The sequence below is a fragment of the Brevibacterium sp. BDJS002 genome (genome assembly GCF_028201555.1).
In the GTDB taxonomy this organism is placed as follows: Bacteria; Actinomycetota; Actinomycetes; order Actinomycetales; family Brevibacteriaceae; genus Brevibacterium; species Brevibacterium aurantiacum.
Window position 1 is genome coordinate 3,849,269 of the sequence record NZ_CP116392.1, and the last position, 230,686, is coordinate 4,079,954.

Here is a 230,686-nt window from a genome sequence, read left to right on the forward strand (position 1 = left end):
CGGGGACTCCGGCCAGCGGACTGTTCGGAGACAGTGCACCTGTCGAGACCGCAAATTTCAGCCTTTTGCCTGCCATGCGCCGCAGCATGTGGCCGAGAATGACCTGTGAGGAATGATCCATATCATCGGCCCCCGGCACTATGACCAGAGCGCCCTGTTCCGGTTCCAGGCCGCTGATCAGTCGAGTGACTTCGTCTGCGATGGCCGGAGCCGAATCCGGGTTAACCGAGTTCTCTGCTCGCAGTCGGCGCTCGAGCTCTGTGGAGTCGAAGCCTCGCAGCCTGAGGGTGCGCAGGGAGGCCAGTACGATCTCCAGGCCTGCATAGGCCCGGACGAACTCGGTCTGGCCGTTGGGAACCCGGATGGCGGGGACAGTCGACTCGGCTTCCAGCGCTGTGAGCATCTCATCACCGCCCAGTCCCGGCGGGCTGATGACGGCTGCTGCGCTGTGACGATCGAGGAGGTTGCGCAGCTGATCGAGCTCGGCGCGGCGAATCAGCGCGTGCATCGCGTATCCCGGGCAGTAGCAGAAGCTTCGTCAATTCTCGGCGGCTTTCGCCACGACCTGTTGTTGTCCATGCCCTCATGATTCCGCCGCCGAGGACGCCCAGACAGGGGGTCATGCCCGGACATGTTCCGGTCAGTACTCAGTCATGTCAGAGACAGCACTGGTTCCTCTACTCAGTCGTTTTCACCAGCCGTTGTCGAGTGTGCGAGGGCCGCCCTTGAGTCGCGGCCGCTGCTGAGGACTAGGCAGGTGGAGCGTCGGCTGACGGCGGCTGACCAGCCGCCCACATATTGCCGTTGAGGTAGTCCTCGACTCCCCCAGGACGTCGCACCATCGTCAGCGAATTCTCGTCAAGGACATAGACCGCCGGCTGAAACTCGATGAACGAAGAACCGTAGGTCATGGTGTATGCACCGACTCGCCGAAAGACGATTCTGTCTCCCTCAAGGAGTTTCGGAGAGTCCTTCAACACCATCAGCCTGTCGTCTTCCATACATGTGAAGCCGGCGAGCACCTGTTCAGGATGGCTTGTACCCTGAGCGGCTTCGGTGGCGATGTCGTACGAGGCCTGCTTGCGAAAGAGCGGATCGATATCGGTCCTGCTCGTATCCGTGATGACGAACCGCTGCGGCCCGATGTCCTTGGTGTCGAGCACCTGCGCGTGCAGCTCCACCGGAGTGGCGATCACGGAACCCCCTGGTTCGATGACCAGCCGAGTCCGGCGGGGATCAACGACGGGCTCGAGCTCTGCGCGGATGCAGGAGATGTAGTCAGCGAACATTGTGGTGTCGTCGAGACTCCCGAAGAAGCCCCCGCCGATATCAATCCAGTCCAAATGAAGGTCAAGCGTCGAGATGATCTCGGCCGCGACTCCGGCAGCAGCCTGATAGACCTGCAGACTTTTGGTTCGAGAGTTCCGGTGCATGTGGAGACCGACGACACTTGCGCCGGCATCGGATAGCCGTGAGATCACCGCCTCGAGGTCGCCGTTGGTGTAGTCGAAACCGAACCGGCTCCTCTCACCGACCACAGTGCTCTCCCCCGGGCACAGTGCGTCGAGGTCCCAATTGACTCTGAGACCGACTCGCACATCCAGGCTCGGGTCCTCGGCAGCCAGCTCGGCCGCCCACCTGACTTCCCTGTTCGAGTCCAAGTTCGTGAGCGACCCGTTGCGCAATGCCGCACGGAGGACTCTCCTGCTCTTGATGGGACCGTTGTACACGATCTGGTTCGGTTCGTAGCCGATTGCGCAGGCCAGCCTGTATTCGGAGTCCGAGACGACTTCTGCCCAGATACCCTGCTGTTTCATATAGGTCAGAAGCCACGGCAGAGAGTTCGTCTTCACGGAATACGACATGACGGAATTCGGCCAATGCTGTGCCAACGCATCCTGAAAGCGATTGACCAGAATGTCGAGCGCAGATTTGTCGATGACAAAGGCCGGTGTCGGCGGACCTGTGATCCGTGGATGTTCTGTGGAGTTCATGGCTGCCTTCCTCATTGAGTCTGGATGTCGTCGCCGCTGTCGCAGCATCGAGTGCGCCGTCTAGGTGTGTTCCATCACGGCGGAGAAGTCGGTATCCGCCCTCGAACCGCGTGAGGTCACACGGGTTTCCTGATACTTGGCGGAGACGACGCCCGCCTCGTACTGATTCCATCCCTCGCCGATGGGGATCCCGAAGACCTGGCCCGTGTAGTAGAGCGGCACGTCTGCACCCGCCAGGTGCACGAAAGGATAGCCGCCCCCGAAACGAGGATTGATATCGATGACGGACACCTGTCCCGCGTCGTCGAGGAACATGTCGACATCGATCAGCCCAGCCAGCCCTGCAGCTCGAGCGATCTTGCCCGAGGCGTCCCGAAACGGCTCGGGGTCAACGGTGACGGCCTTGTCGGTCTCGCCGGCGCGCATCCGCAGCTTGCGGCGGGCAAACACTCCGGAGAGCGAACCCTCTTCCACCAGGCTGGAGACGATGTCGACACCGTATTCACTGCCGGGCGCTTTGGGTTGCACGATGACATCATCCCTGGGATCTGCCCTGCCGATGCGAGGCGGAACGCTCTTGGCCGAATTGGCAACAGCCTCGCTGATCCCGACGGCAGATGCCACTGCCAGGCCGGAGGAACGACTGCCGAATCGGTGTTTGACGACGAATTCGTCGCTCCTCGCCGCGGTCGTGAGGAGCTCGTCCAGATCACTGCCCCTCACCGTCCTCGGGGTGGGGACGTCAACGTCTGCAAGCATCTGCGCCATTCGAAGTTTGTCTGCGCAGCCGATCTGCCACGCGGCAGAGACGCCGGGGACGAAGACACCACGCTCGCGCAGAGAGTCCGCGATCCCCGTGTTCACATGCAGCTGCATCAGCTCGTAATCGTTTGCTGAGAGGAAGAGCCTTGGCTTGACCTCATCGGCCAACCGCAGAATCTCAGCGCCGTAGTCGGGATCGGTGTATCTGGGCAGCAGCCGAGTCTCGTCCCCATAGGAGGCAGCGGCGCTCGACGGATCGTTCTCGGCGACGATGATCCTCCCCTTCAGGCCGAGCGTGGAGAACGCATCACGAAACCAATCAATGAGATAGAGGCGTCGGCCTGCAGAGCCGATCACAATAGTCGCAGTTTCATCTGTCAATTCGCCCTCCTGAAATCGTCGTCCCGCGCAAAGGGGATTACTGGGAATTCATTTCGCGCCGAATTGATTTGCTGTCAAAAAGCCACAGAAATTCGCCCGAAATTATTCACCCTGGTGCCAACTCACATTAGCGTCACTACATTCATCGGCAGCGTGAATTTCGATATCTTTGCGGTTTCCCGAAGGAGCTTTGCGAGCCGTCTCGCCCGCTCGCGATTCGACCACACCGAGATGGCCTCCTGCACGGTGCGACACTATGAGCGGTCGGTCTCCTGCTTCGCCGTTCCCAACGCCTCGATATTCAACCTCGCCACGGCCTCTGCCACCTGATGACGGCGTGTGACTCCGAGCTTTCGGTAGAGGCGATAGGCGTGGCCCTCGACCGTCCTCACTGCTGCTCCGAGCAGAACCGCTATTTCAGCGTTCGACTTGCCCTTGACCAGGAAACCGCAGATCTCCCGTTCCCGCTCTGTCAGTTCGACGGACAGGTCATAGGAACCGCGTGAGAGAGGTGCGCTGCCTCGATGGTTGAGACGCTCCCTTGCCAGCTGCACGCATCGGGCGGCGATGTCCGGTGCAGACGCCCGCTGCGTCTCGGCGAACCTCAGCAGCGCCGCAGCATCCTTCGACCACAGCGCCTCTCCCACTGTCCCGAGGAGCTGGAATGCGCGCCCTTCACCCAGTGTGGAGAGACGACGCATCTCTGCGACATCGACCTCTCCAAGGTGGCGAAACAGCAGTGAGCGGATCTGTGCCGAGAGCCCGAATTCCTGCTCCCTGTCTGCATCTTCGAGCAGGTGCCGCAGCTGCTTCTCGGATTCCGGATCGGAGGTGCGCAGCCACCGAGAGATGAGAGTGAACACCAGCGCCCGCCTGGACTCAACATGCAGTCCGGAGGATTCCAATTGAGCGAATTCGGCGTCGAAGTCCTCTGCAATATCCGACTCTCCGCTGAGCGTCGCGATGTACTGCGCCACCCCCAGTGCTGGGACGAGCAGAGAAGACTGATTCCAATGGCTCAATGCTTCGACACCAGCACGCGCCAAACGCAGCGAGTGGTCCAAGTCGCCCTCGAGCAGTGAAACCTCCGCCGCCATGATGTCGCTGGTTCCACTGTGTGCCGCGATATGAGCGATATCGCTCGTCTGCGGCAGCTGCAGAGAACGACGAGCTGCGTCCAGGTCGCCCAGTTCCATCAGCACTCGCGCCTCGAGCACTCTCAGGACCATGGAGCCCATTCCCACGGCGGGAAGCTCACGTTTCACCAGCGCTAGGACTTCGTGGGCCTTCCTGGCTCGCCCCTGCTCCAGGTCACGGGATGCACAGATGAGCGCCGCTCCCATGCGATACACGTGGGGCAGGGAAGTATCGAATGCGTGGGAGCGCAGCAGATCTGCATCCGGAGGTTTGTCACTGCTCGCAGCGGACCAGATAGTCTGCAGCACCGTCCTCGCCGTCGCATCATCGAGGCCTTCCGCGGAGAAGCGTCTCGTCGTCTCCTGGTCGCGGTTCGTCTCGTTCTGGTGGCACGACTCGTCGTCGCTGCAGTCGATCTCGCCCGCGGCAATCCTGTCGAGCGCCGCGGTGAAGTCGGCAACCTCGAGCGCCACTGACCGGTGGGTGACCTGGCGGTTGGCCCACAGAACGGCAGCGGTGACGACGAGCCCCGGGCAGCACGCTTTGTGCAGACTATGGGCAAGGAGATCGAGGCCCAAGGCGACCTGCCCAACGTTGCAGTAGAGACACGCCAGCTCGTAGAGATCCGGGGCAGCCAGACGAGCGATCGGAACATCCGCCATGATTCGCAGAGCCCGATGCCACTCGCCTGTCTCGATCGCTGTCATCGCGGCATCGACGACCTGCTGCTCGTCCACGGCAGCGCCACACCCCAGCGCCCATTCCGTTCTGAGCATCCGAGAGCGTCTGCTGGGATTGTCCGGATAGTCGCGGACCATGCCGTACCATCTCCGGCTGCGGCCGATCGGCGCACTGTAGCGAATCGTCTCCGAAGCGTGATGCTCTCGTGCAATGTAGACGCGAGAAGTGCCTCCGACGATGCGCAGCTCATCGACATCAACGAGACGGTCCGCTGCCGAGCCGAGTCCGGCGGTGAGCATGAGGTCGATGTCGATCTCGCCTGCCATGACGACCAGTTCGAGGGCTTCCTTCTCCTCTGTCGAATACTGATCGAGGTCGATGCGAGCGAAATCGCGCGCTCGGACATCGAAGTCGATGTCGAGACCGTCGAGGACGAGAACCCCCTTTCGCATCAGCAGGCGGTTCTGCCTCCGGCAGTATTCGAGGAGTTCCAGCAGCTTTCCGGGGTTGCGCCTCGAGTGGAAGTCGACGATGTCGAGGACCCCCTGAGCGGCGATCCCGCCGAAGCTGTATTCGACTGCGGCGCGCATGTCGTTCGTTGTCAACGGCCCCAGCACCATCTGCGCAAGCATCTGCTCGTCGACCAGGTCGGCGAAGGGCCAGAACTCACCCACCGCCGAATGTCTGGTCATCGCCACAAGCTTGATCGTGCCGTCGGCCGCGAGCTGCGACAGCATACGAACGCTGTGTTCGTCGAGATAGTGGGCGTCGTCGACGAACACGGCGGGAATCTGCGCACCCCCGGTGACCGCCGCGATCACACGACCGATCAGACCACCCGGCGCGTCGAGATCAACGATCATCCCGAAGACCCCGAAGGGGGTCTCACTGAGCACCCGGTCAGCGTGCAGCCAGGACTCCTTCCCACCTCGGCGACGGTGGACCTCTCTTCCCAGGCGCGTCTTTCCCATGCCCACATCGCCTTCGATGAGGATGCCGACTCCGGAGGAATCGGTCAGCGATTCCTCAATGGCTCGAAGCTCGTCTTCGCGGCCGAAGATGGGTGGGCTCCGATACAGCTGCCGCTGAGTCATGCCAGACTCCGCGCGATCCCCTTGAGTTCCTGCCGGTCTCTGACGTGCAGGCGCCGATAGAGACGACCGAGGTGCCACTCCACCGTTCGCACCGAAAGATGCAGCCGGTCGCCGAGCTCCAAATTGCTCGCGCCCTCGGCCACGCCGTTGATCAGCTGCTTCTCCATCGTGGTGAGTATCGCCGACATGTCGGCGCCCCCGGCGTCGAAGGTGATGGTGCGCAGGCTCGAATCCAGCAGCATCCGAGCTTGCTTGATCGCAGCCTGGTTGCCGTTCTGCACGGCTCTGTCGCGAGCAGAGCGTGCCAGATCGGCGCACATCACAATGGCCCCGAACTTCAGCGCCTCGTCCGCGGCGGCAATGACCGATTCACCATCGTCACCTGAGCGAGTCTTCGCCACTGCCGATGCCAGGCGCCCCAAGTTTCCGTCCACGCTCTCTGCCGATCCGGGCAGATTCAGCTGCGCTGTTGTGCTGCCGTGCCGACTCGCCTCCATCCAGGCATAGACGGCAAGTGCGTGGGCACCGCGCTCTGCGGCTTCTGCGCCGAGGCGGCACAGATCGTCCGCGTGCTTCGCCGGGTTCGTCAGCGCATGGGACTGGAGTTCGAGCAGGTCGGCAAGATAGTCCTGGCACCAGTCATAGTCGGCGTCGGGCAGACCCTGCGGCTGCGACGTGGCACCTGCGACGGAATTGCCGTTGCCTCGTTCATGTCGTCGGAAGCGGGCAATGCGATCGTCGACCGAGGCTGACGATGCGCGCCTGTTCGACGTCTCGCGCATCTGCAGCAGCCCCTCGGCCAGGTGCAGAGCAGATTGCATGATTTCGCGCCCGTCTCCACGCTGGGAGTCTTTGGCCACAACCCGGCTGAGAGTCTGCCGAGCCCGCGTGAAGTGGCCGGTCCACAAGTCGACGAGAGCCGCGACAGGAACCGAGCCTGGCTGCACTGCACCTATCCGCTTCGCGGTCGAACGTGCGCGTTCCCATTCTCCTGCCAGATAGAATCCGATGAAGATTTGCGGCACCGAGTCTTCGACTTCGAAGCTCGTCGTATCCGGCAGGGCGAACATCATCTCAGCCTGGGTCAGATACTCAAGACCGCGTTCGATTCGGCCGCACATGATCTCCACCTGGCCGAGCAGAGAGCAGGCGCGCTGCCGATGTCGAGGCAGGCAGCTGCGATTGCGGAAGACTCTCTCTGCCAGTCTCCGCCCCTCGTCCAATCGTCCTCCGCGGACTTCGAAGTGGGCACGAGTGACGTCCAATCGACCGGTGTCGACAGGACTTCGCAGTCGTTCTCGAATCCACTCGGTACGCAGGGTGCGAGACTCACGCGGGTCGGTCAGCCTCAGCTCGAGGCACGCCAGTCGTGAGAGATACCTGTCGGAACCCTCGCCTACCTGCGGAGAGGAGATCAGACGGTCAACGATGTGCTCCGCCTCAACGGCATCTCCTCGGCCCCGCTCGGCGCGCGCCAGCTCCAAGTAGATCTCCGGATCCTCAGAATTGGAGTCGCGCAGCAGTTCGATCGCGGCGGTGTAGTCACCTCGCTCATTCGCCCACATGGCAGCCCCGAGGACCTTGACCTCATCCACTGGGACTCCCCAGTTCTGCGTCCATCTCACCTGACCGAACAGCGCGGCCCCGACCAGTGGCGTCGTCTCCAGAACCGGGGTGATGTCCCTGAGCAGCTGCAGGCTGTGCGACGGTTGGACACCGTCGCGCAGGCTCTGAGCGACCGCAGGTTCGACCACCACCACCTCGGCGTGCCTGCCTCTGGTGATGCTGATGATGCCGCGCTCGGCAAGATTGTCGAGGAGCTCAGGCTCGCACAGGTTCCGCAGCGCCTCATACGGCAGCGCCCCGGCCATCGCGATCATTTCGAGAATTCGCTTCTGCTCCGGCAGCACATTCCACAGTGCCCGATGATCGGCGCCGCGACGAGAAGAGGCGCTCGAAGCAGCACCGACGATGAGCTTTCTCAGCATGCGTGGGTTTCCCTGCGACTTCCGGCGGTAGTCTGCAATCGTCCTGTCATCGAGCTCGCCTCCCGTTTCGCGAGCGATGGCGGCGATCGCCGTCTCGTCCAGGCCTTCCAGATCCGTGCGGACCATCTTGCCCGCAGTCCACAGCGCTGCCAGCAGATCGACCGGAGGCCTGATCGTTTCGGCGGCCGCGACCAGTCTGATCCGACCGGCCGCGGCCAGTTGGGCGATGATCGAGAGCGAATGCTCATCGACCCGATCTGCATTGTCGATGAGCACGACAGGTGAGTGCTCCCGCTCGAAGATCCGACTCATGATCGACAGTGCGGCACCCGATGCGATCTCATCGGCCTGTTCGCCCTCGCACGAGAGCAGAACTTCGAAGATGCCCAGTTTCCTTGTGGCGATCAGGTTCGAGCCGCGGAATCGGAAGACCGGCACATCCGGGTCCAGGTTCGCTGCTACGCCGTTGATGATCGTGGTCTTGCCCATTCCGGAGGCGCCGATGACCAGCACTCCGCAGATATGAGGATCCGCCAGGAACCCGGTGATCTCCGCGATCTCTGCGCGGCTGCCTCTGGCAGCGGCGCGTGCTGAACGCACCGGTGCAGCATCTGATTTCACAGCGCCACGCTCACCTGTCCGGCACCCATGCCCGCACCAGGTGCATGTACCGATACGCGGGCGCTGCGTTCTACGCGCGCAGAGGGCAATGACGTGGGCGCAGCAAGACTTCGGAGGCCGTTCGGAACCCGTGCAGTCAGTTCACCACAGAGTATTCGTCGACGGAGTCCGAGGAAGGTCTCACGCGATTCTCCATTGAATGCGCGATCGTTCTGGGACACGATATTCATCCCGTTCACTTCTCTCACAGAGGGCATATTGGGCGGGTATAGGAGGAGAGCCACTCGATTATGCGAAAAACAGTTTATTTCTTTCAGCCCAAATTCTTCGGCTGAAGGGGAGTGTCCTTCCGATACTAGAACCGCTTCATTACTGGTCCTAGATCCAGCACGTTACTGTTAAGAAAACGTAACATTCGCAGTGACCGAATATCACGAAATGGTAATACTTCAGACATATTGCGCCTTAACAGTGCAGATACCAGGCAAAACGCACCACCGGGAGGGCCTTTGTCAGGCTGCCGAGCGCCTTCTGGTCAGCATCGCGGCATCGCAGGCTCCGATTCCGCAGATCCTCGGCGACTGCAGCCTTCACCCACTTGTGAGCCTGAACACCGAAACGTACTATTGGGATTAAGTTACCGAACGATCAATCAGGAGTTTTCATGGACACCTTGCTGAATGCAGAGGAGCGCGAGTTCGCGCAGAAGATGCGTCAGTTCTATCGCACGGAGATCCCCGAGGAACTGCGCTTCAAGGTCGCCACCGGCCAGGAGCTGACCAAAGAGGACATGGTCACTTCGCAGCGCATCCTCAATCAGCACGGATACGCCGTGCCGAACTGGCCCGTCGAATGGGGTGGCCAGGACTGGACTCCTGTCCAGCGCCACATCTGGCTCGAAGAGATGCAGCTCGCCTGCGTCCCGCAGCCGCTGCCCTTCAACGTCTCCATGGTCGGCCCTGTCATCGCGACCTTCGGCAGCCAGGAGATCAAGGAGCGCTTCCTTCCCGCCACCGCCAACATCGACATCTGGTGGTCGCAGGGCTTCTCCGAACCCGATGCCGGCTCTGACCTCGCTTCGCTGAAGACCACAGCAGTCCGTGACGGAGACAAGTACATCGTCAACGGTCAGAAGACCTGGACAACCCTGGGTCAGTACGGCGACTGGATGTTCAACCTGGTGCGCACCGACCCGAACGTGAAGAAGCAGGCAGGTATCTCATTCCTGCTCATCGACATGAAGACCCCCGGTGTCACCGTCCGCCCGATTCAGCTCATCGACGGCGGCCATGAGGTCAACGAAGTCTTCTTCGACAATGTCGAGGTGCCCGTCGAGAACCTCGTCGGCGAAGAGAACAAGGGCTGGACCTACGCGAAGTTCCTGCTCGGCAACGAGCGCACCGGCATTGCCCGCATCGGCGGTTCCAAGGTCAACCTGGCCCGGGCCAAGGCCTACGCCGCGGTGACGAAGACGGCACGCGGAACCCTGCTGGATGACCCGCTGTTCTCAGCCCGTCTGACTCGGATCGAAGCCGAACTCACCGCACTCGAGATGACCCAGCTGCGCATCCTCTCGACTCAGGCAGCGGGATCGGACAAGCCGGACCCACGCTCCTCCGTGCTCAAGCTCAAGGGCTCGCAGCTGCAGGAGGACATCAGCGAACTCCTCGTCGACGTCCTCGGCCCACAGGGACTCGACTTCGTCGCCGACCGTGCCCAGGGCGAAGGCTTCTCAGACCTTCCGCTGGGTGCCGTCGATGCCCTGCCCGCGTACTTCAACACCCGCAAGGTCACCATCTACGGCGGCTCGTCCGAGGTGCAGCGCGGAATCATCTCGAAAGCACTGCTTGGTCTCTGAGGTTCCCAGGACCCCAGGACATTTAAGAAGAGGACAATCATGGATCTTGAACTCAATGACATTCAGCAAGAACTCGCCAGCACTTTGAACAAGTACCTGCGCAGCGAGTACGACACTCAGGCCCGCGAAGCCATCCTGGCCAGCGAAGAGGGCATCTCCCGCGAGACGTGGGAGAAGTTCGCAGAGATGGGCCTTCTCGGCCTGGCAATCCCGGAGAACTACGGTGGCGCCGAGATGACCTTCGCCGAGGTGGCGGTGGTCCTCGAAGCATTCGGTCGTTCGCTCGTGCTCGAGCCGTTCCTGGCCACCGCAGTGCTGGGTGCCAACGCCATCGTCGCAGCCGGCACCGAAGAACAGAAGCAGGAGATCCTGCCCTCCGTATGCGAAGGCCAGACCTTCCTCGCCTTCGCCGCTCTCGAGCCGGGCCTGCGCTACGCGGTCGACACACCCTCCACCACCGCCTCGGCGGGTGCAGATGGTGCCTACACGATCAGTGGTGAGAAGACCGGCGTACTCGGCGGCGACGTCGCCGACCACTTCATCGTCACGGCCGCAGAGAACGGCGACCTGGGACTGTACCTCGTCGCTGCGTCGGCCTCGGGAGTCAACCGCGTCGCTCACCGTCAGGCCGATGGGCAGGGCAGCGCCAGCGTGAAGTTCGACAACGCTCCGGCCCAGCGCCTGGGCGCCGCCGACGCGCACGCCGTCGTCGCCGAACTCATCGACACTGCGAATGCCGCGATCATGGCCGAAGCAGTCGGCGTCATGGAAACCTCTCTGACGATGACGGCCGAGTACCTCAAGACTCGCGAGCAGTTCGGTGCCCCGATCGGTGCCAACCAGGCACTCCAGCACCGTGCGGCCGACCTCTACGCAGACCTCGAATACGCCCGCAGCATGGCGCTCTATTCGCGTCTTGCGGTCACCAACGAGGAGACGGGCTCCGAGAAGGACCGTCACCGCGATGTCATCGCGGCCAAGATCATCATCGATCAGTCGGCTCGCACCATCAGCCAGGAGTCGATTCAGATGCACGGCGGCATCGGCATGACGATGGAATACCCCATCGGTCACTACGCCAAGCGACTGACGGTCATCTCACGCACCTTCGACGATGCCGATTCGCTGACTGCCGAGCTGGCCGAGATCGGTGGGCTCATCGAGCCGCACGCAGCCGACCTCAACTGAGGTCAGGCAGCTGACGCTCTTCCGCTTCACGCACTCAGCCTGAAGCGGAAGAGCACCAACAGCGATCAGCTAGAGAAAACAGTGGACGTTTTGTGCTGATTCCATCCCTGGAATCAGCACAAAACGTCCACTGTTTTCGTTCCCCGCCGGTACGCCGGTCCGCCGTCGCGCGGGCCGGAGGCAGTCAGTCCGGAGGCCCGCAGCCCTTCAGTTCACCGGCTGGTCGTAGACGTGACGGCGGATCCAGGAGTGCATGGTGATCGCTGCCGCGGCCGCGGCGTTCATGGACCTCGTTGAACCGTACTGGGCGATTGACAGCACCGCAGTGCTCGCCTGATGTGCTTCCTCGCTCAGCCCGGGACCTTCCTGGCCGAACAGCAGGAGGCTGCGGCGTGGGAGGTCGTAGGTCTCCAGCGGCACGGAATCCGGGAAATTGTCGATCCCGATCAGCGGTACGTCATTGTCGATGCACCACTGCAGAAGATCGTCGATGCTCGGGTGATGGATGATGTGCTGGTACCGGTCGGTGACCATCGCTCCACGCCGATTCCAGCGCCGTCTGCCCACGATGTGCACTGCGGCTGCGTTGAAGGCATTGGCCGTCCGGACGACCGAACCGATGTTGAGGTCGTGCTGCCAGTTCTCAACACCGACGTGGAATTCGTGCCGCGTGGCGTCGAGATCGGCCACGATCGCCTCAAGTTTCCAGTAGCGATACTTGTCGACGACATTGCGCCGATCGCCCTCAGCCAGAAGCTCGGGATCGAAGTGCTCAGACACAGGCCAGGGGCCGGTCCACGGACCGACCCCCACCTGTGGCGCGTTCAACTCCGACGCGCTGTCCTCAGTCACTTCTTGTCATCGGTTTCATCCGCCGAGGTGTCAGCCTTCGACTTGCCCGCCGAGGTGTCGGCGGAGTCCGAATCGACCACGTCGTCCGAGTCCGAATCCTTGGCAGCATCCTTCGAATCGGTCTCCTTCTTACCGGCTGCGCCGACGGAGACCTTCTGTGCACGCTTGCTCATCTTCACGGTCTTGCCGCCGCGTCCGCCGCCGGTGAGCACCGCGCGAACGTAGGCACTGCTGGCCAGGGAGTGGACGATGAGCGCCACCACTGCTGCGATGGCCGCAGCAACCAGGCCCTCCCACCATTCAGGTGGGCTTGCGAAGAAGCGTCCGGCGATTCCCAACGGCGAGGTGAACGGAGTCCACGACAGCACCTTGGCGACCATTCCGGAGGCTCCCATGATGACGGGAGCGATGAAGCCGGCCACGGTGATGACGCCGATGATCGAGACGAAGATCTTGCGTGCCGTGCTGCCAGCCACAGTCGATGCCCACAGGAGGAGCGCGTAGATGGTCCAGGCAGTGAACAGCAGGGTCAGTGCGAACCAGCCCAGCCCGGGCAGCATGGCGAATGCCAAGGAGGTCTTCCCCGTGATGGAGAGCCCGAGCTCTGCCACAACGATCGCGATCACCAGGTGCACAGCCGTCAGGGACAGCATGCCCGTGATCCGACCCGAGGCCGAGGCGCGAGGAGGGATCGTCGCCGCGATGATCTCGGTGATCCGGTTGCGCTTCTCCAGACGCAGGTTCTGATAGAGCGCGGTGCCGAGGGTGGCCACCACGAGAAGCGCGAACACTGCCATGCCCCACAGCAGCGGAGTTGCGATCTCTGCTCCGACTGCCGGCGCGTTCAGCAGTGTCGCTTCAGTCTTCGGCGCCAGCTTCTCCAGCAGTGCCTCGGGCTGTTCGTCCAAGGCGATGATCGTCGGCTGTGCCTGTCCGCTGGGGTCCTGGATGAAGGCCGCGTCGACCTTGCCCTCCTTGACCAGCTTCTCTGCAGCCTGAGCGTCCTTGGCGTCGGTGATCTTCACGCCCAGCTGCTGCTCGTACATGGCAGCCTGTTCGCCTACTCCGACCATGGCCATGGTCGGAGTACCCGACTTCGCGTCGGATCCGGCGACGACGCCGGAGATGATCGCAGCGAGGATACCTAGCACGATGACCGCGCCGGTGACCAGGAAGAACGGACTGCGCAGTGCGGTCGTGCTCTCTCGGTTCGACACCAGCCACGCGGCTTGGCGCTTGTTCACGTCGACGAACTCGGAGACCAATCCGGTCTCGGGGAGCTCGTCGGCGGAGGGCTTGTCCTCGGCAAGTTCGAACGGAACCTCGTCGAGACCGTCGTCGGCCGCCACTGCGTCAGCGTCGCTGGCATCAGCCGCATCGGTTGCGTCGGCAGCATCATCATCGGCAGTCGCAGCTGGCTTTGCGCCCTTGGCGTTCTTCGTCGACTTGCCGTTCCGAGCCGCTGAGGCCTTCTTGGCCGACTTCGCACCGGTGCCGGTGCTCTGTGTTGTGTCGCCATCGTTGTCGGTCACCGTGACGTCGTCGCCGACCGGAGTGCCCAGGTCATCGATGTTCTCGCCCGCAGTGCCCTTCGACACCTGTGGCTCTGGGGAGTCCCCGTCTTGGCCTTCGTCCTTGCCTGCCATCACAAAGCCTCCTTGTACTGCTCGGCCAATGTCGGGCGAACACTCTCGAAACTCTTCACACCATTCAGTGCTGCCACGGTCTGTGCGGCCGCACCTGCATCGGCGGCCCGGAAGCTGATGACGTTGTCGGCGGAATCGAGGATCGCAACGTCGCTGATGTCCGCGCGCTTCTCCAATGTCTTAGCAGCCGCCTCGGCGTCGGAGAGCTCCACCCGGTACTTCACATCCGAACGCAGCTCTGCCACGCTGCCGGACACGCTGGCCCGTCCCTGGCTGAGGACGATGACGTCGTCGGCATGGGCCTGCGCGGCCTCCCAATTGTCGGTAGCCAGGATGACCGGCACGCCTGAGGCTGCGTGGGCACGCAGCAGGGACATCACAAGTTCGGTTGACTCCGAGTCGAGTCCGGAGAAGGCGTCGTCGATGATGACGACATCGGGATCGGCGGCCAGGGTCGCTGCGATGTCGACGCGGGCGATCTCGGTGCCGCTGAGGTTCTTCAGCGGGGCATAGCCGCGATCGGCGAGCTCGAGACGCGAGAGCAGCGTCAGCGCATTGCGCTCCGCTGCTCCGAGCGTGATGCCGTGCAGACGCGCCAGGTAGACGATCTGATCGATCACGCGCATGTTCGGGTAGCCGCCGCGCTCGGCGGGCAGATATCCGAAGTTCTGACGATCGCCGAAGTCGAGCTCGAAGTCCTCGAGCTTGACCGTGCCCTCATCGGGCGAGATCAGCCCCATGATGACGCGAACCAGCTCGGTCCGACCGGCTGAACGGGATCCGACGATTGCGGTGATCCGGCCTGCCTGCGCGGTGAAACTCACCTCGTCGAGATAAGTTCGCTTTCCCTTGCGCAGGGAAACCTCTTTCAGTGTGAGCACGCGTCATCCTTACTTTTCCTGAAGCAGTACTGTGGGAGTGTCTCATCTATCGTGTTGAATGGACCACGATGTTTCAAACCAGGACCCCGATTTCGACAGAATTGCCAGTCGAGTCCCAGCTGGTGATCGACGGGTGAGACGGCGCCCGCGGAGTCCGAGGAAACGTCTCAGTCCAGACCAAGATCGCTTGTCGTCAACGCCGTGAGATACGGAATTCCCGTCGCCTCGACCCGCTCCTTGGCTCCCGTGTCACGGTCCATGACCACGGCCACGGCCACCACCTCGGCGCCGGCCTCCTTGAGAGCCTCGACGGCGGTGAGCACCGAACCACCCGTGGTGGAGGTGTCCTCGACCGCAACGACCCGTTTGCCGGCGACATCGGGGCCCTCGACGCGACGAGACATCCCGTGCTTCTTCGCCTCCTTGCGGACGACGAAGGAATCCACCGGAGTGCCGCGAACGACGGAGCGGTGCATGACTGCGGTGCCGACCGGGTCGGCTCCCATCGTCAGACCGCCCACGGCATCGACCTGCTCCAGCAGGCCTTCGGCAGCCAGGAGGTCGAGCACCACATCGCCGATCAGAGGTGCGGAGCGATGATCGAGAGTGACCCGGCGCAGATCCAGGTAATAGTCAGCTTCCCTGCCTGATGAGAGGGTCACCTTGCCACGAACCACGGCGAGTTCGTCGATGAGGTCGAGCAACTGTCGGCGGGTGTCTGCGCTATCGGTCATGCCCACAAGTCTAAACGGCCAGTGCCATTGCGCGGACCAGGGCCGTCACACACACCCAGCGCCCCCGTCGCCGAGGTGGTCGTGAGCCCCAGCCGCCCTCGCCGAGGTGGTGATGGGGATCACAGCATACGAACAGAATTCGTCCGTGAGGTTTCCACCGAGCGAACGTCTGTACCAATGTCATAAAGAATCGGGCGAAGCGGTACGTTCCGCGAGAATCGGATCTACCATTGGAGACAGATTCACTCAGCAAGCCCGATCATCAGCCACTTCTGAAGGGATGTGAACCTCATGGGTTTCATCGCATACTTGATTCTCGGACTCATTGCCGGTGCCATTGCCAAGGCCATTCTGCCGGGCAAGCAGGGCGGCGGACTCATCGCCACACTCATCATCGGCGTCATCGGAGCCATGATCGGCGGCTGGCTCGGCGGCGCGATCTTCGGCGTCCAGATGGATGCCTTCTTCTCAATCTCGTCCTGGCTGTGCGCGATCGGCGGCTCGCTGATCGTCCTTCTCATCTGGGGCTTCATCACCAGCAAGATGGGCAAGAAGGACAAGGCCGCCTGATCACGGTCTGATCCTGGCGAGGGCCGGAATCCATCACTGGATTCCGGCCCTCGCCATATTCACCTGCAGTCCTGGCGGCTGCCCTTCAGTCGAGGGTAGCTGCCCATTCAGTCCTGGCAGCTACCCTCGGCTGACGACGCGCAGATCGATGTCGAGCCGTCCGCTGGCCTCCACTGCCCCGCGAGCGATATCGGCCTCGACGACGGAGAAGATCTCATCGACAACCTCGGCGACCGAACGGGTGCGGTCAAGATGGGCATCGATCCTCACCTTCACACCGTCGTTTCCGCGAGCCACGTCGACACCGACAGGCTCACCACCGACTCGCCGCAGCACTCTGGCTGTGGCTGTGGCGACCAGATCGCGCAGTCCCGGCGCCAGGCTTCTGACACCGGGAACCGAGGTCACCGACGTCGCCAGACGCTCCGACTCCGCGACCTCGCTGCGGACGCCTGAGCCGCTGCCGATACCAGAGCCATTGCCGCTGTTCACGAGGTTGAGGTCCTTCGCTTCGCCACGATCAGTCAACGTACACATCCTCAGCATTGATATCGATCCTGACAGCTGGAATCCCGAGTTCGGACAGAACCGCGGCGGACACGGCCCCGCGGATCGCCTCGGCGGTGGGGGCGAAGGAGATGCCGGCGCGCATAGCCAGTGTCAATGACACCGTCGCCGCGCTGCCTTCGGGTTCACCGGCGGGTTCGACGTCGACGCTGCGGGCACGGATACCGTCCACCGAGTCGACGGCTCTGCGCACAATTGAGCGCACCGCGGCAGTGGAGATCGAAAACGGGTGACCATGTTCGGTCTGCAGACGTGTCGAGGGCCCACGGTACAGATCGTCTCGGACCAGCTGGAGGATGCGCTCGCGCACCCCGGCAGTGTCCTCAGGGTCAGGTTCGAACGTGGCCATGTATTCGTCGATGACACCGCGAAGCTGAGCGTCTGATTCCCGCTGGAGATCATCGTTCGTCTGGTCAGGTTCAGCGCCGGAGCCGACATGTTCGTTCATGTCCATCCTTCCATCCCCTCCATGATGGCAGTTCGGGCCCGGTGGATGCGGCCTCGCACGCTGCCTTCGCTGATGCCCAGAGTCGCGGCCACCTCGGCGTAGCTGAGACCCTCCATCTGGTGGAGCACCCAGGTTACCCGCTGTTCTGACGAGAGCGTCTGGAGAACGCTTGAGAAATGCTGAAGAGCGGTGCGTGCCTCAACGGACTTCTCAACCGATGCACGCCCGTCTGGGTGGATGCTCATATCGTCGGGGTCCTGTGCATCCGAGGGCCTGGCCATCCGCCGCCGCAGCATGTCGGTGCACTTGTTCGATGCCAATCGGTAGATCCAGGTACCGAAGGCGGCGGGCTCACTCAGGGCGTTCAACGACTTCCACGCCTGCACCAGCGTGTCCTGCACGACGTCCTCGGCATCCTGCCGATCACCGAGAGTGCGCAGGCAGAATCGCAGCAGCTTCGTCTCATCCCGGTCGACCAACGACTCGAAGGCATCGATATCACCTTCCCTCGCGCGCACGACCAGGGTGACGAGATCGAACCGATCATCGTGCCTTGTCATATCCACATCGTATGCGACCGTCGGCGCTATGAGCGCACATTCCGTGCCGGGGGAATGTCGAGTGCGAACTCGCTTGAGAACTTTTTCAGCACAGGTGCGTGAGGTTCTCTGACCTGCCGCGTCTGTACCAATGTCAGCGCAATCGAAACGTTAAGGAATCAGAAATGCCTGAAGTCAAGCAGTCCACCGTTTCCCAGCAGTCCACAACCGACGATTCGGTGCGCAGCCCCCTCGTCACCGACATGGGCAACACCACGATCGCCGAGAACGTCGTCGCCAAGCTCTCCGGCATCGCTGCACGTGAGGTCCCCGGCGTCTACAGCATGGGCACCGCCGCACGCCGCGCCTTCGACACCCTCACCGACCGCATCCCCGGCTCGCAGACCAACGTCTCCGGCGGAGTCTCCGTCGAGAAGGGTGAGAAGCAGACCGCGATCGACCTCACCATCGTCGTCGAGTACGGAACGTCGATCGTCGACGTCGCCGAGGCGATCCGCCGCAACGTCATCCGTGCCGTCGAACAGGGCACCGGACTCCAGGTCGTCGAGGTCAACATCGAGGTCACCGACGTCCACCTCCCCGGTGATGAGGACGATCAGCAGAGCTCCAACGACACCGTCGAACTCAACTGATCTGCCCCCTACACACCAGTTTGCATACTCAACACACGAACGCAGCCTTTCCCGCGGCCGATCTCAGGCCCGGGAACGACTCGCCGCCTCGGCGGAAGGAATGACATGTCGAAAACACTCATCGGACTGCTCGTCGGATTGACGCTGGGCATCGTCGCGTACTTCGGAGGATTCCTGGCATTCCTCATCGTCGCCATCTGCGGCGGGCTCGGCCTCGTCGTCGGCCTGGTCCTCGACGGACGACTCGACCTCAGCGCACTGAGTTCACGTTCAACAACGCGGAGGTGACAGCGTGGCTTCATCACGTGGCGACCTCACGATCGCGGACCGGGTCATCGAGAAGACAGCCTCCCAGATCCTCAAAGGTCTGCCCGGAATCGGCGGGACGAAATCGGGTCTGTTCGGACTCGGTTCGAGCGCCGATCTCGATTCCCGGCCCAGTGTTGACGTGACCCTCTCGGGTCGAAGCTGCACCCTCGAAGTCGAACTCGGACTGCAGTACCCATCCCCCATCACCGAGGCGACCGAATCGGTCCGTCGTCGCCTCAGCACCGATGTCGAAGCCCTCACCGGAGTCACCGTCCATCAGGTCGACATCTCCGTGAAATGGCTCAAGCCCAATGCATCAGGATCCGGAAAGACAGTGAGGAATCTGCAATGAGCGCACGACTGTTTCGGGCACGCCCGGCACGCGTGGTGCCCGCCGTCATCCTCGCCATCCTGATCCTGGTCATCGCCGTGGCCCTCGGCTGGGCGGCCATTGCCGCCATCGCCTCTGCAGGTTCCGGAAGCTCCGCGCTCTCGGACGGAGTCCCAGGACTGTCGAGCCTCGGCGAGATGACCTGGGGATCCGCGGCCATCATCGCCGCCTGTGTCGTCATTGCGCTGCTGGGCCTGATCTTCCTCATCATCGGAATCTCGCCCGGAGCCAAGCGCGTCATCGGCTACCGCACGCAGACCCCGGAGCACATCGAGCGCTTCGAAGTGGTGCTGCCGACCTCGGCGCTGTCCGGCCTGGCGGCCGCGGCAGCGGACTCCGTCGACGGAGTCTCGAGCGTGCGCGCCGCATCCAATGCCTCGTCGACGAACGTCACCTTCTCCACCCCCGTGCGTGACAACGACGAGATCCGCCGCGATGTCGATGCCGCAGTCACCCAGCGCTTCGACTCGATCGCCTTCGACCGCACACCCACCGTCAAGGTCCGAGCACACAGGAGGCAGGCATGAGACGTATGGCAGCAGGTGCCAACCGCACCGGACTCATCATCGTCGGACTGTTCCTCCTGGTGGCCGGACTCGCTGTGCTTGCGATCAGCTTCGGCCTGGCAGCAGCCGTGGCCCCCGGCTTGACGCCGGACGCAGCACTGCAGCCTGTCGCCGCCGTATTCGCATTGCCGTTCTCCGCGGTCATTGCACTGGTTGTCGCCCTCATTCTGGCGATCATCGGCATCCGTTGGCTCGCTGCGCAGGTCCCGCGGAAGGATTCCGCCAAGCCTCTGCGCATGCAGGAAGATGCTCGCAGCGGTGTGACCACAGTGACGGCGAACGTCGTGGCCGCCGCCGTGGAAGATGACCTCGAAGCCACCCCCGAGGTCGTGGACGCACAGGCCATCCTGCGCGGAACTGCGCGACGCCCTGAGCTCGTCCTCCACCTCGATGTCGACGAACGCGCCGACATCGATTCAGTCGTCGCCGACGTCGCAGATCGCGTGACCCGCAACGCCAGTCAGGCACTCGGCGTCCCGCTGTCCGCAGTCGGCGTCGAGGTCGCCATCGCCAGGTCACGGCAGAGGAAGCAGCGCAGTGTTCAGCTGTGAATGACAAAGACCCCGGGGCGCGTAATCGCGACATCCCGGGGCCCTCGCAGCACTCCCCTCGAGTACCCGGACGCATCCCCATACGTCCGTTGTGTCCACCCGATCCCCACCGGGCGAACACCATTATTGGATCACACATCGATCCTACTTGTAAAGATTGTTCCGCCCTGCCTAAGCCGCAAGGGCGCCTTTCGGCGACCCTGAACACCTGATAGAACCCCAGGTCACAGGCCTCGCCGAAAATAATTCAAGACTCAACTTCATTCGGCGGGTCGCAACTGTCACTGCCGCGAACTCAGTGATCGTCTCGTCTGCTGAGAGAGAATCCCGTCGACCCCCAGCGCACCAGGGAACGCGGAACGAAGCGGGCGATTCGAGCCGCCAGCGCGTAGCTCACCCCGGGGACCGAGACCACCTTGCCGCGCCTGGCATCGCGCAGGGACGCGGTGACGACCTGCTGCACACTCAGCCAGATCCAACCCGCCCGGGCCGGTCGACGCCGAGTCGTTCATGGAATCTGGTCCGAATGAATCCAGGCAGGACGACGGTGACCGTCACCGGGGTACCTCGCAGTTCGCCGGCGAGTGCTTCAGTGAAGACCAGAGTCGACATCTTCGATGCCGCATACTGCCCCATGGTCGTCAGTGCCGCCATGGACGAGACGTTGATCAGACCGCCGCGACCACGTTCGCGCATCTGCTTGACCGCGGCCAGCGAAAGCTCGCGCACGGCGCCGGTGAGCACCATGTCCTGGTCCTCAAGCTCGGCCGCATCCGAGTCGAGCAGACCCTGCTTGAGTCCGTATCCGGCGTTGTTGATGAGCAGATCGATCCGTGAGGTCTCAACCACAGTCCGGACCATGTCGATGCCGGATCGGGTGGACAGATCGGCCACGACAACCTCGGCGTGGGTGCCGTGTTCGGTTTCGATGCTCGTCGCCAGCTCCCGCAGGCGCGTCTCATCGCGGGCCACGAGCACGAGGTCATAGTGATCGGCGGCGAGGCTGAGGGCGTAACCACGCCCCAGCCCTGAGCTGGCGCCGGTGACGAGAGCGCGCGGCCTCGTCACTTCGCGCCCTGGCCCACCCGCACTGTCAGCGACTGTGCCGCGGTGCCGATCGGCCCCTTGACATCGCTGAGGACGCTCGTGGTCTCGCCGATCCCGGTGGGGCCGAACGCCACCTTCGTCTCGAAGCCGACCCAGCCTGGTTCGGGGACTCGGGTGAGGTGGATGGTGAGGTCGACATTGGGGAAGAACGTCGTCTTCGGATCTTCTCTCACGGCAAGCCCGTTGGCTGTATCGACGAGCTTCACGAAGGCCGCGGTCGCGGGGTCGTCCTCACCGTCGACGAGGGGAAAGGGGGACCGAATCCAGGAACGAGCGAATCCGGGGCGGACGTCGGCGAACTGGCCACCGTCCAACGAGGCGATGAAGCCTCCGCCCCAGCGGCCGGTGAACGGTATGGCAGGAGCTTCTTCGGGCTCTGGCAGAGCCTGCCATTCGTCGCCGACGACGCTGGTGGTGTCGCTGGGCAGCAGGCGCCAGACTCTGGCGTGGACGCTCGTGCGCTCACCATGGCGCATGCTCGCCTCGATGAGTTCGATGGTCCGACCGGGCCTGATGACGTTGACGTCGATTGTGAATTCGCCGGAATGGATGACGCCGAGGATGTCGAAATTGATCCGAGAGACCAACTTGTCCGAGGGCAGTCGGCGTTCGATCTCTGCCAGCACCAGTCCTGCGGCTGGGGCCAGATGCTGTTCGCCCGGCTGCCAGGCGCCCTGACTGTGCAGCGTCGAGATGAAGGTCTCCGGCCCCGTGCGCACATAGTAGGAGTCGGGGCAGGCGGCACCATCGTGGCCGAGGTGTTCGTTGAGTGCTTCAGGCATGACCCCAGATTATCGGTAGCCAACCGGCGCCGAGGTGATGGGGCCACGGGGTGCGCCTGCTGACTCCTCCTGGTGACCGGCTTCCTTCTGCCTGTTGAGCTTGGGCCTGCGGTCGGGACCGCCTATGGTGGGAGAGTGAGAATCGCGAGCTGGAATGTGAACTCGATCCGCGCCCGACATGACAGAATCGGCGCCTGGCTGGATCGCTCCGACGTCGACGTCCTGGCCATCCAGGAACTCAAGTGCAAGGACGAACAGTTCCCGGAGGACCTGTTCACCTCCCGTGGCTATGAAGTGAGCTTCCACGGCCTCAATCAGTGGAATGGTGTGGCCATCGCCTCCCGAGTCGGACTCGAGGACCCCGAGATCGGATTCACCGACATTCCCTCATTCGGCGAAGAGCCCGTGGTCGAGGCCCGTGCACTCTCAGCCACCTGCGGCGGAGTCAGAGTGTATTCGCTCTACGTTCCCAATGGTCGTGAACTCGACCACCCGCACTACACCTATAAGCTCGAATGGTATCGGGCCCTGACTGCCGATATCTCTGCACAGTTGAGTGAAACACCTGATAAGAAGCTCGTCCTCTGTGGCGACTTCAATGTCGCACCCCTGGATGAGGACGTCTGGGACATGGCGGAGTTCGACGGACTCACCCATGTGTCCGAGCCCGAGCGCGATGCCTTCAACTCCCTCCTCGGCGCCGGGCTCACCGAGGTCACCAGGCAGTTCACACCAGGCCCAGGCGTCTACACCTTCTGGGACTACCAGAGGCTGGCATTCCCGAAGAAGAAGGGCATGCGCATCGACTTCGAGCTCGCCTCACCGTCCTTGGCTGAGAAGGCCACCGGTGCCGAGATCGACCGCGAGGAGCGCAAGGGCAAGGGCGCGTCGGATCACGCTCCTGTCATCGTCGACTACGAGGTGTGAGCAGTACCCGACGAAAACCTCACGTCTTGAGCCTGCTTCGGCACTCCCCCACGCCGCTACAGATCAATATTGACGAAACACCACTTCACAAGTGATCCTAAGAACAACGTGCCGCTGCTCACTCCCCGATAATGCGCAACGGCATCGTTGAACACAGATTGAGTGAAGTTGAACGCAGACAAACGCAGACTTAGTGAAAATCACATAGCTGCCACATTGTGTAACCGGATTTCTCTCAAAGAGATCAGATAGATTACTTAATGGTAGTCAATCCCCAAATCCCCATATCCCCACTGCCAGAGGTCCCCACCCATGCATGATTCCGCTGACCAGGGCGCTCCCGTTCCCCCGACGGACCGCTCAGCCGGTGCAGGCGTCTTTCCCGGCGAGCGCTCGACGACAGCTCACGCATTCGCGACTCGCCTCGCCGATTTCGCGCCCGAGCTGCCCGAACCAGTGTGGAAGAGTCTGTTTTTGCAGACATCTGGCCATATCTTGGCAGGCCAAGCCGTTCTGCAGGGCGCCGACTCGATGGGCCATGACCTCTCGACAGTCGATGCCGACCACTACTCGGATCTGCCATCCGCCGAGGTTCTGACTCAGATCAGAAGCCAGGCCCCGGACAGTCCCGAGCTGAGGTTTGCTCATCTGCTCTCATTCGTACGCGACATCAACGCCGACACTCTGGCCATCGCCGCCGGAGCAATGCGCTACTTGGGGTCGTTTGCCGTCCCCATCGACCCAGAAGGCGGCGACACCTTCGACATCGCTGACCTGAGCGCACATCTGCTCGAGGACGGATTGCTGTTCCCATCGCTGGAAGACACCGGTCAATACACGATTCCGCCGGTCATGAGAGCGATCCTGAGGCGGCTCTACGACGGCCGGGATCGGCACAGCGAATCGCGGTCGCGACGCGCACTTGGTGGCAGCGCCGCGGAATGGCTGAAGGCCCCAGCCTCCTATCATTCGGAGGGCTTCGATGAGGCACTCCTGCAGGTCGCGGAGGCCGGAGAGTGGAGCGCACTGACAGATCTCTGGGCGAACCGCGGCCATGCACTCATGGTCGATCATTTCGACGCGACTCTCGAGGCCTTCTCGAAGGTCCCCGAGGCGCAGACTCAGAACTCGGCGGTATTGGCCGAGGCGAAGGGCGACTGCCTGCAAGCAGGTGAGGCCAGACGGCGCCTTCGCGTCAGCGACGCCCTCACCGTTCTCGGCCAGGTCGACTTCGAGCACTCGGCGGTCCCGACGCTCGACTCGCAGCTGGAACGGATCAAGGACGGTGACTTCACCGTCGATGACATCCTGATCATGGCCATCGCATCGATGCGGCGCCAGAAGGTGCTCGGCCAGTCGGACCAGGGTCTGCAAGTGGCCCGGACGGCCCAGGAGCTCATCAACGACAGCCGACACTTCCAGTCAGCATCGAGCCGACTCTGCGAAGCACGATTCCACCTCGAATATGGGATCACCACCATGTTCGTCGGCGATCTCACGGGCAGTGTCCAACTGCTGCGCCGGTCGATCATCATCACAGAGCTCGCCTCTGCGTCCTCTCCTTATCTCCTGCTCCCCGCACATGCCTACAGTGCCCTGGCGTACGCGATGCTCGGAAACGGGCCATCGAGTGACGCGCACCTGCGTCACTTCGACGAGCTCAGGGAGCAAACTCGCTTCAACAACCCCCACACGCTCACCGCCTATTCCTTGGCTCGCATGATTCGCGCCATGGACGGCCTGGACCTCGACGCAGCAAGCCGGTACTCGGCGCGCCTGACTGACCCCTCACTAGGTCATCACTCGTGGCTCGGAGTCGTTCAGTACAGATCGCTATTAGGCATTCTGCGCAGCGATGTCGGGATCGAGGGCAAGCGCCTGGAGCAGATCATCGACACCAACCGATCGTCCCTGCCGGCCGACGGACTCCTGCTCCACTCACTCCAGCTCATGCTGGTCTCCCTCCACCTGGCTCAGGGCCAGACCCATCTCGCCCAGAATGTCCTGCTCGACGCCGAGACCGAATCGCCGTACATCATCCTGGCCAGAGCTCAACTCCATCTGACCATCGGTGAACACGGGACCGCGGCGCACCTGGCGAACAGAGTGCTGTCTCAGAAGTCACTCGACCTGCACGCCAGGGCCTCGGCACGTGCGATTCAGGCTGCCAGCTTGTTGGGCAAAGGAGAACTGGCAGAGTCAGACTCCGCGTTCGTCGACGCACTCGAGTACTGCAGGATCGCAGCCAGCCTCATTCCCGTGGCGCTGGTTCCCAAGTCTCTGCGCGATCAGTTGATCGCGCGCAGCTCCAGCGCTGCCGAGTGGGACCTGATCGCTCCGGTCTTCGCGAGCGAATCCAACGCCACCGACGGCGCCATCGGCGGACCGGGCGATCGCGGTGCCGGGGAACGGCTCCGGCAGCGGCTGCTGGATCTTGGGGAGACACTTCGCATCCGCGCCGGTCACACACTGCTCAGCCCCTCGCAGAGACAGCTCCTGGCGCTGCTGGACACCCAGTCCTCGGTGTCCGCAATCGCCGCTGAGCTCAGCCTCGTCGAAGGAACTGTGAAGAACAAGCTGTCGAATCTCTACGCGCGCCTCGGCGTCCGCAATCGCAGAGATGCGCTGGCCCGCGGCTACGAATACGGGTACCTTCCCACCGAGCGCTGAGTCTGCGGCGCGCATCGCAGGACCCCTGAACAGTCCCCGGAGGCTCCCGTGATGACCTCCCGGAGGAAAGCTCGTCTCATTCGCGCGTAAAGCATGGACATCCACCCCGTCTTCTGGTGAAGTTGAATCAGGAGCTAGGAAGGTGACGAGGATGTCAGCAACAGTCCGCGAACTGGTCGACGAAGCCTACGACAGGCGCGAGTCGACATGGAGGGCCGCCCTGGAGACGGTCAACGATTGGGTCGAGGCCGCATGCTCGGGGTCCGCGCTGCTGTCAGGCGATCGAGTCACCGTCGGCCGCGGACGGATCAAGGACCGACTCCGAGCCGGGGAGAAGCTGCGCCGCAAACTCGCCGACGCCAATGACGAGATCCATGAGGCCGTCGAGGTTGAGAACCAGGTCATCGATGTTGTCGGTGCCCGGGCGGTGTGCCGCACCGAGCGGGAACAGACCGCGCTGTGGGATCTGCTCACCGACAGCAATGACAGTTCGAACCTCTCCATCGCCGAGGTGCGGGACTATTCCGCCCAGCCCAAGCCCTCCGGTTATCGCGGACGCCATCTCATCATCGAAGTTCCCTTCGACGCCGAACCCTCAGTGCTCGTCGAGCTCCAGCTGCGCACGATCATGCAGGATGCGTGGTGTGTGCTCGCCGAGGAGCATCTGTTCAAACCCGGTCAGGCACTGAAATCAGATGCCCAGCAGGAGCGGCTCTCCGTCGTCCTCTCCGGGCTCCTGGCTCAGGCCGATGTGGTTGCCGCCTATATCGCCGATGATGTCAGTGCCTACCTGGGAATGGGCAACGCCTCACCGCCTCGGACGGTGACGAATGTCGATGCTGCAGCGGAGGTCCCCTCGATCGAGGTCACCATCCGCGAGCTCAATCATTCCTATGTCCTCGCCGCCGACGAGGTCGGTCGGCACGGGATCATCCGCCTGGAGAACCTGGGACTGACGCCGGAGAATCCCGAACACTCGGCGTTCCCGAACCCGGGTGACAAACTGCAGGTGACGATGGACGAGTCGAACACCACGCGCTACTTCATCCCGGTCGCCGGGCAGCACTGAATCGCCCCGGCGAACGGGATGCATTCCGATTCGCCAGACCGTCTAGACTTGTCTTCCATGGGTAAGAAGTCGAAGCGTTCCAAAGAAGATGTCATTGCCAAGCGTCTGGCACGTGCAGAGGCCACGGCCTTCGTTGCACGTCCGTTCGAGGGGCTGCCGTTCGAGGCGGACCTCATCTGCCTGCGTGAGCTGGTGCCGGCGGCGACCGCCTCGGCGAAGCTGAAAGCGGAGTTCGGTGGTCAGGAGATCACCATCACCTCCCTGCTGCCCGCAGCATGGCAGGCCTGGCACCGTGAAGACGGTGAAATCTTGGCCGGCATGCAGGTGCCTGTGTCCTCGACCGATGCTTCTCGCGATGTCGCCCACGGCATCCTGGCCGCAGTCGATGCGGAGCCGGGTACCACCGTCGAGGCGACCACCGAGCCAGGTCAGGGTCCACGTCTGCAGGACATCCTCGACACCGACCACCCGTTCGACATCCGCGTCCTCGAGACTTTCGAGTACTGGAAGCTGCCCGAGGCCGAGACGGACTCCGATGTTGCTGCGGCGCTCGAACAGGCCAACGACTCCATCTCCCCCACGGAGAAGCTCGCCTCGGTGAAGTCCGCCTACTGGACCGAGATGTCGGGCCGCACCTACGTCCGTTGGGCACGCCCCGAGGGTGAGGACGCGATCGTCGACGCTCTCGCGAGCCTGCAGGTCGAAGGGCTCAACGACCTGGGCGGTCCGGGAACCTTCCTGGGGTATTTCCGTGCCCATGGAATCATCGTGCCCGTCTGGGAACTCGAATTCGGCACACAGGTCGACGACATCGAGGAGCCCATCGCGGAGTTCGGCAAGCGCCTCGATACGACCATGAACTCGGGCGAGTCTCTGTCTACCGAGGCACGCCGTGCACGTTCAGGCATCGTCGCTCGTCAGCTGACCATCCACTGAGTTCCGTCGCCACGACCACCGGCGAGCGTCGACGCGCACTCGCCGGTGCGTGAGGCGGACAGGAGAAGAGTTTCCATGTCCGAACAGTCGAACACCCCAGTTCCGTCTTCGGAGACGGCACCCCGCGCGATCGCCGCCGTCATCCCCGCGATGGACGAAGCCGACCGGATCGCAGCGACCGTGAGAAGCGCCAAGCAGATCCCCGGAGTCGACATCATCATGGTCGTCGATGACGGTTCGAGTGATGACACCGGCGTCCGCGCCCGCAGGGCCGGCGCCGAGGTGGTCACCCACAGGAAGAACAAGGGCAAGGCTGCGGCCATGATGACCGGCGCGTTTGCGATCAGGAATCGTGAGATCTCCGACTCGGATCCCAACCAGCGCCCGAATCACCGCGCCCTCCTCTTCATCGACGGCGACTTGGAAGATTCAGCCCTCAACACGGCCCCGCTCGCCGCACCTGTCCTCGCTGGTGAGGCCGATATGACGATCGCGATCCTGCCCGCACAGAAACGCAAGGGCGGTGGGTTCGGCTTCGTCGTCGGTCTCGCGAAGAAGGGCATCGCCGAACTCAGCGGATTCGACGCGACCCAGCCCCTGTCGGGAATGCGCTGCCTGAGCCGCGAGGCCTTCGACACGGCACTGCCCTTCGCCGCCGGCTGGGGCGTCGAAACGGCCATGACCATCGATGTCGTCAATGCCGGCCTGCGCGTCGAAGAGGTCGAATGCGACCTCCACCACCGGGTCACGGGCAAGGACCTCAATGCACAGCTGCACCGTGCCGCCCAATACCGCGACGTCGCCCGAGCGATCCTCGTGCGCAGACTCCGGGCCAAGAAGCAGAACGGCACCTCGCCGAGTACCGAGAAGGAGACTACGCAGTGAGCGCAGAGCGCTACGCCTACCTGGGCCCCGAAGCCACATTCACCGAGGCCGCACTGCTGCAGTACCTCGACTCCCACGGCCTGCGCTCGAACGCATCGACCCAGCCCATGCGCAACGGGGCCGCGGCTCTCGAGGCCGTCCTCGACGGTGACTGCCTGGCTGCGGTCGTGCCGATCGAGAACTCCATCGAAGGCGGCGTGCCGGCCACGATCGATGCCCTGACCGATCATGGTCAGCTGCAGATCATCGCCGAGGTGGTCGTGCCCGTGCGCTTCGTCCTGGCGGTGAAGCCGGGGACCGATCCCAGCACGCTGACTTCGTTCGGGTCCCATCCGCACGGTGAGGCACAGGTACGCACGTTCATGTCCGCGAACTTCCCCGATGCCGTCTACCTGCCGACCTCGTCGACGGCCGCGGCCGCACGAGATCTGGCTAACGATGCCGCCGACCATGTGGCGGCCGTGTGTCCGGCCTTGGCGGCTGAACGCTACGGGCTTGAGGTTCTGGCCAATGACATCGGAGAACGTCAGGATGCCGAGACCCGGTTCGTCGTCGTCACTCGCCCCGGTGCTATTCCCGCACCGACTGGATCCGACAAGACCACCATCGTGGCCTCGCTGCGCTCCGATCGTGCGGGTGCGCTGTTGGAGATGCTCGAGCAGTTCTCCAGCCGCGGGGTGAACATGTCACGCATCGAATCCCGACCCACCGGTGACGGACTCGGGCTCTACCAGTTCTCGATCGACCTGCTGGGACACGTGCACGAGGCCCGGATGGCCGATGCGCTGCAGGGAGTCCACCGTGTGACCAGGAGTCTGAGGTTCCTCGGCAGCTACCCCAGTGCGGTGGAGACCGGTGTGCCACTCGACCCGACAACCACGGACGATTCGTTCTCCGCCGCCGCTGCTTGGCTCGATTCGACGCTGGGCCGCTGAGACACGACTGCAAGCCCTGCGAACAGTAGGCAGACACCGCGGACAGTAGACAGACTCTGCGGCCAGTAGTCTGAGTATGCACGGGTCGCCAGACCCACATTTCGACGAAGGAGTCGCCCATGGGAAACACCTCTCCGACCGCCGCCCCTCACCCGAATGAGGCTTATGACGCCATCGTCGTCGGGGCAGGCCTCGCGGGACTCGTCGCCGCCCATGAACTCAGCCTCGCCGGGAAGCGAGTGCTCATCCTCGACCAGGAGAACCGGGCCAACCTCGGCGGTCAGGCCTTCTGGTCCCTCGGTGGACTCTTCCTCGTCGACTCCCCTGAGCAGCGCCGACTCGGCGTCCACGACTCCCTCGACCTGGCGCGCCAGGATTGGGCCACCTCGGCGGGCTTCGACCGGGAAGACGATCATTGGCCACGGCAGTGGGCCGAGGCGTATCTCGAGTTCGCCGCCGGAGACAAACGTCGCTACCTCCATGACCTGGGGCTGCGCCTGACACCGATCGTCGGCTGGGCAGAGCGAGGCGGGTCGGGTGCCTCCGAGCACGGCAACTCCGTGCCGAGGTTCCACCTCACCTGGGGCACCGGCCCCGAGGTGGTCCGGGTCTTCCGCGAGCCCGTGGAGCGGGCAGAAACGGCAGGCCTCGTGACCATGGGGTTTCGGCATCGTGTCGATGAGCTCATCGTCGACAATGGCGGCAGCGGCAGCGGCAGCGGCAGCGGGGATGGTGCCTCGGTCGTCGGGGTTCGCGGGCGGAGACTGGCCCCCAGCCACACCGGCCGCGGGGTCGAGTCGAATCGCGAGGAGCTCGATGGTTTCGAGCTGCGTGCCCCTGCGGTCATCGTCACCAGCGGCGGCATCGGTCACAACTTCGAACTCATGCGCAAGTTCTGGCCGGCCGAACGCCTCGGCGAGTTCCCGCAGACGATGCTGGCCGGAGTCCCTGCCCATGTTGACGGGCGCATGCTGGCCATCGCCGAGGAGGCGGGTGCGAGCCTGATCAATCGGGATCGGATCTGGGCCTATACCGAGGGCATCGAAAACTGGAACCCCGTGTGGCCGAACCACGGGATCCGCATCATTCCAGGACCCTCGTCACTGTGGTTCGACGCCGAAGGCAACCGGTTCCCAGCACCGAACTACCCCGGGTTCGACACCAACCGGACCATGAAGACCATTCTCTCGACCGGTCACGACTACTCGTGGTTCGTGCTCAATGAGTCGATCATCCGCAAGGAGTTCGCGCTCTCGGGTTCGGAGCAGAATCCCGACATCACGAAGAAGGACTGGCGCCTGACCTTGGATCGCGCCCGGTCCTCCGATGCTCCCGGCCCGGTCGAAGCCTTCAAAAAGTTCGGTTCCGACTTCGTCGTCGCCGACACCACCGAGGAGCTGGTCGCCGGGATGAACGAGCGCTCCCGCGGTCCCGTCATCGATCATGACCACCTCGTCGACCAGATCATCGAACGTGACCGGCAGATGGACCATTCGTTCTCGAAGGACGCGCAGGTCCAAGCCATCCACAATGCCAGGAACTACCTCGGCGACAAGATCGTGCGGGTCCAGAAACCGCACAAGATCCTCGACCCGGCCCACGGTCCGCTCATCGCTGTGCGGCTGAGTCTGCTCTCCCGCAAGACCCTGGGTGGGCTGGAGACGAACCTCGACGCCCAGGTCATCGGAGCAGACGGCACACCGATTACCGGACTCTATGCGGCCGGCGAGGTCACGGGATTCGGCGGCGGAGGGATGCACGGCTACAACGCACTTGAGGGAACCTTCCTGGGCGGGTGCATCTTCTCCGGGATGCGTGCCGGACGTGCCGTGGCGGGAACTGCCGGGGCTGTTGCCGGTGGGGCCGGCGCTGAGTCCGGGGTATCCGACGTCGATCAAGTGGGGCAGTGATCAGCATGAACTCGGAACTCACGGTGTTAGTCACCGGTGGCACTTCCGGCATCGGTGCCGCGCTGGTGAGGAAGTTGGCAGACCGTGGCTGCACGGTGCTGACCACGAGTCGGGACCCCGAGCGGATTCCGCAGTCCGAGCGGATCCCCGGGGTGCGCTATCTTCAATTGGACCTCGCCGATCTCGACAGCGTCGAGTCACTGGGCGCCGAGCTTGGCACCGTCGACGTCCTCGTCAACAATGCCGGCGAGAGCCAGTCGGGTCCCTTCGAGGAGCTGCCCTCCGATGCCATCGACCGCCTGTTTCACACCAATGTCTTCGGGCCGGTGCGTCTGAGTCAGCTCGTCCTGCCCGGTATGCGCGAGCGTGGTCGCGGCCGGATCATCATGGTCGGGTCCATGCTCGCCAGCTTCCCCCTGGCCCACCGCAGCTCCTATGTCGCCTCCAAGGCAGCCCTGCGCGGATTCACCACGGCCGCACGTCAGGAGCTCTCGCCATTCGGAGTCTGGCTCAGTGTCGTCGAACCCGGGTCTATCGCCACCGGGATCGGCAACCGGCGGACGAAGTACCTCTCTCCCGGTTCTGTCTACACCGAGGATGTGAGAACGATGCTTGAGCACCTCGATGACAATGAACGAGGCGGGATCTCGGCCGAGACCGTGGCCACGACCATCGTCACGGCCATCGAGGCGGCCAGGCCTCGCGAATTTTATGCCGTAGGGAGCAGGGCACCGCTGCCGTTCCTGCTCAAACGGGTGCTCCCGCGCGCGGTGATGTCACGGATCGTCACGGCTCAGCACGGGCTCAAACGATGAGTTCCGCGATCTTGCGCCGCTGAGTGGCTGACTGCCTGAACGGCTACTGGAACCGTGAGGGCAGAAGGAACTGCGTGGTGGAGATTCCGAGCACTCGCTGCTGACGAGTCAGGTTGTACGTGCGATCGTGCTGAAGGTACTCGACGAGGAACAGCTCCGCCCGGTTGCCCCGCTTGAAGAACGTCTTGATCTTCAGGCCCAGTTTCGCGGCGAAGAGCGCCTTGTCCTTCGCGATCGCATCGATGACGACAGGCTCATACTCCATGCGCGCGAAGTGGGTGGAGACGGCGTCTTTGAGCTTGTACGGAGTCGGATCGCCGATGTTGAACGGGCCCGAAGCCGAGGGCACGTCGACGCAGGCGATGGCCGCTCGCACCAGGTTGTCGATGTGGGTCAGGGTTATCTTCTGCCGACCGCCGCCGGGAAGTCGCAGGACTCCCTTCTTCGCCACTTGGCTGAGATAGGGCATGAGCATCGTCTCGCCGGGTCCGTAGACCGCGGCGGGCCGGAGGATGGCCGCATCGGGACGGATCCGCATCACCAGCTGCTCGGCCAGAGCATGCGTCCTCGAGTAGGCGTCGTGGAAGTCGTTGGGATCTTTGGGTCCGGCCTCTTCCCACAGGTCCGCATGAGGTGCGTTCGTGGAATAGACGGTGGTGGAGGAGATGTGCACGATTCGCGCCTTCGCGAATGCGTCGAGCACGTTCCTCGTCCCCGTGACCTTGACGTTGTAGAGCTCATCGTCATCAGCATTGACGGCCGCGATTCCGGCGCAGTGGAAGACCGCCGTGGCCTTCGACGCCAGGGACTTCACCGCTTCCGAAGCAGGTTCGGTGAGGTCCCACGCCTGAAAGTTCACACCTGGAATCTCGGGATCGCGTCGCCCCAGGGCATAGACCGTCTCATCCCTGTTCGCCAGGGCACGGGCGATGGCGCCACCGATGAAGCCGCTGGCTCCGGTCACGATTACCGCCACGTCTGATCCTCCATCATCATCTGAAGCATCTCATCCGGTCCATCCGAATGAGCACACTGTCATAGGAAATCACACTGTCAGTCCCGATGCTGCCACCGAGGCTCTCTTCTGGTGAGAAAAGCGTCGATCCCCTCCTGCGCATCGGCTGCGACGGCGTTGTGCGCCATCACCTCCGACATGTGCTCATAGGCCTCTGCCAGAGGCAGATCGCGCTGTTCGTAGAACGCTGCTTTGCCTATTGCCACTGTAGCTGACGAGGCTGACGCGACCTTCCGCGCCAATTCCAGGGTCGAGGCCTCCAGCTCGTCATCGGCGACGACATCGGAGACCAGACCGAACGACAGTGCGTCATCTGCGCTGAGGAAGTCCCCGGTCAGCAGCATCCGCATCGCCGTCTTCGCCGGCACCGCCCGGGTCAGGGCCACCATCGGTGTGGAGCAGAACAGGCCGATCTTCACCCCTGGGGTGGCGAACCGAGCCGACGCTGCTGCGACCGCCAGGTCGCAGCTGGCGACGAGCTGGCACCCGGCGGCGGTCGCCACGCCCTGGACCTGTGCGATGACCGGCTGCGGGATCGATTGGATCAGCTGCATGAGTTCGGAGCAGAGTGCGAAGGTCTCCTGCTGCGATTCCAGCTTCGCCCCGCTGATCTCCTTGAGATCATGCCCGGAGCTGAAGACGTGACCTGCGGTGGACAGGATCACGGCACGGACATCGGTGCGCTGACCCACCTCGGCGAGGGTGTCGATGAGACCCTTCATCACCGAGCGCGACAGCGCGTTCCGAGTCTGAGGCTCGTTGATCGAAATCGTCGCGACTGCGTCCTTTTCCAGGGAGAATACAATTGAGTCAGACATAAGGGTATTCTGCCAAAATATCGTTGGTCCGGCGCGGAAACCTGATGTGGATCTCTTTCCGAATCCTTACCAGGCGCCCCCTCATGGAGACGATGTTTCCTGACATCGATGCCGTTGTACCGGTGTGCATTCATGCCACCCATATCGAGGAGACGAGCATGACGACTCTGCTGATGATCATCGGATTCGGTGCCGCAACCAGCGTGGTCGTGGGCCTGGGCCAGAAGCTGCGCCTCCCCTGGCCGGCTCTCATGGTCATCATCGGCATCGCCGGCGCGTTCATTCCCACGTTCGCCGAGATCACCATCGAACCCGATCTCATTCTGCCTCTGTTCCTGCCTCCGCTCCTGTTTGCCGCCGCGCAGAAGACCTCGTGGGCGCTCTTCGCCATCCGCTGGCGCACGATCCTGGGCATGGCGGTCGCTCTCGTCGGGGTGACGGTGGCGGCAGTGGCCGGAACTGCGGTCCTCCTCATCCCCGGGATCACGATCGCGGCGGCGGTGGCCCTCGGCGCCATGCTCGCCCCGCCTGACCCCGTCGCCGTCGATGCGGTCGCGGGAACTGTCTCGATACCTCGGCGGATCATGTCGACCCTGCAGAGTGAAGGGCTGTTCAACGATGCCGCCTCCCTCGTCATCTTCCAGACGGCGATGGCGGCAGCCATGTCCGGCACCGAGGTGGACTTCGGTCAGCTGGCCCTGTCCTTCCTCATCTCCGCGGTCATCGCCATCACCGTCGGCCTCGTCGTCGTGTTCATCGTGTGGTGGGTGATGGAGAAGATCGACCATACGATCGCCCGCTCCTCGCTCATGCTCATGCTGCCCTTCGGCGTCTACCTCATCGCCGAACATTTCCATGCCAGCGGAGTCATCGCCGTCGTCGTGGCCGCGCTCGAGGTGCGCAGGCGCGACGTCGAAGGCAACTCGGCGGAACGTGTCACCCAGGCCTCGACGTGGCAGGTCCTGGAAATGCTCATCACCGGAATCGCCTTCGGCCTCATCGGCCTCGATCTGCGCATGGTCGTCGAGTCCGAGCACGCCGACCTGGGAAAGGCCGTCCTCGTGGGGTTGGGCATCGCGCTCATCGTCATCGCCGTGCGGTTCGGCTGGCTGCTCATCGGAACCGTGCTGGAGAACAAGCGCAGGGAGGAGGACCCGGATGCCGCACCGCTGAACATCAGGGATGCCACGCTCATGACCTGGGGCGGCATGCGCGGTTTGGCCACGATCGCACTGGCCCTGTCGATTCCGGCGACCACAGACACCGGCGAACCCTTCCCCGGCCGTTCCTACATCCTCGTCGCAGCCGCGGTGATCCTGCTCGTGACGCTGGTGCTCGCCGGCCTCACCTTCCCCACCATCGTCAACGTCCTAGGCATCGACGACGAGGCGGAGAAGGAACGCCAGGCGACGAAGGAGATCGCGGCCCGGGCCTACAAAGCCGCCCTCCACCAGATCAAGAACGACCCGGCTCTGCCCGACGAGGTGGCCGACCCTCTGCGCGCCCGCTTCAAGGGCCTCTATGCGCAGCTGCTGGGAACCACTGACGACCAGGCCAGCTCTGAACAGGCGACGACGCTGAAGGAGAACCGCGAGGTCATGGCCAAGGTGCAGACCCGGGCGCTGCAGTCGGCCCGCACGGAAGTGCTCAAGGCCCGGCGCGAACGCGGCACCGATCCGGAGGTCGCCGACAGGGTGCTGCGCCGATTCGACCTCCAATCCGTGCTTCTGAGGTGAGCTGCTGCGTCGAGTCACTCCCCGCGGTGCGCCTGCGTGACATGCTCCCCGCGAGGAGGCGGATTCTCGGGTTTTTCTAAAGTTGAGTGGAATAGACTCAACTTTGTTGGTGTTGAACTCTTCGAGAGCAATTACTGTTCACGGAACACTTGTGAAGGAGATGCGCATGGACGCACAGATGACAACCAAATCACGCGAGACGCTGCAGTCCGCGATCAATGACGTCGTGGCCAGGAGGAACAACCAGGTCGAGCCCGCCCACGTGGTCGCGGCGCTGCTTGATCAGCCCGACTCACTGGCCTCGAACCTGGTGACCAAGGTCGCGCCGACCCCGGACCGTGCTCGCCGCTGTCCGTTCGACCATCGACGGCTTCCCCACCGTCAGCGGGCAGACCGTCGCCCAGCCGGGACTCTCGCGCTCCGGACTCGAGATGATGAATCTCGCGCAGGAGGAGATGACGAGCCTCGGCGATCAGTTCGTGTCGACCGAGCACCTGCTGCTCGCGGCAGCCGCAGGCAAGGACGGGGCAGGCGAAGCCCTTCGAGCCAACGGCGCCGGACGCGATGCGCTGCTGGCTGCCCTGCCCGAGCTGCGCGGAGGCAAGAAGGTCACCTCGGAAAATCCCGAGGACACGATGCAGTCGCTGGAGAAATACGGCGTCGACCTCACCGCCACCGCACGTGAGGCCAAACTCGACCCGGTCATCGGCCGCGACAAGGAGATCCGACGGGTCATCCAGGTCCTCTCCCGGAGGACGAAGAACAACCCGGTCCTCATCGGCGAACCAGGCGTCGGCAAAACCGCCGTCGTCGAGGGACTGGCTCAGCGGATCGTGGCCGGAGACGTGCCCGAATCCCTGCGCAACAAGACCCTGATCAGTCTGGACCTATCCGCAATGGTCGCCGGAGCGAAGTACCGCGGTGAATTCGAGGAGCGGTTCAAGGCCGTTCTCGAAGAGATCAAGAACGCCGATGGTCAGATCATCACGTTCATCGATGAGCTCCACACCGTCGTCGGAGCCGGAGCCACCGGTGACTCGGCGATGGATGCCGGCAACATGCTCAAACCGATGCTCGCCCGCGGTGAACTGCGCCTCGTCGGCGCAACCACCCTCGACGAGTACCGGGAGAACATCGAGAAGGACCCTGCCCTGGAACGCAGGTTCCAGCAGGTCTACGTCGGTGAGCCCAGCGTCGAGGACACGGTCGCGATTCTGCGTGGCCTCAAGGAACGCTACGAGGCCCACCACAAGGTCTCGATCAACGACGGCGCCCTGATCGCCGCGGCCACCATGTCCAATCGCTACATCACCGGGCGTCAGCTGCCGGATAAGGCCATCGACCTCGTCGACGAGGCCGCGTCCCGACTGCGCATGGAGATCGACTCGGCTCCGGTCGAGATCGATGAGCTCCGCCGCGCGGTGGACCGACTGAAGATGGAGGACATGGCCCTGTCCAAGGAAACGGACACGGCTTCGATCGAACGCCTCGGCGCCCTGCGTGCCGACCTTGCCGATCGGGAAGAGGAGCTGCACGGCCTCGAGGCCACCTGGGAATCCCAGCGTGCCGGCCTCAACCGTGTCGGCGATCTGAAGACGAAGCTCGACGATCTGCGTTCCCAGGCGGACAAGGCCCAGCGCGACACGGACCTGGAGACCGCCTCACGTCTGCTCTACGGGGAGATCCCCGCCGTGCAGAAGGAGATCGACATCGCCGAGGCAGAGGAGGCCAACGCTGAGACCGAGACCGATCCGATGGTCAGCGATCGGGTCTCGAGCAATGACATCGCCGAGGTGGTCTCCGCGTGGACCGGCATCCCCGCGGGCCGCCTGCTCCAGGGGGAGATCGAGAAGCTGCTGGGCGCCGAGGATGTGCTGGGCAAGCGTCTCATCGGCCAGAAGAATGCTGTCACCGCGGTCTCGGATGCGATCCGACGCTCACGTGCCGGCATCGCCGACCCGGACCGTCCGACGGGCTCATTCCTGTTCCTCGGACCCACGGGTGTGGGCAAGACGGAGCTGGCGAAATCCCTCGCCGACTTCCTCTTCGACGATGAGAAGGCCCTGATCCGCATCGATATGAGCGAGTACGGGGAGAAGCACACCGTGTCCCGTCTCGTCGGTGCCCCTCCGGGCTACGTGGGCTATGACGAGGGCGGCCAGCTCACCGAAGCTGTGCGCCGTCGCCCCTACTCCGTCGTCCTCCTCGACGAGGTGGAGAAGGCTCACCCGAGCGTCTTCGACATCCTGCTGCAGGTCCTCGACGACGGTCGCCTCACCGACGGTCAGGGCCACACGGTCGACTTCCGGAACACGATCCTCATCCTGACGTCGAACCTCGGTTCGCAGTTCCTCGTCGACAGGTCGCTGAGCGCGCAGGAGCAGAAGGATGCGGTGCTCGGCGTCGTGCATTCGACGTTCAAGCCCGAGTTCCTCAACCGCCTCGACGACATCGTCCTCTTCGATGCTCTGAGCACCGAAGAGCTGTCCTCTATCGTCGACCTGCAGATCCAGCGTCTGGCGTCTCGACTGACCGAACGGCGGATCACGCTTGAGGTCACGGATGCCGCCGAGGACTGGCTCGCGCTAGAGGGCTATGATCCTGCGTTCGGTGCCCGGCCTCTGCGCAGGCTGGTCCAACGCGAGATCGGTGACAAGCTGGCCCGCGCGCTGCTGGCCGGCGATGTGGCCGACGGAGACGACATCGTCATCGGCCTGCCCGAGGATCCGGAGACCACCGGCCTGGAGCTCCGCCCCAAGCGGTGACGCGCCGCGTAGTCGGTGATGCGCCGCGTAGGTGAGCAGTGAGGGCCCATCGAAGTTTCAGAGCTCTGCTTCAAAGTCGAGCTCTCAAACTTCGATGGGGCCCTTCCGCTGTGTCCGCGAAGCGACGCTTAAGAGGTCAGCGCGAGGACTTCGCTTTCGCCCGTTCCATGCCGTCGCTCGTCGACTTCCACCAGCGACTCACCAGCTTGTGGAGCTTTTCGAAGCTGCGGTCGCGGATGAAGATGGCGTCGACGGCGATCATCGTCAGCGAGAACCAGGGCAGTCCCATCAGCAGGGCGATGCCCAAGTGGAAGGACAGAATGCCCAGGAGGCCGATGATTCGCGTGTACCTGTTGAAGAGCATGAACGGGAACGCGCACTGGAACAGCACCGAACCCCAGGAGATGGCCACGACCATCGGCCCCCAGGCGGTGAGCAGGTCAGAGAGCACCGGCCAGGTACCGAACTGCTGAGTCTGCAGCGGGTTGTACACCGCAAATCCGTGCTGCCAGGCGGCACCGCCTGCCTTGTAGAGACCACCCGACATGTAGATCGCACAGACCTGGAAGGCCAGCACGACGATCGCCAAGTTGTTGGCCATGATGAGGACCCAGCGATAACTGCCGCCATCGGTGTCGGGGAACTCCGGGTTCTGCTTTCTCTTGCGTTTGGCGTCCAATGACCATCGGCGAGTGGTGTCGGCGAAGAGCATCGCGATCATGAACATGCGATACGCGTTGTCACCCTGATCCCCGGCACCGTCGTTGAGCTCGATGAAGCTGACCCACAGGACGAGGTAGAAGGGCAGGACGATGCGTGTCCGCCATCCCAGGACGATGACGACGGCGAGGATCGCCAGACCGATCATCATGATGGTGAACAAGGCAGGGTTGGTCACTGCGCGGTGGAAGAGGGAGAACAGCCAGATGTTGGGGAAGTCGCTCTTGGGTTCGGCGATCTCACCGTTCCAGGCGCTGCCCACGCCGAAGGTGTAGTGCCGGGCGTTGAAGTTCGTCAGCAGAATGCCGAGCCCGGTCAGGCCGATGAGGATACGGGTCACCGCGAGACCATAAGTGGCGTGGTAACGCCCGGTGAGCATTTCCTCCAGCCAGTTCCACCCGCGTGAAATGCTGCCTAGGACGCGTGAGGCGAGCGGAATGTTCTCATTCGAATCCGCCTGCGTCTGCGCTTGTGAGTCCACTTCGGGTTCGTCACCCTTGACCTTGGTGTTCCTGTCACTGCTCATCTGCACACCTCACTTCATCGGAGGCACAGAAGTACTTCGCGAACTCCTCATCAGACTGGTGTGGTTCGCTCACCAGTGCTCGCCACCCGACCGGAACCGGCTGGATGTTCGGTCGTTCGGCATCATCGTCATTGCGCTGCGCGAACGGGACGACGTTCTGCCGAGCCGCCTGGTACTGGACGCGCTGGACGTCCTCGCCCCAGATCGCCTTGGCCACCTGTGTCGCATACGCCGTGGCCAGGTGCTCGCTCTCGAGATATCCGCCCACAGCACCATCGGGGTCCTCGTACTCCTTCAACTTCGTCGTCAGTCGGTCGACCGAGTCATCACCCTTGAAGTAGTCGAGCTTGACGATTGCCTTCTGATCATTGGGCAGGTCCTCCCACGATCCCTTGATATCGGAGGCTACTCCGATGCCCAGGCCGGCCGAGCGCGGCGGGAAGGGCCTGTAGGTCGAATGGTCGAGTTCGACATCGGTGGCTCGCACCCAGTCGGTGACCTCTTCGCCGCCGCCGTCGGTCTTGACGACCGCGCGGACGTCGAAGTAGTAGTCGCCGTTGATCGGCTCAGGAGCGAATACGCTCCATGACTGACCCCACAGGGGAATCATGTACTCCGAGAGCAGGTTCCCGGGGATCACCTGTCGCGCCGTCGACGACGGGGCGATCCAGAGGAAGCTTGCGAGCAGGTGGAACGCGGTCAGCAGCATGGCCACAACCATCAGTACGCGTTTGACGACCGGCCTCCCGGCGGCCTTCGTCTCAGTCTTGTCTGTGTCCATCTCAGTCCTGGATTATGGGCGCCACTTCGCGAAATCCGCCTTGACCAGAAGTGGACTGCTCAGGATCTCCCCAGTGACTAGGGTGCTTTCATACAGACTCTAGGGTACGTCAGTGAATCCGGAAGTTCAGCCCGAACAACCCAGGTGTTTTACGAACCCACCCTGTTCCCACGCCTGCCGCAGCCAGAGTTCATGCGCCCAGGGTCATGACTGGTGCCATGACGTCGACCATGACTCTGGTCGTGACGGTGAAGTGACTGCCCTCATCGTTGACCGCGCAGCCATTCCTTGACCGCGTCGGTGCTCTCCCCCAAGGTCGGCGGCGCAAGATCGTAGCTGGCCGGAGTCTCTGACAGACGGATCGGATTGGCCACCGTCGGGATCACGCGATCCCCGGCCCCCGCCTCGGCGACGGGCTCAAGTCCCAGCGACGATGCCAGCTCAACACCCTGGGCGATCGTGTTGATCGGGGCGCACGGCAGACCTGCCGCGGAGAGGATGTCGAACCATTCCTGGTTCGTCTTCTCACTCAGTGCGGCGATGAGCTCGGGTTCGAGTTCTCCACGATTCTCGTTGCGGTCGGAGAAGTTCGCGAAGCGTTCATCCTCGGCCCACTCGGGGTGGCCGAGCACGGAGGCCAATGATCTGAACTGGTTGTCATTGCCTACGGCGATGATGATCTGCCCTTCGGCAGTGGGCATCGGCTGGTAGGGGTAGAGGCTCGGGTGGGCGTTGCCCATGGCCTGCGGAACGACGCCACCGGCAACGTACGCCGAGGTCTGGTTCGCCAGTCCCGACAGCGCCGAGGACAGCAGGTTCGTCTCAACCAGCTGCCCCTGACCGGTGTCCTTGCGGTGGGCCAATGCGGCCAGGATCCCGACCGTGGTGTGCAGACCGGTGAACACGTCGACGACGGCGACACCGGCCTTGACCGGGCCCGACTCCTGGGATCCGGTCACGCTCATGAAACCCGACAGCCCCTGGATGAGCAGATCGTAGCCGGGCTGCGGGTTGTCGCGCCCGAACCCGGTCACCGAAGCGTAGATGATGCCTGGATTCTCGGCCTTGACGGTCTCGTAGTCGAGCCCGTACTTGGCCAGACCACCGGCCTTGAAATTCTCCACCAGAATATCCGCCCGCCGGGCCAGTTCCTGTGCCAGCCCCAGGTCGTCTTCGTCCTTGAAGTCGAGGACCACGGAATGCTTGTTCCGGTTCGCCGTGAGGAAGTACGTCGCATCGTCCCCGCGCCGAGGTGGCGCCCAGTGCCGAGTGTCATCACCGGTCCTGCCCTCGACCTTGATGACCGTGGCCCCGAGGTCCGCGAGCATCATCGTCGCGTAGGGCCCCGCGAGCACTCGTGAGAAGTCAGCGACGACCACGCCCGACAACGGGCCCGTGCCCGAGCGAGAGAAGAGTTCCTGCAGATCCTGCTGTTCCACGTACTGCCTCCCATGGCGAGTTCGAACCCTGTCATCCAGGAATCCTGTCATTCACGTCAGACTATACGGACCCGCCCCTCACCGCCCGAGGTGGTGCCTACATCGCCCAGAGTGGTGCGAAATCCGTTGACCCCCAGGAGCCGAATCTCGCTACACTCGGGACAAGCCACGCTTCCTCAGACTCGAAGGGATGAACGATGACGTTTCACATGCCCGCGGAAACAGCCGCCCATGACCGCATCTGGATGGCATTCCCATCCTCTGGATACGCCTTGGGCGATACCGAAGATGAGGCAGAGGCCGCCCGCCGCACCTGGGCCGCCGTGGCCCGTGCCACCAGCGAGTTCACGCCGGTGACTGTGGTGGTGTCAACGTCGCAGACAGACCATGCCCACCGCCACCTCGGCGAGGGGATCAGCCATCCGATCACCGTCGTCAACGCAGAACTCGATGATGCGTGGATGCGTGACATCGGTCCCAGCTTCGTCGTCGACGACAACGGTAAGCTGCACGCCGTGGACTGGGTCTTCAACGGCTGGGGCGCTCAGGAATGGGCGACATGGGATCACGATCAGCACATCGGCCGCTTCGTTGCGAACCAGGCCGGCGTCCCGATCCTGGACTCCCAGCTGCGCAATGAGGGCGGTGGCTTCCACGTCGACGGGCAGGGCACGGTGCTGGCCACGCGCAGCGTGCAGCTGGATCCGGGCCGCAACCCCGACCTGACCGAGGCCGATGTGGAGGCCGAATTCGCCCGCACCATCGGGGCGAAGAAGGTCATGTGGCTCGACCACGGTCTCTACCGCGACAATCAGACCTTCGGCACGCGCGGCCACGTCGACATCGTCGCGGCCATGCCCAGCCCTGGTGTCGTCCTCATCCACGATCAGCGCAATCCCGAACACCCGGACTTCGAGTTCTCTCAGTCGCTCAAGACCCAGTTCAGGGCCGAGACCACAGCGGAGGGCCAGCCCTTCGAGGTCGTAGCGATCCCGGCGCCCGAGGTGCTGCGCGATGACGAGGGGTGGGTCGACTACTCCTACGTCAACCATCTCGTCACCAATGACGGGGTCATCGCCTGCACCTTCGACGATCCGATGGACGCCGAGGCGGTGTCCGTGCTTGAGCAGGTGTACCCGGGCCGCAAGGTCGTCGGCGTCGACGCTCGCGAACTCTATGCTCGCGGCGGAGGAATCCACTGCATCACCCAGCAGCAGCCCACGGTGGACTGAACGCCGAAGAACTGTATCTTCTCCACAAATCTGGGACGATATTCTTTCACGAGGGAACCATCTGCAGTATAAGGTGGTGAACCAGGACACAGTGCCGATGCGCACGACCGCCGTTCACCGTCGGTCCGAGCACTCACACGTGTTGCATGCAGTCACGGCAAGCTGAGAAGGAGAGCAGGAAAATGAAGAAGCGATTGATTCTCCTGGCTGGTCTGGGAGTCGGTTACGTACTCGGATCACGCACCGGACGTCAGAGCTACGAGAAGCTCAAGGCCCAGGCACAGGATCTCTGGACCGACCCGCGAGTGCAGGACACCGTTGAGAAGGCGAACCAGTCGATCCGCGAGAAGTCACCGGCTGTCGCCGATGCTGTCCAGACTGCAGCCGACAAGGTCAACTCCGCTGCCGGAGCCGGCCCAACGAGCACCGGCGCCGCAGGAGCAGGAGCCGCTGGGGCGGGCGCTTCAGGCGCCAAGTCTGCCGGTGCCACCGGCGGCCAGTCCACCGGTACGCCGGAGGTCGAGGACGATGTCATCGCTGATCCCATGCGCGACATCGATGACGAAGGCCCTGCCGGACTCTCCGAAGACACCTGAGTCTCGCGCACCTGAGACTCTCACACTGAATGCTCCCGCACACCGATCGGTGTGCGGGAGCATTGTCATATCCGGCGAGGTTCAGCGCGGTGCAGCGCGGCCCGTCGCCGTTGAGCCCGGTTCAGAGCAGCGAGCTCGTGAGCCGGGCGACGTTCTCCACATACTTATGCAGCAGGGGCCTGTCGTTCCACCTCTCGGCATCGAGCTCAACGGAGTTCGGAGCGTATCTCTGCGCCTCGAGGTCATACATCCGCTGCGTGAATTCCTTATCGACGATGAACATCGTGACCTCCATGTTCATGGCAAACGAACGCTCATCCATGTTCGAGGACCCGATGATCGAGACCTCGTCGTCGATGAGGAGGAACTTCGAATGCAGAACCGTCGGTGCGTGATAGAGGAAGATCCGGACACCGGCTCGCACCAGGTCGGCGTAATAGGACTGCTGCGCCCGCTGCGTGACCCAATGATCGCTCGTCTCCCCCACGTACAGGCGCACGTCGACGCCGGACCGGGCCTCGGTGGTGAGCGCGTGCATGAGCGATTCGTCGGGCACGAAGTACGGTGAGCAGACGACGACGCTGCGGTTCGCGTTGTAGATGAGGTGGTTGAACAGACGCAGGTTGTTCTCATCTTCGAACCCTGGCCCCGAGGGGACTACCTGCGCCTGGATGCCACCGTTCTGAGGGGCCTGGGGTTCTCCTTGGGACGAATCGTCGAAGAGCTCTCCGGTCTCCGAATACCAGTCCGTGACGAAGACAGCATCGAGTTCATCGACGACGGGGCCGGTGCACTTCAGCGACAGATCCATCCACTGGAAGCCCTTCCGCAGGTTGCGCCGCTTGTTATAGGACCGGTCGATGATGTTCTGTGAACCGGTGAAGGCGACGGTTCCGTCGACGACGAGGATCTTCCGGTGGTTGCGCAGGTCGGGTCGCTGGTACTCGCCCCTCCAGGGGCGGATCGGCAGGGATCGGCGCCATTGCACCCCGGAGGAGTTGAGCCTCTTCACCAGCTCCGAGTAGCCCGGGTAGCCAAGGGAGCCCAGATGGTCGATGAGGATTCTCACCTCCACCCCACGCTCATGCGCGGCCAGCAGCGATTCGAAGAGCCGCCTCGTCGTGTCATCGATGGCCACGATGTAGAACTCGAAGTGGACGAATGTCGTGGCCGCATCGATCTCGTCGGCCATCGCCTCCATGCAGGCGTGGTTGTCGGTCTGGAGGTCGAAGGAGTTGCCGTGCGTCATCGGCAGCGCGCCCAGATCGAAGTTCAGCTGCGCTGCCGTGCTCAGCGGTTCGGGCATGTGGGCGAAGTCGCCGATGATCGCCCGATCATCGGTCTGGTCACGGAAGATGTCGTTGACGAGCAGCTGCTTGTCCCGCCGCCGCTTCGGCAGCTTGGCCGAGCCGAGCAGCAGGAAAGCAAGGATTCCGACGTAGGGGATGAGGAAGATCGCGAGCAGCCAGCCGAGCGCGACCGAGGGTCTGCGGTTGTGCGGAATCCAGCCCAGCGCGACGATGCGGATGACCATGTCGATGCCCAAGAGGGTGAAGATCAGCCAGTTGGGCCACGCCTGATCGATCCTGAAGAAAGGATAGATCTCCAATCCGGTCATGTCCGCACTCTTCCGGTCTGCGGGCTGTCAACGCCCGGTGTCGCGCTTCGACTCTCAAGCACCAGCCCTCAAGCTGCCTTGAGAAATTCGTCATCGTTCTCAACTGGTCTCCATCGTATCGTGCCGCATGTTCCCTGCGACGTTCGCCCCGACTCCGGCCGACCCCACCTCGGGCCTACTCGTTAGTGAGAGTCATAATGGGAGATAACGACCAGACACAGAAGCGAAGGTGCTGACAGTGATTCGAGATATCTCCCCCGAGGGTCGACCGTTCGGACCTCGCCGATTCCTCCAGCCGCGGACCCGATGTGCCCGACCCGCACGCCGTGCCGATCAAACCCGCCGTCAGCGTGCTCATGATCCGCGACGGCGCCACCGGACTCGAGGTCTTCGTCCAGCACCGGGTGTCGACCATGGACTTCGCCGCCGGCGTCGTCGTCTTCCCCGGCGGTCGCGTCGACCCCATCGATGAGCAGACCGCGGCGGCCATCGAGATCCCCGATCTGCAGAGTCATCAGGCAGCGTGGAAAGACTCCACCATCGCCGAGGTGGCCGACGGTTGGCGCATCCTGCTCGCCACCGCTGTGCGTGAGGTCGAGGAGGAGACTGGCGCCGTGCTCGATCCTGCCGGCTTGAAGCCATGGGCGAACTGGGTCACCCCGGCCGGACGGCCTAAACGCTTCGACACCTATTTCTATGCCCTCTCGGCCGGTGACCTCGAGTCAGCCCACCATCAGACCACCGAAGCCCATTCGAGCGAATGGATGCCGGTGGCCGAGATCCTGACCGCCGAAGCCGAGGAACGCCTCAAGCTCATGCGCCCGACACTCGTGCTGCTGCGTGAGCTCGACACGTTCGACACCGTCGCCGAGGTGGTCGGATCCGAACGGAGCATCGACCCGGTCCGTCCGGAGTTCCCCGGAAAACACGGCTGAGTTGTCACACACCGCGAAGGGGTGGCTGGACCTCGGCCCTTCGATTTCTTGGCCTTCAGCCCTTCGATTTCTTGGCCATGGCGGCCAGCCGATCTGTGACGACTTTGCGCTGCTCGTCGGTGCCGATGAGGGAGGCCAAGGCCTCCTGCTCGGCATCGAGGCCAGTGGCCAGGTCGGCCTCAAAGGAGAGATCGACGAGCTTCTTCGCCCAGACCAGCGCCGAGCGTGATTTTCCGGCGATGTCGGCGGCGAGCGCAAGGGCTCGCTCGACCGGGTCCTCGGCGACTTCTTCGACGAGACCGATCCGCAGGGCTTCCTCGGCTCCGATGGCCTCACCTGTGGCGATGAGCTTCTTCGCTATTCCGGGTCCGACCAGGCGCGGCAGGAGCTGAGTCCCGCACATGTCCGGGATGATCCCCCACTTGATCTCCATCAGCGACAGCTGAACGTCCTTGCCAGCGATGCGGATGTCGGCACCCAGCGCGATCTGCATCCCACCGCCGAGCGCGGGGCCCCTGATCCCCGCGATGACGGGCACCTCGATGAGCGACCACACATGCACGGCCTTCTGCGCCAGCGCCCGAGCCGATCCGAGACGCTCACCGACGTCGACGGCACCGCCGGTCGCTGCTGCAGACCCAGCCCCAGCCTCGGCGGCCGACGTGGTTGCAGTGCCGTCCTGCGCGAGCCTGGACATCTCGGTGAAGTCCAGGCCAGCACTGAACGCCCGCCCGCGGCCGGAGAGCACGACGGCCCTGACCTCAGTCGATTCCCTGAGCGCGAGGCCGACCTCGACGAGGTCTTCGAACACCTCTCTGGTCAGTGAGTTGAGCTTCTCGGCGCGGTCGATCTCCACATGGGCGACGCCCCGGTCGATCGTATAGGTGACGTTCGAATGTGCTGCGTGGGGCATGAAGTCCTCCGGTTCTTAAGCTGAACGAATGATCAGCTGCGTTTCTTGAACCCTATCGAAGCCCCGGTCAACGTCAAGATGAGAACGGCGAACAACGAGGTCATGCACATGACGACCACGCCCGGCCACGCGAAATCGGTGAACAGAACCGCCGACAGCCAGGCGCCCAGGCTGGTGCCCAGATAGTAGACGGTGAGGTAGATGGCCGCCGATCGGGTGGAGTCGACACCGGGCCGTGAGGCGCTGGCTGACGCGGATGCGCCCGTGTGGCCGAGGAAGAAGCCGCCGGTGAGCAGGGACATGCCGATGATGATCACCGGCAGATCATCGACGAGAGTGAGTCCGGCACCGGCGAGCGCCGTGATCATGCCGATCAGCGTCAGCGAGGTGCGCGAGAGCTTCGTGGCCAGGCGCCCGTAATACGTGGTCACGACGGTGCCGACGAGGTAGATGAGGAAGAACAGGGCGACAGCACCCTCGCTCAGGTACCAAGGGTCCTGCTGCAGCCGGGTGCCGAGCATCGTGAAGGACCCGCCGAAGACGATCATGCAGAGGAAGCCCGTGAGGTAGATCCGCCACAGCCCCGATCTCAGCGGAATGATCGCTCGCCGAGGTGGCCGCCCCGCATCCGTGACATCCGCGGTGTCCGGCTCGGTCGTTGAAGTACCCGACTCGGTCGTCGATGGGTTCGCGTCCGGTTCGGTGGCTTCTCGTGCGGCGACTGCTCGCGCCGTGGTGAACAGATCGTGGCGCAGCAGCCAGACGACGATGAGCCCGAAGACCAGTGAGATGACCGCGGTGAACGCCAAGCCGCCATGCCAGCCGAGGACTTCCGCAGCGAGTCCCGTGAGCAGTCGGGAAGAGAGACCTCCGATGGTATTGCCGGCGATGTAGACGCCGATCGCCCCGGGCAGCGCCTGAGCCGGCAGCCGCAGCGAAAGATAGGCCATTGCGGTGGCAGGCACCGAGGCGATCGCCACGCCTTGGAGGAAGCGGACCGCGATGAGCAGTTCGGGGCTCGGCATGAACGGCAGGATGAGCGCGAGGAGCGCGGCCAGGACCACGCCGCCGGCGATCTGCCTGGCATGCCCGATGCGCGGGGCGAGCACGGAGAACGGGATGAGGAAGACGGCCATGGCAACGTTGGTGGCGGAGACCGTCAGGCTCGCTGTGGGAGCGTCGATGTCGTAGGCGCCGCGGATGGCGGGGAGCAGTCCCTGCGTCTCATAGAGCACGAGGAAGACCGAGACTCCGGCCAAGAACACCGCCACGATGGTTCGCCGAGTACTCGTCGCGCTCGGCTCACCAGTACTCATAGATCCAACGCTATGCCGATACTGGGGAAAACCCCAATGCGCGAACACTCACGTGCTTCCTAGGCTGTACTCAGATCCCCCACCTGACGCCCATCCCCGGTTCTCCGCGGCACGTCGATCACATCACGTCGATCGCTCCCCGGAGAGCGGCGACGCAAGAGAAGGAGAACACCGTGTCCGTGTCGTCTCTGGTCCCCGAACTGCCCTCCATCGACCCCTTCGATTCCCTCAATTCCCTTGACTCCCTTGAACGTCCGGGTTCCGTGAAACGACCGAACTCCGACAATGAGGCCGAGCACAACCATCCCAACCGCTCCTTCTTCGTCACCTGGCTCCTATCGCTCCTGCTGGGCTTCCTCGGTGCCGACCGCCTCTACACGGGACGCTTCCTCACCGGCGGGCTCAAGCTGGTCAGCCTCGGCGGACTGGGCCTGTGGTGGGTCATCGACCTCGTCATCGTCATGGCCGGCGGACTTCGCTACGACCACCGTCCCCTCAGCGGTTACGACTCCTGGAAGGAAGTCGCGTGGATCGCCACGGGGTTCCTCCTCATCATCGGCTACTCCCTCCAGCTCGACGAACTGGTCCAGGCGCTGCTCATACGAGTGTTCTGAGCCAGACGGGCGGAAATTTAGCCCACCCTTTCCTGAAATCCCCGTGTTCTCGGTTTAGGCTCGCATCAAGCACAGACCGAAGAAGTTCAAGGAAAGGTCGGTACCCCATGGTCAGCCAGCTCGGAGGAGACTCAACAGGAAAGCGCGTGGCTCAGGCCGCTGCCGCCGTCTCAGCGCTCGGCCTCGGCGCCCTCGCCGCCTGGGATGTGACCCAGAAGAAGCATTCGATCCTGCGCAACTATCCGGTCGCCGGTCACGCACGGTATCTGCTCGAGTCGATTCGCCCAGAGATCCAGCAGTACTTCATCGAGCGGAACTGGGATGGCCGTCCGTACAATCGCAACACTCGCGCAATAATCTACGAACGCGCCAAAGGCAAGCACTCCGAAAGCGCCTTCGGGACTGAACGCGATGTCAATCGCACGGGCTACGAGGCCCTCATGCACTCCACGGTTCCGATCACGAGCTCCCCCACTCCCCCGCGGATCCGTGTCGGCGGTGCGGAATGCACACAGCCCTATGACATCTCGCTCCTCAACGTCTCGGCCATGAGCTTCGGATCGCTGAGTGACAATGCGGTGCGCTCGCTCAACAAAGGCGCCGCCCTGGGTGGGTTCGCCCAGGACACCGGCGAAGGCTCGATCACGCCCTACCACCAGGAGTTCGGCGGCGACCTGATCTGGGAGATCGGCACCGGCTACTTCGGCTGCCGAACCTCCGAGGGCGAATTCGATCCGGATGTCTTCGCGCAGAAGGCACAGGACCCACAGGTCAAGATGGTCTCGCTCAAACTGTCCCAGGGTGCCAAACCCGGCCTCGGCGGCGTCCTGCCCGGCCCGAAGGTCACCGAGGAGATCTCAGAGATCCGTGGCATTCCCGTCGGCAAAACCTGTGTCAGCCCACCGAACCACACTGTATTCTCGACACCGATCGAACTCCTGCAGTTCGTCGAACAGATGCGCAAGCTCTCCGGCGGCAAGCCTGCCGGTTTCAAGCTCTGTGTGGGCTCGCGCACCGAATTCCTCGGCATCTGCAAGGCCATGGTCGAGACCGGCATCACTCCCGACTTCATCATCGTCGACGGCTCAGAAGGCGGCACGGGAGCTGCGCCGCTCGAATTCGAAAACCACGTCGGCCTGCCTCTGACCCAGGGCCTGATGATCGTGCACAACGCGCTCAAGGGTGCGGGGCTGCGTGATCGCATCAAGATCGGTGCGGCAGGGAAGATCGCGGCCGGCTCCGACATCGTCAAGCGACTCATCCAGGGTGCCGACTTCACAATGGCGGCTCGCGCCATGATGATGGCCGTCGGCTGCATTCAGGCTCAGGTCTGCCACACCGGCAAATGCCCCGTCGGCGTGGCCACGCAGGATCCTCGCCGTGCACGCGCCATCGATGTTCCCGACAAGTCGACTCGCGTGAAGAACTACCACGACGGCACCGTCGCCGAGGCCGTGCGCCTGATGGCGTCGATGGGCGTGGCCCATCCGGATGAGCTGGAACCGACGATGCTGCGCCGCAATGTCTCGGAGTCTGAGTCGTGGTCCTATGCCCGGCTCTACGACTGGCTCGAATCCGGCGAACTGCTCAACGGTGCTCCCGCTGACTGGGCCGCCGACTGGGAGACGGCCCGAGCAGACTCCTTCGCCATCCCACACGGCCACAGCCGCTGAGTCGATCATCGAGACAGCCCGCAAAATCGTCCGCGAGTTAGGAGACCGACATGGCGACCATCGTCCTGTTCCATTCCGCGCTGGGCAAGACCCCCGGCATCGAAGCGATCGCAGATCGCTACAGAGGCGCCGGGCACATCGTGCTCGCCCCCGATGTCTACGAGGGCAGCACATTCACCACCGCCGAGGCGGGGGTCGGCCACTCGCAGGAAGTCGGGTTCTCGCAGCTCGTCGACCGGGCGGCCTCGGCCTGTGCTGATCTGACCGGCGAGGTCGTCTTCGCCGGGCTCTCGCTCGGGGCCGGCATTGCCCAGCAGATGGGCAAAAACGATGCACGGGCCCGCGGCGCTCTCCTCTTCCACGGCGGCGGCTTCCCCAAGCCGACGCGGTGGCAGGAGAATGTGCCCGTCCAGATCCACTTCTCCGTCGACGACACCTGGCGCGACGCCGCCGCTCAGCAGACTCTGATGGAGTCCGCCGCTCGAGCAGGGGCGCAGGCGGAGTGCTTCCTCTACCCGGGCGACAGCCATCTGTTCAGCGACCCGCTGGTCTCCGACTACCGCGAGGACAATGCGCGGCTGCTCCTTGAACGCAGCCTGTCGTTCCTCGACAAGGTCTGAGGCCCTCGGCTCGCTCCCACCCAACAAACGTCGAGAGCCGTCCGATCAATCGTCGAGAGCCGACCGCACCGGCCAAAGCCGACTCCCTGAAGTCGCCCGCCGCCGCTACGGTCGGCCTTCGGCGAATTCGCATTCTCCGGACTAGCAGAATCTGCGATTGCATCCGCTTCAATACTTAGCATTTCATTGCGTTTAGTATCGTTTGATGCCATTATCGTTAGATGGTTCAGGTTTACATGAAACAGGACCTTCTCAGATTCGGCTTGACCGATGATGACGTCCGCCGAGCGCAGCAGTGTTGCCTGCAAAAGATTCGGCGTGGGCACTATGCTGTGGTCCGCCCTTGCAGTTCACCGCATCATGCCGTTCTGCACTCGCCTGGCGCTGCCGAGCCGATCTCTTATCCCCAGACTTTCGGCGATATCCGAGACCAGAGCGAGAACCTCAAACCCTTGATTCGTTCGCGACTGCACGAGCTCCGCTCCGGAGACGTTTTCTCTCACATCTCGGCTGCTCTGATTCACGGCATTCGCCCGCCGTTCCCTGCAACCGACAGGGCCGAGATCATCCGTACCGGTTATCACGAGAACTTCCCAACATTGCGCATCTATAACCGCATCGTTCCACCGGCAGACCAGACCACCATCGGCGATTTTGCGGTCACAGATCTCTCGCGCACGCTCTCCGACATCGCTCATGACTACCCATTGGAGATATCCGTACCGATGATCTCCGAGGCTCTTCGAGCCGGCAACATCAGCAAGTCCGACCTTTTCGAGCAGATGAAGATTCGTCGAAGAGGGTGCAGAGTTGCGAAGCAAGGCATCGAGCTGTCCGACCCGCTGCATGAGTCTCAGGGCGAGTCACTCTGTGCGGTGAAATTCCACAGATTCTCCATCGGAGAGATGATTCCGCAGGTGACAGTGCACGATCGCGCTGGGAAGTTTCTCGGCAGATGCGACTTCAAGCACGCAAGACTTCCGTTGATCGTGGAGTTCCATGGTCTGGGCAAGTACTACCTCAATGAGTCCGGACCAGATCGAGCCAGCAAGGACAACCATGCTCGGCACATGCGGCTCGCCAATGCCGGGTTCACAGTCTTCAATTTGGTCTGGGCCGATCTCTTTCGCAGCGAAATGTTCACTGCCATCAAGAAGCACATCGCCGAGAGCCGACCGCACCAGCCAAAGCCGACTCCCTGAAGTCGCCCGCCGCCGCTACGGTCGGCTCTCGACGAAAGTTCACGAAAGTTCACGAAAGTTCGCGAAGGTTCACGAGCCGGTGCGGAGTCGCTCCTGACTTCGGCTGCCGGCGGGTCAGCCCATCACCAGGCCGTTGTCGACGACGAGGTTCTGGCCCGTCACCGCGCGTGAGGCCGGCGATGCGAAGAACACCACCGCCGAGGCGAATTCCTCCGGAGTCGTCACGTGACCCAGCGGAGTCTGTGCCGCGATCTGGTCGAAGACCTCCTCCGGCGTTGCCGAGGAGGCGTCGGTGGTGCGCAGCAGACCACCGGAGACCATGTTCACTCTGACTCCTGAGGGGCCGAGATCTTTTGCAAAGGTCCTGGTCAGGGACAGTAGAGCCGCTTTGGCCGCCGTGTAGTCGTGGTACGGCACGACCGGGTTCTGGACGAGGTTGGATCCGATATTGATGACCCGTCCCGATCCGATCTCACGGAATCCGCTCATCGCGGCCTGGACGGTGTTGAGCGCGGCACCGACGGCGCCGCGGAACTGGTCGGTGAAATCGGAGAAGTCGATCTCGTCTGCCGGCTGTCGTTCCTCCCCGTTGAAGGAGAAGTCGACGAGGGCGTTGTTGACCACCGTCGACACGGGCGCGCCGAACTCCGCATGTGCGGCGGCGAACATGGCGTCCACGGCACGTGAGTCGGTGACATCGGCCTCGATCGCCACCGCACGTCCGCCGCGGGCCCGGACCGCCTCGGCGAGTTCCTCCGCTGCTTCGGCCGAATAGCGGTAGTTGATGACGAGCGCGGCCTCCTCGTGCGCGAAGGCCTTCGCGATGGACGAACCCACACCGCGACCGGCTCCCGTCACGAGGACGATCTGCTGGTCAAGCGGCATGGCCGATGTTGTAAATGCCTGGGCGTTGCTCATCGCGATTCTCCTTCGAATGCCGGGCGGTCCTCACTGCTCGGAAGGCCGTTGCAGGTCGTGATCTCACCCTACATTCGCGGTGCGTCCCGTGGGCGAACGTGATTACCGCCCCGATCCTCCTTAGACTGAGTACTCGACCATCGTTGTCCATCCCCAGGAAGTCCTTCATGAGCGAGCTCGGCGCCAGCATCTCAATCGGAGTCCTCGCAGCACTCGTCGTCCTCATCATCTACATCATCGCGGCTCGGATCGGGCGATGGCAGCCGGCTCCGCAGCGTGGGCCCCAAGGCGGGCAGACGCAGCCAGGCTACGGTCCCGGCGGCACCGGTCAGCCGGGCCACGCACCGGGTTCACGGCCACGGGGCGGCTCATACGATCAGTCGACCCGAGCCTATGACCAGCCGACTCGTGCCTATGATCAGTCGACTCGGGCCTATAACCAGCAGCCCGAGCGCGTCTACGGAATGACCGAGGACGAGACCCGCGTCATGCCCGCGGCCGGCACCGATTCCGACGAGCGCGCCACGAAGGCGCAGCTGCGGGACAACATCGGCCAGTCGGGGCAGATGGTCGAGACGAACCGTCGTGCGGCCACGTCGTCCAACGGTGACACGCTGGCGGTGTTCACATATATCTTCGGCGCCGCTCTCATCGCCGTCATCGCGTTCGTGTTCTTCAACAACCTGCTCCTGCCCGCGACCGTCGGTGCCCTGGCCGGAGCGATCATCTGCGTGGCTCTGGCCTCGACCTACACGCTGAAGTCCCTGGCCTTCTGGCCGGACAATTCGACGATCACCATCATCAACCTCCTCGTCGCCTTGGCCGCCGCCGTCGCCATGTTCATCGGCGCGGAGCAGACCGAACGCGACGGGTTCACCCTGGGCCGGATCACCGATTCCTTTGACGCGCTGCCCTTCAGCGAGGGATTCACCGGTTTCGCCACCGCCATCGCCGACCGTGTCGTCGAGTTCTTCCGCGAGTTCGGCTTCATGGGCTTCATCTTCGCGCTGCTCATGGGCGTGGGCTGCATCATCGTCTTCACCCTCGCAGCGAAGTCGCTCATCGATGTCATGGATTGGCGCATCTTCGCGCAGTTCGGACGCTTCGTCACCGACCGTCCCATGTCCCATTCGCGTGCCGTTCGGTTCCAGTCCTCGAAGGTCTCGCACACGGTGACGTCGATCGTTTTGGCCGGAATCGCGGTCCTCTGTGCGACGGGAATGGCCTATGACGGATTCACCTGGTTCACTCGCTGAGAAACAATTCAGCCTGAGGGATATAAGATAGTCTCCGGACTTCCCCCGTCGTGGCGCGCTTCATAGGGTGCGTCGCATCGGCCCAGCAGACTACGACGAACGACCCGCAAAGGGATGAGAACCTCAATTGGCGAACGGCAACGCAACATTCCGGCACTCGAACGTGGCGCTTCTCGGCCTGACCGAGATCCTCGCCCCGAACGAAGTGACCTCTCAAGAATTCGACGAGCGCCTCGCCGATACCCTGTCCACCCTCAATCTGCCCACGGGCCTTCTGCAGCGCGTCGCCGGTGTCGACGCACGCCGCAACTGGGACGTGCCGAGCCAGTTCGCCGATGGAGCGATCGCGGCCGGTAAGAAGGCTCTCGCCGAGTCGGGGGTCTCTCCCGAGTCGATAGGACTGATGGTCAACACCTCAGCACGCGTGAGCACCTCGAACCCTCTGTGGCCGTCGGCGTCCACGCGGGCATCGGTCTGGGCTCGCAGGCGATGAATTTCGACATCGCCAACGCCTGCCTGGGCTTCGTCAACGGCATGACCCTGGCTGCGAACATGATCGACGCCGGACAGATCGAGTACGCGCTCGTCGTCGCCGGTGAGGATGCCTCCCGCGTCCAGGAGGCCACACTGCGCCGACTGGCCCGCCCAGACATCAGCCGTGAGGAGTACCTCAACGAGTTCGCCTCTCTGACACTGGGCTCCGGAGCCTCCGCCGCCGTCCTCGGACCGGCAGACAAGCACCCGGAAGGCCACCGCATCCTCGGCGGCATCACCCGTGCCGCGACCCAGCACCACGAGCTGTGCGTAGGCGATCACAACGGAATGTTCACCGACACCAAGGGCCTGCTGGCCGGCGGTATGGAACTCGTCGTCGCCGCGTGGGAGGAAGCCCACGAGGACGGTTGGGACTGGCGCGAGATGGATCGCTACGTCATGCACCAGGTCTCCGACGTGCACGTGAACTCAATCACGAAGGCCGCGAATCTCGATCCCGACCGGATTCCGGTCACCTATCCCGAACTGGGCAATGTGGGACCGGCATCCCTGCCGATCACGCTCAGCCGCGAGGCCTCGAGCCTCAAGCCCGGCGACCGCATCCTGTGCATGGGAGTCGGGTCGGGACTCAACACCGCAATGACCGAAATCGAGTGGTAGAGGTTCAATGAGATTTCCTGCACGGCCGGCTCAGACTCCCCCGAAGCTGCCCGAGTGGGACCCTGCCTGGTCCCGAATCGTCGAGGCCAGGACTCCCGACGGGCCGCATTCCTTCCACGTCCTCGACACCCTTGACGTGCTGCGCGGCGAAGGGCTGGAACCAAGCGGCACGATCCTTGCCCTGCACGGCAATCCGACCTGGTCATACCTGTGGCGACACCTCGCGCAGGCGACGGTGGACATCGCCCGGTCCGGTGGTCGCGTGTGGCGTCTCATCGCCCCCGACCAGCTCGATATGGGGTTCTCAGAGCGGCTGAGCCATGAGTCGCTGCCGACTCCCCACGGTGCCGAGGTCCGTCGCATGTCCCAGCGCATCACCGATTTCGATGCCGTCGTCACACCCCTCCTCGCCGAGGTTGCCGGCAGTGCCGCACCCAACGCCGGGACTGCACCCAACGACGGAGCTACGTCCGTCGATCATCCGATCGTGACGATCGGTCACGACTGGGGTGGCGTCCTGTCCCTGGGCTGGGCCTCACGCAACACCGATCTCGTCTCCGCCTCCATCAGCCTGAACACGGCCGTCCACCAGCCCGAGGACGCCCCCATACCGGCACCCCTGCGGGCCACACTGGCCGGGCCCATGCTCCCGACTGCCACCGTGGTCACCGACGGATTCCTGCGGGTGACGATGAGCCTCGGCGATCTCGATCCAGAGATCAAGGACGCCTTCCGCTCCCCCTATGACAACGCCTCTCTGCGTCACGGGATCGGTGGCTTCGTCGCCGACATCCCCGTCGATGAGAACCACCCGTCCTATTCCGAGCTCCAGCGCGTGGGTGCCGACATCGCCGCCAACGAGCACCCTGCGCTCCTCGTGTGGGGACCGAAGGACCCGGTGTTCCTCGAACGCTACCTGCGTGATCTGCGTCAGCGCCTGCCCCAGGCCGATGTGCACCGCTTCGAACTGGGCTCGCACCTGGTCAGCGAGGACTACGATGTCGCCGGAGTCGTCACCGACTGGCTCGAGACGCAGTTCCCTGCCTCGACGGACACGAACGCCGACAACGTGCAGTCACCGGACGCAGAACCCCCGGCACGCGGGGTCACCGCGATCCTCGACGCACGCCACGATGACGAGTCCATCGCCTCGGTGGACTTCGCCCAGAACCCTGCGCAGCAGATCTCCTGGCGCCATCTCTGGCACGTGACGACGAGCATCGCGGGCGGTCTGCTCGAACTCGGTGTGCGCCCCGGTGATCGGGTCTCCATGCTCGTGCCACCCGGCAACAACCTCACCGCGGCCCTCTACGCCTGCCTGAAGATCGGTGCGGTCGCCGTCGTCGCCGACGCCGGGCTCGGACCGAAGGGCATGACCCGGGCAACCACCTCGGCGGATCCGCAGTGGATCATCGGGGAACTGCCGGGACTGGGCCTCGCCCGCGCCTTCAACTGGCCCGGACGCCGCATCTCCGTATCCCCGCTGGGAGCGGTGCAGGCCAAACTCCTCAAGGTCGAAACCAGCCTGACTGCGCTTTCGCGCACCACACACCACGCACAGCTGCCAACCCCGGCAGCCACCGACGATGCGGCGATCCTCTTCACCTCCGGATCGACGGGACCGGCCAAGGGCGTGCGCTACACCCACGGCGACATCTCAGCCCTGGCAGCAGTGCTGACCCGCGTCTTCGATGTCCGCGAAGGCACCGGCCTGGTCGCCGGCTTCCCACCCTTCGCGCTGTTGGGACCGGCCATCGGGGCCACCTCGGTGACTCCGGACATGTCCGTGACCAAGCCGAAGACTCTGACGGCCAGCGCCATCTCCGATGCGATCATCGCCGGTCATTCCACGATGGTCTTCGCCTCCCCTGCCGCGTACAAGAACGTCGCAGCCACCGCCTCTGACCTCGATGAGGAGCAGAAGGCCGCCTGCGCGCGGGTCGAACTCGTGCTCTCGGCAGGTGCCCCCGTGCCGCTGGAGCTGATGGATTCCATCGCCGAGGTGTTCCCGAACGCGAGCATCCACTCGCCGTATGGGATGACCGAGGGTCTCCTGCTGACCGACATCGACCGTGCCGGTGTGGCCGCCGCGGACGCCACGGCCAACCTCGGCGTGTGCGTGGGCCGCCCCATCGACGGCGTCGAACTGGCCCTGGCTCCGATCGACGACTCAGGTGCATCCGCGGATGTGCTGGAACAAGGCGTTGACGCACAGGGACACCTGGGCGAATTCGTCGTCAGCGCCGCTCACATCAAATCCGGCTACGACAACCTCTGGGCCACCACCGCGGCCTCGGCACGCGATGACCTCGACGGTCGGACCTGGCATCGGACGAACGACATCGGCCACATCGACGCCGAGGGACGCGTCTGGCTCGAAGGTCGCCTGCAGCATGTGGTCACCACACCGCGAGGACCTGTCGGTCCCGGTGGCCTCGAGGCACTCATCGATTCCGATGAGCAGGTCAGCCGCTCCTCGATCGTGGGCATCGGCCCGGCTGGAACGCAGTCGCTGGTGGCCGTCCTCGATGCTGAAGGGACCGAGCTGTCTCCCGGTCTGGCACCGCTGGACCTGACCGCGCGCCTGCGGGAACTCGTTGCCGACACTGTCGGACACGACCTCACAGCGGTCCTCATCGCTCCCACATTCCCGACCGATATCCGCCACAATTCGAAGATCGATCGATCTCGTTTGGCGACCTGGGCCGACCACGTCTTATCCGGCGGTTCGGTGCGCACCAAGGTCTGAATTCCGTCCGTTTCCCGTCCGTCTGAGGAGTCTTCATGAAGATCACCGTCACCGGCGCCTCCGGGCTCCTGGGGTCATCCGTCGCTCGTGCGCTGGTGGCAGACGGCCACGAGGTCACCACCTTGCAGCGTCGCCCCTCCTCGGTGGCCGGTGCCCGCGATGTCATCGGCTCGGTCACTGATCCGAGCCGCACTGCCGAAGCCCTCACCGGCGCCGAGGCGGTCGTGCACCTGGCAGCGAAGGTATCCATGATGGGCGACCCCAGCGAGTTCGAGGCCGTGAACATCGGCGGCACGCGGACCCTCGTCGATGCTGCTCAGGCAGCTGGTGTGAAGCGGTTGGTCCACATCTCCTCACCGTCGGTGGCCCATACCGGTGATTCGATCATCGGCGCAGGAGCAGGTCCGGCCTCCCCCGAGCTGGCACGCGGCGAGTACGCGCGAACGAAGGCCGCTGGGGAGCTCATTGCACTGGATGCCGATTCGCAGGACTTCAAGGTCCTCGTCCTCCGCCCCCACCTCATGTGGGGTCCTGGCGACACACAGTTGACGGAACGCGTCATCGACCGTGCACGGGCGGGCCGGATGCCGATTCTCGGATCGGGTGCCCCGCTAGTCGACGCCCTGTTCGTCGACAACGCAGTCGAGGCGATCGTTGCCGCCGTAGACGCTGTGGCGGCCACGCACGGCGAATCGTTGGTCGTGACGAACGGTCAGCCGCGTCCCATCGGTGAACTCATGTCGCGGATCGCGATCGCCGGCGGCGCCGAGGTGCCGAAGCTGCGCATTCCCGTGGGGCCCGCGTTGGCCGCCGGCTCGGTCGTGGAGAAGGCCTGGGAACTGGGAGAACACGACGATGAGCCTCCGCTGACGAGGTTCTTGGCCGAGCAGCTCTCCACCGCGCACTGGTTCGACCAGCGCCGCACCCAGAAGGTTCTCGGGTGGACGCCGCGCGTCAGCATCGAAGAGGGTCTGAGGATCCTCGCCGCACACTACTCGGGGGCAGCCTCAGACACGGAGTGATGCCGGGGCGAGGCCTGTTCCTCAGTCAGCGCCTTCGGCAGTCAGCTGCCGTGATCAGCCTTTAGGTGTTGGTCCGCCGGGAATCGTCTCTTCTCCGGCCCCGTCGTCATCCGAGGACTCCTCGGCGTCTGCCGATTCGTCGTCACCGGATACTCCGTCTGCCTCGGCGGTCTCGGATTCAGCGGCTTCCAGCGAGTCCACGGAGACTCCGGGTTCTCCGGTCGGAGGGCTTTCCAGGGACGATCCCATCGCCTCTTCGTTGAATTCGTCCGGTGACAAGGTCTCCGGTTCTTCGTAGTTCCGCTCGGCATCGGTGCCTGGGGCCACGCCCGGTTCCGCCTCAATCGAGGATTCGTCGGCTTCCGGTGACGTGTCGTCCTCTGCCGCCGATCGCATCGGCGGGGCCGTCTCAGGCACAGAGTCTTCAGTGGTCTTCGATTCCGGCACAGCGGTCGCCCCGGGCACAGCGGTCTTTCCGGGCGAAGTGGTCTTCGACTCAGTCGCGGTGGTCTTCTCCGGCGCAGGTTCGGCTTCGGAAGGCTTCGCTTCGGAGGTCTTCGCTTCACTCTGCGACTCGGGCTCGCCGTTGTCATCAAGACTCACCCCCGCCTCGGCGGCCAAACGGGCGCGACGTTCCGCACGCGCATTCGCGCGCTCTTCCTCGCTCATCGCCGGTTTCGCGGGGGCGGCGTCCTTATTGCTGGGTTTGACGACTTCCCAGATCAGGAGAACGACGACCATCGTGATTCCGACGGTCGCACCCATCAGCAGCGAACCCCATGGGCGTGGCATCGAGAAGAGGTCGGCGAAGGCGTTGATGCCGAACAGGGCGCCGATGCCGATGATCAGAGCAACAAGATATCTCATGTCCCCATTGTGCCTTGTCTGCGATGACAATCAGGAGTTCTCGGCACAATACCTGTTGTGAAACAGCTGAGTTCATGCACGCTCTGCGCAGGCTGGGCCGACGTACGGCCTGCCCGAACAGCTGCTGGCCGGTGGCCACCGGTCGCGCGCCGAGCGCCGACGCGCGACCGGGAAGCTCAGGCTTGGTCGCGCGGCATGATGTGGATGTGGTCGATGTTGACGTGGCTCGGCAGAGAAGCGGCCCAGCGGATCGACTCTGCGACATCGTCGGCGGACAGGTTGAGCTTGCCGGCGTACACCTTGGCGGCCTTGTCCGCGTCACCGTCGAAGCGGTTGAGGGAGAAGTCGGTCTCCACCCGTCCCGGATCGATCTGGGTCACTCGGATGGGGTCGCCGACGTGCTCGAGTCGCAGTACCCGGGTCAGTGCGCCCTCGCCGAACTTCGCGACGTTGTAGCCTGCACCACCGGCGTAGGGGGTGAAGGCGGCCATGGAGACGGTGTTGATGATGTGGCCCTCCGAGGCGATGAGCTTGTCGAGCAGAGCCTTGGTGACTCGGACGGTGCCGAGGACGTTGACGTCGAACATCCACTGCCAGTCTTCGAGGTCGGCCTCTGCCACAGGGTCCAGTCCGCGGGCACCGCCAGCATTGTTGACCAGAAGATCGACCCGATCGACCTGGGCTGCGAGATTGGCGACGGATTCGTCCGAGCTGACATCAAGCTCGACGGCGGTGCCGCCGATGTCAGCAGCGACCTTCTCGATCTTGTCTTTGCGGCGGGCGGCGACGATGACCTGCCAACCGTCCTGTGCGAGTGCGGCTGCTGTGGCCGCGCCGATTCCCGAAGAGGCTCCGGTGACGATTGCTACCTTCTGCGTGCTGTCCTGTGTTTGAGTCATGGCGTCAGTGTGGCACAGGGAACATTTGCAACAAGACCGTCTCACCATGTGCTCTCAAGTGGCACTCTCGCAGTCAGAGAACTCCGTCGCTCTAGCGTCGAAACGGCTCGCGCGCAACCATCACAGACCCAAAAATCGACGCAATCTGCCGGTACGGGCCGCTGTGCCATGGGTCACAATGGAATCATGAACACGATCGCACAGGACCAATCCCCCAGCTACGACGATGTCATCGCCCGCATCGATGCCGATCCTGAAGAGTTCTGGCTCGACCAGGCCAAGACGCACATCGACTGGATCACCGAGCCGACTCGCGCCGTCGATGACGCCAACGCCCCCATCTACCGTTGGTTCCCCGACGGTGAGCTCAACGTGTGCTTCAACGCCGTCGACCGCCATGTGGCGGCCGGACGCGGAGATCAGGCGGCAATCATCTATGACTCACCTGTCACCGACACGATTCGCACGATCACCTACTCGGACCTTCTCGACGAGGTTTCCCGCTTCGCCAGGGCCCTGTCCGATAAGGGTGTGGTCAAGGGCGATCGGGTCATCATCTATATGCCGATGGTTCCCGAGGCTGCGATCGCCATGCTCGCCTGTGCCCGCCTCGGCGCGATCCACTCGGTGGTCTTCGGCGGGTTCGCCCCCAACGAGTTGGCTGTTCGCATCGATGACACCTCTCCGAAGGCCGTCATCTCCACCTCGTGCGGGGTCGAGAAGAGCCGCATCCTCGAGTACAAGCCGATGGTCGACGAGGCGATCGACATCGCCGAGAACAAACCTGAGTTCACCGTCATCGTCCAACGCGACGAGCATCGCTGCGAGATGAGCGAGAATGATCTCGACTACGCCGAGCTGCTCGAGAACACCCCCGAGGGCATTGATCCTGTCCCCGTCAAGGCCACCGATGAGCTCTACGTTCTCTACACCTCCGGCACGACGGGAAAGCCGAAGGGCATCGTGCGCGATTCCGGCGGTTACGCGGTGGCTTCGGCATTCTCGATGCCCAACATCTTCGGCCTCAATCCCGGTGACACGATGTTCACAGCCTCCGACGTCGGCTGGGTCGTCGGGCACACCTATATCGTCTACGCGCCGCTGTTGGCCGGAGTCACTTCGGTCTTGTTCGAGGGCAAACCGATCGGCACCCCCGATGCGGGCACCTTCTTCCGCATCATCGAAGACCACAAGGTCAACGTTCACTTCACGGCACCGACGGCCATGCGTGTGGTCCGCAAAGAAGATCCGAACGGCGAACTCATCAAGAAGTACGATCTCTCCAGCCTGCGGGCATCGTTCCTCGCCGGTGAGCGTCTTGATCCCGACACCTATGAGTGGACGACGAACATCCTCGCCGAGGCGACCGGTCGGGACATTCCCGTCGTCGACAACTGGTGGCAGACAGAGACCGGGTGGCCGATCGCAGCCAATCCACTCGGCCTCACGCAGTTCCCCCTCAAAGCCGGGTCCCCGACCAAGCCGGTGCCGGGCTTCCAGGTCGGCGTCCTCGATCCAGCCGGCAAGCCCATGCCGGCAGGCGAGGAGGGTCTCATCGTCATGAAGCTGCCCCTGCCGCCGGGAACGATGGCCACCGTCTGGGGCGATGACTCCAGGTTCGTGTCCTCATATCTCTCGGCCTTCGACGGCTATTACCTCACCGGCGACTCGGGATACCTTGACGAAGACGGATATGTCTTCGTCATGGGTCGCACCGACGATGTCATCAACGTCGCCGGTCACCGCCTGTCCACGGGTGTCATCGAAGCCGTCATCGCCTCCCACCCCGCAGTCGCAGAGACCGCAGTGATCGGTGTTCACGATGACACGAAGGGGCAGAGTCCGCGTGCGCTGGTCGTTCTCAGTGATTCCGCCGAGGCGACCGATCCTAAGGCGGTCATCGCCGAGCTCGTGGCACTGGTGCGCAAGGAGATCGGCCCCGTCGCCGCATTCAAGCAGGTCGATATCGTCACTGCACTGCCGAAGACCCGGTCGGGGAAGATTCTGCGCAAGACGATGCGCGAGATCGCTGACGGAGTCGACTCCCCGGCCGTGCCCTCGACGATCGAGGATCGGACAGTGCTCGATGACCTGGAGCTTGTGCTTCAACGCGGCTGAGCCGTGGCCTCGCCGAGGTGCTGCTGGCTTGCGTCTCAGCCTTCGGCGAGCGCCTTGAGTCCTTCAAGTGAGGCCAGCAGGTTCTGCGAGGTCGTCGACTGTGCCCGGGGCAGTCGCCGAGGGTCTCTCAACTCGGTCCAGTCATATGTCTGGCGAACCAGGCTTGAGCGTTCTCCTGTCGCTTCGATCTCCCACGTCCACTTCTGCCCGAAGGGCTCCCCGCCGACTTCGGAGGGCTTCCAGGCGATGAGCCTGCCCTCTTCGAACTCGACGATGTGGTTCTCACGGTCCACGCCCTTGGTCAGGGTGGTGATGAAGGAACCTCCGACGCTGGTCGGCCTCTGCCCTGAAGCGGCTGTGCCCAGGTTGTCGTTGCCATCCCACTCGGGTTGGCGGACAGGGTCCGCGATGAGCTCGAAGATCTCAGCAGCCGGGGCGGCGATCTCCACTTCGACGCTGACCACTTTGAGGCCCGGATCGATCGTGTCGAAGACAGAGGCGTCAGAAGCCTCAGCCCCGTCGGAGGGAGCAGATGAGCGGGATGTCGATTCGGTCATGGGATTGCGCCTCTTCGCTTGGATCCGGTTCCGGTGGCAGGTACGCAGCCTCGGAATGCAGTCGCAATCAGGATACACAGGGCAGGGAGTCCACGACTCCTCTGTGCGCAGACACTCAGCAAGTGCGCGCGCACTCAGTCCTCGAGTGCCCGATCCTGGCGTTCGGCACGAAGTGCTGCGGTGCTGAAACGGGTGAACAACCGCGACGAGTCACTCGACAAGGACAACAGCACAGCGACCTGCATGGCGATCGTCGTCAACGCGTACATGTTGGTCGCGAGGTCGCGATCTCCGGTGAAGTAGTTCGTCATCGACACGATCACCGACACTGTGGACAGAGTCAGAATCCACAGCCTCGCCCGGTTGCTGCCCCGGAACACGGAGATGCTCGCGATCACCTGCAGGCATCCGATGAGGAGGCTGAGTCCGATGAGAACGCCCGCCACGATCCGTGTCGCCACCTCGTTTCCGAGGGTTTCGATGTCCTTGCTGTAGTCGACGACTTCAGTGCGCAGTCCGTTCCAGTCCAGCACGGTGCCCAGGACGTCCCATGCTTGGAAGAGGAGCAGAATCAGAACGAGTGCGGCACCGACGACAGTCTGCAGCGGCCGCCTGTGCCACAGAGTCCTGGTGACCTCCCTGACTGATTTGGCATCGGCGTAGATCGAGGTCGCATCGAGGGCGAGGTCGAGACGATCCGGGGAGTCGGATTCGTCAGCGGTGACCTCGGTGACCTCGATGATCGGCAGGTCTCCGTCGGTGATGATCGCGTCTCCGCCGCCGTTGCGCGAGTGGTAGCCGGTCGAGAAGTCCTCGATGTGCTGAACGACGATCGCCTCATCGGCCGAAGACACCGTGTCGACGATGTAGTCACGTTCGACATCGGTGTTCTCTTCGATCTTGTGGGTGAACTGCAATGTGAAGAGCGAGATTCCGACGCTCTTGTCGTATGTGCCCGCCGCCAACCAGTCCGCCTGGTGCCCACCGGGCAGCATCCAGCCGGTGGGGCATTTCCAGAATCGGACGTGATGTCGCTGCCCGGGATCGCCGTCGACCTCCTGCTGATAAGCGAAGTCCTGCCGTCTGCCGAACAGCAGCAGAGGCGATACGGGCGCCTTGGGATAGCTTCGCCTCGTCAGCGTGGATGTGATGATCTCCCAGGTCGAGGCCGGGGTGATGCTGTCGGCAAGGATCCACCCGGCGGCCTTCATCGCGTGGTGGATCTGTGCCTCATCGCCGCGCCATGCGAGGTTGACCGGGTCGCCGAGCAGTCCGTCCGACGTCCGGGCTCGACCGATGAAGTAGTTGGGGACGTAGATCTGGGACAGGATGCGGTGCAGCCGTGGCAGTGCCAGGTAAGACACCACCACCCAGAACACGAGCAGAGTCAGCACCTGCCACCAGCCCAGTGAGAATCCCTTGAACAGGATCAGCACCGCCAACCAGGTCGACGAGGCTCCGGCGAAGAGGAAGAAGAGGTAGTCAAGCACCCCGGTGACCGTGAAATGGTGACGCCGGAACGCGAACGGCTGCCGTTGCCGTCTCTTCGGGGAGGCGGCCGATCGGTCTGGCCCAGGATCGGGCGTCGTTGTTCCGGAGGTCATGGGACAAGTTTAATGATCGCGGCGTCGGTTCAGGGCTGCGGTTGCCGTGGCTGCGACTTCGAAGCTCTCGTCGGTGCGCAGCTCTGCAATGAAGTCATCGGCCTCGGCACCGGTAGTTTCGATGAGGACCTGCAGCACTCGAAAACGCACCGTCGCCTCAGGTGACTTGGCATGGCGACGCAGGTCCGCCATGATCCGGGACGCGACCTCTGCCCGTGCCCCTTCCTCCGGGGCCTCATTGACGAATGCGGCGAGAGCTTCGGCGGCTTCGATGTCCTTGGGCCCATCCATCGCGATCTCGAGCAGATCTGAGACTGCAACGGGATCCCCCATCTGACCGAGAATGAGCGCCGCACTGCTGCGCACCTGAAGATCTGGGTCGCCGAGGCCGGAGTGCAGGGACGCGGTGATCATCTTCTCAGCGACGGGCCCGAGCTCGTCTCTCGCTGTATTGCGACGGATCTCGTCGAGGGCCTGCAGCGCATTGCGTCGGACGTCGACGGACAGGTCGTCCATGCCCTTCGCCAAATAGCGGACCGCTTCGGATCCCGACTGTGCCAAGGCCCAGCGCATGGCCCCGGCGGCGTTGAGCACGGGTTCATTGAGTACGGCTGTCGACAGGGATTCGACGGGCACCGTTCCGTCGACGCCGCTGCCCAAAGCCGCCTTGTGCCGTTGGATGACGTCACCAGATTCCAGGGAGCGCATGAGATCGATGGTCAGCAGCAGCGCCTCACCATCGGCATGGTGGAGGCGGTCGATGCGTTCGAGGTGGGAGAGCAGCTCCTGTTCGGCTGCGATGCGCTGCTTGGTCGTCTCGACCAGCTCGTGAAGCAGCCGGCTGGGATCGAACGCCGGATCGCTGAGCAGGGTTCCGATCTCTGACAGCGACATTCCGAGTTTGCGCAGCCCCTCAATATGGAAGATGCGACCGATATCGGCCGCGGAGTACTCCCGGTACCCGCTCGAGGTGCGCTCGCTGGGATCGATGAGGCCCAAGGATTCATAGTGTCGCAGCATCCGAGCGCTCACACCGGAGCGTCTGGCAACTTCGCCGATCCGCATTGGCACCCCTCTCCCGTCTCCACTATAGACAGGTCACACTGCTGCAGCTCGGCCGACAGAGCACTGAGCTTCGGAGGAAGGAGTCCGAGGTGTCGCACGCAGCGCCGCGCGAGCTTGCCCCGCTCGGCAACGCTGCCTCGGTCGACCCTTCCCAAAATCGACCTATGCTGACGCCTCGGACCCCAGTGCGACCACGCGCTTGGCTTCACTCAAGGCGTGAGCAAAACCGGCATCCGGATCGGTGAACATGTCCCGGGTAGCCATGGCGTGTGTCCGCACTGTTTCTTCCTCTGCCTGCAGTCTTCCATCGAGCACTGACACGAGATCCTCTCCGAGGGAGACGATGGCTCGACTGAGGCTCTTCTGCGTCTCCACATCACCTCGCCCAAGCTGCGTGACCAGGGACGATGCCAATTTCTCCCGCTCATCACCGGGGACGAGTGCCACTGCGGCCCTCCACGCACTGCGGGCCACCTCGGTGTCGGCATGGGCGATCAGGCCGTCTCCGATGGTTCCCGGATCTATGGCCTCCCAGCCGCGGGGATCACCGATCTTCGACAGCGTGTGAAGGGCCTGGCTCTGGGCCTGCGGCACCTCGGAGCTCAGCTCGGCGATGAGCAGCGGGACGGTCGCCTCGGCGGGCATCCGTGTGATCGCCCAGGTGAGCATGTCACGGACGAAGAAGTCCGGTTCGGTTCTGCACCGCTGGATGAGGGCGCCGAGGTGGCGGTCCTCGGCCGTGGTTCCGACTGACAGTGCTGCCTGCAGCCGCTGCTGTGGGTTCGGCGACGACAGTGCCGCGATGACGGGCTCCTGATCCGAACGGCTCTGCGTGATGCTGTGTGGATTGGTCATTGGTTCCACCTCCTTGAGACCAGTGAAGACCTTGACACCGTGTCAAGGTCAAGGTCGGGACCAAGAGACACCCCATTGAGCATCAGGCTCGCCTCGTAGAATCGGACAATCACTTCTGCCGGATCGGAATGCGCCTTGAACAAGATCGATTTCAAGAAGACGCTGCGCGGCTATCGCGCCAAGCACGGCGTCTTCGACACCCTTACCATGCCACCACTGCAGTACCTCATGGTCGACGGGCACGGCGATCCGAATTCGTCACCCGATTTCACCTCGGCCATTGAGACGCTCTATCCGCTGGCCTACGCCCTGAAGTTCTTCAGCAAGAACGAGCTGGGTCGTGACTACGTCGTCCCGCCGTTCGAGGGGTTGTGGTGGGCAGAGGACATGTCCACGTTCACGAGCGCCCGCGATAAGTCTCAGTGGGACTTCACGCTCATGCTGCTCGTGCCTGACTGGCTGGACCAGTCCCATCTCGACCACGCTTCCACACTGTCTGCACAACGCAAGACCCTCCCCCGCCTCGGCGACCTCCGCATGACGACGCTGCACGAGGGGACAAGCATTCAGACCCTGCACATCGGGCCATTCGACACCGAAGGACCCGTACTCGAGCTCATGCACACAGACGTCATCCCGGCCGCGGGGTTCGAGATGACCGGCAGACACCACGAGATCTACCTCAGCGACCTGCGAAGAACGGCTCCGGAAAAGTTGCGGACGGTTCTGCGTCAGCCTGTGCAGACAACAGCCGCCGGCAGAAGCACCGCGAACTGAGTCATCTCAGTCGCTCAACCGCCGTTCAGCCGCCGCTCGACCACTGCCCGGGGGAAGCTGGGGCACTGCTCGATGCACCATTCCCGCTCGAGCCACTGCCCGAGTCCTCAATCGAATTGTCGATGTCAGCGCTCATAAGGACCACTGCGGCGACGACTGCGATGACCACGACCCCCATGACGAACAGCGCGATCACACCCACCAGGCACCCGAAGAGTGGAGGTCTCGGGTTGCGTCGTCTCACGAAGATCATGCTTTGATCCTAGACGGCGGGCCAGTCGATTCGTCCTGAGGAGATGACGCAGACTTGGAACATGACGCGTCACCACCGACGCACACAAAAAATTCACTTCCGTGACCGTTCTGTGACAAAAGGCACGGCGTGGACACATGCACCCCTCAGTTTGTTGCATTATCGTTATATTCATGGCTGGAACGACTCGACACCGCAAGGGCTCTCGGTCCGTACTTCGTGGTGCCCTGATCGGTTTCGGGGCAGCGGTGATGGCCTTGGTCCTCGCCGCCGTCATCATCGTCAATTCGCCTATCTCCTTCGGTTCGACGACGATCAGGCAGATGCAGATGGCTTCAGTGAATCAACTGTCCGAGCAGCAGATCGACAATGCCCGACTGATCATCGGCATCGGTCGCGGCGGCGACTTCGATGACCGCGCGATCAGAATCGCTCTCATGACCGCGCTCCAGGAATCCTCGCTGCGGAACCTCGACTCGGGTGACCGCGATTCGGTCGGCCTGTTCCAGCAGCGCCCCTCGCAGGGGTGGGGTGAACCCGAGCGCCTCAACGACCCCATCTATGCCACGAAGTCCTTCTACGGAATCAACCCGGACGTCCAGAATCCGGGACTCGTGCAGATCGAGAATTGGCACACGATGGCCCCCACCGAGGCGGCACAGGCCGTCCAACGATCTGCCTTGCCCGACGCCTATGAGCAGTGGGAGTCACTGGCCGACGACCTCATCGGCACCCAGGACAACGTCGAAGCCCTCAGCTGAACAGTGAGATCACCGCAGAATTTCCGGTAATCTCTATCCATGGCTTCCACTTCAGATTCCACCCCGGTCAATGCCGCAGTCAATCAGCTCCTGCGCGACCCCGAGGGCAATCTCGAAGCCATCTCTGAGACCGCCGACCTGTTCAAGGCACTGGCCACGCCGTCGAGGCTGAAGATGCTGCTGGTCCTCGCTCACGGCGAGGCGACCGTGACGCATATCGTCGAGTCCACCGAGCTTTCGCAGCCACTGGTCTCCCAACATCTGAAATTCCTGCGTGGCCTCCACCTCGTCGGGGTCAACCGAATCGGCCGCGAAGCCTATTACTCACTCAAGGACGACCACGTCGCTCACATCATCCTCGACGCTCTGGCCCACACCGTCGAAGGTCACGAGCACTGAGCGCATAAGTCGCCAGGACCCGACCAGCATCAGCGTCGTCTGCACCAGGGTCAACCTCGTCTGCGCCAACGTCAGCGTCGTCTGCGCAGCGCCTCCGGGCCGCCACCGACAATCCAGACGATGATGACGACCAGCACCGCGCCGATCCACTGCGCCGGCTGCAGCCGCTCTCCGGCGATGACTGAGCCCAGAACCACGGCCGACAGCGGTTGGAGCAGCATCAGGGCTGCGGTCCGCGACACCGACACCAACGGGCTGGAGATGCTCAGCAGCACCCATGACAGAGCCTGGCCGAAGACCGCCAGCGCCACCATCCACGCCCAACCGTCCCAACCCAGGTCGAAGTCGAGCCCGCCGAGTAAGAGACCGGCGATCGCCGTCATGACTCCTGCAGCGATCGTGCCCACTGCCACCGGCGCGACCACGAAGTTCGGTGCTGCCTTGCGACAGTGGTGGATGCCGAAGATGTAGACGCCGTAGAGAATTCCAGACAGCACTCCGAAGATCGCGCCGCGCTCTGGGTTCGCTGCTCCCTCATCGGCGCCGAAGACGCCTCCGGTGAGCAGCATGCCGATGATCATGAGGGGAATGCACGTGATGAACAGCCACCCGGGCCGCGTTCCTCCGAAAACCCAGACCAGGGCCGGGAACACGATGACCTGGACGCTGATGAGGACTGTGGAGACACCGACCCCCGCATCGAGGACGCTCTGGGCCCACAGCACATAGTCAATGCCCAGTGCCGCACCTGAAACAGCACCGACCACAAGCGCCCTCGACGGCAGGAGTCCATGGCGTCGGAGCTCGAGGACGGCCAGCGGCGCCAAGACGATGACAGCGATCCAACAGCGCAGGAATGCCGCGGTCGGAGCACTCGCCTCGGCGAGGATGACGAACAGACCGGCCGACCCCAAGAGCAGTGCGGACACGATGATGCCCAGCGTCGGCAGACCGGAGGACGGCGGGACCGAACCGGCGGATGAACCCGACACGGGTGGCTTCGCGGGCGGTCCCTCGCCGTGGGCTGCGGCCGAATTCGGAGTCATCTCATGAAGTCGAGGATCCGGTCGAGCGCCTCGGCGGTCTTGTCCGCACCGACAGCCAGCGACAGCCGCACCGAACGAGGCCCGTTGAGGGAGTCGAAGTCATCACCCGGCGCCAAGGCAACTCCGGTGGTCTCAAGCAGAGACTGACACCAATCGGTCGCGGTGTCGATGCCAGCGTCCGACCGCTGCAGGATCTCATCGATGCGGGCATACATGTAGAACGCCCCATCAGGCGGGGCCATATCGGAGAACCCCAGGTCAGCGGTGGCGTCGAGAACGTGCTTGCGAGCTCGGGCGAAGGATTCGACCGCGGTCTCGCATTCGGCATAGGACTCCTCGGTGAACGCCGCCACGGCCGCATACTGAGCCGGAACCGGGGCACACAGCGAGAGGTTCCCGGTCACGTTCTGTGCCGCCGACGCCAATGACTCGGGCAGGATCGCCCAGCCGAGCCGCCATCCGGTCATCGCCCAGTACTTCGAGAACGAGGAGATGACGATGGCATTGTCATCATGGGCCAACGCGGTCTCACCACGCGTGCCGATGTAGCTGATGCCGTGGTAGATCTCGTCGGAGATCACCTGCACACCGTGTTCGGCGCACCAGGAGATGAGTTCGCCGAGGTGCTCGCCTGAGATCATCGTCCCCGTCGGATTCGCCGGCGATGCGAGCATGAGTCCCTTGAGCGGGGCCTTCGCATGTGCCTGCTCGAGGAGTTCGACAGTCGGTTGGAAGCCATGGTCTCCACCGCAGTCGAGTTCGACGATCTCGCAGTTCAATGCGGCGAGGATGTTCTTATATGCGCCGTAACCCGGGCGGGCGAGTGCGACGCGGTCACCTGCGTCGAAGCAGGTCAGGAAGGCGGTCTGGAAGGCACCGGAGGAACCCGTGGTGATGGCGATGCGTTCCGTGGGCACCTCAACGCCGTACCAGTCGCGGTAATGCCCGGCGATGGCTGTTCGCAGTTCGGGGATGCCGAAGATCGGGGAGTAGCCGAGGTTCGTGCCGTCGGTGACCACCTCGGCGGCTCTCCTGCGCACCGGCCCGGGTGCACCCTGGGTCGGTTCGCCCAGGCACATGGCGATGGTGTCCTGGCCCTGGCGCGACATCTCCTGGACCTTGGCCACGATATTCATGGCGGCGAAAGGCCGGACGAGTCCGGCCCGGTCAGAGACGCGGGGTGCGCTCGTCTGAGTGCTCGTGGTCATTGGTCACTTCCTCTCACGTGGACGCGTCCCATGAGGTAGAACTCGGGGTTGGGCATCATTCCGCCCACGTGTGCCATGCGGTTGGACAGGCCGAAGAAGCCGGTGATGGCGCCGATGTCCCAGGCGTCCTCGTCGTCGAATCCGTGTTCGGCCAGGGCTGCGAAGTCAGCGTCGGACAGCGCCCAGGGCTCCGTGCAGACTGTCATCGCGAAATCGAGCATCGTCTTCTGTCGGTCGGTGATGTCGGCCTGGCGGTAGTTGACGGCCACCTGGTCGGCGACCAGGGGCTTCTTCTCCATGATCCGCAGCACGGCTCCGTGGGCGACGACGCAGTAGAGGCAGTTGTTGACCGCCGAGGTGGCCGTGACGATCATCTCCCGGTCTCCTTTGGTCAGGTTCCCGGTCTCCTTCTCCATGAGAGCGTCGTAGTAGGCGAAGAAAGCGCGGAACTCCGCGGGGCGGCGGGCCAGGGACAGGAAGACGTTGGGCACGAAGCCCGACTTCTCTGACACGGTCAAAATGGTTTCGCGGATATCGTCTTCGACATCGTCGATGTCAGCGTAGGGGTATCGCATACTGCTCATGCTAACCGCCGAGGAGGTTCCTGTGTGCCGCGGGTCACGTGCAGGGCTGGGATGCTGTTGCGCTGAAGGCTAGGGTGAGGAGCAGACCAGCAGTGACGATCAGAAGGAGTGTCAATCATGAGCGATGAGAACACCGGTTCGACAGGTGAGATCCAGCTCGACAACGGAGTCTTCCGCGTGACCAGGTGGACGATCCAACCCAATGGGGTCATCCCCATGCACAAGCACGAATACGAGTACGTCGTCATTCCGATGGTCACAGATGCGATGCACGTGCGGAACTCGGATGGGACCTCGATCGTCGCAGACCTCGAAGCAGGAGTCAGCTACACACGCGCGGCAGGGTCCGAACATGAGGTCTCGAATCCCAATGGGACCGACGACATCGTCTTCGTCGAGGTCGAACGCCTCTGACTCAGCAAGGTCAAACGCCTCTGACTCCAGGCAGAGCCATGGCTCCTCAGACGGGCACGTCCCAGGTATGGACGGGGTCGCCTGAGGCCTGGTTCGCCACGTAGGCGTCCATCATCTGCTTAAGTCCTTCGCGGCGCTCAGGTGAGTCCGGCGCACTGTTCGGGGCCAAGCGGTCAAGCATCTTCAGCTGCCAGGTCGCACCGTTGGTCCGCTTCTCGGCCCGGCCTTCGATGATCGACATGTACTCTTCGATGACGTCCTTGTCGATGCCCAATCGGCTCAGTCCCCTGCGCGCCTGCGGAATGAGAACATCGAGCACGAGGTCCGCGACATCGATGTGGCCGATCTTCGGCCAGGTCACGCGCGCATGGATGCCGTCCTTGGCACAGGCGAAGAAGTTCTCCTCCGCCTCGCTGAAGGACATCCGCGACCACACGGGGCGGTTCTCTCCGACGAGGAATTCGGCCAGACCGTAATAGAAGGCGGCATCGGCGACCATGTCGACGGGCGTCGGGCCGGCTGGGAGCAGTCGGTTCTCCACGCGGATGTGAGCTCCGGAGTCCGAAGAGTCGTAGATGGGTCGGTTCCAGCGCCACACGGTGCCGTTGTGCAGGTTGAGTTCGTAGAGCTTCGGAGCATCGGCCGAACTGAACTCGACGAAGTCCTTGATCTCGGGCAGCAGCGGTGGGAAGTAGCGGACGTTCTCTTCGAAGAGGTCGAAGACGCTCGTGATCCAGCGCTCCCCGAACCAGACTCGGGGCCGAACTCCCTGATTCACGAGCTCCGGGGTGCGCGTATCGATGGACTGGGTGAACACCGGGATCCGGGATTCGTGCCAGAGTTTGCGACCGACGAACAGTGGGGAGTTCGCACTCATCGCGACCTGGGCTGCCGCGATCGCCTGGGAGGCGTTCCACGCCTCGGCGAACTTGTTGGGTGCGACCTGCAGGTGCAGCTGCATCGAGGTGCAGGATGCTTCCGGGGCGATATCGGAGAATTCATGCTTGTACTTCTCCTCGCCGTCGAGTTCGATGCGGACGTACTCACCCCGAGCGTCGACGATCGAGTTGCTCAGCGCCTCGTAGCGATTCTCTTCGGTGATCCATGTCTCTTCGGTGAGGAACTGGGTGCTTAGGGTCGGCAGAGTCCCGATCGATGCGACCTTCAGCCCTTCCGCCTCGGCGGCCTTCTGGGCCTTGCCCAACCGGTGCGCCACGCCCGCTTCCAGAGTCTTCAGCCCGCGCCCGGCCACTTGCAGCACCGGGTGGTTGAGTTCGAGGTTGAACCCGCCGATCTCCGACTGGTACTCATCGTCGAGGCGCTCGAGGACCTTCGTGTTGTTCAGGCTCGGCTGATTGTCGGAGTCGATGAGGTTGAGTTCGAGCTCCAGACCGATCGTGCCCGCGGACTTGAACTCCGCATGGCGCAGATACGTGTCGAAGAGCTCGAGGTTCTCCGCGAGCTTCTCCCGATACAGCGTGCGTTCTTCCGGCGTGTACCGCTTGGAATTGACTGCCTCACCCATGGGTCAAGCAAACCACAAACCGCAGTGTTTGTGACCTGGTGAGGCCGGACATTTCACATCCCGGGCCTGCCCTGTCACGTCGCATGATGCGGACGCCGCAACCGCCCTTGCAGGCCACATCGTAGAATCGGCGCATGACCACCTCACTGTCCTCAGATCTCCAGTCCGCTGACCTCGTCTCGAAGGCCACCGACCGCCTCCCCCTCATCCTCGATGACATCAGACGCGTCATCACGAAGGAGACGCCGTCGCACGACAAGGCAGCCGTGGCCGCGGGTGCCCAGGACTTCGTCGAACTGCTGCGCGAACGACTCGGGGCCACCGCTGAGGTCATCGCCGTCGATGACACCGCCCATGTGCGCCTGCGGTTCGGTTCGTGCCCGGCCCGCGTCGTCCTTCTCAACCATCAGGACACGGTGTGGCCGCACGGGACCTTGGACCGCAAGCCCTTCTCCACCGACGAGGGGATCCTGCGCGGACCGGGCAGCTTCGACATGCTCACCGGGGCGATCATGAGCATCCACGCGAGCGCGATTCTGCGCGAGCACCTCGGCGAGGGCGCCCTTGAGGGGCTGTCGATTCTGGTCACCGGTGATGAGGAGATCGGGTCGATCTCCTCATCCGATCTCATTCGCGCCGAGGCGGCCGAGGCGAAGGCCGTGTATGTGATGGAGGCGAGCGCCGGCGGTGCGCTCAAGCTCGAGCGCAAGGGCACGAGCAACTACACACTCGTGTTCACGGGCAAGGCCTCTCACGCCGGGCTCGAACCGGAGAAGGGGATCAACGCGGGCATGGCGCTGGCCCTGCACCTGCCCCTTGTCGCAGATCTTGCCGATGCTTCAGCGGGCACCTCTGTGGTCCCGACCGTGATCAGTGCGGGCACCACCTCGAACACGGTTCCCGCCGAGGCGCGCGTTGATGTGGATGTGCGTGCACGCACCGCTGCCGAACTCGATCGAGTCGATGCAGCCATGCGTGAACTCGCCACCCGCCCGCAGCTGGAAGGCTCGTCGATCGAGGTCATCGGCGGAATCAACCGTCCGCCGTTCGAACGTGAGCAGTCGGCTGAACTCTTCGATCGTGCCACTGCCCTGGCTGCTGAACTCGGCCTGCCCGCTCCAGAGGGCGTGTCCGTGGGCGGCGCTTCGGACGGCAACTTCACCGCCGGTGACGGCATTGCGACTCTTGACGGCCTGGGTGCCGTGGGCGATGGTGCGCATGCTGAGCATGAGCACGCGGTCATCGCTGAGATCGCCCCACGCACAGCCCTGCTCGCGGCCCTCATCGCCGATCAGCTCCAATGCTGAATCCACTGGTCAGCTCCAGGGTTGAGGCGAGCCTTCGGCAGCAGGGCTGAAGCGAGGCTCAGCGCGCTGTGCTGACTCGGTCTGTCACCTGACCGGGTAGCCCGCGACCCGCATGTCCTCCGGGTTCTTCGTGGTGAAGAGCCAGTCGCGAAAATGCGGGTCGGGGACGATCTCGTCATGAGCGCTGAGGTGATCGTCGCCGACGAGGTAGTAGTGGTAGTCGAAGCGGTCGAGGATACGCATCAGCTGCTCGGGCTGTGCCCGGTCGTCGAGGACCTCGCACAGGATGTCCGGCTGCAGCGTGCCCAACATTTCCCGACCGTTGTCTAAGATGTCGTTCTCCGCCCCTTCCACATCGATCTTCACGGTCACCTGCGGACGGCCGGGCGGCAGATCCGGGAGGATCTCGTCGAGCGAGGTGAAGCGCACCTGCGCACCGGAGTCGAAGTCCATGCCAGTCCCATAGAACGACGGCAATGCCGATCCCCCGTCGCCGGTGGGCACCTGCATCGTGGTGCCGGGCTTGCCGACGCCCGTCGGATGAACAGTCACCCGATCGCCGAGGTGGTTGCGCGCTACGTTCTTCTCCAACCCGGTGACGACGGCGGGGATGATCTCGAACGAGTGGGCGACCGCGGTCGGATTCGCGGCCAGCACCGCCATCGTAAACACCCCGGTGTAGGCGCCGATGTCGAGGAACACGTCCGCGTCGCGGGACAGTTCGACCATGAGGTCGAGTGCGAAGGCGTCCTCTGCCTCCGCACGGCGACCCTTGCCCCAGTAGAATTCCTTGGCGATCTCGCAGCGGAACGGATCGACGAGGTAGAAGCCGGCGCCTCCGGCACGCCCGCGGACCTCGGTGAGTCCGATCGGTGCTGGCAGTCTGCCGACCTTGATGCCGTTGATGTGGGGCGCCACCGTCCTCAGCATCGGGTGGAGATACGGCTGCGCAAGTGCAGCTTTGACTGGCAGTTTGAGTCCGAACCACTTCTGCTTCCGACCTTTGAGCGACCGCAGGTAGTCGTTCACGTAGCTCTCCCTTAAGTTGAGCGAGATCTTTGACTCACAGTACCAAGGTCGGGCGCACGCGCTCCAGCGGCAGACCGGCGCGTGAGACGGGTTGTGCGAGCCGCAGGTGGACACAAGGAATCCTGTCGGAGTATTCCGAGGGAGACTCATGTCGATCTCGCGCTCAGCTTGTCCACCGAAATCGGCGGGTTCCGCGCTTCGGATGTCCACCTGTGTCCCATACTCCAATGCCCGCCGAGATGGTCCCGCGAGTGGTTATAGGCTGGGTCAGTAGGATCATCAGCCCCGAACACAAAGAAGGTGCATGGCGCATGAAACTCAAGTCGATCACTCTCCACCAGGTGTCCATTCCCCTCGTCACCCCCTTCGAGACCTCGTTCATGCGGGAGACGGAGAAGGACTGCTACCTCGTCGAGGCCACCTTCGACACCCCGAAGGGTGAGATCACGGGCTGGGGTGAGTCGGTGGCGATGATCTCCCCGCTCTACTCTTCTGAGTACGTGGCTTCGGGCATCGATGTGACGAACCGGTGGCTGGCTCCGATCCTCTTCGACGTCGACGAACTGACTGCGGAGACCGTGTCCTGGCATCTGCGTCACGTGATCGGTCACCCGATGGCGAAGTCGGCGCTGGAGATGGCCGTCATCGAGGCCCAGCTCAAGCTCAATGACCAGTCCTTTAAGACCTACCTGGGCGGCGTCGTCGACTCCGTCCCCTCCGGAGTCTCCGTGGGCATCCAGGATTCTGTCGAAGAGACGGTCAGAGTCATCGGCGGGTATCTGGACGAGGGGTATGCCCGCATCAAACTCAAGATCAAGCCGGGTAAGGATATTGCCCCGATCGCCGCGGTGCGCAAGGCCTTCGGCGATGACTTCGGCTTCCAGGTCGATGCCAACGCCGCCTATACCCTCGTCGATGCCTCCCACCTGCGCAGGCTCGACGAGTACGGCCTCCTCCTCATTGAGCAGCCCTTGGGAGAGGCCGACATCCGCCAGCACGGCGAGCTCGCGAAGCTGATGGAGACTCCGATGTGTCTGGACGAGTCGATCGACTCCGCTGAAGCCGCCGCCGATGCGATCTCCATGGGTGCGGCAGCCGTCATCAACATCAAGCCCGGACGAGTGGGCGGCTTCATCGAGGCGAAGAAGATCCATGATCTCTGCGCCGCACATGGTGTAGCAGTCTGGCACGGCGGAATGGTCGAGACCGGTTTGGGCCGTGCCGCCAATGCCGCCCTGGCATCTCTGCCCGGTTTCACGCTGCCCGGAGACATCTCCGGATCGAATCGCTTCTTCCACGAGGACATCACCGAAGAGATCGTCATGTACGACGGCAAGGTCGACGTGCCCACAGGCGTCGGCTTCGGCGTTTCGATCGACCCCGCGAGGCTCGAGAAGTTCCGCACCGACTCGCTGCAGATCCTGCCGCAGAGCTGAGCCGCCGAATCGCCAAGCAACCACCGCCCCATCGCCGAACTGGCCCTTCGCCGAATAGGCAAACGGTTGGTAACTCCCGGTCGACGAGAGCGAGATTTTCGACTGGGACTTACCAACTGTCGTGCGTCCACTGCGAAGTGAACCCTGCAGGCACAGTCACAGAACGAGCTGAGCCGCCGCCCGCCGCCCGCCGAACGCCGCCTGCCGCCCAAGCCTCAGGTGTGGGTGTGCGTCTCCTGGGCCGCGTCCTTCGCCCTGTCGAACTGGAACGTCGAGTGTTCGATCGCGACCTTGAAGTGCTCAGCCAGGCACTCCTGGAGCGCCGTGAGTATTCGCGGGGCATGACCGTCGTAGAAGCATTCGTCGGCGAGGACCACGTGGGCGGTGAGCACGGGGAGGTTCGAATCGATGCGCGTCACGTGAAGGTCGTGGACCTCTTGGACGTGCTCGACTCCTTCAATGTGCATCTTGACCTTGTCGAGGTCGAGTTCCCTGGGGGCGACTTCAAGCAGGATCGATCCGGTCTCCTTCAAGATGGAGAAGGCTCTGGGGACGATCAGCGCGGCGATGAACAGAGCTGCCACGGCATCGGCGCGGGTCCAGTCGAAGAGCCAGATGGAGACGGCGGCGAGGATGACGGCGACGGATCCCAACGCATCGGCGATGACCTCGAGGAATGCGGCCTTGAGGTTGAGCGACTGCCCTTTGGAGGAACTGAGGATGATGATCGACACTATATTGCCGAGAAGTCCGACGGCACCGAAGAGCATCAGCTCCGGGCCCGGTACCTCCGGAGGACGAAGAAGCGACGAATGCCCTCTATGAGGCTGTAGACGCCGAGTCCCAGCAGCAGAGTCGCCTGCGCTCCGGCGGCAAGCACCTCGGCCCGGCGAAACCCCCAGGTCTTCTGACCCTTCGGCGGCTTGCGGACCAGGGTGGCGGCGAAGAGTGCGATCCCGATGCCGATGAGGTCGACAGAATTATGTCCGGTGTCAATCAGCAGCGCCAGACTGCCCGTCGTGATCGAGCCGATCACCTGGAAGACGAAGATCACCAGGACGATGCCGAAGACGATCGCCAAGCGTCGACGCGATCCTGAATCGTGCGAGTGGTCATGTGCCATGTGAACCTCCTATGCAATCACATTAACATATGCGCATGTCTTTATGCATGAATTCATAGTCACACGATCTCACCCCACTCCGAATGCTGCTGCGCACCAGCTCCCGGCCCCACCATGCGCCGACCCCGTCAGTCACCGCCGAGGCGGGCCCGGGCAGCACACCCGAACGCAGAATGCGTACGTGCCCGGCAGCAACTGCCGAGCACGTACGCATCAATTCTGCACTGAGCCCGAGATCAACCCCGGGCAGTGGGAGTGCCGATCACAGCACAGGCTACTTCTTGGCGGGACCGCCTGAGCCGTCCGAGTCGCCGTCACGCCCGTCACGTCGGCGCAGTGCCTCGGCGATGTAGGACTGCACGTCGATTCCGGTGGCCTTCTTCACGTCATCGCCGATATGGGTGAGGTCAAGTTCACCGTTCTCGTCGAGGTAGTCCTTCGGATCGAAGTTCCCACCCGACCATGCGCTGGGATCTCCCAGACCGGAGGGCTTCGCCCCTCCGCGACCCGAGCGACCTCCGCGACCTGACTGACTGCCGTGTCCCTCGGAGATCTCACCTTCGACGACCTGATCGTTGTCGTCGGCTCCACCGCCTGCAGAACCCGACCCGGAGAAGTCCCCCGCGTCGTCGAATGTGGTCGAGCCATCGCGGCCCCCACCGGTCGTGGGGGCCGTTCCGCCCTGGTTCTGCGCCTTGCTGACCAGATCGCTGAGGTCGATGCCGGTGGTGCCGCGCACGACCTCGAGAACCTGCGCGAGGTTGTTCGACACCGAGTTCGCGAGCTTGGACTCACCATCGGTAGACACGATCGAGAGGTCCTTGATGTTCGCGTATGGTGCGACAAGCTCTCCGGCGATGGTCGGCAGGACCTCGAGGACCTTCGACAGCACGGCCGCATCGTTGAACTTCTTGTAGGCCTCGGCCTGAGCCTGGAGAGCTCCAGCCTCCGCCTCACCACGAGCCTTGATCGCGTCGGCCTGGGCCTCGCCCTCGAGCCGAATGGCTTCAGCGTCCTTGGACCGGCGATGCAGCTCGGCGGCTGCCTCGGCTCGGCCCTGGGCTTCGACATCGTAGGCTCGCGCGTCGGCCTCCGCCTGTTGGCGGTATCGTTCCGCGTCGGCAGGACGCCTGACCTCGGCATCTAGCTGTTCGGCGCGAAGTTCTGCGGCTTCCTTCGCGACAACCCGGTCACGTTCGAGCAGTTTCTGCTTCTCTGCCGCAGCGGAGAGCGGTCCGGCGTTGTCGGCCGCAGCCTGACGCTGATCGGCTTCTTCCTTCAGTGCTGCTCGCCGCAGTGCGAGCTGCTGCTGCTGTTCGGCGATGGCCTGATCGGTCAGGGCCTGCTGCTTCTGGGTCGACTCGTTCTGCAGCGCTTCCTCGACAGAGGAGGCGCGACTGGCGTTCGCCTCGGCGATGGCGGCATTCTTCGCGACCTCGGCTGCCTGTGGGCGACCCCAGTCCTTCAGGTAGCTGCCCTCGTCCTCGACCGCAGAGATCTGGAATGTGTCGATGACCAAACCCTGGTTGTTCATCGAGTGCGCGGATTCCTCCTGCACCTGCGAGGCGAAGGAAGCGCGATCCTGAATGATCTGCTCAACGGTCAGCGTACCGACGACGGCACGCAGCGTACCGGAGAGGATCTCTGTGCTGTAGGGCTCGATCTGATCCTGCTGATCGAGGAAGCGCTGTGCTGCTTTGCGCACGTCTTCCTCTGTGCCGCCCACCTTGACCTGCGCAACTCCGTGCAGGCGCAATGCGATGCCGTTCATCGAGATGCCGTCGATCGCGACGGCGATCTGACGTGAGGACAGCGACAGGATGAATGCCTTCTGCACGATCGGATAGACGACTGAGCGTCCACCGATGATGATGCGACCGGTGCCACCCGAACTGCTGGCATTGCGGCCGGTGATGATGAGGGCCTCAGACGGGGAGGCGATCTTGATCGAGCGCATGATCACGAAGAACGCGATCAGGGCGATGATGACTATGGCACCGATGACTACGGCGCCCAGGATGAAATCCACTTGAGCCTTTCCGAGATTCTGGATTGGAAGGGACCAGGCGCAGTGGGACCACAGCGCCCGTTGTGTTCATCCTATGCGAGTCTGCATGTCCTGGACAGGCCCGCCGAGGCTGTGCGAGGTTCACTTGCCCCATTCGCCGGGAGGGCCGAGGAACAGCAGTCCGCTGAAGATGATGATGACGAAGATGATTCCCGCACCGATGGCCAGGAATGGTGAGCGGATCGCCCAGGAGGTGAGCTTCTCGAACCAGTTCCGCGGGGTACGACCGTTCGCGCCCAGTCCCCAGCCACCCTGCAGCGCTCCGGTCTTTTCCACGGATCTTTCGAAGGGAATCGTGGCGTAGGGAATGATGGCCGAGGCCAGGCCAGTGGCGATGCGCTTCTTGCTCCACATCTGCGAGGTGCCGACGCCGATGACGGCGATGACGAAGCAGATGAAGACGAACCCGTGGATGCCGCCGCCGATGCGCACCCCGATCTCGGTGATGTGGGTGTACTTGAGGATCATGCCGATGATGAGCAGAGTCCAGGTGATGGTCTCTGCAATGGCAAAGGTCTTGAAGAAGAGTTTGGGAGTCACGAAACAATTCTGCCTGACCAAGATGAGCGGGTGCTGAAGGCTGTGAATGGGCACGCGGGCCGGTGAACTTTTTCAGTCACCGGCCCGCGTGGCATTCGGGGGACACTCAGGCCTTGCGGCGGCGAGCTCCCATTGTCATGATCACACCGAGCACCATAAGTGCGCCGGCCGAGATCACCAGAGGCAGTGCCTCATTGCCTGTGCGCGGCAGGTCTCCGCCGCCATCACCTGCACCCGGGCCGTCGCCGTCCTCGGCCAGGACCTCGAAGGAACCGGACAGCGGGTCACCGCCGTCGCAGTCGACCGTGACGTCGTACTTGCCGACGTAGGTTGCGGCCTTGGACTCGTCGAGACCGCGTACGCCGAACTTGGCCACGGACTCGGCATCTGCCGTCGCGGTCTGCTCGAATGTCTCGATCTCGCCGTTCTGCGGCTCCACGGTCATCGTGGCGGTGGTGTCTGGGGTACAGCCGGCGGCTGCCACCTGCACGCCCTTCTCACCGACGAAGTCAGCCTGGTCGATCGTCTTCGGATCGATGCTCAGACTCCGCTCGCCCGGGGCTTCCGTCGGATCATCGGTCGGCGTCTCGGTAGGAGTCCCTGTCGGAGGATCCGTGGGTGGGGTGGTCGGCGGATCGGTCGGGTCCGGCGCATCGCTGAGATCGTATGCGAGCGTGTGCACCGAATAGCCGATGGCCGGCGCGAAGATGTCGAGAGACTCTTGGCTCACGTTCTCGATCGTGTCCGTGGGCTGATGGTAGTTGGTGTCGTGGTTGTCACCAACGGTTCCGCCGAACCATTCGGCTTCCTGCTCTGTCTTCGTTCCATCCGCACCGGAGAACAGTCCGCTGGCTGGAATGCCGTTGTCGATGAATGCCTGGTAGTCCGAACGGCCTGAGAAGTCGGTTCCGACGTTGGGCTGATCGTTGTCGGCGAAGTAGTCGGTGAAGATCTGCTCGAGTTCCGCCGATCCTTCGGGCACGTTGACGCCGTCCGGGATCGGCACATCGGAGCCGTCCGAATCCAGGGTGCCGACGATGTAGTTGTCGGAGCCGATCATGTCGAAGTTCATGTACGACTTGACCTTAGAAAGCTCGGCGTCGCCGAGGCTCTCCACGTAGTTGGTCGAACCGACGAGTCCGACCTCTTCCGCGGCCCACCAGCCGAAGCGGATGGCGTTGTCGGCCTCGCTCGGCTGCTCGGCCAGAGCCTCGGCACTGGCCAGCAGTGCAGCTGAGCCGGACCCGTTGTCGTTGGCTCCCGGACCTTCGCGGACACCGTCGAGGTGGGCGCCGAACATCTGGACGTTGTCGTGGTCGCCGGCCTTTGTCTCGGCGATCACGTTCCAGGTCGTCGAGGTGGTGTATTCGGTTTCGAGGGTGAAGTCCGCCAGCAGCGGCTCTTCCTCGGAGGCACCTTCGATCTTGGTCAACAGATCGTTGCCGACGTTGTAGCTGACGCCGACTGTGGGCGCTCCGTTCTCGACACGTTCGCCGAGGGTGGCGTTGAGTGCCTCATCGGGGGCAGAGGTGTCGTTGTTGTAGAGGATGACCGCTGCGGCTCCGGCATCCGTGGCCGCCTGGGTCTTCTCTCCGAAGGAGCAGGTGCCGCGGGCAACGAGGACGAGTGCGCCCTTCGCGCTGTCATCGAAGTCGCTGGCCTCGCAGCCCAGCTGTCCGCCGTCCAGGTCGCTGTAGTCATCGTCGACCGGCAGCGCCACCGACAGATCGGTCAGCGGTTCTTCGGTGCCCTCGGTGTAGCTGGCCGGGGTGACCTCGACCTCCTCGCCGTCGACACTGACAGCGACCTCGCCGAAGGTCTGATCGTCGACCTCGAAGGCCTGTCGTTCGACGTCGAAGGCACCAGTTGCCTCAAGTGTCTGTTCGACGTACTCAACCGACTCCTCATAACCGGGAGTCCCCAACGCGCGGAATCCGTCATCGGCGCGGGAGGTCGAGATATCGGAGATCTTCTGCAGATGATCCATCACGGCGTCACCGGTGACGCCCATATCGGTGTGCTCGGTTGGCCCCGCGTTCCCAGCCGCCAGTGCCGGACTGAATCCGCCGAGAGCCAGACCAGTGGCGGCGGTGACCGCCAACCATGTTTTGGTACGCAACTTCATGGAGTTCCTTTCGCTCCTCAAGTGCCAGACGAACCATGGTTGCTTTTCGCACACACTCGCGAGCGGGCATCTCTGACCGCGCCCGGTCATCGACCGAACGTCACCCACGGGGTAATCGCAGCACACGAATAGCTGAGCGCTGACCGGTTGCCACCGCTGCTGTCAGAAGTTCGCAACAACAGCGGTGGCAACCGGTCGAGCTCAAGGGGAAGCTTGATTCTCACGTTTCGCAATGTCTTCGCCATTGGTAACGAAATACATACATCTATAACGAAACGGTGACACAACTCACATTGAGCTTTAATCTAGTCCATTCCTCGGATCTTTGAGGTAACGAATTAATAACAACCAATACTTCGTCGATTGCGCAAGTGTTGAATTCAAATGCCTACTCCAAGTAGAATCTGACCAGTGATGAACAACGAATCGACCACCCCCGACGCTGCCCATGAGCCCGATCACCGGACGATCAGACGCTGGCAGCGGTATCTTGCGAACGAGCGGCTCGAGGAGCGCGTCTACCGCAATCTGGCAGAGCGTCGCACCGGCGAAGATCGGGAAATCCTCCTCGCTCTGGCCACCGCCGAATCCCGGCATCAGGAACATTGGATCGACCTCCTCGGCGAGCATGCGCAGAAGAAGCGGGCCCCCGATCTGGTCACCCTGAGCCTCGCGTTCCTGGGTCGAATGTTCGGGTCAGTCTTCGTTCTCGCTCTGGCGCAGCAGTCGGAGACGAGTTCACCCTATGACGACGACGAGGCGGCATCGGCAGAGATGGCCGCCGACGAGCGGATCCACGCCGAGGTTGTGCGCGCTCTCGCCGCCCGCTCCCGGGCCCGCCTGTCGGGCAATTTCCGGGCCGCAGTCTTCGGCGCCAATGACGGTCTCGTGTCCAACCTCGCCCTCGTCCTCGGCGTCGGCGCCGCCGGGGTGGGCAACCACGTCATTCTGCTCACCGGCGTCTCCGGCCTGCTCGCCGGGGCCCTGTCCATGGCGGCCGGGGAGTACATTTCCGTGCGGTCCCAGCGCGAGCTGCTCGATGCGTCGACGCCGGATCCTGAATCGCGCCACGCACTGGCCGATCTCAACATCGACGCCAATGAGCTCGCTCTCGTCTTCCGCGCCAGGGGCATGGACTCCCCCGAAGCCGATGCTCGAGCACATCGGACGATCGCCGCAGCCAAGACCAAGAACGCGGCCCCTCAGCTGCCCAGCCTCGACTCCGGAGTCAACCGCGACGAACTGGGCACCGGTCTGGGGGCATCGCTGTCGAGCTTCGCCTTCTTCTCCTCGGGCGCCCTCATCCCGATCCTGCCCTACATCTTCGGCATGTCCGGCCTGCCCGCCGTGTTCCTCTCCGCCGGCCTCGTCGGCATCGCACTCCTCTTCACCGGCGGCACCGTCGGCCTGCTCTCCGGAACCGCTCCGGGACCACGCGCCCTGCGACAGCTTGCGGTGGGATTCGGCGCAGCAGCCGTGACATACGCTCTCGGCCTCCTGTTCGGCGTCAGCGCAGGCTGACCACGGCTTCTGCTCAACTCAGGCTGAGCGCAGCAGCCTCTCGGCGCAGGTTTTCTGAGAACCTAGACTGTCTGTATGACCGATGCTCTTGTCCTCATCGACCCTGCCGCGTCCACCGTCGAGGTGGCCGATTTCGGTGCCCCGCAGCTCCCCGTCACGGACCTGTCTGCCCATCGTGGCGACGGCATCTTCGAGACCGTTCTCGTGCGCATCGGCGACGGGGTGACCGTGGTGTCTCGTGATCGCCATTTCACACGATTCTGCGCATCCGCCTCGGCGCTGGGCCTGCCCGATCCGGAACCTGAGCTGTGGGACCGAGGGCTCGACACCGTGATCGCCGAGGTGCGCGCGGCCGATCCGTCGCTCGCCGAGTTCGGGGTCCGCTACGCGCTTTCACGCGGAACCCAGAACCCCGATGGAAGCCAGAGTCCACGAGGGTGGGCCTTCAACGTCCCCGTCGACGAGAAGATCACGCGAGCGCGGGCACACGGCATCTCCGCCGTCAGCCTCGATCGCGGTTACGATGCCTACCTGGGAAGCAAGGCACCTTGGCTGCTCATCGGGGCCAAGACCTTGTCCTATGCGGTCAACCAGGCCGCCGGAAGATACGCGGCGGAGCAGGGCGCAGACGAGGCCCTGCTCGTCTCCCACGATGGAGTCGTCCTCGAGGGTCCGACGTCCAGCCTCATCATTCGCCGAGGCGACCGTCTTCTCACGCCGAATCCGGAAGCAGGTCTGCTCTCCGGCACGACCCAGCGCCTGATCTTCGACCATGCGGGAGAGCTCGGGCTCAGTGCCGAATATGCGGACTTCGGCCTGAGCGAGGTGGTCGGGGCCGATGGCGCCTGGTATGTGTCCTCGATGCGCACGGCCGTGTCACTCAATCAGCTGGACGGGAACCCGATCCCGCGAGACGCGGAGCTGACGGCGGAGCTTCAGAGACTGATCATGGCTGGCTGACACCGTCGGCCGAATCCGCTGCCGACCGCCTCGGTGCGTGCCGGTTCACTGCGAAACGGCCCGCTTCCAGTCGGCTCGTGTCCAGACGGCCTGTCTCGGAACGATTCGATGCGGAACGAGGAGACGGCACGATTACCGTCAGGACCAGCGCGAGGATGCATGCCCCGCAGCCGGCGAACCACAAAATCCAGAAGATGTCGGCGAGCAGCGGGAAGAGCCCCAGAACGAAACCCAGCGCGCCGAAGGCGAACAGCCCGGTGATGACCGCGACTTTCCATCTGCTGAGCATTGCAGCTCCTCTCGTGCGCTGAAGCTTCAATCTATCGCTCGCATGCGCACGCCACATCCCTCGAAAGTATGAAGTTCTGCCTCATGCGTATGAATGGGTCTCCTGCGCTAGTGTGGTCACGTACGGATTCGCACCCCAGCGACATCTGCGCGGCGCATCATCGCCGCAGGCACAACGTCTAACGAAAGGACACGAGCATGGGAAAGCTCGCATGGCAGGTCATCGGCGTCGGAGCGCCCATCGTGGCAGCATTCGCGGCTCGAAAGGCGTTGACCTTCACTTGGGAGAAGGCGACCAAACGACCAGCACCGAATAACCCCGTCGATGACGAGATCTCGATGTCAGAGGCTCTGGCCTGGACCATCGTCTCCGGTGTCGGCGTCGCAGTGGCACAGCTCGTCGTGCAGCGCATCGCCGCCAGCACCGTGCGCAACAGTTTCGGCGACGACGCTCTGCCCAAGAAGTTCCGCAAGCAGATCGAAGAAGACGTCGACTGACCAGTCGGCTCCATTGAATAGTCAGCACCGCTGACTATTCGCGCTGTTGATAGGGCTGACTATTCGCCCTGTTGACAGGTCGGATTCGCTGGCCTTTCAGCCGTAGAGCCGGTCGATGATCCCGGCCAGATCCGCAACGGCGATCTGGCCGGGTGCCGACGCCTGACCCAGCTGCGCGAACGTTGCGCAGCTTCCGAAATCCGCGCCCATGACCCGACTGGTTCTGCCCAGCTGACCCATCGCGATTCCGAGCACGGGAATCTCAAGAGTCTCCTCGGCGAGCGCAGTGGCCCGCAAGAGTTCCGCAACATCCGCACGGGTCACCGGCATCATCGCTATCTTCGCCACATCTGCCCCGGCCGCAGCCATCCGGGTGAATGTGGTTGCCAATGCCTCTGGAGAGTCCGTTTGGGCGAAGTTGTGGTGGGAGGCCACCACCGACAGGCCCTGGTCATGCGCCAGGTCGATGAGCTCTGCCGCACCTCGGCGATCGATTTCGACATCGAGTGCCCACGTGACACCCGCAGCCCCACCCGGCGCCTCGGAGATCCCGGACTTCTCAGGCAGTCCGGTGATGACAGCTCTGAGGATCTCTGTGTAGATGTCTTCGCTGACGTCGGCGCTGCCACCCTCGAACCCCGTCCGCAGCGTGATGAGAACCGGCAGCCCAGCCGTGCTCACATGTACCGCCAAGCCCAGGACCGCCTCGGCGAGCTTCTGGGGATCAATCGCGACGGCCCCCTGGCTGCTCCCATCCGCGACACAGTCGATCACGGAGTCTCTGCCGATCAGTGGGTCTATGCGCCATTCGATGACGTCGACGACTCCTATATCGGCGATGGCGCTGCACTGTCGTGCGATGTCCTCGGCCGAGGCTGCCTGGACGGGAACGATGATGGCCGGACGCTGCGGATCTGCGGCATCATTGAGGAACGGCAATTGCTTCATGGCCCAAGCCTAGGTGCTTCGGCCGGCGCACCAGTGAAGAGGAACACCACGTGGAGACCAGAGACCAGCTCACCATCACCGCTCGAGACGGATTTCCGCTCGCGATCCAGGTCAGCGGCCCACCCGAGGCACCTGCCCTGCTCCTCCTCCAGGGGCAGTCGAACTCTCACGAGTGGTGGGACGAACTGCGCTCGGACTTCGAACCTCAGTTTCGCACCGTCACCTTCGACTACCGCGGCACCGGCGGCAGCCGCGGTGAACTGAGTGAAATCTCAACTGCAAGCTTCGCCGCCGACGCCGCCGAGGTTCTCGACCATGTGGGCATCACCCGCGCCGCCGTCTACGGGACGTCGATGGGTGGGCGAGTTGCTCAGATGCTGGCTGTGGACTTCCCTGAACGTGTCGGTGCGCTGGTTCTGGGGTGCACAACACCCGGAGGGCCGAATTCCGTGAGGCGGCCCCGGGAGGTGGGCCAGAATCTGGCGCGACTGCGCGGTCGTGAACATACGCAGTACCTGTTCTCACTGTTCTACACCCCGAACTGGACCGTGGCCCCGAGTTACAGCAAACTCCTCGGCGATGACACGATGACTGCCCAGGAGTCCGCGGCACATCTGCGCATCAGTGCCCGTCACAACGGGTGGGAGCGCCTGCCGGAGATCACTGCACCGACGCTCATCGTCCACGGCGACGACGACCTCATGAACCCCGTCGCCAACGCCCACCTGCTGCATGAGCGCATACCGAACTCTCGAATCCGCATCTGCCCTGGTGGTCGACACGGTTTCTTCGAAGAGTTCGCCGAGGTGGTCAACCCTGAGATCCTCGGATTCCTGAGCGCTGGCTCTTGAGCAACTCTTCCTGAAAATTCCCTGACTCTTGGCCGCATCTCCCGGAGAGCTGACAACCTCGTTCACCATCAAAAATCCGCATTATGTAACAAATTGGATAAGGCCATACCTATATGCCTCAAGAGCGGTTTGTAACAATCAAGTAACGCATACTTTCACATCGCCCCTGGTCAGAGCGGTCGTCAAGTCCGCCACACCGCGTTCTATCGACAAAGCCTGTACCGAAAACCCTGAACAAAACTACAATAGGAAGCGAGATATCCGTGTGCGGTGAGTCGAGTGAGCGATCGACCCAGTTCGGATCGACCACCACCGCATCAAAAAACGGGGGTGAAGCCTCTCGTTCTTGCGGAAGTTCAAGAATGTAAGGAGGAATCACGTGAGCGTAGTCAAAGCGTCAAACGTGTACAAAGTCTTCGGCAAACGCCAGAAGGAAGTCGTCAAGCGTCTCGAAGAAGGTGCAGATCGCGACGAACTCACAAAGCTCGGCACAGCAGCGGTCATCGATGCCAGCTTTGAGGTCGAAGCGGGTGAGATCTTCGTCGTCATGGGACTCTCCGGTTCCGGAAAGTCCACTCTGATTCGTACACTCAACGGGCTGTGGGCTCCGACCACGGGGTCGGTCGAAGTCCTGGGCACAGACATCGCCAAGATCGATGCGGCAGCTTTGCGCAAGGTACGCAGCGAACACATCTCAATGGTCTTCCAACACTTTGCACTGCTCCCGCACCGGACGGTTCGCGACAACGCCTCCTACGCACTTGAAATTCGGGGGACGGAGAAGGCCAAGCGCGACGAAGTCGCGGACCGCTGGCTGAAAGCCGTCGGCCTCGATGGCTGGGGAGACAAGTATCCCGAGCAGCTCTCCGGCGGCATGCAGCAGCGTGTGGGTCTGGCACGAGCGCTCGCTGCCGAAACCGACATCCTGCTCATGGACGAGGCATTTTCGGCACTGGATCCGCTCATCCGACGCGAGATGCAGGAGCAGCTCGTGGAGCTGCAGGGCGAGCTCAAGAAGACCATCATCTTCATCACCCACGATCTCAACGAGGCAATGTTCCTCGGTGATCGGATCGCAGTCATGCGCAACGGGCGCATCGTCCAAGTCGGCACACCAGAAGAGATCCTCACCGATCCCGCCAATGACTACGTCGCACAGTTCGTCCACGACGTCGATCGTGCCCGTGTCCTGACAGCGAGCAACGTGATGGAAAAGGCACGACAGGTCGTGACCAACCAGAACGGGCCTCGTGTCGCTCTGCGCAACATGCGTGAGAGCAATGCTTCGGCGATCTACGTCACCGACCGCCACCGAAAATTCCTCGGTGTCGTCAGCGATCGCGCCTGCATCGACCATCTCCGCAATGGCGGGAACACTCTGGACGAGATCATCCAACCAATGACGACATCAGCATCACCCGAGGATCTGCTCATCGAGCTGTTCCTACCGTCCTCGGAGACTCCTCTTCCTGTGCCAGTGACGAATGACGAAGGGCATCTCGTCGGGGTCGTCCCTCGAGCGACCCTGCTCGCCGCCTTGGGCAACCAGAACGGAGACGGAGAGCAGACCCACGATGACGCCAACTTGGAGTGGACTGCACCAGTGGACACCGGACTCATCGACCAGATCCTCGCCGAGACAGCTGATGCCTCAGAAACCGGAGCGGCAAGTGGGAGGGGCGATCTCTAATGGAGAACATCAGAATCCCGGTGGGAGCGTGGGTTGATACCCTCTTTGATTGGCTCAAAGAGAACGTCTCGTGGTTCTTCGACTTCGTCACCTTCCTCTTCAACTTCCTCATCGACACGCTGACAAATGTGCTTGTCGACCTCCATCCGTTCGTCATCATCGTCCTGCTTGCGCTGATCGGCTGGCTCCTGCGGTCCTGGCAGATGGCGATCGGCACACTGATCACACTGTTCTTCATCATGACGATGGACCAATGGGTGCCGGCGATGCAGACCTTGGCACTGGTCATCATCGCGGCAGTCATTGCGATCGTCATCGCGGTTCCGGTCGGCATCCTGGCCGCCAGGAACGACAGGGCATCCTCCATCATCCGGCCCGTGCTCGACTTCATGCAGACAATGCCTTCATTCGTCTACCTCATCCCGGCTGTGACCTTCTTCGGGATCGGCGTGGTGCCCGGACTCGTGTCAACGGTCATCTTTGCCCTGCCTCCCGGTGTGAGATTCACCGAACTTGGAATCCGCGGAGTCGACTCGGAGACGGTTGAAGCCGGTCAGTCCTTCGGAGCCACACCGGGTCAGATTCTCCGAGGCGTCCAACTGCCTCTCGCCACACCGACGATCATGGCCGGCATCAACCAGGTCATCATGCTCGCCCTGGCCATGGCCGTCATCGCCGGGTTCGTCGGTGCCGACGGTTTGGGAAAGAACGTCGTCGAGGCCGTCGCCACCCAGAACCTGCCCCTCGGCGTCGAGGCCGGACTCGGTGTCGTCATCATCGCGGTCTACCTCGATCGAGTGACCGCGGCTTTGGGCACTGCGAAGGACTTTCCGACTTCGCTTGTCGCCATGATTCGCAAGCGCAAGGTGAAGACCAAGGCCGTCGCTGCGCAAGCCTGAACGACCCAAGCCATCACAGACAGAAGATGTCGAATACAAGAGAATAGGAACACGAAATGAAAAATAGATTCCTCACCACATTCGTCGCCGGAGTGGCAGCTCTCGGCCTGGCCCTGACCGGTTGTTCGCAGGAAGCTGCGAAGGACGAAGGAGGCGGCGGAGACAAGGGCGATATCAAGCTCGGCTACGTCACCGGCTGGACCGATGGCCAGAGCGTCTCGCTGCTGCTGGAGAACCAGCTCAGCAAGCTCGGCTACAACGTCGAGACCGAAACCTTCAGTGACGCTGCTGTCCTCTATGCCGGAGTCGCCAACGGCGATGTCGACATGTACCCCTCGTCGTGGCCTGAGGTCACGCACAAGCAGTACATGGACGAGTACGGCGACAAGCTCGAAGACGTCGGCGCGTACTACGACAACGCCGTGCTCACCATTGCGGTGCCGAAGTACATGAAGGACATCAACTCGATCGAAGACCTCAAGGGCAAGGGCAAAGACTTCGACGGGAAGATCATCGGCATCGAGCCCGGCGCCGGTCTGACCAAGGCGACGAAGGGGATGATCCCCAAGTACGGCTTGGACAAGGAGTACGAACTCGTCACCTCCTCGACTGCGGCCATGCTCACCGAACTCGGCAACGCCACCGACGACAAGGAAGACATCGTCGTCACCCTGTGGCGTCCGTTCTGGGCGAACAATGCCTACCCGGTCAAGGACCTCAAGGACCCCAAGGGTGCCATGGGTGATGCTGAGAAGCTTCACTTCACAGCCACCAAGGGCTTCAGCGACGAGTTCTCCGAGGCTGCTGACTACATCAGCAAGATCAAGCTCGATGATGCTCAGTACGGTGACCTCGAAGACATGGTCGTCAACAAATACAAGGACGAGGGCGATAAGGCCATTACCGAGTGGCTGAAGGCGAACCCAGACGCCTATGAAGGTGAGATCGCCGACGAAGAGAAGTGATCCAACCCATGCGAAAGACCCTTCGGCTCATTCACAAGAGCCGGAGGGTCTTTTGCAGAATGTTGAACGAACTCAGCGCCGTGACCCTCAACAGCACCCTATGGCCCGGCCGTAATAATACGCTAGGTTTGCACTGACAGGGAGGAGATGCATGACGATGAGTTCGTACGAGTTCCATGCCGAGGATGATTCTTCTCAAGCGACGACGGGCACTCCCGTCGGCCCCATCACCGTCACCAGCAACGGGAGGTCCATCACCCGAGTCACTTGGCGAGAGACGGACACAGAATTCGGCCAACTCGACGACACCGGTCTGGGCGCTGCTGGCCCCGACGCTGACCACACCGACCCTCTCCTCGTCGAAGCACTGCGACAGCTTCGCGCCTACTTCGACGGGACCATGACCACCTTCGATCTGCCCCTGGACCTGGGGCAGATCTCGGCGACCGCGCGGACGGTGCTCACCACTCTCGACGAGACGGTTGAGCCCGGCACCACCGTCACCTACGGCGAGCTTGCCCGCCGCAGCGGAAGGGGAATCCCCGCACGGGCAATCGGCAGCATCATGGGCCTGAATCCGCTCCCGCTGGTCATCGCCTGCCATCGAGTCGTGGCCAGCGATGGGCTGGGCGGCTACTCCGGCGGTCGTCGCGGCGAGGAGTTGGCCACCAAGCGCTGGCTGCTCGAATTCGAAGATGCACTCCCCCGCCCGTTGTTCTGAACCAAATCAACTCTCGAAGAGGCTCTGCCCGATGTACTCCCCCTCCTTGATGCCCGGCGGAATCGCCCACACCGTCGACCCGATCGGCGTGGTCCACTCATTGAGCAGATCCACCTCGGCGAGGCGGCGTTGGATCGGCAGGTACTGCCGGTCGATGTCGGCCTGGAACGATGCGAACAGCAGTCCGGCCCCTTCCCCCGCGCCCGTCTCGTAGTTGAACGTTCGCCGGTGGATCTGAGTCTCCGGGCCCAGCCCATCGCGAGCCCTGGCCACATGCGAAGCCGCCGAGATCTTCGTCAGTCCGCGCTTGTCGACCGCGGTGAAGTCGGGAGCATCGAACTCGTCAGTTCCTGACACCGGTGCTCCCTGATCGAGGGTCCGTCCCGTCGCGAACTCGCGTGCCGGCCGATCAGCCCTATCCCAGGTGTCCAAGTTCATCGCGATATCGCGCAGCACCAGGGTCGTCCCCCCGCGCATCCACTCAGGCAGATGCGCGCCGAGGTTGTCCGGCGGTTCCCCGCGCGCGGAGTACACCGCATCTTCCCGGCCGGTGCCCTGCCCCCAGATGATGCGCGCGAAGTCTTCGGATCCGGATCCGGGGCTGGCTGTCCCATCCAACTGTCCGAAGAGGTTCCGCTGGGTCTTCCCCTCTGCTTTGCTGCCGTAAGAACGGCGGAACCCATCCCTCTGCCAGGCCACCTCGGCGAAGGTCCGGGAATCCTTCCACAGCATCCTTCGGGCATGTGCCAAGGTCAGCGGATCGTCACCGCAGATCTGCAGGAGCAGATCTCCGGTGCACCGGTCCGGATCGAGATCATCGATCGGAAACTTCTCCAGCGGACCCAACCAGCTCGGCACGGATTTCTGCCCCGCCAGCTTCACGAGGCCTCGGCCGAATCCGAATGTGACCGTCAGGCGCGCCGGATCGGCGGCGAGTTCGGGTTCGGAGTCGGCCAGTGGGCCGCTGCCCTGCGTCAGGGCGGCGGCATCTGCGGTGAGCAGTCGCAGCCAGCGGACCACCTCGGCGGCGTTGATTCCGGGTTTCAGAGTCAATGCGAGGAAGTGCGCATGAGCCTGCGGAGGAGTCTCCACCCCGGACTGGTGTGGGGCGTAGAACGGTTCGGTGATCGGGCCGTTGGCTCCGCTGAGATCCCGGGACGGCGTGGCCTCGGCACGGCTGCCAGCACCGGAGCGTCCCACACCGAAACCTGCGACGGCACCGACCACTCCCGTGCCTCCGGCCGCGGCCGCCGATGCGATGAGGCGTCGGCGGCTGAAGCCGTGAGAGTCAGAAGAGGCATCTCTGGACTCGGGCTCAGTCGTCACCGCTGTCCCCGCGGTCCGTCTCGTCATGGTCCATGTCCTTATGGTCGGCGCCGTCACCTTCGCCATCGGCCTCGCCAGGGGCGTAGTCCTCCTGCGCACCCGAATAGTCCTTGGCGATGGCGGTCACCGGGAAGCTCTGCTGATCGGCGGTGACGAGCTCCAACGAGATCTCCTCGCCCGGCTTGATCGGCTTCGCCAGCCCCATCACCATGATGTGATCGCCCCCGGGCTTGAGGCTCAGGGACGTATCCGCAGGGATCGTGAAGCCGCCCTTCTTCTCCTGCATCGACATTCCTCCCGAGTTGTCTTCGAGCGTCTCGTGGAGTCGGACCTGGTCGGCGTCATCGTATTTCGCGGCGACTAAATTGATGTCCTTGTCGCTGTTGTTCTTGAGTTCTCCGAATACAGCGGTCATGCCGTCGTCTGCGGCCTTGACCCAGGCGTTGTCGAGACTCAGGGATTCGACGCTGACCTGGGAGCTGCTCGTCTCTTCGGGCTCGCTCGCCTGGCTCTGGTTGCAAGCGCTGAGGCCGATCATGAAGGCAACTGACATGGTGGCCATCAGGGTGGTGTTCTTTCGCATTTCGTCTGCACTTTCAACTTGTCGGTGCAGCCGGGCACAGGTCGCGACCAGCGTCGACGCGGACGCGATCGGACGCCGATTCGATCGGGCGCGATCAGTCGCATGGACGCGATCGGGCACACGGTACGTCTCGTCTGCGACGGTGCATGGCTGTCACCAATGATGTGTGAGTCGGCGGAGTATCCGCCGATGGTGAGATTCTGAGTTCAGACGAGAGCGGGCGGTCCGCGTCGGTAGTTCGGGCCGACAACGGCAGAGGTGATGGCCTGTGGCAGATGGAACTCGCCCTGGACGAGTCGGGTCGGGAATTCGGCCAGTACGCCGACCGCCTCGGCGAGTGACCGGAGTGCGGTGGCGACCGGCCCCACCGCCAGCTGCAGGATGGTGAGGATGATGTCTTCGCCGCGTTTGAGTGCCACTGCGGTGACGATGACCGCGGCGATGTGAGCGAGCACCATGGCCAGGCTCGCACTCGAGCCGTCACCGGCCATGTGCGACATCGGATGGGACATCGACCCAGCCTGGCCCAAGTCGAGGGCACCGGTCCCATGGTTCATATGCTGGTGGCCCATGGCCGTTCCGGTCGTCGTTGCACCGGTGGAGGCGGGTGCGGCGGTGAACCAGCCCATCGACAGGTGCATGAGGATCTGGCCCAAGCCGAGCAGTGACCCCAATGCCAGATACCCGAGCCGACGACCAGCAAGGATCATTGCTGCCCATAGGGCGAAGACGAAGACGATCACGATGCCGACGAACGAGGTCGTGCCACCGGCGCCGACGTGCATGAGCACGGCCAGCAGAGTCGTCATGAGCGCGGCGAAGAGAGCACGAACCGACTTGTTCGACCCGGTCATGCCTCTCCTCTCCTTGGGATGCTCGCGCAGATGACCTCATAGCTGAGCCTCAGGAGACTCAAATCTTCTACACAGTGTAGAACCAATAAGGTCTATGGCGCCAGAGCGACCCCGTCACCACCCAAGAAGAATGGGTCTTGAGCTGAGCTGCGTTGCTCGGTGCCCTCGGAAATTACATCCTCAGCCAGGTGTCAGCGGTCTTCTTGATCATGGCTCCAGCCTCTTCGGCCGAGTCCAGCCAGGTCACGGGTTGGCCTTCGGGATCGATCACCGCATCGGAGAGCACGATGACGTCGAAGTTGCAGACGAGAGCGGCCATCGCGGAGGCACGAACCGATCCCGGCAGATCGCCGGAGCTGGTGTCGTCGGAAGCGTCTGCGTCATCCGCATCATCCGTGCTGCCTACGCCGTCCGGAGCATCCGCGCCGTCCGGCGCACCTGCGTCGACCGGCGCATCTGCATCCTCGGAATTCGCGATAGTGGTCACATCACCACCGGCGATGACGATGCGGTCAACGCCCATGTCGTGGAGGCCGGGAGCCAGGTCTCGGATGCCGTCGAAGACGTCAGGCTTCTCCGAACGCAGCACGAGGTCTTCTTCGTCGGGCACGAAGATGGACAGTTCCTCATCGTCGACGTCGACGAGTTCGTCCTTCGTCGAGGCGAAGATGAGGACACCGCCGACGGTGCGAGTACGGCCGACGATGTCGACTAAGATCTCGGCGTTGTCGTCGGAGATGTAACTGGCGTCGTCGGTGTCGATGAGGAGCAGGGCATCCATGTCTCCTATCGTGCCATGTTCTCTGTTCGGATGCTCATGTCCGCGTTCAGCAGCAGGTGCTCGGAGGGCATTCCCACGCGCAGTAGACTGAGCTCGTCTTCGGCGATGACTCCCAGTGCCCGCAGCGGCACCAGGCTTGCGGCCCGGATCGCCTCAAGCGGGGTCATGCCCACCTCGGTGACTGCTCTCATCACCGCATCTTCCATGGTCAGGGTGGAGCCGGCAATGGACCCGGTCGAACCGTCCTCGCCCAGCAGCCGTGCCACGGAATCCTCCACCTGCACCGGCAGAGATCCGAGCATGTACCGACCGTCGGCCATCCCTGTCGCGGCCATGGCATCGGTGATGAGCGCGATCCTGCCGGGCACCAGGCTCGTCAGCATCCTTGCAGGAGCGGCCGCCACGTGCACTCCGTCGTTGATGAGCTCGAGCGTGACGTGACCTGCCTCGATCGCGGCGAGGATCGGGCCGGGCGCCCGGTGGTGGATGCCGGGCATCGCGTTGAACGTGTGGGTGAGGATGCTCGCGCCCGCGTCGAAGGCTCGGGCCGCTTCCTCGTAGTCGGCCGCGGTGTGCCCGATGGCCACGCTCACCCCCGCCGAGGTGAACCGTGAGATCGCGTCGAGCGCACCGGGCAGTTCGGGGGCGATCGTGATCTGGGCCAACGTTCCGTCAGCAGCCCTCAGGATCGATTCGACCGCCTCGGTGGTGGGGCGCGTGAGAACTTCGGGCGCGTGGGCGCCCTTGAAGTCCGGGGACAGGAACGGACCTTCGGCATGCAGCCCGAGCACGCCAGGCTTCTCCCTCACCAGCCTGACTCCGGTCGTCAGGGAGTCACAGAGGCCCTCGATCGTGTCCGAGACGAAGGAGAGGGCGAGCGCCCGGGTTCCGTGCCGGCGGTGGACGGCGAGCACCTCATCGAGTCCGTCATCCCCGTCCTCGGCGCTTGAACCGCCGGCCCCATGGCAGTGGATGTCGACATAACCGGGGGCCAGGTAGGCGCCTTCTGCATCGATGGTCCTCACTCTCGCCGAGGTGCTCAGGTCCTGCCAGCCCGAACCGCGGCCGCGTGCGATGACGACTCCCCCTGCTTCGGCAAGCCAGTCATCGGCCGTGTCCACGGTGAAGCCAGCCGGATCGCCGTCGAGGATGATTGAGTTGTGGATGATCGTGTCCGCGGGCGCGTCTGCAGTCTGCCTGCTCATCGGCCCTCCTGTTGCATCGGTGCGAGCTCCACGTCGTACCCAGCTTGGATCAACTCAGTGGCGGCGACCGCCTCGAGCTGGGAGTCGGTGATGATCGTCTGGAAGACTTCGGTGCCGCCGACCGAAGCGAAGGATCGTCTGCCGTACTTCGATGAGTCGGCGACGACGACAGCCTGCTCCGCGCGTTCGGCCATGAGTCGGTTGACATAGGCCTCGTCTTCGTTGGCTGTCATGCCCCCAGAAGAGGCGGAGATCGCGTGGACACCGACGAACGCGAGGTCGAGCCAGATGCTGCGCAGCACGGAGTCAACGAAGGATCCGACGAGTTCGAAGCTCGATGTGTTGATGACTCCCCCGCACACGATGACCTTGATGCCCGGGTGGATGGCGAGTCTGTTGGCGATGTCGACGGCATTGGTGACGATGGTGAGGTCGTGGAGGAGATCGTCGCGTCGGCTCAGGGCGTCGGCGACCATGAATGTGGTCGTGCCACCGGAGAGCCCGATGACGGAGCCGGGGGTGATCCGGTCGACCGCCGCTCGTGCGATCGCCGCCTTCGCCTCTGCAGAGGCTGCCTCCTTGTAGCGCAGCGACAGGTCGTAGTCGACGGCACGCCTGGTGGCTCCGCCGTGGGTGCGTTCGACGAGCCTGCGCTGTTCGAGCAGGTCGAGGTCGCGACGGATCGTGGCCAGGGAGACATTCAGCTCCTGACTGAGTGCCTCCACGCCGACGGATGTCTCCCGATCGAGTTTCGACAGGATGGAGTCAAGGCGGTCCTCACGCGTACTCATAGAGTCAGTCTCTGTCCTGGCCGAGGGGATTGCAAAGGAGGCCGATCAGGCGGGCCGCTTCGGCTGCGAAGACCTCACGCGCAGGTCCGAAGTATTTCCGTGAGTCGACCATGTCCGGGTGGGCCTCCAGGGTCGCACGCACGGAGTCTGAGAAGAGCTTATTGAGGTGGGTGGAGATGTTGATCTTGGCCATGCCCGCGGCCACCGCTCTGCGGATCTCATCATCGGCGACGCCCGAGGAGCCGTGCAGGACCAGGGGAACCGGCAGCCTGGCGGCCAGCTCGGCGATGAGTTCGAGATCGAGGCGGCTGGTCCGCTCGACCATCGCGTGCGAGGTGCCGATGGCCACGGCCAGTGCGTCGACTCCAGTCTCCGTCACGAACTCGGCTGCCGCGCTCGGGTCAGTGCGCACACCGGGTGCGTGTGCACCGTCCTTTCCGCCGATCTCTCCCAGTTCTGCCTCGACGCCGATTCCGCGTCCGTGGGCACGACGGACCACTTCGGCGGTGATCGCGCAGTTCTTCGCGAAGCTCAGGTGCGCTCCGTCGTACATCACGGAGTCGAAGTCGAGTTCCAGAGCTTCGGTCACAAGGTCGACGTCGGTCGCGTGATCGAGGTGGACGGCGATGGGGACCCGCGCGGATTCTGCAATGGCCATCGCGGCGCGGGCGATCGGAGCCAGGCTGCCGTGGTATTTCACGCAGTTCTCGGAGATCTGCATGATGACGGGCGCCTCTGCCTGTTCAGCACCGGCCGCGATCGCCTCGGCGGATTCCAGGTGGATGACGTTGAATGCGCAGATAGCGGCGTCCGTCCCGGTCAGCAGATCGGTCGTAGCGGCCCTGGTCATGTCTGCTCCCTCGTGATGACGACGTCGTGTCTCAGTTTCTGCCAATCGGGGTGGATCTGCCCCGCTTGGGGCATGAGCACCGCAGAGGCGGAGAGTGCGACCGCCTCCGTGAGGATCGCGCGAACGTCTTCGTCAGGCAGCCGAGCCGCCTCATCACCCTGCGACTTCGCGGCCAGGCACCGGGCCAGGGCCGCCACACAAGCGTCGCCGGCTCCCGTGGGATTGCCCTGCAGTACTCTGTCCAGACGCGCGATGCCGCGCTGCCCGGTCCGGTCGACGAGGACCATCCCATCCTCCCCACGGGAGACAAGGACATTGCGGGCTCCGGCACTGACCAGTTCCCCCGCCGAGGCGATCAGGTCCTTGTGTTCGAACAGTTCGTTCAGTTCCTCCGCATTCGGCTTCACCCAGTCGGCACCGGCCCGAGCCGCCCGGAGCAGTCCGGGCCCTGAGGTGTCGACGATGACGCTGACTCCGGCCGCATGCGCTGCTCTCACCAGCTTGGTGTGAAAGTCTTCGGGACAGTCTGCCGGGGTGGAGCCGGAGAGAACGAGCACGGTCACTGCCGGCTCGGACAGCCGTCGACTGATGGACTCCGACAGTGCATCCCACACCTCGGGCGGGTGCTTCGCGGCTGTCTCGTTGAGCACGGTGGCACGTCCGGACCCTTCGACGACGGCATAGCTGCGTCGAAGCCTGCTCGGAGTCGGAGTGAGGTCCCAGACCGGGCCGAGGGCAGCCGAGGCTTCGACGCCTGCTGAGCTGTCGGCCTCGGGCCTGTACTCGCCTGCAGCAGGGCCCTGCACATACGCTCCGATCCCGGTGTCGGCCAGGACCCGGGCCACGTTGATCCCCTTGCCGCCGAGCCTGCCGACTGCGGGATCGATTCGGTGCGAACGTCCCAGGTCCAGATGCGAAACGGTGATGGTGATGTCCCAGGCGGGGCTGAGCGTCACGGTGATCACGCGCGGCTCATCCGCGGGCTGCACCTCCATGGCTTGCCCCTCCGCCGCCTGCACCTCCACGGCCCGCACCTCTGCGCGCCCGATGCTCATGCCGGATCCCTCGTCAGCAGGCCAGCACCGATGAGCCCGGCGACAGGGCCCAAGCCAGCCCGGCGGATACTCGGCATCCGGTGGAAGTCCAGCCGGGACTGCAGCGCCGCCTCCACTCCGTCGAGGAGCTCATCGGCCCCACTCAAGCCGCCTCCCAGGATGATCGTCTCCGGTGCGACGACCGCCGCGATCTGTGCACACACAGCACCGAGCCCGTCGACCGCCTCGGCGAACACCTGTCGTGCAATCGGATCACCGGCATGCACGGCGTCGAGCACGTCCAAGGACCCTGCGACCGTAGTCCCGCTGCGCTGCGAATACCGCTTCGCGATCGACGACGCCGAGGCGATGTGCTCGATCGGCCCGCGGAACAGCCCTTCGGCGGTGTCGACGCTGACCTCGGTGAATCCCACCTCACCCGCATAGCCGCCCGCGGAGATGAGCCGACCGCCGACTCGGATCGCCGCGGCGATGCCCGTGCCGATGGTGATCATCACGGCGTCATCGGGAGTGTCCTCGATCAGCTCGAATTCGGCCCGTCCGGCTGATCGCACATCATGGGAGAGCCTGACCTCCAGATTCAGGCTCTCGCTCAGCAACGATCGGAACGGCACATTGCGCCACCCGAGATTTGCGGAATGGATTCCGGTCCCACTGGCCTCGTCGACGATTCCGGGGATGACCACGGCCGCCTCGGCGATGGGATGTCCCTTGTGGTCCGCGCCGAAGGTCGAACGGAAGTCCGCGATGACGTCCATGACCTCCGACGCCGCACTCTGCGTACATTCCGGGGTGGGGGCGGTCAGCGCGTCGACGAGCCGGCCGGCGGAGTCGAACAGCGCAGCCTTGATCCCGGTACCTCCGACATCGACGGCCAGCGCCACTGGACCGGCACCCAGGCTCAGCCCTTCGGCAACGCGGAGGATCTCTGCGCGCGCCGTCATCCGCCCAGGACCACCGACCGTGTCAGTGAGCGCGGATTGTCGGGGTCGACGCCGAGGCGGCGGGCCCTGATGAGTGCGAGTGCGTGCAGGCGCACGAGCTCGGCCAACGGATCGCGGTCGGATTCGACAAATCTGGCCCCCGTGGCCTCGACCTGCTCGCGCAGCCCTGCCGGAGCATCACCGAGCTGCCAGGTCACGCGCCCCTTCGCGGCGATGGCGATGGGCCCGTGGCGGTACTCCATCGACGAGTACGATTCGGTCCAGGTCTGCGCGGACTCACGCAGCTTCAGCGCGGCCTCGTTGGCCAGACCCCACGTCCACCCCAGACCCAGGAAGCTGAACTGCTCGGCGTCGATGAGTTCATCATCAAGGAGGCTGTCATCGAATTCGGAGAAGTCGGGCGAGATTCCCGCAAGGACGGCCTTCGCGTCCCGTATCGCGGTCTCCAGCTGGCTTCCCTGATCCAGCCAGGAGCGCATGGCTGCGATGGCTGAGGTGCCGAACCTCGTCTGCACGACGGATCGCTCATCGGCGAAATCAAGGGCGATGACGTCCGTGGCGCGCTGAGCGATCGGCGATCCGTCGCTGCCGACGATGGCGGTGACCGGTGCGCGATCGCCGAGATGCTCGAGGGCGTCGACGAGCTCGGTGGTGGTGCCGGATCGAGAGATCGCGATGATGCGGTCGTAGCTCCGATGCGTGGGGTACTCGCTGGCGGTGAAGGCATCGGTCTCGCCCTTGCCCAGCGTCTCCCGCAGGGAGGCGAACACCTGCCCGCCGAACCACGAGGACCCGCAGCCGATGACCGCGATCCGCTCCCCGTCCTGCGGCAGTGCAGAGCTCGGAGCCTCGAGGTTCAGAACCCGCTCCCAAGTCTCTGGTTGGCTTCGCAGTTCCTGTGCCATGAACTCGCCGCGACCCGACATCGATCATCCTCCTGATTGTATTGACGTTTAAACAATCATAATCATGGCATATTTATCGCTTGACAGATAGTATTCAAGTGCGCTTGTGTGTAACGTGCACCACAATCACACACCGCACTCCGGCGCGGCATATTCTCAAGCCAGTCTGACGAAGGAGCAGCAACATGGCTTTTCTCACCGACCTCAAACGAGCACCCCGACTCGTCATCATCGTCGCGTTCGCCGCGATCGCACTCGGCATCACCTACGGCTACGACATCTCCAACATCGCCGGTGCACTGCTCTTCCTCGAGACCGACCTCGGCCTGAACAACGCTGAACTGGGCGGACTCGCCACTGCCGTAGTCATCGGCCAGATCGTCGGGGCCCTCTTCGGTGGCTCCCTGTCGAACTCGATCGGGCGGAAGAAGACGATGTTCGTCATCGCCGGCGGCTACATCCTCTTCTCCGTGATCTCCGGTCTTGCCCCCGGCTACCTGACTCTGCTGCTGGCGCGCCTGCTCCTCGGCGTCTCGATCGGCGTCGCCCTGGCCGTCGTGCCTGTCTTCATCGCCGAGTCGTCACCGACCAATGTTCGCGGCGGACTGCTCGTGGCCTACCAGGTCACCACGGTCATCGGCATCGTCGCCGGCTACCTCGTGTGTTGGGGCCTTGCCCTCATCGAATCCTGGAGACTGATGCTCGGGTTGGCGGCGCTGCCTGCGATCATCGTCCTGATTCTGCTGCTGCGAACTCGAGAGACTCCACATTGGCTCATGCTCAAAGGGCGGGAGGACGAGGCCGCGACCGCACTGCGCGCACTCGAACCCGACCGCGACATCGACCACGAGATCGCTCTGATCCGCGGCGAGCTCACCCAGGACAGCGGCCGGCTGGTCGACATGTTCCGCGGGCACCTGCTCAAGGCCACGATGTTCGTCATCGGCCTGGGCTTCTTCATCCAGATCACCGGCATCAACGCCACCATCTACTACGCCCCTTCGATCTTCGAGTCGATGGGGTTCGAAGGTTACGGGTCGTTGTTGGGCCTGCCCGCCGTCGTCCAGACCTTCGCACTCGTGGCGGTCATCGTGTCGATGTTCATCGTCGACCGCCTCGGCCGCCGCCCGGTGCTATTGACGGGTATCGGCATCATGATCGTGTCGACACTGGTACTGGTGCTCGTCTTCAGCCTCGGCGGAGAGGCAGGAAGCACCCACTGGGGAACCGTCCTCGGCGTCATCGGCATCATCGCCTTCACCATGGGCTACACCTTCGGCTTCGGCTCCCTCGTGTGGGTCTACGCGGGTGAGACCTTCCCCTCGAAGTACCGGGCCTTGGGTGCTTCGCTGATGCTGACTTCCGACCTCGTCGCCAACGCGATCGTGGCGCAGTTCTTCCCGGACCTGCTCGACCTCATCGGCGGTGCCGGCGTCTTCCTCGTCTTCGGTGTGCTGGCCGCGCTGGCGTTCCTCTTCGTCTTCCGCTTCGCCCCGGAGACCAAGGGCCGCGACCTGACCGAGATCTCAGCGTATTGGGCCAATGGAGCAAAGTGGCCGACCGGTCTCAAACAGGTGTGACCGGCCCGCGCTGGTGCGACGTCTGCGCACGGGCTGTGTCTCACCCCAGAGTGCGGGCGCGTTGGGCGTCGATGTCGAGGACGTGCCTGTCGAGGAACGCCAGGACCGTGCGGTACCAGACCTCGGCATTGCCGCGACCGGCCACCCAGTGTCCTTCGTCGGGGAAGTACAGAAAGCGATGCTGAGTGTGCCCCTCCGCGTCCAGCGGTGTCTTCGACCGGGACAGCAGGTCGTACCAGAGTTCCTGCCCCTGCCCGATGGGCACCCGGTAGTCCTTGTCACCGTGGATGACGAGCATCGGCACCTCGATCCGGTCGGCGAACAGGTGCGGCGAGTACGTCCCCGACTGCTTCCGCATGGCCACGTCCCAGGAGGCGTTGTCCGTGGTCCGTCCCATCGACGTCGTGTTCCACAGGGAGGCGTGCGTGATGATGCATCTGAACCGTTCGCTGGTGTGCCCGGCCACCCAGTTCGCCATGTACCCGCCGTAGGATCCGCCGGCCAGAGCGGTGCGATCGGCATCGATGTCGGGGCGTTCGATGGCCGCATCCGTGAGTGCGAGGATGTCCGTGAAGGGTGCCCCGCCCAGTTCCTGCTGACCGCGGTCGATCATCGACTGGCCGTAGCCGGTGGAGATCGCCGGATCCGGCAGCAGCACCGCATATCCGGCGGCCGCGAACGGTCCCGGGTTCCACCGATAAGTCCAGGCGTTCCAGGACCCCCAGGGCCCGCCGTGGGCGAATACGACGAGTGGGAACGGCCCTTCCTCGTCGGGCAGAGCCAACCAGGCTCGCACCTCGGTGCCGTCGTCACCAACGGCGGCCACCTCGGTGAGGGTGCCTGCCCCGTCGATGACGTTCGCCGGGTTGGCGAGCTCGCTGATCTGGCCCGAGATCAGGTCGATGGCGATGGGCAGCGGTGCGACATCGATCGCCGAGGCGGTTGCCACGACCGTGACTCCCTGCACCTGCAGTCCTGCAAAGGCATATTTCTGCCCCGGACCGCCCACTAGCCGCCGAGGCTGTTCGTCGTTGACATCACCGATGAAGACACTGCCGCGTCCGTGGTCGTCAGCGGTTGCCACGATCGTCGAATCGTCGGCCCAGACGGGGTCGAACCAGTGATCGGCTTCGGGCCAGACTGTCTCCAATGACCCTGTGTCGAGGTTGAGGAGCATGAGCGTCGCGGACAGGTTCGTCTTCGACGTCCAGAACTGCTCGCGGGTGACCAGGGCATGGGTTCCGTCGGGGCTGATCGCGTCGACGCCGAAACCGTGGTCGGCGGCAGCCTCGACCAGCAGGCGGGGTGCACTGTGTCTGTGCAGGTCGATCTGCCAGATCTCGCTGGCCTCGAGCTGACCCGGGATCGGCTTCTCGACCTGGACGAGAACGAACTGTGCTTCCTCGTCAACGGCCCAGTCGACGAGCCGTCCCGGCGGCAGCGGCAGGTAGCGAAAAGTGAGTCCGGTGGAAGCGGCTGTGGTCGAATCTTCGCTGCAGCTGGTGGCCCCGGCGGTCGGGGTTGTGGACGTGGCGCCGTCGGACGTGGTCGTCTCGGATTCAGCAGCGCCCCGTGTGGCGTCGGGGGTGAGGTCATCGTCGAATTCGTCGGCGATCTCGCTCAGGTCTGCGACCGCGAGGGTCTCCTGTCCCGGGCCCAGGTCGTGATCCCAGCGGCGGATGGGGAAACCCGTGTGGAGGATTCCGCTGACCTTCGATTTTCTGCGTTCCTGACTGTATTCCTGATGTTCGTCCTCGTTCGCGGCCCAGGTGTGGACGGGGAACTGCACGATCATGGAGTGGCCTTTGACCTCGATTCGGGAGAATCCGCCGTCGTGATCGGCGAGCTTGCGTGCTTCCCCGGTCTCCGGCAGGGCCCAGAGGCTGGGGCTTTCGACATCCTTGCCGTCTTCGCCGGTGCGCTTGGCCGCGAAGTAGACGGTGCCCGAGTCACTGATGGCGGCCGGGCCGATGGACTGATCGCCGCGGGTGATTCGGCGCGGTCGTTCACCGCTGATATCTGCCAGGTGGGAGAGGTAGCTGCTGCCCTCGGCGTTGAGGAGGGAATACTGGGCGATGACACGGCCGGTCTGGTTCGTCAGGAGGCCTTGCAGTCGGCGGGCATCGAGGAGAGCAGTCACAGCGTCGTTGATCGTCATAGAACCATCCTAGGATCATCGCCGATGTTCGGGCCTGCAGACTTCTATTTGAATCTCGGGGCGGGAACCTTCTCGCCGTCGATGGTGACCGTAGGCAGCATCTGCTTGAACTCCTCTGCCGCGTCCGCGTCCGTTTCGAGAGCGCGCATCTCGACGCCGATGTCGACGAGGCGCCCATTTGTCTGATATCCGATCCGGGTCCCGTACATGACCGTCGGCTCCTGGTTGATCGCGAAGATCTCCGTCGGGCCGAGCACACCCTGGTAAGACCAGTAGGATCCGGCCGCGAGGCTGCCCGTGCGCTGAGAGAGCACCGAGGAGTCCGGCTCCGCGAACGTGTATTTCTTCTTCGCATCGACGATTGACTGTGGAGACTCGTCGTAGCCTTTGCTGCAGGTGATGAGGATCGCGTCGGCGTCGGTGACGGAGGTGCCGCGGGAGAAGGAGTGGAAATCGTCGTTGGCCGATCCCTGGGTCCAGTCATCTGTCATCGCAAGGCTGACGTCGACGGGGCATTCGGCGCCGAGGTTGACCGAGACTTCCTTCATCCCTTCGGGGATCCCGTCGTCAGCGGGTGCCGTGGTGGGGTTCTCGCCGCCCTTCTTCTGCACTGCCACACGGACGGGACCGGAATCCCGTTCTGCGGTGCGGATCTGCAGAGCCGAGCAGCCGCTGAGGGCAAGGCTGATCAGTGCCGCTCCTGCCACGACTGTTCGCACCTTCGCAGCGTGTGTCATCACCGTTCTTCCCTCGAACGCAGCTCACGGCGGCTGCGTGGCTGCTGTCCCGAATCAGGCTGCTGTGTCTGAGGCGGCTGCGCCGGAGGCTGCTGAGGCTGCGGCGGTTGCTGCTGCCAGGCCTGCTGCGGTCCTGGCTGACTTCCGTAGGCCTGCTGCGGTCCCGGCTGACTCCCATAGGCCCGCTGCGGTCCCGGCTGACTCCCATAGGCCTGCTGCGGTCCCGACTGCGGACTGCCGGCACCCTGCACCGGCCCCGACTGGGGTCCAGGTTGGGGCCCTGACTGCGGCGCTGCCTGTGGGTTCCCGGGTGAGCGGCCCACGCCTGGGCCGGGCTTGAACTGGGAGTGCTGACCAGAGTCCGGTGGGAAACCGCCGCTCAGGGATTCTCCGGTCGACCGGTGCACGAGGTTGCCGTCGACTCGCTCGAGGCGTCGCTTCGAGGTTCGTCGCGGTGTGCCCAGGATCCGTCCCTGAAGCTCCGCCTCATTGGGCTGCCGGGGAGGCAGGAAGCCGGGAGTCTGCCCCGAGTCGGGAAGCTGCACTGGCTGGACCGGATGAGATCCGGCCGCGGCATGCCCGACCTGATCGGCCATCGGCGGCACCGTCACCTGCGCGGCGTCGCCGAGGACCGGCAGCACCATACGCACCGAGGTGCCCACACCTTCTTGGCTGAACAGCTGCACCGAACCGCCGTGACGGGTCACAATCGCCCGCACCAGTGACAGTCCCATGCCGGAACCGGCCACTGCACGAACGCGCGAGCCGCGTGAGAGTTCGTCCCACACCTGCTCCTGCTCGGTCAGCGGAATGCCGCTGCCGGTGTCGGCCACCTCGACGACGACCCAGCGGTGGCTGTCGATGATCTGCTCGTTGGCACGCAGTTCGACGACTTCGGCCTGAGAGGAGTATTTGAGCGCATTGCCCAGCAGGTTGAGGATCGCTGTGAGCAGCAGATCTTCCTCACCGGCGACGTCGGGCAGACGCCAGGGGGCACGGGCGACCGTGGCCACGATCATGCGATCTTCGGCGCCGGGTGCCGTCGATGCATCCTCGACGGCCTGGTGGATGAGCCGATCGAGATCGACTCGGGAGTATTCGATGATGCGGGTCTCGACATCGGCGAGTTTGCGCAGGTCGGCCAGGAGGCGCGCGACCCGGCGCGAGGAGATGTCTACCTGTTTGGCTGAGGATTCGACTTCGGTGATCGAGCCGCCCTCACGGACGACGTCGCGGATGCTCGCGGCCGAGGTGCGCAGAGCGGTCAGCGGATTCTTCAGCTCGTGGTCCAGCCGGATGAGCATCCGATTGCGTTTGGCCAGGGAGTCCTCACTCGCCGCTGTCTCGATCGACTCCTTCAGTGCGGCCTCACGTCTGCGCAGATACCTCCAGGCGAAGAAAGCGCCGACGGCCAAGCCTGCCAGCACGAGGAACAGCAGGAGCAGCAACAGCCAGATCTGGATCTCGAAGACCAGAAAGTTCGTCATGGTGACCTCTGACCATCTTCGCCTCGGACCTCACCGACGAATCTGTAGCCCCGACCCTGCACGGTGGCGATCCACCGAGGTTCGGCGGCGTCCTCCCCGAGGACTCGGCGCAGTTCGGCCACACGGGAATCCACCGCACGAGTGCCCACGGCCTCTTCGAAGCCCCACAGGATCTCAAGCAGACGAGACCGTTCGATGAGTTCGTCCTTGTGGACCATGAGGTATTCCAGCAGGGTGAAGCCCTTGGGGGTGATGACAAGTTCGCGATTGCCCATCCATGCGCGCCTGCCCACACGATCGACGCGCAAGCCGAAGCTCGAAGCCAGCACCGGAGCCGTGGCCAGGGGCGGTCCATCTGTTCGGGTCCGACGCAGCACAGCGCGGATGCGCGCCACGAGCTCATGTGGGTCGAAGGGCTTGTTGAGATAGTCGTCGGCGCCCTCTTCGAGCGCCATCGCCCGCTCGACGGCCTCTCCGACTTGGGTCAGCAGCAGAACCGGGACCCAGTTCTCCTCCTGGCGCAGTCGCCGCAGAACCTGTCTGCCATCGGCACCGGGCATGAGCACGTCGAGGACGCAGACATCGGGATTGTGCCGGTGGATCTCATCGAGGGCCAACAGACCATCACTGGCGGCGAGCACCCGAAAACCGGAGCGTTCGAGGAAGGGGACAACGGCGCCGAGGACATCGGGTTCGTCGTCGGCGACCAGCACCAAGGGCTGGGGTCCGTGCTGAGTGTCAACCGTCATTGTGGTCCGTTCCGCTTCCTCTTCTGCGTTCCCACGCGGCTTCCCTGGCTTCTGCCCGATCGACCGCCTCGGCGAGCTCATCTCGGTACAGCATAGAACGACGCAGGTGCTTGGTGCGATAACCGGCGCGTCCGACCATGTGCGTGGCCACGGGAATCGTGACGAGCTGGAACGAGATGATGATCGCCAACGTCGTCACCGTCGACCATGCCGGGTACTGGATCGCAATCGCGACAGCCACCATCAGCAGCCCCAGGATCTGGGGCTTTGCACTCGCGTGCATGCGTGAGAGGAGATCGCCGAAGCGCAGCAGACCCAGCGCGGCAGCCAGCGACAGCACCCCGCCGAGGAGGATGAGCACCGCAGAGATGATGTCGAGGATCATCGGCGTCCCCCTTCCTCTTCATCCGGTTCAGGTCCGGTGCGCTCACCGTCGTCGGAGTCTTCGGGTCCCGAGTCGGGCCCCGTGCCCATCCCCTCGCCCTCAGCATCCGGGTCGGCATCGGGATCGACGCTGGGTTCGGCGCTGGGTTCGGCGCTGGGGTCAGCGCCGGGATCGACGCTGGGTTCGCCGCCGGGGTCGGCAACGGCACCGGGGTCGGTCCCCTGGTCGAGTCCCACGGTCACCGGCCCTTCGTCTTCCTGCACGGTGATCGCATCGGGTCCGTCGGCGACATCGGAGATTCCGCGGGCCACGTCATCGGACCACTCCTCACCGACCGGGGATGGTGTCTGCTGGAGGGTCTCGGTGTCACTGTGCCCCTCGGCGTCATCGGCTGATTCCTTGGGCATGTGCCAGTCCGAGCTGGAGAAGTCACTGAGTGAGCCCACCTCGGCGCCGGGAGTCATGGAATCGGACTTGGACACGTACCGGGAGACGCTGACGGAGCCCACGAATCCGAGCATCGCCAGCACGATGAGCACGGGCAGGAGATCCGTGCGACCGGACAAGGCCATGAACCCACCCAAACCGCACATGATGGAGGCCAGCACAACGTCGGTGGCGATCATGCGATCGAGGATCGAGGGCCCGCGGACGATGCGGTAGAGGGCGATGATCGCCGATGTGGCCAGCAGCACCGAGGCGGCGACGATGAGTGTGTCGAGGACGATCTGGCTCATCGGTCACCTCCGCGTTCATCGGCCATCGGATCGGGGTTGACCTTCAGTGCGGCGAGGTCACGGTGGGAGCCGAGGGCTTTGATGAGCAGCTCTTCGATATGGTAGACCAGCTCTTTGGCAGCGAGGACCTTCTCCTCGGAATCGCAGTCGAGGACGTGCAGATAGAGGACGCCCAGCGCCCGGTCGCTGTCGACGATGATCGATCCGGGGATGAGGCTGGCAGTGTCAGCTACGAGTGTCATCAGAAGGTCCGAACTCGTGCGCAGATCGCAGGCGATGACCGATCCGGCGCCCACCGCGCGGGGCCGGAATGCGTACCAAGCCACCTCGACAGAGGCGATGATGAGCGAATAGAGGAACCACAGTCCGTAGCTGAGGGCGTGGATGATGTTGAACCTGCCGGAGAGCACCACCGGCGGCAGGTAGAAGACTCGGGTCACGACGAAGGCGAGGATGATGCCCGTGATGATGTGCATGAGCGACACCGCATCCCAGAGCATCACCCACAACAGGACGAGGAAGAACACCAGAACGAGCTGTTGGACGAAGCTTCTGCGTTTCGTCATCCGAGGCCGGTTGGGACTCACGAGCCATCACCCCCGAGCACATCGCTCACGTAGCCGACCGGCGTCTGCAGGTTCTCCGCAGCACGGTTCGCCATGCCCCACAGCGGGGCCGCGAAGACAGTGAGGACGATGGAGGCTATGACAACCACTGTGGTGGCGGCGAACATCGATCCCGGAACGCCGATCTGTGATTTCCAGGGCTTGCCCGCGAGCTTGGCCTTCTTGCGTTCGGCGAATTCTGCGACCAGCTCTTCGTTCGGCTCCTCCGCATCCGCGGGGTCGCGCCAGAAGGCCAGGTTGAAGGTACGTCCGATGACGTAGAGGGTGAGCAGGCTGGTCACGGTGCCGGCGACGATGAGCGCAATGGCCAACCAGTCGTGATCGGAGAAGCCGGCGGCGAAGAGGGCGACCTTGCCGATGAACCCGGAGAACGGCGGGATGCCGGAGAGGTTGAGGGCAGGGATAAAGAAGACGATCGACAGCGCCGGTGAGAGCACCATGAGCCCACCCAAGGACCTGGTCGAGGTCGACCCACCTCGCATTTCCACCATTCCTATGGCCAGGAACAGTGCGGTCTGGACGATGATGTGGTGAACCGTGTAGTAGATGGCGGCAGAGAGTCCGACAGTGGTCCCCAGCGCCACACCGAAGAGCATGTAGCCGATGTGGGAGACGAGGGTGAAGGACACGATCCTCTTGATCTCCGACTGTGCGATCGCGCCTAAGATTCCGACCACCATCGTCAATGCTGCCGCTATCAGGAGAGGCACTCGCAGAGAGGATTCGGCGAACAGCAGCGTCTCGGTGCGGATGATCGCATAGATGCCGACCTTCGTCAGCAGCCCCGCGAACACAGCCGTGACCGGGGCTGGAGCGGTCGGATAGGAGTCGGGCAGCCAGAAGGACAGCGGGAAGATCGCGGCCTTGATGCCGAAGCCGATGAGCAGGAGGACATGCAGGATCATCTGCACATCCGGCGGCAGCTCGCTCAGCCGCTCGGACAGCTGGGCCATGTTCACTGTTCCGGTCGCCGAGTAGATGACGCCGATCGCTGCCAGGAAGATGATCGAGGACACGAGCGAGACGACGACGTAGGTCACGCCCGCCCGGATCCGCTCGGCCGTGGCACCCAGTGTCAGCAGCACATAGGAGGCGACGAGGAACATCTCGAAGCCGACGTAGAGGTTGAAGAGGTCACCGGCGAGGAAGGCGTTGGCGACACCCGCGCACAGCACCAGATAGCTGGGGTTGAACACGGAGATCGGGGTCTCGTTCGAATCGTCGTTGGCGTCCTGGCTGAGCGCGTAGACGAGCACGCACAAGATGACCAGTGAGGATACGACGAGCATGAGCGAGGAAAGCCTGTCGGCGACGAGCACGATCCCTGCGGGCGGCTCCCACCCGCCGATCGCCACGACCTGCGGGCCGTGGGCGTCGACGCCGAAGAGCATGATGAGGGAGATGATCATGACCGCGCTGAGGATCAGAATCGACACGATGTTCTGTGCCCGCGAGTGCTTCGACAGCACCAGCGCCAAGCCTGCACCGAGGAGGGGCAGGAGGACGGGCAGCGGCACAAGCACGGGAAGGAGATCAATCATTTCCTCTCCTCCGTCTCGGTCCCGTCGGAACCTCTGCCGTCCTTGTTCGCCGAGGTGGCCCCGGCCCTGCCCTTGCCCGAGCTGTTCTCGGCCCTGTCCGTGCTGACCTTGCCGTCTTCACGTTCGTGGGGCTTGCCGTCGTCGTCGAGGTCGATGGCGCCGGTGATCGGGCTTTCGGCCTCATCACCGAACTCGGTGTCGTCGTAGTCCGTGCTCGCTTCCGCCTCGGAGTCGATCATCTTCGTGATCGCCACCTGCAGGTCGGCGGTGTCGTCCTGCAGCGAATCGGCGCGAACCAATCGCCAGGATCGGTAGATCATGGCCAGCAGGAACGCTGTGACCGCGAACGTGATGACGATGGCCGTGAGGATGAGCGCCTGTGGCAACGGATCCGACATGCCCTCCGTGGACAGGTTCTTCCCGTCAGTCAGCGGCGGGGTTCCCCTGCCTGCGGTGAGGATGATGAGGAGGTTGACTCCGTTGCCCAGGAGGATGAAGCCCAGCAGCACACGGGTCAGGGAGCGTTCGAGCATGAGGTAGATGCCACAGGCGAAGAGGAATCCCATCGCCAGCACCATGATGAAGGGCACAGTCATAGCCGTCCCCCTTCCGCGCCGTTGTCCACGTCGAGGTGGTTGACACGGTCGAGGATCGAGGAGACCGCATCGTGCTCGGCCTCGGCGCTGAAGTTCTCCGAAAGGTTGTACGACTGGTTGAGTCGGTTGGTCAGCACCATCTCATCGCGCTCCTGGTGCAGGTCCACCTCGGCGCCCAATGATCTGAGGATGTCGAGCATGAGGCCGACGACGATGAGGTAGACGCCGATGTCGAAGAACGTCGAGGTTCCAAACGACAGGTGCCCGAGCACCGGAATGTCGCCCTCGAGATAGACGGATTTGAACACGGTGTCGCCCCAGATCCACCCGCCGACGCCGGTGAGCACGGCCATGATCATTCCGGTCCCCAACATGCCCGAGGGGGTGAATGGGGCCGCCTCGGCGAGTTCGAATTTACCGCCGGCGAGGTAGCGCACGACCAGTGCCAGACCGGCCACGAGGCCACCGGCGAAGCCGCCGCCGGGTTCGTTGTGGCCGGCGAAGAGGAGGTAGAGGGAGAAGATGAGGACAGCGTGGAAGACGAGGCGGGCGGTGACTTCGAGGATGATGGATCGGTTGCGTGGGGCCAGTGTGCGTCCGGCGATGAGCCAGGAGACTCGCCGCTGTGTCACGTCCTCGCGCTGAGAGGCGTGGAAGTTCCCGATCTCCTCGGCGACGGGCTGGAAGCGCACCCGCCCCTGCTGCTCGGTGCCGTCACGGCGGGACACGAAGCGGTGGAGGTGTCCTTCACGGCCGCGGACGAAGATCAGTCCGGCGATGCCGGTGCCGGCAGCGACGAGGACCGAGATCTCACCGAGGGTGTCCCAGACGCGGATGTCGACGAGAGTCACGTTGACGATGTTCTTGCCGTGGCCGAGTTCGTAGGCGAGCTGACCGAAGTCCACGGAGACTGGGTCGCTGATGCGCACACCGGCGGCGATGAGCACGACCACCATCATGGTCACGCCGACTGCGGCGCCGATGATGGCGCGCCAGGCCGGGGTGAAGCGTCCGGTGCTCTGACCGATCCGAGCCGGGAGTCGGCGCAGGACGAGGACGAAGACGACGATGGTGATGGTCTCGACGAGGACCTGGGTCAGGGCCAGGTCCGGAGCCCCGACGAAGGCGAAGTAGGCGACCATCGCATAGCCCGAGATTCCGGTGACGACCACGGCGGTGAAACGCTTCTTTGCGCGGGTGGCTGCGACCGCGACGATGATGAGGACCGCTGCGATGATGAAGTCGAGCGGGGTGTCGAAGAGTTTGAAATCGATGTTCCAGGTGTCGTTCGAGATCACGGCCAGACCGATGCCTGCCACGAGGACGAGGTAGATCACGCTCTGGTAGAACGGCAGCGAACCGCGCTGGGTGCGGGAGGTGACCCACAGGGCCAACCTCTCCATCCAGCTGATCAGCTTGCTGTAGAGGTCGTGGAAGTCCAAGCCCGAAGGCAGCGTCGACTGGACCTTGGCAAACGAGTCGCGGAGGACGAAGAGGCCCAGGCCGACGGCGATCGTAATCGCGGACAGGGCAAGTGCAGGTTCGAGCCCGTGCCACAGGGCCAGGTGGTAGTCACCGTCGCCGGGGTCGATGACCGGCAGTGTCGAGGTCCAGGCTCCGAAGTAGCCGTCGGTGAGCCCGGCGGCCGGTCCCAACGCCACGGTGAGCACGGTGAGCATGACCGGGGAGATGATGAGCGTGATCTTCTCATCGCGGCGGGCGATGTCGTCGACGCCTGCTTTGCTCGAGAACGCACCCCAGACGAAGCGGGCCGAATAAGCCACGGTGAGCATCGAACCGATCATGACGCCGATCAGCGCAATGATCGATGCCTTGTCCCCAGAGGCCAGCAGGGTCGAATAGACCGCTTCCTTGGCCACGAAGCCCAGCAGCGGCGGCAGGCCGGACATCGAAGCTGCGGCAATCGTGGCGCAGACGGCCACGACGGGGAAGGCCTTCCAACCTCCGGAGAGCTTCGTCAGGTCACGCGTGCCGGCACGATGGTCGATGATGCCCACGCACAGGAACAGACAGGCCTTGAACAGGGCATGCGCGATGAGCATCGCCAGCGCGGCCTTGGTGATGTCGGGTGTGCCGAAGGAGGCCATCGTCGTGAGGAACCCGAGCTGGGAGACCGTGCCGAAGGCGAGCAGAAGTTTGAGGTCGGTCTGCTTCAGAGCCTGCCAGCCGCCGATGAACATCGTGAGCAGACCCAGCGTGAGCAGGGTCTCCGACCACCCGGGCAGCGCGTGGTAACCCGGTGCCAGACGCAGGATGAGGTAGATTCCGGCCTTGACCATCGCCGCTGCGTGCAGGTAGGCGCTGACCGGGGTCGGTGCTGCCATGGCGCCGGGGAGCCAGAAGTGGAAGGGAAGCAGCGCGGACTTCGAGACCGCACCGACGAGGATGAGAATCACGGCCGTGACGATGACGGGCCCGGTGTCCAGACCGAGACTGGCGCGTTCCATGAGCGTGGAAATCTGGCCTGTTCCGGTCGCAGCCATCAGCAGGATCATGCCCACGAGCATGGCCAGCCCGCCGGCCGTGGTGACGATGAGGGCCTGCAGTGCGGCCTGGCGCGAGCGACGGCGGGATTGGCTATGGCCGATGAGGAGGTAGGAGAAGACCGTAGTGCCTTCCCAGAACAGGTAGAGCATGAGGAGCTCATCGGCGACGACGAGTCCGTACATCATTCCGGCGAAGGCCATGAAGACTGCGGCGAACCGGGCCAGGCCGGGCTCATCAGGCGGGAAGTACCGGGCACAGTAGACGAAGACGAGGGCACCGACGCCTGTGACCAGAAGACTCATGATCCAGGAGAGCTCGTCGAGGCGGAAGATCCCCTCGAGACCGAGCGCCGGCAGCCAGTTCATGCTCTCGACCAAGGGCGAACCTGCGGACCCGAAGATATCGGGGACCTTGGCCAGGCTGAAGATCAGCGCGGCGAACGGCACCAGCGCAAGGAAGAAGAACCCGTTGCGACCGAGGCGCCTGACCAGTGGGTACGCAATGACAGCAGCCCCGAAAAAGGCTCCTGTCATGACTATCACCGGCGGACACCTCCGTCATTTATAAGATTTGCCAGAATGTAGTGCTCAACAGTATTTTCTCACGACACCCCGCGTATCTCCCAATCAATGGGGCCGTTCGCAGCAGTCATTATGAACACATTCTGTTCAGATTCCACGCCCATTCCAAGCCCATTTGTCACAGGTTCTGCGCGAATTCTGCGCGATTCAGAACGTTCACTGCCGGCGAAGTCGACTTGGCTGCGGGCGGCGAGCTGGGGGCGGCGAGCCGGAACCTGCGTCAGCTGCGGAGCTGGCTGCTCGTGACGAGGAAGCCCATCTCATCCAAGCCGGTGCCGTCACAGCCGATGAGCAGTTCTGCTCCGATGCTGTCGACGAGGCCGGCCACCTTGTTGCGCATTCGCCGGAAACGACGGGTCTGGACCGGTTGGTAGCGCTTCGACTCGGTATCCATCCAGTGCACGTGGTACTCGATCAGCGGCATCTGAAGATGCTTGCCGATGATCGGCGGCACCCAGTCAGCCTCCGATACGCGAATCTCAATCATGCCTGCCTTCTCGCTGATCTCCCCGAGAGGGACGAGGAGCGAATAGCCGTCGAGGATGACCGGTGCCGAGGGATCGAAGAGGGGATCGTCGATCGTGGCCTGAGCCAGGACTGCCTCGTCGGGTGTCGGCAGCGCCTGCTGGAAGGCGTGCGGAGCGTGCTTGCGGACGAGCGACAGCGCCACGTCGGGCTCGAGCCAATAGGACGAGTAGAGATAGAGGTCGATCTTCGCCTCCGGGTCGGGCACGATGACCCGAGTCGGCAGGCCCGCTTCATCCGCGAGGCGGACACCGGTGTGCAGGCGTGATGCGACGCCCAGGATGAGGCTGAGCATCCGCTCCTCTTCCCGGTCGGGCAGCCCTGCCGGGAACGCCTCATGGAGTCCGTCTGCGTCGCTGAACCAGTCCGGCGGCGGGACCGGTTCGCGGTCTCGAGGGCAGTCGATGACTACTGCGTGATGAGCCCAGTCGGGAACCTCGAGCGCGGCGATCGCGACAGCATCGAGGTCGACTCCCTCACTCAGACGCGAGTGTCGACTCAGCTTCAGCTGGCCTCTTTCATCCAGGCGGGGCGCGAGGTCGGGAAGCCTGTTGTGCACGAGCGCGAGCACATCGGAGACCTCGACCCCTTCGTCGAGGAGAAGCAGATGAAAGCCGCGCAGGTCCGCCGAGACATCCGTGTCGCTGACACGCTCGGCGGCTTCCCGCTGCATCCGCAGCTCTCGGCGTGTGGTCACATGTCCCTCCGGTAGAAGTTGAGGTGCGAACGGGAAGCCGTTGGACCCTGCTGTCCCTGATAGCGGTTGCCGGTGGACTTCGAGCCGTAGGGATTGAGCGCCGCCGAGCTGAGGCGGAAGAAGCAGAGCTGACCGATCTTCATTCCCGGCCACAGCGTGATTGGCAGGGTGGCGACGTTCGAGAGCTCAAGAGTCACGTGACCAGTGAACCCAGGGTCGATGAAGCCGGCCGTGGAGTGGGTCAGCAGCCCGAGGCGGCCCAGCGATGACTTGCCCTCCAGGCGAGCGGCCACATCATCGGGCAGGGTGACGAGTTCGTGGGTGGAGGCCAGCACGAATTCCCCGGGGTGCAGCACGAACGGCTCCCCCGGTGCCGCCTCGACGAAGCGGGTGAGTTCGGGCTGGTCGAGGCTCGGATCGATCACCGGGTACTTGTGATTGTCGAACAGACGGAAATAGCGGTCCAGGCACACATCGACGCTGGCGGGCTGGATCAGAGACGGGTCATAGGGGTCGAGGGCGATGCGTCCGGAGTCGAGCTCGGCGCGGATGTCGCGATCGGAAAGGAGAGTCACGTATCAATGGTAGTCGCCCTGGGCTCTGGAGTGCAGTGAGCTGGGCTTCCGAGGGGGCGAAAAATGTCACAGACGCCCCGACACGCCGTACTTAGGTAACGACTTGATAACGATAACTGCAGTTTTTGCTGGTTTTCTCCCGTGTGTCTCCCCATAGCCGTTGGTGAATGCTTTAGAGTTAGGAGCTGTACGAACCCGCGCACGATGGTGCCTTCCTCTTCTTAAGCCAAGGAATGCCGGGAGTCCATCGTCTTTCGTGGGTTGACAACAAACGAAAGGCATTACTGTGAAGACCTCGCGTCTTGTGCTTGCCCCCGCAGTAGCCGTTGCATTGACAGGTCTTGCTGGCGCTCCCGCGTTCGCAGCGACAGAGTCCGCTCCGGTGCCGGCAGGCCCGCTCTGTGCGTATGATGACGCACAGCAGTCAACTGACCCCGATTCCAAGGTTCCCGACAGCTCGGACCCGCAGGCGACACTGTCCGCCGCACAGGTGACCCGAGCCGATATTGCTGACCGCAAGAAGGGCATCGGATTCTCCGGTACGGGATTCACCCCCGACAACAAGGCGACCGTCACGGTCGTCGGCACCGATGGGTCCAAGTACTCACCAGAGACCAAGCTGACCGTCGACGAGAAGGGGAAGGTGTCCGGCACCTACTTCTTCTCGGTCACGGACAACGCCAAGGTTCCGTCGGGCAACTACTCGCTCTACCTCACAGACGAGAAGACCGAGAAGGACTCCTCGAAAGTCTCCTTCGAGGTCGTGGCCTCTGCCAAGGATCTCGACGAGGATGCCCAGGCACCCGATTGCACCCCTGCAACCGGCCCGGCCTCGGATCCGTCCGAGACCGACGAGCCCAGCGAATCCGCTGCGCCGACTCCGTCTGAGACGAAGACTGAGGAGCCGAGCAAGACTGCCGAGCCGACTCCGACCGAGACGAAGTCGGAAGAGCCCACCGAGACCGCGAAGCCGACTCCTTCTGAAACGAAGTCGGAAGCGCCGAAATCGCAAGTGCCGAGCGAGGAGCCGACTGAGACCAAGGAGGCTCGGAAGCCCGCTGCTCCCAAGCCCACCGAGACGGAGTCGAAGTCTCCTGAGCCGACCGAGACGGAGTCCCAGACACCCGAACCGACAGAGTCCGATGCTGCGGAGCCCAAGGCCCCCGCAACCGATGATGCCGACGATGAGTCCGAGGCTCCGGAAGCAGGACCGTCGGAGACCACAGCTCCGGCCAGCCCCGGCACCGATGACGGTGAGAAGAAGGCCGACGACGGTGAGAAGAAGGGCGCAGCCACCGCGACCCAGGCACTCATCATCGATCCGACCGAGATCAGCTCCGAGGACTTCCTCAACGAGGGCATCAAGCTCGGCATCACCGGCGCACAGCCGGGCGAGAAGATCACGATCACGGTCGAACACGCTCAGGGCAAGGTCGATCGCTACACCATGACGAAGGAAGCCGACTCCGAGGGCAAGGCGACCTTCGGCGTGCAGGCGAAGGTCAAGGCAGTGCTGGGCACGTACAACGTCACAGCTCAGGCTGACAGCTTCGACAAGCCACAGGGCGGCAGCTTCACCGTCGTCACTAACGGCACCTCCGTCGACGAAGGCGGAGAGAACAGCAGCGACAACGGCAGCGATCTGCCTCGCACAGGTGCAGAGATGACCGGGCTCGCGCTCGGCGTCGGCCTCCTCGTTGTAGGTGCCGCAGCCGTCGTCATCACCCGTCGGCGGATGACCGCCTCCGACGATCCTGCGGAGTTCTAAGATCCGTTGAACGATGAATTGTCCCTAGCGGGGCTGCACCTCGGCGGACACCAGATCGATCTCGGTCGTCTCCGAGCAGGGACAATACTCGGTCTCATGGGCAGCACGGACAGCACCACTGAGGTGGTGCTGTCCGTTGCTGCGCGCTCCGACGTCGCACCTCCACCGCAGTTCCCGACCGGAATCCGGTCGGGTCTCATGCGTGTGCGCAGGTGGGTCAAGTCATATCTTCGCGAAGCCAATGCCGGATCTGGGGAGGCGGCATTGGCACAAGCGTGTACGGAATTCGGGCTTCGACCCGATGTGCTGGCACGTCGGTTCGGCGAACTCGATGCCAACGAACAGGCAAAACTCCGCCTGGCGGCGGCGTGGTCGACCGGAGCGACGTGGTTGACCTTCATCGACCCCTTCGCATCCGTGCCGGGCCATGTGCGTGCAGGTCTGCGCGGTCGCCTGGCCGATCTGGCCGCCGCGCACGGCCGCGGGATCGTCTTCACCTCGAATACGCTGACCGACTTCACCGTCGCCGAGGCGGGTGTGGCCGATATCGAAAAAGGCGAGCTCGTCGCGTTCGGCACTTTGGAACAGGTCGTCACGGAGCCCAGGGGCTCCCTGCCCGCCGAGCTCAGCGGAGTCAACGTCTATTCCGGGCTGGCGCGCAAAGGGTGGCTGTCGATCGGCCACTCTGCAGTGAAGGCTCGGACCGAACTCGACGGGAAGGTCTTCGTCACCCTCGGGTGGCGCAGTGCCCTCCTGTCACTGGACGAGCACGACCCGGCGTTCACCTCGGCGACGGTGTTCGAGGCCATCGTCATCGGACTGCGCGATCGCGGATCCTGCCTGCAGGCGAAGCTGTCGCCGGTGGACACGGAGATGGGCCTCGCACTCGACGTGGACCTGGCCGACCTGGCCGGGGTTCGCCGCGCCGGAACCGCCGGCGCTGACACCGATGGCGATCAATCCGGAACGGTGGGCGGGTTCGGAGTGCTTCACCCCAGCCTCGGTTCGTCGATCGCAGAGCTGCGTGCCAACGTCAAGGTCGGCACCCATGTCTTCGTCGAGGTCGACACCTCGGCGCTGCACGCCTACTCAGTGGAATGATGCCCGGCGGCGTACGTCTGGTCACTGCGACCCGCGTGTCCTCGCCGGTGATGGGGCTTCGCTGCGGCCGATTGGCATTAAACTGAAATTCCCTCATCCCCCACCGATTCAGGAGAGCAATGCGAACTTCGCGCAAGCTTCTGATTTCGGCGCTCCTGATCATCGTCCTCACCGTGGCCGCAGTTCCGCTCCTCAACCTCACCGTCTACACTCCTGCCCGAGCTGCAGAGGCCTATATTTCGGCGATCGAGGACGCCAATGCCGAGCAGGCGTTCTCCTACCTCTCCTCCCCCACTCCGTCCTCGACTCTGGCACTCAACCATGATGTGCTCTCAGCCGCACCCGACCTGCCGCGTGATCCCGAGGCGACGACGGTGTCGATGGACGGCGATCATGCGAAGGTCTCGCTGAGCTATGTCCTGTCCTCGCAGACACAGACCGTGGATCTGTCCATGGTCAAGCTTCCGGCGAGGGCCGGACTGTTCGATCGCTGGGCGATCGAGCAGAAGGAGTGGCCCACGCTCGACCTGCAGGTCGAAGGTTCGTCAACGGCCACGGTCAACGGCTATGGAGTCTCCGCGGGAACTGTTCCCGTGCTGTTCCCGGCCACCTACCTCGTCGGCTTCGATGCGACCTACCTGAAGTCGAAGCCCGAACGCGCCGAGGTGATCGCTCCGACCGACACCGCCGAGATCGCGATGTCGCCCGAGCCCACTGCGAAGTTGGAGCAGGCTGTCGACGAGCAGATCACCGAGCATCTGCAGAAGTGTGTGAAGTCGAAGACCCTCTACCCTTCCGGATGCGTGTTCGGCTACGACACGGACAATGAGATCCTCGGCGACGTGAAATGGTCGCTGGCACGCGACCCCGAGGTCAGCCTGACCGCCTCGGGCAACGACCTCGAACTCACCCCGTCCACGGTCGAGGTGCGCATCCAGGGCCGCTACCGCGATATCGTCACGGCCGCCGAACACGACTTCGACGAGACGCTCTCCTTCGTCATGGGAGGATCCGTGGTCGTCAAGTCCTCAAAGGTCAGCTTCGATCCGCGCCGCCTCGGAGACATCTCCGTGAAGTAACGGCTTTGGGCGCGCCTGAGCGAGTCTTCAGGCGTGCTTGGCTGAGCCTTTGAGCGTGCTCGTTTGAGTCTTCAGGCGCCGCGGAGGTCGAGGGTGAGCTCGGCCGGGGCCGTGTCGACAAGGTCGACTGGGATGCCCCAGTCCTGCTGGTAGAGGTGGCACGCAGCGTGCAGCGGGATCTCCCCGCCGGGCTCTCCATCGCAGGCGGCCGCTCGCGCGGTCACGTGCAGGACCCCCGACTCGAGTTCGGGGTTGATGACGATGTCGCGCTTCAGCCCCTCTGCTCCCCCGCCGCCGGAGACGATGAGTTCCGGAGGCGTGGATGAGACCTGCAGGTATGTGGGGTCGCCCCACCGGTCGTCAAGCTTCTGACCTGCGGGGACCGTGAAGCTCACACTCACGCCCACGGGTCCCGAGGCAATCTCCGTCGACGGCCGCTTGCTGGTCAGCGCACCCTCGTCGACACGCTGGGCGTCCTTGGGCAGCTTCACTCTCGTCAGGGCGTGCGAGGCGGACTCGACGATGAGGAGTTCGGCATCGGCTGCCTCCGTGGCGGCGTCAGCGCTTCCGGCTGCTTCAAGGACGAAGATATCGGAGGGTTCGCGCAGCCCGCGAGCCAGCGTCGAGACCTCGTTCGTGGTGAAGTCATAGCGACGGATTGCGCCGTTGTAGGTGTCGGCGATTGCGATCGACCCATCGGGCAGGCTCCGCACGCCAAGGGGGTGCTGCAGCCTGGCCTCGGCGGCAGGTCCGTCACGGAAGCCGAAGTCGAAGAGCCCCTCGCCGATGAGCGTGGAGACTGCTCCGGTGCTCGGGTCGAGGCGACGGATCGCTGAAGTCTCCGAATCGGCGATGAACACATCGCCATCAGAGCTGAGATCGAGACCCGAAGTCTGTGCGAACCATGCGGCCTCGGCCTCACCGTCGGCCAGTCCTTCATTCATGGTGCCCGAGAGCAGGCGGATCGAGCCGGTTTCCGGGTCGAACGACCAGATGGTGTGGTTGCCTGCCATCGCCACAACCACCTCGGCGGTGGCGGGGATGTAGAGGACATCCCACGGTGAGGACAGCTTCACGTCGAGGGCGGGACCGTCGTAGCGGCCGAGCTCTCCGTGAGTCCCGACCACATTGTCGATCGCGCCGACCATGTGCTGTGATCCGGTGCCGGCGACCGTCGTCACGGTTTCGGTGTCGAGGTTGATGCCCCGCAGAGTGTGGCTGACGGTGTCGGCGACGACGAGGTGGTAGCCGGCCTTCGCGGCCACGTCATCGGGCAGGACGGTGATGCCGCCGGGTTCGCTGAAGCTCGCCGAGGTGAAGTCCCCGTCGTTCGCTCCGCGCTCTCCGGTGCCGATTCGTCGGATGATGTTCTGACCGGAAGCGTCGTATTCGACGAGGCTGTGGTGTCCTGAATCGGCGACGAGGAGGTTGCCCGAAGGCAGTTCGGTGACCTTGCCGGGGTAGAAGAGTTCGGTCTCCGGTGCTGGTGGCGGCACGTAGGGGCCGTCTCCGGAGTGCAGCGTCCCCTTGGCTGAGTGCTCGTCGATGAGGCCTTCGATGATTTCGCCGAGGCCTGCTCCGTGGCCTTCGCCTGAGAGGGTGGCGACCAGGTAGCCCTCGGGGTCGATGACGGCCAGTGTGGGCCAGGCTCGGGCGGTGTATGCCTGCCAGGTGACGAGGTCTGGGTCGTCGAGGACGAGGTGCTCGACCTGGTAGCGTTCGACGGCCTGATCGACGGCCTCCACGGTGCGTTCGAACTCGAACTTCGGCGAGTGGACGCCGATGATGACGAGCTCCTTGTTGTACTTCTCCTCGAGCGGTCGCAGCTCATCGAGTACATGGAGGCAGTTGATGCAGCAGAAGGTCCAGAAGTCGAGCAGGATGACCTTGCCGCGCAGGTCGGCCAGGCTCAGGTCCTTGCCGCCGGAATTCATCCACCGGCGGCCGATGAGTTCAGGTGCACGCACCTTGACCTGGTGGGCGGATGCTGGGGATTCCTGCGGACTGGAGTTCATAGCTCCATCTTCACAGATTCACCGCCGCGACGGGAGACCCGGTGTCATCATGTGACCAACGTCCCAGCCCTCATCGTGCGGGCTGGCCCCGCGCCACGACTCCGGCGCAGTGCGGTGGGCGGTGGGAGGTTGGGCGGCGGCTCAGGAGTAGTCGCGAGCGCCGAATACGCTGGAGCCGACGCGGACCATGGTTGCGCCCTCGGCGATTGCGAGCTCGAAGTCGTTGCTCATCCCCATGGACAGCTCCGTGGCCTCCGCGGGCATGACACCGGATGCGATGAGCTTCTCCCTCAGTTCCCGCAGGTCGGAATAGCTGGGACGGATCTCTTCGGGTGTGCGTCCTGGCAGGCCGATCGTCATCAGCCCGCGCAGCTTCATGCGTGAGAGTCCGCGGAGCTCGGTGATGAGACCTTCGGCCTCTTCAGGGGCGATGCCGGACTTCGAATCCTCGCGTGAGGTGTTGACCTGCACGAAGATGTCCACCGTCGAATCGAGCACCTCGAGGCGGTTGTTGATCTTCGTTACCAGTTCGAGGTTGTCGACGGACTGGATGCAGTGCGCGTGGCGCAGAGTGTGGTTGACCTTGTTCTTCTGCAGCGGGCCGATGAGATGAGCCTCGTGATCGAGATCGGCCAGCTCCTCGGCCTTGCCGACCAGCTCCTGGACCTTGTTCTCGCCGATAAGTGTGAACCCGTGCTCGAGTGCGACGCGGATCTTGTCGGCCGGCTGGGTTTTGGTCGCGAGCAGCACCTGTACGTCGGTGCTCGTCCGACCGCTGGCCTCGGCGGCGGCCGCTGCACGAGCAGCCACCTCGTCGAGGTTGTCCCTGATGGAGGCGATGGCCTCCGGGGACAGCGAATCGGGTGCGTTCTGTGGTTCGGGAGTGTCTGGGGAACTCATGCTTCCAGTCTTACACGTACCCGCTGAAGTTGCAGGTCGAGGGCACAGCGGCATGGGGCCCGGTTCTCTGCAAACGGTTGGTAAGTTCTCCTCGAAGCCCGTTCGGGGATCGAGGAGAACTTACCAACCGTTGGTGTTCGTCCTGCGGAACACAGACTGTCAGCGGCCGCATGCTTGGCGGCGGCGTTCGTCCCAGCCACTCGCCGTAACGGCGCTGCCCCTTGATCGGGCAGGCCCGCGCCTACTCGGGCAGCCCAGCCGCTATTCGGGCAGGCCCTTGGCCTTTGCATCGATGTTCTTGATCAGCGCCGAGGTGTCGAGGCCTTCGAGTCCGGCGTCGACGAGCTTCTGCAGCTGAGCGTGGACGAGCTGAGCCGCCGGCAGGTCGAGGCCCTGTGTCTCGGCGCCGGCGAGAGCCAGACCGACGTCCTTGTGCATGAGGGCTGTTGCGAACCCGGGCTTGAACGAGTTGTTCGACGCAGCTGTCTCTGTCACGCCGGGCACGGGGTACCAGGTGCGCAGCGGCCAGGAGTCTCCGGAGGAGACGGCGGCAATGTCGTAGAAGACCTTCGGGTCGAGTCCGAAGCGATCGGCGAGCACTGCACCTTCGACGACGCCTTGCAGGCTGATCGAGAGCATCATGTTGTTGACGATCTTGGCGGCCTGGCCAGCGGCCTCGCCACCGGCGTGGAACATGTTGCCGGCCATCGGTTCGATGAAGGTCTTCGCCTCGGCCACGTCCTCATCGCTGCCGCCGAGCATGAAGGTCAGCGTGCCTGCCTCGGCACCTGTGACGCCGCCGGAAACCGGTCCGTCGACGAAACGGAACCCAGCCTTGACCGCTTCGGAGTGGAGGGCGCGAGCCGAATCGAAGTCGATGGTCGAAGAGTCGACGAGCAGGGTCTTGGTGTCCGCATGAGCCAGGACGCCGTCGGCTTCGAGATAGACCGCTCGGGCGTGCTCACCCTTGGGCAGCATCGTGAAGACGATGTCGGCTCCGGCGACCGCCTCGGCGATGGACTTCACGGGGTTCACCCCGTGCTTGGCTGCCTCTTCGACGGCGATCTCCATGAGATCGAAGCCATTGACGGTGTGACCGGCTTTCACCAGGTTTGCAGTCATCGGACGACCCATGTTCCCCAGGCCGATCCATCCAATCGTCGACATAAAATGCCTCCTCGCATCATGTTCTTCTGCTGACTCAGTGTTGCCCCTCACATTACGCCAGTCGCTGCGGCAACACAGGTCGAGGAGAATCACATATTCCGCACCGGATATGTGCGCACACGCAGATAGGATGGGATGACTATGGCTTCATATGCACCTGGCGGTTCCGGTTCGCAGATCTCACCCGAAGATCTGCTGACGCTGCTTGCCGTGGCTCGGCTGGGCAAGTTCACGGCCGCCGCCCACAGCCTGGGGCTCAACCACACAACCGTGTCCCGACGCATCGCCGCCCTGGAGAAGGGATACGGCGAGCGGCTGCTCGTGGCCTCACCCGACGGGTGGGAGCTCAGTGCCGCCGGCCGTCATCTGCTGCCGGTGGCCGAGGACATCGAGGCCGCACTGGGACGCATCGACGCACACGCAAACTCGGCCCTGTCCGGCACGATTCGCCTGGCCTGCCCTCAGGCCTTCGCCCTCGAGTTCGCGGTACCGGCCCTGACCCGACTGCAGCACAGCCATCCCGGCCTGCAGTTCGAACTCATCGCGGCGACTCAACGGGCCCGACAGTACCGTTCGGGCGTGGACATCGAAGTTGTCGTCGGTCGACCGAACGCGCCGCGCAGCATCGCGCAGCACATTCGCGACTACCGGCTCCAGCTCTATGCCTCGCACGAATACCTGCGCAGCCACAGCACACCGACGACGATCGACGACCTCGCCGAGCATCGGCTCATCTACTACATTGAGAACTCGCTTCAGGTCGACGACCTCGACGAGGCCGGCAGCGCTCTTCCGCGAAGCAAGGGATTCTTCCGCTCCACCTCGGTGCATGCTCACGTGCTCGCGACCTCGAATGGGGTCGGCATCGGGATCCTGCCCGACTTCCTCGCCGCGAACAACAGCCGCCTGGTGCAGGTGCTGCCTGATGAGTTCTCGAAACCGGTCTCCTATTGGGCCTCGGTCCGCCACGAATCCCTGCGCAATGCAGGGGTCCGCAGCGTCCTCGAGGTCCTCTGAGCCGAGCTCACCCCGAGCAGGCAACACTCAGGCCGCGGACCAGCCGCCGTCGACGCTGTGTGCGCTGCCGTTGATGACCGCAGCCGCATCGCTGGCCAGGAACAGCGCGAGCGCAGCGATGTCACCGGGATCGGCCAGCTTCGGCACCGCCGAGTGGCCGAGGAATACCTGTTCGAGGACCTCGTCCTCGGTGATGCCGTTCGTCTTCGCCTGATCGGCGATCTGTCCCTTGACCATCGGTGTCATCACATAGCCGGGATTGATCGCATTGCAGGTCACACCCTGTGGTCCCGCCTCGAGCGCGGTCGTCTTCGTCAGTCCCATGAGCCCGTGCTTGGCCGCCACATACGCTGATTTGTTCGCCGAGGCGCGCAGCCCGTGGATCGAGGACAGGTTGATGACCCTGCCCCACCCCTTTTCATACATCCTCGGCAGCGCCGCCTTCGTGAGCACGAACGGTGCCTCGAGCATGAGCGTGTTGATCAACCGCCACTCGTCGAGGGGGAATTCGGTGATCGGATGGATCCTCTGGATGCCCGCGTTGTTGACGAGGATGTCAACGTCGAGATCGACTCCATCCAGCGCCGAGGTGTCCGCGAGGTTGACCGTCCACGCCTCTCCCGCGATGTCGCCGGCCACGGCTTCCGCCGATTCCGCATTGACGTCGGCGACGATGACGTGAGCTCCCGCTGCGGCGAAGGCTTCGCTCATTGCCTTGCCGAGGCCGGAGGCTCCTCCTGTGACGAGGGCGCGTTTGCTGCTGAGATCGACCATTGCTGTCCCTTCGACCGTTGTTCATTCTTCAGCTGTGATGTTCACAGCCTGGTGCGATGCCGGCAGTCTTCGATGTGCACAGGGCTTCGTGTCCACCGTCGTACAATCGGGCGGTGCCGACGTTCGACAACACCGCCCGAATCTGCGTGTTGCTCAACTGATCAGAGTGTTGCCTAACTGATCAGCGTTTCGCGGCGTCGCGACGATCCTTGTCGACCTGGTCGAGTGAACGCAGGTCGATGCCCTTGGTCTCCTTGGTGAAGACGAGCGCGACCATCGAAATCGCAGCTGCAATGAGGAGGTAGAACGCGATCGGCACCGAGGAATCGAAGCGCTGCAGCAACGCTGTGGCGATGATCGGCGCGAACGATCCGGCGACGATCGCCGTGACCTGGTAGCCGGTCGAAACACCCGAGTTGCGCATGCGGGTCGGGAACATCTCCGACATGATCGCCGGCTGGCCGGCGTACATGAGTGCGTGGAAGATGAGGCCGATGAGCAGCGCGAGGAAGATGACGAAGGCATTGCCGGTGTCATACATCGGGAACGCGAAGAAGCCCCAGCTTGCGGTGAGTGCGATGCCGATGCCGTAAGGAAGCTTACGACCGACTCTGTCCGTCGCCGCTCCGACCATCGGCACGATGACCGCGTGGATGGCGTGCGCGGCGAGCAGTGCTCCAAGGATTTCGGCCTGTTCGACGCCGACGGCAATCGCGAGATAGGTGATCGAGAAGGTCACCACGAGGTAGTAGTGGATGTTCTCCACGAACCTCAGCCCCATTGCGGCGAAGACCTCACGCGGGTAGCGCTTGAAGACGGCCTTGATGCCGTAGTCCACGCCCTCCTCGATCTCCTCGGACTGGACCTCGTCGAAGATCGGAGCATCGGAGACCCTGGTGCGGATGTAGTAGCCGATGAGCACGATGATGGCCGAGAGCCAGAAGGCCACACGCCATCCCCATGTGATGAAGTGCTCGTCGGTCAATGTTGCAGTGAGGACGAGGAGCACGCCGGTGGCCAGCAGATTGCCCAGCGGCACACCCGACTGTGGGAAGGACGCCCAGAAGCCGCGCTCCTTGTTCGGTGCATGTTCGGCCACGAGGAGGACTGCTCCACCCCACTCGCCACCGACGGCGAAGCCCTGGACCAGGCGCAGCAGCACGAGCAGGACTGGCGCGAGATACCCGATCTGGTCGAAGGTCGGCAGACACCCCATGAGGAATGTGGCCGCGCCGACGAGGACGATGGACAGCTGCAGCAGCTTCTTGCGCCCGTACTTGTCCCCGAAGTGGCCGAAGATGATGCCGCCGAAGGGGCGCGCGATGAACCCGACCGCATAGGTCGCGAAACCTGCCAGGATCGCGTTCAGGGGGTCGTCTGTCGGCGGGAACAGAATGTGAAAGACCAGCGTGGCCGCAGTTCCGTAGAGGAAGAACTCGTACCATTCGACAATTGTTCCTGCCATCGAAGCGGCGACGACCTTGCGCAGCTGAGCGCGGATCGTCTTCCTCTCGGCATTGTTCGAAGAACTCATGACTCTCCTTGATTTCCACGATCCGCATCACCGTTGAATGCGCGGATCGACTCGCTGTGGCGTCTCGGCCCGTACGGAGGTGAGCCTGCAAGCCCCTGCAATGCGGCTTCAGGTCCACGCCATCAGCGCGGGTTGTGTGACGCTGTGGATAAATATGATCCATGCAACAGTCTGCGCCATCCGGCAGGCGATTGGGTGCAGAAAGGGCTCGAATCCGGGAATTATCTGTTCACATTCCCGCACACGAGGTGTGCAGTCATCTGCTTCTCTGACCACTGTTCGCGTCGCGCTGGGCCATATTGGCGAGCATGTCGTTGTAGGCGCGAAGTTCCGCGTCATCGGTGCGCGCTTCGCTGCGGTCGATGCGCTTAGCCTCTCGATCCGAGGACTTCGACCATTGGAAGGCCACCATGATTGCAATGAACAGGGTGGGGATTTCGCCGATGCCCCAGGCGATTCCTCCGCCCGTCTGTTGGTCTTCGATCGCCGAATAGCCCCAGTCGGCGCCGATATTGCCGAACCAGTCGGCCTCAATGAGGACTTCGGAGCTCATGATCGAGATCCCGAAGAACGCGTGGAAGGCCATCGTGATCAACAGCATGAGCAGGCGCAGCGGATATCCCGGGCGCTCCACACCGGGATCGATGCCGATGAGGGCCTGCGCGAAGAGATATCCCGCTCCGAGGAAGTGAATGATCATCAGCTCGTGGCCGAGGTGCCATTCGAGCGCGTACTTCATCACGCCCGAGTAGTAGAAGATGACGAGGGAACCGGCGAAATTCACGCTGGCGAAGATCGGGTTCGCGAAGAAGCGCATATACGGGGTGTGGACGAGCCAGAGCACCCACTCGCGGATCCCACGCGAACCGTCCGTGCGAGCTTTCGTTCCACGCATTAGCATCGTGATGGGTGCGCCGAGAACCATCGGCAGGGGCACCACCATGATCAGGAGCATGTGCTGGATCATGTGTCCGGAGAACTGGATCTCACCGTAGACCCTGGCGCCGCCGGAGGTGACGTAGACGAGGAAGATCATGCCGAGCAGCCAGCAGATCAGGCGATGGACCGGCCAGGAATCACCTCGGCGCCGGAGATTGACGAAGCCGACGATGTAGGCCGTGGCCAGACCGACGGCCACGACGACCCACAGCGGGTCCACGGACCATTCGGTGAAGTATCGGGCAAAGCTCGGCGGCGGAGGAAGCGGCTCGCCGGTGAGGATCTCAGCCGGGGACGGGTCACCCACCGGCTCCTGTGAGACCGGTGGCTGGGACCGCGACAGAGCGACCGCGAGACCCATCGTGGCGCCGAAGATGACGAACTCGACGATGATGAGCCGCCAGAATTCCCTGGTCGCCGAGGCTGCGGTGCCCAGACGGCGGATGACGAACTGACGGTGCCAGAACCCGATGAGACCGAGCAGAATCGTCGCGAAGGCCTTCGCCACAATCACCTGTCCGTAGGGAGTCATGAGGTCAGCGAGGCTTTGAACGCGCAACAGCGAGTTCACCACACCGGAGTAGGCAACGAGGGCGAAGGCGATGAGTGCGAACGAGGAATAGCGTTCGATCGTGCTGCGCAACTGGTTGGAGCGGGCAAGGTCCGAGCCCAGGAGGGCGATGACGAAGAGGCCGCCCAGCCAGATCGTGACGCCCAGCAGGTGCAGACCGATACTGTTGACGGCTTGGGTATGTCCGGAGGCTTCAGCGGAGTGTCCCATCAGTGCCAGCGGAATCATCACGCCGACGCCGAGCACGCCTGCCACCGCGATGCCGAGGTAGCTGCGTGTGCCGAAGCACAGGGTCGAGGTGACGGCGATGAGGACGACGATGAGTGTCCAGAGCTGGCCGAAGGCGATCTGGGTCAGGAACACGCCGAGCTGATTGGAGAAGTCCAGATAGGCCTGTGCGCCGACGGTGTCGGCGAAGGTGAGGACAAGGACGGCCACTGCAGAAATCGTCCAGACCACCGATGCCACCTCGGCGATCTTCAGGGCCTTCTCCCAGAGCGCATTGAACGGGAGCTCATCGGTGGTGCCCGACTTCGCGGCTGCGGGACTCGTCTTCCTGTTCCGGCTGCGCCCCTGGGTGCGGGGCAGGATGAGGAGGGCGAACATCAGTGCACCCAGAGTCAGTGCCATCGCAATGTTGAAGACGAATTTCGCTGCCGGCAGACCGAATCGCACGTAGGGGCCGGGGTCGTTGAGGAGTGTTGCCTCCGCCGCTCCGGTGAAGAGCATCGCGGCCAAACCCACACCGAGTCCGCCGATGACGACGAGGGGAACGGCCGCGCGAGACGTGAATCGGGTGACCGAGTCGAAGACTTGAGTGCTCACTGGTGGCAGACCGCCGCTTCATTCATGGTTCAAGGATATCGCCGGAGTCTGAGGCCGAGCCAACTGCGAGGCCCGGACGTGGTCGAGATCTCGGCGAGGAGACAAGAAATGACCCGGACCAACAGGTCCGGGTCATTCCACGCTGATGCGCGAGGCTCAGTTAGGGCTGCCAGCGGCAGCTTTCAGCTTCGAACCAGCGGACAGCTTCACGGAGTAGCCGGCCTTGATCTGGATCTCTTCACCGGTCTGCGGGTTGCGTCCCTTGCGAGCGGCACGTTCGGTGCGCTCGACAGACAGCCATCCGGGGATGGTGAGCTTTTCGCCCTTGCCGACGACGTCTGAGAAGACATCGAAGACACCGTCAAGAACGTCCGAGACCTGCTTCTGGGTCAGTCCGGAATTCTCTGCAACTTCTGCTACGAGCTCACTGCGGTTCTTAGCCATAAAAGTGTCCTCCTTAGGACAAGTCGGTCGGTTACCGGTCCGTTTTTCCGATAACGAACTTCCTCGAGATTACCAGCTTGACTTCGTGATGCCGGGCAACTCGCCGTTATGTGCCATTTCGCGGAAGCGAACACGGGAGAGACCGAACTTGCGGAGGTAGCCGCGTGGACGACCATCCACCTGGTCGCGGTTGCGCACACGCACTGGTGAGGCATCGCGAGGAAGCTTCTGCAGTCCGAGGCGTGCTTCTTCACGCTGCTCGTCGGTGCTGTCTGGGTGTGTCAGCTGGCGCTTGAGCGTCGCACGACGCTCCGCGTAGCGCTCAACAATGACGCGACGCTGCTTGTCGCGTGCGATCTTTGACTTCTTAGCCATATGCGCTCAGCGCTCCTCTCGGAAATCGACGTGCTTGCGAACAATTGGATCGTACTTCTTGAGCACCATGCGATCCGGGTTGTTGCGGCGGTTCTTGCGGGTCACATAGGTGAACCCGGAGCCAGCGGTCGACTTGAGCTTGATGATGGGACGAATGTCCTGTGCTTTAGCCATCAGAGCTTCACTCCCTTGGCAATGAGTTCGCCGACGACGGCGTCAATTCCGCGCACGTCGATAACCTTGATGCCCTTGGCGGACAGGTTAAGCGTGACGCTGCGACGCAGAGACGGAACGAAGTAGCGCTTTTTCTGAATATTCGGGTTGAAACGACGCTTGGTGCGTCGGTTCGAGTGGGACACATTGTGTCCGAAACCAGGGACGGCCCCGGTTACTTGGCAGTTTGCTGCCATGACTCTCCTCCAGTTCACAAGTTACCGACTCTCGAAACAAGCAGGTCTGCGTGGGATCCACGCTCGCTTGCGCCGATGTCGGAAGACATCAACAAATTTTCACGAATGCTGCTCGGCCAGACTGGTGTCCGACCGCTGACCAGGCTGCTGCCCGGCATGAGGCGTTCGCAATGAAAATTGTGTACGCCAAAACAGGTTTGCCCGTTCGGGCGAGATGTCTCACCAGCGCTGAAGCCGTAGCCTGTGAGAGATTGGCCGAAGCTGGAGTGCAGCGGTGGGTGAGCACCATGTCGGCCTTAGCAGATCAATCGGTGATCGAACTGCTACGACACAACAGATAACAATCTTAGAGAGAAACAGGCCTTCAGAGCAAATTCACTGAAACAGTGTCGCAGAACCTCGCTGGACGTGCTGCCGCTGAGGGCCTCAGAACGCACTGCGCCCGGATTCGCGGGCCCAACACCGCTTCCCACCTGACACTCATCCCGCACGCATGTTCGCGCGCACCATCCAGCAGACAACGCATCCTGCTCTGGCTCGTGTTGAACACGTGCCGATGACGTGCCAAGGTAAGAAGATGATTGCCACCACATCTGGCACTCAGGAGGACCGATGAGCGACGTTCCACCGAGGCCGCGAATCCGTCCAGCGACCAGTGATGACTGGCAGAAGGACCAACAGGATCGCGCCAGTCCGACCCCGTCGCCGGGCCACGAGTCCACCCAGAGTGCTGCCGACTTCGATAACTCGACCTATTACGAATACCTCGAGAAGCACACTGGCGACGTACCCGTATCCAAAAGTCGCACGCGCAATGTCTTCGCCCCCGCAGGCGCTTCCCCATTCGAGGAACAACCTCAGAATTCCCCCGGAGCATCACCGACTGGACAACGGGTTAAAACCGCTACGCGCGGGCAGACAGAGGGCCCCGGCCACAAGGGCGACCAGCCCGCACATTCGGGATACGCCGAACACGGCTCTGATGGCCCTGCATCCGGACAGATCCCACTCCAGCCCGCTCCCGCCCCGAAGAAGGGCAACGGGGCCAAGATCACCGTCGTCATCATTGCCATCGTCATGGTTCTCGCGCTGTTGGCATTCTTCGGTATCCGCTGGTTGGCCCCGTCGACGGGAACCGTGCCTGTCGACTTCGGCGCAGACGAGTCCGCATCGCCCTCCCCCTCACCGTCCGAGTCCAAGGTGGAGTCGACACCGAGCCCCCAGGAGGCCCTGTCGACCTACACGAAGGAAGGCACCGCAAAGGCGAATGACCTCGAAGGGCAGTGGGTGACTCAGGTGAGCGCGAAGGACATCGGCCTGGAAGCCGACGGCAAGACATGGTCGGCACAGGACATCGTCAACGAGTTCGAGACCAACCGCGTCAAATACCCTGGCGCAATCCTCATCCACAGCGGTGACTGGGATTCCTATAAGGATGACAACTACTGGGTCACCGTCATCGACACTCCCTACAGCGATCCCGAGCCTGCACTCGATCAGTGCCGCTCCTGGGGGCTGGACCGCGACCACTGCCTGGCGAAGCGTCTGGTCAAGGACGGAAGCCCCACCGACAACAGCGCCTACCTCGACAAGTAGGGCTGCACCCCCTCGATCGCTTCCTGTGACAAGGGCCCGGCACTTGGTGTGCGACAGATACGCCGGCACTGCGCCGAAACATCTATGAAGCGCCTATACAGCCATGAGCATCAAACAGCGGTGGAGCGCCGAAGCACCTGTGTGTACACAGGCGTTTCGACGCTCCACCGCTGTATGGAGGATTGACCCGCTCCACCGGGCAGTAACGCTCAGAACTGCTACTGCTGCTTCAGGCTCTCAGGCCAGCAGCAATGTCGGGTCCTCGAGTCCACGACCGACATCGGCGAGGAACTTCGAGATGATCTCACCGTCGACGACGCGGTGGTCAGCACTCACCGACAGTGTGGTGATGTCACGCGGGACGATCTCATCTCCCACGACCCACGGCTTCTTCCGGATCTGTCCGAAGGCCAGGATCGCGGCTTCCCCTGGGTTGATGATCGGGGTGCCCGCGTCGACGCCGAAGACGCCGACGTTGGTGATCGTGATGGTGCCGCCGGACTGATCGGCCGGAGGCGTCTTGCCCGAACGCGCCAGTGCAGTCAGATCCTGAATGCCCTGTGCCAAGTCGGTCAGGCCCATTGCGTGTGCGCCCTTGATGTTCGGAACGATCAGACCACGCGGCGTGGCTGCAGCGATGCCGAGGTTGACGTACTTCTTGACGGCGATCTCATCGCCTTCGAGGCACGAGTTGATCCGCGGGTTGCGGGCGACGGCCCAGGCCACGGCCTTGGCAACGAGCAGCAGGGGTGAGACCTTGATGTCCTCGCCCAGGAACTTCGTGGACTTCAGCCTGCGCACGAAGGCCATCGTCTCGGTGACATCGACATCGAGGAACTCGGTGACGTGAGGCATCGTGAACGCGGATTCGACCATGGCCTTGGCCATCATCTTCGCCACGCCCTTGAACGGGATCCGTTCTTCGAGTTCGCCGGAGGAACCGGCCCCCGCCGAGGCGGCTGCTGATCCGGCACTCGGGACTGCGGCTGCGGTGGCTGCCGCTCCGGTGCCGCTGGCTGCGGCCTTGACGTCGTCGCGGGTGACCTCGCCACGCGAACCGGTCGGCGCGATGGCCGCCAGGTCGAGGCCGAGGTCCTTCGCGAGCTTGCGCACGGGAGGCTTGGCCAGAGGCTTGCCCGCCGAGGCTGTCGCTGGTGCCGTAGCTTCAGCCGGTGCCGCTGCAGCAGCGGCAGGGGCCGCGGCTGGTGCCGGAGCTTCCTGTGCGGCCGGAGCCTGGCTTGGGTTCGCCGGCGCCGCAACGCCTGCACCCTTGCGAGGTCGACGTTTCGACGGGGCGGCCTTGGCACCGTAGCCGACCAGGGTGGCACCGCCCTCGGCGTCGCCACCACCTTCGGTCGCGGCCTGGGTTTCCCCGACTGCCGGTGCCGAGGCTCCAGCGTTGTCGGTGCCGCCATCTGAGCCGCCGAAGCGGATGATCGGGGTCCCGACCTCGATGGTCTGGCCCTCCTCGACGAGCAGGGCGCCGACCTCACCAGCCTGAGGACTGGGGAGTTCGACCAATGACTTGGCCGTTTCGATCTCGACGAGGATCTGGTTGACGGTGACGGTGTCACCGACGGCGACCTTCCATGACACGATGTCGGCCTCGGTCAGGCCCTCACCGACGTCAGGAAGAGGAAATTCAAAAGACATGTCAGCTCTCCTTGAGTCAGTAGGCCAGTGCCCGGTCGACACCGTCGAAGATGCGATCCAGGTCGGGCAGGTAGTGCTCTTCCATCCGCGAACCGGGGTACGGCGTGTGATAGCCGCCGACCCGGATGACCGGGGCTTCGAGGTTGAAGAAGCAGCGTTCTGACATTCGTGCCGCGATCTCGGAGCCGAGGCCCAGGAACGTCGGCGCCTCGTGGGCGACGACGAGACGACCGGTCTTCTTCACCGATTTCTCGATCGTCGCGAAGTCGATCGGGCTGAGGCTGCGCAGGTCGATGAGTTCGACGCTCTTGCCTTCATCAGCAGCAGCTGCGACAACGTCCTTGGCCGTCGGCACCAGTGGGCCATAGGCCACCAGGGTGACGTCGGTGCCTTCGGAGACGACGCTGGCGTCGTGCATTCCCAGCTCGCCGCGGTTCGCGGTGTCGACGTCGCCGCGCAGCCAGTAGCGGCGCTTGGGTTCGAAGAACATCACCGGGTCGTCGCTCTTGATCGCTTCCTGCACCATCCAGTAGGCGTCATGAGCATTCGACGGTGAGACCAGACGCAGTCCCGCGTGGTGGGCGAAGACGGTTTCCGGGCTCTCGGAGTGGTGTTCGGGTGATCCGATGCCGCCGCCGTAGGGCACGCGGATGACGAGCGGAACTCGTTCCTTGCCCAGGGTGCGGTTGTAGAGCTTGGACACCTGCGTCACGATCTGGTCGTAGGCCGGGAAGATGAAGGCGTCGAACTGGATCTCGATGACCGGGCGGTAGCCGCGGATGGCCATGCCGATCGAGGTGCCCACGATGCCGGATTCGGCCAGCGGCGCATCGATGACCCGCTGCGGACCGAAGTCCTTCTGCAGACCCTCGGTGACGCGGAAGACGCCGCCGAGCTTTCCGATGTCCTCACCGATGAGGACGACCTTCGGGTCGTCCTCCATGGCTTTGCGCATTCCGGCCGTGATGGCCTTTGACAGGGGAAGTTTCTCCATCAGGCCTCACCTGCATCGGCGAACGAGGCCTGGTATGCGAGGAATTCCGCACGTTCCTCGTCGACGAGGGGGTGAGGTTCGGAGGTGACATGGGCGAACATCTCGACGGGGTCGGGATCTTCCATGGTCATGCAGTTGTGGCGGATGCGGGCGGCGAGGGTATCGGCCTCGGCGTCGACCTCGGCGAAGAACTCCGCGCTGGTCTCGGTGTGGTTGTCGAGGTAGGCCTTGAGGCGCTTGAGCGGGTCGCGGTCCTCCCAGATCTCCTCTTCGGCTGCATCACGGTACTTCGTCGGATCATCTGCCGTGGTGTGAGCACCGCGACGGTAGGTGAAGGCCTCGATGAGCATCGGGCCGTTGCCGGCGCGAACGGAATCCAGGCTGGCCCTGGCCACGGCGTACATGGCGATGATGTCGTTGCCGTCGACGCGCAGGCCGGGAACACCGAATCCTTCGCCGCGCTTGCACAGTGGTGCCGCAGTCTGGACGTGGGTGGGCTCAGAGATGGCCCACTGGTTGTTCTGGCAGAAGAACAGCACAGGTGCGTGGAAGGCTCCGGCGAAGGTCAGCGCCTCCGAGACATCGCCCTGCGAGGTGGCTCCGTCGCCGAAGCAGGCGATGGCTGCGGTGTCGCGTTCGAGGTCACCGGTGCCGACGTCGCCGTCCATGGACACGCCCATCGCGTATCCGGTGGCGTGCAGGGTCTGCGAGCCGATGACGATCGTGTACGTGTGGAAACGGTGTTCCTGAGGGTCCCAACCGCCGTGGTCCTGGCCTCGGAACATGCCGAGGAGAGTTTCGGGTTCGACTCCGCGAGTGTAGGCGAGGCCGTGTTCGCGATAGGTGGGGAAGACGAAGTCCTGGGGGCGAGCCGCCCGGCCCATCCCGATCTGAGCTGCTTCCTGACCGAACATCGGCGCCCAGAGGCCGAGCTGTCCTTGGCGCTGCAGGGCCGCACCCTCAGCATCGATGCGACGCACCAGGACCATGTCCCGGTAGAAGCCGCGCAGATCCTCATCGGTGAGTTCTGCTGCGAAGGCGTCATATTCACCGGATTCGACGCGATTGCCGTCTTCGGTGAGCATCTGGATCATCCGAGGTTCCGAAGACTGACTGTGGGCAGTCCCGGTTCCCACTGAAATGTTGGAGGTCATTCCAGTTCTCCTTTGTTCAAGGTCCAAGCGCACCGGAGGTGACCAGTGGTGGACGGTGTCCTTCAGGCAAGGCCTCTGGTGTGAGATCTCGCCTTCGAGTGATGTGATTCACAGGTGATACCACGATACCGAATCCACCGACTGCATGCCACATCGGCAACGTGCGTCGAGCGCCAATTGTTATGGTCGGGTTCAGCCTAGGAGACGAACTCCGCGCGTGTGGTCCACATCCAAAGCCCTCCTTGCCGAATTGTCGATGGTCGCAGAGTTGCTCCAACGTCCGACAAACGCACGTCCGAGCACTTCAGAACCCTCCCTCGCCGAGGTTGTCTCGGCCCTTGGCAGCGTTCACGTTCGTCTGCGTTTGCCCTGGTAGTCCCGTGTCTCCTTGAGGTCACCAGAGAAGAATCCCGAATTCTTCGCGGTGAAACGGTTGAGACCGGCATGTCCGCCCGCGAGCATGAGCCCGATTGAGGCGCTGTAGGCGGCCGAGGAATGTGCGGCTCCGGCGGAGGAGAACAGCTCGTCGAGCTCGGCATCTGTCTTGCCTTTCAGGTTCGGGGCCTGGCGCAGCTGCTCGGGGTCGTAGTCGACGGTGATCGTCGACCAATGGTCGTCGGCCGGATTCTCATTGCCGTCGAGGTCGGGGACCAGATCCTGTTCGTGTTCGATCGAGAGGACATCGATGCCCTCATCGACCGGGAAGTCTGAGATCGGTGCGCCCACGGTGAAGAGCGCAGTGACGTTGACATCGTTAAGGAACGCCGGATCGGCTGCCAGCGAACCGGCGACGATCCCTCCCTGCGAATAGCCGACCAGCATCACCTCGCTGTCAGCTCCGATATTCGCATCGGCGATAGCCTGGCGGACCATCTCTGCCATGACGGTGTCGTTGCCGGCCATCGCCTGCACGTTCGTCGTCAGATCAGTGGTGTTCTCACCGGGCTCGGGCGACCAATCGCTCGTCGCCGGGATGTAGACGATATAGCGGGACGTGCCGTCAGCGTCGGTGATCTCCTCGATCCGGACCTGCCCGGAATCGACGCCGCGGTGACGGTCGGCCTCTCTGCGGTAGAGGTCTTCGATGTCGCGCGGCGGCTCGTCATCGGGCGCCGTGATCCCCTTTGCCTTCCAGACCTCAACGTCGGAGGGCAGCAACAGCCCGAACATGTTCGCACCTCCCAGGACCCAGGCCGTCATCGATGACGAGTCGTGCGGCCACAGCGCATGGTCGCCGTCGGTGGCCAGCACCGTCGGCGGCAACCCCATGAAGCCGACGACGATCCCCGGCAGCACATGCTCGATGACGGCCCCGGAGACATCCGAATTCTCGAACACGAGGGCCACGAAAGCCTCCTTAGCCGCGGCCTTCGTCTGCGCCAGGTCGATGCCGAAGTGTTTGGCCACGACATCGTCGAGACCAGTGACGTCGAGGAGTTTCAGCCCCAGGTAGATCGGCGCTCCGACTGCAATGCCGATGGGAATGAGCGCGGGCAGGCTGATGGCGATGACTCGCCCGGTGACATATCCGAAGTAGTCGAGGAGCCCGCCGAAAGTGTCGCTGATTCCCTTCTCCGCCTGCCGGTAGGCGAGGGCAGCTGCTCTGACGGCGAGGACTGTGGCTTCGAGCTCGATGAGCACGAGCGCTGACTGGTAGTGATAGACGGTCCGGGCGGCATCGAGGTTGATCGCGGTGAGCGGTGAGGGAACCTGCGTCAGAAGCGTGGCCAGGTCGAAGTCGGCGCGCGTACCTTCCACACTCAGGTCACCGATGTGGCCGCAGATTCGCTGCAGTTCGTCGCCGCTGGTGTCTGCTCGATCATCGATCTTCAGCTGCGGACCGCCGGTGGTGCGGGTGTCGATCATGGCTGGATCCCGGTCATCGACGGTCGTGAGAACACCGTTGTCTGCAGTCGAGTCATGGTCGAGGCAAGGAGGAGCCGCACCGCGTTGCCGTCGAGCTTGTGTTCGGCTCCGACTGTGATCGCTCCGCCCTCACGCTTGAGCGTCGGGCGGGACCAGACTCCTTCCACCCGGTGGAGGAACTCCATGCCGGCGACCTTGGATTCGTCGAGGCAGGTCAGGGTGAGCACGCAGTCATTCTCGACCAGTGAACACAGCTCCTCGGTGACCTGAGCGAGGTCCTGAGGCCGGAGGCGTCTGAGAAGTTGGAAGTCAGCGAACTCTTCGAAGCCTTCGCCGTGCAGCACCAGGATCGCCAGGCAGATGTCATCGCACAGGGACGCCTCGAGGTGAGCGGTCTCAACCCCGGAGCTGATGACGATGGTGATCCGCGAGCGGGTGAGGTTGAGCTCCGCGGTGAACCCGGCCAGCCACGCCGTGAGCACGTCGAGTCCGCGCCGCGATGATACCTCGGCAGGCTCACTCAGCATCACGGTCTCTCTGATTGTTGTCGCCGTGACCGCGGAGTTGCCCGACATCACACCCGAGGGGGTGCCCGGGGCTGTCACGGCCGATCGGGCAACGCGGGCACCTGGCATCAGTTCGCGGGGCCAGAGCACCCTCAGACGTTCGGGAAGCCTCATGATGCGTGCCGCGTCGACGGCGAACCACTTGTCCCCCGGCCCGGCACCCAGCTTCGTCCTGTCGCTCATATCTGGATCCGGCCTCCCACCGAGACGACCTGCAGATGCAGGTCATAGGCTTCGGCGAGCTTGTCGGCCCTCTCGGCCAGCGTGTTGATCGAGTCCGAGCACGTCAGAAGACGGTCACTGAGCATCCGTCCCGCCGGAGAGTCCCACCCCTCGACCTGCCGACAGGTCTGCGCCAGACTCCGCAGTTCGTTCGCTCGTCGCCTCCATCCATCCCGGTTGAGTGCCAGCTCATCGGTGATCACTGTCATCCTCCTGTCCGATTCAGCCTTCACCGTACGAACCCGCGTCCGCTGCCGACAGCGCGTTCAAGCACGCTGTGGAAGGACGTTGACCGTCCACAGGAATTCCACGTCGAAGTCAGGGCAGATCCCACCGCCGGACGATCACGAGTCCACCTCGGCTGCCAGCGTTGCTCTGACCACTTGGCGGTCGGTTCCACACCCGCGTGCGGCTCATGAGAAAATGAGGGCATGCCGACCGTTTCGCTTGCTGACATCACACCCGCCATCGCCCTCGGACCGCTTGATGGCCGTTATCGCAAAGACACCGCTGACCTCGTTGATCACCTCTCCGAAGCAGCCCTGAATCGCAACCGGATCACGGTGGAGGTCGAGTGGTTCATCCACTTGGCACAGAACTCCGTGATCGACGGAGTGCGTCGCCTCACCGACGATGAGGTCAGCGGACTGCGCGCCTTTGCCGAGAATTTCGATGCCGATACGATCGCTACGCTCGCCGCCCACGAGGCTGTCACGGTTCACGACGTCAAAGCCGTCGAGTACACAATCAAAGAAGCGCTAGTCGAACTCGGCGCCGACGATCTCAGTGAACTCGTCCACTTCTGCTGCACCTCCGAGGACATCAACAATCTGTCCTGGGCACTGGGCGTCAAGGGCGCCACCGTTGATGTGTGGCTGCCCCGCGCCAAGGCGCTCATCGACTCGCTGGCCGACACCGCCTCGGCGCTGGCAGAGGTCCCGATGCTCTCCCACACCCACGGTCAGCCGGCGACGCCGACGACGATGGGCAAGGAGCTAGCGGTGTTCATCCACCGACTGCGCCGCCAGTACGAACGTGTCGAGGCAAGCGAATTCCTCGGCAAGATCAACGGTGCCACCGGCACCTATTCGGCCCACCTGGCTGCCGTGCCCGGTGCCGACTGGCCCAAGTTGGCCAAGACCTTCGTCGAAGGCAGCCTGGGGCTGACATTCAACCCGCTGACGACGCAGATCGAATCCCACGACTGGGATGCTGAACTCTTCGCAGACATCGCCCGGTTCAACCGCATCGCCCACAACCTGGCGACGGACATGTGGACCTACATCTCGATGAACTACTTCAAGCAGATCCCCGTCGCCGGCGCGACCGGCTCCTCGACGATGCCGCACAAGGTCAATCCGATCCGCTTCGAGAACGCCGAGGCCAATCTCGAGCTCTCGTGCGCTCTGCTCGACTCGCTGGCCTCCACTCTGGTCACGTCCCGGATGCAGCGCGACCTCACCGACTCGACCTCACAACGCAACATCGGCGTCGCCTACGGCCACTCCGTGCTGGCTCTGAACAACCTGGTCAAGGGACTCGAACGGCTCGCCATCAATGAAGAGGCCCTGAACGCCGACCTCAACTCCAACTGGGAGGTTCTCGGCGAAGCGATCCAGTCGGTCATGCGCGCCGCCGGGCTGCAGGGTGTACCCGGAATGGACAACCCCTACGAAACGCTCAAGGAGCTCACTCGCGGAAAACGCATCGATCAGGCCGATCTGCAGACCTTCGTCGCCGGACTCGGACTGCCCGAGGCCGAGACTCAGCTGCTGACCGCGCTGACTCCCGCCACCTACATCGGCGTTGCCGCACAGCTGGCCGAATCAGAGGTCGCCGACTGGAAGGCTCGCTCCCAGAGCTGAGCACGGCGCACGGAAGACACTGTTACTGAACAGTAGATAATTTGGTGGATCTTCATTAGCCTTGTGCTCATGACGAGCACAATGATGAGTTCCGTGCGCATTCCGGTCACCGGCGGCCCACACAGCGAAACCACCGGCAGCCGGGACCAGGCGGCAGGCGATACCGAGCGGCACAGTCACGTCGTCGGCACCGTGCTGATGCCGCCAGAAACCCCGACCGGATTCCTCACGGTCCATCCCGCCACGGCGACTCCGGCTCGCTTCTACACGAAGTTCGCCGAATACGCCGTCAATCAGGGGCTGGCGGTGCTCACCTACGATGTGCGCGGCGTTGCCGCTTCGGGACCGGCGAGCGAGCACGCCAGGCTGCGGATGCGTGACTGGATGCAAGAGGACGCGAATGCCGTCGCAGACTGGGTCAACCGGGAATACCCGGAGCTGCCGAAGCTGGCAATCGGGCACAGCCTCGGCGGCCATGCTCTGCTGTTGGGCAACGCCAACGCGGGCCTGCACGGCATCGTCACCGTGGGCACCGCACTGGCGGCACTGCAAGACATCAATCCCCGCAGCGAACGACTGCGCGTGGGCCTCATTCTCAGGGCGCTCGGCCCCCTGATCAGTCCGCTCGTCGGCTACGCTCCCGGCAAACGCCTCGGTCTCGGTGAGGACATCCCGACCGCGGCCATGCTCGAATGGGGTCGCTGGGTGCAGATGTCCGAGTACTTCTTCGACGATCCGAGCCTGGGCGCCACCGCGCGGATGGCCCGCTTGCGCACACCTGTGCTCGCGATCGGTGCCAGCGACGACAACTGGGCCTCAGCATTCCAGATCGACGCACTCGTCGATCATGTCCGCCTCGCCGAGGTGCAGCGACGCACCATCACCCCTGAGGAACTCGAGGTCGACCGAATCGGGCATCACGGTCTGTTCAGGCGCCGGGTCGCCGAGAAGGCCTGGCCGGAGATCATCACCTGGCTGCTGCGGCGACTCCCCCGTCGCTGACCTCAGGCCGGGACGAGATCCTTGTCGCGGTCCACTTCTGCCAGGGGCCTGCCCGCCATATTGCGAGCCAGGAACAGGGTCGGAACGCCAGCCACGACGACGATGACGGTCGCATAGATCGCCGGGGCCAAGGTGAGGCCGGTCGAGCTCATCAGTGCTGTCGCAATCAGCGGGGAGAGTCCACCGAAGAGGACCGTGGCCACGTTGTAGCCGATCGCCATTCCGGAGAAGCGGCTGGTGCCGGTGAACTGTTCGGGGACCATGGCCGCTGCCACAGCACTCCATCCCGCGGCCGGCACCGCGAGGAAGGCTACGCCGAAGATCGCGACTCCGGAGTTCCCATCGGCCAACAGCGCGTAGGCGGGAATGGTGGTGAGGATGAAGACGGCCATGAGCACCGCCAGCGTCTTCTTGCGGCCGAAACGATCGGAGGCGATGCCGAACAGCGGCGTGATGACGATCGCCACGACGGCTGCGATGGTGCCCAGCGCCAGTGACCCGGAGTTCTTCACCTGCGAGACCTCTTCGATATAGGTCGGCACATAGGTGATGTTGAGGAAGTAGCTGACCGATCCGATCGAAGAGATCAGGAACGCCACGAGGATCGCACGGGGCTGTTGGAGGAATGCGATGAGCAGCGGAGAGCGACCGCGTGAGACCACAGGCTTGTCGCTCTTGGCAGCCTGCGCCTCCTTCGTCTTCTCCGCGGCCTGCAACCGCTTGAAGGTGTCGGTCTCCTCCATCATGCGACGCAGCGGGATCATCAGCGCGGCAAGCACTGCACCGAGGATGAACAGGACGCGCCAGCCCCAAGTGCTCATCGCCTCGGCCGAGAGTGTGCTGGCCAAGAATGCCCCCGACCCGACTGCCAGGAGAGCTCCGACCTCACTGTTGGCCGCCGCCCAGCTGGCAGCGAGCCCCCGGCGCTTGCTGCCGGCCGATTCCATCAGGAAGACCATGATGCCGGTGTACTCGGCCCCGACGGAGAACCCGGACAGGCAGCGGAAGAAGACCATGCCGACGCCGGCCCAGATGCCGATCGTGTCGTATCCGGGCATGATCGCGATTCCGAGCATCGCGACGGCCATGAGCACAGCGGAGACGACCAATGCGGACTTGCGTCCGACCCTGTCGCCGAGGTGGCCGAAGACCATGGCGCCCAGTGGCCGGAACAGGAACCCGGCGGCTCCGACGCCCAGGGTGAGCAGGAGCGAGTCGGGCCGATCGCCGAAGAATTCCTTGGTCAGGATGGTCGCGACGTAGAAGAAGATCGAGAAGTCATACCATTCGACGATGGTGCCGAAGGCCGCGACCATCATCGATCGACGGCGTCCCTTCTCCTTCTCCGGGCTGTTGGAGGCTGCTGGGTCCGACTGGGCCTGCGATTCGAAATCTGACATCGAGGAGTCCATTTCCTAGGGAATGCTGCGGCCATCTCTCCCAACGACCACAGACAAAGCTGCTCATCGCGACTTTCCTGACCACCTTACTGCTGGTGGGAACCTGTGTGCAGGTCAGCAGGGAACTCTCAGCCCGCGCGCGAACCGAGTCCGAACTAACTGAGCCCCACCGACCTGAGCCCGAACAGGGAGTCGGTGAATCGGTTTCCGAACATCGCGTTCGGGTCCAGCTTCTGTCTCAGCGCACAGAAGTCCTCGAAACGCGGATAGAGCTCGCGCAGATCTTCGGCGCCCAGAGTGTGGATCTTGCCCCAGTGCGGACGGCCCCCGTGACGTCGGCAGATCTGTTCGACGACACGGAAGTACTCGGCGAAGTCGTCCTTCACGAACCGGTGCACGGCGATGTACATCGTCTCGCGGCCGAAGGCGGTCGAGAGCGGAACATCATCGGCGGCGGCAGATCTGACTTCGATCGGGAAGGAGATCGACCATCCTCTCGACTCGATCGTGCGCCGGATCTCACGGATCGCCTCGGCGCCGGCTTCGAAGGGAAGCGCGTACTCCATCTCGTTGAACCGCACCCGCCGAGGCGTCACGAACACGTCGTGTCCCGGCGCTCGGTAGATTCTGTCCGAGACGGCGGATTCGGCGATCCGATTGATGCGTGGGACGAGGCTGGGCACCGCCGATCCGAGCTCGACGGCCAGGCGCAGGGCGCCGTTCTCGATGACTTCCTTATCGAAGAGGTTGAGGAAACGGTTGCGCACCCCCGCCTCGGCGAGGTGGCCGGGGCCGATCTCACCGAGCCCGACACGGGTGTTCGTCTTGGTCAGCGCGGTGTCGGTGTGCGGGAACCAGTAGAACTCGAAATGGTCGGCCGCGCGCATCCGTGGTTCGAGGTCGGCCAGCAGCTCGTCGACATCACTGACGATCTCCTCGGCGATGAGGTCGAAGGCCGGCACGCACTGCAGCTCGATCTCCGTGACGATGCCCAGCACGCCGAGGCTGACGCGGGCCAGGTCGAAGATCTCCGGGTGGGTCGTGGGCGACAGGTCGGTCACGGTGCCGTCAGCAGCCATGAGCAAGAGACCGGTGACGGTTCCCGCGAACCCGGTGAACCCGAGCCCGGTCCCGTGGGTGCTCGTCGAGATCGCCCCGGCGAGCGCCTGCGGATTGACGTCGCCCTGATTGGCCAGGGCCAGCCCGAAGGGCGCGAGCAGAGCCGGGATGTCGCGCAGCCGGGTGCCCGCGTGGAAGCGCACCCGCCCGGACTCCTCGTCGACGGCGATGATTCCGCTGAGGTGGTCGAGGCTGATCATGACGTCATCGCCCGCTGCCACGGGGGTGAACGAGTGCCCCGCACCAACGGGTCGGACCCGTTGGCCGGCGTCGGCCGCGGACCGTAGGATATCGCCCAGTTCCCCCGCCGAGGTGGGTCTGAGGAAGGTGTGCGGATAGGAGTGGACGTGGCCGGACCAGTTCCGGAAGAGCTGTCGCTGAGTCGGTCTGCCGCTGCGGGTCACAGCACCCACCCCTGTCCACGATAGGTCGACCACGAGTCGATGATCTGGGTTCCTGCGACGACGAGGAACTCATTGAAGTGCTCGGCGAGCTCACCGGCCTTGGCATGTCTGAACCAGACGAGGTCGCCGATGCGCAGGTCTTCGGTGCCGGGACCGGTCAGCGGGGTCTGGACTTCACCCGCGCCCTCGAGGCCCGCGTAGTCGAGTCCCGGGGGCCAGGCGATCGTCGGGACACGGTCGGCCCCGGGCACGCCGGAGGCGATGAAACCGCCTTTGAAGACCGTGACCCAGCCGGGCCCTGGTCGGCGCACCACGGGGGTGGCGAAGTAGGCGGCCGGCTCGTGTCGGAAGTGGGTGTAGCCGTCGAAGAGTCCCGGGGAGAAGAGTCCGGAGCCGGCGGCCAGTTCCGTCAGCGTGCCCTCGGCCACGCTGGATTCGAAGGATCCGGTGCCGCCGCCGTTGACGAATTCGAGGTCGGTGAGTTCACGCACCGCATCGACGACGTTTCTGCGCCGCACCTTCAGCTCGGCGATCGAACGCTTCTGCATGATACGCACCATGGCCTGTTTGGCCGTTGAACCGGCATCGGCCGTGCCGGCGACCTGGCCCTCATAGGACATCAGCCCGACGAGGTTGGTCTCCGGGCGGGCGATGACATGTTCGGCGAGGTCGACGGCGGAGGCCGAATCGCGGATCGGAGAGCGCCTGGCCCCGATGTGGATCCGACTGCTCAGCACCCCTGAGCCGAGGCGGTACGAGGCATCGATGTCTATGCACACGCGCACCGTCTGTGCCGTACCGCCGGCTGCCGCAGCATCGCGGCGGGCGCTGTCGATGATGTCGAGGTGGGTGGGGCAATCGATCATCAGGGTGATGTTCTCGGTGGCCCCCGCCTCGGCGAACATCTGGGTGAGACTGCCCCGGTCAACGGTGGGATAGCCGACGAGGATATCGCGGACCCCGCGGGCATGGAGGATCAGCGCCTCCGGCAGCGAGAAGGCGAAGACACCCGAGTAACCGGGGTGGGCGAGCGCACGCTCGATCGCAGCGGGAGTGCGCAGGGACTTCGTGGCGATGCGGATCGGCAGCCCTTGAGCGCGCTGGGCCAAGGCGGTGACGTTCGCGTCGAACGCCTCCAGATCGATCACCGCGACAGGAGCATCGACCCCACGCAGGGCGTGACGCAGTTCACGTGAGACCATGAAGATACTGTAGCGTAAGTTAGCGGTTCCATAGGCAGCAATCCACCCATTCACTGACGACACGGAGGCATGATGCACACGGACGTCACCAGCACCACCACCCCCTCGGACGAACTCACACATGTCACCGATCGGCTCCGCGAATTCCTCGACACCAACCCCTACGCCGAGGCTTCGGGCAGCGGTGATCGCATGGTCAGCCCCGACCCGTTCACCGCCCTCGAACTTCCCCGCTTCGCCAAGAACACCCCGGCCGATATCGAGAAGGCCTATGCCACCGCGCGCATCGCCGCTGACGCCTGGGCCGCTCGATCCCCAGAACACCGCGCCCGAGTGCTGCTGCGACTGCACTCTGCATTGCGCCGACACGAAGATCTCCTCCTCGACATCATTCAGTACGAAACCGGCAAAGCCCGCATCCACGCCTATGACGAGATCCTCGACACCTACAACGTGTGCCGCCACTACGGCGTGACCGCTCCCGCCCGACTGCGCCCGGAACGCCGTCGCGGTGCCGTTCCCGTCCTGACTCGTACCGAGGTCACCCGCACACCATTGGGCGTCGTCGGGTTCATCACCCCCTGGAACTATCCGCTGACCTTGGGCGCAACCGACCTGCTCGCGGCCCTGGTCGCCGGCAACGCCGTGGTGCACAAACCCGACAGCCAGACAACCCTGACCGCCATCATCATGCGCCGTCTGGCCATTGCCTGCGGCCTGCCCGCGGAAGTCTGGCAGCTGGTGCCCGGCCCCAGCAGCGAAGTCGGCCCGGCACTGATGTCCGGTGCCGATGGGATCTCCTTCACCGGCTCGACCGCTGCAGGTCGCTCCATTGCCGCCGAGGCTGCTTCGCGTCTGCTTCCCACCGCCCTTGAGCTCGGCGGAAAGAACCCGATGCTCATCCTCTCCGATGCCGATCTTCCCTCGGCCGTGGACGGGGCCGTCCGCGGGTGCTTCTCCTCGGCCGGTCAGCTGTGCCTGTCCATCGAGCGCATCTATGTCCACGAGGATCTCTACCCCGAGTTCTGTGCCCATTTCGCCGAGGCGACCCGGAACCTCGAGCTCAGCCCCGACTACTCCTATGGGCCCGGAATGGGCTCCTTGGCCGGGCCGAAGCAGCTGGCCCGAGTCAGCGAACACGTCGAACAGGCCCGAGCCAGCGGAGCTCAGGTCATCGCGGGTGGCAGCCCGGTCCCGGAACTTGGCCCCTACTTCTACCTGCCGACCGTGCTCACCGATGTCACCGAGGAGGCCGAGCTGTTCGCTGAGGAGACCTTCGGCCCTGTCGTCGCCGTGTACCCGGTGGCCAGCGACGCCGAGGCGATCAAGCGGGCCAACGCCTCCGAATACGGTCTCAACGCCAGCGTCTACTCCCAGTCCCGCGGGCGCGAAACTGCCAGGCAGCTCGAGTCCGGGATGGTCAATGTCAATGAGGCCTACGTCGCCGCCTGGGGTTCGATCGACTCTCCGGCCGGCGGCGTCAAAGCTTCAGGTATGGGCCATCGGCATGGGGTTGAGGGTCTGCACCAGTTCATGCACACGCACAACATCGCCGAACAGAACCTGGTTCCCATCGCTCCGTTCGGACCGCTCGATCAGTCGCGGTTCGCCCGCACACTGACCACCGCGTTCGAGGTCATGCGCGCCCTGCGGATGAAGTGAAGCTGTTCCTCAGCACGGACGAGGTGAGGTTGTTCCTCAGTTGAGCGATTCGAAGAATCTCTTCGCCACCGGCACAGCCGCCTCGGCGCCGAATCCTCCGTCCTCGACGAGAACGGCCACGGCCACATCGCCCTGATACCCGGCGAACCAGGAGTGGGTGCGCGGCGGGGTCTCGTCACCGTATTCGGCGGTGCCGGTCTTGCCGTGGACCGGTTCGCCGGGGACATCCTGCAGTGCGCTGGCGGTGCCATCGGTCACGGCACGGCGCATGAGCTTCTGCATCGTCGTGACCGCGTCGGCGTCGATCGTGCTCTTGTCCTTACCCTTGTCGTCGTTCTTGCCCTTGTCAGAGGTCACGAGCAGGGGATTGACCGTATCGCCATCGGCCACGGAGGCGGCCATCGCCGCGACCGCCAGCGGGCTGGAGACGACCTTGCCCTGTCCGATCATCTGCGCCGCATGCGTCACCGCGTCGTCATCGCTGGGAACGGTCGCCATCTTCGACCCAAGCCCCAGGTCGACGTCGTCCATGCCCAGGCTCGACGCCGCATCCGTGACCTCTGATCCCGAGACCTTCTGTGCCGCATCGACGAAGGCGGTGTTGCAGGATTCGGCGAAGTTGTCTTCGAAGGCCACCTTGCCCAGGACGTGGTCTTCGGCGTTCTTGAAGCTCTTTCCATCGACCGTCGTGGTCTTCGGGCAGTCGAGAGTGGTCTTCGCAGTGACTCCTGCCTCCAGCAGAGCCAGACCGGAGGCAACCTTGAATACCGATCCGGGCGCGTACTGGCCGGTCAGTGCCCGGTCCCAGGCAGCGCCCTCGGGGTCCTGGTTGGCCACCGCAAGAATGTGACCGTCGCTGGGTCGGATCGCCACCAGCGCTGTCGGCTTCTTGCCTGTTGCGGCCGCCTTGTCTGCGGCCTCCTGCATGTCGACGTTGAGTGTCGTGGTGATGTTCTTACCGTCATGGTCGGGGAATTCGTGGACGAGGACGGGATCGGCGGACTTGGCCTCGTCGCTGGTCTCGGCATCCTCGGCGTCGCTGATGTAGATCGCTTCGCTGCCTGGTCCGCTCAGCTGCTTTTCATAGGCCTTCTGCAGTCCGCTCTTTCCGACAACGGACTCGCCGGTGAGCTTTCCGTCAGAAGCTTCGACCTCCTCGGCGCTGGCGGCTCCGGCCGTTCCCAGGGTCGGACCGGCAAAGCCCTTCTTCCGGCTCAGCGGCTGAGTGTGCCTGTTGAAGACGGTGCCGGGCAGGGAGTGTATCGAGTCCTTGACCTTTTTGTAGTCACTCTCACGCAGCGTGATGACGGGAACGAGCTGATCGGGCTCCGCCTTCTCCACACGCTCCTTCAACGATGTGAGATCGATGTCGAGTTCGTCCTTGAGAGTGCTCAGGGTGTCATCGCCATCCCCTGCTTTCTCGAGTTTGGCCGGGTGGATGCCGATGTCGACGACGGGGCCTTCGGCCATCAGCTCTTCGTCGTCCTCGCCGAAGATTGCACCTCTTTGCCCTGGTGTGGTCTGCGAGACGAGGACGCGACCGTCGTCCAATTTCGGATGCAGCACCGTGGGAGTCAGCTCGGCCGACCAGAGCAGACCTTTCTTGTGCAGGGGAAGCTCAGAGGTGTACTCCCAGGGTTCGCCTTCCTGGTTCGTCCAGGACCACTTCAGCGTCGCGACGACGTCATCACCGTGCTTCTTCGTGCCCTTGAGCTCCACCGAGCGATTCTTCATGCTCTGGTCGAGTGTCCCCAGAATCAGACCGTGCAGCTTCGTCGCCGTCGTCTGATCCGACCAGACACTGGATTCGATGGTTCCGCTGTTCAGGTCGGCGGCGGCGTCTTCTGCAGCTGTCTCTGCCCTCAGCGGCAGTGTGAACAAGGCGAAGACACCGGCAGCGACCAGCAGCGCGACGACGAGGGCGATGGCCAACCACATTGTGGACTTCTTTGTCATAGATCAATCATCAATGGGCTCGGCCGGGAAGTCCACTTGCCGCATGCTGTTGGGCGGCTGGTTGAGCCCTGTGGGGATGGGGCCGGTGCTGGTGGGGGCTGACCGGTGCTGCCGGGCTCAGTGGGGATGGGGCCCGGGTATCGAGGGGGTGGTTCAGGCGTCGTCGGCGACGACGGTGTATTCGAGAACGGGCCTGCCTGCGGCTCCATATCGGGGTCGGCGGTTGAGCATGCCCGCATCGGCCATGGCTTCCAAGTACCGGCGTGCGGTCACTCGGGAGACACCGAGACCTTCGGCCACCTCGGCGGCGGACTGGCCGGGCTTGTCGCCGAGGACCGACTTCACCTCTGCCTGCACGGCGTCGGGGACGCCTTTAGCGGTCGCGGTCACTGTGTGGGTGCGCAGTGCGGCGATCGCTGTGTCGACGTCGGTCTGGGTGACCTCACCCTCGGTGCTGTCTCCGCCGAGGCTGTTGCGGTAGGAGGAGTAGGCCTCGAGCTTGGACTTGAAGACCGGGAAGGTGAACGGCTTGATGATGTACTGGGCGACGCCGTAGGACAGCGCCTCCTGGACGATCTGCATGTCGCGGGCGGCGGTGACGGCGATGATGTCGACATCGACGCGGTGGCCGCGGATGGCCCGGCAGACCTGCAGACCGTGTCCGTCGGGAAGGTTCATGTCGAGGAGGACGAGGTTGATGCAGTCCGCGTCGAGACCGTAGATCTTTCCGGTCAGAGCCGCCATCGCCTGAGTGGCGTTCTTCGCTACACCGGCAAGGTGATAGCCGTCGATGCGATCGATGTACTTCGCGTGGGCCCGGGCGGCGACCGCCTCGTCCTCAACCACGAGCACACCGATGCTCGACTCAGGCGTAGTTGTATCTGACATGCCGCCAGTCTAACCAACACCGTTGCGGGGTCGCGGTGGATCGTGTTACAGCCTGGGCACATCCGTGACACAGGACTGGAACGCGTCGTGAGCTGCCAGATGCACGATAGTCGGTGCCTCAGGGTCGAAAATCGCGCGGATTTCGACCCGGAGGCACCGACTATCAGTGGCGTCGGCCTCAGACACCGACTATCAGAGGTGCAGACCTCAGGCGCGTTCGAAGATCGCGGCGATGCCCTGGCCGCCGCCGATGCACATGGTCTCAAGTCCGTAGCGTGCGTCGCGGCGCTCCATCTCGCGCAGCATCGTCGCCAGGATCCGACCGCCGGTCGCGCCGACGGGGTGGCCCAGGGAGATTCCGGAGCCGTTGACGTTGAGACGGTCGAAGTCGTCCTTGCCGAAGCCCCATTCGCGGGTCACGGACAGTGCCTGGGCGGCGAAGGCCTCGTTGAGTTCGATGAGGTCGATGTCGGCCAAGCTCAGTCCGGCCTTCTCGAGGGCCTTTGCGGTGGCAGGCACGGGGCCGATGCCCATGGTCTTCGGTGGCACTCCGGCCACGGCCCAGCTGACCAGGCGGCCCAGCGGCTTGAGCCCCTGTGCCTCGGCGGCCGCACGGGTGGTGACGATGCTCGCGGCCGCTCCGTCGTTCTGTCCGGAGGCGTTTCCTGCGGTGACCGTCGCCTGGTCATCGTCCTTGCCCAGGATGGGGCGCAGCTTCGCGAGCTTCTCGATGCTGGTGTCTGGACGAATGTGCTCATCAGCGTCGATCTGATGTTCGGCGACCTTGCGGGTGGCGGGGATCGTCACGGGAACGATCTCCTCGGCGAAGCGTCCGTCCTTGGCCGCTGCGGCTGCCCGCTGATGTGAGTTGTAGGCGAGTTCGTCCTGCTCGTCGCGGCCGATCGAATATTCGCGGCGCAGGTTCTCTGCGGTCTCGAGCATGCCGCCGGGAACCGGGTAGTTCTTTCCGCCCGGAGTGGTGCGGCCACGGCCCAGGGAATCGGTGAATTCGGCATTGCCGCCGCGCACACCCCAGCGGATGGTGTCGTTGTAGAAGGGTGCGTGGGACATCGATTCGACGCCGCCGGCGATGACGAAGTCTCCGTTGCCGGAGCCGACGACCATGGAGGCGTCAATGACTGCCTGCAGTCCGGAACCGCAGCGGCGGTCGACCTGCTTGCCGGGCACGGTCACGGGCAGCCCCGCGTCGAGGGCGGTGACTCGGCCGATGCAGGGAGCTTCCGAGGTGGCGTAACCCTGACCCATGATCACGTCGGCGACGAGTTCTGGATTGAGCCCGGTCCTGGCGATGAGCTCGCGGACGACGGTGGCGGAGAGCTCGTGGGCGGGGATGTCGCGGAACTGTCCTCCGAATCCTCCGATCGCGGTGCGCAGCGGTTCACAAACGACGATGTCCTGGTCCATAGTTCCTCCACTCGATTTCGCGGCAGCCGATGGCACATGGCCATCGGCCCGGCATTCCTGCTCAGCCTAAGCCGAATCCATACGGTGGCGCGGAAATGTTTCATTCATTGGGACGTCGCACAGCACAGGCGGGCGCCCGCTGAGCACCTCAGCTGCGGTCGTCGCGCACGATCTGGATCGGGCCCGTGGGCGGATTCCCGGACGGCGGCTGGCTCGATGACGAGGGCCCAGTCGAGGGATTCCCGGAAGCTGGCCCGAGTCCCCCGGGGTCAATGTCGCTGGTGTCGGGCAGCCATACCGTGAGCACCGCGCCCTTGAACTCGTCGCAGTCCTCACCGCGGCCCTGGACGTCGACGGCCCCGCCGAGACGGCGGATGGCTTGGACGACCAAGGACAAGCCGACCCCGCGGGTGCCGGATTCCTGGCGGCCGAGTCCCTTGTCGATCTCGACGCCGTCATGCTTCGTCGACCAGCCGCGTTCGAAGATCGCGTCGACGTACTCTTCGTCGATGCCCGGACCATCGTCGCTGACCTCGATCGTGAACCCGCTGGCACCGCCTGCTCCGCTCAGGTGGACATGCACTCGCTTGTCCTCGGGCAGAACGTCCTGCCTGCGCAGAGCGTCGAAAGCGTTGTCGATGAGGTTGCCGAGGATGGTCGCGAGGTCACGGTCATCCCCGCCGAGGCGGCCCGAGAGTCCCGCTGTATCGACCGTCATATCGATGCCCACCTCGGCGGCCTGGGCGATCTTGGAGAGCAGGAGTGCAGAGAGCACAGGATGGTCGAAGCTCATCTGACCATCGCCGGTGACCCGGTTGAGATCGTCGAGGTCCTTGGCGGCGAATTCGATCGCCTCGTCGACGTGACCGGTCTCCAACAGGGAGACGACCATGTGGAGTCGGTTCGCATATTCGTGGGTCTGTGCACGCAGAGAATCGGAGAACGATCGCACAGAGACGAGTTCACCGGAGAGTTCGGCGAGTTCGGTGTGGTCGCGCATCGTCACAACCCAGGTGTCGCTGGCGGCGTCGGTGGGCTGCTGGTTGACGACGAGGACCCGATCGTCGGTGTAGTGGATCTCGTCGCGAGCCCACCGGCCAGATGAGAGGAGATCCCTGAGGGCATCGGGCAGGTTGAGGCTGCGCAGCGCGATGCCGCCGATCGGCGAGGTCGCCCGGACCGGATCGTCGGTGTCAGCGATCTTCTCACCCGCCTTCCCCTCGCCTGCTGCGGGCAGCCCCAGGAGCTCGCGGGCCTCGGCGTTGATGAGGACGATGCCCGTCGAACGGTCGAGGAGCAGCAGCCCCTCCGACACGGCTTTGAGCACCGAGGAGTAGAACTCGAGCATGCCGCGCAGCTCGTTGGCGCCGTAGTCGCCGGTGACGCGGCGCAGTCCACGGGAGGTCGCCCAGGAGGCGGCGATTCCCAGGATGAGAGTGGTGATGGCGATGCCGATGAGCCAATTGCTCTGAGCCAGGAAGCCTTCCCGCACGGAATCGGCCGAGATGCCGACGACGACGGCCCCGACGACGGTGTTGGGTCCGGTGTCGTCGACGCCGAGGTGCTTTGCGAAGACTGGGCTGATGACATACATGGTGCCGCCGCCGGGCCCACCATCTTCGAGGAAGCGCACCACGGACTCCCCCTCGGAGACCTTCGAGCCGTCGACGGCCGCAGCGAGCTGATCGACGGAGTCATCGGGCACATCTCCCGATGCCGAGGACACGATGTTCGCCTCGATGCGCTCCTGTCGATTCGACGATCCCAACGACGGCGGGGTGACGAGGTAGTCGATGGGCACAACCGCGGCCACATCGAAATCGTACTGGCTCACCACATTCTCGAGCATCGTCTCGACGTCGTCCTGAGACCCCTCATCGATGAAGTCATCCGTGGTGGCCTCACCCGACCCGACCAGGCTCAGCGACATCGACATATTGTCGGCCGCAGAGCCCAGCAGATCCTGTTCGCGCTTCTGGTTCAGCTGGGAAAGCTGGATGTAGAGGAGGCTCGTCGTCAGCACCATGATGCCCACGAGCATGATCGAGTTCGCGAACATGATGCGCCCGGCAACGCCGAACTTCAGACGCCTGCTCACACGTGCCACTGGTCCAGTCAGTCCTCCTGACTTCACGGCACGCTGATCCTTGGGCATGGGTCCATTCTGCCACCCACTGCCCCAATCCCCGGGTCAGCCGGAATCGCGAGGATCAGGGTCGCGACGGTCACGTTCGCAACGACCAGAGCCCGGGGACTCAGATTCCGAGGCTGATGGGCCCGGAGGGCACGGCGGAGCACACGAGCACCTCATCGGCGGCGATCCGCGCCGCGGGTTCGACCGGGTAGATGACCGACCCGGCGGCCAAGGACACAGCACAGGTGCCGCAGGAACCGCCTCGGCAGGAGTTGTCTGCGCGCAGTCCGCGCGCCTCCAGTGCTTCGAGCAGTGTCCCCTGCTGGGGTTCCCAGAGGAAGCTGGTGCCCGAATTCTCCAGAGTCACCTCGGCGGGCGAGCATTGGGCGATGGCCTCGCTCATGCCGGTGTTCGGGGAGGCGAAGATCTCCTGGTGCACGGCCGGGACTCCGGCCTCGGCGCTGGCGTCGAGCACTGCACGGGTGAAGTCTGCGGGCCCGCAGACCATGACGTTGTCGCATCCGGCGAGCCAGTCGACGAGATCGGCATGACCGGGCCTGCCCTGGCTCGCGGTGTCGCGGTGGTGGGTCTCGACGGGAATCTGTCGCGAGTGGGCGCGCTTCTGCAGCCGATCCCAGAGGCAGGCCGTCCGGTGGTCGCGGTCGACGTGGAAGAGCTTGATCTTCTCGGTTCCCGACAGTTCGGCTCCGCGCATGAGGCCGAGGCTCGGGGTGATGCCGATGCCGGCGGTGACCAGCGCGGTCGTGCCTCCGAAGACACGGTTCGCGGTCATGGTGCCGTGCGGCCCGGAGGCGAGGACGGACTGCCCGGCCGCAAGCTCTGCGACCGCCCGGGAGCCCTTGCCCTGGGTGCGCACCGCGATCGACACGATGTCATCGGAGACATCCGTGATCGTATAGGTCCGCCAGAAGGGCTCGCCGAGGTCGAGGTGGACGCGCAGGTTGGTGCCGGGTTCGTCGAATTCGCGGATCCAGCCCTGGTCATCGCGCAGGGAGACTTCGACGATGTCGTTGCAGATCTGCTGGCTGCCCAGCACGGTCATGAAGCGCGGGGTCCGTGCGGTTTTGACGAGCTCTCGTGGGGCATCGCCTTCGATCTCGATCTCATCTCCGGTGCTGACCAGGCCGGATTCCAGGATCCGACCGTAGACGCCGCAGTGCAGGTGCCCACACGCCGAGGCCAGAACCCGGGGGACGTTGACGTCGACGGCTGTGGTGGCCGGGTTGACCGTGGTCGCCGGGCAGCGTTCGATCGCCTGGGTGATGGCCAGACGCACTCCGCCGAGGCGGACGATCTTGCCGATGAGTCCGAATTCCTCGAAGGGGGCGAGTCCGTCGACGAGGACGTTTCCGCGGAAGCGCAGCGGGTCGAGTTCGGTCTCGCCCGGCGCCAGTGCCGCCTGTCCGTCGGCGGTCTGGGAGATCGCTGCGACCGTGGCCGGGTTGATGATCGAGACACCTGCGGCCTGAGAGTCGAACATGCCCTGATCCGCGACGCTCAGTGCGCGCGGGAAGTCACCCTGAGGGGGTATGCGTGCAGAGAGGAAGTCCGCCGAGGTGGCCCGTGTGTCCCGGTCATCCGTGCGAAACGTCGTGGTCTCGTTCTGCGGAGACGTCAAGGTCACCGTCGCCGAGGGATCGGCCACGGCCGGCTGGGAGGAATCAGCCGCCTCGGCGAGGTCGAGTGCCACTTGCCACTTCTGCAGGTCAGTGTCGTTCTTGAGCACCGTGAACGCGGAGTATCGGTGCCAGCTGTCATCGGGGATGTCGAGACTGCCGTTGGTGAACGCGGCGACGCGGTCACCGCGGATGCCTCGGCCGGTGCGCACATCCGCCTCCGGGATCTCTTCGGCAGGGAACCCCTTGACGGGGAATCGGAACAGTCTGGCAACGCGCATGATTCGATTGTAGGAGCTTGACGACGCCCGGTACCCACGGTGAGACCAATTGCACAATTGACCTATACCCTAAGGGGGTATAGAGTATCGTCATGACTGAGCACCATGGATATACCCCGCAGAAGGACGCCCTTGCGAAGCGGATGAAACGGATCGAAGGTCAGGTCCGTGGGATCGGCAAGATGATCGATGACGACAAGTACTGCATCGACATCCTGACCCAGGTCTCCGCCGCAACGGCCGCGCTGCACGCGGTCTCCATCAACCTCTTAGAAGAGCACATCGCTCATTGCGTGGTCGACGCCGCATCCTCAGGGGATGACGACGCCGCCCGCAAGAAGATCGAAGAGGCTTCAGCCGCTATTGCCCGACTCATCAAGAGCTGAATGTCAGGAGACACATCATGACGACCACCACCATCAACGTCAACGGAATGACCTGCGGCCACTGCGAGGCAGCCGTCAAGGAAGAGCTCGGAGCACTGCCCGGAGTCACCGATGTCGCCGTTGAGCTCAATGCCGGCGGGGACTCCCCCGTGACCATCACCTCCGAGAAGGATCTCGACGAGGCCGCGATCAGCGCCGCCGTCGATGAGGCCGGCTACGAGGTGAAGTGATGTCGCGCGAGGTCGATCTCGACATCACGGGAATGACTTGCGCGTCCTGTTCGGCTCGTATCGAGAAGAAGCTCACCCGCCTCGACGGGGTCAGCGCCGAGGTCAACCTGCCGCTGAATTCCGCCCACGTCATCGTCGAATCCGAGCTCAGCGACGCCGACCTCACTGCCGCCGTCGAAAAGGCCGGCTATGGCGCCACCGTCAAGACCACCTCGGCGAGCGGACCGGAGATCGTCGACTACGATCCTCGCCATCTGCGGCCCCGCTTCATCGGTTCGCTGATTCTGGCGGTGCCGATCGTGGCCATCTCCATGGTCATGAGCTGGCACTTCCCCGGCTGGGAGTGGATCGTCGCGATTCTCGCCCTGCCGGTCGTGACCTGGGGCGCCTGGCCGTTCCACTCGGCCGCATTCAAGGCTGCCCGCGGACGGTCGACGACCATGGACACCCTGGTCAGCGTCGGGATCATCGTCGCCAGCGCCTATTCCTACATCACCTTGGGCCGGGCCGTCGCCGACGGCTACGGCTGGCAGATCCCCGCGACTTATCATGTCTGGTTCGAGGCCGCGGCCGCGATCACGGTGTTCCTGCTCATCGGCAAGCTCACCGAGGATCGGGCGAAGAGTCGGGCCACCGCAGCACTCAAGGCGCTGCTGGGCCTGGGTGCACGGTCGGCGAACGTGCTGCGTGAAGGCACGGGAGACACCCGAGCTGAGGTCCAGGTCCCGATCGACGAACTCGTCGTCGGCGATGTCTTCATCGTCCGTCCGGGCGAGAAGATTGCCACCGACGGCGAGGTGATCGCGGGGCATTCCGCGATCGACGAGGCCATGCTCACCGGCGAATCTGTGCCCGTGGAGGTCGACCTCGGCGACGCCGTCACCGGCGCCACCATCAACACCTCCGGCGTGCTCGAGGTCAGAGCCACCCGCGTCGGATCCGATACGACCCTGGCGGCCATGGCCGACCTGGTCAGCCGGGCACAGACGGGCAAACCCGCCGTGCAGCGCCTGGCCGATCGGATCTCTGCCGTGTTCGTGCCGATCGTCTTCGCGATCAGTGCTCTCACGCTTCTGGCCTGGGGGCTGATCACCGGCGACTGGGCGATGGGGCTGCACGCGGCCCTCACCGTCCTCATCATCGCCTGCCCCTGTGCACTGGGTCTGGCCACTCCGACGGCCCTGGCCGTCTCCTCCGGACGCGGTTCGCAGTTGGGCATCCTCGTCTCCGGGCCCGAGGCTCTCGAGTCGACGCGGTCGATCGACACCGTCGTGCTCGACAAGACGGGCACCCTGACCACCGGCGTCATGACCCTGCTGGACACGCAACTGAGCGACACCGACTTCGCGGTCCTGGCTCGCCTGGAATCACAGAGTGAGCACCCGGTGGCCCGCGCGATCGTCGAGGCCGCTGACACGAGGGCTGAGTCTCAGCCGGCTAAGCAGGCGAACGCCGGGCTGGGACGAACTGCCGCCTCGGCGGTGGATGATTTCGAGAACATCCCCGGCGGCGGACTGCAGGCCACGATCGACGGTGCCGAGGTGCTCGCTGGTCGGCCCGATCTGCTCCGAGAGCGCGGAATCGACGTGACATACACCTCCGATTCTGTGCCCACCGGTGCCACGATCGTCGCTCTGGCCATCGACTCGCAGTTCCGCGGCCTGACCTTCGTCTCCGATGAGATCAAAACCGGAGCCGCCGAGGCGATCGCCGAGCTGCATTCGCTTGGCATCGACACCGTCTTGCTGACCGGGGACAATGCCCAAGCCGCCGAGGTGGTCGCGGGCAAGCTCGCCATCACCGAGATCCGCGCCGATGTCCGTCCCGAGGGCAAGATCGCCGTGGTCAATGAGCTGCAGGCTCGGGGGCAGGCGGTGGCGATGGTCGGCGACGGCATCAACGACGCCGCGGCTCTGGCCGGTGCCGATCTTGGTATCGCGATGGGTTCGGGCACCGATGCGGCGATGGCCGCATCGGACATCACCATGGTGCGCTCGGATCCCCGGCAGATCCCGCAGGCGATTCGCCTGTCGCGGAAGACCCTGGGCCTGATCAAGGGCAACCTGTTCTGGGCCTTCGCCTACAACACGGCTGCCGTTCCGATCGCCGCGTTCGGACTGCTCAGCCCGATGATCGCCGGAGCCGCGATGGCGTTCTCCTCGGTGTTCGTCGTCCTCAACAGCCTGCGATTGCTGCGGTTCAGGTAGGACGCGTCACCTGTCAGCCCTGGATGCGGGTCTGACGGTCGCCCCATTCCTGGTTGCGGAGTTCGAACTTCTGGATCTTGCCGGTCGAGGTCTTGGGCAGAGCCTCGACGATCTCGACCTCGCGTGGGGCCTTGTACTTCGCGATCTGCGTGCGCACATGGTCGATGACTTCGGCTTCGGTGACCGCTGAGCCTTCACGCACGATGATGAAGGCCTTCGGTCGTTCGCCCCATTTGTCGTCAGGGACACCGATGACGGCGACTTCGAGGACTGCCGGGTGTGAGGAGATCGCCTGTTCGATCTCGACGGTGGAGATGTTCTCGCCGCCGGAGACGATGATGTCCTTCGAGCGGTCGCGCAGTTCGATGTAGCCGTCCTCGTGCATCACGCCGAGATCACCGGAGTGGAACCAGCCGCCTTGGAAGGCCTTCGCGGTGGCGTCCTCGTCGCGGAAGTAGCCCTTCATCACGTTGTTGCCGCGCATGACGATCTCGCCGATCGTCTGTCCGTCGGCGGGCACGTCGATGAGTTCGTCACCCGATTCGAGAGCGACGATGCGGGCCTGATCGGCCTGGACCATGCCGACTCCCTGCCGCGCCCGCAGCCTGGCTCGGGACTTGTCATCAAGGGAATCCCACGAATCCTGCCACTCGCACACCGTGTAGGGACCGTAGGACTCGGTGAGTCCGTAGACGTGCACGATCTGGAAGTTCAGGGCCTCCATCTCCCAGATGAGGGTGGGACTGGGTGCGGCACCGGCCATCGTGGCGGTCACCGCCCGGTCGAGGGAATGCGCCTGCTCGGCGTTGATGACCGTGCTCATCACGGTCGGGGCACCGTTGAGGTGGGTGACCGTGTGACGATCGATGAGATCCCAGATCACGTCTGCCCGCACCTCGCGCAGGCACACCTGGGTCCCGCCGGCTGCGGTCAGCGCCCAGCCCGTGCACCAGCCGTTGCAGTGGAACATGGGCAGCGTCCACAGGTACACGCTCTTCTCGTCGTGTTCGGAGTGGATGATCTCGCCGAGAGCGTTGAGATAGGCGCCCCGGTGCGTGTACATCACGCCCTTGGGTCGTCCTGTCGTGCCGGAGGTGTAGTTGATCGACAGCGTCGCGCGCTCGTCCTCGACGCTCCAACTGAGTGCCTCGGTGTCAGCTTCGGCGCCGGACAGGAACTCGTCCAGGCCGGTTACGACGGGCGAGGACGAATCCGGGCGGACCGCCTCGGCGGAGGAATCGATCGTCGTGTCCTCGACGTCGACGATGCGCTCGACCGTGTCGAGGCCGTCGATGACGGGGGCGACGCTGGGCCACAGCTGCGTGTCCACGACCAGCAGCTTCGCCTGGCTGTGGTTGCAGATGTAGCGGACCTCCTCGGGGGCCAGCCGGGTGTTGATCGGCACCAGCACGGCACCGGCCAGCGGCACGGCGAATTCGGCGATGAGTGCCTCTGGAAGGTTGGGCATGAGGTAGGCGACTCGGTCGCCGGGCTCGATGCCCGTTGCGCGCAGAGCATGCGCCCGGGTCTCCACGGCCGCGGCGAATTCGCGGTAGGTCATCTCCTGGTCGTTGTAGACCACGGCGCGCTTGTCGGGAAAGACGTCGGCAGAGCGGCGCAGGAAGGACAACGGCGTCAATTCTGTGTTCCAGGTCTCCATGGAAAAAGCCTACGTCACCGAGGTGGGCCCCAGCCGACAGGGGTCATGTCTGCTGGCAGGGGTCATGTCTGCTGACCCGGGGGTCTGCTGGCAAGGGATACGGGAGGACCGCTGTGCTCATTTGAGGATCGGGTAGGTCTGATCGTCATTCTGGGTGTCATTGCGCATCACCCAATTGAGAATACAGGCGCAGGCGCTGACCAGGACGAACGCGGCACCGGCATAGATGAAGGCGAATCCGAACGCGGTCACGTCCTGCCAGGCGCGGGTGACGATGATCGACAGGATCAGAACGACGACGCCGCAGACGAGCCCCACTTTGAACGCATCCTTGTAGGACACGGTGCTGGTGGACTTTTTCTCAGACTTCGATGCTGTCATGCCCCCAGCGTACCGACCTCAGCTGAGAATCGGTGCACCGAGGTCGTTCGGCAGCCCGGAGGCGAGGTGAGCAATCGACCGTTCCTGATTCAACCGAAACGGGGCTCAGGTGGACTACCCGAGCAGAACAAGCAAAAATGTCTACGTGCCCAACCCCATTCGGCGCCCCTCTGATGAGGTGTCGCGCGCGCTCAGCCCGAACCAGGTCACCCCTGGTCAGAAGTCGCGCCCGCGCACGATCTGCACAACAGTGATCGCAACCGTCCTTGCGACGCTCACGCTGGCGGGCATGACCGCATGCGGTCCGGACAGGGGTTTGCGGGTCGAACCTGAAGGTGAGACATCCCCCTCAATGTTCGAACCTGCCAACAAAGATTCGGGTCCACCCGACGACCCCTTCTCGCTCAAGGAGATCCGCAGGCTCATCGTGAACGCTTCGGGAGTCGCAGTGACGGGGAAGGCGACGGAGTCTGCGCAGGTCGTCGCCGACTGCAAGGAATGTCTCAAATTCTCAACACCCTTCCTCAGTGACGATAAGAGATTCCAACTCGTCACCGTTGCCAATCCGCAGCAGAAGAGTGAGATCGTTGCGGGCGCCGTCATCAGCGAAAAGGACGGCGAACCACGCCTTGAACTGATCGCCACCGGCAACCAGCTGAAACTCACCCCAGGTAAGAATGGGACACTGGTAGTGCAGGAGGCGATGTTCGCCGACGGTGACAAAGCCTGCTGCCCTTCGGGTTGGTCGGTGCAGGTCTTTCGCCTGCATGAAGGTAGGTTTGAACCGGGTCAACGCTTCACGCGGCTTAATGGAGAAACGTAATGCATATTGTTCTGGTTGAGGATGACGAGGTCATCCGGGAGACAACCCAGATCGGCCTGGAACGGTTCGATTACACGGTGTCGGCATTCGCCGACGGTCGTGAGGGGTACGAGTTCGTCGCTGCACATGGTGCCGACGTTCTGCTCCTTGACCTCATGCTGCCCACAATGAACGGCGCATCCATCTGCCGGGCCGTGCGTGAGCGGTCCACCATTCCCATCATCATCATCTCCGCACGCTCGGATGCGATCGACATCGTCCAGGCGCTCGAAGCCGGAGCCGACGACTATCTCACCAAGCCTTTCGACATGCAGGTGCTCAATGCCCGCATCCGCGCCGTCGTCCGCCGCTTCATCACCACCGGCACCGACAAACTCGGCTACTCCCCGACCACAGAGATGGACGAGGAACACGAAACCGTGATCGGCCCCGGCGGCATGATCACCGGGGACGGAATCCCCGAGGTGCTCGGAGCCAGCCCAGGCATGGACACCCGCGAACGCCTCAAGGCCCAGCTCGAGTCCGATGACACGTTCCTGGGCGCGGGCGGAAAATTCACTTCGGGGGACATGAACGACAGCGGCAACGAGCAGATGATCGGCGGCGATGTCACCGTCCCTCCCCGCCCTGACAGCTCACCGGCCATGCAGTCGAGCTCCAGCCAGGGCGGCTACAAGGTCACGGGCGCGAACAACAACGGCAGCGCCGATTCCGACCGCGAGCTCGGCCCGTTCCGGACGCGGCTGGGTTCCCTGGTCCTCGACACCGGTCGCCTGACCGTGGAGATCGACGGCGAGGAAGTCCACCTCACCCCCACCGAGCTGCGAGTCCTTCTGCTCCTGACCGAACAGCCCGAGCACGTCTACTCCCGTGAGAAGATCGCATTCACAGTCTGGGGCTATGAATGGGCCGGCGACTCCCGTGTCGTCGACGTCCACATCCAGCGCCTGCGGAAGAAGATCGGCGCCAACATGATCGAGACCGTCCGCGGATTCGGATACCGCTTCGCGGGCTGATCCCATGTCACTGCGCTGGAAGATCTCCCTTCTCATCGTTGCCTCGGTCATCATCGCCGTGCTCTCCTGCTCCATCGTGCTGCGCCAGTCCGCGGCCCGTGCCGAGGACGACCGCATGCGCTCAACCGTGACCGAGCAGCTCGCGAACTCCGTCGCCATCTTCTCCGAAACCGGAGTGCTCACCCTCAACGCCCGCATCGATGACCCTGCACTGCCCAAGGATGCACGCGCCCAGGCTCTCAAAGGCCAAAGCGTGACGATGCGCTCCGAGGTTGATGGTGACGAGATCGTGTGGGCGGCCGCCCCGATCGAGGTCGGCACCTACACCGAGGTGATCTCCGTGCGCGCTTCGACCAAGGACAGCCAGGAGCTCATCGGCCGCATCGACCAGGCTCTGCTGGTGGGAATGATCGGCTCCTCGCTGGTCGTCGGCGGCGTCGGCTCCCTCGTGGCTGGTCGCATCTCACGCAGGCTGACTCTGGGCGCCCAGGCCGCGCGGAAGATCGCGGCCGGAGATACGAGCATCAGGATCGCCGATGTCGTCGACGACACGGACCAGGAGGTCGCGGCCTTCGCCTCGGCGGTCGACACAGCCGTGACACGACTGACTGAGCGCATCGACTCCGAGCAGCGCTTCACTGCGGACCTGGCGCACGAGATGCGGACTCCGCTGACCGGCCTCGTCAACGCGGCCAACCTGCTCGAAGAGGATTCGCGTCCTGCCGAGCTCGTCAAGGACCGGGTGAAGCGCATGCAGGTTCTCGTCGAAGACCTGCTCGAAGTCTCGCGCCTCGATGCGGGTCGCGCGAACCCCGAGTTCACCCGCGTCAACATCGACCAGACGGTCCAGTCGCTGCTGGGCACGATGACGGCCTCCGGTGCTCTGGGCGGCCACGAAATCGACACCCAGTACGCGGCTCTGAATTCGACGCTGGTCACCGATGTCCGGCGGTTCGAACGCATCATCACCAACCTGCTCGTCAACGCGATCAAGCACGGCGGGGACCCGATCCGCCTGGAGACGAACACCCGGAGCATCACGATCACCGACTCCGGTTCCGGCTACCCACCCGACATCGTCAACACCGGGCCGACCCGCTTCGTCTCCGCCGGTGGCGGCGGAATGGGCCTGGGACTCGTCATCGCACAAGGGCAGGCCCGACTGCTGGGCATTCGCCTGATCTTCAGCAATGATCCGATCACCGGTGGTGCACGCACCGAGGCGATCTTCCCGGAGCCCGAGGCACAGGACTCAGCACTCCAGCAGTATCTCGAATCTGACTGAGGTTTCAGCAGGGCCGCTTCGCATGGCCCACGGCACCGATTGGCCACTGTTGGACAGCTTCTGGAAGGCAGCAGTCGGTGCGTGGTTGCGCAGTTGCGTGATTGTGGAGTTGCGCAGTTGCGTCATTGTGGAGTTGCGTGCGATTTCGTGGGAAATTTCGAACGCGAGCCAACAATGACGGTACGCACAGTGGCGGTTGCCCAGGCCGCGTGGGCCTCGTCTCCGCGGGAATCGCGGTCCTCATCCTCGCAGTGCGCGGGAGTAGCGCCTGCGGTAGATGATCTGGGCGAGGCGGACGAAGGGTTCGCCGAGGCGCCAGATCCCCATTCCCGCTCGTGAGACGGAGCGCAGCACGAGGAAGACTCGATCATCGTCTGCGTGGATGAGGATGAATGACTCCTCGCCGGTGATCGGGTGCCCGGGTTTCGTCCCGTAGGTGAAGCCACGTCGTGTGTCGGACTCGAAGACCTCGATGACGCGTGCCGGCTCCGGCAGGCGGAACGGCCCGAGTCGCACGAAGATCGTCGGCTCCTGTCCGGCGCGAACCCGCTGGGTGCCTGTGCCTGTGCCTGTGCCTGCGCTCAAGGATCCCGTGTCGTCCTCCGAAGCCTGCGCACCGATGTCGAATCCGCTGCGGATCTTCACCTCCCAATGCAGGAGCTCCTCCGCGCAGCGGTCGAAAGTCTCGCGGCCATGACCGACGAAGTAGGCTGATTCGAAGTGTCGGTAGTCTGCCGGCCGGTCGACCCACCGGGGTGAGAGCGGCTGAGTCAGTGGTTCCATGCCACCAACCTAACCGAATTCCGGACACATCAGCGCCGTGCCGTTACCGAATCCCGGACGCACCGGTGCCAAGTTCGAGGCGAACAAGTAAGGTGCCAAGTACCGACATTCCTTCAATCGAATGTCCGCTCAGAACACGCAAGATGCTCGCTGCTGACGACCATCACGCACGACCGTCACGGATCAAAGGAGAACCAAGAATGCGCACACTCAATGGAATCGATGAGATCACCTCGCTCGTCGGCACCGAGTTGGGCTCGTCCGAGTGGACGACGATCGACCAGACCGCGATCAGCACCTTCGCCGATGTCACCGACGATCACCAGTGGATCCACATCGACGAGGAGCGCGCGGCAGAAGGCCCCTACGGAGCGACGATCGTCCACGGCTTCTTCACCTTGTCTCTGATCCCGAAGTTCTCCAGCGAGATCTTCACCATCGAAGGTGTGTCCATCCGCGTCAACTACGGGCTGAACAAGGTCCGCTTCGCACAGCCCGTGCCGGTGGGTTCGCGCCTGCGCGGCACCGTCAGCGTCAACGAGGTCATCCCCGGGGACAAGGGCACCCAGGTCATCCTCAAACACGTCATCGAGATCGAAGGCCAAGAGCGCCCCGCCTGCATCGCCGAGGTGGTCACCCTCCTCGTCGAGTGAGGCTACGCCACCTGCGCCGAGGCACGGGTTACGTGTCGAGAAACACAATCGTGCAACCGTGTATTGACACTCGCCCCGTTTCTCGGCTGCCGGCTGCTGGTTGCCGGTTGCCGTATGCCGTGCTCAGCTCGGACGGTAGGCGTCGAGCATCTGGGCGACGCGGATGTAGCCCAGGTGAGAGTATGCTTGCGGGTGATTGCCCAGGTGCATCTCCGCGACCGGGTCGTATTCCTCGGCCAGCAGTCCGGTGGGCCCCAGCAGGTTGTCCAGCTGACGGAACAGGTCCCAGGCGTCGTCGATGCGTCCGACCTTGATGAAGGCCTCGATGAGCCAGGTCGTGCAGATGTGGAAGCCGCCCTCAAGACCGGGCAGCCCGTCGTCGTAGCGGTAGCGGAAGACCGTCGGACCCGCTCGCAGCTCGCGCTCGATGGCATCGACGGTCGAGACGAAGCGCGGGTCGTCGGCCGGCAGCAGACCAGAGAGCCCCACGAACAGGCACGCCGAGTCGAGGTCGGTCTCACCGTAGGCAACGGTGAAGGCCCCGACCTCTTCGTTGTACCCGTTCTCAAGCACATCGTGGGCGATCTTCTCGCGCAGCTGCCGCCAGGCACCGGGAAGTTCGCGGCCGAAGCGCTCGGCGATCTGCAGCGCCCGATCGACCGTCACCCAGCACATCACACGCGTATAGACGTTGTGCTTCGGCGGACGTCTGGCCTCCCAGATCCCATGATCGGCTTCGAACCACCGTTTACTCACGGCTTCGACCATCTGACACGTCAGTGTCCAATACGAATCCGGAAGATCGCCGAGGTGCTCGCTGAGTTCGTTGAGGAGCTCGGTGACCGGGCCGAAGACGTCGAGCTGGACCTGGTGTTCAGCCGCGTTGCCAACCCGAACCGGACGGGATCCCGCGTATCCGGGCAGGTGGGCCAGCACCGCCTCGGTGGTCAGTGCGGAACCGTCGACGGCGTAGAGCGGGTGAAGCTGCTCGGGGGACACTGTACGGGCCAGGATTCCCGTCAGCCAGGACAGGAATCCTTCGGCTTCACCGGTGGACCCGAGGGACAGCAGCGCGCGCACGGTCATCGATCCGTCACGCAGCCAGGTGTAGCGGTAGTCCCAGTTGCGCACGCCGCCGATGCCCTCGGGCAGGGAGGTCGTCGGTGCCGCGAGCACCCCTCCGGTCGGTTCATGGCACAGGGCGCGCAGGGTCACCGCCGAGCGGATGACCTCTTCACGGTGGTGGCTGGGGATGCTGAGGGTGTCGACCCAGTTGGTCCAGAAGTTCAGGGCGCGCTCGCGCACATGGTGCTCTCCGCCGGTGGCCATGTAGCGGGCATCGCCGGTGCCGGTGCCGCAGGCCAGAACGAGGACCACGACGCCACCCGGCATGTCAGAGGGCACGACAACCGCCTCGGCGGTGTGTGACTGTCCGGTCTCGCTGATCTCGAAGTCGAGACCGGGCGCGATCAGGGAGATGGGCTCGGAGGTGCCGAGCAGCTGCACGCCGTCGTGGGTGCGGATCATGCGCGTCGGAACGGTGGCGTAGTCCAGTCGTGGGGCGAAGCGGATCCGGGCGGCGGTGTCGCCGGTGAGCACGCGCACGACGATGGTGTCGTCGCTGTTGGCGTCGACCGGGGCGAGGTAGTCGATGCAGTTCAGGCCCGGCCAGCGGGTCTCCAGAAGTGTGGAGTGGGTGAGGTAGCGCTGTGTCAGCGGGGCGGTGCCGGCTTCGGTGTCGACGGCAAAGAATCCGGCAGCCTCGGCGCCGAGGATTTCGGAGAACATCGACGAGGAGTGCGGCAGCGGGTGCGGCATCCAGCAGATGCTGCCGAAAGGGTCGACCAGTGCCGTCGACTGCCCGTTGCCCAGCAGACTGTGCCGATGGATCGGGGTCGCGCGTCTGCCGAACAGCCAGGATTTGCGCAGCTCGTAGATCGCGGCGAGGACGACGGAGACCTCCTCCGGGGAACTGATTGGGAAGTCCGCGTGCGTCTCTGCAGGGTCGCGACCCACCTTGAGCCCCAGGTCAGCCTCCCCCAGCGTTTCGAGGGCGAACTCGTCCGCGGTGTCATCGCCGATGAACACGACCACCTCTGCCCCGGTCTGCTCCCGAAGACGCTGCAGTGCCTCGGCCTTCGAAGAGGGGACGACCGAGAGGTCGATGACCTGCTTGCCCCGAGTCGGGAAGATCGCGTGAGTGTCGACGAGTTCATCCACCGCGAATTCGACCTTGTGGCGTTCCGCCTCGTCGAGCCCACGCAGGTGAACAGCCGCGCCGGTGGTCTTGTGTTCGATGATCGTGGTCGGCAGCGACTGGAACAGGTCTCGCCGGAGGCCGTCGAGAGCCGTGCGCTGCTCCGGATCGAGGCTGTCGATGGCGACGGTGTCCGTCTCTCCGCCGTGGGAGCCGAAGAGGTGGACCTCCCGGGGCAGCCGTGACATCGCCGCGAGATCGCGGAGGCTGCGACCGGAGATCACCCCCGCCGAGGTGGACGGGAGCAGAGCGAGCGCGCGCAGTGAGTCGACCGAGGAGTCCAGCGGGAAGGCCTGGCCGGGGAGGTCGACGATCGGCGCGATGGTGCCGTCGTAGTCGGTAGCGATGAGGAGTGAGGGTGAACGGGAGACTTCGAAGAGTCGGCGGAAGAGCTCCGGGGAGAGTTCGCGACTGGCTTCGGCCAGGTCGCCCAGGAGGCCCGAGGAGCTGACGGAGGCGGCGATGGGAGTCAGTGGGGAAAGATTCTCGTAGTCGTGCTCGACGGTGCTCATCTCACCTCGGTCTTCTCGAGTTCGGCTGGGGGCGTCGGATGACGTGGTCTTCGGCGGCTGCGCGGCGAGTGTCAGTTCTTGTCGTCGGGAGTGTCGGGTGTGTCTGGTGCGTCGGGTGTGTCTGGTGCGTCGGGTGTGTCTGGTGCGTCGGGTGTGTCTGGTGCGTCGGGGGCAGCTGGATCGTGAGTCTCGACTGCGGGGAGGCCATCGACGAATGTCTCGTTGCCGGCCGCAACCTGCTTGGCCTTGCTGATGCGCGAGTAGCCGCCGATGATGAAGATGACTCCGGCGATGAGCGTGGCCACGCCGGTGAACCCGAGGATCCACAGTGCACCGAAGCCGTCGCCGAACATGAGGATCACGCCGAGCAGCACGTGGCAGGCCGCGGCGATGAGGAAGTCCGATGCCATGGGGTGAGACTTGAGCTGGCGGTAGTTCCACAGTTCGAGGAGACCGTGCAGCAGTGCCCAGATGCTCATGGCTGCGCGCAGTTCCGCCGGCTGCTCGGCGAGGAACAGGAACACGATCGCGGGGACCGTGATGATCGCCTGGCCGTAGACCGCGGTGCGCACGTTCATCGGCGAACGCAGTCCCTGGTAGACGAGCACCAGCGCGAACAGCACCAGGTAGCTGATGGAGAGGATGTCGACGATGTCGACGCCCATCGACAGGTGCTTGGGGCTGGCGGCATCGCGTGGCCAGAAGACCGTCGCGAAGCCGAAGGCGACGCCGAGGATTCCGCGGACGACCATCGGAGCACCGAGTGCCTTCGACTCGGAGATGGCCTGAGGCAATGCCTCGGGTCGCGGTTGCGTGGACTCGGTGCGCGGTTCGTCGGTACTCATCACGACACCAGTTTAGGTCTCTCACCTGAGTCTGTCTGGTGTTGGCCTGGACACAACCTCCTCATGTATTTACGTAATTACGTACTTTGTGTATTCTGGGCTTATGAGTTCGTCGTCGAAGGGTCAATCCGCACGCACGGTCGAGGAGCGCGTGGCCGAGCTCGAGCGCAAGATCGCCGAGCTGGAGAATGCCGTTCCCACGACTGCACCGGCCGCCGAGGCTGAGTCCGATCGGGCGCCGAATGGCACGAAGAGCACGAACCCGACCGCTGATGACGACACCTTCTGGGCGCTGAACGGCCTCATCGATCGAGCGGGAGACGAGGGTGGAGTCGTCTACACCGGACATACCACTCCCCCGGGTGGGGAATCTCCGGTGTCCTGGCAGATGGGGCTGCCGTCGGCAGCGATCAATGACCTCAATTTCGCCGAGGCTGCCCCCGCCCTGGCAGCACTGGGCCACCCGGTCCGCCTCGAACTCCTGCAGGCCATCTATGAGGGGACGACTACCGTCGCCCAGCTCGGCGAGGACGAGCGATTCGGCACGACCGGCCAGATCTACCACCACATCCACGCCCTGGCCGGGGCAGGCTGGCTCGAGAACTCGCGCCGAGGCCACTGGCGCGTACCTGGCCAGAAGATCGTTCCCCTCCTCACCCTCATCCTCATCGGCACTCACTGACACTCACTGACACTCACTCAGGAGCCCCCATGAACACCGCTTCCGCCGCCGCGAACTCCAACAAACCTCGTCCACGCTCGGCCTCAGAAGAGCCGCGGGCTCAGCGGACATGGATCGCGGTGCTCGCTGCCGCGATCGCGGGTGTCCTGCTTCTGCTCATCACTCCGTTTCCACGTGGGTTCCAGGGCGAGACCACTGGCGATGCCGCACTGGTCAGTCAGGTCGAGAACGCCCTCGATAGCGGGCACTGGCACCATGTGGCAGCCGCGAAGATTCATGGCGATGACGTCACCTGGGGAGGAGTCGGTGCCGACGAGGATTCGGAGTTCGAAATCGGATCGATCACGAAGACCATCACCGCGGCGCTCTTCGCCGATGCGATCGAACGCGGAGAGATCGACGAGGAGACCAACCTCGGCGAGGTCTGGCCCGAACTCGACGGTGAGGTCGCCGAGGTGACTCTGGCATCGATCGCCACGCAGCGCTCAGGACTGCCCGCTCAGGAACCGTCATTGAGTTTCGGTGATGGCCTGGCGACATTCCTATCGAGCTATATCCACACCGACCCTTATCGCGGGACTGCGACGGACCTCGTCGACTCGCTCAAGGACGTCGACGTGGGTGAGCAGGAGCCGGAGTACTCGAACTTCGCATTCGGGATCCTCGGACAAGCACTCGCGACGGTCACGGACTCCAGCTACGGCGATCTCGTCAGGGACCGGATTACGGAGCCCTTGGGAATGACGGACACCTACGTGCCCGGATCGGCGGAGGGACTCTCGCATGGCTACACGGCGTCCGGATTGCCTGCAGCGCCATGGACGCTGGGCGGGACTGCGCCCTCGGGTGCCATCAGATCAACTGCCCACGACATGAGCATCTGGCTGCGCGCGACGATGGACGGGTCCGCCCCAGGTGCGAGTGCAGTCCAGCCGCGTGAGGCTTACGACGAATCGGATCGAATCGGCTGGGCGTGGCTCACCACGAAGGATCGCAGTCCCAATCTCACCTGGCACAACGGCGGCACGGGCGGGTACCGCTCGTTCCTCGGTTTCGATCCGAAGACGTCGCAGGGGATCATCGTCCTCGCCGAGTCGGCAATCTCCGTTGACGATGCCGCCGACGTGATCTCAACAAGTGAAGCCTCGGTGGCAACCCGGCACTCTGCGCAGGTACACGGCGATCAGGCAGGAGCGCACTCATGAATCCAGAACTCTTCTCTCAGATCGCATGTGCGATCGTCATCGTCTGGGGTGCTTTCTCTGCGATCAAGGCTTCTCGAGCTCTCACCCGGACCGTGCTGCTGAGCAATGTCCTCGTTGCTCTCGCCATGCTTCTGCTTGTCCGATTGATTGCAGACTACGGTGGTTGGACATCTTGGTTCATCTACGTCTGGATGCTCTGCCTCGGCGGGTACGTCTTCGGCGTGTATCTGGCAGCGAGGGCTTGGTCGCAACTTCCCTGGGTCGCCAATGGTGCAGCGGCCAAACGGTCAGAGGTGACCAGCCTCGGAGTATCGAGCGTGATGACGGCGGCTGCTGCGGGTGCGCTGGTGATTCCCGGGTTCATGCTGGGTTGAGACTGCCGATGGCACGCGACGGTCGCATTTCACCTGAGCTTCATGTGTCGGCGACCTACGGGAGCTGGCATCGAACTAGTTTCGTTGTATGAGCCCATTGCCTAAAGAAGGTCGTCGTCTCCCGCGATTGTGGATATACGCCGCCATCGGCGCCGTCATCGGTGTTATCGCGGGACTGACCACAGAGCCTGGGTTGGTGATCCCGTTCGCCATCTTCGGCTTCGCCATGGGGATGGGGATCTATTGGATCCTGCGTGGCGACGGTCCGGCCGAGCCACGGACCACCGACACCACTCGCGGAAGCAACGGCGAGGGCGAGGGCGAGGACAACGCAAACCGAGACGGCAACGGCAACGAATAGAACCGTCAATCGAGGGCATGCTCAAGTACAGCCTGCCGGTCGACTATTTTCCTCCACGTGCAGCCAAACGACTGGTTGCTGCGACCGACCTGAGACGTCAGGAGGATCCTGAGATCGTCAACGTCCCGTCAGAGTCGGTGACAGAAAATTTCGGCAATGGATCGGTCGCAGGGCCAGCGAGGACCTCACCGGTGGACGTCGAGAACTGTGAAGAATGGCAGGGGCAGGTGATCTTGTCTTCGGTGATCGTACGGACCTGGCAGCCCTGATGAGTGCAGACAGAGGAGAACGCGTGGAACTCACCTTCCTTCGGCTGGGTGACCACATACGTTTCGTCAATGACGGTTCCAGAACCGACGGGAACGTCTCCCGCTGCGACGCTGGCATCTTCTGCTGAACCACTTGTCGGTGTCTCGGACGAGTCCTCGGACCCGCACGCCGAGGTCAACGCCACCGACGAACCGACGACAGCTGCGGAGCCGACCATGCCGGCGGATTTCATGATCGTGCGTCTGTTGGTTTCCACTGTGCTCCTCAGCCTCCTGTGCATACGTGAACAGTGCAGAATCCGTAGGACTGTTCGGCTTCCAGGGTAACGCGAAGCACTGACTCTCCTATATCCATTCACTCAGAGTCAGCCTGTCCCGTGGGACGTCGCCAGCAGCGATGCCGGGTCCGGCAGCAACGCCCGATCAACGGAATATCTCACGGTCGTGAATGCAAAAAGTGGTGGTGCGGACCCCACCCCGTCAAAAGGGCCGAAATCCACACCACCACAAACAAGTGAAGGCCACCCCCACAAAGGGAGTGGCCTTCACTCTTAAAGAATATTGCGGCAGTCACCTACTCTCCCACAACCACCAAGTTGCAGTACCATCAGCGCGAATGGGCTTAGCTACCGGGATCGGAACGGTTAACCGGGCGTTTCCCCACCACTATCACCACCGCAAAACCAACAAACCACCACCACCCGAATCAAAAAGACTCCTGAGTTCCACAACTGAGCGACGATTCGCCGAATCTCGAAGTATTCGTGCTGGTCATAGGTTCGGGAGGAGTGTTTGTGGGACACTAATGGTCTGTCTACGATGGGTTCATGTCGCCTCGCTTGCGGAAAGTTACTACCGGATCAGGAGCCACGGCCGTCCAGATTGTGCGCAAGGTCCGCGGCAAAGTCACCGTCCTCGAACACCTGGGCTCTGCTCACACACCGGCAGAACTGACCGCGTTGCTCACCGCTGGAGAAGACAAACTCGCGTCCTACGGGGCGGCCGAGCAACTCGAACTCGAGCTGGGACTGCCCGCTGACCCCGACGTCACACCGCATACCAAAACCGTCGTAGGTTCACGCTCTGCTGTGCTCGTCGATGCGATCACCGAGTCCTGGAACCGGCTGGGCTTCAGTGAGGTCGTTGTCAAGCACCGGGTTTCGTAGAGGCTCCTTTTCTTGGTTTCCTAAGCAGCCGCGGGTTCAATCGCGGACTGGTTGATCCATTCCGAATGGACCTCGAACGGCGGGCGGTAGTCAATCGCTGAATGCAACCGTGTCTGGTTGTACCAGGCCACCCACTTCGACGTCTCCGCCATCACCTCGATCAACCCCGACCACACCTTCCGGTCAATCAACTCTGCCTTGTAGACCGAGTTCAGAGCCTCGGCCATGGCATTGTCGTACGAGTCTCCACGTGACCCCACCGACGCCACGACCTCGGATTCCGCCAGGGTCTCGCCGTAGCGAATCGATCGGAATTGAACGCCGCGGTCGCTGTGGTGGACAAGCCCGGAGACATCTTCACCACCCCTATATTTCGCCGCCAGAGCCATCGTCAGAGCGTCCCTGGCCAGAGACTCCCGCATATGGTTCGTCACCTGCCAGCCGACGATCTCCCGGTGGAACACATCAAGGATGAACGTCGTGTACACCCACCCAGCAGACGTCGGAACATAGGTGATGTCAGCGACCCATAGACAATTGGGTGCCGGTGCTGCGAACTCACGCTCGACAAGATCATCCGGACACTCCTCAGCCCTAGCCGAAGCCGTCTTCGGACGCTTCCGCTTCCGCCGGATCCCGTCGATGCCCAACTGGCGCATCAACCGCTCCACCGTGCACCGAGCAACATGCCCGAACCGATCGGTGTACTCGCGGTTGATCGCCTTCCACATCTTCCGCACCCCGTAGCAGGAGTAGTTCGCCTCATAGACGTCCTGGATCACCACCATCAGCGCCTGATCCCGACGGGCCCTAGCCGATGGCTGACGCTTCTTGAACGCGTAATACGAGCTCACAGCAATCCGTGCCGCCGTCCTCTTCAGGGCGCGCACGATTGGCTCGACTCCGAACTCGTCGCGATGATCGTCGATGAAGGTGACGATTACTTTGATGGGCGGTCGAGCTCCGCCGCGAAGAAAGCCGAGGCACGGCGAAGAATCTCGTTTGCCCGTTTCGATTCAGCCAACTCAGCCCGCAACCTACGGTTCTCAGCCTCAAGATCAACGGAGTCCGCCGGCGTCGCTGTGCCCGAGTCTTTGTGCTTACGCACCCACACCCGCAGCGCTTCCTTGCTCACCCCGAGCTCTTTGGCTACACGGGCAATCGCTCCGTTTGCGGTGTTCGGATCCGCTTGAGCATGGATGACGAGCTCGACGGCACGAGCCTTGAGCTCGTCGGTGTACTTCACTGGCATGAGAGAATCTCCTTCTTCCAATCTCCCTGCCTCTATTATCCCCGGGGCGATTCACGTCGATGACCAAGCCTTCTTCCACCTCGTGTTAGCTCGCTTGATCGAACCGACGTCGAAGGCCGACAGCATTCGTGTCCTTGCCGAGCTCGGCATCAATCCGCCCCACCACAATACGTTCCTCAATTGCCTCGCCCGGGCAAGGGACCGTGACTACCGGTCACAGATCGCTGGGAAATGCTTCGACCACAGTGTGTCCACGTCGGGAATCAGCCTTCTTCTGTATGACGTCACGACCTTGTATTTCGAAGCTGAGAAGGAAGACGACCTGCGGAAAGTTGGATACTCGAAGGAACGTCGTGTTGACCCGCAGATCGTTGTTGGTCTCCTCGTCGACCGGACCGGGTTCCCACTCGAGATCGGCTGCTACGAAGGATCCAAAGCAGAGACTCACACGATCATCCCTGTCATCAAGGCCTTCCAAGACCGGCACGGTGTCACCGACATGGTCGTCGCCGCTGATGCCGGCATGCTCTCAGCCAAGAACCTTACTGAACTGGATCAGGCTGGACTACGGTTCATCGTCGGATCCCGGCAAACGAAGGCCCCGCATGATCTGGCGACGCACTTTCAGTGGAACGGGGACTGGGCCGCTGATGGGCAGGTCATCGACACGATCACCCCGAAAGGGACCAAACGCCTCGACCCTGACCGAGTGAAGAAGAAGCGAGAACCAGTCTGGTCGGCTGAGGAGTTTCCGGATGCGTGGCGAGTGGTCTGGCAGTACCGGCGGAAGCGGGCGATGCGTGATGAGCAGACACTGAATCTGCAGAGGAACAGGGCATTGGCGATCATCGAGGGCGAGAAGCCCGCGAAGAAGGCCCGATTCGTCAAGGTCACCGATGAGGATAAGGAATTCGACGAGTCCTCGTACAAGCGAGCGATGAAGCTTTCAGGCTATAAGGGTTACGTCAGCAATATCCCGGCTGACATTATGTCCGCAGCCGAGGTGATCAGTAGTTATCACGACCTCTGGCATGTCGAGCAGTCGTTTCGGATGTCGAAGACCGACCTACGTGCCCGACCAATATTTCACCGAACCAGGGACGCGATCGAAGCGCACCTGACTATCGTGTTCACGGCGTTGGCCCTTGCCCGTTTCATGCAGGATGCGACTGGAGCGTCGTTGAAGAAGATCGTGACGACTCTTCGGCCGTTGCGAGAGTTCACTGGGCGTGTGGGCGGGCAGGAAATCACGTTCGATCCCGAGGTGACCGGGCTGGCTAGAGACATCGCTGCGGCGCTACTGCCGGGACGTTTTCCGGGGCACTAAAGTTGTGGAACTCAGGTCAAAAGGGCCGAAATCCACACCACCACAAACAAGTGAAGGCCACCCCCACAAAGGGAGTGGCCTTCACTCTTAAAGAATATTGCGGCAGTCACCTACTCTCCCACAACCACCAAGTTGCAGTACCATCAGCGCGAATGGGCTTAGCTACCGGGATCGGAACGGTTAACCGGGCGTTTCCCCACCACTATCACCACCGCAAAACCAACAAACCACCACCACCCGAATCAAAAAGACTCAAGAGTGTAGTAGCGGTCCAAGAACCGTACAGCGAACGCGAACACCACACACAATGTGACTCGTTAATATCTCGTAAAACCCATAGCGTGAAACACGCACACACCAACCAAACAAATGGGTTGATGAGTGATCGGCGTATTAGTACCAGTCAACTCCACACCTCACAGTGCTTCCATACCCGGCCTATCAAACCCATAATCTATAGGACACCTCACCCCAACTTAATGGGTTGGAAATCTCATCTCGAAGCAGGCTTCCCGCTTAGATGCTTTCAGCGGTTATCCTTCCCGAACGTAGCCAACCAGCCATGCACCTGGCGGTACAACTGGCACACCAGAGGTTCGTCCGTCCCGGTCCTCTCGTACTAAGGACAGGCCTCCACAAATTTCCTACGCACGCAGCGGATAGGGACCGAACTGTCTCACGACGTTCTAAACCCAGCTCGCGTACCGCTTTAATGGGCGAACAGCCCAACCCTTGGGACCGACTACAGCCCCAGGATGCGACGAGCCGACATCGAGGTGCCAAACCATGCCGTCGATATGGACTCTTGGGCAAGATCAGCCTGTTATCCCCGAGGTACCTTTTATCCGTTGAGCGACCACGCTTCCACAAGCCATGGCCGGGTCACTAGTCCCAGCTTTCGCTCCTGCTCGACACGTCCGTCTCACAGTCAAGCTCCCTTGTGCACTTACACTCGACACCTGATTGCCAACCAGGCTGAGGGAACCTTTGGGCGCCTCCGTTACTCTTTAGGAGGCAACCGCCCCAGTTAAACTACCCATCAGGCACTGTCCCTGAACCCGATCAGGGTCCGAAGTTAAGAAATCCAGAATAGTCAGAGTGGTATTTCACTTGACGACTCCACCACCACTAGCGTGATAGTTTCACAGTCTCCCACCTATCCTACACAAACCACACCGAATCCCAATACCAAACTATAGTGAAGGTCTCGGGGTCTTTCCGTCCTGCTGCGCGTAACGAGCATCTTTACTCGTAATGCAATTTCGCCGAGTTCGTGGTTGAGACAGCAGAGAAGTCGTTACGCCATTCGTGCAGGTCGGAACTTACCCGACAAGGAATTTCGCTACCTTAGGATGGTTATAGTTACCACCGCCGTTTACTGGGGCTTAAATTCTCCGCTTCACCCCTAACGGGGTTAACGAGTCCTCTTAACCTTCCAGCACCGGGCAGGCGTCAGTCCGTATACATCGACTTACATCTTCGCACGGACCTGTGTTTTTAATAAACAGTCGCTTCTCTCTGGCCTCTGCGACCACCACCAGCACATCACCAAGCAAGTTGGCTTCACCAGGATGGTCCCCCTTCTCCCGAAGTTACGGGGGCATTTTGCCGAGTTCCTTAACCACGATTCTCTCGATCACCTTAGTATTCTCTACCTGACCACCTGTGTCGGTTATAGGGTACGGGCAACACACAACCTCACGCCGATGCTTTTCTCGGCAGCATAGGATCACCAGATCACCCCACCACAAGTGGGGCGCCCATCAGCTCTCACACTATGAGTGGGGACGGATTTACCTACCCCCACATGCTACGACCTTAGACCACGACTACCATCGCGTGGCCTGGCTACCTTCCTGCGTCACACCTCGCGCTTACCGACTCCACACTCAGGTCCCACAGAATCCTTCAACCAGACACCCGAAGGCATCACGGAAGAACACCGAGGTTAGTATCGTGTGTTTTGGTATTGACGGTTATGCGTCGGTACCAGAATATCAACTGGTTGTCCATCGACTACGCCTGTCGGCCTCGCCTTAGGTCCCGACTTACCCAGGGCGGATTAGCCTAGCCCTGGAACCCTTGGTCATCCGGTGGACGGGTTTCTCACCCGTCTTTCGCTACTCATGCCTGCATTCTCACTCGTACCGGCTCCACCACTCGTTCACACGGCGACTTCACTGCCAGCACGACGCTCCCCTACCCAACACCCCACCATTACGGCTATAAGGGGTGCTGCCACAACTTCGGCGGTGTACTTAGCCCCGCTACATTATCGGCGCTCAATCACTTGACCAGTGAGCTATTACGCACTCTTTCAAGGATGGCTGCTTCTAAGCCAACCTCCTGGTTGTCTTCGCAACTGAACATCCTTTCCCACTTAGCACACGCTTAGGGGCCTTAGTTGATGGTCTGGGCTGTTTCCCTCTCGACAATGAAGCTTATCCCCCACTGTCTCACTGCCACGCTGAACCTTACCGGCATTCGGAGTTTAGTTGACGTCAGTAACCCGGTGGGGCCCATCAGCCATCCAGTAGCTCTACCTCCGGCAAGAACCACGCAACGCTGCACCTAAATGCATTTCGGGGAGAACCAGCTATCACAGAGTTTGATTGGCCTTTCACCCCTAACCACAGGTCATCCCCTCCATTTTCAACTGAAGTGGGTGCGGGCCTCCACGCGCTCTTACACACGCTTCACCCTGCCCATGGCTAGATCACTCCGCTTCGGGTCTAGGACACGCGACTCAAACGCCCTATTCGGACTCGCTTTCGCTACGACTACCCCTCTCGGGTTAACCTCGCCACGCACCGCTAACTCGCAGGCTCATTCTTCAAAAGGCACGCCATCACCCCAACAAGGAGGCTCTGACGGATTGTAAGCACATGGTTTCAGGTACTATTTCACTCCCCTCCCGGGGTACTTTTCACCATTCCCTCACGGTACTATCCGCTATCGGTCATCAGGAAGTATTTAGCCTTACCAGGTGGTCCTGGCAGATTCACACGACATTCCACGAGTATCGTGCTACTCGGGCAAACACATATCGTCGGGGCCACATGTTTCGTCTACGGGACTCTCACCCACTCCGGTACTGTTTCCCACCAGCTTCGACTACACGCAGCACACATCAACGACTCGGTCATGCTGGACCGAACACGCATTCCCCACAACACCGCATACGCAACACCAGCACGTTTGACACGCACACGGTTTAGGCTGATCCAGTTTCGCTCGCCACTACTCCCGGAATCATGTTTTATTTTCTCTTCCTACGGGTACTGAGATGTTTCACTTCCCCGCGTTCCCTCCACACACCCTATATATTCAGATGCGGGTCACCACACTCTCATGTGGCGGGGTTTCCCCATTCGGACACCCTCGGATCACAGCCCGTTTATCGGCTCCCCGAGGCTTATCGCAGATTTCCACGTCCTTCATCGGCTCCTGATGCCAAGGCATCCACCATGCGCTCTTACACACTCATCACACCCAAAAAATTTGGTTGCAAAATGTGTGTGCGAAAATTTCACACTAAGATTTCACAAGAAAAATCACATTACATAACAACCCAAACAAAGTTCGGGCTGTTGATGCTCGCGTCCACTATACGATTCTCAAACCACTACCAAACACCACCCACACCCACACAACCGAAGGCTGCTGGTCTGGACGGGTTGGTCCTGTTGGTTGAAACCACACCCAACCATTGCTGGTTGGTTTGTGATTCCAGGACCCAATAACGTGTTCGTTCTAGCCCACCATCATCACACCGTCGACAAGGCATGAACCTTAACGACGCTGTGCGGGTTGAGCGAAAATAATGATGTTCCACCCTTGAGCTCCCAACCGGCACCACGTACGGGTGACACGTTGGGGTTCTTATGTGTGCTCCTTAGAAAGGAGGTGATCCAGCCGCACCTTCCGGTACGGCTACCTTGTTACGACTTAGTCCCAATCACCAGTCCCACCTTAGACGGCCCCCTCCACAAGGGTTGGGCCACCGGCTTCGGGTGTTACCGACTTTCGTGACTTGACGGGCGGTGTGTACAAGGCCCGGGAACGTATTCACCGCAGCGTTGCTGATCTGCGATTACTAGCGACTCCGACTTCACGTAGTCGAATTGCAGACTACGATCCGAACTGAGACTGGCTTTAAGGGATTCGCTAAAACCTCGCGGTCTCGCATCTCTCTGTACCAGCCATTGTAGCATGCGTGAAGCCCAAGACATAAAGGGCATGATGATTTGACGTCATCCCCACCTTCCTCCGAGTTGACCCCGGCAGTCTCCTATGAGTTCCCACCATCACGTGCTGGCAACATAGAACGAGGGTTGCGCTCGTTGCGGGACTTAACCCAACATCTCACGACACGAGCTGACGACAACCATGCACCACCTGTACACCAACCCCAAAGGGGAGGAACTGTTTCCAGAACGGTCTGGTGTATGTCAAGCCTTGGTAAGGTTCTTCGCGTTGCATCGAATTAATCCGCATGCTCCGCCGCTTGTGCGGGCCCCCGTCAATTCCTTTGAGTTTTAGCCTTGCGACCGTACTCCCCAGGCGGGGCACTTAATGCGTTAGCTACGGCGCGGAGAACGTGGAATGTCCCCCACACCTAGTGCCCAACGTTTACGGCATGGACTACCAGGGTATCTAATCCTGTTCGCTCCCCATGCTTTCGCTCCTCAGTGTCAGTTACAGCCCAGAGTCCCGCCTTCGCCACCGGTGTTCCTCCTGATATCTGCGCATTTCACCGCTACACCAGGAATTCCAGACTCCCCTACTGCACTCTAGTCAGCCCGTACCCACTGCACGCGCAACGTTAAGCGTTGCGTTTCCACAGCAGACGTGACCAACCACCTACGAGCTCTTTACGCCCAATAATTCCGGACAACGCTTGTACCCTACGTATTACCGCGGCTGCTGGCACGTAGTTAGCCGGTACTTCTTCTGCAGGTACCGTCACCCCGAAAGGCTTCTTCCCTGCTGAAAGCGGTTTACAACCCGAAGGCCGTCATCCCGCACGCTGCGTCGCTGCATCAGGGTTTCCCCCATTGTGCAATATTCCCCACTGCTGCCTCCCGTAGGAGTCTGGGCCGTGTCTCAGTCCCAGTGTGGCCGGTCGCCCTCTCAGGCCGGCTACCCGTCGTCGTCTTGGTGAGCCATTACCTCACCAACAAACTGATAGGCCGCGAGCCCATCCCCAACCGAAAAAACTTTCCACCATCACACATGCGAGTCATGGTCATATCCGGTATTAGACCCAGTTTCCCGGGCTTATCCCGAAGTCGGGGGCAGGTTACTCACGTGTTACTCACCCGTTCGCCACTCATCCACCCCGGTGCAAGCACCAGGGCTTCAGCGTTCGACTTGCATGTGTTAAGCACGCAGCCAGCGTTCGTCCTGAGCCAGGATCAAACTCTCCATAAAAAAATTATGTTACGAATGAATCCCAGCAAGACAGCCAACCAACGATCACGGGGTGACCGAGGCTGACCAATTAATCATGTCCACACATGCTGGCGTGACCACCCGGCGAGGGGAGGCCACAAATGTGTGAACATGTGATTGTCTTACCAGAAATACTTAATGTTTCTGGCATCACTATTTGTTCAAACAAACACGCTATTGGATTCTCAAACCACAAACACTCACCCATCACCACAGACCCAATTATTGGGGCGTGTTCACTGGGGGTGTCAGTTTCAATTGTTGGCTGCCACCAACATTTTCCGTGTGGACCAGACAAACTGTGTTTGTGCTGGTCACACCCGGTGAAAACTGTTCTCGAAGAGTTCGTTTTCTGCGGGGCAACGAGATACAACTCTAGACCAGGCCAGCCTCTGCGTGCAACTCGAAACCGGAAATCTGATCGTGACGCCCACCACACCCCTTGGATTGGCCGAAATTCCCCCGCCCGGACCCCTCTATTCCGCAGGGCTCCGGCCCTTGGATCCGCAGGCCGGTCTCGTTGCTAGACGTTGAACCCTCCGAGCCATAGGAGTTGCCCAGTATCCGGTGGCTCTGCCGGTGCGACCCTCTCGTTGTGGGACTGCCTCAGTGTGCCGCTGCGTCCCTCTTATTGCAGACCTCTCTGCACCGGCTCATGGCGCAACACTGTGCACTGGGCTAGGTAGGTTCGGCCAAGTCAGGGCCGTCCACTAGCCTTGGTCTCATGACTTCGGCTCCCACAACCTCTCCGCTCGACGTCCTCCATGATGTCTTCGGCTATGACGAATTCCGGGGCCAGCAGCAAGCGGTCGTCGATCAGATCGTCGGTGGTGGAGACGCGGTCGTCCTCATGCCCACCGGTGGAGGAAAGTCCCTCTGCTATCAGATTCCAAGTCTCGTCAGGCCCGGGACAGGCGTCGTCATCTCACCACTCATCGCGCTCATGGCCGATCAGGTCGCCGCACTGGAGAATCTGGGTGTCAGGGCGGCATACCTCAACTCGACACTCGACTTCGAGGAGGCGCAGAACGTCGAACGCGCACTCCTGGCCGGCGAGCTGGATCTGCTCTACCTGGCACCGGAGCGCCTAGTCCTGCCGCGCACAATGTCTCTGCTCGAACGAGCCCAGGTCGCACTGTTCGCGATCGATGAGGCTCACTGCGTATCTCAGTGGGGCCATGATTTCCGCAGCGACTACCTCGGCCTGGGAGTGCTGGCCGAACGCTTCCCCGATGTGCCGCGCATTGCGTTGACTGCCACGGCCACACCTGCCACCCACGCAGAGCTCACTGATCGTCTTCACCTCGGCGAGGCCCAGCATTTCGTCGCCAGCTTCGACCGGCCCAACATCACCTACCGCATCGAACCGAAGCAATCCGGTCGCTCCCAGCTCATCAGCTTCATCACCACAGAACACCCCGGCGACTCCGGCATCGTCTACTGCCTGTCCCGCCGCGGTGTCGAACAGCTCACCGACGCTCTCGTGGCCCGGGGGATCAACGCTCTGCCCTATCACGCGGGCCTGCCCTCTGAAGTGCGTGCCGAGCACCAGGCACGGTTCCTCCGCGAGGACGGTCTGGTCATGGTCGCGACGATCGCCTTCGGCATGGGCATCGACAAACCCGATGTCCGCTTCGTCGCCCACCTCGACCTGCCGCGCAGTGTGGAGGGCTACTACCAGGAGACCGGCCGTGCCGGACGTGACGGACTGCCCGCTGACGCGTGGATGGTCTACGGCCTCGGCGATGTCGTCTCCCAACGTCGCCTCATCGAATCCGGAGACGGCGATCGAACCTACCAACGCCGAGCGATGTCGCACCTTGATTCGATGCTGGCTCTGTGCGAAACCGTCGACTGCCGACGCGTGCAGCTCCTGCGCTACTTCGATGAGGAATCCGAACCCTGCGGCAACTGCGACACCTGCATCACTCCCCCGGTGACCTGGGACGCAACAGTGGCCGTGCAGAAACTGCTGTCGGCAGTCATCCGCCTCGACCGAGAACGCGGCCAGAAATTCGGCTCTGGACAGGTCATCGATGTGCTGCGCGGCAACGACAATGAGCGGTCCCGCTCCGCCGACCATGAGAGCCTCAGTGTTTGGGGCGTCGGCAGCGATCTCAGTGAAACCCAATGGAAGACCGTGGTTCGCCAGGTTCTTGCCCGCGGTCTGCTCGAATCGCATGGCGACTACGGTGTCCTCGTCGTCGGCGAGGCCGCCGGACCCGTCCTGCGCAGCGAGGTCGAGATCTCACTGCGCGTGGATCCCGTGAAGAAATCCGGATCGAAGAAGGCAGCGGCCAAGCGCCGAGGTGGCCCCGAGGTCGAACTCGGCACCGCAGACACAGCCCTGTTCGAGGCTCTGCGTGCTTGGCGTGCCGAGCAGGCGAAGGAACAAGGGGTCCCCGCCTATGTCGTGTTCCCCGATGCCACCTTGTACGGAATCGTCGAGGCCAAACCGAGCACCATCGGCGAGCTGGGCCAGGTCAGTGGCGTGGGTCTGAAGAAGCTCGACCGCTATGGTCCCGGCGTCCTCGAGGTCCTTGAGTCCAGCGCCGCCTGAACTTGACCCACTGATCGTGGGCCCAGTCGCTCATTCCTGACCTGCGGCGAATGCCTCGGGTCCTTGTTCCACTGCAGCGGGATCCAACCACATGAACTCGATGATGTTGCCGTCTGGGTCGGCCATGCTGATCGAGTACATGAATCCGAAGTCCTGCGGCTCTTTGTTCTCCGATCCGCCGGCGTCGAGAATCTTCGCTCGTGTGGCGTCAACGTCATCACGGGAATCCCGACTCAGAGCGGTGAGCACCTGTGCGGTCGAATGCGGATCGGCGATCGGCTTGTCGGTAAACGTCCCCAGGTACTCCCGCGTCAGAATCATGAAGAAGATGCCTTCGTCCCATTTGAGACAGGCGGCGTTCTCATCGGTGAACTCGGGAACAACCTCGGCGCCTAGATTGGCGTAGAACTCTTTTGATCGATTGAGATCGGTGGTCGGGTAGTTGACGAAGATCTGGGTCATGACTGCTCCCTCGCAGCTGGTGTCCAGCAATGGGCTCAATATCCTCGTCTTCGCTCACCGGCATGTCAATAGACCGACGAGACTCATCAGTTCGTCTTCGTCACGGTGACGTCGATGGGCGTCTGATTCGTGAAGATGTCGAAGACCGGGCAGTGAGCATCGACGGTCTTCTGCAGCTCCTGGTAGGCCTCGTCACTGTCTGGGCCCGTGATGTTCACGGTGACACGGACCGCGGAAAGCCCCGGTCGTACCGAATCATCGGCACCGAAGAGTCCCCGAACGTCGAGGTCGCCCTCTGCGCTGACGTCGAGGTTCTCGATCGTCAGTCCCAGGTTGTGAGCATAGAGACGGTAGACGACGATCTGGCAGGAGATCAGGGCACCGAGCGCGTATTCCACGGGGTTCGGTGCAACATCGTCGCCGGCCAAAGGGGCCGGCTCGTCGACGGTGAAGGTGTGCTTGCCGGCAGTGATGACCGAAGAAACCGAGCCCTGGGCACTGCCCTTGGCAGAGAAGACCAGCTGCGCGTTCTTCACCGAGGCGACGATCCGGTCGTTCCATGCCTGCCCCGCCGAGGAGAGGCGTGCGGCGCGATCCTCGGCACTGATGGCAATGGTCGAACCAGCGTCGGTGGTGGATCCTGTGGTGGTTTCAGCTGTGGCGGTCATGAGCGTCTCCTCGGTGTGGGTGGTAATCGTCTGAGTGATCCCCAGACTAGGAACACAGGCCTCCCACGAGCGGGCTGCTCGTCAGATTCCGACGCGCTCCGTCACACTCACGAAATGCGCCGACGCATACCGACATAACCCAGTTGCCTGCTCGGCGAGGCTGACGCTCGTCAAAAGCTCGTTCCCGTGTCCCATCGGGGGAACCGAATCTCATACTTCTGACGGACAACACGCCTGATCAACGACTCATAGTGTTGAGGCATGAGCGGAGCCCCATCTCGAAGTCGACTCTCGACGACGACCCCTCTCATCGCGGCAGGAGCCGTCCTCGGCATCGCTGCTCTCGTCTTCGGAACTGCCGTCGTCATCGGGCTCACCGTTCCAGGTGTCCGGGCACATTTCGATAGCCTCATCGTCGCTGTGCTGCTCGTGCAGAGCGCAGGGACTCTATGGGCGCTGACGTTCATCCTGCGCCACCGCGGTCACCGACTCTCGGACATCGGCTTCGCCCGCCCCTCTCTGCGCCTCTTCCATCTGCTGTGGCAGATTCCCACAGCGGTGATCGTGGTGATCCTCACGCAGGCCCTCGTCTTCGCAATCACCGGCTCGGACCCTGTCAGCGACTCGTCGACCGATTCGCTGGCAGGAAACGCCGGCGCTGCCGGTGCGATCGTGATGTTCGCGGCCGTCGCAGTCATCACCCCGTCCTGGGAAGAGCTGTTCTTCCGCGGCCTGATCTTCGGCTACGTTCGTGGCCGCCTAGGCACAACATGCGCGGTTGTCATCAGCGCCGTCATCTTCGCGCTGTGTCATGGCGTGCCGATTCTCCTGCCCTACATGCTTGCGCTCGGCCTCTGCCTAGCACTGCTGCGGGTGTTCCACGGCAATCTGTGGGGTTCACTGGGTCTGCACATCACGATCAATTCGACGGCGTCGCTGGTTCTGCTGCAAGCCGTCTTCGCGTGAGGAAGCTCAGGCGGGCCGTCTTCGCCTGAGTTCCTTTCGGCATGGCCGTCCTCTCACTCACGGGCGGTGATGTCCGAACACCAGACTGGTCTGCGTGTGGGCGATCATCGGATCCGAGAGGTGCTCGTCGATGAAGTCGTTGAGTCCCGTCGGATGGGCGGCGGCGATGTGCACGAGCAGGTCCCGCTCCCCCGACACCTGGAAGACATCAAGGGTCTCAGGTGCCCGGAGCAGCCCCGCGATGACATCGCTCATCTTTGACCTCCCCACCGGTGACATCCGCACGGAGATCATGCCGAACACGTGCAGGCCGAGCGCTTCGAAATCGATGTCGGCATGAAATCCCTTGATGATGCCGCGCGATCTCAGTGCACTGACTCTGCCCGAGCAGGTCGACGGGGCAAGCCCCACCCGACCGGCGAGGTCCTTGTTGGAGATCCGAGCATCGGAACCGAGCTCACGCAGGATCGCCAGGTCCACCTCGGCGAGGTGGACATTGTTCGATTCAGCATGATGATCGACGATCAATTCCGAATTCACCACAGAAATCACTTCCAATTCTCGCCATCTGTTCGGATTGCCTCGATGATATCCGTGATCTGAGTAGTCTGTGAGGTGAACCGGATCAACCGACCCAATGAAGGTGAGTCATGACGACCCTCGAGCGATCAGCCTGCGAACTCCTCGACCGCGACGATCCTCTGCGCAAGCTCAGAGACGAGTTCATCCTCCCCTCCGACACGATCTACCTCGACGGGAACTCGCTGGGTGCCCGAACAAAGGGCGCGGCCGAACGTGCCCAGGAGGTCATCGAGGACGAATGGGGCACCGGCCTCATCCGCTCCTGGAACACTGCCGGTTGGTTCGATCTGCCAGCGAAGCTGGGCGATAAGGTCGCCGGCGTCGTCGGTGGTGGGACCGGCAGCACCGTCGTCACGGACACCACCTCGATCAACCTGTTCAAAGCCGCATCGGCCGCACTGAAGATGCAGGCTGCCGATGCGCCGGGGCGTCGCGTCATCCTCACTCAACGGGAGAATTTCCCTTCCGACATCTACATGCTGCAGGGCCTGGCCGAGCAGCTCGACGACGGCTACGAGGTGCGTCTCGTTGATGACGCCGAGGTGACCGCCGGGTTCCCGAACACGATGACCGACGAGGTGGCCCTCGTCGTCCTCACCCACGTGAACTATCGCACGGGTCGCCTCTTCGACATGGCCACCACCACCTCGGCGATCCATGCTGGTGGAGCGATGGTGATCTGGGATCTGTGCCATTCGGCGGGAGCCCTGGAGATCGACCTGGCCGGATCGGGCGCAGATATGGCGATCGGCTGCACCTACAAATTCCTCAACGGCGGGCCGGGTTCACCCGCATTCATCTGGGTCTCCGAGGCACTGCAGAACCGTTTCACCCAACCGCTCTCGGGCTGGTGGGGGCATGCGAAACCCTTCGAGATGTCACCGGACTACGCTCCGGCCGAGGGCATTCGCCGGTATCTGACCGGCACGCAGGGCGTCATCTCGATGGCGGTGGCCGAATTGGGCCTCGACATCGCCGACAGCGTCAATATGGCCGCGGTGCGGCAGAAGTCCCTGCAGCTGTCCGACCTCTTCATCGAGCTCGTCGAATCTCGCCTGGCCGCTCACCCGGTCGAGCTTGTCACCCCGCGTGAGCACGATCATCGAGGCTCACAGGTCTCGATCACCCACCCCGAGGGCTTCGCCATCATGAGTGCGCTCATCGAGCGCGGAATCATCGGCGACTATCGCGAACCCTCGGTTCTGCGGTTCGGACTGACTCCGCTCTACCTCGGCTTCACCGACGTCTGGGACACGGTCGAGGCCCTGCGCGACATTCTCGACAACCGAATCTGGGACGCTCCTGCGCACAAGGTCCGCGGCGCCGTCACCTGAACGGTCACACCTGGTCAGGCCGTCACCTGAGGCAAGCTCACCCGACCCGTCGCCCACGTCCTGCCAGCACGTAGGCGCCGATCCCGATCGCGCCGATGGCCAGAACCGAGCCGCCGATCGTCACGGCCTGCGGGATCGTGGCGATGGTGCCGAGGACGCCGACGGTGACTCCGGAGAAGGTCTGCATGCCGGGGCCGAACATCGAGTAAGAACCGATGACTCGGCCACGGATCTCGGTCGGAGCTTCGAGCTGGATGATCGCCATCTCAGTCGATTCGGCGGTGATCTTGCAGACTCCTGCCAGGACGAGCACGATCAGCGCCCGCCACAGATGTGAGGTGAAGGCGAAGACGATCGAGCTCGCTCCGAGTCCGGCGGCGGCGACCGCGGCTGCTGCCGGGGTCGGTCGCACCCAGCCAGTGGCCTCGAGGAAGAACCCGCCGAGCACTCCTCCGGCCCCGAGTGCGAAGAGCAGCAGCCCGTACGTGAAGTCGCTGTCGCCGCCTGGGCCAGTCAGCAGTCCCCCGAAGACCGGCATCGCTGTCTGCAGCACTGCTCCGATGGTGATTGAGGCGAGCGCTGCTAAGAGCAGCATGCTGATGATCGACCGGTTGTGTCGGACGTCGACGAGCACCCGCAGCGACTGCACCAGGGTCGTGCGCGTCTTGTTCGGACTCCCGCTCCTGGTGTGGCCGGTGAAGGGTGTGCGCATGAGGAAGATCGTCAGCGGCAGGTAGAAGATGATGTTGATGAAGATGCCCCAGGTCGGGCCGAACGACAGCAGGAGCACCGAGCCGACGACGGGCCCGAAGAGGATCCCGAGACTGCGGAAGGTCGCGTTGATGCGCACCGCGCTGGGCAGTTCGGAACGTCCGGCGAAGTCGTAGAGCATCATCTGCTCGGCCGGGCCCCACAGGCAGCCGGCCAGTCCGTGGATGACGAGCAGCACGCAGGCCTGCCACAGCTGCAGCGAGTCGGTGAGGAAGAGGATGCCCCAGCACAGGGACACGAACATGAACAGGCCCTGCCCGATCTGGATCAGCCGCCTGCAGTCGAAGCGCTCCGCTAGAGAGCCTGCGTAGACGGAGAGCAGGAGGAACGGCAGCCAGTGGCTGATGAGTTGGAACCCGACGAGGGCAGGGGACTCGAACTTCTGCCACAGCACCCAGTAGGTGATGACGTGTTCGATGTTGTCACCCATCATCGCCAGCCCGGACCCGACCAGGTAGGGCGCGGTCTTCCAGCTGCGCAGCACCCCGAAGCGGCGCGGATGCGCCGAGCTGTCGGCTGAATCGTCTCGAATCTCACTCACTCGGCCCATTCTGGCACCGTCGAGGTCGGGCCGAACCCGAGGTACCGAAGCGTGGAAGCCGATGTCGCCGAGGTGGCGCTGGCCGTGACATGGAAGTGACCCTTGATCTCGCCCGACAATGGGGTCACCATTGAACTGATCGAGGAGGATCAGATGTCAACGAGCACATCCACGCACCAGCCGCCGCTCGCCTCACAGCGAGAGAAGACCGCCCTCATCGTCATCGACGTCCAGAACGGCGTCTTCGTCGAGAACTGGCATGCAGACGAGGTGATCGGAACGATCTCCGATCTCGTTCAACGCGCCCGCGACACCGGTGCCGAAGTCATCTGGGTCAGACACTCTTCAGGAGAACTGCCACTGGAATCGCCGCAATGGCAGATCGTCGACGCGCTCTCGCCGGCCGATGACGAGACCATCGTGGAGAAGACCCACGGCAACACCTTCGAGGACACCGACTTCGAGGATGTTCTCGCGTCCAAGGACGTCGGCCACCTCGTCGTCACAGGCGCCCAATCTGATGCGTGCGTGAGGTCCACGATCCACGGCGGGTTCGCCCGCGGCTACGATGTCACGCTCGTCTCCGATGCGCACACGACCGAAGATCTCAGCGACTGGGGTGCGCCGCCACCGGAGCAGGTGGTCTCCCACACGAATCTCTACTGGGGCTTCGAATCGGGCCCGGGGCGAACCGCCCGGGTCCAGGAATCATCAGAGGTCGACTTCACTGCGCCGTGATTCCTGACATGATGTGCCCATGAGTGAAGACACGCGCAGCATCGAACTGACCAGGATCGCTGAGAACCATTACCGCGCCACGGCGCCGAGCGGTGCGAGCATCGAATTCGGCCGCGGTGAGGGCCTGATGACACCCGTGGAGCTGCTGCTCGCGGCCGTCGCCGGGTGCTCCTCGATCGATGTCGACACCGTGACCAGCAGGCACACCGAGCCGACGCGCTTCGACGTCTCGGCCCAGGCCGACAAGATCGACGAAGACGGCGCGTCCCGCGTGGACAACGTCCACCTCGACTTCAACCTCGCCTTCCCCGATGACGAGGACGGCCGCAAGGCCGATGCCCGCGTCGAAAAGCTCGTCGGCCTCTCCCATGACAAGTACTGCACTGTCTCGCGCACGGTCGAGCACCCGACGAACGTCGACTTCAGCATCCACCGCGACTGACCCTCGCCGAGGTGGTCGCTCAGCTCTCGGCCAGCCGCTCCCGTTCGACGTCGATGTCGAAATCGGCCGCCGGCCATTGCGGATCGATGTCCCGCAGCACATTGAGCAGGAGCCGCTGAACCGCGATCCGGGCGTACCATTTGCGGTCGGCAGGGACGACGTACCACGGGGCCACCTCGGTGGAGGTGCGTTCGAACACTGTCTGGTAGGCCCGCATGTAATCGGGCCACATGAGTCGCTCGTCGACGTCACCCGGGTTGTACTTCCAGTACTTGTCGGGGCGATCCAAGCGCTCCATGAGTCGGTCCTTCTGCTCATCGGGGGAGATGTTGAGCATGACCTTGATGATGCGCACACCCGCCTCGGCGAGTCCTGCTTCGAAGTCGTTGATGGCGGTGTAGCGGCGCTCGATCTCTTCGTCATCGGCAAGCTCACGGACCTTGCCGATGAGCACATCCTCGTAGTGGGAGCGATCGAAGACGCCGATCATGCCGGGCCCGGGCACGCGTGGTCGGATGCGCCACAGGAAGTCGTGGGAGAGCTCCTCCTTCGTCGGGGCCTTGAACGCGGCGAGTTCAACTCCCTGGGGGTCGACGGAGCCGACGACGTGGCGCACGATTCCGCCCTTGCCAGCGGTGTCCATCGCTTGGAGGATGAGGAGGACGGCCGGGCCCGACTCCTCGTCATGATGGGCGGCGAAGAGTCGCTCCTGGAGATCATCGAGTTCGGGAATGCAGGCTTTGAGGTCCTTGCGTCCGGATTTCTTGTTGCCCTCGTATCCGGGGGTCGAATGCGGGTCGACTTCGTCGAGCCGAAATCCTTTGCCTGCCCGCAGCAATGGCTGCGGATCGCTGCTCCAACTCTGCGTTGTCTTCTCGCTCATGGCTTCATCTTTGCAGGCAGGAGGGTCAGCGTCTATATCTTTGGTGATCTCCGGCGATTACCGAGGTGTTCTCACCGGGTTCTGCGTGATCAGTCGGGCTTGCGAAACACTGAAGGCAGTTTCTTCATCTTCCGCTCGGTCTCCCGATACGACCATTGCCGCATCGGCTGCGGGACCCGCCACTGCAGCTTCCAGGCAAGCATGCGGAAGGCGAACGCGAGGCCGGCGATGATCAGCGACACCACGTTGTTGAGGATTCCTGTTGCATCTGCGATGAGAGTCAGCCCCGCTCCGAAGAGGGCGGGGATGAGGTACAGATCGGTGCCGGTGAAGATCGCCGGATCCTCGCTGGCCACTGCATCGCGCATGAGGCCGCCGCCGCAGGCCGTGAGCGCACCCATGAGCAGAGCCGCCGGGTAGGTCGCTCCCGCCCCGAGGGCGATCGTCGTCCCGGTGACACTGAAGATCGCAAGCCCGATCGCGTCAAACGTGACGATCAGACTTCGGGCTCTCGAGACGTGCTTGCCGATGAGGTAGATGAGCAGTGTGGCGATGAGCGGTGGGGCCAGATAGATCGGCTGGCCCAGCGCATTCGGGACTCGGTCGAGGAGGACGTCGCGGATCATGCCTCCGCCGATGCCCGTCATCGTCCCGAGAACCAGGCCTCCGGTGATGTCGAAGCCGCGCCTGGCAGCCAGGAGGACTCCCGAGACGGCGAAGACGAAGGTGCCGGTGAGGTCGAGTGCGAGAAAGACTGCTTCCTGAATGTCCACGCCCTGCTCCCCTTCCGACTCATCAACGGTGCGCCCCACACACCGGTCGGTGCGCGGTCAGCATTGCCGACGCCGGATCTCAGCTCTCGACGCCTGGTCACCACTGTAGTATCCCCTCGCCGAGGCGGCAGTGAGCCGGGAGGTCAGCTGAGCTGGAAGTTGTCCGGGTTCTTGTAGTCCTCGATCTCGACACTCGGGCTGCCCTGTCCCTTGAGCAGCTTCGAGATCGGGCACCTGGCGTGGGCTCGTCCGGCATACTTCTCTGCGTCGGCGGCGGATACGCCGTCGATGGAGATATAGGCCCGGGGCACGAAGTGGAATCCGGCGTTGGACTCTCCGTGCAGGTCGACCTCGACCCTGACTCGGGACAGGGCTTCGACTTGGTTGACCGCGAGCACGACTTTGAGGGTCTCGCCGAGGCAGGTGCTCCATGCCATGGCGAGGAACTGTTCGGGGTTGCTGCCCTGATCGGTATGTGAGGTGGGTGCTGTCGCCAGCGTCATTCCGTCTTTGACTCGAACCTCGCCCGAGGTCCCGCCGAGGTTCTCGACCTTTGCTGTGTAGATGGGTGCACTTGCGCTTCTTGGTTCGTCCGAGTCTCCGCTTGGCGCCTGCGGCTCGGCGTATCCTGGGTTCTCAGTCATTGCACCATGCTACGTCAGCTTGACGGCAAGTTCACTGGTAATTTCGTGAGTGAGATGCGACCCGTGAGCGAATCGTTACTCCCGGCCGACCCATCTGAATCGCGTCGTGCTCCGAATCTTCGTACATGAGAAGACCACTTCATACTGCCCTCGCCGGGGTCGTCGCCACGCTTGTCCTGTTCGGTGCCGCCGACCTCCTCGCCCGGGCCTTCGGTCCGCCGGCCGCACCTCTGCTGGCATTGGGACAGACGATCATTCCGATTGCTCCGGCCGGCCTCATCAAGCCTGTCATCGACTTACTCGGGCACAACGACAAGCTGTTCCTGATCCTCACCACCGGCCTCGGCGCTCTGGTGCTCGGAGGGCTCATCGGATGGCTCGCGTCTCGACATCTCCGTGCAGCGACTGCGTTGTTGGGGTTGGCGGGCCTCATTCCCATCGTCGTCATCCTCATCCGTCCCGAAGCCGAGGCCCCCGACGTCATCCCGACCGTCATCGGACTCGTGCTGGGTCTGGCAGTCTTCCGTCTTCTCATCAGCCTCGCGACCCGGCCAGACGTGGAGAATGAGCCGGAGTCCGAATCAGAATCCGAATCTGCAGCTCCTTCTCGGCGTCGCTTCTTCGTCATCACCGGTGTCTTCGGTGCTGCGGGAGCCGCCGCCGTAGCCGCCGGGCAGACTGTGGCTTCCTTGGCACTGGATGCCGGGGCTGCGGTGGCGAAGTTGGTGCTGCCGAAACCGGCGAAGACTGCTCCCCCGATTCCCGCCTCGGCGCATCCGGACGTCAAGGGCCTGGCACCCTTCGTCACGGACCCGAAGGACTTCTATCGCATCGATACGGCGTTGGCACCTCCGGTCATCGATCCGGAGGAATGGTCGCTGAGGATCCACGGGATGGTTGAGACCGAAGTCGTCATCACCATGGATGAGCTCCTGCAGCTTCCTCTCAACGAGCACCACATCACGCTCACCTGCGTATCCAATCCCGTCGGCGGTGACCTGGTCGGCAATGCCACCTGGCTGGGCTACCCCGTCCGTGAGCTCTTAGCCCGAGCGAAACCCCTCAAAGACGCAGACATGGTCCTCTCGCATTCCATTGACGGCTTTTCCGCCTCCACCCCGATCGAGGCCCTGCTCGATGACCGCGATTCTCTGCTGGCCGTCGGCATGAACGGCCAGCCGCTGCCGCCCGAGCACGGGTTCCCCGCCAGGTTGGTCGTGCCGGGTCTCTACGGTTTCGTCTCGGCCACCAAGTGGGTCACCGAACTCGAAGTCACCCGTTTCGATGAGAAGACGGCCTACTGGACCGACCGCGGCTGGGACGCCAAGGCACCCATCCTCGTCGCCTCCCGCATCGACGTGCCCAAACCTCTGGAAAAAGTCGCGGCGGGTGACCTCGCCGTAGCGGGCACGGCCTGGGCGCAGCAAAGCGGGGTCAAGAGGGTCGACGTGAAGCTCGACGATGGGGAATGGACGCAGGCCGACCTCGGCGACGAGGTCAACATCGACACCTGGCGTCAATGGAAGACCGGATTCAGCGACGTCAAGGCAGGATCGCACACCGTCACCGTCCGAGCCATCGATCAGGACGGGAATATACAGACCCCCGAACGCAGAAAGTCCATCCCCAATTCCGCGACCGGGCACCACCACATCCAGTTCCGCGTCGAATAATTCTCAAGAAAATCCGATAATCACCCATCCAGAACCTCATGGGCTGCGAATACCAGGTACACAGCGAGCAATGAAGACGACTTCAGAGCTGTGCGCTGATAGGCACCACCGTTGATGCACCACCTTCACAAGGAGAAGAACGATGAAAACACTGCTTCGCAATCGCACCGCAACCGTCCTGGCAGCCGGCGCCATCTCACTCATGGCTTTGAGTGGCTGCTCGAGCATGGGTTCGGACTCCGAATCCGGTGGCGAAGAGACCCAGGCAGAGGAATCGGGTGGGGGCTCACAGGCTCCGGAAGAATCAGCAGACTCCGGCATGGCTGACTCGAACCTCGTCGGCCCGGGCTGCGCTGCCTACGCCGAGGCCAACCCTGATGGCGGCGGATCCGTCGAAGGAATGGCCCAGGACCCGGTCGCCACCGCCGCATCGAACAACCCGATGCTCAAGACGCTGACCAAGGCCGTCTCCGGCAAACTCAACCCCGACGTCGACCTCGTCGACACGCTCAACGGCGACGAGTTCACCGTCATCGCTCCGATCGACGATGCCTTCGCCGACGTTCCCAAGGACGACCTGGATGCGCTGGCCAAGGATTCGGACATGCTGACGAAGGTGCTGACCTACCACGTCATCCCCGGACAGCTGTCTCCCGATGAGATCGCCGGCGAACACGAAACCGTCGAAGGTTCGAAGGTGAAGATCTCCGGTGAAGGCGAGGACATGAAGTTCGACGATGCCGGTCTGGTCTGCGGCGGAGTCCAGACCTCCAACGCAACCGTGTACATGGTGGATGCCGTGATGATGCCCTCGAAGTGACATTCGAGCTTCACAGAGCTGTGGCCAAGGGCCGATTTCGACCTCTCGGATCGGCCCTTGGCCACAATTCTTTTCCCTCAGAACCTGGACAGTGACCGATTATCAGTTCAGGGAATGACATGATTGCGCAATGAGTCCAGACGATCCCACGGCACCAGGCCATGGACCACCGGGTGGCGGCATCCCCGCGCCGGCCGGTGGGACAGCCACAGCAGCCGATCCCAGCGGTGACCTGCTGCTGCGGATCGCCGACGGTGATCGCGCCGCTTTTGAAGAACTCTTCGTCGCCCAGTCCCGCATCCTCATGGCGGTGATCCTGCGGATCGTGAGAAGTCAGTCCCTCGCCGAGGAGGTGCTTCAGGAATGCTTCACCGAAGTCTGGACGCGGTGCGCCGGGTTCGACCCAGCACGCGGAACCGGCAGGGCATGGCTGATCACCTTGTGTCGCAGAAGGGCCATCGACTGCGTCCGCAGCGTCCAGGCCCAGCAGGATCGCGATCTGGCCGACGGACTGCGGTCCTCGGCGGGGATGGGAGAACAGGTCGAGCAGACCGTCATCGACAAATCGGAATCGGATCGCACGGTGACGGCGCTGAAGATACTTCCCGAGGAGCAGGCACAACCCATCGTCATGGCCTTCTATCAGGGCATGACCCACGCTCAGATATCTGAGCGTCTCAAGGTGCCCCTCGGTACCATCAAGTCACGGATCAGAGACGGAATGAAGAAGCTGCGAGAAGAGTTGGAGGCAAGCCGATGAGCACCGATCGTGACTATCTGGCTGCCGGGCTGGCCCTGGGCGGACTCAGCGAAGCAGAACTCGCCGAGGCACAGGCGCTTGCCGACGCTGACGCCGATTTCCGGTCCGAAGTCGCCGCGTATTCCGACACCATGGCGCTCATGGCCGAATCCGATGCGGAGCTGACCGATGATTCGTCAGCTGGGCCCTCTACAGCAGGGTCTTCAACGGGCACTCCCGAACACATCAGTACAGCCACCCGGGACGCAATTCTCGCGATCCCCGGCGCCCACGCGCAGGTCCAGGACACACCCGCTGAGTCACATCAAGTACAGGAGACACCGCACTCGGAGCAGTCCGCAACGGCTGCTCCGACACAGCCCGCTCCAGCACAGTCTGAATCGACACGGTCCGAATCAACACCACCGGCCGATCTGGCCGAGCACCGCCGCAAGCGCCGCCCCTGGGTGGCCTGGACAGCGGCAGCGGCCGCAATCATCGCAGTCGCAGTCCTAGGGGCCAATGCCTGGCAGCTGCAGCAGGAGCAGAGCGAGCTTGAGGAGAAGTTGGCCTCGACTCAACAGCAGCTCGACGACTCCGCTCGTCTCATGGAAGCCGGAGATCTGCGGACGAGCAATGCTGATCTGCCCGAGGGCGGTTCGGTCACTGTGTTCTCATCTGAGACGGAGCAGCTCATTCGGTTCACCCCTCGTGACGTCGCCGCTGCTCCGGCAGGGAAGTCTATGCAGATGTGGGTGATCGGTGACAAAGGTCCCGAGAGCGTGGGGCTCATGACTGGTCAGCCGGTGACGATTGCCGATGAGCCATTCACCTCGGGCAGTCTGTTCGGCATCACGGTGGAGCCGGAGGGCGGTTCGAAGCAGCCGACGACCGATCCGATCGTCGCCATCGATCTGTAGGCACGTCCGATTCAGATCTCGGGTCAGGCGTCTCCGTAGGTCGAGCAGCGCGGGTCACGCTGCTCGATATCACAGCGGCGGATGGGTCTGAGCGTGATTCGTCACCCTTTCGAAGGCCTGTGCTGCCTTGAGCACACGTGCATCGGCACCAACAGGGCCGATGAACTGCAGGCCCACTGGCAGCCCCGTTGCGGAGAAGCCCGCCGGGACACTGATCGCTGGACATCCCGTTGCTGAGATCAGGCTCGTCGCGTGGACCCATGCCATGTAGTCGCTGATCGGCTTGCCGTTGAGAGCGTCTGGATAGTCTAGTTCGGCGGCGAAGGGCTCCACCTGACTCGTAGTCGTCACCAGCACATCGTGACGCGAGAAATAGTCTTGCATGGCTACCCACAGACGGGCGCGAGCAGCATCAAGTGCGAAGAGATCCTCGGCCCCCAGGTCTAGACCAGCTTGGATGTTTCCACGAAGAGTGCTCTTCATCTGATCGGCGTGGTCGACGATGAGATGCCCATAGTTCTTGGCAAACTCGTAGGCCCTGGCCAAACGAAACACCTCAGCAGCATCATCGAGTGCCGGGGCCTCGTGACTCAGCTGCGCGCCCAATCCGGTCAGTACAGTTTCAGAATTGCCGACAACTTCGGCGACTTCGCCTTCAACTTCAACCTGGCCATTGAGATCCGGAGCGAATCCGATCCTCCACCCCGACAAGTCCGTGGTCGTATCAAGGTCCGAGAACTGTCCCAGGTCCAGCCGTGAGGTCGGTCCCCAGGTGTCCGGACCGCTGCACAAGTCCATCAGCAAGGCGACATCAGCGACATTGCGCGCCATGAATCCCGGTTGGCTCAGCCACTCCCATGGGTTGTCTGGCACCACATGGGGAATCCACCCATTTGATGGACGCAGGCCCACGATATTGTTGAAGGCGGCAGGCAGACGCAATGACCCACCCGTATCCGAGCCGTCTCCCGCTGCCTGCACTCCGCATGCGATCGCTGCAGCGGCTCCACCTGACGAGCCGGATGCGGATCGAGTGGGATCGTACGGATTTCGTGTCGTTCCGAATACAGGGTTGACGGTGTGAGCTCCCGCCGCAAACTCAGGCACGTTGCTCTTGCCTGTGCTGATCACACCTGCTGACTTCAGCCTGGCCACAATGAGGTCGTCGCGGTTCGGGACGTTATCGGCAAAGATCGGTGAGCCGTATGTCGTCCGCATCCCTGCAGTCTCGTGTGTGTCTTTATGAGTCATAGGTATGCCCGACAGAAGTGGGAGGTCCGTGCCACGTGCCCTCAACTCGTCGACTTTATTCGCCGAGGCGAGCGCACGGTCAGCATCGATCGTGACCACAGCGTTGACAAGGGGATTGATCTCGTCGATGCGGCGCAGGTGAGCCTCGACGAGTTCGCGAGAACTCAGTTGTCCAGTCGCGAGCGCACCGGCAAGTTCTGCAAGTGCCATCCAATGGATGTCCGCTTCTGCACTGATTGACACTAACGGCGCCCGGCCAGCAAGCCGACGCAGACACCCAGCAGAGCGGCTCCTGCCCCGACTGCAGCACCAGCGAAGAATTCGCTGCCGCGCACAGATGTTCCGAATCCCGCTCCGGCCGGTTCAGCCGCCGGCAGCGGTGCAGGGCCTGCTACCGCAGGCACTGCAAGCACCTCAGGGGCCGAGCCTGCGGGCGCCGCAGCAGGTTCTTCGACCCCTTCGTGGATGGCCCGGTCGATGTCTTTGAAGAATTTTGTGGCGATACGCTTTGCCACGCCGGACAGCATTCGCTGGCCGACTCCACCGATGGCTCCTCCCAGAACAGCGTCGGCGTCCCAGGTGACCTCGGTACCTCCGGCTTCACCAGGGGCCAGCGCCACGGTGATATCGGCACCGATGGTTCCCGGTCCGCCAGAACCTTTGGCGGTGAGGACGAACGAGGCCGGGGGCTGCTCTTGTGAAAACGCCACCGAACCTTTGTACGTGCCTTTGATCGCTGCCACTCCCATGGTCAGAACCACGTTATAGGTCTGGTCGTCTACCGGAGTGAAGCCTTCGACTCCCGGAATGGTGGCAGCGAGGATCCGCGGGTCGTGGAACGCCGCATAGGCGGTGTCAGGATCGGCCGTCATCTGAGCTACGGAAGAGATGCGCATGAGTTGCAGTCCTTACTGGTGTCCGGCAATGGATGGGGGTACAGAAACGGCAGAGCCGAGGCCTCGGGATTTCAGTCCAGGGACTTCACCGGCCGCATGCTTGTTCCGCAGTTCCCACAATGTTGAAGGATCGAGTGGCATGGCACGGATTGGGAAGCCTTCAGCATCTTCGATGGCAGACGCGATAGTCGTGGCCGTCGGAATTGTTCCGGCCTCTCCTGCGCCTTTGATGCCCAGAGGATTGAGCGGACTTGGGGTCTCCAGATGATCGGTCTCAACGTGGGGAATCTCGGACGCGAAGGGCATGAGGAAGTCCATGAAGGAAGCATTGAGCAGCTGTCCGTCCGTGTCATAGGCCATCCGTTCGTAGAGCGCCCCTCCCACACCTTGGGCAACACCGCCGTGGACCTGTCCCTCAACGACCATCGGATTGATCATCGGCCCGCAGTCGTGGACGACGCAGTAGCGAAGGATCGTGATGTCAGCAGTCTCCGGATCGGTTTCGACGATCGCGGCATGCATGCCGTTGGCCACGGTGGAGCGCAGCGGCGAGAAGAACTCCTGCTCTTCCAGTCCCGGCTGCTCGCCCGGTTTCACCGAGGGCTCCTCAGCTGTGGACTCCTTGGCGAACTGAGTCGCGGCCTTGGCGCTTTCGTCGAACGCGTAACGCAGGGGATTCGACAGAACAGACACCGCGGCCAAGGGCATGGCGGCACTGGGGTCGCCTTTGACAGAGATGATCCCGTCGACGATCTCAAGGTCCTCAGGGTCGGCCTCGAGGGACTCGCCGGCAATCTTCAATGCCTTGGCTTTGACCTTCTGAGCCGTCAGGTGCAGGGCGTTGCCTGCCATCACGGCCCCTCGCGATCCCCAAGTCCCGACCGAGTACGGAAGTTTTCGAGTGTCACCTGTCGCTACATGGACTGTGTCGATGGGGACGCCGAGTGCATCGGCGACGATCTGCGCGAAGACAGTCGCATGAGCCTGCCCGTGGGTCGTCAGCCCAGTCCAGACATTCACCCGGCCAGAGGATTCGACCTCGATATGGCCGCCTTCGTAAGGACCGGCACCGGTGCTCTCCACATAGCATCCGATCCCCAAGCCGACCTTGCGACCTTCGGCTCTGGCCTGGTCCCGATAGGCTTCGAACTCGTCCCAGCCGACGAGGGCTTTGAGCTTGTCGAGTGAGGTCACGAAGTCGCCCGAGTCCAGGCAGCCTTCCGCACCATCCTGCATGGTGACTCCCATGGGATGGGGGAATTCGCGGACGAAGTTGTTCAGACGCACCTGTGTGCGATCCATGCCGAGTTCGTCGGCGATGGCGTCGACAGTGCGTTCCATCATGAACACTGCATGGGCGCGACCGGCGCCTCGATAGGGCGTGACCATGACGGTGTTGGTGTACAGAGACCAGTATTCAACTCGGTAGTTGGCGATGTTGTAGGGACCCATGACATGCGTCGAAGTGTTGAGAGGCACGATGACGCCGTATGGAATGTAGGCGCCGTTGTCGTGCCAGAATTTCACATCCAAACTGAGTATCCGACCGTCATCGTCGAATCCGACCTTCACATTCTGAGTTTGTGCTCTCTCGTGCGCTGAGGAGATGAAGTGCTCGCGCCGGTCTTCGGTCCATTTCACCGTCGTTCCAAGCGCTCTCGCGGCGCAGGCCACGGCCAGTTCCTCTGGCCAGGGGTGGTTGATTTTGACGCCGAAGGCACCACCGACATCGGGAGTAATGACTTCGACCCGGGTCAGCGGGATCTCCAGCCGTGCTGCTAACGCGGCACGCAACCCGGTGCTGGTTTGGGTTGAGGAATGGACCTGGAGGCTTTCATCCTCCCGGTTCCAGGCCGCGATGACGCCTTTGCCTTCCATCGGCATGCAGGCGCTGCGCTCGAACTCCAGGTCGAGGTCGAGCGTATGTGGGGCCCGGTCCAATCCAGCATCAACGTCCCCAACTTCTTGGACGTAATGGGCGGCCACGTTGTCGTCCATTCCGGCGTGGACGACCCGCTGCCCCTCGCGAGATTTTTCGACGCCGACGATCGGGTCAAGAAACTCGTAGTCGATCTCTATCCGTCCGGCCGCGTCCTCGGCGATGTAGCGGTCGCGGGCGATGACCATGACGATCGGCTCACCGACGAAGTTCACGTGGTCTGGGGCCAGAGCGAAACCGGTATGAGGTGCCACGATCGATGGGTGCGGGATCAGCATGGGCAGGCGGTCTGCTGCCTGACCGGGCAGATCTTCGTGGGTCCAGACCGCGATGACACCTTCAACATCGATGGCGCCTGTGACGTCGATATCGACGATGTCAGCGTGGGCGTGAGGGCTCCGCACGAAGGCCGCGGCCACACTGCCGTTGGCCAGATCATCAAGATAGCGACCATTGCCGGTGACGAGACGCGGGTCCTCCCGACGCTTGATCTTTTGGCCGAACATACGTGTGGTCATTGAGACACCTCGGTATCTTCTCTGCCGCAGCAGTTCTGGCCACAGCCGCCCCGCAGTTCGGCAGTGCGTTGAACTGCCTTGACGATGTTCTGGTAGCCGGTGCACCGGCAGAGGTTGCCGGAAATCGCCTCCCGAGCCTCTTCTTCGCTCGGGTGCGGGTTTTCGTTCACGAAGGCGTCGATGGTGGTGATGAACCCCGGAGTGCAGAAGCCGCATTGCAGCCCGTGGGAATCGATGAAGGCCTGCTGCACGTCGGCCGGGTTCTCCGGATCGTCTCCGATTCCTTCAACGGTCGTGACCTCATGACTCTGTGCGCTGGCGGCAAAGATCAGACAGGACCGGATCGGATCGCCGTCGAGCTGTACTGTGCAGGCACCGCAGACCCCGTGTTCGCAGCCGACATGGGTACCCGTCAGCTCCAGATCCTGGCGCAGAACGTCGGAGAGAAGCTTGCGATCCGGCACATCGAGGACATGGTCTTTGCCGTTGACACTCAGCCGGATGGTCGATCTCGGTTCGGCTGCTGCCTCAGCCGCGCTCGTCTGGGTCATCGTGATTCCTTCTCCTTGCATGTTGCTGCTCGCTGTCCACCGCTGAGGGCTGACGCACCACGAGTGCTGTTCTGCCTGCTCAATCGCTTGAGCAGGCGTCCGGCGATGACTCCTGTGAGATGCCGGCGATAGTCGGCGGTGGCGTGGATGTCCCCATCCGGATCAATGAAATCCTTGATCGCCGAGGCGACTGCGTCGACGATCGTGTCCACGCGATCCACTGGGGTGCCGGAGACGATGTGATCGAGTTCGATGATGTCCGGGGTGTCCGTGACTGACACGAATCCCGCCTTCAACCCGGTGATCGTGGCAATCTTGCCCGCAGCCCCGGAGCCAGGCGGGTCAGCAGCGTCAACAGAGGCAGCAGCGTCGGTATTGTCGGTGGACATGATCAGTCCAACCCCGGCCAGCCCGTAGTCGCCGCTGCGGCGCGCCAGTTCGTCGAACCCGGCCCTCTGACCTGGCTGGAGAGCCGGGAAGATCGCCTCGGTGATGAGCTCCTCGGGTTCCAGGCTGGTCTCCAGCGGACCGACATTGAGTTCGTCTGCGGTGAGCGTGCGGGTGCCCTTCAGGCTCCTGACTTTCACGCAGCCGCCAGTCAGCGCGAGTATCATCGGCATCTCACCATTGGGGTCGGCGTGAGCGATGGAGCCGACTGTGGTCCCCCGGTTCCTGATCGCCGGGTGAGCGACGTGTCTGAGTGCTTCACCGAGGATGGGATTCGCAGAGGCGACGTCCGGATCACGCTCGAGTCGTCGGTGGCTCACGAGCGCACCGACTGTAATCTCCTGTCCTTCGACCGTGAGCCCGTCAAGCCCGTCGACAGCTGTGATGTCGATGAGGTTCTCCGGAGCTGCCAGTCGCATATTGAGGACCGGGACCAAACTCTGTCCCCCGGCGATGATCTTTCCATCCGATGCATGCGCCGCGAGCAGTTCCAGGGTGTTCTCAATAGTCTTCGGACGGTGAATCCTCAGGGGAGAAGGCTTCATTGTCTATGTCACTCATCTTTCGTTCTGCGGAGCTTGCGATCCTGTTCGAGGTCTGCGGTGACCCGGGCTCTCTGCCCTTCGCCTCCGATGTTGAGTCCAGCGCCATCGGCCGGATCATCCAGCAGTTCTTTCGGCGCCAGCCAACGCGCAACATGGTACATGACCAGCATCGATATCGTCCCCAGCGCGATTCCGGAGAGGATGAAGTCGTCAGTGAACTTCAAGCTGACGTCACCGATGGCGATGATCAGTCCCGCTGCGACCGGGACGATATTGAGCGGGTTGGCGAAGTTGACCCGATTCTCGATCCAGATCTTCGCGCCCAGCATGCCGATCATTCCGTAGAGGACGACCGTGATGCCACCGAGGACTCCGCCCGGCACCGAAGAGATGAGTGCACCGAACTTCGGTGAGAAGCCGAAGCAGATCGCAACAAGTGCAGCAACCCAGTAGGCCGCGGTGGAGTAGACACGCGTTGCCGCCATCACCCCGATGTTCTCTGCATAGGTTGTCGTCGGTGAGCCTCCGACCGAGGTGGCGACGACAGTGGCGACGCCGTCACCGAGGACCGCGCGGCCCATGTATTTGTCGAGCTTGTCACCGGTCATCTCTTCGACTGCCTTGACGTGTCCGGCATTCTCGGCGACGAGGGCGATGATGCCGGGCAGCATGACGACGATCGCTGCCGCGTTGAAGACTGGAAGGTGAACTCCGACGACACCTGCAGCAGTGTCCGTCATGGGCGGGAATCCGATCCACGCGGCTGACTCGATGGCGGAGAAGTCCACGCGGAAGTGTGTGGTCACTTCTCCGGCAGCGGCACTGAATGAGGTGATCTGACCGAAAATCTTGTCGAAGAGCCAAGAGACTCCGTAGCCGAGGATGAGGCCCAGGAACACTGCGATTCGACCAAGGAACCCTCTCGCCCAGACGGAGAGGAAGACGATGAAGACCATGACGATGACCGCAACCCACTGGTCCTGGGGCCAGTAGGTATTTGCAACGACCGGGGCCAGGTTGAAGCCGATGAGCATGACCACTCCGCCGGTGACGACGGGTGGGAGGACCTTAGTCAGCGCTGACGCTCCGATGTAGTGGATGAACACACCGACGAGAGCGAGGATGACGCCCGAGACCATGATCGCACCGGTCACCTCGGCGGGGGTGCCGCCTTGAGCGGTGACAGCGGTGACACCTCCGACGAATGCGGCCGAGGTGCCGACGTAGCTGGGCACCTTGCCCTTGACGATGAGGAGGAAGATGATGGTGCCGAATCCCGACATCATGACCGCCAGCTGCGGGTTGAGCCCCATGATGACGGGGAACACGAAGGTGGCCCCGAACATGGCTACCACGTGCTGAGCGCCAAGGCCGATCGTTCGGCCCCAGGTCAGACGCTCGCTGGGTTTGACGAACTCACCTGGAGCGACAGTCTTGCCGTCCCCGTGCAACGTCCATGAAAACATCGACATGTGTTTCTCCCCATCGTTGAGAAAGGCCCGGTGCAGACATTTCGACACGTGTGTTCTTGCAGCCGCCGGTCACGAAACATCTCGACTAACACCACGACTCTATTGGGATGCTGAGGTACACATCACGTCAGATCCTGCCAAATATACCCAGTCGTCGTCGGCAGTCTTTGCTAAGGAAGCTTGACGATCTGCAACGCCAAAGACACCGAGAGACGGAGGTTGGGGTCCTCGGTGAACGGCCCAACCATGTGTTCGAGCTTGGTGATCCGATATCTCAGCGTGTTGTAGTGGAAGAACAGCGACCGTGCCGTTTCTGCCACGTTGAGATTGTGATCGAGCAGAGCCTGCAAAGTGGTGCGCAGTCCTGCGTATTCTTCTTTGTCGTCCCCAGCCAGCGGGCCGAGGACCTCGCGGGCAAAACTGCGCAGCTCTTCCTTCTTCGTCACCTGAAGGAGCAACCGGTAAACGCCTAAGGAGTCGTAATGGCTGAGGCCCTGACCACGTTCGAGCTGGCGTCCGACCTCGAGTGCGCGCATCGCCTCCTGATAGGCCGCTGCCAGGCCGGACACGTCTGCTGCTGGCCGTGAGATGCCGACCGAGAACTGCCTCCTGCCGCCCCCTCCATATCCGCGCACATCCGTGATGAAGGACCTGAGTCGTGCCGTGATCTTGTCCGCGCTCTCTGCCGAGAGCAGCAGGATGACCTGATCTCCCGAACCGACGACCGCAGCGGCGGGATCGTCCTGTGACACGACTTTCGTCCAGGCGTCGGCGAAGAGGGACTGCATCGTCCGCTTGTTCTCAGCATCTGTCTGGTCCGCTTCCGAATCCACCTCGGCGACTGCGACGTTGATGGGTCGGGCCAGGTCCCAGCCCAACGAATCTGCGTGGGAGAGCACTCGGTCTGTGGACGCAATATGGCCTCGGAGCACCTCAAGGACGAAGTCTGTGCGGTACTTGCTCTCGACCGCAGTGATCGCCTTCTCCCGGGTGATGACAAGCGCCGCCGCGGCGGCGGCTTGTTCAATGAGTCGGAACTCGGGAGCTGTGAGCCTTCCCTCGCCGAAGGCAACGATGCGGCCCAGAGTCTTGTCTCCGCCTTCGATGGTGCAATTGCCCCACACGTAAGTCCGATCCGCGCGGGTCTGTCCGCTGCGTTCCAGGCCCGCGGGTTCGTCCTCGACACGGAAACGGCCAGACTTGTCGAAGCAGACCAAGCTCGTCAGATCCTCACTGACCCCCGCTTCGGCTTCGGCGACCATCGAATGAGTCCGCAGACAACGCACTCTGCCGTCCAAGGTGGTGACCGCTGCAGCCACACCGATCCGTTCCGCCACCATCTGACAGACGTCTTCGAGGTCACCGTCGTTGATGACGACGTCGACAAGCTCTCGCATCGTCTGTTCCGTCTTCCGGATGAGTTCGGCTCGGCGATCAAGGTTGTTCGAGAGCACTTCGTGCATAATCTCGTCGAAGCCCACTCCGTCGCCGAGGTGAATGATGGGCAGGCCGAGCCGATTGGCTTCCGCGATTGCGGAGGCCGGGATCGTGGGAAGATATCGTCCCGGCTTGATGCAGATGGCGGAGACCCCGCTGGCGTCTAGCGTCGTCAGGAGCTGGGCAATCTCCTCGGGTCGATCGCGCAGCGGATAGGCGGTGGTCAGGAGCAGTTCGCGCGGTTTCACCCAGGGGATGATGTCCGGAACTTCCATCACATTGGTCAGTTCAACTTGGCGATCAAGCCCCTGTGCACCCGCGACGACCGTGCCGTTTCGCATACTCGGCAGATCCATGACGTCACGGACGGACAGACAGGCTGAAATGGCGTCGCCATCATGGGCTAGCAAATTTTGATGCATATCCACGCCATTCTTGGCATCATTTGACATGCAGTGACGATAGCAGGTCACGATAATCTGTCGAAATGAGGTCCACGTCACGTACTCTGCCGGCAGCGGTTTCCCCGATGCCGTTCCTGGACCCGAACAGCGCTGCCGTCTTAAGACCAAACCTCCCGAACGCAAGCGTTGTGACCGTGAACGCAAAGGTTCTCGGACTCTTTCCAACTGGCTTCTACATTGGTGTCGATGCCTACCCGTGGGGTCAACAGATCCTTCCCGTGTTGGGCCCGGATGCCCTGCAGCTGCCGACGGGAATTCAGGTGCCCCAGCTGACTGCGGCCCACCTCGGCGAGCTTCGTACTGAGATGCCGGCAACCATCACTCTTTCAACTGCAGCTGCCCACCCGAGCGTGGAACGGGTCGAAACCGCGAACCTGTGCTGCGTCATCGTTCGGACATGGCGTCCCAGTCGGGTCGAGCCCCTTGACCTGCTAGGTCCTCACCGATATTCGCGAGATGTGGTCGAATCGATCCGAGAACGCCTGATTCCGGGCCGCAACGATCTGGCTTCTCGGTCATTCAATCTCGTTCGTGCGCTGGAGTCCGGGATCGTTCAGGACGTGGACTCTTGCGTCCACGCTCTCCTCGGCTACGGCCCCGGAAGCACACCCTCCGGCGATGACGCACTGTGTGGGATCGCATTGGCGCTGCGTCGGACATCCCAGTCGGTGTCTCGCTCGCGCCAACAGTCCCTGTTGACACAAAGACTGTCCAACATCGCCTTCGAAGCGCGAACCACGGCCCTGTCTGCCTCACTTCTGCGTGCCGCCGTCGAGGGCTACTGCATCCCGGAGATCGAACATGCCATCACCGACATCGCCTGCCTTGGTGACGGCGAAGATGACTCTCTCAACTGGGTGCTCGCGAACATCAGCCGGATCGGTCATCACTCCGGACACGATCTCCTGACAGGAGCCCTCGCGGTACTCACACCAACAGAAGAACTCACTCTCGTTTCACCACTGGAAGGAACCACCCATGCCGACGACTCTTGATATCAGGTCAGGCCTCTACTACGACTCCGTCGCTCTCATGCAGGTTTCTGCGCAGGTCAAAGCCACCGAAGGCGTAGACACCGCGCTCATCGGCATGGGCACCGAGCTCAATGTCGGTCTCATGCGCGAGGCCGGTTTCGACATTCCCGATTCTGCCGCACCCAATGACCTGATCATCGCAATCAGCGCCAGCGACGATGCTGCGCTCACGTCAGGCCTCGCCGCCGTCGACGAGGCCTTTACCCGCATTGCCGAAACCGCCACACGCTCACTGGGGGCAACCGGAGCGGAGCAGCCCCCGCTGACTGTCGAGTCAGCGGTCGAGCGCACCGGCTCCAACCTGGTCGTGGTCTCCGTTCCCGGCGACTACGCAGGCATCGAAACCATTGCTGCTCTGGATTCGGGGAACTCGGTGCTGCTCTTCAGCGACAACGTCGATGTCGACACAGAGGTCGCCCTCAAACGCAGGGCCACCGAAGCGGACCTCATCGTCATGGGCCCCGACTGTGGGACGGCCATCGTCGCCGGGGCCGGGCTCGGTTTCGCCAACGAGATAAAGCCGGGCCGGATCGGCATCGTCGCCGCTTCGGGCACTGGTGCGCAGCAGGTCTCGACCCTGCTCGATGCTGCAGGAGCGGGTATCTCCCAGTTGATTGGCACTGGCGGACGCGATCTGACACACGATGTCGGTGGACTCAGCGCCAAACAGGCACTCAGGGCTCTTGCTGGCGATGAAGACACCGATCATGTCGTCGTCGTGTCGAAACCCGCCGACGCCGCGGTGGTCGCAGAAATAGAAGTTCTGGCAGCTGATCTGGGCATCGGTGTCAGTTGGGCCGTGCTCGGCCCCGACAGCACCGATCTGACAGCAAGCGTCGAAGCTGCTCTGGACAGCTGCGGCTTCGACGTTCCCACATGGCCGACGTGGGGAACGACCGGCACCACGGAAGACCTGAAGCAGGGACCTCTTGTGGGGCTCTTCTGCGGTGGCACCATGGCCGATGAAGCCATGCTCATCGCGGCAGAGACTCTGGGCCCGATCACCTCGAACATCCCCATCGGCGGGGCAGACAAGATCTCTGGTCCCGAACTGCCTATGTCCGCACACACGGTCATCGATTTCGGTGATGATGGAATGACTCAGGGACGTGCCCACCCGATGATCGACCCCAGCCTGCGCCTTGAGGCCATCGCCGAGGCGGGTGGCAGCGCCGGAGTTCTCCTCCTCGATCTGGTCCTCGGTCATGGAGCCCATGCGGCTCCAGCGGAAGGTCTCGCCGAAGCCATCTCCGCAGCTCGCTCGACTGCAACGCAGGCTGGTCGGGAGCTGCCCGTCATCGTCAGTCTCATCGGCACACAGGCTGATCCGCAGGACTTCTCTGCCACGGTGGCCTCGCTCGTCGAGGCCGGCGCCGAAGTCTACGTCTCCAACGCTCAGGCGACTCGACGCGCGGTCTCCTTCATCGCCCCGCTCAACCAGCCACAGCGCGACAGCACTTCCGTAGATGACGCACAGTCGGGGCTGAACAACTCGGGGACAGAAGGACTCCCCGCCCGGCCGGACCTTCCTCCCACGAGGCAGCGGCTCAAACGGACGTTGCAGCGAACTCTGCGTCAGCGATGAACTCTGCCTCGGCGACGAAACTGCGCGGGCTGCTCTCAGCCGAACCGAAAGTCGTCAGTGTAGGTCTGTCACTCTTCGCCGACGCGCTGCGTGCACAGGCCATTCCTGTCGTCGAAGTACCGTGGCAACCGCCCTTGGGTGACACGAACAGACTGTTCTCCGTGATGAGCGACCCTCGTCGCCTGGCAGCCAACGCCCAAGCCTTGGAGGCCATGCTCAATGCCGGCGCCCAGCTCGTCGGCTTGCGACCGGCCCGTGAGTGCCTGGGCCTTGCCGACAACGAGTTCCTGCATTCGGGGCCACCCCTCGAGTTTGAACGTGCCTCGGGTCCTATGCGGGGAGCGTTGGCCGGTGCTGTGGTCTTCGAAGGACTGACCGACACGCTCGAAGATGCTGAAGCCGGGCTCGCCGACGGGCGCTTCCGCATGGCACCATGCCATTCGAAGGATGCTGTCGGGCCCATGGCCGGAGTGATCAGCCCGTCGATGTGGATGTTCGAACTCGTCGACCCCGTGTACGGCAACCGTGCCTACTGCTCCCTCAACGAGGGGTTGGGCAAGGTGCTGCGGTACGGCGCGAACAACGACGAGGTGCTTGACCGCCTCCGTTGGATGCGCGACATCTTGGGCCCCGTGCTCGCACAGGCGGTCGCCGCACACGGACCCATCGACACGAAATACTACGTCTCGCAGATGTTGGCATCCGGCGATGAGGGGCATAACCGCAACCGCACTGCGACGCTGCTGTTCCTCCGAGATCTGATGCCGGATCTGCTGGCTCTGGATTTCGCCTCCGCTGACCTCGCTGAGGTATGTCGATTCCTGGGCGCCAATGACTACTTCGCACTCAACTTGGTGATGCCGACCTGCAAACTGGCCATGGCAGCGGCGAAAGGTATTCCCGGTTCCTCACTGGTCGTGACCATGGCCCGCAACGGCACCGATTTCGGCATCCAACTCTCAGGCACCGGCGACGAATGGTTCACCGGACCGGCCCAGGTCGCTGAGGGACTGTACCTGGGTGACTACGGTCCAGAAGACGCCAATCCCGATATCGGAGACTCTGCAATCACCGAGACCGCCGGTATCGGAGGACTGGCCATGGCCGCGGCTCCGGCAGTGGTGCGCCTCGTCGGCGGCGATGTGGCCTTCGCTGTGGAGACGACACGGAGAATGTACGAGATCACCGCTGGTGAGCACCCGATCCATCAGATTCCGATCCTGGAATTCCGCGGTGTGCCCAGCGGAATCGACCTGGTCAAGGTGCTGCGGACGACCGTGCTTCCGCAGATCAATACGGGCATGGCCGGTCGCATAGCCGGTGTCGGCCAGGTAGGCGCCGGACTGGTCAACCCTCCGATGGACTGCTTCACCAATGGACTCGAGTCGCTGGGACAGTAGCTCCCTCGGCTTCGGCAGCCGGACCCAGCAAGTATTCACTGGGTCCGGCGTCTAAGAGTGAATGGGTCCGGTTGTATTCCGCAGTGAACGACCGCTCCCCCGGGCGAACTCAAGCAGCACCTCGGCGAAGATGGACACTGCAGTGGCCTCCGGTGAACGCGCCCCGAGATCGAGGCCGATGGGACCATGGATCCGGTCGATCTCTGCTGTGCTCGCGCCCGCCTGTGCCATGGCCTCGACGCGCAGTGTGTGGGTGCGGCGACTTCCCAGTGCACCGATGTATCCGGCCTTGGACCTTGCCGCTTCGAGGAGCACCGGAACGTCGAACTTCAGATCGTGGGTGAGCACTGCGATGACCGTGGAACTATCGATTCGCCCCGCCCGAACCTCATCGTCCAGGTATCGATGTGGCCAGGAGACGATGACTTCGTGGGCATCCGGGAACCTCTCCGGCGTAGCAAAGATCGGACGCGCATCGCAGACCGTCACCTGGTAGCCGAGGAATTTCCCGAGCTGAGACAAGGCCGCCGCGTAGTCGATCGCTCCAAAGATGATGAGACGGGAGGGTGGCACCGAGGTGGTGACAAAGATCCGCGTTCCAGCGCCGAGGCGCTTTCCAGTTGAGTCGTATTCGCGCACTCCCGTCCGACCCTGGGCGATCATCGCCCCAGCATCGGTGGTGACATGCTCATCGAGTCGCGGGTGCCCGAGAGTTCCACTCGTGCGCCACTCCGCTTCAGTCCCACCCGTCGCACTGCGTCGGCCAGCAGCCGCGGGCACACCAGCTGCACTTCCTGCGGGTTCGATGAACAATATGCGCCCAGTGGGGTCATCAGTGTCGCCGAGGTCCCCCGCTGAAGTCTCACGGATCACCGGCAGCTCCAGGGCGAGCGCAGCCGGTCGAGATTCCTCAAGCGCACGCAGATATCCAGCCAGCGGCACCGTCGTCGTCTCATCCACGATGGGAATCACCAGCGCCTCGATCTGCCCGCCGCAGGCAAGGCCCACGGCGTATGCCTCATCGTCGCTGGTGCCGTAGTGCGCCAGCCCGGCCTGACCTGTGGCCAGGACCTCAAGAGCGAGTTCATGGACGGCAGATTCGACACATCCACCGGACAGGCTGCCAACAGTCTGACCGTCGGAGGCCACAGCCATCATCGCCCCGGCCGGACGAGGTGCCGACGACCAGGTTTCGACGACGACGGCCACTGAGAACCGGCGGCCCGACTGCAGCCAATCCAACAGTGTCTGTTCCAACTCAGCCATTGGTCATCGTCTCTTTCGCTCCGTATTCGTTGAAGTTCGCCGTTTCCCGATGTCGACTCGCTGCATCCCGGTTCGCCCTCGTCGTATCCCGTCCCAGGCTGGACGCAATATTCTGGGCCACTGCCTGCCACCCATCAACGGTGGTCGCGGGAAGCATCACCTGCGCAAATTCCTCAGCGATCCGCATGCCGCGCACCTCCGGGGTGAAGCCGGCACGACCTGCACGAGGATTCACCCAGATGAATCGGTGGCTCAGTCTGCCCAGCCGTGCGCACGCGGTGCGCAGTTCGGTGCAGTCCCCCTGTTCCCAGCCATCACTGATGAGGACGAGCACAGATCCGCGGATCGCCTCTCGATGTCCCCCGTTGAGCAGGCTGAGCAGTCCTTCGCCGAGGCGGGTGCCGCCTGCAAGATCCGGAATCGTCGCCTGCACCGCCCGCAGTTCACGTTCAGCCAACGGTGCAGAGAAGTGCTGGTCGACTCGGGTCAGTCTCGTTCCCACGGTGAAGCTTCGTGCCTTGAGTCTTGGCGTGGCCCGAGCCAGGAATCGGATGAGTGCGGGCAGCCATTGCTTCATTGAGGCGGAGACGTCGACGATGATTGTGACGTCTCGATCGCGTTCCCGGCGGGTTGATCGCGGCAGACTAGAGAGTTCTTCTTGTCGGATCAGGGTCTTCAGTATCTGGTTCGCATCGATTCTCCCGATACTGCTCCGCCTCGTTGTGTACGCACTGCGACGTGGGGTTCGAAAGGACAGGCCGTCGATCAGACGCACTGCCTCCGCCGCATGTTCGCCGTTCCCAAGGTCAGTGGTGCGCAGGAGCTCGATCCGGCTGGCAGCCGCTTGGAGTGCCATAGTCTGATCGTCGACCTGGCCCCATTCATCAGAGGCACTCGACTCGTCACTGAGCTCCGGTGTCGGAACGCTCACCTCGTGAGGAGTCTGAGCCAGTCGTCGCCCGGTGAGACCGAAGTGCTGGTTGAAGAGGGCGTCGTGGATCGGAATATGTTTCTGCTCGGTGCAGATCAATGACCGTGAGGCAGCACGAACCTGAGTTGGGTCCAGCGGATCGATGAGGGCAAGTGCGCTGGTCAGAGTCCGAATCCTGTCTGCACCGGCAGGCAGTCCATACCGGCGCAGGCATGAGCCGAAGTGCATCAGCTCGGTGGGCAGGTCGCTCATATCTGGTCGACCAGACTGTTCGGATTCAGACAGGTGAGGTCATCGGCGTCTTTCAGGACTGCGGAAATCGTCGACCTCACGGCCGCCTCGTCGAGCTCACTGATTCCCAGCGCATCGAGGGCCCGGATCCAGTCGATGGTCTCCGAAGTTCCCGGAGGTTTGACCAAGGTCTGCGCCCGCAGACGATTTGCGGCGCGCACCACGGCTGACCGCAGTGCTTGGGAGGAGTCTGGGACATGGTGGGCAAGTATTCTCTCCTCCGTCTGGGCATCGGGTTGTGAGAACCAGTGGTAGACGCAGCGGCGTTTGAGCGCGTCGTGAAGTTCACGTGTGCGGTTGGAGGTGAGGATCACCAAGGGCGGGGTCGGCGTGTGAATGGTGCCCAGCTCGGGAACGGTCACAGACCAATCCGAGAGGACTTCGAGCAGGAGTGCATCGAATTCGTCGCCGGCACGGTCGATCTCATCAATCAGCAGCACAGGGCGCCGAGGTTGAGCAGCGATCCCGTCGTTCCGTGAACTTTCGATCGCCTGGAGAATAGGTCGACTGAGTAGGAATGGCAGGCTGTGGAGTTCATCGTCGAGGCGGGTTGCATCGAGTCGTTCGGCCGATGCTTTCGCCGCTGCTTCGATGGTACGGACGTGGAGAATCTGTTTGGCGAAGTCCCAGTCATAGAGCGCATGGGTCGAGTCGAGTCCCTCGTGGCACTGCAGACGAATCAGTTCGGTGCCATGGACTTCGGCCAGAGCCTTGGCCAGGCTGGTCTTGCCCACGCCGGGCGCACCTTCACACAGGAGGGGCTTATCGAGTGCGCCCGCGAGGAAACTGGCTGTGGCGAGGGATTCGTCGGCCATGTACCCCGCATCTCCCAGGGCATTCGCCAGATCAAGAGCGCCGGTGAAGTCAGGCATGATCACTCATTCCGGTCGTGGGCACAATCAGCCCGTGGGCTTGCGCTTCAGCCGCAGTATCGACATCACTGTTTCCAGAGACGCCCAGTGGCAGCAGATCCCCGCATTCGATCCCGAGTACCTGGCTCGACAGCTCCCTGAACAGGTCTTTCGCCCCTGTCTCGTCGTGACAGGCCGCGATCGCTCGCGGGATCAGTTCCCTGCCGATCATCACTGGGTGCCCGGGTGTTGCGTTCCAGGTGCAGCGGGCCAAAACCTCGGTACCGGAGTGCTCAAGCAGGCGGCGGTAGGCCTCGGCTGGAGTGTCTGGCAGGTCGACCAGGGTGACGATCGCCGCTTCGGTATCGGCGGCGACCGCCCGCAGGCCCACCTGCAGTGATGACCCCATGCCTGTTGCAAAGTCAGGATTCTCGACCACTCGGGCGCTCTCTGGAATCAGCGGCCTGGCTCGGTCGGCAGAAGCCCCGAGGACCACGATGATCTCAACCGGATCCTCCGATCCCCGCGCTGCAGCCTTAGTCGTCTGTGTGGCTTGAGCCATCGTCAGCACATGGTGTTCGAGCAGTGATGTTCCCATAGGCAGTCGCAGCAGTGCCTTGGGCGCGCCCATTCGACTGCCGCATCCTGCCGCCAACACGATCATGCTGACCTTGCGCTTCATTGCCTTCACCATGGATATCGATTCTAGGCGTGATCCGTCCGAGCCGGATCTCGATCAGCCCTGGTCAGCACACTGTCACCAGGTGTGACTACAGTTCCCGACTTACCTGATACTGCCGCGGGAAGATTGTCGAGAGCAGCGATGACGCCCATCGGTCCACCATTGTCGACATAGTTGAGAACAGCATCGACTTTTGGTCCCATCGAGCCTGAGGCGAAGGTGCCCGTATCTGTGAGCGCCCGCAGCTCCATGTTCGTGACATTCGTAATGTCACGAGCCGCAGGCGTGCCAAATCCCGCGACAGCGCAGGGCACATCGGTGGCGATGATGAGACGATCGGCTTTCACCGACAGCGCCAGCTGCGCCGCGCTGAGGTCCTTGTCGATGACCGCGGAGACTCCGTTGAACCCCTGGCCATCGGCAATGACGGGGATTCCTCCGCCCCCTGCCGCGATGACGACCGACCCAGAATCCGCCAAGAACTCGATCGTAGGAGTTTCGAGGATCCGCACCGGGCGAGGCGATGCCACAACCCGACGCCACCCACGAGCACCGAAGTCCTTCCACGTCTGTCCCAGTTCTTCCATGGAGGCCGCGTAGTCCCTCGGCTGATAGGAGCCGATCGGTTTGACCGGATCTGTGAAGGCAGGATCGTCTGGGTCGACGACGGTACGGGTGACCAGCGCAACAACGCTCTTGGAAATACCTCGAGAGTTGAGCTCCTTCTCGATTCTGCTCACAATCGTGAAGCCGATGGTGCCTTGGGTCTGCGCCCCGCACCAGTCGAGACTGACCGGGGGCAGCTCCGAAACGGCGAGCTCATTCTTACGCATGATGTTGCCCACCTGCGGCCCATTCCCATGGGCGACAACGAGTTCGTGTCCCGCTTCGATGAGATCGGCGAGATGGACGGCCGCCCGCCCGATGGCACGCCGCTGATTCTCCGGCGACGCGTCACCATCGGCGGAAGTCATCGCGTTGCCACCGAGGGCGACGAGGACTCTCACAGCCAGTCCACCTCGGGTGCCCTGGCACCGTCACCGGCCAACTCGGCATAGCCGGGTCCCCGGTCGAAGAACGGCTCGTTGACTCCGCGTTCGGTGAGCAGACGTGCACGCAGCGATTCCGAAGCCGCCTCGTCGACGGTGGCGTTCTCGATACCGTCCGGACCCTCGGTGACAATGACGCCATAGGACTCTTCGGCCCCGGCGATGCTCACTTTGCCCCACTGGACATCCCGGACAACCTCGGCGAAGGGACGCTGCAGCGGGTCTCCCCACCCGCCGCCACCGGTCGTGCGGATCCGCACGACCTCGCCAGCGCTGATCGGCTCGTCATCGGCCAGAGCATCGATTTCGCGTTCATTCACACCACCCGGGTCGATGGTGACCTGGAAGGGCTTACCGGCCTTCCCACCTTTGACTCCCCAGCAGGCAAGGATCGACCGGTCGGCGATCGACATGAAGTGACCGTCGCGCAGCATCCTGATGTGTTTCTCATAGCCGAGTCCGCCACGGTATCGACCGGCCCCGCCGGAGTCGACGGACAGGCCGAGGCGTTCGACGCGGAACGGGAACCGGGATTCCGTGAACTCCGTCGGCAGGTTCCGGGAATCGGGGACCACGTGGATCGTGTCTTCACCGTCGGAGTAGTAGCGTCCGCCGGAGCCGCCGCCGAGGACCTCGCGCATGAGGTAGTCGTTGCCGTCGCGGTCCTTGCCGTAGACGCCCGTGTAGCGGATGGTCTCCTGGTCGGCTGGCATCTGCCCGTCGACTGCCTTCGCCACCACACCTGCCAGCACGCCGAGGAGACGCAGGATGACGAAGGTGCGTGCGTTCGTGGGGCCGGGGAATTCGGGAGTGAGCAGAGTCCCTTTCTCCGGGAACCGCATCTCGATGAGGGGAACGATCCCCTCGTTGACGTCGAGTTCGGCCATGCGTTCTGGGCTGTCGGCGAGGTTGCGCAGAATCGGTGCCAGCCACTTCTTGAGGAAGTTACCGCCCACATAGTCACCGCAGTGGTTGATCGGGCCTGCGGCTTGAGCCGCGGTGCCGGTGAAGTCGATGATGAGACGTGGGCCGTCATCAGGACCACCTGTCGATGTCTTCGTCAGGGTGATCCGCTGCGTGTGCAGCATCGGGTCGGAGACTCCGTCGTGTTCGGCGTAGTCTTCCCACACGTACTGGCCGTCGGGGATCTTCGACAGAATCTCGCGGCGGTAGATCTCCGTGGAATTGTCGAGGATCGTGTCGAAGGCGGCCTCGACGGTGTCGACTCCGTAGCGGGTGAACAGCTCGGTCAGGCGCCTGGCACCCATGAGGCAGGCGGAGCACTCCGCGTCCAGGTCGGCCGACAGCGAGTCGGGCATACGGGAGTTGCGCGTCATGATCGCCAGCGCCGACTTGTTCGGCGTCCCTGCGTCCCAGAGCTTGATCGGAGGGATCATCAGACCCTCTTCGAAGACGCTGGTCGCTCCCGATGGCATCGATCCGGGGCAGGCTCCACCGATGTCATCGTGATGACCGAATGCTTGGACGAAGCAGACGACCTCACCGTTGGCGAAGACCGGTACCGTCACGCACATATCTGGAAGGTGGCCGATACCGCCCTCGGAGGCGTAGACGTCGTTGTGGAAGAAGACATCCCCTTCCTGCATCTCTTCGATGGGGAAGTCGCGGACGATGGGATGGACGAGTGCCGAATATGAGCGGCCCGTGAGTTTGCGCAGCTGCCGGTCATGGATTCCCGCGCGGAAGTCGTGAGCGTCGCGGATCATGGGTGAGCGTGAGGTTCGAGCGATCGCGGTCTCGACCTCCATTTCGACGCTGGCCAGGGTGCCTTCGACGATTTCGACGATGATCGGGTCGACTGTCGAGGCCTCCTGCTTCGAGGTCAGGCGGTTGCCGTGTTCGTAGGCCGTCGGCAGACCTGCAGGGTTGATCGGGTCGGCGTTGATGTAGTCGGTCAGTGCCTGCCCGGTCAGTGGGGTGAGGCTGAGCATCGACCCGGAGTCGGGTGCGGCGGTCTGGTCAGTGATCGTCATTTGCCTGCCTCCTGGCGGTTGCTGCGTGTGGTGATGATGTTGCCGCTGGCATCGATGCTGGCGGTGAAACCCGGGTGCAGTGGGAATGTGGAACCGAACTCTTCGATGATGGCCGGCCCTTCCAAGGTGTCTCCTGCCAGGAGGCTTTCGCGCCAGTACACGGCGGTGTCGACGAATCCGTCCTCGGCGTCGAAGCACACCGGCCGCACAGCGGTCTGCGCACGTTCAGATTTATCCGGTGCCCCCTCGGCTGATGCGATGTGGCGAAGCTCTGGGCGGGTGATAGGACCGATGCCTGAGACTCGAACATTGACCCATTCCACGTGCTGGTCCGACGCATCAGCGAAGTCATAGCCGTATAGCTGCCTGTGCTCGGCGTGGAATGCACGTGTCACCTCGTCGGCCCATTCTCGGGTGATCGTCCCCGAAGGAGCCGGCACGCGGACCTCGAAGGCCTGACCGAAGTAGCGGAGGTCGACGGAGCGGTCGAACTGGTGACGTTTCGGTGCAAAGCCTTCATTGACCAGAGCTTCTGTGGCTCGAGCCTGGAGACGGTCGAAGAGTCCGGCGACTTCAGCGATGTCCAGTCCGTCGTCTCGAGCGACGTTGGTCTGGACATAGTCGTTCTTGACGTCGACAGTCAGCAGTCCGAAGGCAGAGACGTTACCCGGGTTGAGCGGAACGACGACGCCGGCGAGATCGAGGATGTCGACGAGTGTGCAGGCCAGCAGCGAGCCGGAGCCGCCGAAAGTGGTCAGCATGAAGTCACGGACATCGAGGCCACGCTGGACCGAGATCTGGCGCAGCGCGTTGGCCTGGTTCCAAGCGGAGATCTCGAGGATTCCGGTCGCGGCTTTCTCCGTGCTCAGGCCAAGCTTTGCGGCGATTTCGCTGATGCCACGGCCGGCGGCATCCGCGTCGAGCGGGATTTCCCCGCCGAGGAGGTGGGGCGGGATCCGTCCGAGGAAGACGTGGGCATCGGTGATGGTCGGTTCCACACCACCATTGCCGTAGCAGATCGGCCCTGGGTCGGCTCCTGCCGACTGAGGACCGACCTTGAGCTGCCCTTCAGCCGTGGTCCAGGCGATCGAGCCGCCGCCCGCGCCGACGGTGACGACGTCGATCATGGGGATTTTCGACGGGTAGACACCTACCGAGCCTTCGGTCGTCAGAGCGGGCTCTCCATCGACGACAACGGTGACGTCGGTCGAGGTACCGCCGCCGTCGCAGGTCAGGACCTTGTCGAAGCCGGCTTCCCGGGCGATGAGTCCGGCACCCAGTGCGCCGGCGGCAGGGCCGGAGAGCACTGTGGTGATGGGCTGGTTGACGACCTCGTCGGCGGAGAGGACGCCGCCGTTGGACTTCATGATGTAGAACGGCAGCTTGGAATCTTTGTCGGTTCCGGTATAGGCATCGAGGCGTTCATGGATGTTCTTGACGTATGAGGAGACTTTGGGTTTGACTGCGGCGTCAACCAAGGTCGTCATGGATCGCTCGTATTCGCGGTATTCACGCAGCACTTCGGAACTGAGCGACACGATCACGTCGGGGTGCTCTTCGAGGAGGATTTCGCGCATCCTCTGCTCGTGAGCGGGGTTCGCGTAGGCGTGGAGGAAGTTGACGCCCAGTGTGCCGACGCCCTGGTCCCGGAACCAGCGAGCGACCTTGCGTGCCTCGTCTTCGTCGAAGGGGCGCACTTCGTTTCCCTCGAAGTCCATGCGGCCGGTCACCGTCTTCACCAGGTCGGCGGGCACGATGCGATCGGGCTTGACCCAGAAATAGGAGTTTCCGTAACCGTCAGGAACGGCCTGACGGGCGATCTCGAGCACGAATTCGTACCCCTCGGTGGTGATGAAGCCGAGACGATCGAGCTTGCCTTCGAGCAGCTGGTTGGTAGCGACGGTGGTTCCGTGGCTGACCGCGCTGATATCGGAAGCCGTGATCGTCGCGGAGTCCTGATCGGTGCCCAACATCTCGAGTACCTTGTCGATGCCGTTGATGAAGCCATCAGCGGGATTCGACGGTGTCGAGGGAGTCTTCGTTGTGGTCAGCTCACCGGTGGCTTCGTTGAAAGCCACCACATCTGTGAACGTGCCGCCGGTGTCGATACCGATACGGATTCGTGGGCTTTGAGTCGACATCAATGTCCTTCCCAGGTCTACTGACCCCAGGTCTGCTGAGCGTTTGAGTCCATTTTTGCCGGTGACTCACATCACTCCACCGGCAAAAGATGCCAAACAACTCACGAGCCGTTGGTAAATGTCTCCAATTGCGACAGCTCCGTTCGCAGCACCTCTTGGACAGATCGCGTCGGGCGGCTCAGGATGGCCTGCGCTGGAAGCGCTCCGCACGACAGCCCGTGGTTGTCGTAGTAGGAGAACATTGCCTCCAACCATTCGATCTCGCGCAGGTCAAAGCTCGTGTCAGACGTCGAGTCAGCGACAGAATTCCTGTGGGCAAGCGACCAGCGCTTCGGAGTTGAAACCTCGAGTTCAACCGTTCGACCCAGCACCTGCTCGGCCGCAGCGGCAACGTCGCGAACAGTCAGAAGTTCGGGCCCACCGAGTTCATAGGTCGCCCCGATATGAGCCTCATCAAGCAGCACTTCAGCAGCGACCTCGCCGACATCGGCGAGACTGATCAGTCCGAATCGGGTGTCGACGTTGTAGGGCACAGCAATGTGCGGTTTCTGTTCTCGCAGGCCCGGCAGGAGGTTATCGATATATGCGCACGGTTGGAGAATCGACCACTGCAGTCCGCTCCGCCGCACCAGGTCTTCCGCTGCAGCCTTGGCCACGTGGTGTGGCATATCGGGAGCATGGGGTGCTGCCACCGAATGGTAGACGACCCGTTCCACTCCCGCCTCGCGGCAAGCCCCGAGCAGTACAGAGATGAAGTCCAGCTCATTCGGATGGAGGTTCGGCGCCATGAGATAGGCAGCTCGACATCCCTTCAGCACCGCACCAAGATCCGCCATTTCGCCTCGACCGACAGGAACGGCGGGCACTCCCCGGGCAGCTAGTGCCGATACGATCGCTCGACCGGTCTTCCCCCGCGCACCCACCACAGCCACAGTCACTCCCGCCGCTGCATCCGTGGACACCTTCGTCTCCTTGTTCATACCCACGCCTTATCCTCATCCTCATCGACCGATCCGTCCCGGTATGGATCCGAACCTACCCAGGGCAGGCAGACGTCGATACGGCGAATCCTGCCAAATTCTCACGCCTCCGCCTCCACCCTCAGCCGGAGACTGCACCAACCAGATCCCCACTTCGGCGGATACCGTGCCGCCGATCCCCTGGCTAAGCTGGAAGGATGGCAGAGAACTCCGAATCGCTGAAGCCCACCAAGGGCGACGTGTATCTGGTGCTTGCCCTGGCGGCCGCTTCGGTGGTCTTCGCGATTCTGTACAACACGACGTCCTACTGGCCGTTCAAGGGACCTTTGTGGCTGATCTGCCTGATGTCGGTTGTCGTCACTTTGCCGCTCATCTGGCGTCGGCGTTTTCCCAGTCAGATGGCCTGGATCCAGACCACGATCTTCGTCACTGCACAGGTTCTCGAGGTCATGGAACCCGGGGTCACCCAGATCATCATCTTCATGGGGGTCTACGCCGTAGGCGTCTGGCAGAGCAATCGCAAAGCGGCATTCATCTCACGCCTCCTCCTCTGCGTCGGAATCTTCGTTTACCTGATCGTGTCAACGGCCCTCCAGTTCAAGGAGATGGGCGACATGACGGTGCTTCAGTTCGCAGCCGCCTCCGGGGTCTCGTTCCTCATCAACATCGCGTTCTTCGGCGGGGCCTGGCTCTTCGGCAACCGAGCCTGGAAGCAGCGTCGGCTGCTCGAGGAGCTGCGCTCTGCCAATGAGGAGGTCCGCTCACAGGAGAGGCAGCTGACCAGTCAGGCGCTCGACCTCGAGCGGGTGCGCATCGCCCGCGAACTCCACGACGGCATCGCCCACCACATCACCGGAGTCGGCATCCACGCCGCGGCCGCCCGCCGCGGCCTCGAGAAGAACCCCGACAAGGCTCGGGAGTCGCTGAAGACCATCGAATCCTCCACTCGCGAAACCGTCGAGGAACTGCGCGCCCTCGTCTACACCCTGCGCGACACGGACGACGCGAACACCGCGGAGGGGAACACGAAGGGCAACCCCAGCCTCGGCGACGTTCCCGAACTCATCGACGTTGCCAGCAGATCCGGGCAGCAGATCGAGGTTCACACGATCGGGCAGCCGCGACCGCTGACGCCGATCACGGAGATGTCGGTCTACCGGGTGATTCAGGAATCCCTGACCAACTGCCGTCGTTATGCGGGTTCGCACGCCGAGGTTGATGTGCGTCTGCGATACGGCACCGCCAACCTCGAAATCGAGATCAGCGACTCCCGCGCGCTCGGTGCGCATCACGACGAACCGCACCCCGAAACCGAGGCTCCCACGAAGCAGTCGGGACTGGGCCTGGGCATCATCGGCATGCGCGAACGGATGAGCGCCCTGGGCGGCAGTCTGGAAGCCGGCCCGAAGTCCCGCGGCGGTTGGCTCGTGCGAGCACAGATTCCCTACCCGCGGAATGTCGCGGACGCCGAGGAGCCTGCCCCGAAGACCAAGGAGCCAGCCCCGGACACCTCCACCATGATCCCCACAGCAAAGGCCGAACAGTGATCAGAGTCCTCCTCGTCGATGACCAGGCGATGGTCCGCACCGGTTTCCGCACGATCCTCGAAAGCGAGGACGGTATCATCGTCGTCGGCGAGGCTGAGAACGGTCAGGTCGCGATCGACCGCGCACTCGACCTCGCACCGGACGTGATCTGCATGGACGTCCAGATGCCGGTCATGGACGGGCTCGAATCCACCGCGGAGATCGTACGCCGCGGCGCGGCCGGAGCAGTCCTCATGCTCACCACCTTCGACCGGGACGATTTCCTGTTCCAGGCATTGGCTGCAGGTGCCAGCGGGTTCCTGCTCAAGACCGCCGAGGCGGAACAGCTCATCGACGCAGTCACCGCACTGGCGGCCGGCGATGGACTCCTCTCCCCCGAGGTGACAAGGCGCGTCATCGAACGCTCCGTGCGCAGCCCCGAAGCCACCACCTCGGCGGCTCCCGAACTGGAACTCCTCACCGACCGAGAACTCGAGGTCCTCCACCTCGTGGCCAAGGGGCTGAGCAACTCCGAAATCGCAGGCACACTCTTCGTCGGCGAAGCCACCGTCAAGACACACGTCTCCAACCTGCTGACCAAGCTCAACATCCGCGACCGTATCCACGTCGTCATCTTCGCCTACGAGAACGGGATCGTCGGGAGGTGAGCACTGGTTCATATACAACGGGTGTAGCATAATTTCGTATTGCGGAATGACCCCACTATTCCTCAACAGACTCTCCCTCATATCCCCGCACGATCGATCCCCAGCACAGCCGACTCAGCACTTCTTCGGCACCAGTTCTTCGCTGGAGGGAAAGGATGCACCTGCATGCGCGGCACGGACACCAGCTCGTCGCTCGACCCCGTCCACGACCGACTTGTGCACAAAGCGCCGACCCGCAGTCGGGAATCGGCGCAGATCCTCGACTTTCTCCGTACCGGTCGCTCCGTCGTCGTAGTCTGTCTCACCGGCGACGGTGCCCTCGACTTCGCTCGGTCCCTAGCGGCCTCACTCGGACAGCCACAGCTCTCCATGCTGCGAGTGACAACCCACACGAGTGCCGCCGAGGTCGAGGAATTCGTTGATCCGGCACGGCTGGACGGCGGTGCCCGCATCGTCTGCGGCGCTCACCTGCTTCCACCCGAGGCCGAATCGATCATCGACCATGCTCTTCACGTCACTCGAGTGCCCATCGCCTACCTCGTCGACGGCGATCGACTGCGCACCGTCCACCGGGGCGGCAACGGGCCCCTCAGCCAGATCGCGACCGACTGGAGCAACGGCGAACTCGAACGGATCGACCTGGCGCGACTGACCGGCAGCGAAGCGCTTGCACTGGTGACCGGCCTAGCGGGCACCTTGCCGCTGGATGACCTGCAGCTGCGGACCCTGGCAGCACTGTCCGCAGGGCGTCCGCTGGTGGCGGCCGATCTCGTTGCGTGGGCCGAGGAATCGCCGCACAGAGTCCCCCAACGCTATCCCCACGCCAGCGTCGACTCCCCTACCTTCGGCCACCGCTCGCTGTCGCGACTGTCGCCCCAGTATCCGCACCTGCAGACGGAGACTCTTGTCGCCGCTCGCCGACTCGGTTCCATCAGCCCCCTGCCCTTGAGCACCGCCAAGCAGCTCTTCGGCAACACGGTCATCGCTCGCCTCATCGATCTGAGACTGGCGCGAGAATTCGAGGTCACCGGCCAGCCCTCGGTCGCGGTCTCGCCGCTGCACGTTGCGGCGATCGACAATGCGCAAGTCGGCGAAGCCAGCGAAGAGGAGGACAAGAGATTCCGCAGCAGACTGGAGACGATGTGGCGGGCGGGCTACCCCGTCGGTGAGGTCGCCTCAATCAGCCTGGCCCGCGAACTCATCAACGACGGTCGTGAGCTCAACCCGTCTCGAATACGACTGCTGCTCGCAGCGGCCCGATCGCTCAACCGCCTCGGCGACCCGATGGAAGCCACCGTGATGCTTCTGACGGTCGAGGACGAGGTCAAGGACGATCCCAGACTGTTCCTCGAATGGGAGCTGCAGTCGATCACCGCGCGGCTGGTCAACGGCGACCGCGAGGGCGCAGTGGAACTCATCCGGACCGGAATCGCCCACGGGCCCATGGGACGTGAACGCGACCCGGTCTGCCTCGAGCTGCTCTTCGTCGCAAGTGCAGCACTGGCCTCGAACGCTGAACTCCCGCGGTGGTGGACGGATTTCCTCCGGGATGTCATCGATCCGCTGGTGCCTGGAACCGCGAACCTCGTCTCATCCTTCACCGGCAGTGTGATGACTGACGTCAACGAGGTCCGAGCGGTCCTCGATTCTCCGCAGGCATCAGCGGCTCTCCGGCTAGCTGCCATGGCGGCCCTGTGCCAGCATCACCTCAAGAATGACGACGCTGATGGCCTCGCCTCCGCCGCGGCGGAGGGATTCGAATACATCACCGAGCTCGTCACCGTCCAGTCGCGGATCCTTGACGACTTCACCCACACGATGGCCTGGTACTTCGCCATCGGAGTCACCGCCAACTGTCTCCTCGCCGGTATCGAGCCCGAGCGTTCCGAGCTCGCCGTGCGGCAGCTGCTCGAAACTGCGTGCGGGGCATCGGCGCACAGCGGATGGCAGCTGACGGCCACGGCCGCGTGGTGCACCGGGATTCTGCGCCTGCTCGAAGGCGAAGTCGACACCGCAGCACGCGATTACGAGGCATGCGCAGCATCAATCAATCCTGCGCTGCTGGCCGTCGGCTGGGGCCTGCGCGACACCGTCGACCGCTGGCAGCGCAGCAACGCTCCCTATTACCGTCTGTCCATTTCGGGCGAGGAGACAGCAGCACAGGGATACCGACTCCATGACGGCCTGACAGCCCTGCTCTTCGGTCCCGGAGCCACGACTCCGGCGGAGATGCCCACATGGATGCGGACCGTCTTCACCCACGCACGCTTCCTCGACGGCACCATCACCGCCGCGGAGGCGAGCGCGTCCCTGAGCGGAGACCCCGACATCAATCTGCCGGGACCTCGCGCAGCTCGCAGACATATTGATGCGGTCGCCGGTGACGATGCCGAGGCGGTCCTTGCGGCCGGTCATGAACTGCAGCAGGTCGGGTACCGGGGAGCAGCTCGTCACGCCTTCGGGCAGGCTCGCGCTATGTTCCTTGGTGAGCGGATGAGTGCCCGTGCCCGAGTTGCCGGTCAAGCGCTGGACGCGCTGCGCATCAGAGCTTCGACAGCTCCTGAAAACCCCCGTCCCACGAACGATGCACCGGCAACGTCGACCGATACCTCACCCGCCGTGACGCTGACAGAACGCGAGCTTGAGGTCTGCCGCCTGGTGGCCGAGGGGCTGACCAATGTGCAGATCAGCCAACGGCTCGTGCTGTCGGTGCGAACGGTCGAATCGCACGTGCTGCAGGCGCGGGCGAAGTTAGGTGCCGATCGCCGCCGTGACATTCCCATGGAGATGCTCAAGCTCCGCGATGCCGGACGGATCAATGCCGTGGACCGCTCGCCGAGGTGACTTTCACCGGTCTGACTTTCACCGGTCGCCCGGACCACCACACGTAGACTCCCGCAACAACCAGCCCGGCCCCCATGATGACGATCCACCACGGAAAGCCCGGAAGGTCGGGTTCGGCGGTGCCTGCTTCGCGGTCGGCGGCCGGAGTCGGGAGCACGCGTTCGGCGGTGATGAGGATGCGCTGTGAGTTGATTCCCAGAGGAGTGCAGGTGACCAGGGTGACGAGGTCCTTTCCGATGACTGGCTGCAGTGATTCGGTCTCATCGGGTTCGACGACCTGAGTGCGCACCACCTGGTAGGCGAGAACCTCCCCGAACGTGGTCAGGGTGAACGTGTCGCCCTTGGTCACCTTGTCGAGGTGGGTGAACATGGTCGCGTCGGCCAGCCCGCGATGGCCGGTGATCACGGAGTGGGTGTCCTCTCCGCCGACGGGCAGGCTCGTGCCTTCGAGGTGGCCCAACCCCTTGAGCAGGGTCGCATCGCTCGTGCCGTGGTACGTGGGCAGATCCAGCTTGATCGAGGGGATCCTCAGCCGGGTCATCACTTCGGTGCTGCCGTCGTTAAGGACCTCGTCGTAGACGGGAGCACCGTTGGACGAGGTGCCGCTGCCTGAGGGCAGGCGGTGGTTCGACTCGAGCAGGGCACCGGACTGCAGGGCGTCGTTGTACATGTGTGCGAGTTTCAGCTGCCGGGCGTCTTCGACACGGTCGGACTCGGTGGTCTTCGCTGAGTCGCCGAGGATCTTCGACTGATCCAGCTGCGAGAACCAGGCCGCGGCGCTCGGGTAGGTCCAAATGCTCAGGCCGGTGAACGCAATGAGGGCGATGACCAGGGCGAATGCGGGGACGCGCCAGCGGCGCCCGTCGGTTGACGGGCGCCGCGTGCGTTCAGGTGAGAGTGTCACACCTGGTTCTTGCGACGGTTGGCCACGACGATGGCTGCACCACCGGCGATGAGCATCAGGCCGATGCCGGCGATCATCGCGAGCATCTTGCCATCGGCACCGGTCAGCGGCAGGTTCGGGTGACCCTGCTGGGTGTTCGCGAAGTCGAACCCGACGGCTGCGGATGTCTCTCCGGCCTTCACTGTGACCTCGTTGACGGTGTCGTCGAGGACGTAGCCGGCAGGTGCCTTGGTCTCCTTGATCCAGTATTTCTGGGTGGTGTCGTCATTGTTGCCGACCCACAGGGTGATCGAGGCGGTGCCATCGGCCTTCGTGGTCAGTTTGCCGACGGACTTGGTGGCCGCGGCGTCTGAGTAGATCGCGAATTCGGCACCGGCGAGGGTGTTCGTCTTGTCGCCCTTGGCGAATTTGTGGATCGTCAGTGATCCCCAGTTCGAGCTGACAGCGGGGGTCTCGACGCCGGAGTCGTTGACGTTGACGAGTGCGGTGTTCTCGATGGTTCCGTCACCCTGGCTGGTCACCTTCGTGGTGATCGTGGCGACGACGTCGTTGCCGGCCTTGAGCTTCTGCAGTCCGGCTGCGGTGAAGCTGATCTTCACGGTGCCGTCCGAGTTGCTGACGGTGTAGTCGGTGCCAGAGGTGAATCCAGCCAGCGAAGCGGACTGGAACTCCAGTCGTTTGTCCAGCTTGTCGGTGATGACGAAGGACTTGTAGCCATGGTTGGCGCGTGGGACCGGAGCGGTGATCGTCCAGTCGACGGTCGAACCGAGTACTGGTGCGGCCGGGTTCGCCACCGTCTTGGTGGGCGTCGTGTCGTTGACCGAGTTCTTCGGGTAGACGTTGACGTCGTAGAGCCACTTGCCGTTGTTCTGTGACAGCGGCAGGGTGACGAGGAAGGGTGCCGTCGTCGAGGTGGCATTGGCCGGAGCGCTCGACTCCGTGACGAGGTAGAGACCCAGCGGCAGTCCACCGAAGGTCGCGAGCCCGTTGGCGTCGGTGGTCTTGGTTCCCTTGTCGACGAGCGTGTAGCCGCTTTCGGTGACCGCCGAGGCCTGCAGACCGGAGATCGCATCCCAGCTATCGGGCGTGGTCAGGTCGATGGCCTGACCACCCTTGGCAGTGACCTGCTTGACGGTGAATCCGGCACCGGCCAGCGGCTTGCCCATGCCCGAGGTGTCCGCGAGGACGGAGCCATTGCCGCCGTCGGTGGCTTCGGCACCGTCGAATTTGTGGATGACGATCGATCCGGACTTGCTCGAATCGATATTGCCCACATGGTCAGTGGCCTGCGCCGTGCCAGCCATCCCAAGGACGCTCAGCGCCGATACTGCTGCCACAGCGGTCAGACGCCGCCACAGACCCAGTTTCCTGCTTTTCATGTTTTCCCTTTCAGTGCTTCCGGTTCCTGCGGCGCAGGCCCTTGAGAAGTGCTCCCACACCACCGGCTGCGCACAGTGCGGCTCCGGCGATGATGAAAATCTGGCTTCCGGTTCCACCCGTGAGCGGCAGCGCGACCTGCGGCTTCTGCTTGTTGGTGAACGATCCGATCGACTGCTTGAGCGTCGATCCGGAGACCGTGAAGGTGTGTTTGGTGTCGTCGAGGACGTATCCCGCCGGGGCGGACTTCTCGACGAGTGTGTGCTCGCCCCACTTGAGGCTGCTGAGCGCGAACTTGCCCGCGGCTGGGT

General features: G+C 63.2%; 198 protein-coding genes, 4 rRNA genes, 5 pseudogenes and 1 other annotated feature (2 of these 208 cut by a window edge). Of the genes and pseudogenes, 82 read left to right on the forward strand and 125 right to left on the reverse strand.

Annotated elements, in window-relative coordinates; translation table 11 throughout:
- The 5 genes from PGC08_RS17775 to PGC08_RS17795 all read right to left on the reverse strand — a co-directional run.
- Positions 1-508, reverse strand: partial view of a helix-turn-helix transcriptional regulator gene (locus tag PGC08_RS17775; RefSeq protein ID WP_125178443.1) — the beginning only. Its footprint begins 2,177 nt before the window's first position; 508 of the gene's 2,685 nt are visible here — the first part of the coding sequence; the start codon lies at positions 506-508; the stop codon falls past the left edge of the window.
- A 241-nt stretch (positions 509-749) separates the two neighbouring features.
- Entirely contained in the window at positions 750-1,994 is a 1,245-nt protein-coding gene (locus PGC08_RS17780; RefSeq protein ID WP_271709041.1) for a hypothetical protein, read from the reverse strand.
- A gap of 60 nt (positions 1,995-2,054) precedes the next feature.
- Positions 2,055-3,137 carry an ATP-grasp domain-containing protein gene (locus PGC08_RS17785; RefSeq protein WP_125178445.1) on the reverse strand — a complete coding sequence of 361 codons (1,083 nt, stop codon included), beginning with the start codon at positions 3,135-3,137 and terminating at the stop codon, positions 2,055-2,057.
- Positions 3,138-3,391: 254 nt separating this feature from the next.
- A complete protein-coding gene (locus PGC08_RS17790) occupies positions 3,392-6,049 on the reverse strand; it encodes a LuxR family transcriptional regulator (protein ID WP_271709042.1) in 2,658 nt (885 codons plus the stop codon).
- Positions 6,046-8,637 (reverse strand): LuxR C-terminal-related transcriptional regulator, encoded by a 2,592-nt coding sequence (locus tag PGC08_RS17795; RefSeq protein ID WP_271709043.1) that lies wholly within the window; start codon positions 8,635-8,637, stop codon positions 6,046-6,048. Before PGC08_RS17795 ends, PGC08_RS17790 begins: the two co-directional genes overlap by 4 nt.
- Before the next feature lie 685 nt (positions 8,638-9,322).
- Here PGC08_RS17795 and PGC08_RS17800 point away from each other — a divergent pair.
- Positions 9,323-10,516 (forward strand): acyl-CoA dehydrogenase family protein, encoded by a 1,194-nt coding sequence (locus PGC08_RS17800; RefSeq protein WP_069601036.1) that lies wholly within the window; start codon positions 9,323-9,325, stop codon positions 10,514-10,516.
- Positions 10,517-10,555: 39 nt separating this feature from the next.
- A complete protein-coding gene (locus PGC08_RS17805; RefSeq protein WP_069601037.1) occupies positions 10,556-11,704 on the forward strand; it encodes an acyl-CoA dehydrogenase family protein in 1,149 nt (382 codons plus the stop codon).
- A 207-nt stretch (positions 11,705-11,911) separates the two neighbouring features.
- Here PGC08_RS17805 and PGC08_RS17810 read toward each other — a convergent pair whose 3' ends face one another.
- The 4 genes from PGC08_RS17810 to pyrE all read right to left on the reverse strand — a co-directional run bounded on the left by PGC08_RS17810 (position 11,912) and on the right by pyrE (position 15,817).
- A complete protein-coding gene (locus PGC08_RS17810) occupies positions 11,912-12,556 on the reverse strand; it encodes a TrmH family RNA methyltransferase (RefSeq protein ID WP_271709044.1) in 645 nt (214 codons plus the stop codon).
- The gene (locus PGC08_RS17815; RefSeq protein WP_096178039.1) at positions 12,553-14,202 is read right to left on the reverse strand and encodes an ABC transporter permease; all 1,650 of its coding nucleotides are present in this window, start codon (positions 14,200-14,202) and stop codon (positions 12,553-12,555) included. The genes PGC08_RS17810 and PGC08_RS17815 overlap by 4 nt, the downstream gene beginning before the upstream one ends.
- Positions 14,202-15,083 carry an ABC transporter ATP-binding protein gene (locus PGC08_RS17820; protein ID WP_009881823.1) on the reverse strand — a complete coding sequence of 294 codons (882 nt, stop codon included), beginning with the start codon at positions 15,081-15,083 and terminating at the stop codon, positions 14,202-14,204. The genes PGC08_RS17815 and PGC08_RS17820 overlap by 1 nt, the downstream gene beginning before the upstream one ends.
- 167 nt (positions 15,084-15,250) lie before the next feature.
- The gene (gene pyrE, locus PGC08_RS17825; protein ID WP_069601039.1) at positions 15,251-15,817 is read right to left on the reverse strand and encodes an orotate phosphoribosyltransferase; all 567 of its coding nucleotides are present in this window, start codon (positions 15,815-15,817) and stop codon (positions 15,251-15,253) included.
- A 291-nt stretch (positions 15,818-16,108) separates the two neighbouring features.
- Here pyrE and PGC08_RS17830 point away from each other — a divergent pair, with 291 nt between their 5' ends.
- On the forward strand, positions 16,109-16,387 hold the full coding sequence (locus PGC08_RS17830; RefSeq protein ID WP_009881825.1) for a GlsB/YeaQ/YmgE family stress response membrane protein: 279 nt from the start codon (positions 16,109-16,111) through the stop codon (positions 16,385-16,387).
- 120 nt (positions 16,388-16,507) lie between these two features.
- Here PGC08_RS17830 and PGC08_RS17835 read toward each other — a convergent pair whose 3' ends face one another.
- Genes PGC08_RS17835 through PGC08_RS17845 form a run of 3 tightly spaced genes read right to left on the reverse strand, consistent with a single transcriptional unit; the run spans position 16,508 to position 17,962 of the window.
- Positions 16,508-16,915 carry a hypothetical protein gene (locus PGC08_RS17835; protein ID WP_009881826.1) on the reverse strand — a complete coding sequence of 136 codons (408 nt, stop codon included), beginning with the start codon at positions 16,913-16,915 and terminating at the stop codon, positions 16,508-16,510.
- Positions 16,908-17,402: a hypothetical protein gene (locus tag PGC08_RS17840; protein ID WP_271709045.1), complete on the reverse strand. Its 495-nt coding sequence runs from the start codon at positions 17,400-17,402 to the stop codon at positions 16,908-16,910. Before PGC08_RS17840 ends, PGC08_RS17835 begins: the two co-directional genes overlap by 8 nt.
- Positions 17,399-17,962, reverse strand: coding sequence for an RNA polymerase sigma factor (locus PGC08_RS17845; protein ID WP_271709046.1), 564 nt, complete (start codon positions 17,960-17,962; stop codon positions 17,399-17,401). Before PGC08_RS17845 ends, PGC08_RS17840 begins: the two co-directional genes overlap by 4 nt.
- Positions 17,963-18,126: 164 nt before the next feature.
- On the opposite strand from PGC08_RS17845, the gene PGC08_RS17850 reads away from it, so the two are divergent.
- The 5 genes from PGC08_RS17850 (at position 18,127) to amaP (ending at position 20,411) form a co-directional block, all read left to right on the forward strand.
- Positions 18,127-18,594: an Asp23/Gls24 family envelope stress response protein gene (locus PGC08_RS17850; RefSeq protein ID WP_009881829.1), complete on the forward strand. Its 468-nt coding sequence runs from the start codon at positions 18,127-18,129 to the stop codon at positions 18,592-18,594.
- A 105-nt stretch (positions 18,595-18,699) separates the two neighbouring features.
- Positions 18,700-18,882 (forward strand): hypothetical protein, encoded by a 183-nt coding sequence (locus PGC08_RS17855; protein ID WP_009881830.1) that lies wholly within the window; start codon positions 18,700-18,702, stop codon positions 18,880-18,882.
- Positions 18,883-18,886: 4 nt separating this feature from the next.
- Positions 18,887-19,255 (forward strand): Asp23/Gls24 family envelope stress response protein, encoded by a 369-nt coding sequence (locus tag PGC08_RS17860; protein ID WP_009881831.1) that lies wholly within the window; start codon positions 18,887-18,889, stop codon positions 19,253-19,255.
- On the forward strand, positions 19,252-19,821 hold the full coding sequence (locus PGC08_RS17865) for a DUF6286 domain-containing protein (protein ID WP_096145660.1): 570 nt from the start codon (positions 19,252-19,254) through the stop codon (positions 19,819-19,821). Before PGC08_RS17860 ends, PGC08_RS17865 begins: the two co-directional genes overlap by 4 nt.
- Complete coding sequence (gene amaP, locus PGC08_RS17870; RefSeq protein WP_226829656.1) at positions 19,818-20,411, forward strand: alkaline shock response membrane anchor protein AmaP; 594 nt, start codon at positions 19,818-19,820, stop codon at positions 20,409-20,411. The genes PGC08_RS17865 and amaP overlap by 4 nt, the downstream gene beginning before the upstream one ends.
- A gap of 295 nt (positions 20,412-20,706) precedes the next feature.
- Here amaP and PGC08_RS17875 read toward each other — a convergent pair whose 3' ends face one another.
- Genes PGC08_RS17875 through PGC08_RS17885 form a run of 3 tightly spaced genes read right to left on the reverse strand, consistent with a single transcriptional unit; the run spans position 20,707 to position 22,300 of the window.
- Positions 20,707-20,874 (reverse strand): hypothetical protein, encoded by a 168-nt coding sequence (locus PGC08_RS17875; RefSeq protein WP_271709047.1) that lies wholly within the window; start codon positions 20,872-20,874, stop codon positions 20,707-20,709.
- Between the two features lie 2 nt (positions 20,875-20,876).
- On the reverse strand, positions 20,877-21,479 hold the full coding sequence (locus tag PGC08_RS17880) for an SDR family NAD(P)-dependent oxidoreductase (RefSeq protein WP_271709048.1): 603 nt from the start codon (positions 21,477-21,479) through the stop codon (positions 20,877-20,879).
- Positions 21,476-22,300, reverse strand: a complete 825-nt coding sequence (locus tag PGC08_RS17885; RefSeq protein WP_069601044.1) for a thioesterase family protein — start codon at positions 22,298-22,300, stop codon at positions 21,476-21,478. The genes PGC08_RS17880 and PGC08_RS17885 overlap by 4 nt, the downstream gene beginning before the upstream one ends.
- A 135-nt stretch (positions 22,301-22,435) precedes the next feature.
- Here PGC08_RS17885 and PGC08_RS17890 point away from each other — a divergent pair, with 135 nt between their 5' ends.
- The 8 genes from PGC08_RS17890 to PGC08_RS17925 all read left to right on the forward strand — a co-directional run bounded on the left by PGC08_RS17890 (position 22,436) and on the right by PGC08_RS17925 (position 32,447).
- Positions 22,436-23,227 carry an exodeoxyribonuclease III gene (locus tag PGC08_RS17890; RefSeq protein ID WP_029416604.1) on the forward strand — a complete coding sequence of 264 codons (792 nt, stop codon included), beginning with the start codon at positions 22,436-22,438 and terminating at the stop codon, positions 23,225-23,227.
- A gap of 312 nt (positions 23,228-23,539) precedes the next feature.
- Positions 23,540-25,897 (forward strand): helix-turn-helix transcriptional regulator, encoded by a 2,358-nt coding sequence (locus PGC08_RS17895; protein WP_271709049.1) that lies wholly within the window; start codon positions 23,540-23,542, stop codon positions 25,895-25,897.
- Positions 25,898-26,048: 151 nt separating this feature from the next.
- Complete coding sequence (locus PGC08_RS17900) at positions 26,049-26,966, forward strand: GTP pyrophosphokinase (RefSeq protein WP_009881839.1); 918 nt, start codon at positions 26,049-26,051, stop codon at positions 26,964-26,966.
- 57 nt (positions 26,967-27,023) lie between these two features.
- Positions 27,024-27,902, forward strand: coding sequence for a DUF5926 family protein (locus tag PGC08_RS17905; RefSeq protein ID WP_009881840.1), 879 nt, complete (start codon positions 27,024-27,026; stop codon positions 27,900-27,902).
- 75 nt (positions 27,903-27,977) lie between these two features.
- Positions 27,978-28,787, forward strand: coding sequence for a glycosyltransferase family 2 protein (locus tag PGC08_RS17910; protein ID WP_009881841.1), 810 nt, complete (start codon positions 27,978-27,980; stop codon positions 28,785-28,787).
- Positions 28,784-29,722 (forward strand): prephenate dehydratase, encoded by a 939-nt coding sequence (pheA, locus tag PGC08_RS17915; protein WP_271709050.1) that lies wholly within the window; start codon positions 28,784-28,786, stop codon positions 29,720-29,722. The genes PGC08_RS17910 and pheA overlap by 4 nt, the downstream gene beginning before the upstream one ends.
- A 119-nt stretch (positions 29,723-29,841) precedes the next feature.
- Positions 29,842-31,632 (forward strand): FAD-binding dehydrogenase, encoded by a 1,791-nt coding sequence (locus PGC08_RS17920; protein ID WP_271709051.1) that lies wholly within the window; start codon positions 29,842-29,844, stop codon positions 31,630-31,632.
- Positions 31,633-31,637: 5 nt separating this feature from the next.
- Entirely contained in the window at positions 31,638-32,447 is an 810-nt protein-coding gene (locus PGC08_RS17925; protein ID WP_271709052.1) for an SDR family oxidoreductase, read from the forward strand.
- A 43-nt stretch (positions 32,448-32,490) separates the two neighbouring features.
- Here the strand turns inward: PGC08_RS17925 and PGC08_RS17930 are convergent, their stop codons facing one another.
- Positions 32,491-33,423: an NAD-dependent epimerase/dehydratase family protein gene (locus PGC08_RS17930; RefSeq protein WP_009881845.1), complete on the reverse strand. Its 933-nt coding sequence runs from the start codon at positions 33,421-33,423 to the stop codon at positions 32,491-32,493.
- Positions 33,424-33,500: 77 nt separating this feature from the next.
- Complete coding sequence (locus PGC08_RS17935; protein ID WP_009881846.1) at positions 33,501-34,280, reverse strand: enoyl-CoA hydratase; 780 nt, start codon at positions 34,278-34,280, stop codon at positions 33,501-33,503.
- A 158-nt stretch (positions 34,281-34,438) separates the two neighbouring features.
- Here PGC08_RS17935 and PGC08_RS17940 point away from each other — a divergent pair, with 158 nt between their 5' ends.
- From PGC08_RS17940 to PGC08_RS17945, 3 genes and pseudogenes are all read left to right on the forward strand, one after another.
- A complete protein-coding gene (locus PGC08_RS17940; RefSeq protein WP_241212350.1) occupies positions 34,439-36,016 on the forward strand; it encodes a Na+/H+ antiporter in 1,578 nt (525 codons plus the stop codon).
- Positions 36,017-36,194: 178 nt separating this feature from the next.
- Positions 36,195-36,305 (forward strand): annotated as a pseudogene (locus PGC08_RS19600) (hypothetical protein); the annotation flags it as partial.
- Positions 36,306-36,354: 49 nt separating this feature from the next.
- Positions 36,355-38,781, forward strand: a complete 2,427-nt coding sequence (locus tag PGC08_RS17945; protein WP_442868139.1) for an ATP-dependent Clp protease ATP-binding subunit — start codon at positions 36,355-36,357, stop codon at positions 38,779-38,781.
- A gap of 136 nt (positions 38,782-38,917) precedes the next feature.
- On the opposite strand, the gene PGC08_RS17950 is transcribed toward PGC08_RS17945, so the two are convergent.
- The 3 genes from PGC08_RS17950 to PGC08_RS17960 all read right to left on the reverse strand — a co-directional run bounded on the left by PGC08_RS17950 (position 38,918) and on the right by PGC08_RS17960 (position 42,247).
- Positions 38,918-40,027, reverse strand: coding sequence for an HTTM domain-containing protein (locus tag PGC08_RS17950; protein WP_009881849.1), 1,110 nt, complete (start codon positions 40,025-40,027; stop codon positions 38,918-38,920).
- Positions 40,017-40,808 carry a DUF5819 family protein gene (locus PGC08_RS17955; RefSeq protein WP_009882333.1) on the reverse strand — a complete coding sequence of 264 codons (792 nt, stop codon included), beginning with the start codon at positions 40,806-40,808 and terminating at the stop codon, positions 40,017-40,019. Before PGC08_RS17955 ends, PGC08_RS17950 begins: the two co-directional genes overlap by 11 nt.
- Positions 40,809-41,071: 263 nt before the next feature.
- Positions 41,072-42,247 carry a CaiB/BaiF CoA transferase family protein gene (locus PGC08_RS17960; RefSeq protein ID WP_009882332.1) on the reverse strand — a complete coding sequence of 392 codons (1,176 nt, stop codon included), beginning with the start codon at positions 42,245-42,247 and terminating at the stop codon, positions 41,072-41,074.
- Positions 42,248-42,456: 209 nt separating this feature from the next.
- Here PGC08_RS17960 and PGC08_RS17965 point away from each other — a divergent pair, with 209 nt between their 5' ends.
- The gene (locus PGC08_RS17965; protein ID WP_271709053.1) at positions 42,457-43,479 is read left to right on the forward strand and encodes an agmatine deiminase family protein; all 1,023 of its coding nucleotides are present in this window, start codon (positions 42,457-42,459) and stop codon (positions 43,477-43,479) included.
- Between the two features lie 182 nt (positions 43,480-43,661).
- Complete coding sequence (locus tag PGC08_RS17970; protein WP_180959452.1) at positions 43,662-44,075, forward strand: YtxH domain-containing protein; 414 nt, start codon at positions 43,662-43,664, stop codon at positions 44,073-44,075.
- Between the two features lie 121 nt (positions 44,076-44,196).
- Here the strand turns inward: PGC08_RS17970 and cls are convergent, their stop codons facing one another.
- Positions 44,197-45,693, reverse strand: a complete 1,497-nt coding sequence (gene cls / locus PGC08_RS17975) for a cardiolipin synthase (RefSeq protein ID WP_101597920.1) — start codon at positions 45,691-45,693, stop codon at positions 44,197-44,199.
- A gap of 308 nt (positions 45,694-46,001) precedes the next feature.
- Between cls and PGC08_RS17980 the strand changes: the two genes are divergently transcribed.
- On the forward strand, positions 46,002-46,628 hold the full coding sequence (locus tag PGC08_RS17980; protein ID WP_271709054.1) for an NUDIX hydrolase: 627 nt from the start codon (positions 46,002-46,004) through the stop codon (positions 46,626-46,628).
- Between the two features lie 55 nt (positions 46,629-46,683).
- On the opposite strand, the gene PGC08_RS17985 is transcribed toward PGC08_RS17980, so the two are convergent.
- Positions 46,684-47,541, reverse strand: a complete 858-nt coding sequence (locus PGC08_RS17985) for an enoyl-CoA hydratase-related protein (RefSeq protein WP_271709055.1) — start codon at positions 47,539-47,541, stop codon at positions 46,684-46,686.
- A gap of 32 nt (positions 47,542-47,573) precedes the next feature.
- Complete coding sequence (locus PGC08_RS17990) at positions 47,574-48,857, reverse strand: MFS transporter (protein ID WP_271709056.1); 1,284 nt, start codon at positions 48,855-48,857, stop codon at positions 47,574-47,576.
- 173 nt (positions 48,858-49,030) lie between these two features.
- Between PGC08_RS17990 and PGC08_RS17995 the strand changes: the two genes are divergently transcribed.
- The 4 genes from PGC08_RS17995 to PGC08_RS18010 all read left to right on the forward strand — a co-directional run bounded on the left by PGC08_RS17995 (position 49,031) and on the right by PGC08_RS18010 (position 52,966).
- Positions 49,031-49,471 carry a TM2 domain-containing protein gene (locus PGC08_RS17995; protein ID WP_271709057.1) on the forward strand — a complete coding sequence of 147 codons (441 nt, stop codon included), beginning with the start codon at positions 49,031-49,033 and terminating at the stop codon, positions 49,469-49,471.
- A 107-nt stretch (positions 49,472-49,578) separates the two neighbouring features.
- Positions 49,579-51,144 (forward strand): FMN-binding glutamate synthase family protein, encoded by a 1,566-nt coding sequence (locus PGC08_RS18000; protein ID WP_271709058.1) that lies wholly within the window; start codon positions 49,579-49,581, stop codon positions 51,142-51,144.
- A gap of 50 nt (positions 51,145-51,194) precedes the next feature.
- Positions 51,195-51,764 carry a dienelactone hydrolase family protein gene (locus PGC08_RS18005; RefSeq protein WP_096157697.1) on the forward strand — a complete coding sequence of 190 codons (570 nt, stop codon included), beginning with the start codon at positions 51,195-51,197 and terminating at the stop codon, positions 51,762-51,764.
- A gap of 263 nt (positions 51,765-52,027) precedes the next feature.
- Positions 52,028-52,966, forward strand: a complete 939-nt coding sequence (locus PGC08_RS18010; RefSeq protein ID WP_125188511.1) for a hypothetical protein — start codon at positions 52,028-52,030, stop codon at positions 52,964-52,966.
- Between the two features lie 114 nt (positions 52,967-53,080).
- Here the strand turns inward: PGC08_RS18010 and PGC08_RS18015 are convergent, their stop codons facing one another.
- Entirely contained in the window at positions 53,081-53,884 is an 804-nt protein-coding gene (locus PGC08_RS18015) for a 3-oxoacyl-ACP reductase (protein WP_096157698.1), read from the reverse strand.
- Positions 53,885-54,051: 167 nt separating this feature from the next.
- On the opposite strand from PGC08_RS18015, the gene PGC08_RS18020 reads away from it, so the two are divergent.
- The 4 genes and pseudogenes from PGC08_RS18020 to PGC08_RS18035 all read left to right on the forward strand — a co-directional run bounded on the left by PGC08_RS18020 (position 54,052) and on the right by PGC08_RS18035 (position 60,066).
- On the forward strand, positions 54,052-55,140 hold the full coding sequence (locus PGC08_RS18020) for a hypothetical protein (RefSeq protein WP_096146062.1): 1,089 nt from the start codon (positions 54,052-54,054) through the stop codon (positions 55,138-55,140).
- Between the two features lie 127 nt (positions 55,141-55,267).
- Positions 55,268-56,295 (forward strand): annotated as a pseudogene (locus PGC08_RS18025) (3-oxoacyl-ACP synthase III).
- 7 nt (positions 56,296-56,302) lie between these two features.
- On the forward strand, positions 56,303-59,044 hold the full coding sequence (locus tag PGC08_RS18030; RefSeq protein ID WP_271709059.1) for an alpha/beta fold hydrolase: 2,742 nt from the start codon (positions 56,303-56,305) through the stop codon (positions 59,042-59,044).
- Between the two features lie 35 nt (positions 59,045-59,079).
- Positions 59,080-60,066 (forward strand): NAD-dependent epimerase/dehydratase family protein, encoded by a 987-nt coding sequence (locus tag PGC08_RS18035; RefSeq protein ID WP_009882316.1) that lies wholly within the window; start codon positions 59,080-59,082, stop codon positions 60,064-60,066.
- A gap of 54 nt (positions 60,067-60,120) precedes the next feature.
- On the opposite strand, the gene PGC08_RS18040 is transcribed toward PGC08_RS18035, so the two are convergent.
- Both PGC08_RS18040 and PGC08_RS18045 read right to left on the reverse strand, forming a co-directional pair.
- Positions 60,121-60,933, reverse strand: coding sequence for a hypothetical protein (locus tag PGC08_RS18040; protein ID WP_271709060.1), 813 nt, complete (start codon positions 60,931-60,933; stop codon positions 60,121-60,123).
- Positions 60,934-61,109: 176 nt separating this feature from the next.
- Positions 61,110-61,832 carry an SDR family oxidoreductase gene (locus tag PGC08_RS18045; RefSeq protein WP_096146066.1) on the reverse strand — a complete coding sequence of 241 codons (723 nt, stop codon included), beginning with the start codon at positions 61,830-61,832 and terminating at the stop codon, positions 61,110-61,112.
- Positions 61,833-62,018: 186 nt separating this feature from the next.
- On the opposite strand from PGC08_RS18045, the gene PGC08_RS18050 reads away from it, so the two are divergent.
- Entirely contained in the window at positions 62,019-63,950 is a 1,932-nt protein-coding gene (locus PGC08_RS18050) for an acetate--CoA ligase (protein WP_271709061.1), read from the forward strand.
- Positions 63,951-63,985: 35 nt separating this feature from the next.
- On the opposite strand, the gene PGC08_RS18055 is transcribed toward PGC08_RS18050, so the two are convergent.
- The 4 genes from PGC08_RS18055 to PGC08_RS18070 all read right to left on the reverse strand — a co-directional run bounded on the left by PGC08_RS18055 (position 63,986) and on the right by PGC08_RS18070 (position 68,031).
- Positions 63,986-64,507, reverse strand: coding sequence for an SRPBCC family protein (locus PGC08_RS18055; RefSeq protein WP_009882312.1), 522 nt, complete (start codon positions 64,505-64,507; stop codon positions 63,986-63,988).
- Between the two features lie 134 nt (positions 64,508-64,641).
- Positions 64,642-66,111, reverse strand: a complete 1,470-nt coding sequence (locus tag PGC08_RS18060; protein WP_009882310.1) for an LssY C-terminal domain-containing protein — start codon at positions 66,109-66,111, stop codon at positions 64,642-64,644.
- A gap of 9 nt (positions 66,112-66,120) precedes the next feature.
- Entirely contained in the window at positions 66,121-67,176 is a 1,056-nt protein-coding gene (locus tag PGC08_RS18065; RefSeq protein WP_009882309.1) for a MerR family transcriptional regulator, read from the reverse strand.
- A gap of 162 nt (positions 67,177-67,338) precedes the next feature.
- Positions 67,339-68,031 (reverse strand): HEAT repeat domain-containing protein, encoded by a 693-nt coding sequence (locus tag PGC08_RS18070; RefSeq protein ID WP_271709062.1) that lies wholly within the window; start codon positions 68,029-68,031, stop codon positions 67,339-67,341.
- Between the two features lie 135 nt (positions 68,032-68,166).
- Between PGC08_RS18070 and PGC08_RS18075 the strand changes: the two genes are divergently transcribed.
- Positions 68,167-68,808, forward strand: coding sequence for a GyrI-like domain-containing protein (locus PGC08_RS18075; RefSeq protein WP_271709063.1), 642 nt, complete (start codon positions 68,167-68,169; stop codon positions 68,806-68,808).
- 25 nt (positions 68,809-68,833) lie between these two features.
- Here PGC08_RS18075 and PGC08_RS18080 read toward each other — a convergent pair whose 3' ends face one another.
- On the reverse strand, positions 68,834-69,061 hold the full coding sequence (locus PGC08_RS18080) for a hypothetical protein (RefSeq protein ID WP_009882305.1): 228 nt from the start codon (positions 69,059-69,061) through the stop codon (positions 68,834-68,836).
- 173 nt (positions 69,062-69,234) lie between these two features.
- Here PGC08_RS18080 and PGC08_RS18085 point away from each other — a divergent pair, with 173 nt between their 5' ends.
- On the forward strand, positions 69,235-69,822 hold the full coding sequence (locus tag PGC08_RS18085; RefSeq protein WP_271709064.1) for a peptidoglycan-binding protein: 588 nt from the start codon (positions 69,235-69,237) through the stop codon (positions 69,820-69,822).
- A gap of 39 nt (positions 69,823-69,861) precedes the next feature.
- Complete coding sequence (locus tag PGC08_RS18090; protein ID WP_009882302.1) at positions 69,862-70,221, forward strand: ArsR/SmtB family transcription factor; 360 nt, start codon at positions 69,862-69,864, stop codon at positions 70,219-70,221.
- A 71-nt stretch (positions 70,222-70,292) separates the two neighbouring features.
- On the opposite strand, the gene PGC08_RS18095 is transcribed toward PGC08_RS18090, so the two are convergent.
- From PGC08_RS18095 to PGC08_RS18105, 3 genes are read right to left on the reverse strand one after another with little or no spacing between them, the layout of a single operon-like run.
- Positions 70,293-71,267, reverse strand: a complete 975-nt coding sequence (locus PGC08_RS18095; RefSeq protein ID WP_271709065.1) for a DMT family transporter — start codon at positions 71,265-71,267, stop codon at positions 70,293-70,295.
- Positions 71,264-72,475 (reverse strand): pyridoxal phosphate-dependent aminotransferase, encoded by a 1,212-nt coding sequence (locus PGC08_RS18100; protein ID WP_271709066.1) that lies wholly within the window; start codon positions 72,473-72,475, stop codon positions 71,264-71,266. The genes PGC08_RS18095 and PGC08_RS18100 overlap by 4 nt, the downstream gene beginning before the upstream one ends.
- Positions 72,472-73,059: a peroxidase-related enzyme gene (locus PGC08_RS18105; RefSeq protein WP_271709067.1), complete on the reverse strand. Its 588-nt coding sequence runs from the start codon at positions 73,057-73,059 to the stop codon at positions 72,472-72,474. The genes PGC08_RS18100 and PGC08_RS18105 overlap by 4 nt, the downstream gene beginning before the upstream one ends.
- A 117-nt stretch (positions 73,060-73,176) precedes the next feature.
- On the opposite strand from PGC08_RS18105, the gene PGC08_RS18110 reads away from it, so the two are divergent.
- A complete protein-coding gene (locus tag PGC08_RS18110) occupies positions 73,177-73,473 on the forward strand; it encodes a cupin (protein ID WP_271709068.1) in 297 nt (98 codons plus the stop codon).
- Positions 73,474-73,519: 46 nt separating this feature from the next.
- On the opposite strand, the gene PGC08_RS18115 is transcribed toward PGC08_RS18110, so the two are convergent.
- Positions 73,520-74,998, reverse strand: coding sequence for a glutamate-cysteine ligase family protein (locus PGC08_RS18115; protein WP_271709069.1), 1,479 nt, complete (start codon positions 74,996-74,998; stop codon positions 73,520-73,522).
- Positions 74,999-75,132: 134 nt separating this feature from the next.
- Between PGC08_RS18115 and PGC08_RS18120 the strand changes: the two genes are divergently transcribed.
- A complete protein-coding gene (locus PGC08_RS18120; protein ID WP_271709070.1) occupies positions 75,133-76,305 on the forward strand; it encodes a M20 family metallopeptidase in 1,173 nt (390 codons plus the stop codon).
- Between the two features lie 84 nt (positions 76,306-76,389).
- Here PGC08_RS18120 and PGC08_RS18125 read toward each other — a convergent pair whose 3' ends face one another.
- On the reverse strand, positions 76,390-77,334 hold the full coding sequence (locus PGC08_RS18125; protein WP_271709071.1) for an FkbM family methyltransferase: 945 nt from the start codon (positions 77,332-77,334) through the stop codon (positions 76,390-76,392).
- Between the two features lie 311 nt (positions 77,335-77,645).
- Here PGC08_RS18125 and menC point away from each other — a divergent pair, with 311 nt between their 5' ends.
- On the forward strand, positions 77,646-78,770 hold the full coding sequence (menC, locus tag PGC08_RS18130; RefSeq protein ID WP_271709072.1) for an o-succinylbenzoate synthase: 1,125 nt from the start codon (positions 77,646-77,648) through the stop codon (positions 78,768-78,770).
- A 215-nt stretch (positions 78,771-78,985) separates the two neighbouring features.
- Here menC and PGC08_RS18135 read toward each other — a convergent pair.
- The 4 genes and pseudogenes from PGC08_RS18135 to PGC08_RS18150 form a co-directional block, all read right to left on the reverse strand.
- Positions 78,986-79,893 (reverse strand): annotated as a pseudogene (locus tag PGC08_RS18135) (cation diffusion facilitator family transporter).
- 274 nt (positions 79,894-80,167) lie between these two features.
- Positions 80,168-81,922 carry a flotillin family protein gene (locus PGC08_RS18140; RefSeq protein ID WP_271709073.1) on the reverse strand — a complete coding sequence of 585 codons (1,755 nt, stop codon included), beginning with the start codon at positions 81,920-81,922 and terminating at the stop codon, positions 80,168-80,170.
- 120 nt (positions 81,923-82,042) lie between these two features.
- On the reverse strand, positions 82,043-82,501 hold the full coding sequence (locus PGC08_RS18145) for a DUF3817 domain-containing protein (RefSeq protein WP_271709074.1): 459 nt from the start codon (positions 82,499-82,501) through the stop codon (positions 82,043-82,045).
- 106 nt (positions 82,502-82,607) lie between these two features.
- Positions 82,608-84,626, reverse strand: a complete 2,019-nt coding sequence (locus tag PGC08_RS18150; RefSeq protein ID WP_271709075.1) for a M28 family peptidase — start codon at positions 84,624-84,626, stop codon at positions 82,608-82,610.
- A gap of 414 nt (positions 84,627-85,040) precedes the next feature.
- Between PGC08_RS18150 and PGC08_RS18155 the strand changes: the two genes are divergently transcribed.
- Positions 85,041-86,147 carry a VIT1/CCC1 transporter family protein gene (locus tag PGC08_RS18155; protein ID WP_271710083.1) on the forward strand — a complete coding sequence of 369 codons (1,107 nt, stop codon included), beginning with the start codon at positions 85,041-85,043 and terminating at the stop codon, positions 86,145-86,147.
- A 75-nt stretch (positions 86,148-86,222) separates the two neighbouring features.
- A complete protein-coding gene (locus PGC08_RS18160; protein WP_271709076.1) occupies positions 86,223-87,107 on the forward strand; it encodes an aminotransferase class IV in 885 nt (294 codons plus the stop codon).
- Here the strand turns inward: PGC08_RS18160 and PGC08_RS18165 are convergent.
- Positions 87,094-87,396, reverse strand: a complete 303-nt coding sequence (locus PGC08_RS18165; RefSeq protein WP_271709077.1) for a hypothetical protein — start codon at positions 87,394-87,396, stop codon at positions 87,094-87,096. The genes PGC08_RS18160 and PGC08_RS18165 overlap by 14 nt on opposite strands.
- Before the next feature lie 197 nt (positions 87,397-87,593).
- Between PGC08_RS18165 and PGC08_RS18170 the strand changes: the two genes are divergently transcribed.
- Entirely contained in the window at positions 87,594-87,893 is a 300-nt protein-coding gene (locus PGC08_RS18170) for a DUF4235 domain-containing protein (RefSeq protein ID WP_198395769.1), read from the forward strand.
- Positions 87,894-87,989: 96 nt separating this feature from the next.
- On the opposite strand, the gene PGC08_RS18175 is transcribed toward PGC08_RS18170, so the two are convergent.
- Positions 87,990-88,841, reverse strand: coding sequence for a type I 3-dehydroquinate dehydratase (locus PGC08_RS18175; RefSeq protein WP_271709078.1), 852 nt, complete (start codon positions 88,839-88,841; stop codon positions 87,990-87,992).
- Between the two features lie 50 nt (positions 88,842-88,891).
- Between PGC08_RS18175 and PGC08_RS18180 the strand changes: the two genes are divergently transcribed.
- The 5 genes from PGC08_RS18180 to PGC08_RS18200 all read left to right on the forward strand — a co-directional run bounded on the left by PGC08_RS18180 (position 88,892) and on the right by PGC08_RS18200 (position 93,967).
- Positions 88,892-89,692: an alpha/beta fold hydrolase gene (locus PGC08_RS18180; RefSeq protein WP_271709079.1), complete on the forward strand. Its 801-nt coding sequence runs from the start codon at positions 88,892-88,894 to the stop codon at positions 89,690-89,692.
- Between the two features lie 379 nt (positions 89,693-90,071).
- Positions 90,072-91,382, forward strand: coding sequence for a quaternary amine ABC transporter ATP-binding protein (locus PGC08_RS18185; protein ID WP_271709080.1), 1,311 nt, complete (start codon positions 90,072-90,074; stop codon positions 91,380-91,382).
- On the forward strand, positions 91,382-92,281 hold the full coding sequence (locus tag PGC08_RS18190) for an ABC transporter permease (protein WP_271709081.1): 900 nt from the start codon (positions 91,382-91,384) through the stop codon (positions 92,279-92,281). The genes PGC08_RS18185 and PGC08_RS18190 overlap by 1 nt, the downstream gene beginning before the upstream one ends.
- A 56-nt stretch (positions 92,282-92,337) precedes the next feature.
- Positions 92,338-93,246, forward strand: coding sequence for a glycine betaine ABC transporter substrate-binding protein (locus PGC08_RS18195; RefSeq protein WP_271709082.1), 909 nt, complete (start codon positions 92,338-92,340; stop codon positions 93,244-93,246).
- A 151-nt stretch (positions 93,247-93,397) separates the two neighbouring features.
- Positions 93,398-93,967, forward strand: coding sequence for a methylated-DNA--[protein]-cysteine S-methyltransferase (locus PGC08_RS18200; protein ID WP_271709083.1), 570 nt, complete (start codon positions 93,398-93,400; stop codon positions 93,965-93,967).
- 6 nt (positions 93,968-93,973) lie between these two features.
- Here the strand turns inward: PGC08_RS18200 and PGC08_RS18205 are convergent, their stop codons facing one another.
- The 10 genes from PGC08_RS18205 to PGC08_RS18250 all read right to left on the reverse strand — a co-directional run bounded on the left by PGC08_RS18205 (position 93,974) and on the right by PGC08_RS18250 (position 103,282).
- The gene (locus PGC08_RS18205; protein WP_271709084.1) at positions 93,974-95,320 is read right to left on the reverse strand and encodes a Dyp-type peroxidase; all 1,347 of its coding nucleotides are present in this window, start codon (positions 95,318-95,320) and stop codon (positions 93,974-93,976) included.
- Complete coding sequence (locus PGC08_RS18210) at positions 95,283-95,876, reverse strand: copper chaperone PCu(A)C (RefSeq protein ID WP_271709085.1); 594 nt, start codon at positions 95,874-95,876, stop codon at positions 95,283-95,285. The genes PGC08_RS18205 and PGC08_RS18210 overlap by 38 nt, the downstream gene beginning before the upstream one ends.
- A gap of 206 nt (positions 95,877-96,082) precedes the next feature.
- On the reverse strand, positions 96,083-96,730 hold the full coding sequence (locus PGC08_RS18215) for a hypothetical protein (RefSeq protein WP_271709086.1): 648 nt from the start codon (positions 96,728-96,730) through the stop codon (positions 96,083-96,085).
- Between the two features lie 172 nt (positions 96,731-96,902).
- Complete coding sequence (locus PGC08_RS18220; protein ID WP_271709087.1) at positions 96,903-97,511, reverse strand: hypothetical protein; 609 nt, start codon at positions 97,509-97,511, stop codon at positions 96,903-96,905.
- 5 nt (positions 97,512-97,516) lie between these two features.
- Positions 97,517-98,716, reverse strand: a complete 1,200-nt coding sequence (locus tag PGC08_RS18225) for an N-acetylglucosamine-6-phosphate deacetylase (protein ID WP_271709088.1) — start codon at positions 98,714-98,716, stop codon at positions 97,517-97,519.
- The gene (locus PGC08_RS18230) at positions 98,713-99,507 is read right to left on the reverse strand and encodes a DeoR/GlpR family DNA-binding transcription regulator (protein ID WP_271709089.1); all 795 of its coding nucleotides are present in this window, start codon (positions 99,505-99,507) and stop codon (positions 98,713-98,715) included. The genes PGC08_RS18225 and PGC08_RS18230 overlap by 4 nt, the downstream gene beginning before the upstream one ends.
- A gap of 4 nt (positions 99,508-99,511) precedes the next feature.
- On the reverse strand, positions 99,512-100,357 hold the full coding sequence (locus PGC08_RS18235; RefSeq protein WP_271709090.1) for a class II fructose-bisphosphate aldolase: 846 nt from the start codon (positions 100,355-100,357) through the stop codon (positions 99,512-99,514).
- On the reverse strand, positions 100,354-101,412 hold the full coding sequence (locus tag PGC08_RS18240; RefSeq protein ID WP_271709091.1) for a 1-phosphofructokinase family hexose kinase: 1,059 nt from the start codon (positions 101,410-101,412) through the stop codon (positions 100,354-100,356). Before PGC08_RS18240 ends, PGC08_RS18235 begins: the two co-directional genes overlap by 4 nt.
- Entirely contained in the window at positions 101,409-102,356 is a 948-nt protein-coding gene (locus PGC08_RS18245) for an ROK family protein (protein WP_271709092.1), read from the reverse strand. Before PGC08_RS18245 ends, PGC08_RS18240 begins: the two co-directional genes overlap by 4 nt.
- The gene (locus PGC08_RS18250) at positions 102,353-103,282 is read right to left on the reverse strand and encodes an SIS domain-containing protein (RefSeq protein ID WP_271709093.1); all 930 of its coding nucleotides are present in this window, start codon (positions 103,280-103,282) and stop codon (positions 102,353-102,355) included. The genes PGC08_RS18245 and PGC08_RS18250 overlap by 4 nt, the downstream gene beginning before the upstream one ends.
- 164 nt (positions 103,283-103,446) lie before the next feature.
- Here PGC08_RS18250 and PGC08_RS18255 point away from each other — a divergent pair, with 164 nt between their 5' ends.
- Positions 103,447-104,841, forward strand: a complete 1,395-nt coding sequence (locus tag PGC08_RS18255) for a sugar porter family MFS transporter (RefSeq protein WP_271709094.1) — start codon at positions 103,447-103,449, stop codon at positions 104,839-104,841.
- A gap of 40 nt (positions 104,842-104,881) precedes the next feature.
- Here PGC08_RS18255 and PGC08_RS18260 read toward each other — a convergent pair whose 3' ends face one another.
- The 12 genes from PGC08_RS18260 to dcd all read right to left on the reverse strand — a co-directional run bounded on the left by PGC08_RS18260 (position 104,882) and on the right by dcd (position 118,743).
- Positions 104,882-106,999, reverse strand: a complete 2,118-nt coding sequence (locus PGC08_RS18260) for a S9 family peptidase (protein WP_271709095.1) — start codon at positions 106,997-106,999, stop codon at positions 104,882-104,884.
- A 44-nt stretch (positions 107,000-107,043) separates the two neighbouring features.
- On the reverse strand, positions 107,044-107,736 hold the full coding sequence (locus PGC08_RS18265) for a hypothetical protein (RefSeq protein ID WP_271710084.1): 693 nt from the start codon (positions 107,734-107,736) through the stop codon (positions 107,044-107,046).
- A complete protein-coding gene (locus PGC08_RS18270) occupies positions 107,736-109,223 on the reverse strand; it encodes an ATP-binding protein (protein ID WP_271709096.1) in 1,488 nt (495 codons plus the stop codon). Before PGC08_RS18270 ends, PGC08_RS18265 begins: the two co-directional genes overlap by 1 nt.
- The gene (locus PGC08_RS18275; protein WP_271709097.1) at positions 109,220-109,972 is read right to left on the reverse strand and encodes a response regulator transcription factor; all 753 of its coding nucleotides are present in this window, start codon (positions 109,970-109,972) and stop codon (positions 109,220-109,222) included. Before PGC08_RS18275 ends, PGC08_RS18270 begins: the two co-directional genes overlap by 4 nt.
- Positions 109,962-110,357, reverse strand: coding sequence for a monovalent cation/H(+) antiporter subunit G (gene mnhG / locus PGC08_RS18280; RefSeq protein WP_271709098.1), 396 nt, complete (start codon positions 110,355-110,357; stop codon positions 109,962-109,964). The genes PGC08_RS18275 and mnhG overlap by 11 nt, the downstream gene beginning before the upstream one ends.
- The gene (locus tag PGC08_RS18285) at positions 110,354-111,094 is read right to left on the reverse strand and encodes a monovalent cation/H+ antiporter complex subunit F (RefSeq protein ID WP_271709099.1); all 741 of its coding nucleotides are present in this window, start codon (positions 111,092-111,094) and stop codon (positions 110,354-110,356) included. Before PGC08_RS18285 ends, mnhG begins: the two co-directional genes overlap by 4 nt.
- Positions 111,091-111,660, reverse strand: coding sequence for a Na+/H+ antiporter subunit E (locus tag PGC08_RS18290; protein ID WP_271709100.1), 570 nt, complete (start codon positions 111,658-111,660; stop codon positions 111,091-111,093). The genes PGC08_RS18285 and PGC08_RS18290 overlap by 4 nt, the downstream gene beginning before the upstream one ends.
- Before the next feature lie 17 nt (positions 111,661-111,677).
- Positions 111,678-113,261, reverse strand: coding sequence for a Na+/H+ antiporter subunit D (locus tag PGC08_RS18295; RefSeq protein ID WP_271709101.1), 1,584 nt, complete (start codon positions 113,259-113,261; stop codon positions 111,678-111,680).
- The gene (locus PGC08_RS18300) at positions 113,258-113,857 is read right to left on the reverse strand and encodes a Na(+)/H(+) antiporter subunit C (RefSeq protein WP_271709102.1); all 600 of its coding nucleotides are present in this window, start codon (positions 113,855-113,857) and stop codon (positions 113,258-113,260) included. Before PGC08_RS18300 ends, PGC08_RS18295 begins: the two co-directional genes overlap by 4 nt.
- A complete protein-coding gene (locus PGC08_RS18305; protein ID WP_271709103.1) occupies positions 113,854-116,898 on the reverse strand; it encodes a Na+/H+ antiporter subunit A in 3,045 nt (1,014 codons plus the stop codon). Before PGC08_RS18305 ends, PGC08_RS18300 begins: the two co-directional genes overlap by 4 nt.
- Positions 116,899-117,166: 268 nt before the next feature.
- The gene (locus tag PGC08_RS18310) at positions 117,167-118,168 is read right to left on the reverse strand and encodes a hypothetical protein (protein WP_271709104.1); all 1,002 of its coding nucleotides are present in this window, start codon (positions 118,166-118,168) and stop codon (positions 117,167-117,169) included.
- Entirely contained in the window at positions 118,165-118,743 is a 579-nt protein-coding gene (dcd, locus tag PGC08_RS18315) for a dCTP deaminase (protein ID WP_009882255.1), read from the reverse strand. The genes PGC08_RS18310 and dcd overlap by 4 nt, the downstream gene beginning before the upstream one ends.
- A 286-nt stretch (positions 118,744-119,029) precedes the next feature.
- On the opposite strand from dcd, the gene PGC08_RS18320 reads away from it, so the two are divergent.
- From PGC08_RS18320 to PGC08_RS18330, 3 genes are all read left to right on the forward strand, one after another.
- Complete coding sequence (locus PGC08_RS18320; RefSeq protein WP_271709105.1) at positions 119,030-120,511, forward strand: LPXTG cell wall anchor domain-containing protein; 1,482 nt, start codon at positions 119,030-119,032, stop codon at positions 120,509-120,511.
- Positions 120,512-120,607: 96 nt separating this feature from the next.
- Positions 120,608-121,612 (forward strand): ABC transporter, encoded by a 1,005-nt coding sequence (locus PGC08_RS18325; RefSeq protein WP_226838637.1) that lies wholly within the window; start codon positions 120,608-120,610, stop codon positions 121,610-121,612.
- 119 nt (positions 121,613-121,731) lie between these two features.
- Positions 121,732-122,691, forward strand: a complete 960-nt coding sequence (locus PGC08_RS18330) for a hypothetical protein (protein ID WP_009882252.1) — start codon at positions 121,732-121,734, stop codon at positions 122,689-122,691.
- 71 nt (positions 122,692-122,762) lie between these two features.
- Here PGC08_RS18330 and PGC08_RS18335 read toward each other — a convergent pair whose 3' ends face one another.
- From PGC08_RS18335 to mmsB, 3 genes are all read right to left on the reverse strand, one after another.
- The gene (locus PGC08_RS18335; RefSeq protein ID WP_271709106.1) at positions 122,763-124,706 is read right to left on the reverse strand and encodes an NHL domain-containing thioredoxin family protein; all 1,944 of its coding nucleotides are present in this window, start codon (positions 124,704-124,706) and stop codon (positions 122,763-122,765) included.
- Positions 124,707-124,847: 141 nt separating this feature from the next.
- Positions 124,848-125,606: a YggS family pyridoxal phosphate-dependent enzyme gene (locus tag PGC08_RS18340; RefSeq protein WP_096168258.1), complete on the reverse strand. Its 759-nt coding sequence runs from the start codon at positions 125,604-125,606 to the stop codon at positions 124,848-124,850.
- A 261-nt stretch (positions 125,607-125,867) separates the two neighbouring features.
- On the reverse strand, positions 125,868-126,773 hold the full coding sequence (mmsB, locus tag PGC08_RS18345; RefSeq protein ID WP_442868141.1) for a 3-hydroxyisobutyrate dehydrogenase: 906 nt from the start codon (positions 126,771-126,773) through the stop codon (positions 125,868-125,870).
- 141 nt (positions 126,774-126,914) lie between these two features.
- Here mmsB and PGC08_RS18350 point away from each other — a divergent pair, with 141 nt between their 5' ends.
- A complete protein-coding gene (locus tag PGC08_RS18350) occupies positions 126,915-127,790 on the forward strand; it encodes a LysR family transcriptional regulator (RefSeq protein ID WP_009882247.1) in 876 nt (291 codons plus the stop codon).
- Positions 127,791-127,817: 27 nt separating this feature from the next.
- Here PGC08_RS18350 and PGC08_RS18355 read toward each other — a convergent pair whose 3' ends face one another.
- The 7 genes from PGC08_RS18355 to rpmB form a co-directional block, all read right to left on the reverse strand.
- Positions 127,818-128,564 (reverse strand): 3-hydroxybutyrate dehydrogenase, encoded by a 747-nt coding sequence (locus PGC08_RS18355; protein ID WP_271709108.1) that lies wholly within the window; start codon positions 128,562-128,564, stop codon positions 127,818-127,820.
- 181 nt (positions 128,565-128,745) lie between these two features.
- The gene (locus PGC08_RS18360; protein WP_271709109.1) at positions 128,746-130,098 is read right to left on the reverse strand and encodes an MFS transporter; all 1,353 of its coding nucleotides are present in this window, start codon (positions 130,096-130,098) and stop codon (positions 128,746-128,748) included.
- Positions 130,099-130,354: 256 nt separating this feature from the next.
- Positions 130,355-132,433 (reverse strand): cytochrome c oxidase assembly protein, encoded by a 2,079-nt coding sequence (locus PGC08_RS18365; RefSeq protein ID WP_271709110.1) that lies wholly within the window; start codon positions 132,431-132,433, stop codon positions 130,355-130,357.
- 156 nt (positions 132,434-132,589) lie between these two features.
- Positions 132,590-132,877 carry an HU family DNA-binding protein gene (locus PGC08_RS18370; RefSeq protein ID WP_009882243.1) on the reverse strand — a complete coding sequence of 96 codons (288 nt, stop codon included), beginning with the start codon at positions 132,875-132,877 and terminating at the stop codon, positions 132,590-132,592.
- Between the two features lie 69 nt (positions 132,878-132,946).
- Positions 132,947-133,252 (reverse strand): 30S ribosomal protein S14, encoded by a 306-nt coding sequence (gene rpsN / locus PGC08_RS18375; protein WP_009882241.1) that lies wholly within the window; start codon positions 133,250-133,252, stop codon positions 132,947-132,949.
- Positions 133,253-133,258: 6 nt separating this feature from the next.
- The gene (rpmG, locus tag PGC08_RS18380; RefSeq protein WP_101571628.1) at positions 133,259-133,426 is read right to left on the reverse strand and encodes a 50S ribosomal protein L33; all 168 of its coding nucleotides are present in this window, start codon (positions 133,424-133,426) and stop codon (positions 133,259-133,261) included.
- On the reverse strand, positions 133,426-133,662 hold the full coding sequence (rpmB, locus tag PGC08_RS18385; RefSeq protein WP_101620527.1) for a 50S ribosomal protein L28: 237 nt from the start codon (positions 133,660-133,662) through the stop codon (positions 133,426-133,428). The genes rpmG and rpmB overlap by 1 nt, the downstream gene beginning before the upstream one ends.
- Before the next feature lie 612 nt (positions 133,663-134,274).
- Here rpmB and PGC08_RS18390 point away from each other — a divergent pair.
- Positions 134,275-135,258 (forward strand): protein kinase, encoded by a 984-nt coding sequence (locus tag PGC08_RS18390; protein WP_271709111.1) that lies wholly within the window; start codon positions 134,275-134,277, stop codon positions 135,256-135,258.
- 237 nt (positions 135,259-135,495) lie between these two features.
- On the opposite strand, the gene PGC08_RS18395 is transcribed toward PGC08_RS18390, so the two are convergent.
- From PGC08_RS18395 to PGC08_RS18420, 6 genes are all read right to left on the reverse strand, one after another.
- Positions 135,496-136,911 carry a dihydrolipoamide acetyltransferase family protein gene (locus PGC08_RS18395; RefSeq protein ID WP_271709112.1) on the reverse strand — a complete coding sequence of 472 codons (1,416 nt, stop codon included), beginning with the start codon at positions 136,909-136,911 and terminating at the stop codon, positions 135,496-135,498.
- A 16-nt stretch (positions 136,912-136,927) separates the two neighbouring features.
- Positions 136,928-137,905 carry an alpha-ketoacid dehydrogenase subunit beta gene (locus tag PGC08_RS18400; protein ID WP_096157744.1) on the reverse strand — a complete coding sequence of 326 codons (978 nt, stop codon included), beginning with the start codon at positions 137,903-137,905 and terminating at the stop codon, positions 136,928-136,930.
- Positions 137,905-139,059 carry a pyruvate dehydrogenase (acetyl-transferring) E1 component subunit alpha gene (gene pdhA / locus PGC08_RS18405; protein WP_009882234.1) on the reverse strand — a complete coding sequence of 385 codons (1,155 nt, stop codon included), beginning with the start codon at positions 139,057-139,059 and terminating at the stop codon, positions 137,905-137,907. The genes PGC08_RS18400 and pdhA overlap by 1 nt, the downstream gene beginning before the upstream one ends.
- 348 nt (positions 139,060-139,407) lie before the next feature.
- The gene (locus PGC08_RS18410; protein ID WP_096159526.1) at positions 139,408-140,925 is read right to left on the reverse strand and encodes a hypothetical protein; all 1,518 of its coding nucleotides are present in this window, start codon (positions 140,923-140,925) and stop codon (positions 139,408-139,410) included.
- Positions 140,922-141,674, reverse strand: coding sequence for a hypothetical protein (locus PGC08_RS18415; RefSeq protein ID WP_271709113.1), 753 nt, complete (start codon positions 141,672-141,674; stop codon positions 140,922-140,924). The genes PGC08_RS18410 and PGC08_RS18415 overlap by 4 nt, the downstream gene beginning before the upstream one ends.
- A complete protein-coding gene (locus PGC08_RS18420; RefSeq protein ID WP_226823884.1) occupies positions 141,671-141,922 on the reverse strand; it encodes a hypothetical protein in 252 nt (83 codons plus the stop codon). The genes PGC08_RS18415 and PGC08_RS18420 overlap by 4 nt, the downstream gene beginning before the upstream one ends.
- 222 nt (positions 141,923-142,144) lie before the next feature.
- Here PGC08_RS18420 and purB point away from each other — a divergent pair, with 222 nt between their 5' ends.
- Together purB and PGC08_RS18430 are read left to right on the forward strand one after the other, a co-directional pair.
- Positions 142,145-143,578, forward strand: a complete 1,434-nt coding sequence (gene purB / locus PGC08_RS18425; RefSeq protein WP_009882229.1) for an adenylosuccinate lyase — start codon at positions 142,145-142,147, stop codon at positions 143,576-143,578.
- Positions 143,579-143,647: 69 nt separating this feature from the next.
- Complete coding sequence (locus tag PGC08_RS18430) at positions 143,648-144,580, forward strand: alpha/beta hydrolase family protein (RefSeq protein ID WP_271709114.1); 933 nt, start codon at positions 143,648-143,650, stop codon at positions 144,578-144,580.
- A gap of 2 nt (positions 144,581-144,582) precedes the next feature.
- Here the strand turns inward: PGC08_RS18430 and PGC08_RS18435 are convergent, their stop codons facing one another.
- The 3 genes from PGC08_RS18435 to PGC08_RS18445 all read right to left on the reverse strand — a co-directional run bounded on the left by PGC08_RS18435 (position 144,583) and on the right by PGC08_RS18445 (position 148,705).
- Complete coding sequence (locus PGC08_RS18435) at positions 144,583-145,980, reverse strand: MFS transporter (RefSeq protein WP_096158899.1); 1,398 nt, start codon at positions 145,978-145,980, stop codon at positions 144,583-144,585.
- Positions 145,981-146,135: 155 nt separating this feature from the next.
- Positions 146,136-147,536 (reverse strand): D-arabinono-1,4-lactone oxidase, encoded by a 1,401-nt coding sequence (locus PGC08_RS18440; RefSeq protein WP_271709115.1) that lies wholly within the window; start codon positions 147,534-147,536, stop codon positions 146,136-146,138.
- On the reverse strand, positions 147,500-148,705 hold the full coding sequence (locus PGC08_RS18445; RefSeq protein WP_271709116.1) for an amino acid deaminase/aldolase: 1,206 nt from the start codon (positions 148,703-148,705) through the stop codon (positions 147,500-147,502). Before PGC08_RS18445 ends, PGC08_RS18440 begins: the two co-directional genes overlap by 37 nt.
- 69 nt (positions 148,706-148,774) lie before the next feature.
- Between PGC08_RS18445 and PGC08_RS18450 the strand changes: the two genes are divergently transcribed.
- Complete coding sequence (locus PGC08_RS18450; protein ID WP_271709117.1) at positions 148,775-150,367, forward strand: succinic semialdehyde dehydrogenase; 1,593 nt, start codon at positions 148,775-148,777, stop codon at positions 150,365-150,367.
- A 36-nt stretch (positions 150,368-150,403) separates the two neighbouring features.
- Here PGC08_RS18450 and PGC08_RS18455 read toward each other — a convergent pair whose 3' ends face one another.
- From PGC08_RS18455 to PGC08_RS18475, 5 genes are all read right to left on the reverse strand, one after another.
- Positions 150,404-152,323: a penicillin-binding transpeptidase domain-containing protein gene (locus PGC08_RS18455; RefSeq protein ID WP_271709118.1), complete on the reverse strand. Its 1,920-nt coding sequence runs from the start codon at positions 152,321-152,323 to the stop codon at positions 150,404-150,406.
- A gap of 153 nt (positions 152,324-152,476) precedes the next feature.
- Positions 152,477-153,211, reverse strand: a complete 735-nt coding sequence (locus tag PGC08_RS18460) for a response regulator (protein WP_029416719.1) — start codon at positions 153,209-153,211, stop codon at positions 152,477-152,479.
- Between the two features lie 207 nt (positions 153,212-153,418).
- Positions 153,419-154,636: an acetyl-CoA C-acetyltransferase gene (locus tag PGC08_RS18465; RefSeq protein WP_069601095.1), complete on the reverse strand. Its 1,218-nt coding sequence runs from the start codon at positions 154,634-154,636 to the stop codon at positions 153,419-153,421.
- A 148-nt stretch (positions 154,637-154,784) separates the two neighbouring features.
- Positions 154,785-156,791 (reverse strand): sensor histidine kinase, encoded by a 2,007-nt coding sequence (locus PGC08_RS18470; protein ID WP_271709119.1) that lies wholly within the window; start codon positions 156,789-156,791, stop codon positions 154,785-154,787.
- 100 nt (positions 156,792-156,891) lie between these two features.
- Positions 156,892-158,688 (reverse strand): MOSC domain-containing protein, encoded by a 1,797-nt coding sequence (locus PGC08_RS18475; RefSeq protein WP_069601097.1) that lies wholly within the window; start codon positions 158,686-158,688, stop codon positions 156,892-156,894.
- A 92-nt stretch (positions 158,689-158,780) separates the two neighbouring features.
- Here PGC08_RS18475 and PGC08_RS18480 point away from each other — a divergent pair, with 92 nt between their 5' ends.
- From PGC08_RS18480 to PGC08_RS18490, 3 genes are read left to right on the forward strand one after another with little or no spacing between them, the layout of a single operon-like run.
- Positions 158,781-159,074 carry a metal-sensitive transcriptional regulator gene (locus PGC08_RS18480; RefSeq protein WP_009882215.1) on the forward strand — a complete coding sequence of 98 codons (294 nt, stop codon included), beginning with the start codon at positions 158,781-158,783 and terminating at the stop codon, positions 159,072-159,074.
- A gap of 17 nt (positions 159,075-159,091) precedes the next feature.
- Positions 159,092-159,304: a heavy-metal-associated domain-containing protein gene (locus PGC08_RS18485; RefSeq protein WP_009882214.1), complete on the forward strand. Its 213-nt coding sequence runs from the start codon at positions 159,092-159,094 to the stop codon at positions 159,302-159,304.
- On the forward strand, positions 159,304-161,511 hold the full coding sequence (locus tag PGC08_RS18490) for a heavy metal translocating P-type ATPase (protein ID WP_096177960.1): 2,208 nt from the start codon (positions 159,304-159,306) through the stop codon (positions 161,509-161,511). The genes PGC08_RS18485 and PGC08_RS18490 overlap by 1 nt, the downstream gene beginning before the upstream one ends.
- A gap of 13 nt (positions 161,512-161,524) precedes the next feature.
- Here the strand turns inward: PGC08_RS18490 and PGC08_RS18495 are convergent, their stop codons facing one another.
- Positions 161,525-163,171, reverse strand: a complete 1,647-nt coding sequence (locus tag PGC08_RS18495; RefSeq protein ID WP_271709120.1) for a long-chain-fatty-acid--CoA ligase — start codon at positions 163,169-163,171, stop codon at positions 161,525-161,527.
- Between the two features lie 117 nt (positions 163,172-163,288).
- On the reverse strand, positions 163,289-163,552 hold the full coding sequence (locus tag PGC08_RS18500; RefSeq protein ID WP_271709121.1) for a hypothetical protein: 264 nt from the start codon (positions 163,550-163,552) through the stop codon (positions 163,289-163,291).
- 109 nt (positions 163,553-163,661) lie between these two features.
- Here PGC08_RS18500 and PGC08_RS18505 point away from each other — a divergent pair, with 109 nt between their 5' ends.
- From PGC08_RS18505 to PGC08_RS18515, 3 genes are read left to right on the forward strand one after another with little or no spacing between them, the layout of a single operon-like run.
- Positions 163,662-164,375, forward strand: coding sequence for a hypothetical protein (locus PGC08_RS18505; protein ID WP_271709122.1), 714 nt, complete (start codon positions 163,662-163,664; stop codon positions 164,373-164,375).
- Positions 164,375-165,391: a response regulator transcription factor gene (locus PGC08_RS18510; protein ID WP_271709123.1), complete on the forward strand. Its 1,017-nt coding sequence runs from the start codon at positions 164,375-164,377 to the stop codon at positions 165,389-165,391. Before PGC08_RS18505 ends, PGC08_RS18510 begins: the two co-directional genes overlap by 1 nt.
- A 4-nt stretch (positions 165,392-165,395) precedes the next feature.
- Complete coding sequence (locus PGC08_RS18515; protein WP_271709124.1) at positions 165,396-166,676, forward strand: sensor histidine kinase; 1,281 nt, start codon at positions 165,396-165,398, stop codon at positions 166,674-166,676.
- A gap of 240 nt (positions 166,677-166,916) precedes the next feature.
- Here PGC08_RS18515 and PGC08_RS18520 read toward each other — a convergent pair whose 3' ends face one another.
- Positions 166,917-167,459: a DUF1990 family protein gene (locus tag PGC08_RS18520; RefSeq protein ID WP_271709125.1), complete on the reverse strand. Its 543-nt coding sequence runs from the start codon at positions 167,457-167,459 to the stop codon at positions 166,917-166,919.
- 200 nt (positions 167,460-167,659) lie between these two features.
- Here PGC08_RS18520 and PGC08_RS18525 point away from each other — a divergent pair, with 200 nt between their 5' ends.
- Positions 167,660-168,112: a MaoC family dehydratase gene (locus tag PGC08_RS18525; RefSeq protein WP_271709126.1), complete on the forward strand. Its 453-nt coding sequence runs from the start codon at positions 167,660-167,662 to the stop codon at positions 168,110-168,112.
- 123 nt (positions 168,113-168,235) lie between these two features.
- Here PGC08_RS18525 and otsB read toward each other — a convergent pair whose 3' ends face one another.
- Positions 168,236-170,881 carry a trehalose-phosphatase gene (otsB, locus tag PGC08_RS18530; RefSeq protein WP_271709127.1) on the reverse strand — a complete coding sequence of 882 codons (2,646 nt, stop codon included), beginning with the start codon at positions 170,879-170,881 and terminating at the stop codon, positions 168,236-168,238.
- A 71-nt stretch (positions 170,882-170,952) separates the two neighbouring features.
- Positions 170,953-171,726 (reverse strand): HdeD family acid-resistance protein, encoded by a 774-nt coding sequence (locus PGC08_RS18535; RefSeq protein ID WP_271709128.1) that lies wholly within the window; start codon positions 171,724-171,726, stop codon positions 170,953-170,955.
- Between the two features lie 103 nt (positions 171,727-171,829).
- Here PGC08_RS18535 and PGC08_RS18540 point away from each other — a divergent pair, with 103 nt between their 5' ends.
- The 4 genes from PGC08_RS18540 (at position 171,830) to PGC08_RS18555 (ending at position 174,348) form a co-directional block, all read left to right on the forward strand.
- Entirely contained in the window at positions 171,830-172,408 is a 579-nt protein-coding gene (locus PGC08_RS18540; protein ID WP_164513855.1) for an ArsR/SmtB family transcription factor, read from the forward strand.
- Positions 172,409-172,437: 29 nt separating this feature from the next.
- The gene (locus PGC08_RS18545) at positions 172,438-173,613 is read left to right on the forward strand and encodes a serine hydrolase domain-containing protein (RefSeq protein ID WP_271709129.1); all 1,176 of its coding nucleotides are present in this window, start codon (positions 172,438-172,440) and stop codon (positions 173,611-173,613) included.
- Entirely contained in the window at positions 173,610-173,987 is a 378-nt protein-coding gene (locus PGC08_RS18550; RefSeq protein ID WP_271709130.1) for a hypothetical protein, read from the forward strand. The genes PGC08_RS18545 and PGC08_RS18550 overlap by 4 nt, the downstream gene beginning before the upstream one ends.
- Before the next feature lie 88 nt (positions 173,988-174,075).
- A complete protein-coding gene (locus PGC08_RS18555) occupies positions 174,076-174,348 on the forward strand; it encodes a hypothetical protein (protein WP_125178470.1) in 273 nt (90 codons plus the stop codon).
- Between the two features lie 97 nt (positions 174,349-174,445).
- On the opposite strand, the gene PGC08_RS18560 is transcribed toward PGC08_RS18555, so the two are convergent.
- Positions 174,446-174,874, reverse strand: coding sequence for a Rieske (2Fe-2S) protein (locus PGC08_RS18560; RefSeq protein ID WP_271709131.1), 429 nt, complete (start codon positions 174,872-174,874; stop codon positions 174,446-174,448).
- A 304-nt stretch (positions 174,875-175,178) separates the two neighbouring features.
- Positions 175,179-175,297 (reverse strand): 5S ribosomal RNA (gene rrf, locus PGC08_RS18565).
- Positions 175,298-175,444: 147 nt separating this feature from the next.
- Here rrf (PGC08_RS18565) and PGC08_RS18570 point away from each other — a divergent pair.
- Positions 175,445-175,762, forward strand: a pseudogene (locus tag PGC08_RS18570) (IS1634 family transposase); the annotation flags it as partial.
- Positions 175,763-175,803: 41 nt separating this feature from the next.
- Here the strand turns inward: PGC08_RS18570 and PGC08_RS18575 are convergent.
- Together PGC08_RS18575 and PGC08_RS18580 are read right to left on the reverse strand one after the other, a co-directional pair.
- Positions 175,804-176,799 (reverse strand): IS3 family transposase, encoded by a 996-nt coding sequence (locus tag PGC08_RS18575; RefSeq protein ID WP_125178023.1) that lies wholly within the window; start codon positions 176,797-176,799, stop codon positions 175,804-175,806.
- Positions 176,635-176,763: a sequence feature (AL1L pseudoknot), on the reverse strand. (Overlaps the previous gene by 129 nt.)
- Complete coding sequence (locus tag PGC08_RS18580) at positions 176,724-177,035, reverse strand: transposase (RefSeq protein WP_009883477.1); 312 nt, start codon at positions 177,033-177,035, stop codon at positions 176,724-176,726. The genes PGC08_RS18575 and PGC08_RS18580 overlap by 76 nt, the downstream gene beginning before the upstream one ends.
- A 55-nt stretch (positions 177,036-177,090) precedes the next feature.
- On the opposite strand from PGC08_RS18580, the pseudogene PGC08_RS18585 reads away from it, so the two are divergent.
- Positions 177,091-178,362 (forward strand): annotated as a pseudogene (locus tag PGC08_RS18585) (IS1634 family transposase); the annotation flags it as partial.
- Between the two features lie 97 nt (positions 178,363-178,459).
- Here PGC08_RS18585 and rrf (PGC08_RS18590) read toward each other — a convergent pair.
- The 3 genes from rrf (PGC08_RS18590) to PGC08_RS18600 form a co-directional block, all read right to left on the reverse strand.
- Positions 178,460-178,578, reverse strand: a 5S ribosomal RNA gene (gene rrf, locus PGC08_RS18590).
- 157 nt (positions 178,579-178,735) lie between these two features.
- Positions 178,736-181,851, reverse strand: a 23S ribosomal RNA gene (locus PGC08_RS18595).
- Between the two features lie 410 nt (positions 181,852-182,261).
- Positions 182,262-183,795, reverse strand: a 16S ribosomal RNA gene (locus PGC08_RS18600).
- Together the 16S, 23S and 5S rRNA genes form the textbook arrangement of a ribosomal RNA operon.
- Before the next feature lie 745 nt (positions 183,796-184,540).
- On the opposite strand from PGC08_RS18600, the gene recQ reads away from it, so the two are divergent.
- Positions 184,541-186,376, forward strand: a complete 1,836-nt coding sequence (gene recQ / locus PGC08_RS18605; RefSeq protein ID WP_271709133.1) for a DNA helicase RecQ — start codon at positions 184,541-184,543, stop codon at positions 186,374-186,376.
- Positions 186,377-186,406: 30 nt separating this feature from the next.
- On the opposite strand, the gene PGC08_RS18610 is transcribed toward recQ, so the two are convergent.
- Together PGC08_RS18610 and PGC08_RS18615 are read right to left on the reverse strand one after the other, a co-directional pair.
- Positions 186,407-186,838 (reverse strand): VOC family protein, encoded by a 432-nt coding sequence (locus tag PGC08_RS18610; protein WP_271709134.1) that lies wholly within the window; start codon positions 186,836-186,838, stop codon positions 186,407-186,409.
- 86 nt (positions 186,839-186,924) lie between these two features.
- Positions 186,925-187,506, reverse strand: coding sequence for an OsmC family protein (locus PGC08_RS18615; protein ID WP_009884520.1), 582 nt, complete (start codon positions 187,504-187,506; stop codon positions 186,925-186,927).
- 261 nt (positions 187,507-187,767) lie between these two features.
- Between PGC08_RS18615 and PGC08_RS18620 the strand changes: the two genes are divergently transcribed.
- Positions 187,768-188,472 carry a CPBP family intramembrane glutamic endopeptidase gene (locus tag PGC08_RS18620; RefSeq protein ID WP_271709135.1) on the forward strand — a complete coding sequence of 235 codons (705 nt, stop codon included), beginning with the start codon at positions 187,768-187,770 and terminating at the stop codon, positions 188,470-188,472.
- A 57-nt stretch (positions 188,473-188,529) separates the two neighbouring features.
- On the opposite strand, the gene PGC08_RS18625 is transcribed toward PGC08_RS18620, so the two are convergent.
- A complete protein-coding gene (locus PGC08_RS18625; RefSeq protein ID WP_233430327.1) occupies positions 188,530-189,012 on the reverse strand; it encodes an Lrp/AsnC family transcriptional regulator in 483 nt (160 codons plus the stop codon).
- 110 nt (positions 189,013-189,122) lie between these two features.
- Here PGC08_RS18625 and kynU point away from each other — a divergent pair, with 110 nt between their 5' ends.
- On the forward strand, positions 189,123-190,388 hold the full coding sequence (kynU, locus tag PGC08_RS18630; RefSeq protein WP_271709136.1) for a kynureninase: 1,266 nt from the start codon (positions 189,123-189,125) through the stop codon (positions 190,386-190,388).
- 37 nt (positions 190,389-190,425) lie between these two features.
- On the opposite strand, the gene PGC08_RS18635 is transcribed toward kynU, so the two are convergent.
- Positions 190,426-191,700, reverse strand: coding sequence for an MFS transporter (locus PGC08_RS18635; RefSeq protein WP_271709137.1), 1,275 nt, complete (start codon positions 191,698-191,700; stop codon positions 190,426-190,428).
- A 153-nt stretch (positions 191,701-191,853) separates the two neighbouring features.
- On the opposite strand from PGC08_RS18635, the gene PGC08_RS18640 reads away from it, so the two are divergent.
- On the forward strand, positions 191,854-192,438 hold the full coding sequence (locus PGC08_RS18640) for a cysteine hydrolase family protein (RefSeq protein ID WP_193078878.1): 585 nt from the start codon (positions 191,854-191,856) through the stop codon (positions 192,436-192,438).
- Positions 192,439-192,457: 19 nt separating this feature from the next.
- Positions 192,458-192,880: an OsmC family protein gene (locus PGC08_RS18645; RefSeq protein ID WP_096162737.1), complete on the forward strand. Its 423-nt coding sequence runs from the start codon at positions 192,458-192,460 to the stop codon at positions 192,878-192,880.
- A 19-nt stretch (positions 192,881-192,899) separates the two neighbouring features.
- Here PGC08_RS18645 and PGC08_RS18650 read toward each other — a convergent pair whose 3' ends face one another.
- The 3 genes from PGC08_RS18650 to PGC08_RS18660 all read right to left on the reverse strand — a co-directional run bounded on the left by PGC08_RS18650 (position 192,900) and on the right by PGC08_RS18660 (position 195,180).
- Positions 192,900-193,763: a PPK2 family polyphosphate kinase gene (locus tag PGC08_RS18650; RefSeq protein ID WP_009884512.1), complete on the reverse strand. Its 864-nt coding sequence runs from the start codon at positions 193,761-193,763 to the stop codon at positions 192,900-192,902.
- A gap of 89 nt (positions 193,764-193,852) precedes the next feature.
- Positions 193,853-194,536: a trimeric intracellular cation channel family protein gene (locus PGC08_RS18655; protein ID WP_271709138.1), complete on the reverse strand. Its 684-nt coding sequence runs from the start codon at positions 194,534-194,536 to the stop codon at positions 193,853-193,855.
- A gap of 143 nt (positions 194,537-194,679) precedes the next feature.
- Positions 194,680-195,180: an OsmC family protein gene (locus PGC08_RS18660; protein WP_271709139.1), complete on the reverse strand. Its 501-nt coding sequence runs from the start codon at positions 195,178-195,180 to the stop codon at positions 194,680-194,682.
- 125 nt (positions 195,181-195,305) lie between these two features.
- Here PGC08_RS18660 and PGC08_RS18665 point away from each other — a divergent pair, with 125 nt between their 5' ends.
- The 4 genes from PGC08_RS18665 to PGC08_RS18680 all read left to right on the forward strand — a co-directional run bounded on the left by PGC08_RS18665 (position 195,306) and on the right by PGC08_RS18680 (position 199,332).
- On the forward strand, positions 195,306-196,853 hold the full coding sequence (locus PGC08_RS18665; protein WP_271709140.1) for a molybdopterin-dependent oxidoreductase: 1,548 nt from the start codon (positions 195,306-195,308) through the stop codon (positions 196,851-196,853).
- A gap of 142 nt (positions 196,854-196,995) precedes the next feature.
- Positions 196,996-197,673, forward strand: a complete 678-nt coding sequence (locus tag PGC08_RS18670; protein ID WP_096162729.1) for a fasciclin domain-containing protein — start codon at positions 196,996-196,998, stop codon at positions 197,671-197,673.
- 130 nt (positions 197,674-197,803) lie between these two features.
- Positions 197,804-198,433: a sigma-70 family RNA polymerase sigma factor gene (locus tag PGC08_RS18675; protein ID WP_096162727.1), complete on the forward strand. Its 630-nt coding sequence runs from the start codon at positions 197,804-197,806 to the stop codon at positions 198,431-198,433.
- On the forward strand, positions 198,430-199,332 hold the full coding sequence (locus PGC08_RS18680; RefSeq protein WP_271709141.1) for an anti-sigma factor domain-containing protein: 903 nt from the start codon (positions 198,430-198,432) through the stop codon (positions 199,330-199,332). Before PGC08_RS18675 ends, PGC08_RS18680 begins: the two co-directional genes overlap by 4 nt.
- Positions 199,333-199,401: 69 nt before the next feature.
- Here PGC08_RS18680 and PGC08_RS18685 read toward each other — a convergent pair whose 3' ends face one another.
- The 7 genes from PGC08_RS18685 to PGC08_RS18715 all read right to left on the reverse strand — a co-directional run bounded on the left by PGC08_RS18685 (position 199,402) and on the right by PGC08_RS18715 (position 208,729).
- Positions 199,402-200,793, reverse strand: a complete 1,392-nt coding sequence (locus PGC08_RS18685) for an amidase (protein ID WP_271709142.1) — start codon at positions 200,791-200,793, stop codon at positions 199,402-199,404.
- Positions 200,794-200,825: 32 nt separating this feature from the next.
- Positions 200,826-201,479, reverse strand: coding sequence for an SRPBCC family protein (locus PGC08_RS18690; RefSeq protein WP_271709143.1), 654 nt, complete (start codon positions 201,477-201,479; stop codon positions 200,826-200,828).
- A gap of 12 nt (positions 201,480-201,491) precedes the next feature.
- On the reverse strand, positions 201,492-203,936 hold the full coding sequence (gene cutA, locus PGC08_RS18695) for an aerobic carbon-monoxide dehydrogenase large subunit (RefSeq protein WP_271709144.1): 2,445 nt from the start codon (positions 203,934-203,936) through the stop codon (positions 201,492-201,494).
- A complete protein-coding gene (locus tag PGC08_RS18700) occupies positions 203,933-204,487 on the reverse strand; it encodes a (2Fe-2S)-binding protein (RefSeq protein ID WP_271709145.1) in 555 nt (184 codons plus the stop codon). The genes cutA and PGC08_RS18700 overlap by 4 nt, the downstream gene beginning before the upstream one ends.
- Positions 204,484-205,479 (reverse strand): FAD binding domain-containing protein, encoded by a 996-nt coding sequence (locus tag PGC08_RS18705; RefSeq protein ID WP_096162717.1) that lies wholly within the window; start codon positions 205,477-205,479, stop codon positions 204,484-204,486. Before PGC08_RS18705 ends, PGC08_RS18700 begins: the two co-directional genes overlap by 4 nt.
- Positions 205,480-205,487: 8 nt before the next feature.
- Positions 205,488-206,951: a uracil-xanthine permease family protein gene (locus tag PGC08_RS18710; protein WP_205677149.1), complete on the reverse strand. Its 1,464-nt coding sequence runs from the start codon at positions 206,949-206,951 to the stop codon at positions 205,488-205,490.
- 170 nt (positions 206,952-207,121) lie between these two features.
- Positions 207,122-208,729 carry a PucR family transcriptional regulator gene (locus PGC08_RS18715; protein ID WP_164513856.1) on the reverse strand — a complete coding sequence of 536 codons (1,608 nt, stop codon included), beginning with the start codon at positions 208,727-208,729 and terminating at the stop codon, positions 207,122-207,124.
- 257 nt (positions 208,730-208,986) lie between these two features.
- Here PGC08_RS18715 and PGC08_RS18720 point away from each other — a divergent pair, with 257 nt between their 5' ends.
- From PGC08_RS18720 to PGC08_RS18730, 3 genes are read left to right on the forward strand one after another with little or no spacing between them, the layout of a single operon-like run.
- Positions 208,987-209,847, forward strand: coding sequence for a DUF2877 domain-containing protein (locus tag PGC08_RS18720; protein WP_271709147.1), 861 nt, complete (start codon positions 208,987-208,989; stop codon positions 209,845-209,847).
- On the forward strand, positions 209,831-211,471 hold the full coding sequence (locus tag PGC08_RS18725) for an FdrA family protein (protein ID WP_271709148.1): 1,641 nt from the start codon (positions 209,831-209,833) through the stop codon (positions 211,469-211,471). Before PGC08_RS18720 ends, PGC08_RS18725 begins: the two co-directional genes overlap by 17 nt.
- On the forward strand, positions 211,468-212,871 hold the full coding sequence (locus PGC08_RS18730; protein ID WP_271709149.1) for a DUF1116 domain-containing protein: 1,404 nt from the start codon (positions 211,468-211,470) through the stop codon (positions 212,869-212,871). Before PGC08_RS18725 ends, PGC08_RS18730 begins: the two co-directional genes overlap by 4 nt.
- A gap of 51 nt (positions 212,872-212,922) precedes the next feature.
- Here PGC08_RS18730 and PGC08_RS18735 read toward each other — a convergent pair whose 3' ends face one another.
- The 8 genes from PGC08_RS18735 to PGC08_RS18770 form a co-directional block, all read right to left on the reverse strand.
- Positions 212,923-214,137 (reverse strand): XdhC family protein, encoded by a 1,215-nt coding sequence (locus tag PGC08_RS18735; RefSeq protein WP_271709150.1) that lies wholly within the window; start codon positions 214,135-214,137, stop codon positions 212,923-212,925.
- On the reverse strand, positions 214,130-215,320 hold the full coding sequence (locus tag PGC08_RS18740; protein ID WP_271709151.1) for a VWA domain-containing protein: 1,191 nt from the start codon (positions 215,318-215,320) through the stop codon (positions 214,130-214,132). Before PGC08_RS18740 ends, PGC08_RS18735 begins: the two co-directional genes overlap by 8 nt.
- Entirely contained in the window at positions 215,317-216,231 is a 915-nt protein-coding gene (locus PGC08_RS18745) for an AAA family ATPase (RefSeq protein ID WP_096162705.1), read from the reverse strand. Before PGC08_RS18745 ends, PGC08_RS18740 begins: the two co-directional genes overlap by 4 nt.
- Positions 216,224-216,904 (reverse strand): nucleotidyltransferase family protein, encoded by a 681-nt coding sequence (locus PGC08_RS18750; RefSeq protein WP_096162703.1) that lies wholly within the window; start codon positions 216,902-216,904, stop codon positions 216,224-216,226. The genes PGC08_RS18745 and PGC08_RS18750 overlap by 8 nt, the downstream gene beginning before the upstream one ends.
- A gap of 11 nt (positions 216,905-216,915) precedes the next feature.
- Positions 216,916-217,899 carry a carbamate kinase gene (locus tag PGC08_RS18755; RefSeq protein WP_271709152.1) on the reverse strand — a complete coding sequence of 328 codons (984 nt, stop codon included), beginning with the start codon at positions 217,897-217,899 and terminating at the stop codon, positions 216,916-216,918.
- Positions 217,896-219,935 carry a hydantoinase B/oxoprolinase family protein gene (locus PGC08_RS18760; protein WP_240518487.1) on the reverse strand — a complete coding sequence of 680 codons (2,040 nt, stop codon included), beginning with the start codon at positions 219,933-219,935 and terminating at the stop codon, positions 217,896-217,898. The genes PGC08_RS18755 and PGC08_RS18760 overlap by 4 nt, the downstream gene beginning before the upstream one ends.
- Positions 219,932-222,076, reverse strand: coding sequence for a hydantoinase/oxoprolinase family protein (locus PGC08_RS18765; RefSeq protein WP_271709153.1), 2,145 nt, complete (start codon positions 222,074-222,076; stop codon positions 219,932-219,934). Before PGC08_RS18765 ends, PGC08_RS18760 begins: the two co-directional genes overlap by 4 nt.
- A 101-nt stretch (positions 222,077-222,177) precedes the next feature.
- Positions 222,178-223,056: an SDR family oxidoreductase gene (locus PGC08_RS18770; RefSeq protein WP_101583725.1), complete on the reverse strand. Its 879-nt coding sequence runs from the start codon at positions 223,054-223,056 to the stop codon at positions 222,178-222,180.
- Between the two features lie 197 nt (positions 223,057-223,253).
- Between PGC08_RS18770 and PGC08_RS18775 the strand changes: the two genes are divergently transcribed.
- The 3 genes from PGC08_RS18775 (at position 223,254) to PGC08_RS18785 (ending at position 228,094) form a co-directional block, all read left to right on the forward strand.
- Positions 223,254-224,603, forward strand: a complete 1,350-nt coding sequence (locus PGC08_RS18775; RefSeq protein WP_271709154.1) for a sensor histidine kinase — start codon at positions 223,254-223,256, stop codon at positions 224,601-224,603.
- Positions 224,600-225,250, forward strand: coding sequence for a response regulator (locus PGC08_RS18780; protein ID WP_096162694.1), 651 nt, complete (start codon positions 224,600-224,602; stop codon positions 225,248-225,250). The genes PGC08_RS18775 and PGC08_RS18780 overlap by 4 nt, the downstream gene beginning before the upstream one ends.
- A gap of 165 nt (positions 225,251-225,415) precedes the next feature.
- Complete coding sequence (locus tag PGC08_RS18785) at positions 225,416-228,094, forward strand: helix-turn-helix transcriptional regulator (protein ID WP_271709155.1); 2,679 nt, start codon at positions 225,416-225,418, stop codon at positions 228,092-228,094.
- On the opposite strand, the gene PGC08_RS18790 is transcribed toward PGC08_RS18785, so the two are convergent.
- The 3 genes in view from PGC08_RS18790 to PGC08_RS18800 are tightly spaced (at most 10 nt apart) and all read right to left on the reverse strand, a layout consistent with a single transcriptional unit that may run on beyond the window.
- Positions 228,066-228,998, reverse strand: a complete 933-nt coding sequence (locus PGC08_RS18790) for a class C sortase (protein ID WP_069601121.1) — start codon at positions 228,996-228,998, stop codon at positions 228,066-228,068. The two genes, PGC08_RS18785 and PGC08_RS18790, sit on opposite strands and share 29 nt — an antisense overlap.
- Positions 228,995-230,377: a SpaH/EbpB family LPXTG-anchored major pilin gene (locus PGC08_RS18795; RefSeq protein ID WP_271709156.1), complete on the reverse strand. Its 1,383-nt coding sequence runs from the start codon at positions 230,375-230,377 to the stop codon at positions 228,995-228,997. The genes PGC08_RS18790 and PGC08_RS18795 overlap by 4 nt, the downstream gene beginning before the upstream one ends.
- Positions 230,378-230,387: 10 nt before the next feature.
- Positions 230,388-230,686 carry the 3' portion of a SpaA isopeptide-forming pilin-related protein gene (locus tag PGC08_RS18800; RefSeq protein ID WP_271709157.1) on the reverse strand. Its footprint extends 1,816 nt past the window's final position, so only the last 299 of its 2,115 coding nucleotides appear in the window; the start codon falls outside the window, past its right edge — the gene reads right to left on this strand; its stop codon occupies positions 230,388-230,390.

Coding starts and splice junctions, on each gene's coding strand:
- PGC08_RS18225 (WP_271709088.1), bottom strand. CDS start 98,716: ATGAGCAGGCAGACTGCAGACGCGCCCGCGGACACGATCATCCACAAC.
- PGC08_RS17910 (WP_009881841.1), top strand. CDS start 27,978: ATGTCCGAACAGTCGAACACCCCAGTTCCGTCTTCGGAGACGGCACCC.
- PGC08_RS18650 (WP_009884512.1), bottom strand. CDS start 193,763: ATGAGCGAGAAGACAACGCAGAGTTGGAGCAGCGATCCGCAGCCATTG.
- PGC08_RS17905 (WP_009881840.1), top strand. CDS start 27,024: ATGGGTAAGAAGTCGAAGCGTTCCAAAGAAGATGTCATTGCCAAGCGT.
- PGC08_RS18515 (WP_271709124.1), top strand. CDS start 165,396: ATGTCACTGCGCTGGAAGATCTCCCTTCTCATCGTTGCCTCGGTCATC.
- PGC08_RS18730 (WP_271709149.1), top strand. CDS start 211,468: ATGAACTCTGCCTCGGCGACGAAACTGCGCGGGCTGCTCTCAGCCGAA.
- PGC08_RS17805 (WP_069601037.1), top strand. CDS start 10,556: ATGGATCTTGAACTCAATGACATTCAGCAAGAACTCGCCAGCACTTTG.
- PGC08_RS18205 (WP_271709084.1), bottom strand. CDS start 95,320: ATGACGAGACGGACCGCGGGGACAGCGGTGACGACTGAGCCCGAGTCC.
- PGC08_RS18580 (WP_009883477.1), bottom strand. CDS start 177,035: ATGCCAGTGAAGTACACCGACGAGCTCAAGGCTCGTGCCGTCGAGCTC.
- PGC08_RS18660 (WP_271709139.1), bottom strand. CDS start 195,180: ATGACTGAGAACCCAGGATACGCCGAGCCGCAGGCGCCAAGCGGAGAC.
- amaP (WP_226829656.1), top strand. CDS start 19,818: ATGAGACGTATGGCAGCAGGTGCCAACCGCACCGGACTCATCATCGTC.
- PGC08_RS18160 (WP_271709076.1), top strand. CDS start 86,223: ATGACCGATGCTCTTGTCCTCATCGACCCTGCCGCGTCCACCGTCGAG.
- PGC08_RS17800 (WP_069601036.1), top strand. CDS start 9,323: ATGGACACCTTGCTGAATGCAGAGGAGCGCGAGTTCGCGCAGAAGATG.
- rpsN (WP_009882241.1), bottom strand. CDS start 133,252: ATGGCTAAGAAGTCAAAGATCGCACGCGACAAGCAGCGTCGCGTCATT.
- PGC08_RS18665 (WP_271709140.1), top strand. CDS start 195,306: ATGAGAAGACCACTTCATACTGCCCTCGCCGGGGTCGTCGCCACGCTT.
- PGC08_RS17780 (WP_271709041.1), bottom strand. CDS start 1,994: ATGAACTCCACAGAACATCCACGGATCACAGGTCCGCCGACACCGGCC.
- PGC08_RS17935 (WP_009881846.1), bottom strand. CDS start 34,280: ATGTCTGACTCAATTGTATTCTCCCTGGAAAAGGACGCAGTCGCGACG.
- PGC08_RS18555 (WP_125178470.1), top strand. CDS start 174,076: ATGAGCCCATTGCCTAAAGAAGGTCGTCGTCTCCCGCGATTGTGGATA.
- PGC08_RS18230 (WP_271709089.1), bottom strand. CDS start 99,507: ATGAGTACGCGTGAGGACCGCCTTGACTCCATCCTGTCGAAACTCGAT.
- PGC08_RS18065 (WP_009882309.1), bottom strand. CDS start 67,176: ATGCGGATCGGCGAAGTTGCCAGACGCTCCGGTGTGAGCGCTCGGATG.
- PGC08_RS17865 (WP_096145660.1), top strand. CDS start 19,252: ATGAGCGCACGACTGTTTCGGGCACGCCCGGCACGCGTGGTGCCCGCC.
- rpmB (WP_101620527.1), bottom strand. CDS start 133,662: ATGGCAGCAAACTGCCAAGTAACCGGGGCCGTCCCTGGTTTCGGACAC.
- PGC08_RS18080 (WP_009882305.1), bottom strand. CDS start 69,061: ATGATCTTCGTGAGACGACGCAACCCGAGACCTCCACTCTTCGGGTGC.
- otsB (WP_271709127.1), bottom strand. CDS start 170,881: ATGAGCACCGTCGAGCACGACTACGAGAATCTTTCCCCACTGACTCCC.
- PGC08_RS18460 (WP_029416719.1), bottom strand. CDS start 153,211: ATGTCAGATACAACTACGCCTGAGTCGAGCATCGGTGTGCTCGTGGTT.
- PGC08_RS18255 (WP_271709094.1), top strand. CDS start 103,447: ATGGCTTTTCTCACCGACCTCAAACGAGCACCCCGACTCGTCATCATC.
- PGC08_RS18735 (WP_271709150.1), bottom strand. CDS start 214,137: ATGGCTGAGTTGGAACAGACACTGTTGGATTGGCTGCAGTCGGGCCGC.
- PGC08_RS18680 (WP_271709141.1), top strand. CDS start 198,430: ATGAGCACCGATCGTGACTATCTGGCTGCCGGGCTGGCCCTGGGCGGA.
- PGC08_RS18105 (WP_271709067.1), bottom strand. CDS start 73,059: ATGAGCAGTATGCGATACCCCTACGCTGACATCGACGATGTCGAAGAC.
- PGC08_RS18525 (WP_271709126.1), top strand. CDS start 167,660: ATGCGCACACTCAATGGAATCGATGAGATCACCTCGCTCGTCGGCACC.
- PGC08_RS18295 (WP_271709101.1), bottom strand. CDS start 113,261: ATGATTGATCTCCTTCCCGTGCTTGTGCCGCTGCCCGTCCTCCTGCCC.
- PGC08_RS18005 (WP_096157697.1), top strand. CDS start 51,195: ATGGCGACCATCGTCCTGTTCCATTCCGCGCTGGGCAAGACCCCCGGC.
- PGC08_RS18260 (WP_271709095.1), bottom strand. CDS start 106,999: ATGACGATCAACGACGCTGTGACTGCTCTCCTCGATGCCCGCCGACTG.
- PGC08_RS18350 (WP_009882247.1), top strand. CDS start 126,915: ATGGCTTCATATGCACCTGGCGGTTCCGGTTCGCAGATCTCACCCGAA.
- cutA (WP_271709144.1), bottom strand. CDS start 203,936: ATGACCACACGTATGTTCGGCCAAAAGATCAAGCGTCGGGAGGACCCG.
- PGC08_RS18390 (WP_271709111.1), top strand. CDS start 134,275: ATGAGCGACGTTCCACCGAGGCCGCGAATCCGTCCAGCGACCAGTGAT.
- PGC08_RS18200 (WP_271709083.1), top strand. CDS start 93,398: ATGACGATGAGTTCGTACGAGTTCCATGCCGAGGATGATTCTTCTCAA.
- PGC08_RS17830 (WP_009881825.1), top strand. CDS start 16,109: ATGGGTTTCATCGCATACTTGATTCTCGGACTCATTGCCGGTGCCATT.
- PGC08_RS18495 (WP_271709120.1), bottom strand. CDS start 163,171: ATGGAGACCTGGAACACAGAATTGACGCCGTTGTCCTTCCTGCGCCGC.
- PGC08_RS18300 (WP_271709102.1), bottom strand. CDS start 113,857: ATGACTGTGCCCTTCATCATGGTGCTGGCGATGGGATTCCTCTTCGCC.
- PGC08_RS18050 (WP_271709061.1), top strand. CDS start 62,019: ATGAACACGATCGCACAGGACCAATCCCCCAGCTACGACGATGTCATC.
- PGC08_RS17985 (WP_271709055.1), bottom strand. CDS start 47,541: ATGCCCCACGCAGCACATTCGAACGTCACCTATACGATCGACCGGGGC.
- PGC08_RS17790 (WP_271709042.1), bottom strand. CDS start 6,049: ATGACTCAGCGGCAGCTGTATCGGAGCCCACCCATCTTCGGCCGCGAA.
- PGC08_RS18690 (WP_271709143.1), bottom strand. CDS start 201,479: ATGCGCATCTCTTCCGTAGCTCAGATGACGGCCGATCCTGACACCGCC.
- PGC08_RS17840 (WP_271709045.1), bottom strand. CDS start 17,402: ATGAACGAACATGTCGGCTCCGGCGCTGAACCTGACCAGACGAACGAT.
- pdhA (WP_009882234.1), bottom strand. CDS start 139,059: ATGACCTCCAACATTTCAGTGGGAACCGGGACTGCCCACAGTCAGTCT.
- PGC08_RS18360 (WP_271709109.1), bottom strand. CDS start 130,098: ATGAGTTCTTCGAACAATGCCGAGAGGAAGACGATCCGCGCTCAGCTG.
- PGC08_RS18265 (WP_271710084.1), bottom strand. CDS start 107,736: ATGACACACGCTGCGAAGGTGCGAACAGTCGTGGCAGGAGCGGCACTG.
- PGC08_RS18335 (WP_271709106.1), bottom strand. CDS start 124,706: ATGAACTCCAGTCCGCAGGAATCCCCAGCATCCGCCCACCAGGTCAAG.
- PGC08_RS17845 (WP_271709046.1), bottom strand. CDS start 17,962: ATGACAAGGCACGATGATCGGTTCGATCTCGTCACCCTGGTCGTGCGC.
- PGC08_RS18285 (WP_271709099.1), bottom strand. CDS start 111,094: ATGAGCCAGATCGTCCTCGACACACTCATCGTCGCCGCCTCGGTGCTG.
- mnhG (WP_271709098.1), bottom strand. CDS start 110,357: ATGATCCTCGACATCATCTCTGCGGTGCTCATCCTCCTCGGCGGGGTG.
- PGC08_RS18640 (WP_193078878.1), top strand. CDS start 191,854: ATGTCAACGAGCACATCCACGCACCAGCCGCCGCTCGCCTCACAGCGA.
- PGC08_RS17885 (WP_069601044.1), bottom strand. CDS start 22,300: ATGCCTGAAGCACTCAACGAACACCTCGGCCACGATGGTGCCGCCTGC.
- PGC08_RS18500 (WP_271709121.1), bottom strand. CDS start 163,552: ATGACAGCATCGAAGTCTGAGAAAAAGTCCACCAGCACCGTGTCCTAC.
- PGC08_RS18270 (WP_271709096.1), bottom strand. CDS start 109,223: ATGACGAACTTTCTGGTCTTCGAGATCCAGATCTGGCTGTTGCTGCTC.
- PGC08_RS18415 (WP_271709113.1), bottom strand. CDS start 141,674: ATGAGCGACAGGACGAAGCTGGGTGCCGGGCCGGGGGACAAGTGGTTC.
- PGC08_RS18290 (WP_271709100.1), bottom strand. CDS start 111,660: ATGACGAAACGCAGAAGCTTCGTCCAACAGCTCGTTCTGGTGTTCTTC.
- PGC08_RS18070 (WP_271709062.1), bottom strand. CDS start 68,031: ATGACCAATCCACACAGCATCACGCAGAGCCGTTCGGATCAGGAGCCC.
- PGC08_RS18670 (WP_096162729.1), top strand. CDS start 196,996: ATGAAAACACTGCTTCGCAATCGCACCGCAACCGTCCTGGCAGCCGGC.
- mmsB (WP_442868141.1), bottom strand. CDS start 126,773: ATGTCGACGATTGGATGGATCGGCCTGGGGAACATGGGTCGTCCGATG.
- PGC08_RS18165 (WP_271709077.1), bottom strand. CDS start 87,396: ATGCTCAGCAGATGGAAAGTCGCGGTCATCACCGGGCTGTTCGCCTTC.
- PGC08_RS18645 (WP_096162737.1), top strand. CDS start 192,458: ATGAGTGAAGACACGCGCAGCATCGAACTGACCAGGATCGCTGAGAAC.
- PGC08_RS18245 (WP_271709092.1), bottom strand. CDS start 102,356: ATGACGGCGCGCGCAGAGATCCTCCGCGTTGCCGAAGGGCTGAGCCTG.
- PGC08_RS18725 (WP_271709148.1), top strand. CDS start 209,831: ATGCCGACGACTCTTGATATCAGGTCAGGCCTCTACTACGACTCCGTC.
- PGC08_RS18455 (WP_271709118.1), bottom strand. CDS start 152,323: ATGACAAAGAAGTCCACAATGTGGTTGGCCATCGCCCTCGTCGTCGCG.
- PGC08_RS17925 (WP_271709052.1), top strand. CDS start 31,638: ATGAACTCGGAACTCACGGTGTTAGTCACCGGTGGCACTTCCGGCATC.
- PGC08_RS18710 (WP_205677149.1), bottom strand. CDS start 206,951: ATGTCGATGTTTTCATGGACGTTGCACGGGGACGGCAAGACTGTCGCT.
- PGC08_RS18480 (WP_009882215.1), top strand. CDS start 158,781: ATGACTGAGCACCATGGATATACCCCGCAGAAGGACGCCCTTGCGAAG.
- PGC08_RS18490 (WP_096177960.1), top strand. CDS start 159,304: ATGTCGCGCGAGGTCGATCTCGACATCACGGGAATGACTTGCGCGTCC.
- cls (WP_101597920.1), bottom strand. CDS start 45,693: ATGACCGGATTGGAGATCTATCCTTTCTTCAGGATCGATCAGGCGTGG.
- PGC08_RS18785 (WP_271709155.1), top strand. CDS start 225,416: ATGCGCGGCACGGACACCAGCTCGTCGCTCGACCCCGTCCACGACCGA.
- PGC08_RS18775 (WP_271709154.1), top strand. CDS start 223,254: ATGGCAGAGAACTCCGAATCGCTGAAGCCCACCAAGGGCGACGTGTAT.
- PGC08_RS18040 (WP_271709060.1), bottom strand. CDS start 60,933: ATGAGATATCTTGTTGCTCTGATCATCGGCATCGGCGCCCTGTTCGGC.
- PGC08_RS18170 (WP_198395769.1), top strand. CDS start 87,594: ATGGGAAAGCTCGCATGGCAGGTCATCGGCGTCGGAGCGCCCATCGTG.
- PGC08_RS18240 (WP_271709091.1), bottom strand. CDS start 101,412: ATGAGCATCGGGCGCGCAGAGGTGCGGGCCGTGGAGGTGCAGGCGGCG.
- PGC08_RS18215 (WP_271709086.1), bottom strand. CDS start 96,730: ATGACCGGGTCGAACAAGTCGGTTCGTGCTCTCTTCGCCGCGCTCATG.
- PGC08_RS18520 (WP_271709125.1), bottom strand. CDS start 167,459: ATGGAACCACTGACTCAGCCGCTCTCACCCCGGTGGGTCGACCGGCCG.
- PGC08_RS18355 (WP_271709108.1), bottom strand. CDS start 128,564: ATGGTCGATCTCAGCAGCAAACGCGCCCTCGTCACAGGAGGAGCCTCC.
- PGC08_RS18610 (WP_271709134.1), bottom strand. CDS start 186,838: ATGACCCAGATCTTCGTCAACTACCCGACCACCGATCTCAATCGATCA.
- PGC08_RS18235 (WP_271709090.1), bottom strand. CDS start 100,357: ATGACCAGGGCCGCTACGACCGATCTGCTGACCGGGACGGACGCCGCT.
- PGC08_RS18305 (WP_271709103.1), bottom strand. CDS start 116,898: ATGACAGGAGCCTTTTTCGGGGCTGCTGTCATTGCGTACCCACTGGTC.
- PGC08_RS18030 (WP_271709059.1), top strand. CDS start 56,303: ATGAGATTTCCTGCACGGCCGGCTCAGACTCCCCCGAAGCTGCCCGAG.
- PGC08_RS18750 (WP_096162703.1), bottom strand. CDS start 216,904: ATGGTGAAGGCAATGAAGCGCAAGGTCAGCATGATCGTGTTGGCGGCA.
- PGC08_RS18000 (WP_271709058.1), top strand. CDS start 49,579: ATGGTCAGCCAGCTCGGAGGAGACTCAACAGGAAAGCGCGTGGCTCAG.
- PGC08_RS17990 (WP_271709056.1), bottom strand. CDS start 48,857: ATGAGTACTGGTGAGCCGAGCGCGACGAGTACTCGGCGAACCATCGTG.
- PGC08_RS18700 (WP_271709145.1), bottom strand. CDS start 204,487: ATGACCCAGACGAGCGCGGCTGAGGCAGCAGCCGAACCGAGATCGACC.
- PGC08_RS18615 (WP_009884520.1), bottom strand. CDS start 187,506: ATGACCGCCACAGCTGAAACCACCACAGGATCCACCACCGACGCTGGT.
- PGC08_RS18745 (WP_096162705.1), bottom strand. CDS start 216,231: ATGCCTGACTTCACCGGCGCTCTTGATCTGGCGAATGCCCTGGGAGAT.
- PGC08_RS18020 (WP_096146062.1), top strand. CDS start 54,052: ATGAGCGAGCTCGGCGCCAGCATCTCAATCGGAGTCCTCGCAGCACTC.
- PGC08_RS18220 (WP_271709087.1), bottom strand. CDS start 97,511: ATGGATGCCCTGCTCCTCATCGACACCGACGACGCCAGTTACATCTCC.
- PGC08_RS18275 (WP_271709097.1), bottom strand. CDS start 109,972: ATGACGGTTGACACTCAGCACGGACCCCAGCCCTTGGTGCTGGTCGCC.
- PGC08_RS18060 (WP_009882310.1), bottom strand. CDS start 66,111: ATGACCTCCGGAACAACGACGCCCGATCCTGGGCCAGACCGATCGGCC.
- PGC08_RS18400 (WP_096157744.1), bottom strand. CDS start 137,905: ATGGAGAAACTTCCCCTGTCAAAGGCCATCACGGCCGGAATGCGCAAA.
- PGC08_RS18250 (WP_271709093.1), bottom strand. CDS start 103,282: ATGTCGGGTCGCGGCGAGTTCATGGCACAGGAACTGCGAAGCCAACCA.
- PGC08_RS17955 (WP_009882333.1), bottom strand. CDS start 40,808: ATGGACACAGACAAGACTGAGACGAAGGCCGCCGGGAGGCCGGTCGTC.
- PGC08_RS18420 (WP_226823884.1), bottom strand. CDS start 141,922: ATGACAGTGATCACCGATGAGCTGGCACTCAACCGGGATGGATGGAGG.
- PGC08_RS18155 (WP_271710083.1), top strand. CDS start 85,041: ATGAACAACGAATCGACCACCCCCGACGCTGCCCATGAGCCCGATCAC.
- PGC08_RS18465 (WP_069601095.1), bottom strand. CDS start 154,636: ATGGACCAGGACATCGTCGTTTGTGAACCGCTGCGCACCGCGATCGGA.
- PGC08_RS18055 (WP_009882312.1), bottom strand. CDS start 64,507: ATGACCGAATCGACATCCCGCTCATCTGCTCCCTCCGACGGGGCTGAG.
- PGC08_RS18445 (WP_271709116.1), bottom strand. CDS start 148,705: ATGGTCTCACGTGAACTGCGTCACGCCCTGCGTGGGGTCGATGCTCCT.
- PGC08_RS18535 (WP_271709128.1), bottom strand. CDS start 171,726: ATGAGTACCGACGAACCGCGCACCGAGTCCACGCAACCGCGACCCGAG.
- PGC08_RS17850 (WP_009881829.1), top strand. CDS start 18,127: ATGCCTGAAGTCAAGCAGTCCACCGTTTCCCAGCAGTCCACAACCGAC.
- menC (WP_271709072.1), top strand. CDS start 77,646: ATGAAACTCAAGTCGATCACTCTCCACCAGGTGTCCATTCCCCTCGTC.
- PGC08_RS18325 (WP_226838637.1), top strand. CDS start 120,608: ATGGGCAGCACGGACAGCACCACTGAGGTGGTGCTGTCCGTTGCTGCG.
- PGC08_RS17900 (WP_009881839.1), top strand. CDS start 26,049: ATGTCAGCAACAGTCCGCGAACTGGTCGACGAAGCCTACGACAGGCGC.
- PGC08_RS17965 (WP_271709053.1), top strand. CDS start 42,457: ATGCCCGCGGAAACAGCCGCCCATGACCGCATCTGGATGGCATTCCCA.
- PGC08_RS18430 (WP_271709114.1), top strand. CDS start 143,648: ATGACGAGCACAATGATGAGTTCCGTGCGCATTCCGGTCACCGGCGGC.
- PGC08_RS18100 (WP_271709066.1), bottom strand. CDS start 72,475: ATGACCACGAGCACTCAGACGAGCGCACCCCGCGTCTCTGACCGGGCC.
- PGC08_RS18150 (WP_271709075.1), bottom strand. CDS start 84,626: ATGAAGTTGCGTACCAAAACATGGTTGGCGGTCACCGCCGCCACTGGT.
- PGC08_RS18015 (WP_096157698.1), bottom strand. CDS start 53,884: ATGAGCAACGCCCAGGCATTTACAACATCGGCCATGCCGCTTGACCAG.
- kynU (WP_271709136.1), top strand. CDS start 189,123: ATGACGACCCTCGAGCGATCAGCCTGCGAACTCCTCGACCGCGACGAT.
- PGC08_RS18470 (WP_271709119.1), bottom strand. CDS start 156,791: ATGCCCAAGGATCAGCGTGCCGTGAAGTCAGGAGGACTGACTGGACCA.
- PGC08_RS18620 (WP_271709135.1), top strand. CDS start 187,768: ATGAGCGGAGCCCCATCTCGAAGTCGACTCTCGACGACGACCCCTCTC.
- rpmG (WP_101571628.1), bottom strand. CDS start 133,426: ATGGCTAAAGCACAGGACATTCGTCCCATCATCAAGCTCAAGTCGACC.
- PGC08_RS18765 (WP_271709153.1), bottom strand. CDS start 222,076: ATGTCGACTCAAAGCCCACGAATCCGTATCGGTATCGACACCGGCGGC.
- PGC08_RS18705 (WP_096162717.1), bottom strand. CDS start 205,479: ATGAAGCCTTCTCCCCTGAGGATTCACCGTCCGAAGACTATTGAGAAC.
- purB (WP_009882229.1), top strand. CDS start 142,145: ATGCCGACCGTTTCGCTTGCTGACATCACACCCGCCATCGCCCTCGGA.
- PGC08_RS18115 (WP_271709069.1), bottom strand. CDS start 74,998: ATGGGTGAGGCAGTCAATTCCAAGCGGTACACGCCGGAAGAACGCACG.
- PGC08_RS18475 (WP_069601097.1), bottom strand. CDS start 158,688: ATGCGCGTTGCCAGACTGTTCCGATTCCCCGTCAAGGGGTTCCCTGCC.
- recQ (WP_271709133.1), top strand. CDS start 184,541: ATGACTTCGGCTCCCACAACCTCTCCGCTCGACGTCCTCCATGATGTC.
- PGC08_RS17895 (WP_271709049.1), top strand. CDS start 23,540: ATGCATGATTCCGCTGACCAGGGCGCTCCCGTTCCCCCGACGGACCGC.
- PGC08_RS18120 (WP_271709070.1), top strand. CDS start 75,133: ATGACCACCTCACTGTCCTCAGATCTCCAGTCCGCTGACCTCGTCTCG.
- PGC08_RS18540 (WP_164513855.1), top strand. CDS start 171,830: ATGAGTTCGTCGTCGAAGGGTCAATCCGCACGCACGGTCGAGGAGCGC.
- PGC08_RS18550 (WP_271709130.1), top strand. CDS start 173,610: ATGAATCCAGAACTCTTCTCTCAGATCGCATGTGCGATCGTCATCGTC.
- PGC08_RS18450 (WP_271709117.1), top strand. CDS start 148,775: ATGATGCACACGGACGTCACCAGCACCACCACCCCCTCGGACGAACTC.
- PGC08_RS18095 (WP_271709065.1), bottom strand. CDS start 71,267: ATGACTCCGAATTCGGCCGCAGCCCACGGCGAGGGACCGCCCGCGAAG.
- PGC08_RS18715 (WP_164513856.1), bottom strand. CDS start 208,729: ATGCGAAACGGCACGGTCGTCGCGGGTGCACAGGGGCTTGATCGCCAA.
- PGC08_RS18410 (WP_096159526.1), bottom strand. CDS start 140,925: ATGATCGACACCCGCACCACCGGCGGTCCGCAGCTGAAGATCGATGAT.
- PGC08_RS17920 (WP_271709051.1), top strand. CDS start 29,842: ATGGGAAACACCTCTCCGACCGCCGCCCCTCACCCGAATGAGGCTTAT.
- PGC08_RS18675 (WP_096162727.1), top strand. CDS start 197,804: ATGAGTCCAGACGATCCCACGGCACCAGGCCATGGACCACCGGGTGGC.
- PGC08_RS18510 (WP_271709123.1), top strand. CDS start 164,375: ATGCATATTGTTCTGGTTGAGGATGACGAGGTCATCCGGGAGACAACC.
- PGC08_RS17855 (WP_009881830.1), top strand. CDS start 18,700: ATGTCGAAAACACTCATCGGACTGCTCGTCGGATTGACGCTGGGCATC.
- PGC08_RS18035 (WP_009882316.1), top strand. CDS start 59,080: ATGAAGATCACCGTCACCGGCGCCTCCGGGCTCCTGGGGTCATCCGTC.
- PGC08_RS18190 (WP_271709081.1), top strand. CDS start 91,382: ATGGAGAACATCAGAATCCCGGTGGGAGCGTGGGTTGATACCCTCTTT.
- PGC08_RS18760 (WP_240518487.1), bottom strand. CDS start 219,935: ATGACGATCACTGACCAGACCGCCGCACCCGACTCCGGGTCGATGCTC.
- PGC08_RS18770 (WP_101583725.1), bottom strand. CDS start 223,056: ATGAACAAGGAGACGAAGGTGTCCACGGATGCAGCGGCGGGAGTGACT.
- pyrE (WP_069601039.1), bottom strand. CDS start 15,817: ATGACCGATAGCGCAGACACCCGCCGACAGTTGCTCGACCTCATCGAC.
- PGC08_RS18045 (WP_096146066.1), bottom strand. CDS start 61,832: ATGACTCAAACACAGGACAGCACGCAGAAGGTAGCAATCGTCACCGGA.
- PGC08_RS18085 (WP_271709064.1), top strand. CDS start 69,235: ATGGCTGGAACGACTCGACACCGCAAGGGCTCTCGGTCCGTACTTCGT.
- PGC08_RS17815 (WP_096178039.1), bottom strand. CDS start 14,202: ATGGCAGGCAAGGACGAAGGCCAAGACGGGGACTCCCCAGAGCCACAG.
- PGC08_RS18545 (WP_271709129.1), top strand. CDS start 172,438: ATGAACACCGCTTCCGCCGCCGCGAACTCCAACAAACCTCGTCCACGC.
- PGC08_RS18370 (WP_009882243.1), bottom strand. CDS start 132,877: ATGGCTAAGAACCGCAGTGAGCTCGTAGCAGAAGTTGCAGAGAATTCC.
- PGC08_RS18210 (WP_271709085.1), bottom strand. CDS start 95,876: ATGCGAAAGAACACCACCCTGATGGCCACCATGTCAGTTGCCTTCATG.
- PGC08_RS18395 (WP_271709112.1), bottom strand. CDS start 136,911: ATGTCTTTTGAATTTCCTCTTCCTGACGTCGGTGAGGGCCTGACCGAG.
- PGC08_RS18740 (WP_271709151.1), bottom strand. CDS start 215,320: ATGAGCGACCTGCCCACCGAGCTGATGCACTTCGGCTCATGCCTGCGC.
- PGC08_RS18340 (WP_096168258.1), bottom strand. CDS start 125,606: ATGAGTTCCCCAGACACTCCCGAACCACAGAACGCACCCGATTCGCTG.
- PGC08_RS18175 (WP_271709078.1), bottom strand. CDS start 88,841: ATGAAGCAATTGCCGTTCCTCAATGATGCCGCAGATCCGCAGCGTCCG.
- PGC08_RS18195 (WP_271709082.1), top strand. CDS start 92,338: ATGAAAAATAGATTCCTCACCACATTCGTCGCCGGAGTGGCAGCTCTC.
- PGC08_RS18685 (WP_271709142.1), bottom strand. CDS start 200,793: ATGGCACTTGCAGAACTTGCCGGTGCGCTCGCGACTGGACAACTGAGT.
- PGC08_RS18090 (WP_009882302.1), top strand. CDS start 69,862: ATGGCTTCCACTTCAGATTCCACCCCGGTCAATGCCGCAGTCAATCAG.
- PGC08_RS18795 (WP_271709156.1), bottom strand. CDS start 230,377: ATGAAAAGCAGGAAACTGGGTCTGTGGCGGCGTCTGACCGCTGTGGCA.
- PGC08_RS18485 (WP_009882214.1), top strand. CDS start 159,092: ATGACGACCACCACCATCAACGTCAACGGAATGACCTGCGGCCACTGC.
- PGC08_RS17970 (WP_180959452.1), top strand. CDS start 43,662: ATGAAGAAGCGATTGATTCTCCTGGCTGGTCTGGGAGTCGGTTACGTA.
- PGC08_RS17950 (WP_009881849.1), bottom strand. CDS start 40,027: ATGAGCAGTGACAGGAACACCAAGGTCAAGGGTGACGAACCCGAAGTG.
- PGC08_RS18330 (WP_009882252.1), top strand. CDS start 121,732: ATGCGAACTTCGCGCAAGCTTCTGATTTCGGCGCTCCTGATCATCGTC.
- PGC08_RS17940 (WP_241212350.1), top strand. CDS start 34,439: ATGACGACTCTGCTGATGATCATCGGATTCGGTGCCGCAACCAGCGTG.
- PGC08_RS18110 (WP_271709068.1), top strand. CDS start 73,177: ATGAGCGATGAGAACACCGGTTCGACAGGTGAGATCCAGCTCGACAAC.
- PGC08_RS18435 (WP_096158899.1), bottom strand. CDS start 145,980: ATGTCAGATTTCGAATCGCAGGCCCAGTCGGACCCAGCAGCCTCCAAC.